Annotated in this window: 210 protein-coding genes and 3 tRNA genes (2 of these 213 cut by a window edge); 107 read left to right on the top strand and 106 right to left on the bottom strand. The window is 55.9% G+C overall.

The window, feature by feature from the left end; translation table 11 throughout:
- The 3 genes in view from SADFL11_RS04710 to sseA are tightly spaced (at most 21 nt apart) and all read left to right on the top strand, a layout consistent with a single transcriptional unit that may run on beyond the window.
- Window positions 1-221: the final stretch of an alanyl-tRNA editing protein gene (locus tag SADFL11_RS04710; RefSeq protein ID WP_008196169.1), read on the top strand. The gene continues 496 nt to the left of window position 1, outside the view; the window shows 221 of its 717 coding nt (coding positions 497-717); its start codon lies beyond the left edge, outside the window; it ends in the stop codon at window positions 219-221.
- A gap of 21 nt (window positions 222-242) precedes the next feature.
- The gene (locus tag SADFL11_RS04705) at window positions 243-731 is read left to right on the top strand and encodes a GFA family protein (protein ID WP_008193405.1); all 489 of its coding nucleotides are present in this window, start codon (window positions 243-245) and stop codon (window positions 729-731) included.
- Entirely contained in the window at window positions 728-1573 is an 846-nt protein-coding gene (sseA, locus tag SADFL11_RS04700) for a 3-mercaptopyruvate sulfurtransferase (protein WP_008192650.1), read from the top strand. Before SADFL11_RS04705 ends, sseA begins: the two co-directional genes overlap by 4 nt.
- 56 nt (window positions 1574-1629) lie before the next feature.
- Here the strand turns inward: sseA and SADFL11_RS04695 are convergent, their stop codons facing one another.
- A complete protein-coding gene (locus SADFL11_RS04695) occupies window positions 1630-2445 on the bottom strand; it encodes an HD domain-containing protein (RefSeq protein WP_209002734.1) in 816 nt (271 codons plus the stop codon).
- A gap of 75 nt (window positions 2446-2520) precedes the next feature.
- On the opposite strand from SADFL11_RS04695, the gene SADFL11_RS04690 reads away from it, so the two are divergent.
- Window positions 2521-3141, top strand: coding sequence for a TetR/AcrR family transcriptional regulator (locus SADFL11_RS04690; protein ID WP_008192884.1), 621 nt, complete (start codon window positions 2521-2523; stop codon window positions 3139-3141).
- A 63-nt stretch (window positions 3142-3204) separates the two neighbouring features.
- Here the strand turns inward: SADFL11_RS04690 and SADFL11_RS04685 are convergent, their stop codons facing one another.
- The 5 genes from SADFL11_RS04685 to SADFL11_RS04665 form a co-directional block, all read right to left on the bottom strand.
- Window positions 3205-4539: a globin-coupled sensor protein gene (locus tag SADFL11_RS04685; RefSeq protein WP_008192796.1), complete on the bottom strand. Its 1335-nt coding sequence runs from the start codon at window positions 4537-4539 to the stop codon at window positions 3205-3207.
- Window positions 4540-4855: 316 nt separating this feature from the next.
- Window positions 4856-5659 carry an amino acid ABC transporter ATP-binding protein gene (locus SADFL11_RS04680; RefSeq protein WP_008191694.1) on the bottom strand — a complete coding sequence of 268 codons (804 nt, stop codon included), beginning with the start codon at window positions 5657-5659 and terminating at the stop codon, window positions 4856-4858.
- 67 nt (window positions 5660-5726) lie between these two features.
- Window positions 5727-6878, bottom strand: coding sequence for an amino acid ABC transporter permease (locus SADFL11_RS04675; protein WP_008190481.1), 1152 nt, complete (start codon window positions 6876-6878; stop codon window positions 5727-5729).
- A gap of 10 nt (window positions 6879-6888) precedes the next feature.
- On the bottom strand, window positions 6889-8094 hold the full coding sequence (locus SADFL11_RS04670; protein ID WP_008195078.1) for an amino acid ABC transporter permease: 1206 nt from the start codon (window positions 8092-8094) through the stop codon (window positions 6889-6891).
- 245 nt (window positions 8095-8339) lie between these two features.
- Window positions 8340-9356, bottom strand: a complete 1017-nt coding sequence (locus SADFL11_RS04665; RefSeq protein WP_040450611.1) for an amino acid ABC transporter substrate-binding protein — start codon at window positions 9354-9356, stop codon at window positions 8340-8342.
- Here SADFL11_RS04665 and SADFL11_RS04660 point away from each other — a divergent pair.
- Window positions 9355-9726, top strand: coding sequence for a hypothetical protein (locus SADFL11_RS04660; protein WP_040450613.1), 372 nt, complete (start codon window positions 9355-9357; stop codon window positions 9724-9726). The genes SADFL11_RS04665 and SADFL11_RS04660 overlap by 2 nt on opposite strands.
- A 21-nt stretch (window positions 9727-9747) precedes the next feature.
- Here SADFL11_RS04660 and SADFL11_RS04655 read toward each other — a convergent pair whose 3' ends face one another.
- The gene (locus tag SADFL11_RS04655) at window positions 9748-10764 is read right to left on the bottom strand and encodes an amino acid ABC transporter substrate-binding protein (protein WP_008196006.1); all 1017 of its coding nucleotides are present in this window, start codon (window positions 10762-10764) and stop codon (window positions 9748-9750) included.
- Between the two features lie 232 nt (window positions 10765-10996).
- On the opposite strand from SADFL11_RS04655, the gene metC reads away from it, so the two are divergent.
- A complete protein-coding gene (gene metC / locus SADFL11_RS04650; RefSeq protein ID WP_040450615.1) occupies window positions 10997-12172 on the top strand; it encodes a cystathionine beta-lyase in 1176 nt (391 codons plus the stop codon).
- 100 nt (window positions 12173-12272) lie between these two features.
- The gene (locus SADFL11_RS04645; RefSeq protein ID WP_040450617.1) at window positions 12273-13124 is read left to right on the top strand and encodes a PhzF family phenazine biosynthesis protein; all 852 of its coding nucleotides are present in this window, start codon (window positions 12273-12275) and stop codon (window positions 13122-13124) included.
- Window positions 13125-13167: 43 nt separating this feature from the next.
- Here the strand turns inward: SADFL11_RS04645 and SADFL11_RS04640 are convergent, their stop codons facing one another.
- From SADFL11_RS04640 to SADFL11_RS04625, 4 genes are all read right to left on the bottom strand, one after another.
- On the bottom strand, window positions 13168-13482 hold the full coding sequence (locus tag SADFL11_RS04640) for a lipid-A-disaccharide synthase N-terminal domain-containing protein (protein ID WP_008191718.1): 315 nt from the start codon (window positions 13480-13482) through the stop codon (window positions 13168-13170).
- Window positions 13483-13545: 63 nt separating this feature from the next.
- A complete protein-coding gene (locus tag SADFL11_RS04635) occupies window positions 13546-14307 on the bottom strand; it encodes a glycosyltransferase family 2 protein (RefSeq protein ID WP_050776120.1) in 762 nt (253 codons plus the stop codon).
- A 9-nt stretch (window positions 14308-14316) separates the two neighbouring features.
- Entirely contained in the window at window positions 14317-15213 is an 897-nt protein-coding gene (locus tag SADFL11_RS04630; RefSeq protein ID WP_040450619.1) for a phosphatase PAP2 family protein, read from the bottom strand.
- On the bottom strand, window positions 15200-16915 hold the full coding sequence (locus SADFL11_RS04625) for an ArnT family glycosyltransferase (RefSeq protein WP_209002732.1): 1716 nt from the start codon (window positions 16913-16915) through the stop codon (window positions 15200-15202). Before SADFL11_RS04625 ends, SADFL11_RS04630 begins: the two co-directional genes overlap by 14 nt.
- A gap of 240 nt (window positions 16916-17155) precedes the next feature.
- Here SADFL11_RS04625 and SADFL11_RS04620 point away from each other — a divergent pair, with 240 nt between their 5' ends.
- Window positions 17156-17992: a phosphodiesterase gene (locus SADFL11_RS04620; protein ID WP_008189770.1), complete on the top strand. Its 837-nt coding sequence runs from the start codon at window positions 17156-17158 to the stop codon at window positions 17990-17992.
- 35 nt (window positions 17993-18027) lie between these two features.
- Window positions 18028-18558: a CAP domain-containing protein gene (locus SADFL11_RS04615; protein WP_209002730.1), complete on the top strand. Its 531-nt coding sequence runs from the start codon at window positions 18028-18030 to the stop codon at window positions 18556-18558.
- Between the two features lie 37 nt (window positions 18559-18595).
- On the opposite strand, the gene SADFL11_RS04610 is transcribed toward SADFL11_RS04615, so the two are convergent.
- Window positions 18596-19900 (bottom strand): YcaO-like family protein, encoded by a 1305-nt coding sequence (locus tag SADFL11_RS04610; RefSeq protein WP_228198274.1) that lies wholly within the window; start codon window positions 19898-19900, stop codon window positions 18596-18598.
- Between the two features lie 343 nt (window positions 19901-20243).
- Between SADFL11_RS04610 and SADFL11_RS04605 the strand changes: the two genes are divergently transcribed.
- Window positions 20244-20534 (top strand): hypothetical protein, encoded by a 291-nt coding sequence (locus tag SADFL11_RS04605; protein ID WP_008195573.1) that lies wholly within the window; start codon window positions 20244-20246, stop codon window positions 20532-20534.
- A 356-nt stretch (window positions 20535-20890) separates the two neighbouring features.
- Here the strand turns inward: SADFL11_RS04605 and SADFL11_RS04600 are convergent, their stop codons facing one another.
- On the bottom strand, window positions 20891-22858 hold the full coding sequence (locus SADFL11_RS04600) for an AfsR/SARP family transcriptional regulator (protein WP_167578952.1): 1968 nt from the start codon (window positions 22856-22858) through the stop codon (window positions 20891-20893).
- Window positions 22859-22885: 27 nt separating this feature from the next.
- Between SADFL11_RS04600 and SADFL11_RS25410 the strand changes: the two genes are divergently transcribed.
- Window positions 22886-23326, top strand: a complete 441-nt coding sequence (locus SADFL11_RS25410; protein WP_008194459.1) for a hypothetical protein — start codon at window positions 22886-22888, stop codon at window positions 23324-23326.
- Window positions 23327-23638: 312 nt separating this feature from the next.
- On the opposite strand, the gene SADFL11_RS04590 is transcribed toward SADFL11_RS25410, so the two are convergent.
- Both SADFL11_RS04590 and SADFL11_RS04585 read right to left on the bottom strand, forming a co-directional pair.
- Window positions 23639-23715: transfer RNA gene (locus SADFL11_RS04590), tRNA-Arg, on the bottom strand.
- Between the two features lie 111 nt (window positions 23716-23826).
- Entirely contained in the window at window positions 23827-24132 is a 306-nt protein-coding gene (locus SADFL11_RS04585; protein ID WP_008190698.1) for an ETC complex I subunit, read from the bottom strand.
- Between the two features lie 421 nt (window positions 24133-24553).
- Here SADFL11_RS04585 and SADFL11_RS04580 point away from each other — a divergent pair, with 421 nt between their 5' ends.
- Together SADFL11_RS04580 and SADFL11_RS04575 are read left to right on the top strand one after the other, a co-directional pair.
- Entirely contained in the window at window positions 24554-24802 is a 249-nt protein-coding gene (locus SADFL11_RS04580; protein ID WP_008191602.1) for a hypothetical protein, read from the top strand.
- A gap of 28 nt (window positions 24803-24830) precedes the next feature.
- Window positions 24831-25346 carry a hypothetical protein gene (locus SADFL11_RS04575; protein ID WP_040450629.1) on the top strand — a complete coding sequence of 172 codons (516 nt, stop codon included), beginning with the start codon at window positions 24831-24833 and terminating at the stop codon, window positions 25344-25346.
- Here the strand turns inward: SADFL11_RS04575 and SADFL11_RS04570 are convergent.
- The 5 genes from SADFL11_RS04570 to SADFL11_RS04550 form a co-directional block, all read right to left on the bottom strand.
- On the bottom strand, window positions 25318-26031 hold the full coding sequence (locus SADFL11_RS04570) for a hypothetical protein (protein ID WP_040452090.1): 714 nt from the start codon (window positions 26029-26031) through the stop codon (window positions 25318-25320). The genes SADFL11_RS04575 and SADFL11_RS04570 overlap by 29 nt on opposite strands.
- Before the next feature lie 204 nt (window positions 26032-26235).
- A tRNA-Pro gene (locus tag SADFL11_RS04565) sits at window positions 26236-26312 on the bottom strand.
- 126 nt (window positions 26313-26438) lie between these two features.
- The gene (locus SADFL11_RS04560; protein WP_081450462.1) at window positions 26439-26936 is read right to left on the bottom strand and encodes a DUF192 domain-containing protein; all 498 of its coding nucleotides are present in this window, start codon (window positions 26934-26936) and stop codon (window positions 26439-26441) included.
- An 88-nt stretch (window positions 26937-27024) separates the two neighbouring features.
- Complete coding sequence (locus SADFL11_RS04555) at window positions 27025-27606, bottom strand: cold-shock protein (protein WP_008195514.1); 582 nt, start codon at window positions 27604-27606, stop codon at window positions 27025-27027.
- Window positions 27607-27752: 146 nt separating this feature from the next.
- On the bottom strand, window positions 27753-28523 hold the full coding sequence (locus tag SADFL11_RS04550; RefSeq protein WP_008195747.1) for an SIR2 family NAD-dependent protein deacylase: 771 nt from the start codon (window positions 28521-28523) through the stop codon (window positions 27753-27755).
- Window positions 28524-28575: 52 nt separating this feature from the next.
- On the opposite strand from SADFL11_RS04550, the gene SADFL11_RS04545 reads away from it, so the two are divergent.
- The 3 genes from SADFL11_RS04545 to SADFL11_RS04535 all read left to right on the top strand — a co-directional run bounded on the left by SADFL11_RS04545 (window position 28576) and on the right by SADFL11_RS04535 (window position 31119).
- Entirely contained in the window at window positions 28576-29016 is a 441-nt protein-coding gene (locus SADFL11_RS04545; RefSeq protein ID WP_040450633.1) for a VOC family protein, read from the top strand.
- Window positions 29017-29187: 171 nt separating this feature from the next.
- Window positions 29188-29263 (top strand) — tRNA-Glu (locus tag SADFL11_RS04540).
- A gap of 293 nt (window positions 29264-29556) precedes the next feature.
- A complete protein-coding gene (locus SADFL11_RS04535) occupies window positions 29557-31119 on the top strand; it encodes a caspase family protein (protein ID WP_040450635.1) in 1563 nt (520 codons plus the stop codon).
- A 266-nt stretch (window positions 31120-31385) separates the two neighbouring features.
- On the opposite strand, the gene SADFL11_RS04530 is transcribed toward SADFL11_RS04535, so the two are convergent.
- Together SADFL11_RS04530 and SADFL11_RS04525 are read right to left on the bottom strand one after the other, a co-directional pair.
- A complete protein-coding gene (locus SADFL11_RS04530) occupies window positions 31386-33323 on the bottom strand; it encodes an adenylate/guanylate cyclase domain-containing protein (protein WP_008194935.1) in 1938 nt (645 codons plus the stop codon).
- Window positions 33320-33997, bottom strand: a complete 678-nt coding sequence (locus tag SADFL11_RS04525; RefSeq protein ID WP_209002728.1) for a hypothetical protein — start codon at window positions 33995-33997, stop codon at window positions 33320-33322. Before SADFL11_RS04525 ends, SADFL11_RS04530 begins: the two co-directional genes overlap by 4 nt.
- A gap of 264 nt (window positions 33998-34261) precedes the next feature.
- On the opposite strand from SADFL11_RS04525, the gene SADFL11_RS04520 reads away from it, so the two are divergent.
- Entirely contained in the window at window positions 34262-35113 is an 852-nt protein-coding gene (locus SADFL11_RS04520) for a GNAT family N-acetyltransferase (RefSeq protein WP_008190759.1), read from the top strand.
- A 2-nt stretch (window positions 35114-35115) separates the two neighbouring features.
- Here the strand turns inward: SADFL11_RS04520 and lhpI are convergent, their stop codons facing one another.
- The 7 genes from lhpI to SADFL11_RS04485 all read right to left on the bottom strand — a co-directional run bounded on the left by lhpI (window position 35116) and on the right by SADFL11_RS04485 (window position 42651).
- Window positions 35116-36060 carry a bifunctional Delta(1)-pyrroline-2-carboxylate/Delta(1)-piperideine-2-carboxylate reductase gene (lhpI, locus tag SADFL11_RS04515; RefSeq protein WP_008196581.1) on the bottom strand — a complete coding sequence of 315 codons (945 nt, stop codon included), beginning with the start codon at window positions 36058-36060 and terminating at the stop codon, window positions 35116-35118.
- 110 nt (window positions 36061-36170) lie between these two features.
- A complete protein-coding gene (locus SADFL11_RS04510; protein ID WP_008195626.1) occupies window positions 36171-37271 on the bottom strand; it encodes a calcium:cation antiporter in 1101 nt (366 codons plus the stop codon).
- Between the two features lie 130 nt (window positions 37272-37401).
- Window positions 37402-38181, bottom strand: a complete 780-nt coding sequence (locus tag SADFL11_RS04505) for an ABC transporter ATP-binding protein (protein ID WP_008193515.1) — start codon at window positions 38179-38181, stop codon at window positions 37402-37404.
- On the bottom strand, window positions 38178-38933 hold the full coding sequence (locus SADFL11_RS04500) for an ABC transporter ATP-binding protein (protein WP_008193384.1): 756 nt from the start codon (window positions 38931-38933) through the stop codon (window positions 38178-38180). Before SADFL11_RS04500 ends, SADFL11_RS04505 begins: the two co-directional genes overlap by 4 nt.
- Before the next feature lie 11 nt (window positions 38934-38944).
- Complete coding sequence (locus SADFL11_RS04495) at window positions 38945-40150, bottom strand: branched-chain amino acid ABC transporter permease (RefSeq protein WP_008193363.1); 1206 nt, start codon at window positions 40148-40150, stop codon at window positions 38945-38947.
- Window positions 40151-40153: 3 nt separating this feature from the next.
- Window positions 40154-41185, bottom strand: coding sequence for a branched-chain amino acid ABC transporter permease (locus SADFL11_RS04490; protein WP_008195977.1), 1032 nt, complete (start codon window positions 41183-41185; stop codon window positions 40154-40156).
- Window positions 41186-41295: 110 nt separating this feature from the next.
- Window positions 41296-42651: a substrate-binding protein gene (locus SADFL11_RS04485; protein WP_008193215.1), complete on the bottom strand. Its 1356-nt coding sequence runs from the start codon at window positions 42649-42651 to the stop codon at window positions 41296-41298.
- A gap of 488 nt (window positions 42652-43139) precedes the next feature.
- Between SADFL11_RS04485 and SADFL11_RS04480 the strand changes: the two genes are divergently transcribed.
- The 4 genes from SADFL11_RS04480 (at window position 43140) to SADFL11_RS04465 (ending at window position 47542) form a co-directional block, all read left to right on the top strand.
- Window positions 43140-43748 (top strand): pyridoxamine 5'-phosphate oxidase family protein, encoded by a 609-nt coding sequence (locus SADFL11_RS04480; protein ID WP_008189174.1) that lies wholly within the window; start codon window positions 43140-43142, stop codon window positions 43746-43748.
- 92 nt (window positions 43749-43840) lie between these two features.
- On the top strand, window positions 43841-44875 hold the full coding sequence (locus tag SADFL11_RS04475; protein WP_050775949.1) for an agmatine deiminase family protein: 1035 nt from the start codon (window positions 43841-43843) through the stop codon (window positions 44873-44875).
- 97 nt (window positions 44876-44972) lie between these two features.
- The gene (locus SADFL11_RS04470) at window positions 44973-47018 is read left to right on the top strand and encodes a M3 family metallopeptidase (protein ID WP_008195301.1); all 2046 of its coding nucleotides are present in this window, start codon (window positions 44973-44975) and stop codon (window positions 47016-47018) included.
- 128 nt (window positions 47019-47146) lie between these two features.
- Window positions 47147-47542 carry a DUF423 domain-containing protein gene (locus SADFL11_RS04465; protein ID WP_040450639.1) on the top strand — a complete coding sequence of 132 codons (396 nt, stop codon included), beginning with the start codon at window positions 47147-47149 and terminating at the stop codon, window positions 47540-47542.
- Window positions 47543-47548: 6 nt separating this feature from the next.
- Here the strand turns inward: SADFL11_RS04465 and fghA are convergent, their stop codons facing one another.
- The 3 genes from fghA to SADFL11_RS04450 form a co-directional block, all read right to left on the bottom strand.
- Window positions 47549-48373, bottom strand: a complete 825-nt coding sequence (gene fghA, locus SADFL11_RS04460; RefSeq protein ID WP_040450640.1) for an S-formylglutathione hydrolase — start codon at window positions 48371-48373, stop codon at window positions 47549-47551.
- 32 nt (window positions 48374-48405) lie between these two features.
- The gene (locus tag SADFL11_RS04455; RefSeq protein WP_050776121.1) at window positions 48406-48837 is read right to left on the bottom strand and encodes a GNAT family N-acetyltransferase; all 432 of its coding nucleotides are present in this window, start codon (window positions 48835-48837) and stop codon (window positions 48406-48408) included.
- 61 nt (window positions 48838-48898) lie between these two features.
- Window positions 48899-50011 carry an S-(hydroxymethyl)glutathione dehydrogenase/class III alcohol dehydrogenase gene (locus SADFL11_RS04450; protein ID WP_008194504.1) on the bottom strand — a complete coding sequence of 371 codons (1113 nt, stop codon included), beginning with the start codon at window positions 50009-50011 and terminating at the stop codon, window positions 48899-48901.
- A gap of 399 nt (window positions 50012-50410) precedes the next feature.
- Here SADFL11_RS04450 and SADFL11_RS04445 point away from each other — a divergent pair, with 399 nt between their 5' ends.
- From SADFL11_RS04445 to SADFL11_RS04420, 6 genes are all read left to right on the top strand, one after another.
- The gene (locus SADFL11_RS04445) at window positions 50411-51664 is read left to right on the top strand and encodes a sarcosine oxidase subunit beta family protein (protein ID WP_008192553.1); all 1254 of its coding nucleotides are present in this window, start codon (window positions 50411-50413) and stop codon (window positions 51662-51664) included.
- A 15-nt stretch (window positions 51665-51679) separates the two neighbouring features.
- Window positions 51680-51985 carry a sarcosine oxidase subunit delta gene (locus tag SADFL11_RS04440; RefSeq protein WP_008190152.1) on the top strand — a complete coding sequence of 102 codons (306 nt, stop codon included), beginning with the start codon at window positions 51680-51682 and terminating at the stop codon, window positions 51983-51985.
- Entirely contained in the window at window positions 51982-54984 is a 3003-nt protein-coding gene (locus tag SADFL11_RS04435; protein WP_008195128.1) for a sarcosine oxidase subunit alpha family protein, read from the top strand. Before SADFL11_RS04440 ends, SADFL11_RS04435 begins: the two co-directional genes overlap by 4 nt.
- Window positions 54977-55552, top strand: coding sequence for a sarcosine oxidase subunit gamma (locus SADFL11_RS04430; protein ID WP_008190044.1), 576 nt, complete (start codon window positions 54977-54979; stop codon window positions 55550-55552). Before SADFL11_RS04435 ends, SADFL11_RS04430 begins: the two co-directional genes overlap by 8 nt.
- Window positions 55553-55633: 81 nt before the next feature.
- The gene (locus SADFL11_RS04425) at window positions 55634-56995 is read left to right on the top strand and encodes an HD-GYP domain-containing protein (RefSeq protein WP_008193953.1); all 1362 of its coding nucleotides are present in this window, start codon (window positions 55634-55636) and stop codon (window positions 56993-56995) included.
- Between the two features lie 68 nt (window positions 56996-57063).
- Window positions 57064-57777: an endonuclease/exonuclease/phosphatase family protein gene (locus tag SADFL11_RS04420; RefSeq protein WP_008196002.1), complete on the top strand. Its 714-nt coding sequence runs from the start codon at window positions 57064-57066 to the stop codon at window positions 57775-57777.
- A gap of 26 nt (window positions 57778-57803) precedes the next feature.
- Here SADFL11_RS04420 and SADFL11_RS04415 read toward each other — a convergent pair whose 3' ends face one another.
- The 10 genes from SADFL11_RS04415 to SADFL11_RS04370 all read right to left on the bottom strand — a co-directional run bounded on the left by SADFL11_RS04415 (window position 57804) and on the right by SADFL11_RS04370 (window position 68692).
- A complete protein-coding gene (locus SADFL11_RS04415) occupies window positions 57804-59318 on the bottom strand; it encodes an inorganic phosphate transporter (protein ID WP_008194651.1) in 1515 nt (504 codons plus the stop codon).
- Window positions 59319-59471: 153 nt separating this feature from the next.
- Window positions 59472-59957 (bottom strand): NUDIX hydrolase, encoded by a 486-nt coding sequence (locus tag SADFL11_RS04410; protein WP_008188578.1) that lies wholly within the window; start codon window positions 59955-59957, stop codon window positions 59472-59474.
- Window positions 59958-60067: 110 nt separating this feature from the next.
- Window positions 60068-60958 carry a carbon-nitrogen hydrolase family protein gene (locus SADFL11_RS04405; protein ID WP_040452096.1) on the bottom strand — a complete coding sequence of 297 codons (891 nt, stop codon included), beginning with the start codon at window positions 60956-60958 and terminating at the stop codon, window positions 60068-60070.
- A gap of 83 nt (window positions 60959-61041) precedes the next feature.
- Window positions 61042-61233 carry a hypothetical protein gene (locus SADFL11_RS04400; protein WP_008192189.1) on the bottom strand — a complete coding sequence of 64 codons (192 nt, stop codon included), beginning with the start codon at window positions 61231-61233 and terminating at the stop codon, window positions 61042-61044.
- An 89-nt stretch (window positions 61234-61322) separates the two neighbouring features.
- Window positions 61323-63143: a single-stranded-DNA-specific exonuclease RecJ gene (gene recJ, locus SADFL11_RS04395; RefSeq protein ID WP_008193121.1), complete on the bottom strand. Its 1821-nt coding sequence runs from the start codon at window positions 63141-63143 to the stop codon at window positions 61323-61325.
- A gap of 10 nt (window positions 63144-63153) precedes the next feature.
- A complete protein-coding gene (gene glpX, locus SADFL11_RS04390; protein WP_040452098.1) occupies window positions 63154-64149 on the bottom strand; it encodes a class II fructose-bisphosphatase in 996 nt (331 codons plus the stop codon).
- A gap of 48 nt (window positions 64150-64197) precedes the next feature.
- A complete protein-coding gene (locus SADFL11_RS04385) occupies window positions 64198-65517 on the bottom strand; it encodes a homoserine dehydrogenase (RefSeq protein WP_008196575.1) in 1320 nt (439 codons plus the stop codon).
- A 22-nt stretch (window positions 65518-65539) separates the two neighbouring features.
- Window positions 65540-66757 carry an LL-diaminopimelate aminotransferase gene (locus SADFL11_RS04380; RefSeq protein ID WP_008194789.1) on the bottom strand — a complete coding sequence of 406 codons (1218 nt, stop codon included), beginning with the start codon at window positions 66755-66757 and terminating at the stop codon, window positions 65540-65542.
- A 212-nt stretch (window positions 66758-66969) separates the two neighbouring features.
- Window positions 66970-68196, bottom strand: a complete 1227-nt coding sequence (locus SADFL11_RS04375; RefSeq protein ID WP_008188850.1) for a GGDEF domain-containing protein — start codon at window positions 68194-68196, stop codon at window positions 66970-66972.
- 250 nt (window positions 68197-68446) lie between these two features.
- Window positions 68447-68692, bottom strand: a complete 246-nt coding sequence (locus SADFL11_RS04370; protein ID WP_040450646.1) for a hypothetical protein — start codon at window positions 68690-68692, stop codon at window positions 68447-68449.
- Between the two features lie 244 nt (window positions 68693-68936).
- Here SADFL11_RS04370 and SADFL11_RS04365 point away from each other — a divergent pair, with 244 nt between their 5' ends.
- Entirely contained in the window at window positions 68937-70742 is a 1806-nt protein-coding gene (locus SADFL11_RS04365) for a PHA/PHB synthase family protein (RefSeq protein WP_008189946.1), read from the top strand.
- A gap of 101 nt (window positions 70743-70843) precedes the next feature.
- Here the strand turns inward: SADFL11_RS04365 and SADFL11_RS04360 are convergent, their stop codons facing one another.
- On the bottom strand, window positions 70844-73177 hold the full coding sequence (locus SADFL11_RS04360; RefSeq protein WP_008194491.1) for a sensor domain-containing protein: 2334 nt from the start codon (window positions 73175-73177) through the stop codon (window positions 70844-70846).
- A gap of 282 nt (window positions 73178-73459) precedes the next feature.
- On the opposite strand from SADFL11_RS04360, the gene SADFL11_RS04355 reads away from it, so the two are divergent.
- Entirely contained in the window at window positions 73460-74095 is a 636-nt protein-coding gene (locus SADFL11_RS04355) for a hypothetical protein (protein ID WP_134852901.1), read from the top strand.
- On the opposite strand, the gene speB is transcribed toward SADFL11_RS04355, so the two are convergent.
- Complete coding sequence (speB, locus tag SADFL11_RS04350) at window positions 74074-75045, bottom strand: agmatinase (protein ID WP_008192603.1); 972 nt, start codon at window positions 75043-75045, stop codon at window positions 74074-74076. The genes SADFL11_RS04355 and speB overlap by 22 nt on opposite strands.
- 253 nt (window positions 75046-75298) lie before the next feature.
- On the opposite strand from speB, the gene guaD reads away from it, so the two are divergent.
- The 3 genes from guaD to SADFL11_RS04335 all read left to right on the top strand — a co-directional run bounded on the left by guaD (window position 75299) and on the right by SADFL11_RS04335 (window position 78285).
- On the top strand, window positions 75299-76627 hold the full coding sequence (gene guaD / locus SADFL11_RS04345; protein WP_008195762.1) for a guanine deaminase: 1329 nt from the start codon (window positions 75299-75301) through the stop codon (window positions 76625-76627).
- A gap of 75 nt (window positions 76628-76702) precedes the next feature.
- Window positions 76703-77056, top strand: coding sequence for a hypothetical protein (locus SADFL11_RS04340; RefSeq protein ID WP_008189213.1), 354 nt, complete (start codon window positions 76703-76705; stop codon window positions 77054-77056).
- On the top strand, window positions 77056-78285 hold the full coding sequence (locus tag SADFL11_RS04335) for an HlyD family secretion protein (protein ID WP_008189261.1): 1230 nt from the start codon (window positions 77056-77058) through the stop codon (window positions 78283-78285). Before SADFL11_RS04340 ends, SADFL11_RS04335 begins: the two co-directional genes overlap by 1 nt.
- Here SADFL11_RS04335 and SADFL11_RS04330 read toward each other — a convergent pair.
- The gene (locus tag SADFL11_RS04330) at window positions 78260-79528 is read right to left on the bottom strand and encodes an MFS transporter (RefSeq protein ID WP_134852900.1); all 1269 of its coding nucleotides are present in this window, start codon (window positions 79526-79528) and stop codon (window positions 78260-78262) included. The two genes, SADFL11_RS04335 and SADFL11_RS04330, sit on opposite strands and share 26 nt — an antisense overlap.
- Window positions 79529-79598: 70 nt before the next feature.
- On the opposite strand from SADFL11_RS04330, the gene SADFL11_RS04325 reads away from it, so the two are divergent.
- Entirely contained in the window at window positions 79599-80015 is a 417-nt protein-coding gene (locus tag SADFL11_RS04325) for a helix-turn-helix domain-containing protein (RefSeq protein ID WP_008190267.1), read from the top strand.
- A gap of 17 nt (window positions 80016-80032) precedes the next feature.
- Here SADFL11_RS04325 and SADFL11_RS04320 read toward each other — a convergent pair whose 3' ends face one another.
- Both SADFL11_RS04320 and SADFL11_RS04315 read right to left on the bottom strand, forming a co-directional pair.
- Window positions 80033-81442, bottom strand: coding sequence for an MATE family efflux transporter (locus tag SADFL11_RS04320; RefSeq protein ID WP_209002726.1), 1410 nt, complete (start codon window positions 81440-81442; stop codon window positions 80033-80035).
- Between the two features lie 63 nt (window positions 81443-81505).
- Window positions 81506-82831 (bottom strand): serine hydroxymethyltransferase, encoded by a 1326-nt coding sequence (locus tag SADFL11_RS04315; RefSeq protein WP_040450648.1) that lies wholly within the window; start codon window positions 82829-82831, stop codon window positions 81506-81508.
- A 108-nt stretch (window positions 82832-82939) separates the two neighbouring features.
- Here SADFL11_RS04315 and SADFL11_RS04310 point away from each other — a divergent pair, with 108 nt between their 5' ends.
- Window positions 82940-83830: a LysR family transcriptional regulator gene (locus tag SADFL11_RS04310; RefSeq protein WP_040450650.1), complete on the top strand. Its 891-nt coding sequence runs from the start codon at window positions 82940-82942 to the stop codon at window positions 83828-83830.
- A 52-nt stretch (window positions 83831-83882) separates the two neighbouring features.
- Here SADFL11_RS04310 and SADFL11_RS04305 read toward each other — a convergent pair whose 3' ends face one another.
- The 3 genes from SADFL11_RS04305 to SADFL11_RS04295 are packed head-to-tail and all read right to left on the bottom strand — an operon-like array spanning window position 83883 to window position 86323.
- Window positions 83883-84926, bottom strand: coding sequence for a succinylglutamate desuccinylase/aspartoacylase family protein (locus tag SADFL11_RS04305; protein ID WP_008191584.1), 1044 nt, complete (start codon window positions 84924-84926; stop codon window positions 83883-83885).
- Complete coding sequence (gene rimK / locus SADFL11_RS04300) at window positions 84926-85831, bottom strand: 30S ribosomal protein S6--L-glutamate ligase (RefSeq protein WP_008193904.1); 906 nt, start codon at window positions 85829-85831, stop codon at window positions 84926-84928. Before rimK ends, SADFL11_RS04305 begins: the two co-directional genes overlap by 1 nt.
- Window positions 85832-85855: 24 nt before the next feature.
- Entirely contained in the window at window positions 85856-86323 is a 468-nt protein-coding gene (locus SADFL11_RS04295; protein ID WP_040452102.1) for an ATP-dependent zinc protease family protein, read from the bottom strand.
- A 468-nt stretch (window positions 86324-86791) separates the two neighbouring features.
- Between SADFL11_RS04295 and SADFL11_RS04290 the strand changes: the two genes are divergently transcribed.
- Window positions 86792-87283, top strand: a complete 492-nt coding sequence (locus SADFL11_RS04290) for a MarR family winged helix-turn-helix transcriptional regulator (RefSeq protein WP_008194402.1) — start codon at window positions 86792-86794, stop codon at window positions 87281-87283.
- 12 nt (window positions 87284-87295) lie between these two features.
- Entirely contained in the window at window positions 87296-88180 is an 885-nt protein-coding gene (locus tag SADFL11_RS04285) for an alpha/beta hydrolase family protein (protein ID WP_008195783.1), read from the top strand.
- Window positions 88181-88235: 55 nt separating this feature from the next.
- On the opposite strand, the gene SADFL11_RS04280 is transcribed toward SADFL11_RS04285, so the two are convergent.
- Both SADFL11_RS04280 and SADFL11_RS04275 read right to left on the bottom strand, forming a co-directional pair.
- Window positions 88236-88970, bottom strand: a complete 735-nt coding sequence (locus SADFL11_RS04280) for an SDR family oxidoreductase (protein ID WP_008193705.1) — start codon at window positions 88968-88970, stop codon at window positions 88236-88238.
- A gap of 22 nt (window positions 88971-88992) precedes the next feature.
- The gene (locus tag SADFL11_RS04275; RefSeq protein ID WP_167578951.1) at window positions 88993-89637 is read right to left on the bottom strand and encodes an NADPH-dependent F420 reductase; all 645 of its coding nucleotides are present in this window, start codon (window positions 89635-89637) and stop codon (window positions 88993-88995) included.
- A gap of 87 nt (window positions 89638-89724) precedes the next feature.
- Here SADFL11_RS04275 and SADFL11_RS04270 point away from each other — a divergent pair, with 87 nt between their 5' ends.
- Together SADFL11_RS04270 and SADFL11_RS04265 are read left to right on the top strand one after the other, a co-directional pair.
- Entirely contained in the window at window positions 89725-90624 is a 900-nt protein-coding gene (locus SADFL11_RS04270) for a LysR family transcriptional regulator (RefSeq protein WP_008194544.1), read from the top strand.
- 218 nt (window positions 90625-90842) lie between these two features.
- Window positions 90843-92264 carry a hypothetical protein gene (locus SADFL11_RS04265; RefSeq protein WP_008196890.1) on the top strand — a complete coding sequence of 474 codons (1422 nt, stop codon included), beginning with the start codon at window positions 90843-90845 and terminating at the stop codon, window positions 92262-92264.
- 74 nt (window positions 92265-92338) lie between these two features.
- Here the strand turns inward: SADFL11_RS04265 and rpsI are convergent, their stop codons facing one another.
- Entirely contained in the window at window positions 92339-92815 is a 477-nt protein-coding gene (gene rpsI, locus SADFL11_RS04260) for a 30S ribosomal protein S9 (protein ID WP_008192244.1), read from the bottom strand.
- Between the two features lie 2 nt (window positions 92816-92817).
- The gene (rplM, locus tag SADFL11_RS04255; RefSeq protein ID WP_040452103.1) at window positions 92818-93285 is read right to left on the bottom strand and encodes a 50S ribosomal protein L13; all 468 of its coding nucleotides are present in this window, start codon (window positions 93283-93285) and stop codon (window positions 92818-92820) included.
- Window positions 93286-93627: 342 nt separating this feature from the next.
- Between rplM and SADFL11_RS04250 the strand changes: the two genes are divergently transcribed.
- Window positions 93628-94857 (top strand): sensor domain-containing diguanylate cyclase, encoded by a 1230-nt coding sequence (locus SADFL11_RS04250; protein ID WP_008195445.1) that lies wholly within the window; start codon window positions 93628-93630, stop codon window positions 94855-94857.
- Window positions 94858-94883: 26 nt separating this feature from the next.
- Here SADFL11_RS04250 and SADFL11_RS04245 read toward each other — a convergent pair whose 3' ends face one another.
- Together SADFL11_RS04245 and SADFL11_RS04240 are read right to left on the bottom strand one after the other, a co-directional pair.
- Window positions 94884-95309, bottom strand: coding sequence for a PaaI family thioesterase (locus SADFL11_RS04245; RefSeq protein ID WP_040452105.1), 426 nt, complete (start codon window positions 95307-95309; stop codon window positions 94884-94886).
- Window positions 95310-95410: 101 nt separating this feature from the next.
- A complete protein-coding gene (locus SADFL11_RS04240) occupies window positions 95411-96754 on the bottom strand; it encodes a ferredoxin reductase family protein (RefSeq protein ID WP_008188801.1) in 1344 nt (447 codons plus the stop codon).
- A 205-nt stretch (window positions 96755-96959) separates the two neighbouring features.
- Here SADFL11_RS04240 and SADFL11_RS04235 point away from each other — a divergent pair, with 205 nt between their 5' ends.
- The 4 genes from SADFL11_RS04235 (at window position 96960) to SADFL11_RS04220 (ending at window position 99728) form a co-directional block, all read left to right on the top strand.
- Window positions 96960-97352, top strand: a complete 393-nt coding sequence (locus tag SADFL11_RS04235; protein WP_040450652.1) for a GFA family protein — start codon at window positions 96960-96962, stop codon at window positions 97350-97352.
- 37 nt (window positions 97353-97389) lie between these two features.
- Entirely contained in the window at window positions 97390-97884 is a 495-nt protein-coding gene (locus SADFL11_RS04230) for a hypothetical protein (RefSeq protein WP_134852898.1), read from the top strand.
- A gap of 227 nt (window positions 97885-98111) precedes the next feature.
- Window positions 98112-98897 (top strand): substrate-binding periplasmic protein, encoded by a 786-nt coding sequence (locus tag SADFL11_RS04225; RefSeq protein WP_008193432.1) that lies wholly within the window; start codon window positions 98112-98114, stop codon window positions 98895-98897.
- Window positions 98898-98972: 75 nt separating this feature from the next.
- Window positions 98973-99728 (top strand): substrate-binding periplasmic protein, encoded by a 756-nt coding sequence (locus tag SADFL11_RS04220; protein WP_040452108.1) that lies wholly within the window; start codon window positions 98973-98975, stop codon window positions 99726-99728.
- Window positions 99729-99778: 50 nt separating this feature from the next.
- Here SADFL11_RS04220 and SADFL11_RS04215 read toward each other — a convergent pair whose 3' ends face one another.
- Complete coding sequence (locus SADFL11_RS04215) at window positions 99779-100141, bottom strand: VOC family protein (RefSeq protein WP_008190107.1); 363 nt, start codon at window positions 100139-100141, stop codon at window positions 99779-99781.
- Between the two features lie 236 nt (window positions 100142-100377).
- Between SADFL11_RS04215 and SADFL11_RS04210 the strand changes: the two genes are divergently transcribed.
- The gene (locus tag SADFL11_RS04210) at window positions 100378-101100 is read left to right on the top strand and encodes a hypothetical protein (RefSeq protein ID WP_134852896.1); all 723 of its coding nucleotides are present in this window, start codon (window positions 100378-100380) and stop codon (window positions 101098-101100) included.
- A 32-nt stretch (window positions 101101-101132) separates the two neighbouring features.
- On the opposite strand, the gene bmt is transcribed toward SADFL11_RS04210, so the two are convergent.
- Both bmt and SADFL11_RS04200 read right to left on the bottom strand, forming a co-directional pair.
- Entirely contained in the window at window positions 101133-102164 is a 1032-nt protein-coding gene (gene bmt / locus SADFL11_RS04205; protein WP_040452109.1) for a betaine--homocysteine S-methyltransferase, read from the bottom strand.
- A gap of 196 nt (window positions 102165-102360) precedes the next feature.
- Window positions 102361-104922 (bottom strand): GcvT family protein, encoded by a 2562-nt coding sequence (locus SADFL11_RS04200; protein ID WP_008191423.1) that lies wholly within the window; start codon window positions 104920-104922, stop codon window positions 102361-102363.
- A gap of 351 nt (window positions 104923-105273) precedes the next feature.
- Between SADFL11_RS04200 and SADFL11_RS04195 the strand changes: the two genes are divergently transcribed.
- The 8 genes from SADFL11_RS04195 (at window position 105274) to SADFL11_RS04160 (ending at window position 118337) form a co-directional block, all read left to right on the top strand.
- Window positions 105274-106815, top strand: a complete 1542-nt coding sequence (locus SADFL11_RS04195; RefSeq protein WP_008191115.1) for a trimethylamine methyltransferase family protein — start codon at window positions 105274-105276, stop codon at window positions 106813-106815.
- An 18-nt stretch (window positions 106816-106833) separates the two neighbouring features.
- A complete protein-coding gene (locus SADFL11_RS04190) occupies window positions 106834-107202 on the top strand; it encodes a GFA family protein (protein ID WP_040450659.1) in 369 nt (122 codons plus the stop codon).
- Window positions 107203-107351: 149 nt separating this feature from the next.
- Complete coding sequence (locus SADFL11_RS04185; RefSeq protein ID WP_008196885.1) at window positions 107352-108521, top strand: AGE family epimerase/isomerase; 1170 nt, start codon at window positions 107352-107354, stop codon at window positions 108519-108521.
- Window positions 108522-108654: 133 nt separating this feature from the next.
- Window positions 108655-109566 carry a bifunctional methylenetetrahydrofolate dehydrogenase/methenyltetrahydrofolate cyclohydrolase FolD gene (folD, locus tag SADFL11_RS04180; protein WP_008195602.1) on the top strand — a complete coding sequence of 304 codons (912 nt, stop codon included), beginning with the start codon at window positions 108655-108657 and terminating at the stop codon, window positions 109564-109566.
- A 190-nt stretch (window positions 109567-109756) separates the two neighbouring features.
- A complete protein-coding gene (locus SADFL11_RS04175) occupies window positions 109757-111742 on the top strand; it encodes an autotransporter assembly complex protein TamA (RefSeq protein ID WP_008196987.1) in 1986 nt (661 codons plus the stop codon).
- A 5-nt stretch (window positions 111743-111747) separates the two neighbouring features.
- Window positions 111748-116091, top strand: coding sequence for a translocation/assembly module TamB domain-containing protein (locus SADFL11_RS04170; protein ID WP_008189101.1), 4344 nt, complete (start codon window positions 111748-111750; stop codon window positions 116089-116091).
- Between the two features lie 160 nt (window positions 116092-116251).
- The gene (locus SADFL11_RS04165; protein ID WP_008193334.1) at window positions 116252-116695 is read left to right on the top strand and encodes a helix-turn-helix domain-containing protein; all 444 of its coding nucleotides are present in this window, start codon (window positions 116252-116254) and stop codon (window positions 116693-116695) included.
- A 184-nt stretch (window positions 116696-116879) separates the two neighbouring features.
- On the top strand, window positions 116880-118337 hold the full coding sequence (locus tag SADFL11_RS04160) for an NAD-dependent succinate-semialdehyde dehydrogenase (protein WP_040450661.1): 1458 nt from the start codon (window positions 116880-116882) through the stop codon (window positions 118335-118337).
- A 5-nt stretch (window positions 118338-118342) separates the two neighbouring features.
- Here the strand turns inward: SADFL11_RS04160 and SADFL11_RS04155 are convergent, their stop codons facing one another.
- The 4 genes from SADFL11_RS04155 to SADFL11_RS04140 all read right to left on the bottom strand — a co-directional run bounded on the left by SADFL11_RS04155 (window position 118343) and on the right by SADFL11_RS04140 (window position 124851).
- Window positions 118343-121120 (bottom strand): EAL domain-containing protein, encoded by a 2778-nt coding sequence (locus SADFL11_RS04155; RefSeq protein WP_209002725.1) that lies wholly within the window; start codon window positions 121118-121120, stop codon window positions 118343-118345.
- 120 nt (window positions 121121-121240) lie between these two features.
- Window positions 121241-122593 carry a FecR domain-containing protein gene (locus SADFL11_RS04150; protein WP_081450463.1) on the bottom strand — a complete coding sequence of 451 codons (1353 nt, stop codon included), beginning with the start codon at window positions 122591-122593 and terminating at the stop codon, window positions 121241-121243.
- A 321-nt stretch (window positions 122594-122914) separates the two neighbouring features.
- The gene (locus SADFL11_RS04145) at window positions 122915-124078 is read right to left on the bottom strand and encodes an MFS transporter (RefSeq protein ID WP_008195640.1); all 1164 of its coding nucleotides are present in this window, start codon (window positions 124076-124078) and stop codon (window positions 122915-122917) included.
- 50 nt (window positions 124079-124128) lie between these two features.
- Entirely contained in the window at window positions 124129-124851 is a 723-nt protein-coding gene (locus SADFL11_RS04140) for a glycerophosphodiester phosphodiesterase (RefSeq protein WP_008189216.1), read from the bottom strand.
- Between the two features lie 389 nt (window positions 124852-125240).
- Here SADFL11_RS04140 and SADFL11_RS04135 point away from each other — a divergent pair, with 389 nt between their 5' ends.
- The 4 genes from SADFL11_RS04135 (at window position 125241) to SADFL11_RS04120 (ending at window position 128815) form a co-directional block, all read left to right on the top strand.
- A complete protein-coding gene (locus tag SADFL11_RS04135) occupies window positions 125241-125825 on the top strand; it encodes a YceI family protein (protein ID WP_008189928.1) in 585 nt (194 codons plus the stop codon).
- A 56-nt stretch (window positions 125826-125881) separates the two neighbouring features.
- Window positions 125882-126493 (top strand): cytochrome b, encoded by a 612-nt coding sequence (locus SADFL11_RS04130; RefSeq protein WP_040450663.1) that lies wholly within the window; start codon window positions 125882-125884, stop codon window positions 126491-126493.
- On the top strand, window positions 126490-127044 hold the full coding sequence (locus tag SADFL11_RS04125; RefSeq protein WP_008189311.1) for a YceI family protein: 555 nt from the start codon (window positions 126490-126492) through the stop codon (window positions 127042-127044). Before SADFL11_RS04130 ends, SADFL11_RS04125 begins: the two co-directional genes overlap by 4 nt.
- A 133-nt stretch (window positions 127045-127177) precedes the next feature.
- Entirely contained in the window at window positions 127178-128815 is a 1638-nt protein-coding gene (locus SADFL11_RS04120; protein ID WP_008192229.1) for a fumarate hydratase, read from the top strand.
- A 1185-nt stretch (window positions 128816-130000) separates the two neighbouring features.
- Here SADFL11_RS04120 and SADFL11_RS04115 read toward each other — a convergent pair.
- From SADFL11_RS04115 to SADFL11_RS25195, 5 genes are all read right to left on the bottom strand, one after another.
- Window positions 130001-130300, bottom strand: coding sequence for a hypothetical protein (locus tag SADFL11_RS04115; protein WP_008197122.1), 300 nt, complete (start codon window positions 130298-130300; stop codon window positions 130001-130003).
- Window positions 130301-130390: 90 nt separating this feature from the next.
- Window positions 130391-130615, bottom strand: coding sequence for a hypothetical protein (locus SADFL11_RS04110; protein ID WP_008195969.1), 225 nt, complete (start codon window positions 130613-130615; stop codon window positions 130391-130393).
- 91 nt (window positions 130616-130706) lie between these two features.
- A complete protein-coding gene (locus SADFL11_RS04105) occupies window positions 130707-130901 on the bottom strand; it encodes a hypothetical protein (protein ID WP_008189491.1) in 195 nt (64 codons plus the stop codon).
- Window positions 130902-131261: 360 nt separating this feature from the next.
- Window positions 131262-132476: an HlyD family secretion protein gene (locus SADFL11_RS04100; protein WP_008191355.1), complete on the bottom strand. Its 1215-nt coding sequence runs from the start codon at window positions 132474-132476 to the stop codon at window positions 131262-131264.
- Window positions 132473-132853: a hypothetical protein gene (locus tag SADFL11_RS25195; RefSeq protein ID WP_040450666.1), complete on the bottom strand. Its 381-nt coding sequence runs from the start codon at window positions 132851-132853 to the stop codon at window positions 132473-132475. Before SADFL11_RS25195 ends, SADFL11_RS04100 begins: the two co-directional genes overlap by 4 nt.
- A 180-nt stretch (window positions 132854-133033) precedes the next feature.
- On the opposite strand from SADFL11_RS25195, the gene SADFL11_RS04095 reads away from it, so the two are divergent.
- Together SADFL11_RS04095 and SADFL11_RS04090 are read left to right on the top strand one after the other, a co-directional pair.
- Window positions 133034-134041 (top strand): AraC family transcriptional regulator, encoded by a 1008-nt coding sequence (locus tag SADFL11_RS04095; protein ID WP_167578950.1) that lies wholly within the window; start codon window positions 133034-133036, stop codon window positions 134039-134041.
- 296 nt (window positions 134042-134337) lie between these two features.
- On the top strand, window positions 134338-135426 hold the full coding sequence (locus tag SADFL11_RS04090) for a DUF389 domain-containing protein (RefSeq protein ID WP_167578949.1): 1089 nt from the start codon (window positions 134338-134340) through the stop codon (window positions 135424-135426).
- A gap of 59 nt (window positions 135427-135485) precedes the next feature.
- Here the strand turns inward: SADFL11_RS04090 and SADFL11_RS25695 are convergent, their stop codons facing one another.
- Window positions 135486-135614, bottom strand: a complete 129-nt coding sequence (locus tag SADFL11_RS25695) for a hypothetical protein (protein WP_008196064.1) — start codon at window positions 135612-135614, stop codon at window positions 135486-135488.
- Window positions 135615-135827: 213 nt separating this feature from the next.
- On the opposite strand from SADFL11_RS25695, the gene SADFL11_RS04085 reads away from it, so the two are divergent.
- Window positions 135828-136670 (top strand): urea carboxylase-associated family protein, encoded by an 843-nt coding sequence (locus SADFL11_RS04085; protein ID WP_040452119.1) that lies wholly within the window; start codon window positions 135828-135830, stop codon window positions 136668-136670.
- A gap of 301 nt (window positions 136671-136971) precedes the next feature.
- Window positions 136972-137565 (top strand): L,D-transpeptidase, encoded by a 594-nt coding sequence (locus tag SADFL11_RS04080; RefSeq protein WP_008190704.1) that lies wholly within the window; start codon window positions 136972-136974, stop codon window positions 137563-137565.
- Between the two features lie 49 nt (window positions 137566-137614).
- Here the strand turns inward: SADFL11_RS04080 and SADFL11_RS04075 are convergent, their stop codons facing one another.
- The gene (locus tag SADFL11_RS04075; RefSeq protein ID WP_008196933.1) at window positions 137615-138181 is read right to left on the bottom strand and encodes a TetR/AcrR family transcriptional regulator; all 567 of its coding nucleotides are present in this window, start codon (window positions 138179-138181) and stop codon (window positions 137615-137617) included.
- 235 nt (window positions 138182-138416) lie between these two features.
- Between SADFL11_RS04075 and SADFL11_RS04070 the strand changes: the two genes are divergently transcribed.
- Together SADFL11_RS04070 and SADFL11_RS04065 are read left to right on the top strand one after the other, a co-directional pair.
- Entirely contained in the window at window positions 138417-139046 is a 630-nt protein-coding gene (locus SADFL11_RS04070; protein ID WP_008194077.1) for a pyridoxamine 5'-phosphate oxidase family protein, read from the top strand.
- Window positions 139047-139094: 48 nt separating this feature from the next.
- Window positions 139095-140054: an alpha/beta fold hydrolase gene (locus SADFL11_RS04065; RefSeq protein ID WP_008193400.1), complete on the top strand. Its 960-nt coding sequence runs from the start codon at window positions 139095-139097 to the stop codon at window positions 140052-140054.
- Window positions 140055-140110: 56 nt separating this feature from the next.
- Here the strand turns inward: SADFL11_RS04065 and SADFL11_RS04060 are convergent, their stop codons facing one another.
- The 3 genes from SADFL11_RS04060 to SADFL11_RS04050 all read right to left on the bottom strand — a co-directional run bounded on the left by SADFL11_RS04060 (window position 140111) and on the right by SADFL11_RS04050 (window position 142885).
- Complete coding sequence (locus tag SADFL11_RS04060; protein ID WP_040450668.1) at window positions 140111-140827, bottom strand: DNA helicase; 717 nt, start codon at window positions 140825-140827, stop codon at window positions 140111-140113.
- A 197-nt stretch (window positions 140828-141024) separates the two neighbouring features.
- Window positions 141025-141387, bottom strand: a complete 363-nt coding sequence (locus tag SADFL11_RS04055) for a gamma-butyrobetaine hydroxylase family protein (protein WP_008192003.1) — start codon at window positions 141385-141387, stop codon at window positions 141025-141027.
- A 61-nt stretch (window positions 141388-141448) separates the two neighbouring features.
- Entirely contained in the window at window positions 141449-142885 is a 1437-nt protein-coding gene (locus SADFL11_RS04050) for a cryptochrome/photolyase family protein (protein ID WP_008196250.1), read from the bottom strand.
- Window positions 142886-143051: 166 nt separating this feature from the next.
- Between SADFL11_RS04050 and SADFL11_RS04045 the strand changes: the two genes are divergently transcribed.
- From SADFL11_RS04045 to moaA, 3 genes are all read left to right on the top strand, one after another.
- On the top strand, window positions 143052-144158 hold the full coding sequence (locus tag SADFL11_RS04045) for an Acg family FMN-binding oxidoreductase (RefSeq protein ID WP_008196568.1): 1107 nt from the start codon (window positions 143052-143054) through the stop codon (window positions 144156-144158).
- The gene (locus SADFL11_RS04040) at window positions 144151-144603 is read left to right on the top strand and encodes a MarR family winged helix-turn-helix transcriptional regulator (RefSeq protein ID WP_008190876.1); all 453 of its coding nucleotides are present in this window, start codon (window positions 144151-144153) and stop codon (window positions 144601-144603) included. The genes SADFL11_RS04045 and SADFL11_RS04040 overlap by 8 nt, the downstream gene beginning before the upstream one ends.
- 247 nt (window positions 144604-144850) lie before the next feature.
- Window positions 144851-145840, top strand: coding sequence for a GTP 3',8-cyclase MoaA (gene moaA, locus SADFL11_RS04035; RefSeq protein ID WP_209002829.1), 990 nt, complete (start codon window positions 144851-144853; stop codon window positions 145838-145840).
- Between the two features lie 109 nt (window positions 145841-145949).
- On the opposite strand, the gene SADFL11_RS04030 is transcribed toward moaA, so the two are convergent.
- The 3 genes from SADFL11_RS04030 to apbC all read right to left on the bottom strand — a co-directional run bounded on the left by SADFL11_RS04030 (window position 145950) and on the right by apbC (window position 149393).
- Window positions 145950-147194 carry a multidrug effflux MFS transporter gene (locus SADFL11_RS04030; protein ID WP_008194570.1) on the bottom strand — a complete coding sequence of 415 codons (1245 nt, stop codon included), beginning with the start codon at window positions 147192-147194 and terminating at the stop codon, window positions 145950-145952.
- A 101-nt stretch (window positions 147195-147295) separates the two neighbouring features.
- Window positions 147296-148174 (bottom strand): DMT family transporter, encoded by an 879-nt coding sequence (locus SADFL11_RS04025; RefSeq protein ID WP_008194701.1) that lies wholly within the window; start codon window positions 148172-148174, stop codon window positions 147296-147298.
- Between the two features lie 70 nt (window positions 148175-148244).
- Entirely contained in the window at window positions 148245-149393 is a 1149-nt protein-coding gene (apbC, locus tag SADFL11_RS04020; protein ID WP_008194018.1) for an iron-sulfur cluster carrier protein ApbC, read from the bottom strand.
- Window positions 149394-149658: 265 nt separating this feature from the next.
- Between apbC and SADFL11_RS04015 the strand changes: the two genes are divergently transcribed.
- From SADFL11_RS04015 to SADFL11_RS03980, 8 genes are all read left to right on the top strand, one after another.
- Window positions 149659-150339, top strand: a complete 681-nt coding sequence (locus SADFL11_RS04015) for an SDR family oxidoreductase (RefSeq protein ID WP_008196220.1) — start codon at window positions 149659-149661, stop codon at window positions 150337-150339.
- Between the two features lie 38 nt (window positions 150340-150377).
- The gene (locus SADFL11_RS04010; protein ID WP_040452122.1) at window positions 150378-150968 is read left to right on the top strand and encodes a GNAT family N-acetyltransferase; all 591 of its coding nucleotides are present in this window, start codon (window positions 150378-150380) and stop codon (window positions 150966-150968) included.
- 208 nt (window positions 150969-151176) lie between these two features.
- Window positions 151177-151635 (top strand): BLUF domain-containing protein, encoded by a 459-nt coding sequence (locus SADFL11_RS04005; RefSeq protein ID WP_008192786.1) that lies wholly within the window; start codon window positions 151177-151179, stop codon window positions 151633-151635.
- A 106-nt stretch (window positions 151636-151741) separates the two neighbouring features.
- Window positions 151742-152911 (top strand): benzoate/H(+) symporter BenE family transporter, encoded by a 1170-nt coding sequence (locus SADFL11_RS04000; RefSeq protein WP_008189414.1) that lies wholly within the window; start codon window positions 151742-151744, stop codon window positions 152909-152911.
- Between the two features lie 81 nt (window positions 152912-152992).
- On the top strand, window positions 152993-153871 hold the full coding sequence (gene fdhD, locus SADFL11_RS03995) for a formate dehydrogenase accessory sulfurtransferase FdhD (protein ID WP_008190848.1): 879 nt from the start codon (window positions 152993-152995) through the stop codon (window positions 153869-153871).
- Window positions 153868-154521, top strand: coding sequence for a molybdenum cofactor guanylyltransferase MobA (mobA, locus tag SADFL11_RS03990; RefSeq protein ID WP_008195929.1), 654 nt, complete (start codon window positions 153868-153870; stop codon window positions 154519-154521). The genes fdhD and mobA overlap by 4 nt, the downstream gene beginning before the upstream one ends.
- Window positions 154518-155039, top strand: a complete 522-nt coding sequence (gene mobB, locus SADFL11_RS03985) for a molybdopterin-guanine dinucleotide biosynthesis protein B (RefSeq protein WP_008188764.1) — start codon at window positions 154518-154520, stop codon at window positions 155037-155039. The genes mobA and mobB overlap by 4 nt, the downstream gene beginning before the upstream one ends.
- Window positions 155036-156313 carry a molybdopterin molybdotransferase MoeA gene (locus tag SADFL11_RS03980; protein ID WP_008197032.1) on the top strand — a complete coding sequence of 426 codons (1278 nt, stop codon included), beginning with the start codon at window positions 155036-155038 and terminating at the stop codon, window positions 156311-156313. The genes mobB and SADFL11_RS03980 overlap by 4 nt, the downstream gene beginning before the upstream one ends.
- Window positions 156314-156352: 39 nt before the next feature.
- On the opposite strand, the gene SADFL11_RS03975 is transcribed toward SADFL11_RS03980, so the two are convergent.
- Window positions 156353-157351, bottom strand: coding sequence for an MBL fold metallo-hydrolase (locus SADFL11_RS03975; protein ID WP_050775951.1), 999 nt, complete (start codon window positions 157349-157351; stop codon window positions 156353-156355).
- A 154-nt stretch (window positions 157352-157505) separates the two neighbouring features.
- Here SADFL11_RS03975 and SADFL11_RS03970 point away from each other — a divergent pair, with 154 nt between their 5' ends.
- Window positions 157506-158438 (top strand): LysR family transcriptional regulator, encoded by a 933-nt coding sequence (locus SADFL11_RS03970; RefSeq protein WP_008192740.1) that lies wholly within the window; start codon window positions 157506-157508, stop codon window positions 158436-158438.
- Window positions 158439-158443: 5 nt separating this feature from the next.
- Here the strand turns inward: SADFL11_RS03970 and SADFL11_RS03965 are convergent, their stop codons facing one another.
- A complete protein-coding gene (locus tag SADFL11_RS03965) occupies window positions 158444-159091 on the bottom strand; it encodes a glutathione S-transferase family protein (protein WP_008192920.1) in 648 nt (215 codons plus the stop codon).
- Between the two features lie 506 nt (window positions 159092-159597).
- Here SADFL11_RS03965 and SADFL11_RS03960 point away from each other — a divergent pair.
- From SADFL11_RS03960 to SADFL11_RS03940, 5 genes are all read left to right on the top strand, one after another.
- Window positions 159598-160374: an ABC transporter substrate-binding protein gene (locus tag SADFL11_RS03960; protein WP_040452127.1), complete on the top strand. Its 777-nt coding sequence runs from the start codon at window positions 159598-159600 to the stop codon at window positions 160372-160374.
- Window positions 160375-160509: 135 nt separating this feature from the next.
- Window positions 160510-161223 carry an ABC transporter permease gene (locus SADFL11_RS03955; RefSeq protein WP_008189881.1) on the top strand — a complete coding sequence of 238 codons (714 nt, stop codon included), beginning with the start codon at window positions 160510-160512 and terminating at the stop codon, window positions 161221-161223.
- Complete coding sequence (locus SADFL11_RS03950) at window positions 161220-162047, top strand: ABC transporter permease (RefSeq protein WP_008190950.1); 828 nt, start codon at window positions 161220-161222, stop codon at window positions 162045-162047. The genes SADFL11_RS03955 and SADFL11_RS03950 overlap by 4 nt, the downstream gene beginning before the upstream one ends.
- A gap of 84 nt (window positions 162048-162131) precedes the next feature.
- Window positions 162132-163289, top strand: coding sequence for a trans-sulfuration enzyme family protein (locus SADFL11_RS03945; protein WP_040452128.1), 1158 nt, complete (start codon window positions 162132-162134; stop codon window positions 163287-163289).
- Window positions 163290-163365: 76 nt separating this feature from the next.
- On the top strand, window positions 163366-163956 hold the full coding sequence (locus SADFL11_RS03940) for a LysE family translocator (protein ID WP_008196573.1): 591 nt from the start codon (window positions 163366-163368) through the stop codon (window positions 163954-163956).
- A gap of 27 nt (window positions 163957-163983) precedes the next feature.
- On the opposite strand, the gene SADFL11_RS03935 is transcribed toward SADFL11_RS03940, so the two are convergent.
- Entirely contained in the window at window positions 163984-164862 is an 879-nt protein-coding gene (locus SADFL11_RS03935; RefSeq protein ID WP_040450673.1) for a LysR substrate-binding domain-containing protein, read from the bottom strand.
- A gap of 357 nt (window positions 164863-165219) precedes the next feature.
- Between SADFL11_RS03935 and SADFL11_RS03930 the strand changes: the two genes are divergently transcribed.
- The gene (locus tag SADFL11_RS03930; RefSeq protein WP_040452129.1) at window positions 165220-166101 is read left to right on the top strand and encodes an NAD(P)-dependent oxidoreductase; all 882 of its coding nucleotides are present in this window, start codon (window positions 165220-165222) and stop codon (window positions 166099-166101) included.
- A gap of 6 nt (window positions 166102-166107) precedes the next feature.
- Window positions 166108-166824: a DNA alkylation repair protein gene (locus tag SADFL11_RS03925; protein ID WP_008190318.1), complete on the top strand. Its 717-nt coding sequence runs from the start codon at window positions 166108-166110 to the stop codon at window positions 166822-166824.
- A gap of 25 nt (window positions 166825-166849) precedes the next feature.
- Here SADFL11_RS03925 and SADFL11_RS03920 read toward each other — a convergent pair whose 3' ends face one another.
- The 4 genes from SADFL11_RS03920 to SADFL11_RS03905 form a co-directional block, all read right to left on the bottom strand.
- Window positions 166850-167353, bottom strand: a complete 504-nt coding sequence (locus SADFL11_RS03920; RefSeq protein WP_008188856.1) for a DUF302 domain-containing protein — start codon at window positions 167351-167353, stop codon at window positions 166850-166852.
- A 101-nt stretch (window positions 167354-167454) separates the two neighbouring features.
- A complete protein-coding gene (locus tag SADFL11_RS03915) occupies window positions 167455-168534 on the bottom strand; it encodes an FAD-binding oxidoreductase (RefSeq protein ID WP_008191429.1) in 1080 nt (359 codons plus the stop codon).
- Between the two features lie 3 nt (window positions 168535-168537).
- The gene (locus SADFL11_RS03910; RefSeq protein WP_008191081.1) at window positions 168538-169773 is read right to left on the bottom strand and encodes an aromatic ring-hydroxylating oxygenase subunit alpha; all 1236 of its coding nucleotides are present in this window, start codon (window positions 169771-169773) and stop codon (window positions 168538-168540) included.
- A gap of 144 nt (window positions 169774-169917) precedes the next feature.
- Entirely contained in the window at window positions 169918-171954 is a 2037-nt protein-coding gene (locus SADFL11_RS03905; protein WP_008190096.1) for an NADH:flavin oxidoreductase, read from the bottom strand.
- 163 nt (window positions 171955-172117) lie between these two features.
- Here SADFL11_RS03905 and SADFL11_RS03900 point away from each other — a divergent pair, with 163 nt between their 5' ends.
- Entirely contained in the window at window positions 172118-172756 is a 639-nt protein-coding gene (locus SADFL11_RS03900; protein WP_008196913.1) for a TetR/AcrR family transcriptional regulator, read from the top strand.
- A gap of 45 nt (window positions 172757-172801) precedes the next feature.
- On the opposite strand, the gene SADFL11_RS03895 is transcribed toward SADFL11_RS03900, so the two are convergent.
- Both SADFL11_RS03895 and SADFL11_RS03890 read right to left on the bottom strand, forming a co-directional pair.
- A complete protein-coding gene (locus SADFL11_RS03895) occupies window positions 172802-174052 on the bottom strand; it encodes a glycosyltransferase family 87 protein (protein ID WP_040450675.1) in 1251 nt (416 codons plus the stop codon).
- A gap of 157 nt (window positions 174053-174209) precedes the next feature.
- Window positions 174210-174701 carry an Lrp/AsnC family transcriptional regulator gene (locus SADFL11_RS03890; RefSeq protein ID WP_209002827.1) on the bottom strand — a complete coding sequence of 164 codons (492 nt, stop codon included), beginning with the start codon at window positions 174699-174701 and terminating at the stop codon, window positions 174210-174212.
- A gap of 233 nt (window positions 174702-174934) precedes the next feature.
- Between SADFL11_RS03890 and SADFL11_RS03885 the strand changes: the two genes are divergently transcribed.
- Window positions 174935-175891 carry a sulfurtransferase gene (locus tag SADFL11_RS03885; RefSeq protein WP_008190688.1) on the top strand — a complete coding sequence of 319 codons (957 nt, stop codon included), beginning with the start codon at window positions 174935-174937 and terminating at the stop codon, window positions 175889-175891.
- 51 nt (window positions 175892-175942) lie between these two features.
- On the opposite strand, the gene SADFL11_RS03880 is transcribed toward SADFL11_RS03885, so the two are convergent.
- Window positions 175943-176590 carry a uracil-DNA glycosylase family protein gene (locus SADFL11_RS03880; RefSeq protein ID WP_008195036.1) on the bottom strand — a complete coding sequence of 216 codons (648 nt, stop codon included), beginning with the start codon at window positions 176588-176590 and terminating at the stop codon, window positions 175943-175945.
- A gap of 130 nt (window positions 176591-176720) precedes the next feature.
- On the opposite strand from SADFL11_RS03880, the gene SADFL11_RS03875 reads away from it, so the two are divergent.
- The gene (locus tag SADFL11_RS03875; RefSeq protein WP_008194969.1) at window positions 176721-178271 is read left to right on the top strand and encodes a sensor histidine kinase; all 1551 of its coding nucleotides are present in this window, start codon (window positions 176721-176723) and stop codon (window positions 178269-178271) included.
- Window positions 178272-178290: 19 nt separating this feature from the next.
- On the opposite strand, the gene cobT is transcribed toward SADFL11_RS03875, so the two are convergent.
- On the bottom strand, window positions 178291-179316 hold the full coding sequence (cobT, locus tag SADFL11_RS03870) for a nicotinate-nucleotide--dimethylbenzimidazole phosphoribosyltransferase (protein WP_008193290.1): 1026 nt from the start codon (window positions 179314-179316) through the stop codon (window positions 178291-178293).
- Window positions 179317-179426: 110 nt separating this feature from the next.
- Between cobT and SADFL11_RS03865 the strand changes: the two genes are divergently transcribed.
- From SADFL11_RS03865 to SADFL11_RS03850, 4 genes are all read left to right on the top strand, one after another.
- On the top strand, window positions 179427-180302 hold the full coding sequence (locus SADFL11_RS03865) for an adenosylcobinamide-GDP ribazoletransferase (protein WP_050775952.1): 876 nt from the start codon (window positions 179427-179429) through the stop codon (window positions 180300-180302).
- A gap of 79 nt (window positions 180303-180381) precedes the next feature.
- A complete protein-coding gene (locus SADFL11_RS03860) occupies window positions 180382-181533 on the top strand; it encodes an alpha/beta hydrolase (RefSeq protein ID WP_008195083.1) in 1152 nt (383 codons plus the stop codon).
- A gap of 61 nt (window positions 181534-181594) precedes the next feature.
- Entirely contained in the window at window positions 181595-181780 is a 186-nt protein-coding gene (locus tag SADFL11_RS03855; RefSeq protein ID WP_208981257.1) for a DUF1289 domain-containing protein, read from the top strand.
- Window positions 181777-182490, top strand: coding sequence for a retropepsin-like aspartic protease family protein (locus SADFL11_RS03850; RefSeq protein WP_008196150.1), 714 nt, complete (start codon window positions 181777-181779; stop codon window positions 182488-182490). The genes SADFL11_RS03855 and SADFL11_RS03850 overlap by 4 nt, the downstream gene beginning before the upstream one ends.
- Before the next feature lie 14 nt (window positions 182491-182504).
- On the opposite strand, the gene dusA is transcribed toward SADFL11_RS03850, so the two are convergent.
- Window positions 182505-183557: a tRNA dihydrouridine(20/20a) synthase DusA gene (gene dusA, locus SADFL11_RS03845; RefSeq protein WP_040450678.1), complete on the bottom strand. Its 1053-nt coding sequence runs from the start codon at window positions 183555-183557 to the stop codon at window positions 182505-182507.
- A gap of 97 nt (window positions 183558-183654) precedes the next feature.
- Here dusA and SADFL11_RS03840 point away from each other — a divergent pair, with 97 nt between their 5' ends.
- Window positions 183655-184719 carry a site-specific integrase gene (locus SADFL11_RS03840; RefSeq protein WP_008192601.1) on the top strand — a complete coding sequence of 355 codons (1065 nt, stop codon included), beginning with the start codon at window positions 183655-183657 and terminating at the stop codon, window positions 184717-184719.
- Between the two features lie 94 nt (window positions 184720-184813).
- Here SADFL11_RS03840 and SADFL11_RS03835 read toward each other — a convergent pair whose 3' ends face one another.
- The gene (locus tag SADFL11_RS03835; RefSeq protein ID WP_134852894.1) at window positions 184814-188248 is read right to left on the bottom strand and encodes a hypothetical protein; all 3435 of its coding nucleotides are present in this window, start codon (window positions 188246-188248) and stop codon (window positions 184814-184816) included.
- A gap of 1130 nt (window positions 188249-189378) precedes the next feature.
- On the opposite strand from SADFL11_RS03835, the gene SADFL11_RS03830 reads away from it, so the two are divergent.
- The 4 genes from SADFL11_RS03830 (at window position 189379) to SADFL11_RS03815 (ending at window position 194276) form a co-directional block, all read left to right on the top strand.
- Window positions 189379-190272 carry a DMT family transporter gene (locus SADFL11_RS03830; RefSeq protein ID WP_008190924.1) on the top strand — a complete coding sequence of 298 codons (894 nt, stop codon included), beginning with the start codon at window positions 189379-189381 and terminating at the stop codon, window positions 190270-190272.
- Window positions 190273-190519: 247 nt separating this feature from the next.
- Complete coding sequence (locus tag SADFL11_RS03825) at window positions 190520-192091, top strand: inorganic phosphate transporter (RefSeq protein WP_008195223.1); 1572 nt, start codon at window positions 190520-190522, stop codon at window positions 192089-192091.
- A 13-nt stretch (window positions 192092-192104) separates the two neighbouring features.
- Window positions 192105-193985 carry a Na/Pi cotransporter family protein gene (locus SADFL11_RS03820; protein ID WP_209002723.1) on the top strand — a complete coding sequence of 627 codons (1881 nt, stop codon included), beginning with the start codon at window positions 192105-192107 and terminating at the stop codon, window positions 193983-193985.
- Between the two features lie 42 nt (window positions 193986-194027).
- Window positions 194028-194276, top strand: coding sequence for a hypothetical protein (locus SADFL11_RS03815; protein WP_008196607.1), 249 nt, complete (start codon window positions 194028-194030; stop codon window positions 194274-194276).
- A gap of 93 nt (window positions 194277-194369) precedes the next feature.
- On the opposite strand, the gene SADFL11_RS03810 is transcribed toward SADFL11_RS03815, so the two are convergent.
- The 3 genes from SADFL11_RS03810 to SADFL11_RS03800 are packed head-to-tail and all read right to left on the bottom strand — an operon-like array spanning window position 194370 to window position 197487.
- Window positions 194370-195434 (bottom strand): TRAP transporter substrate-binding protein, encoded by a 1065-nt coding sequence (locus SADFL11_RS03810; protein ID WP_008192784.1) that lies wholly within the window; start codon window positions 195432-195434, stop codon window positions 194370-194372.
- A 23-nt stretch (window positions 195435-195457) separates the two neighbouring features.
- Window positions 195458-197017, bottom strand: a complete 1560-nt coding sequence (locus tag SADFL11_RS03805) for a TRAP transporter large permease (protein WP_008195680.1) — start codon at window positions 197015-197017, stop codon at window positions 195458-195460.
- On the bottom strand, window positions 197014-197487 hold the full coding sequence (locus SADFL11_RS03800) for a TRAP transporter small permease subunit (protein ID WP_209002721.1): 474 nt from the start codon (window positions 197485-197487) through the stop codon (window positions 197014-197016). Before SADFL11_RS03800 ends, SADFL11_RS03805 begins: the two co-directional genes overlap by 4 nt.
- 340 nt (window positions 197488-197827) lie before the next feature.
- Here SADFL11_RS03800 and SADFL11_RS03795 point away from each other — a divergent pair, with 340 nt between their 5' ends.
- On the top strand, window positions 197828-198661 hold the full coding sequence (locus SADFL11_RS03795) for a hypothetical protein (RefSeq protein WP_008190205.1): 834 nt from the start codon (window positions 197828-197830) through the stop codon (window positions 198659-198661).
- 233 nt (window positions 198662-198894) lie between these two features.
- Window positions 198895-199437 (top strand): peroxiredoxin, encoded by a 543-nt coding sequence (locus tag SADFL11_RS03790; protein WP_008194823.1) that lies wholly within the window; start codon window positions 198895-198897, stop codon window positions 199435-199437.
- 66 nt (window positions 199438-199503) lie between these two features.
- Here SADFL11_RS03790 and SADFL11_RS03785 read toward each other — a convergent pair whose 3' ends face one another.
- From SADFL11_RS03785 to cydD, 6 genes are all read right to left on the bottom strand, one after another.
- Window positions 199504-200514 carry a BMP family ABC transporter substrate-binding protein gene (locus SADFL11_RS03785; RefSeq protein WP_040450683.1) on the bottom strand — a complete coding sequence of 337 codons (1011 nt, stop codon included), beginning with the start codon at window positions 200512-200514 and terminating at the stop codon, window positions 199504-199506.
- 282 nt (window positions 200515-200796) lie between these two features.
- Window positions 200797-200916, bottom strand: coding sequence for a cytochrome bd-I oxidase subunit CydX (gene cydX, locus SADFL11_RS03780; protein ID WP_008196892.1), 120 nt, complete (start codon window positions 200914-200916; stop codon window positions 200797-200799).
- Between the two features lie 27 nt (window positions 200917-200943).
- The gene (gene cydB, locus SADFL11_RS03775) at window positions 200944-202101 is read right to left on the bottom strand and encodes a cytochrome d ubiquinol oxidase subunit II (protein ID WP_008191874.1); all 1158 of its coding nucleotides are present in this window, start codon (window positions 202099-202101) and stop codon (window positions 200944-200946) included.
- Window positions 202102-202107: 6 nt separating this feature from the next.
- On the bottom strand, window positions 202108-203712 hold the full coding sequence (locus SADFL11_RS03770) for a cytochrome ubiquinol oxidase subunit I (protein WP_008188832.1): 1605 nt from the start codon (window positions 203710-203712) through the stop codon (window positions 202108-202110).
- Window positions 203713-203865: 153 nt separating this feature from the next.
- Window positions 203866-205551, bottom strand: a complete 1686-nt coding sequence (gene cydC, locus SADFL11_RS03765) for a thiol reductant ABC exporter subunit CydC (protein WP_008194426.1) — start codon at window positions 205549-205551, stop codon at window positions 203866-203868.
- Window positions 205548-207353: a thiol reductant ABC exporter subunit CydD gene (cydD, locus tag SADFL11_RS03760; RefSeq protein ID WP_008191332.1), complete on the bottom strand. Its 1806-nt coding sequence runs from the start codon at window positions 207351-207353 to the stop codon at window positions 205548-205550. Before cydD ends, cydC begins: the two co-directional genes overlap by 4 nt.
- Before the next feature lie 235 nt (window positions 207354-207588).
- On the opposite strand from cydD, the gene SADFL11_RS03755 reads away from it, so the two are divergent.
- Window positions 207589-207909 carry a hypothetical protein gene (locus tag SADFL11_RS03755; RefSeq protein WP_008190133.1) on the top strand — a complete coding sequence of 107 codons (321 nt, stop codon included), beginning with the start codon at window positions 207589-207591 and terminating at the stop codon, window positions 207907-207909.
- 67 nt (window positions 207910-207976) lie between these two features.
- Here the strand turns inward: SADFL11_RS03755 and SADFL11_RS03750 are convergent, their stop codons facing one another.
- Complete coding sequence (locus SADFL11_RS03750) at window positions 207977-209476, bottom strand: CoA-acylating methylmalonate-semialdehyde dehydrogenase (protein WP_008191117.1); 1500 nt, start codon at window positions 209474-209476, stop codon at window positions 207977-207979.
- A 333-nt stretch (window positions 209477-209809) separates the two neighbouring features.
- Here SADFL11_RS03750 and SADFL11_RS03745 point away from each other — a divergent pair, with 333 nt between their 5' ends.
- Entirely contained in the window at window positions 209810-210691 is an 882-nt protein-coding gene (locus SADFL11_RS03745) for a LysR family transcriptional regulator (protein ID WP_008192612.1), read from the top strand.
- A 389-nt stretch (window positions 210692-211080) separates the two neighbouring features.
- Here SADFL11_RS03745 and SADFL11_RS03740 read toward each other — a convergent pair whose 3' ends face one another.
- Window positions 211081-211686: a thiamine phosphate synthase gene (locus SADFL11_RS03740; RefSeq protein WP_008189452.1), complete on the bottom strand. Its 606-nt coding sequence runs from the start codon at window positions 211684-211686 to the stop codon at window positions 211081-211083.
- A 159-nt stretch (window positions 211687-211845) separates the two neighbouring features.
- On the opposite strand from SADFL11_RS03740, the gene SADFL11_RS03735 reads away from it, so the two are divergent.
- The 4 genes from SADFL11_RS03735 (at window position 211846) to SADFL11_RS03720 (ending at window position 215084) form a co-directional block, all read left to right on the top strand.
- On the top strand, window positions 211846-212781 hold the full coding sequence (locus tag SADFL11_RS03735) for a pirin family protein (RefSeq protein WP_008193254.1): 936 nt from the start codon (window positions 211846-211848) through the stop codon (window positions 212779-212781).
- Window positions 212782-213038: 257 nt separating this feature from the next.
- Window positions 213039-213761: a class II aldolase/adducin family protein gene (locus SADFL11_RS03730; RefSeq protein ID WP_008196857.1), complete on the top strand. Its 723-nt coding sequence runs from the start codon at window positions 213039-213041 to the stop codon at window positions 213759-213761.
- A 2-nt stretch (window positions 213762-213763) separates the two neighbouring features.
- The gene (locus SADFL11_RS03725; RefSeq protein WP_008195196.1) at window positions 213764-214660 is read left to right on the top strand and encodes an ROK family protein; all 897 of its coding nucleotides are present in this window, start codon (window positions 213764-213766) and stop codon (window positions 214658-214660) included.
- Window positions 214661-214712: 52 nt separating this feature from the next.
- The gene (locus tag SADFL11_RS03720; RefSeq protein ID WP_050775954.1) at window positions 214713-215084 is read left to right on the top strand and encodes a hypothetical protein; all 372 of its coding nucleotides are present in this window, start codon (window positions 214713-214715) and stop codon (window positions 215082-215084) included.
- Between the two features lie 237 nt (window positions 215085-215321).
- Here the strand turns inward: SADFL11_RS03720 and SADFL11_RS03715 are convergent, their stop codons facing one another.
- Window positions 215322-216296 carry a DMT family transporter gene (locus SADFL11_RS03715; RefSeq protein ID WP_008191646.1) on the bottom strand — a complete coding sequence of 325 codons (975 nt, stop codon included), beginning with the start codon at window positions 216294-216296 and terminating at the stop codon, window positions 215322-215324.
- Window positions 216297-216528: 232 nt separating this feature from the next.
- Here SADFL11_RS03715 and SADFL11_RS03710 point away from each other — a divergent pair, with 232 nt between their 5' ends.
- Both SADFL11_RS03710 and SADFL11_RS03705 read left to right on the top strand, forming a co-directional pair.
- Window positions 216529-217104, top strand: a complete 576-nt coding sequence (locus SADFL11_RS03710; RefSeq protein ID WP_008192672.1) for a MarR family winged helix-turn-helix transcriptional regulator — start codon at window positions 216529-216531, stop codon at window positions 217102-217104.
- Window positions 217105-217252: 148 nt separating this feature from the next.
- On the top strand, window positions 217253-218017 hold the full coding sequence (locus tag SADFL11_RS03705; protein WP_040452142.1) for an FKBP-type peptidyl-prolyl cis-trans isomerase: 765 nt from the start codon (window positions 217253-217255) through the stop codon (window positions 218015-218017).
- Window positions 218018-218264: 247 nt separating this feature from the next.
- Here the strand turns inward: SADFL11_RS03705 and SADFL11_RS03700 are convergent, their stop codons facing one another.
- A complete protein-coding gene (locus SADFL11_RS03700) occupies window positions 218265-219686 on the bottom strand; it encodes an 8-oxoguanine deaminase (protein ID WP_008190941.1) in 1422 nt (473 codons plus the stop codon).
- A 104-nt stretch (window positions 219687-219790) separates the two neighbouring features.
- Complete coding sequence (gene sthA / locus SADFL11_RS03695) at window positions 219791-221191, bottom strand: Si-specific NAD(P)(+) transhydrogenase (RefSeq protein ID WP_008192507.1); 1401 nt, start codon at window positions 221189-221191, stop codon at window positions 219791-219793.
- A 254-nt stretch (window positions 221192-221445) separates the two neighbouring features.
- On the opposite strand from sthA, the gene SADFL11_RS03690 reads away from it, so the two are divergent.
- From SADFL11_RS03690 to SADFL11_RS03680, 3 genes are all read left to right on the top strand, one after another.
- Complete coding sequence (locus SADFL11_RS03690; RefSeq protein ID WP_167578948.1) at window positions 221446-222198, top strand: substrate-binding periplasmic protein; 753 nt, start codon at window positions 221446-221448, stop codon at window positions 222196-222198.
- 329 nt (window positions 222199-222527) lie between these two features.
- Entirely contained in the window at window positions 222528-224708 is a 2181-nt protein-coding gene (locus tag SADFL11_RS03685; RefSeq protein ID WP_008189345.1) for an anthranilate synthase component I, read from the top strand.
- Between the two features lie 90 nt (window positions 224709-224798).
- Complete coding sequence (locus SADFL11_RS03680; protein WP_008196349.1) at window positions 224799-225206, top strand: nuclear transport factor 2 family protein; 408 nt, start codon at window positions 224799-224801, stop codon at window positions 225204-225206.
- A 66-nt stretch (window positions 225207-225272) separates the two neighbouring features.
- On the opposite strand, the gene SADFL11_RS25755 is transcribed toward SADFL11_RS03680, so the two are convergent.
- Both SADFL11_RS25755 and SADFL11_RS03670 read right to left on the bottom strand, forming a co-directional pair.
- Window positions 225273-226433, bottom strand: a complete 1161-nt coding sequence (locus SADFL11_RS25755; RefSeq protein WP_008188987.1) for a methyl-accepting chemotaxis protein — start codon at window positions 226431-226433, stop codon at window positions 225273-225275.
- A gap of 57 nt (window positions 226434-226490) precedes the next feature.
- A complete protein-coding gene (locus SADFL11_RS03670; RefSeq protein ID WP_040450688.1) occupies window positions 226491-227027 on the bottom strand; it encodes a PAS domain-containing protein in 537 nt (178 codons plus the stop codon).
- Between the two features lie 408 nt (window positions 227028-227435).
- Between SADFL11_RS03670 and SADFL11_RS03665 the strand changes: the two genes are divergently transcribed.
- Window positions 227436-228356 carry a hypothetical protein gene (locus SADFL11_RS03665; protein ID WP_209002720.1) on the top strand — a complete coding sequence of 307 codons (921 nt, stop codon included), beginning with the start codon at window positions 227436-227438 and terminating at the stop codon, window positions 228354-228356.
- Window positions 228357-228424: 68 nt separating this feature from the next.
- Here the strand turns inward: SADFL11_RS03665 and amt are convergent, their stop codons facing one another.
- A protein-coding gene (gene amt / locus SADFL11_RS03660; RefSeq protein WP_209002719.1) for an ammonium transporter crosses the window boundary here: on the bottom strand, window positions 228425-230686 show its 3' portion. 933 nt of this gene lie beyond the right edge of the window; 2262 of the gene's 3195 nt are visible here — the last part of the coding sequence; its start codon lies beyond the right edge, outside the window; it ends in the stop codon at window positions 228425-228427.

Raw genomic sequence — 230686 nt, 5'->3', positions numbered from 1 at the left:
AGGAACTGGACGCCAATCCGGGACTAGTGAAAACGATGTCCGTTCAGCCACCCCGCGGTGCCGGCCGGGTACGGCTGGTCCGGATCGGCAGGGACATTGACCTTCAGCCATGCGGGGGCACCCACGTTTCCAGAACATCGGAAATCGGCCCCCTGGAACTCGGCAAAAGCGAGAAAAAAGGCAAACAGAACAGACGGGTTCGAATTCGCCTCGCCGATTGAGACTGTTTGGGAGGATGTGCCATGAAATTATCCGGCAGTTGCCATTGCGGCGCCATTCACTTCGATGTTGAGAGCAAGACGCCCTATCCTTACATGCGCTGTTATTGCTCGGTCTGCCGGAAAACAACCGGCGCAGGCGGTTATGCGATCAATCTGATGGGCGAAGCCGGGAGCCTTCAGATCCACGACCCGCACAAGGTGAGAAAGATCTATCAGGCGGAATTTGAGACAGGTTTGAGCCCAGCTGAGCGCTCGTTCTGTGGACAGTGCGGCAGCCATCTCTGGCTTTGGGATCCGCGCTGGCCCGAGCTTGTTCATCCACTCGCGGCTGCCATAGATACGCCACTGCCGAAACCACCTGAGACCGTTCATATCCTCCTGGAAAGCAAGCCAGACTGGGTTGACGTTGCCGAGGGACCCGATCAGGGCCATTTCCAGGAATATCCGGAGCTTTCCATCGAAGACTGGCACAAGCGCCACGGCCTTTACGAAAACAAGGACACCTCATGACCTATCATCCGCTTGTCTCGACAGACTGGCTGGCCGATCATCTGGATGCACCGGATGTGGTCATCGTTAATGCCTGGATGCCGCCGGTAACGACGCCGGACGCCAAACCGGTCTATCCGGACAGCCATATCCCGGGCGCTGTGTTTTTTGACGTCAATGAAATCTGCGACAAGAACAGCGACCTGCCGCATATGTTGCCGGCCCCGCATGTCTTTTCCTCCGCCATGCGTAAACTCGGGATCGGGGATGGGCAGACCATCGTCGTTTATGATGACTTTGGCTTCTATTCCGCGGCCCGTGTTTGGTGGACCTTCCGAACATTCGGCGTTGAAAACGTTTATGTTCTGGATGGTGGTATACCGAAATGGCAGGCCGAAAACCGGCCAGTCAACGATGACCCAGTCCGGCGGCCGGAACGTCACTTCTCCGCACGACTCGACCACAGCTCGGTTGCCAACCTGTCAGCGGTCAAAGCCTTGAGCGCATCCGGAAACGGTCAAATCCTCGATGCCCGGTCCGCTGCCAGATTTGCCGGAGACGCTCCAGAGCCGCGCCAGGGCTTGCGCAGCGGGCACATGCCGAACGCACTGAACCTGCCATTCACCGACCTGATCTCCGACGACGGCACGTTCAAGCAGCGAGACGGTCTGGAACAGGCTTTCAAAAACGCCGGCGTTGACCTGTCCCGGCCGGTCACGACCACCTGCGGGTCCGGCGTCACCGCAGCAATCCTGACGCTCGCACTCACAGTCCTCGGGACCCGGGACGTAAGCCTTTATGATGGGTCCTGGTCGGAATGGGGCGCGCGCGAAGATACGGACGTTGTAGCTGGTGCGAACTAGGATTTGGGCTGAATACGCTGGGGCTCAACTCGCGCCCCAGCATGACCGAAGCGATCTTAGGTTCGGGGCGCTGCCAGCAACTTGTCTTTGGGGATTGTAGCGGTGTGGTGCTTGCCACCGACGCGGATCAGAAAGTCACCGCGCGTTCCCTGAAGATGGTGTCCAGGCCAGATCTCCAGACCGTTCATGAGATCACCCTTCAGATGACGGTTCTGGACTTCTCGGCGTGTCGATCCTGCGATGCGCGCCCGGCCCATACCGAAAACATCACACATCGCACCTCTTGAAAGCAGATGAGCTTCTGCGCCATGAAGGCGGCGCGAGACATACCCGTTCAAGTGCAGCCCGATCGCTTCGCCAATTTTCCGTGCTTTTGCCGGATCATGGCCTTGGGAGACAAGGAGATCCTTGCTGCGCTTTGCGCCGTGAACGGTGAAACAACAGGCGCCCGGATGAACCGGACGGTCCTTGGCCAGTCCAAGGTCGTGTAGCATGGCCGCCGAAAACAGGATTTCCCGGTCAAAGTCCAGCTTCTTGTAACCGGCCAGGCACATCGCCCAATAATAGGTTCGCCAGCTGTGTTCGAGCACGTCTGTTCCAAGTTTTTCTGAGGCGAGTGCCTGACTATCAGATACGAGCCCGGTTTGCATCGGCAACAAGCCGTCAAGGTCGGCCCCATAGGCATTCATCAGACCCAATTTGTCTGACGCCAGATCCAATGCCTGCAGCAGGCTCATCCGAACCATGTTTCCAATGACTGTGAACTTCTCGGCCCGCGTTAACCGGCCCTCGCTGAACGCCCCCTTTCTCTCGCCCCAGGCCAGAGATCCCATAATTGGCGCCTTGTGTTTCGTGCGGCAGATAGTGGTCATATCAACTCCTCAATTTTTCTGTACCGTATCGCATATAAATAGACAGGTCGAGTTTTTTATGCGAAGCGTTACAGAATGACGATGGAACGAAAACGCGGCCGGCCCCGGTCTTTCGACGAGACGGCAATTCTCGACAAGATCATGCAGGTCTTTTGGGAGCACGGCTATTCAGCCACGAGCCTCGACCAGATAGCTGAGGCAACCAATCTCAACCGGCCGAGCCTTTACGCTGCATTTGGCAGCAAAAAGGACATGTATCTGAAGGTGATAAACCGCTTTGCCGACATGATGCAGGCACATCTGGCAGCCGCTGGTGATTTCGATGGCCCGTTGAACGCGCGGTTCAAGGCGATCCTCTCAGCGGCGATCGATCTCTACACAGGCAAGACACCGGTATCGGCCTCGCGGTTTGGCTGCCTTGCAATCTCCACCCTTCCGGCCGAGACGACCCAGGATCCGGAGTTTCTTAATGCCCTGAACAAGGTGATGAGCCGCATGGATCGCGGTTTCGCGCGCCTTATAGAAACCGGCAGCAAAAACCGCTTTGAGACCGAAGAAGCCGCTCGGATTGGCCAGCAGTTTGCGGTCATGCTTCACGGAATCTCAATTCGTGCACGTGCGGGCGAGAACACGAATTCCCTGAAAGCTCTGGCCGGAAACATGGTCGACCGGCTCTTGCCTGAGGATTCTGGCTGATGCACAAAACGGTCGCTCAGCGCGCTATCGACAGCCCTGACCAATCAGAGTTGTTTCCTGAACTCATGTTCCAGTTTGCAGGGTTTCAAAGAAGTTTTTGATTTCATCAGAAATCACATAGACGCTTGTGTTCATCCGGTCAGCTGCCGTTTTGAAGTTCACGGCAGCCCGGTCCGTTGCCACCACCGCATGTCCAACACCTTCGATGTTCTCCTCAAGGGTCTGCGCACCGTTCGCTACCGTTTGGACACTGTGTGAAATCTCTTGGGTCGCAGCGCCCTGCTCTTCAACGGCTGCCGCAATGGACGATGTCATTTCATCTAGCTGTTTGACCACTTCTGCAATGGATTGAATGGATCCAACCGCGCCGTCTGTCGATTCCTGAATTTCGGAAACCTGCTGGCTGATTTCTTCCGTCGCCTTGGCGGTCTGTTGAGCAAGTTCCTTAACCTCAGCAGCGACAACCGCAAAGCCTTTGCCCGCATCCCCGGCCCGTGCAGCCTCAATGGTCGCATTGAGCGCCAAAAGATTGGTCTGTTCGGCGATCGCCTGGATCAACCCGACCACATCACCGATCTTTTGCGCAGCGCCTGCAAGGCTGGCAACCTGGTCGCTTGATCTCTCGGTTCCGGCCGACGCCTCGCTGGCTATTCTGGACGCGCCAACAATCTGCTTCGAGATCTCCTGGATGGAGCTGGACAACTCTTCCGTTGCCGCTGCCACCGTTTGCACACTGTCACTGGAATCCTTCGACACGGTTTCCGCGCTTGAAATCTGGTTTTGGGCATCCCGGGAGACGCTTTCAAGCTGAGCAGCCTCGCTAGTCACAATCCTGGCGCCCTCATCGGCATCCTTCAGTGGCTTTTCTATTTTCTCCCGAAATTGCTCGATCGCTCTGTTCAACTTGTTTGCCTGCTCAGCCCTCTCCAACAACAATTGTTCTTCATATGTTGAAATGGCCAGATCCATGTCGAACATGACCGCGGCGGTGACATGTTCCAGAACATCACCGAGATCCGTAAAGGACGTGCGGTATTTCTTGACCAGGTGCCTGTGCAAACGTGTCAAGACAAACTTGTAACCGGCAATATACCAGCGGGGTTCGAGGCCAATCCGGCAATGAATATGCCCAATCCGGTTGATGCTTTCCTGATAGTCCTTGTCGAAGCCGCTCAAGAAGAGTTTTTCCCAGTGGCTTTTTTGCGCACCGACCAGGCGTGGCTGCTGATCGCCGACCATGTTGGCCATATGAGGCTCAGCCTTTATGTGCGCATAAAAACCGGCAAGCAGCTCATCCAGAGCCGGCTGAATAACCGGCCATGTTTTCCTCAGTGCCGAGATGGTTTTGGAATCAATTTCTGCAAATTTCAGACGATGATCAAAATCGGTTTCAGACATGGCAGCCCTCGCAACATACTGCCGTTAGGTCATATTGAAATACTAAACATATTATAAATTGCAGACGACCTAGAAATAACTACCAATAGTTTCAACAATTTTCGTTACTTTTCGCATATGCAGATCTACCAAGATGACCTGAATAATGGCTATTTTGTAATCACTTGGATAAGTTTAGATGAACGATTCGCTGCTGTTTCCCGGCCTCTTTTTGGATTCTTCAGAAACGTTGGCTTGGCATTTTACGACAAAAGATAAAAAATCCCGGACCTGAGGCCCGGGATTTACGAGAGTTGGCTCGTTTCGCCGAAATCCGTCAGTGATGCAGGATCTGGCTGAGGAACAATTTGGTCCGCTCGTGCTGCGGATTGGTGAAGAACTCTTCCGGCTCGTTCTGCTCAACGATCTGGCCGGCATCCATAAAGATCACCCGGTTGGCAACCTTACGGGCAAAGCCCATTTCGTGGGTCACACAAAGCATGGTCATGCCTTCTTCAGCCAGACCAACCATAACGTCGAGCACTTCCTTGATCATCTCCGGATCGAGCGCCGAGGTCGGCTCATCGAACAGCATGATTTTCGGGCTCATGCAGAGCGAACGGGCAATTGCCACACGTTGCTGCTGACCACCGGACAGCTGTCCTGGGTATTTCAGCGCCTGCTCGGGGATCTTGACCCGCTCAAGATAGTGCATCGCAACTTCTTCCGCTTCCTTCTTCGGCATCTTGCGGACCCAGATTGGCGCCAAGGTGCAGTTTTCGAGAATCGTCAGATGCGGAAACAGGTTGAAGTGCTGAAAGCACATGCCAACTTCGCGGCGGATCTCGTCGATCTTTTTCAGATCGTCGGTCAGTTCCGTACCTTCCACGATGATCTGGCCGGCCTGGTGCTCTTCCAGACGGTTGATGCAACGGATCATCGTTGATTTACCGGACCCGGACGGGCCGCAGATGACGATCCGTTCGCCGGACATCACACGCAGGTTGATGTCGCGCAGCACGTGGAAGTCCCCGTACCACTTGTTCATGTTCTTGATTTCGATGGCGACGTCCGTGTCGGAGACCTTCATCTTGGTGCGATCGGCAGCCAGGTCATCGTCGCGTAGAGCGTTTTCGGTCATTGATTTACTCCAAGAGTGTCTTTGGACCGGGGCGCAGCGATTTCATCCCGCGCGCCCCGGAAGAGCGTTATCGTTTGTGTCCGGTGTGCAGCTTCTTCTCCATATAGATGGAATATCGCGACATGCCGAAGCAGAACACGAAGAAGATGATCGCTGCAAAGAGGTAACCGGTATGGCCCTGGCTCGGGGTCGACCACGTCGGATCCGTGAAGGACGACTGGATTTGGCCGAGAAGGTCGAACATGCCGACGATCAGAACCAGGGTGGTGTCCTTGAACAGGCCGATGAAGGTGTTGACGATCCCCGGGATCACAAGCTTCAGAGCCTGCGGCAGGATGATGAGATACATCATCGGCCAGAACCGGAGACCAAGCGCCATGGCGCCTTCATACTGCCCCTTGGGGATCGCCTGAAGACCGCCGCGGACCACTTCCGCCATGTAGGCTGCCGAGAACAGCGTCACCCCGATCAGAACCCGCAAGAGCTTGTCGAAGGTCACACCTTCCGGCAGGAAGAGTGGCAGCATCACCGAGGACATGAACAAAACGGTAATCAGCGGAACACCGCGCCAGAACTCGATGAAGATGATCGAGACCAGCTTGATGATCGGCATCTTGGAACGGCGTCCTAGCGCGAGCGCCACGCCCAATGGCAGAGACGCCACGATACCTGTCACCGCGATGACCAGGGTCACCAGCAGACCACCCCAAACTGCAGTCTCGACAATCGGCAGAACGACGTTGTCGCCGATGACCAGACCGGTCAGCAGGAAGTAGGCAATGATCGGAAACACCACCAGGAAGAGGATCGCATTGATCTTCTTGAACGGTGCACTCGGGATCGCCAGCGGCACGAGAAGCAGAGCAAACAACGCATACACGATGTCTACCCGGTAGCGCTCTTCAACCGGGTACCGGCCATAGATGAATTGTGGGAAGTATGCTTCGACATACGCCCAGCAGGCACCGCTGTGACCACCATCTTGAGGCAGACACGCTTCACGATTGTCGCCGGTCCAGACCGCGTCGATGAACGCGAACTGGATAAACGGCGCAAGCATCGAGTAAGCGAGCAGTACCCCGATCAGGGTCAGAATGGTGTTGCCGATGGACGAGAACAGGTTCTGCCGCATCCAGCCGATGACACCGGTGGTGGAGATCGGCGCCGGCAGGAGCGGCGCCTCTTCCGTTCGAACTTGGAACACTTCAGTTTTTGACATGTCGCTCTCCTTACCGTTCCACGAGCGCCATGCGCTGGTTGTACCAGTTCATGAAGGCTGAGGTGATCAGACTGAGCGATAGATAAACCGCCATCCAGATCGCAATGATCTCAATCGCCTGACCGGTCTGATTGAGAACAGTACCGCCCACGGAAACGAGGTCCGGGAAGGCAATTGCCACAGCAAGGGACGAGTTCTTCGTTAGGTTCAGGTATTGGCTTGTGAGCGGCGGAATGATGACCCGCATCGCCTGCGGAATAACCACCAGACGAAGGGTCGGACCGTTGCGCAGACCAAGGGCGTGCGACGCTTCGGTCTGACCGTGGCTGACGGCCTGAATACCCGCCCGGACGATTTCCGCGATAAACGCAGCCGTATAGATCGCTAGGGCAGTTGTCAGAGCAAGAAACTCCGGGATCAGGTTGAAACCGACTCCCAGCTCGAAGCCGCGGCGCAGGATTGGACCGGTTTCGACGTAGTTCGGATGCTCCAGATACATCGGCATTCCGGTCACGAAGTAGGTGATGACCGGCAAACCAATAATCAAACCGAGCGCTGTCCAGAAGACCGGGAATTGCTGTCCTGTTTCGTCCTGGCGCTTGCGTGCCCATCTGGAGACCACAACCGACGCAACGATACCGATGATCAGAGCAATGCCGATGAACCCGGAGCCATCTTCCCAAATGGGTTTGGGCATCCGTAACCCGGCAATGTTCAGATGGAAGGTGTCGAACAAGGACCACTTTTCGCGCTTGCCCGGCACCGCGCGCAGAACGGCAAAGTACCAGAAGAAGATCTGGAGAAGAAGCGGAACATTGCGGACCAGCTCGACATAACAGTAAGCGATCTGGTTGATGACCCAGTTGTTGGACAGCCGCGCAATGCCGACGACAAATCCGATAATGGTCGCAAAAAAGATCCCGACGACTGCGACCATCAATGTGTTGAGAAAGCCGACGAAAATCGCCTGACCATAAGAAGATGTTTCAGCATATGGAACCAAAGATTGGATGATGCCAAAACCGGCCGTATTTTCAACGAAACCCCAACCGGAGGCAATGTTCTGCCGCTCCAGATTGGCTACCGTGTTCGTCACTATGAAGTACCCGAAGAAGATCAAAGCTGCGATCAGGAGTGCCTGATAAAACAGCCCGCGTACCTTCGGATCATTCACCAGCGAAGCACGCGCCGGTGCCCCCGCCGAGTCCTGCTCCATGACTGACATAGAACCTCGCCCAAGTTATCACGCCCGGCATATGTGGCAGATCAAGTGTCCGCAAGCCGTGGACGTGGCGTCGTCTGCTTTCCATCTCAACGCTAGTTTAGCGTCCCCTATCGGCAGAAAGCAGGTTTGTTCCCCGCGCACTGTCCGGATGATTTCCGGTTATTTTGGCGCAGAATTTATTGAGGGTTCCGGCAGTCATGCCGCCGGAACCCCAAAAACCTCTTTAAATCAGAGGATTAGCGTACCGGCGGAGCGTACAGGAAACCACCGTTCGACCACAGCGCGTTCACACCGCGGGAGATGCCGAGCGGAGTGTCCGGACCGACGTTGGCGTTGAAGCTTTCTTCGTAGTTACCAACGTTCTTGACGATGTTGTAAGCCCAATCATTGGACAGGCCGATGGCCTCGCCGAATGCACCTTCAGCGCCAAGCAGACGCTTGACGGACGGGTTGTCGGAAGCTTTCATTTCGTCAACGTTTGCAGAGGTCACGCCCAATTCTTCGGCGTTGATCATTGCGTTGAGGGTCCACTTTGCGATGTTGAACCACTCATCATCACCCTGACGAACAACCGGACCAAGCGGCTCTTTGGAAATGATTTCCGGCAGAACCATGTGGTCGCCCGGGTTGGTCAGTTTCAGACGCTGAGCGTACAGGCCGGATGCGTCCGTGGTGTAAACGTCACAACGGCCAGCGTCGTATGCAGCGACAACTTCGTCAGCTTTTTCGAAAGCGACGATTTCGTACGGCATGTTGTTCGCACGGAAGTAGTCGGCAACGTTCAGCTCGGTTGTCGTACCGGTGTTGGTGCAGACGGATGCGCCGGACATTTCCAGAGCGGAGGTCACGCCCAGATCCTTACGGACCATGAAGCCCTGACCGTCGTAGTAGTTGACGCCAGCGAAGTTCAGACCAAGCTGAGTGTCGCGGGACATGGTCCAAGTTGTGTTCCGGGAAAGAACGTCAACTTCGCCAGACTGCAGAGCGGTGAAACGCTCTTTGGCAGAAAGCGGAGTGAATTTAACAGCAGACGCGTCGCCGAATACTGCAGCAGCCATTGCGCGGCAGAGATCAACGTCGAGACCAGTCCAGTTCCCCTGTGCATCCGGGTTTGAGAAGCCCGGCAGACCCTGGCTCACACCACACTGGATGAAGCCTTTGCCCTTGACGTCTTCCAGCGTCGTCGCACCAGCAGCTGTCGCAGCGACACCCATAGCGGCGCCGAGTACGAGCGGAAGGATTTTGTTAGACATGGATATGCAGCCTTTATTTGTTACCCATAACTTTTATTTAGCTGGCCGGTATGAGTTGATGTCCTCTTCGCCCGACATGGCGGGCAAAATCCAGCGCAAGGCGCTGGTTCCTCCGGAAATCATCCCCCGATCCAACAGCCCCCATACGATTGCATTTGCGTGTTCGGGTCAAGTACTTGCTGACGATATCTCGTTAAAATTCTCAGGCCGAAGTAGGATTACGGTTACCATGGCTGCACAAAACGCGAACATGTCTAGTTTCGCCTCATTGGCTGCCCATTACGTAATCATTCGTTTTTATTCGCTGAAGCTGCGTCCCCTACGGAAAGACGTGAAACGCCGCAAAGTGAGGTCCGATGCAGTCATGTAAATGCATCGGACCAAGCCCATTTTACCGAACCGGTGGGGCGTAAAGAGTGCCGCCGTCGATCCAGGACGCGTTCAAACCGCGCTCAATTCCAAGCGGGGTATCAACACCAACGTTGCGTACGAAGATTTCTCCGTAATTACCAACCGCGCTTATGATGCGAACGGCCCAGTCCTGATCAAGCCCGAGTGCGCCGCCGAAGTTGCCTTCCACGCCGATCAGCCGTTTTACAGCTGGATTATCGGAAGACTCCATGTCTGCGACATTTGCCTGGGTTACACCGAGCTCTTCTGCGTTGATCAGGACGTTCAAGGTCCATTTCGCAATATTAAGCCACTGATCGTCGCCCTGCCTGACCACGGGACCCAGCGGCTCTTTTGAAATGACCTCCGGCAAAATCATGTGCTCGGACGGATTGGTCAGCTTCAAGCGGTTGGCGTGCAGACCGGATTTATCGGTCGTGTAGACGTCGCAGCGGCCGGCATCATAGGCTTGTGTCACCTCATCGTTCTTTTCGAAGGCAACAACCTCGTACTCCATGTTGTTGACCCGGAAGAAGTCGGCGACATTGAGTTCTGTCGTGGTCCCGGTCGCCGTACAGACCGAGGCACCGGCAAGTTCCATGGCCGAGGTAATCCCAAGCTCCTTGCGGACCATCATCGCCTGGCCGTCATAGTACATGACACCGGCAAAGTTGGCGCCAAGGTTCGTGTCGCGCGACATAGTCCATGTTGTCGTGCGCGACAGAACGTCGATTTCGCCGGATTGCAGGGCCGTGAAACGTTCCGGTGACGACAATGGCCGGAACTTGACTGCAGCCGGATCCCCGAGAACAGCTGCGGCGATCGCTCGGCAGTAGTCGACATCTAGCCCACTCCAGTTGCCATCGCTGTCCGGGTTGGAAAATCCGGGATTGCCTTGGCTTACGCCGCAGGTGAAGTAACCGTTCTCTTTGACCCGCTCTAGTGTTGACGCTGAAGCAGGAAAGGCCGCGCCGGAAAAGGCCGCAGCAACCGCCAGGCTTTTGAATGTGTTTTTCATTTTTTCAGTCCTCCTGAGGCGCGAAATAGGGCTCGCAATTCCCTGCCTTTCAAAGGACCATTCCCACAAATCACGAATACCAATGAAAAAATGTCTTGGGAAAAACAGCGATCTGACGCAATTTCGCGATCAGAAAGCCTATCGGGACATCACATGATCAGCTCATTGCCATTGGGCTCGTGCTTAATACCGACATAGAACAACAAGACAGCCAAAACGGACTGAAGGATCGATGACGAATACGCCGGACAATAAAAGAAGCATTGAAACCGTTCTTGCACATAGCGGCCGGGATCCGTCTGGGTTCCATGGGTTTGTCAATCCGCCAGTCGTCCATGCCTCCACAGTGCTCTATCCCGACACCAAGACCATGGTGACGGGCGCGCAAAAATTCTCCTATGCACGCCGCGGCAATCCAACCACTGATTCCCTTGAAGACGCCTTGAAGGAAATTGAAGGCGCGGCCGGCGTGAAACTGGCCAATTCCGGTCTGAATGCCATTGCGCTAGCAATTCTGTCCTGCGTGAAGTCAGGCGACCATATACTGATCGCCGATACGGCTTACGGCCCGACCCGACACTTTGCAGATACCGTCCTGCCAGGCCTCAACGTTGATGTTGAGTATTACAATCCGGCTGTTGGTGCGAACATCAAATCGCTCTTCAAACCGAACACCACTGCGGTCTTCACTGAGGCCCCAGGCTCCCTAACCTTCGAAATGCAGGACATTCCGGCGATTGCGGCTGCCGCGCACGAAATCGATGCGACCGTGCTAATGGACAACACTTGGGCTAGTCCGCTCTATTGCCAACCAATTGCTTTCGGCGTTGATCTCTCCATCCAGGCGGGCACAAAATACATTGTCGGCCATTCAGATGTCATGCTTGGTACGATCGCTGCCAGCGAAAAGGCCTGGCACAAACTGGATACGCTCCATGGCGCAATGGGAAGCCATGTCGGCCCGGACGATGTGTATTTGGGTTTGCGCGGGCTTCGGACCCTGTCTGTCCGCCTTGAGCGGCACCAGAAAAACACTGCCGTCGTTCTGGACTGGCTGAAGACGCAGCCCGCCATCGGCGCGATCAGATATCCGGCGCTTGAGAGCGATCCCGGCCATGAGATCTGGAAGCGGGACTTTTCCGGCGCCTCCGGCCTGTGCGGCTTCGACTTTGCGACCCGCACGACACAAGAGCAGGCCTATGCGTTTCTCGACGCCCTGACCCTGTTTGGTCTCGGATATTCCTGGGGCGGATTTGAAAGTCTTGCAATACCGGTCCGACTGAAGGGCATGCGTTCGGCCACAAATGTTGATCCGGATCTTCACTCAGTTCGCCTTCACATCGGCCTTGAAGACCCCGAAGATCTGATCAAGGACCTTGGCCAAGCTCTGGACAAGGCTTTCGCCTAATTGATGGATTCCATAAACAAGTTTCATGGATAACACCTGTTGCGATCAGACTTGTTTGTCACAAAATGGTGGGGACCAAAAACACACAAAGGTTTCCACCATGGACATTCAGTGCATCTCCGCATTTTCAGATGGCGACACGGGCGGCAACCCGGCCGGTGTGCTCATCAGTGACGCGCATCCGTCGGTCGAAGACATGCGCACGATCGCAGCGGATGTCGGCTTTTCCGAAACCGCATTTGCTGAGCCTCAAGGTAATGGGGCCTGGCGGGTCCGCTATTTCTCGCCGCAATCCGAAGTGCCGTTTTGTGGTCACGCGACCATCGCACTCGGATCTGCCCTTACCCGCGAGTTCGGTCCAGGGCGTTACAATCTGAAGCTCAACGAAGCTGAGATCTCCGTGGAAGGCGCCGTCTCGGGCGAACTCGTGGAAGCCGCCCTCCAATCGCCTCCAACACGAAGCCAGCCAGCACCTGATGATGTTGTGAGCGAGGTCTTGGATCTTTTCGGTTACACGAAAGACCAGATCGATCCGCGCATTCCGCCAGCGCTCGTCCATGGTGGCGCGGACCATTTCGCCTTGACGCTGAACTCGCGAGAGGCCGTATCAGGCATGACCTATGATCAGGAAACGGGGCGGAAGCTGATGGAAGAGCATGGTTGGGTCACCATTCTGATCGCCTACAACGAAACGCCGCAACTCTTTCACACCCGAAATGCCTTTGCCTCCGGCGGGGTCTATGAAGATCCGGCAACCGGTGCCGCGAGCGCTGCATATGCTGGCTATTTGCGCGATATTGGTTGGCCGCATGATGGACGCATCGAAATCAATCAGGGATTTGATATGGGGAACCCCAGCCGCATCGTTGCGGAAATCGGATCTGAAAAGGGAAGTTCAATCCGTGTGTCCGGCACGGCCCGGGTCATGAATGAAAGTGATTTCACAGACTGATCACAGCCGGATCACTCAAAATATCACAAGCGCTATGGCGCGGTCAGATTGCCGGATCGCGCCGCTTTTCCTTGAAAATCAGCCAAAGGTTCCGGAAGTAGATCACCAGTCCGAGCCCCTGCCCCAGAATGATGATCGGCTCCTTCTTGATCACTCCATAGGTGAACAACATGATCCCGCCGGCAATCGAGAAGAACCAGAAAGCGATCGGCACGATGGATCGCCCGACACGTTCGGATGCCATCCATTGGACAACAAAGCGCATCATAAACATCGATTGCGCAGCCAGACCGAAGATCAGCCAAAAATCAAACTGTGCAATGAAGACTGCATGAAACCAGTCTATGAGGGCAGCCATGTCGAATTCCAGTTACCTTGATACGCCAGCGGCGCGTTTCTGCTTGGAAAATGTGGCGTCAAATTAGGTCAACGGCCGGACAACCGGAATTTTTTTGCGGCGGCGGCGCAACCACCACACACCAAACAAATCCAGCACCCCGACAAACGCCCGATCGAAGATACCGTATTTCGAGGTCCCATGGCGCCGCTGCCGGTCCTGAACGTCAATATGCACGACATTGTATCCTTCGCGGATCACCAATGCCGGGAGAAACCGGTGCCAGCTGTCAAAATACGGAAGCTGAAGAAAGACCTCACGGCGTAGCGCTTTGAGACCGCAGCCGCTGTCACGGGTGTTGTCCTTTAAGATGGCACCCCTCAGTTTGTTCGCGAACTTGGAGGCATACCGTTTGGCAAGACTTGCTTTCCGGCCAAGCCTTTGACCCGCAGCAAGTGCAGCAGACGGCCCCGCGGCTTCAAGAGCATCGAGCAGCTGCGGTATATATGCGGGATTGTTCTCGCCGTCTCCATCGATGGTGGCGACGATATCACCACGCGCATGCTGAAGTCCGGTGCGGACTGCACAGCTCTGACCGCAAGACTTTTCGTGCCGTACCGGACGCAGCCAGTCATGCGTTGCCGCGTAGTCCTGTAGGACAATGTCGGTCCCGTCAGACGATCCGTCGTCTATTACAATGACTTCAAACGTCCGTCCGCTGAGTGCCGTTTCAATCTCGTCCAGAAGAATGGGCAGGTTTTCTGCCTCATCTTTCGCAGGAACAACCACGGTGACGGCGACCCCGCCCTTTGTCGCGGCCAAGGCTTCCAAGTAACTCTGTGTCATGACACCCACTCAGTCCGCCTCGCTAGCCGCAGCCCGGCCCGGTACGATGCGCTGCGCTCCGCGTTGTCCGCGCAAAACCTGCCAAACGGCACGTGCGCTTGCCTTGGCCGAAATGGCCGTCATGTTCGGAACGATATTGCCGTTTTCCGCAATATGAAAACCGATCCTGCGCCGGGCCATGGCACGCACGGTGAAGAAGGTAAAGGTCATCCCGAGCAGTGTGCCGGCAATGACGTCACTTGGGTAATGTGCACCCGCCATCACCCTGGAGAATGCCAGCCAGAACGCACTGACAACGATCAGCCACCGGTAAGCCGGGAAGATGAAATAAAGCGCGGTCGCAAGGGCGGCGACTGTTGTGGAATGGCCGGACGGAAAGCTCGTGAATTTGCCGTGAAAAGCAAGGAAATCAAAATGAACTGGGCCGAATTCCTCGTATAACTTCGGACGCGCGCGCCCAAGGCTCCACTTGATGATCAGTACCACAATCCCGGACGCTGCGACCGTGTAGAAGACAAATGCCGCATAGGTGAAGACGGCACCGATGGCCATTCTTATCCGGAAGGCGTACCGACCAGCATCGAGTGCCAGCAGAAAGAGACAGGGAACGCCAGTTGAAATCAGAATCCAGTCCGCCTTACCCAGGTCTGTGAAGGAGCGGAAGGCCGTCCGGTATTCGTTCGGTAGAGAGTTCAGCCAAGGATACGTCGGTGCATCAAAGGCAACGACCGCGACACCCACCGTCAAAAGAAGAACAGCAAGTATATCTTGTGGCCGCTGGCCCGGTGGCAATGTCCGCAATTGCGCGGTACCGCGCTCCTTACGGTTGGAATAAAGGATCATGGCGCGCCGGGCATTGCCGCGCATCCGTTCCAGCACCCATTTTATCCGACTATTGCTGCTCATTGCCGCCTTGTGTGTCTGTTGCGTTTGCGGCCGACTGATAGAGCGCAATATCGACATCATCACCGCCGTTGATATTCAGGCCGTCTACCCTTTTTCGCACCACGGGGACAAGTCCCTTCTCCTTGGCTACGGCCAGAAACGCTTCTTCATGGCGGCTCTCGATCGCTGCGATCCGGCAAACACCACTCTCCCGCGGCTGTTCCTGAGCGAGGAACTCGGCGGCTTCAGCCTCCGGCACGATCTTGGTGTTTGTCCCTTCCAGGAAAATGAAGCTTGGCTCATGGAAACCAGTCGTAACCACCTGACGTGTATCCCGGTTTGCACATCCCGGTATCTCGTCCATCGCGGTCACAAGGCGCGGACTAACCCAGATCGTAGTCAGTGCCGGTCCTGAAAAACCCCATACACCGATGGCAACGCAAATTGCGGTCAGCGTAGTAGCTGGCAGAGCATAGAGCGCCGGTCCACGCAGCAGGCGGCTTGCGGCAAAGACCGCAAACACAGCGCCAATCCCGGTGACTATCGCCCCTGGAGGGGACGGCCAGGTACCGAGCGCAAACGGGCCTCCGAAGGCTGCGGCCGCAATTCCTATGGCCGGCACCGCCAATAAACCCGCCGCCACCCAGCGCAGCCATCTGGCTGATTGGGACCCGGCGCCTTCAATCAGCGCGGCCGCCACGGGCAAAATAAGAGCGGGCATCAAAGGCATTGTGTAATGAGGCAGCTTCGTCGCAACGAGTTCAAAAACCACCCAGCTCGGGAAGAACCAGCAAGCTGCGAAGATCACCAAAGGGCTTTTCCGCTCGCGCCACATCATCGGCAAAGCAAGCAGGAAGAATGCTGGAAGCGGCCAAAACACGCCAAACATGGCGCCGAGATGGGTTAGCGGCGGGGCCCCATGCCCCTCCTGCCCCTCAGAGACTTTTCCGAGCAGATCCTTGCCGATCGCTTCGGTAAAGAATGTGCCGTCCGTAGCGATCCAGATGGCGACGAACCAAGGCAGCACCAGCAAGAAGAACCAGATGAACCCGGCCAGCGGGACGGCCCCTTTGAACCAACTCAAATTGCGGCCGGTGATTATCAGGCCAACAACGGTGAACCCGACGACCATCGGGCCAACAGGTCCCTTGACCAAGACACTTGCCGCAAGCGCGGTCCAGAACACGAAAGCAAGGCCCCAGGCCCTGTCGGAGCTGTTCCTCAACCAGAGCCGCGCCAGGGCGCCCTGAGCTATAACAATCGTTGCAAAAAGGGTGGCATCGGTTTTCGCAAGACGCGCTTCAACACCAAGGATGATGGCAAGAACGACAAAGCCGCCGGCAACGAGCGCTCCTGAGGGGCCCATGAACGCTCTTGCCAACCAGAAAACCGCCAGAACGCTCAATGTCGCGCCAATGATGGAGGGCAAGCGATACACCCAAAGCGGTGCAGACGCATCATGCCCGGTAAGTTTGACTGCCGCCGCTTGCAGCCAATAAATGCCAACCGGCTTCTTGTGGCGGGCCTGATCCTGGAACCGTATGTCGACATAGTCGCCGGTTTCGAGCATTTGCTTGGTCGCTTGCGTGAAACGCGGCTCATCGCGGTCCAGCGGCGGCACAGTCCACTGACCCGGAACGAACAAAACAAGCGCTAAGGCGAGCAACAGGAGCGGTGCGGTCACATCATGGCCGAAGATGCGCAGCCACATGGGCTTTTTCATTTGACTTCCGGACTTCTCCGGATTCTGCTCCGGTTGCGCACTGCCTGCTGCTGCCGATTGCGTTTCTGCCATTACGACCCGATTCCGCGAGGATCAAATGGGCTTGATCCCAGCCTTTCAAAAAGAATGTGTGTGCATCTCCTACATGAGCTTTTTGAAAAGGGAAACACTGCTTGCACCCAAACTCTGTGAAGCTATCGTCATGGGGACGATTCCTCGCAATATTCAGTTGGCGATTATATGGCACTCATTGCACATATTACCGATTTGCATCTTCGTCCGCGCGGACTTGCCTGCTACCGTGTCTCCGATACCAACATGCTGGCAGAACGGGCGATTCTGGCCTTGAATGGCCTGACGCCACGCCCGGACGCAGTAGTTCTGACCGGAGACCTCACGGACAAGAGCGATCCTCGGGAATATGCGCTTGCCCGGCAGATCCTGTCGCGGCTCGCCATGCCGGTTTTCATGATCCCCGGCAATCACGACGGCAGCGCCGATATGCGGCGCGAGATGTCCGGGTTTCCGGGAATGGATGGCGATGTGGATGGCAAGCTCTGCTACACCGCCGAAATTGGTGATGTCCGGCTTATCGCGCTTGATACCAACATCCCCGGCAAACCGAATGGCGAACTCGGAACACCGCAACTGAACTGGCTTTCCGACCGTCTCTCGGACGACAACCGACCAACGCTCATCGCCCTCCACCATCCGCCTGCCCTCAGCGGTATTCAGCACATGGATGCAATCGGCCTGAATGATGCCAATGCGCTCGCAGAGGTGATCGGTCCGCACAAGCACATTCAGCGGCTGCTTTGCGGTCATTTGCACCGCCCCATCATCGCGGAGTTCGCGGGCAAGATCATGACTCTCGCCCCCAGCACGGGCCACCAGGTCGTCTTGGATTTGACCGAAGATGGGCCGCCGATGTTCAATTTCGAACCGCCCGCTTATTTCCTCCATCACCATACGCTGCAAGCCGGCACGGTGACCCATATGGCTTATGTCGAAGCCTATCCGGGACCACATCACTTCTTTGCCGATGAGGGGGTTTCCTGGCCCGGGGACGACGCGTGACAATGGTTTTTGGCAGTCAGATAAACAGAGCTATCTTGAGCCTACGCACCCTGCCGTTGATCTTGCTCCTTGCGTTCTTGGCAGGCTGCGGTGCGCTGCCTGGCGGTCAAGGCGAATTGGAAGACCCGCCGATCTTTACAGATGTCGATGTCAGCACATCTTCTCTGATGTCGATGGTGAATGCCTATCGCGCACAGAATGGTCTTCCGGCATTGCGTCACGATCCGGCGCTTGATGGTGTCTCTCAAGATATGGCGCGGCACATTGCCAAACGCGACAGCATGGACACCTGGCAGCATAGCGCTTTCGGCCTTTCCCAACGGCTCGACAAGGCGCGGTACCCAAATTACGCAGCTGCGGAGAATCTTGGTGCCGGTTATGCGGATCTGCCTGCTGCTTTCCGCGGCTGGCAAGGTTCCGAAGGCCACAACAAGAACTTGCTCAACCCGTATGTGACGCGTGTTGGCATTGCCCGCACCAATCGCAGCAATGGAAAATGGCGGAATTTCTGGGTCATGACGCTGGCGCGGCCGCAAGCCGACGGCCGGCCGGTCCCCGTCAACTAAACACACCTGTTATAGGACAACACATATTTTTAGCCGATCAAAACGGGAAGGAACGCCCAGCGAAGACCTCTTCCCGTTCAGGCTCAGTGCGCAACCCGCGCTCGACCACGCCTTGAAAAAGCCGGTCTTTCCCAAACCTTGGCTGCCAAGTGCACAATTCGGGTGAGAACAGTTTGATGCAAGGCACACCAAGATCCGGACGTGTCGCATCAAACTCCCAAACTGTAATTCCCTTTTCCCTCAAAGCCTCCAACAACCCATCAAGAGAAAAGGCCTTGTCTTCAAAACATGCCCCCTTTTCCGATTTTTCTCCAAGCGGCCAATCATCCAGGATCGACTTCTCGCGGGCATAGCGAAGCTGGATTGGAATTCTGCTGCCTTGCGCATGCTGGGGATCTGAATACGCAGCCTCCATCGCAGACAACGAGATTTCTCCCTGCAGCATTTCGGTGATCGCTCCAAACATCGCGGATCCGATATCCCATTCGGCACAAGCACCGAACGCTGCCGCAAAACCATCGCCGCGGTGTGAAATGGCAACGGCCACATGGACCGGGAGATCGGTTTCAACCCTGCAAATCGTTGTCTTTCGAATGCGTTGGGAAAGATACTTCCTCAAGTCGTCAGAAATTTTTTCACGCAAAACCGGCTCCGGTACCAGTGTTATCCCCAAGCGGTTGTACCAGGCCTGAGCCACTGCATCGCGCTCTGCGAGCTCCAAAGCAGCCCGCTCCCGCGCGCCCTCCAAATCAGACCAGACTGCACACCCGACTGTTGACGAAACGCCTACCGTGAGACCCTTTTCGAGAACAACTTCTCCAAAAAGCGCCGCGAATGCAGGTAGCCGCGCCACAGACCCGTTTAACAAATCGCTCACGCGAATAAACCGATTACTTAACTTGCTCCAATCAATCAAAGACCCGCGGGACCCGCACCTCAACTCCGTTCGCTTGCGAAGCAAATCGCTCATCTGGGCCTCACTAAATCCCAGTATGGAAGCAAGCTCTGCTTGATACTCCCCCTTCGTTACAGCAACAACCCGCGGATCATCGTGCCCAAGAGAACAAAGGGTTAATCTTTCCGCAACCTCCCCAACACAACTAATAGCTGCACCTACTTTCGTATTTGCTTGCCCACCGGCGGCAAAGGATCCAGTCGCATTTTTGGCACGCTGCTCATCAGAGTTATGAGGCGTAACAACAGCGGTACAAAAGTGGATTGGACAGCCTGGAAAAGAGACAGGCACCAGGCGAACGCGGCCGGTTTGCAAAACCGGCGCAAACAGCCGGAGAGCTTGCGCGGCATCCGGATTGGCCGGCTTCACATCCCTTCCCGTTTGCATGACCAGACCGGCACTCGCAAGCCCATTCAAAACCTCCGACTTAAAGCGATGCATATCTCCCCCAAACACAAAGACACCCTTTGACTAAAGCATTCCTTAGAATGCATTCAAGTATATATTTTCATCAACTTACCCATCAGAAATTGCGAAGCGGTAGCATTTGCGTTTTTTCATTGTTTTACGAATTTATTGATGCATTAATTTTACACAGGATCAAGTAGTCGCAAGATATTGTTACTTATAATATCGATATAACGTGATTACGTTCCAGACTTGGGGCCTTTATTACTTTTGCCGCCGAAAAAATTGAAAAACATACAACCGAATAACCTGGAGGCTTAGCATGCACACTTTTTCAACTAACGATCGCGACCTGGCCATTGGTTCGAAACTTGGTGAAATCATCCAGAACTCAACAGAACGCGCCAAGTTTGCGGAAAACCCGGAAGCCGCGCTGTCGGAGCTCGGCTTGGCAACAGATGTCAAAATCTATGCCGACACCGCAGACAAGGTGCATCTGGTCATCCCGGAAAAGATTGATGAGGCCCGCGTTGCAGCAGGTGATGAAACTTATTTCGAAGAGCTTGGCCGCTTGGCACTGGCTAACTGTCACTATGAAGAAATGCCGGATTGATTGAACCGCAACCAATCCCGCAAAAGCGGCCGGAGGCCACCAACTCCGGCCGCGCACATTCTATCGGATAGGCAAAATGGCGCGTTTTCCATATTATCAAAAAAATATTCGCAAGCTCGGCGAAGTTCTTGCACGGGCCAGAACCGACCAGGACTTTCGTCAGAAATTCATGGCTAATCCGGAATCGGTTCTGAAGGAAGTTGAACTACCTTCGTCCGTTCAGCATTTGATGAATTTCGAGGTAATCGACGGGTCAAATCACAAAGCTGTTGTTCTGCCATACCGGTTAAATCAATCGAAGCTTAATAGTATAGACAGTGAATATGTGAGAGGCCTCGCCAATTCGTTCCCCCGAGTCAACTGACTGAGGTCGGATCACCGAGCAAGAAACGTTTCACCATTTGGACCCCTTTTTCATAATTGGCACGTGTTTTAGGTTCCCAAAAAAAATTTAGCCGATCCATGAAACGGTCCGTGCCATCTTCCAAATACTTGTTTCCATAAGTATCACGCGTCCGCCGCAGAAGATCTACGGCTTCACGCTCTCTACCGCCCCCTATGAGCGCCGCAACACGTACCGTCAAGCCAGTAAGATTGTTGTACGCGGCCCTCTCGATCATCCGGTTAGCATTTTCATAGTCTTCGGCAGCAAAATAGACATGAGAGTAATATTCATAAAACATTCTTGGCACTGACGAGAATATTTTCATCGCGTTTTCAGCGTATTCCAAAGCCTGCCCAACATTCCCGGAGAATGCTAAACCTTCAGCGACCGACATCATATTGATCGGATCCACCGAGTTCAGACGGCCGGCCTGGAGAAATGCCCGACTAGCCTGATCAGGCATCCCGGCATGAATCAAGGCCCAACCGTGCGCTCTCTGATTGATTGGCTGCCAAGCATCAAGGGATACTGCGCGCTCAGTTAACATGCGGATCTCATCAATGCTTAGACTTGCAGCATCATCCCTAGCGGCATAGTATACCAAATTCTTTAATGCGATCAGAGCTCTAGCTGAATAGATCATGGAGAAAGCACTGTGCTGACGCTCTATCTCGGAGAGCAACTCAAGTGCTTTTGCATCTGATCGTTGATTGAACTCGATCATAAAATTTTCTGCCTGGCACCATTTACCGTAGACAGTGTTATTGTTCGGCCGCCTGAGCTTTACTTGCGAATACAAATGTATCCTGTTGACGATCTGAGACGCCGCGACCTGAATTGAATCCCATTTACCTGGATCGACAATCTCACTGAAAACAATGCGGCCATCATTTCGATCCTCAAACTGGATTGAAACATTTCCGCTGCGTTCATTATGCTGAAATCGCAACAAATAGCTGCCAAGTTCGTCCGATTGAAGCATGGATAGGCTGGGGCCTTCCTCACTACCAAAATATTCAGACTGATAGAGGTCAAAAGCTCGATAAGCTGAGAGGCCAGCAGTAATCTCTTCTTCCAGATGGAGACCGTCCAGGTGTTTTTTTGTCTCCTCGCGACCGGCAATTACCGAAACGCTCGGCAGGCGGACTGAATCGTTTCCAACGCCATTCCCAAACTGAAAACTGACACTTACCTTTCTCCCATCCCGCCCAACACTCTTGTCTAGGCCGCTGTCCATGGAACTGGAAGGCTTGTTGTCGTTTTCGGAAAGAATGCGCAGCAAATCCCGGGTTTCCTGTTCCGGCACGCCGTCCAGCTCCTTCAGCTCGCGCTCACAGGCGCGCAACTGCTGTTCAGCACGCTCCGGTTGGCCGCGGTTCAAATAGATCCGGATCAGCGCGCGGTGGGCCGGTTCAAAGGCGGGATCCATATGCAGAAGGAAGTGGGCGGCAGCTTCCGCCCCGGGCGTGGCAGCTGCAACAATTGCTCCGGAAAGGTGTTTCAGTGTGGCATCAATCACCTCATCCCGGATTCGCTGACGCTCGATCAACAGCCAATCCGTAAAGACGGGGTCAATGTCTTCAAAACCGGCCAAATAATCGCCGCGCCACAACGCCCGCGCAGCTTCGAAATCCGGTGAATCAGATGCATTGAGGTGTTCAAGAAGGTGTACCAGATCGGTTGGCAGGCTTCCCGCCGCTATATGGATGTGCCCGCCTTCAGATTTGACCACATCGAGGCCAGCCGTTTTTTCTGCTGTTTTCAACTGTTTCAAGGCCTGACGCAGTGACTGCATGCCCTTGTGCCCTGCCGCACTGCTCCAAAGAAGATCGGCGACAGCTTCGCGGGATGCACTCAAGTCACTGATACGGCTGACATAACCGAGGATGGCAAGCGCTTTGCGGGTTTTGGTCGCGACAGGATCGCCGTCTGCTCCCATGAGCATCGGCCGCCCGAGACCCGCAAAGTGTGGAACTGGGATTGTCACCTTACAATTTCCTTCACTCACGTCATTTTTGACAGCGGCCACACAACCCAGAATGCAACGCTGCGTGAAATACACGAAGACTTTATCACGCTCGTTTCACGCTTCAACAACAACATGGCGATCTTGAAAGGCTTCCAGAGTGCAGGAATCCTCCAAAAGACAGCAACACTGGTGGGTGGTATTATGTCTCAATCCAACGTTAAAACAGATCCAAAACTTGATCAGGAACCTCCCGTAGAGGCCATCAAGCGTATGATCCGCTATACGCAAAAGGAAGCTGACAAAGACGGTCGGACCTTTTGCTCATATTTCCTCGATATGGCGCTTCAATCCCTTGAAGACGGCAGCGAAGATCTCGACACCATGCTGAAGTCCAAGGTTACACCTTTGATGGTCAATCAAACCAGCACCGGCACCTGAAACACTGGCCGCATTGCCATTTTGGCGGCAGCGGTCCTGTTCCTAACAGGATCGCAGCTTGTCCAGCTTCACTACAACGCTCCAAAGACTGACCGGGACACGGGCTCCCGGTCTTTTTTATTTCAAAGGTAGAGACCGGTTTATGGGACTTCTGTGCGGCCGAATGCTGGCTCGAGCCGGATTTGAAGTTCATAACAGTGTGATTTTTACGACTGAAGACGACCGCTCCCTGGCACGGTCTTAGCTGCGATATCTAAACGCGAGCCGGTCCAACAGCTTCATACCTTTGAGAAATTACATTTGCAGAAAAAGTGGCGACCCCGGCAGGATTCGAACCTGCGACCATTCGCTTAGAAGGCGAGTGCTCTATCCAGCTGAGCTACGGGGCCGTGAGCTAGCGATTGCTGAACCCTTTGTGCGGCAAAGCCGCCAATCCTGTCGACATCAAAACAATCATTTCAACAATCATTTTGTTTGACAACAGGGACATCACTTTCCGCTTAGTGCGTCCAGGGCGCGACGCGGTCGAACTTGAAATTGTCAGCGTACGCGGCACCGCGCACCACACGCGCCTGCGACTTCTCAACACGGTATGGGATGCCCTGGCGTTTTGCATAAGCCACGGCGTCTTCTTGGCTTTCGAACACCATGCGCACTTGCTGCTTCATATCCGAAGACGATGTGTAGCCCATCAAAGGTTCGACGGATTTGGCAACCTCCGGTTCGAAATCCAGAACCCATCTCTGCGTTTTGGCCTTACCCGATTGCGTTGCCGTTTTTGCCGGCTGGTAAATGCGCGCGACCATAGGTCTTATCCTGTGCTCATTTTGACATGTGACAAATCTCAAATCAGCTTGTTCCCTCCTTTGATCCGGAAGTCAATATCTGCAGTCGACCTGTTCTGGTTTCATGCGCCAAATTGCACTGCACCAAGAGCAAACCCATGTTTCTGATAGCAACAGATTGCCGCAACAAAGATTCCAGTCAGAAATGACGCATCGCAGCAATACTGAATTAACGATGTGAAAGAAATCGGAGAACTAGCCGCGTTGTAACATGGCGCAAGAACACAACCTGTGATATTATTTTAACTGGAATGAAAAAGTTACGAGTGCATTCTGCCGTTAAGTTCTGCCATCCAATAATTAGGCAATTAAGAACACCGGCAAAAAATGGTGTCCGGGACGCGAAAGGCTGAACCGCCACCCAATAACAGGAAAGCAAGTCATGCAACATCACTTTCAGAACCTGTTTGGTTTTAAGAGCGATGACCAGATTTCTTTTGATCTGCCCGAAACACGGCGCCTGAATCCGGTTGGATTGCGCGCTGACATTGACGCTGCAAACCTCAGCGAAATGTGGAACATGATTTTAACGCTCGACTACGCTGTTCAAGACGTTTCCGATCTCCCGCCCGAGAAACAGGAAGAGTTCTTGAACGTCATGTCTTTGTTGTTAACGGCGTTCAATCGGTAAGACGAAACGAAAAGGGTATCGTAATACTGTGCTGACACGTCCGGCATCTACATTCACAGAGCTTGGGACCAAGGTTATAGAACAAGGCCTTGCAGACCCGAAACTGTCTGAATTCTATGAAGCAATTCAATCCGCGTCGCACCAGGCCACACCAGGCACGCTCAAACCTTACATCAATTATTTGAGCTTGTGTTCCGACAAGGTTTCAGACTTGGCGCCTCCTCCGATTTTCTATGTTGGACGCGAATCCAGTCAACGGCTGCTGTTCGGCGATCAGTGGGCCACCCCGGAAGCCGTCGGCGGTCCGGCATCCGGATTGCGGACACCTGATGCGGAATTGGAAAAGGCTTCTGCAGATGCCTATAAGGCGGCGCTCAATATTCGGCCTTATTACGGTTATGCACGCACACTGATCTCACTTGACGGCGAGACATACGAAATCGCGTTCGAAAGGCTGATTGTCGGCATCAGACCTGCACCAGCGGCGAGCTATCAGATATGCGCCTACTACGGCGTTATTCAGGATCTGCAACGCCGCCGGTAGCTGCAATCGTCCGTGCGAGGCCGATAAGGTCGTTGCGGGTGGAATACACCAGCCAATCATCCGGCCGGATGTGGCCGGGGGGAAGCTCCCAATGAGTACCGCGGGGCACAAACCGCCGGTACCCGACCCGGATACCAAACCCTTTTTCAGCTGCAGATGCGGCCATCAGTCCGTAGAGATAGTCAGGCGACCATTTCAAAAGTGCCACAAGAAAGCCAAGTTGGGTCAAAGGCTCAGCAAGGCCTTTGCCGCGGACATCCCGGCGCAGCCACAAATTGCCATGGTAGACAATCTTGCCCCGAAGAAAATATGCATCATGGGCATGGTCGTTGCCGAAACGCGCTTGCGGATTTGGATCAACAAAAATCCGCCGTTGCTGTTGCTGCCAGTGTTCTGCGAGGCTCCGGTCCTGGAGATCCTCAACCTTTGCAGCCTGCACGGAAACGACATTTCCTCGTTCGTCATACGCACCGATCCAAAAAGCCGTTGAACCGTGGAGATCGAAAAACCGGGGCGAAAAGTCCTCCATCAGATACTTGTCTTCAGTCTTCCGGATGGTCTCTTCGAAAAGACCAAAATCGCTGCTTTCCCTAACAGTCAGACCGACGTCCATGATTAGCGCTTTTACAACGGCGGTCGCCGCGGCCACCTCCAAAGTCGTTTGGTGTTTTTGATCGCTAAACATCTTGCCCTGCTTGGCCCAGGCAAAAGCGGTACCGCCGCTTTTCTCCCGCCCCTTATCAAGGGTGGGACACGGCTGCGGGATGCACAAGAAAAAGAACACAACTTCCCCGATTTCCTCAGAGTGGCAGCTGTGATCAGACCAAAATTCAGACAAACGAAGGGTTTGCTGGTTAGCCGGCAGAATACTTTTTATAGAGAGAAGAAATGGTCGGGGCAGCAAGATTCGAACTTGCGACCCTCTGGTCCCAAACCAGATGCGCTACCAGGCTGCGCTATACCCCGACGGCTGGTTTGGGCGGTGTATCCGCGTTTGCTTCGTTCGTCAAGTAGCGAAAGTCACGCCCTGAGCTCATGCTTGTGGACAGTCAATTTCAGAACAGTGATGCGCTTCCAGAGACACGGTCTTCGTCAGGCGTCGTTCAGTCCCATCGATCCGGCAACAACTTCGTCTCCCGGTTTGATGCCGAGCTTGGCGGCAATTCCTGCATTGAGCTCAAGAACGAATTTTGCCGGCGCGCCGGACGGGATGACTTTTTCCGAATAAGGCGTGGTGTCCGCGGCAATGCTGACGATCTTCCCATCAGAGGAAATAAAAATGATATCGAGCGGCAGCGGTGTGTTTTTCATCCAGAAATGGCGCTCGAATTCGCCATCAAATATGAACAGCATGCCGTGCTCTGCCGCCATTTCTTCCCGGAACATCAGCCCTTTTGCCCGCTGCGTATCCGTGGAAGCCACTTCCACCGTAAACCGATGTTCGTTCACGCCGGAAATGACGGTCAGCTGCTCGGTCGGAAGCGTTTGACTGTTCCCGGCAAACGAGCCGTTGCTCACGGCGCTCAAAAGGATGGCAAAGCTCAAACACAATGCCAGGGCAACGGATCGGGGCAAGTGGTACGCGTTCATGAGAACTCCGGTTGCGACAGGTTCTATCGAGATACACCATTAAAAAAGGCCGGAACATGTCCGGCCGTAAACTGTGATGCGCCCTGTCTCAATGAGACGCTGGGATATGCGTGCCGCTTCCAACCGGCCGGATCTCGGCGGCCATACGTCCTTTCGGACCGGTACCGAAGCGCACAAGCACCTCTTGGCCTGGCCGCAGTTCGGTAATGCCATAGCGTCGGAGCGTCTCCATGTGAATGAAGATGTCTTCGGTCCCCTCACCTTGTGTTAGGAAGCCAAAGCCCTTCACACGGTTGAACCACTTGACGGTCGCGGTCTCGAAGCCTGTCTCAGGGACCACCTGTACGTGGGTCCGCGAGGGCGGCAATTGAGACGGGTGAACGGCCGTGCTCTCATCCATGGAAAGGATGCGAAACGCCTGAAGCCCGCGCGGCCGGTCCAATACCTCGCACACTACGCGTGCACCTTCATAAGCGGTTTGGAAACCGTCCCGCCTCAGGCATGTCACGTGAAGCAGAATGTCTGTCTCGCCACTGTCCGGTACGATAAAGCCGTAGCCCTTACCGACGTCGAACCATTTAATCGTTCCGGCAACCTCGAATACATCAACGGCAACATCTTCCGTCAGGTCTTCGAGTGCGCGGGGATCCCGTGCGGCTTTAACCCCCATAATCAAATGTCCCGTCTTTGGTGCACATCTACCAGCTTCGGGCCCGATAACGACGCACCCACCAGCTGATTCCTAACAAAAGGATAACACCGCACATTTTGCCGCAAAGAAAAATTAACAGACTAACCACAGACCATTTCAGCGATTTACGCCGGTTTCATAAGAAAATTTGCGAAAGTCGCCGCTAGTGGCGTTCGCAAGATGGCTTTAGCGATCGAATCGATCGGCGTTTCTTCGCGGTTGAGAATCACCAGGTCCGCACCGCTGCTGGCTGCGATGACGGGCAATTGCGCAGCGGGGTGCACCACAAGGGAAGACCCGAGTACAAGAAAAATATCACAAGACTGGCATGCGTCCACCGCCCGTTCCATTTCCTTTTCCGGCATCGTCTGACCGAAACTGATGACCGCAGCTTTCAAAAGTCCGCCACACGCCGTGCAGCGCGGACTGCCCCCAGCCTCGACAGCGGCTTTCTGGTTATCCAGGGCGGCCTCACGGCCACACTCCAGGCAGGTGGCATAGGTGGAATTGCCATGCAGCTCGATCAGTTTATCCGCTGAAACACCCGATCGTTGATGCAATCCGTCGACATTTTGCGTGATCAAAGTGGACAACTGTCCTTTTTCGCTGAGACTGCTCAGCGCAAGATGCGCGGGGTTCGGTTCTGCGGCTGAAAAAAAAGCCTGCATTTCGAACCGGCGGTCCCAGTCCTCAAGACGGCTCTCTTCAAAAGCCAGAAAATCCTGATATTGAACAGGAGCACGTTGAGACCAAATACCACCGGGTGACCTGAAATCAGGGATCCCGGAATCAGTTGAGATGCCCGCGCCCGTCAACGCGACGATGGATCCAGTGGGCATTTCGGCGAAAGACGACACATATTCCTGCGCTTCGGCCAGTTCGGTGATGATCTTCATGAGCCGGTCCGTTGCTCCATCAAATTTAAAACGCTGCTAAAGAGGGTAAGACATGCGTTATTTGCACACCATGGTTCGTGTTTCCAATTTGGAAGACTCGCTCGATTTTTATTGCAACAAAATGGGCATGACCGAAACCCGCCGCTATGAAAGCGAACAGGGCCGGTTCACTCTTGTGTTCCTTGCAAGCTCTGATGACGTTGAAAGCGCGAAGGAAAACGCCCGTCCGGTTCTGGAACTTACCTATAACTGGGATCCGGAAGAATACACCGGCGGCCGCAACTTTGGTCACCTCGCGTATGAAGTCGACAACATTTATGAGTTTTGCGAGGCTTTGCAGAGCAAAGGTGTGACCATCAATCGCCCGCCGCGCGACGGCCGCATGGCATTTGTTCGCTCCCCGGACAACATCTCTTTCGAGCTTCTGCAAAAAGGCCAGGCCCTTGAAATCAGGGAACCCTGGGCGTCCATGGGCAACACTGGCGAGTGGTGATCCGGCTAAAGGTATCCCCGCCGAGCTCAGACAAATGATTTCCGGCTGATCGCTGGTTTTCAACAAGCACAGGCCCGAGTTTCCGGGCCTGTGAAATTTTCTCCAAAAGGCACTTGCGGGCCAATCATTTCCCGCCTATAAGCCTCCCCACGACGCAACCGCGTCGACCGCGCGCCCATCGTCTAGCGGTCTAGGACGCCGCCCTTTCACGGCGGAAACACGGGTTCGAGTCCCGTTGGGCGTGCCATCTTTTCAAAAACCTCTGGCATATTTTAACCTCCGCTTTCCATGCGAGCACTTAAGCGTGGCCAATTTACTTGGCTCCGTCTATAATCGTTATCGATTTGGGGCAAACGAAATTGGCGGAATTGCTGGGCTCATTCCAGCCTCTGACAGCAAACCTGTCTTTTCCGGCCTCTTGTGACACACATTACAATCTAATAGCGCGTCTGCAGGTATTATGAGTTCAAAGACGAACGAATATCTGAACAAGATCGGATCAACCGACCGGCGACACCAGATCGATGAAAGGACATGGAGATGTTCAAACACTTGATCGCCGTGCTTGTAATTGCATTGGCAGGCACCTCACCTGCGTTGGCGAAACGCGTTGCGCTTGTACTCGGCAATGGCGCCTATGAACACACAGTCGCACTGCCAAACCCGGCCAATGATGCCGAAGTGATGGCCGGAAAACTCCGCGGCCTTGGTTTCGACGTTGTGTCCGGCATGGACCAAACCTATTCGGACATGCGCCGGACTGTCATGGAATTCGCAAAGAAGGCATATGGTGCCGACATTGCCGTCCTCTTTTATGCAGGCCACGGCATGCAGATCGCCGGCCAAAACCTTCTGATCCCGGTTGACGCCAGAATCGAAGACGAGACCTCAATCGATTTTGAGACAATCTCGGTCGACTTCATAATGCGCCAGATGTCGAAAGACGTGAAAGTGCAGATGGTGTTCCTTGACGCTTGCCGTGACAACCCGCTGGCCCGCACTCTGGCCCGCCGCATGGGGCCGAGCCGGTCCGGCAGTGTCGGGACAGGCCTTGCAGAGATCAAGGTTCAGGAGACCGGCGGTGAAGGCTCTGTGATTGCATTTTCAACCAGCCCGGGCGACGTGGCCCTCGATGGCGAAGGCAGCAACTCGCCGTTTACATCCGCTTTGATCCGTCACATCGACACACCGAACGCTTCCATTCAGACTGTCATGACCCGGGTCACTGGTGATGTTTATGACGCAACTGAAAAGCGTCAGCGCCCGTGGGTGAATGCCTCTTTGATTGGAGAGGTATTCCTGAACAAACAGGCTGATGCTGATTCTCAGCAAGTTGCGAGCCTCGGTGACACAGCCAAAACGGCACCGCAGGCGACAGCTCCGGCGGCCTCTGCCGCAGCGACCCAGTCCACGATCGCCTGGGAACGGGAGAAGCTGGTTTGGAACACCGTGAAGGAAAGCGACACGATTGCCGACTATGAAGCCTATCTGTCGGCCTATCCGGAAGGGACTTTCAAGAACTTCGCGCGGAACGCGATCAAACGCCTTCAGTCTGGAACGCAGGTTGCGTCCCGGAACTCGACAGCAGCTGACCAAGCAACAGAGACTGGTGTCGCGACGACTGCGACCAATCTTCCGGATCCGAAAAAATTGGTTGCAGGCACTGCGGATACCGAAGCGTCGATCGGCTGGAACCGCACGGCACGCCGCGAAGTCCAAACCCGGTTGAACCTCACCGGCAACAATGTCGGCCGCCCGGATGGTGCCTTCGGCCCAAAAACCCGCGCCGGTATCACTACCTGGCAGACCCAGAACGGGTTGGTTCCGAGTGGATACTTCACAGCTGCCCAGTATGTGCTGCTGACGTCTCAGACCGAGGCTCAATACGCAGCCTATGTGGCCGAAGTGAACCGCAAGCGGGCGGCAGCAGCTGCTGCCAAGAAAACCCGCAGCAGTACCACACGGGCCAACACGGCAACCAACCGTAATCAGAACACCCGCCAGCAAAACAATAACAACAACGGTGGCAACACCGCAGGCGCAGCGTTCATGGGCGGTGTTGTTGGCGGCATCATAGGTGGAGCGATCGGCAGCAGGTACTGACAGATCGCGTAAGCCCCGCTTGTCGGGACACTGAACAAGACATAAAAGGCCGGTCAAAAACCGGCCTTTTTTCGCATCAAGTGGTCCGGACAACAGATCAAATTGCCCGGCCAAAAGCGCTGGGTCTCCGAACCTTTAGAGCAATGCGTATGCTTTAGCTGCCTCCGGGGAGCGCTACTGGACAGAACCTCCGCCCCTAAATCGCGAACAACCTGGCAGCAACTTGGTTTCAGGTGATTAGAAAGAAGGTATCAACGCCTCAAAGACTAATTTGAGACTTTGAACAAGTTGACCGGTGGTGCCGATGCATCGCCGCCCGGTACTGACGGTGTTTCGCCCTCCATGAACACGGCAGGGTCATCGACCGTGAAAACATGAGTGTCATGGCTGAGGCCGCGCAATCTGCCGCTCCAGATGCTTTTGACGGGATATCCATCTTGCAAATTGCTAGCGACCGGGTCGCTGAACGCCAGCCGAACCTTTCGGTCTTTCGCAACGCTTTCAATCCGGCTGGCCGTGTTGACGGTGGTGCCCATAACCGTGAAGGAGCGCCGGTGTTCTCCGCCAATGTCTCCGACAAGCACAGGACCGGCATTCAAGGCAATGCGGAGATCGAGGCTGCTCTGGCCTGTCTCTTTTCGGATCTCATCCAGCAGGGCTATGATCTCACGAGAAGCATCGACGGCCGCTTGTTCAGGGTTTTCGACCGTGTTCGGCGCATTCCAGACAGCCATGATGGCATCGCCAATGTATTTATCGATGTAACCGCCATGCTCGGTAATGACCTGACCGATCATATCAAAACACGTGTTGACCACCCGAACCACCTCGTGATCGGGCAGTTTTTCGGACATCTTCGTAAATCCGACGATGTCGAGAAACGCCACGACCACGTGGCGCGTTTCACCTCCAAGGGCTGGAAGTTCCTCGGAATCCGCCATTTGCTTGATCACATCCTCGGACAGATAGTGACCGAACAGGTTGACCAGGGATCGTTGCCGCCGCTGCAAAACGCCAACCTTACCAATCGCGGCCACAATCATGGAAGTTACCACAGCCACAGGCGCAACACCCGGCGCAATCAGATAGCCCGATTGCAATCCAATGAGACTGATGCCGAACGCAACTGAAATTCCGGCAACGGCCACCACTGGCAAAACCGGGAGCGGCAAAAGCAGGCCAGCGACCGTCCCGCCAATTGCAAAGGCGAGTGCCAGGATCACTAACGTGCCAGTCGGCGGATCCAGGGCAATGCGGCCCGACAAAGCCGCCCCGACCATATCGGCTAAAACAAAAACCCCGGCAGTCGCATGCCGGACTCCTGGACGGCCACTCTTACCCGTTTCAGCAATCGCAGCATTCAGTTGCGGTAAAAACCGGTCAGAATATAGATGCTCATCCTCATTTGGCATGGTGCTGCCAAACAGGATAACCCGGTCTTGAGAAAACGCCTTGATGGCCTCGCGCCCTGCTTCTGTTTCGGTCAGCGCCAGCAAATCAATCAAGGACAGGTAGGGTATCGATGACGCAAGCCGATGCTCCGGGATCATCGTGTAGCTTGTCGAAACGGAGGCTTCCGCGCTCGCCAACAAGGCATCAATCAATAAAGGAGAATCTATGAGCGGAAGCTCTGGCGTATGCCGGCGGACAACGCCATCCGTATCAGGTGAAACTTCGGCAAAGCGGACCCCGGACGTGCCGGCAGCGGCGGAAATAGCACGGTGCGGCACGCCTGTACTGGTGCGGGACACAAAGACCTTACCGCGGTTTTGATAGAGAAACCTGAGGAACGGCCGGTCAAAACCACGCAAGCGCTCCTCGCCCGTGTTGGGGTCAGCAAATGAGTCAGCACTAAATGCAAAAACGAAATCATAGCCGACGCCCGCCGCGCCAGCGTCAAGAACCGCCTGCCCTGCTGTTGCCAATACTGGGCTCATGAAAACACGAGGGACTGTCGCCAGCCGGTCGGAATTCAGAGACACCTGATCAAGCCCGACAACGGCCACCGGTGCTCTTTCGCTTTTGTTTTCTGAAGACAACAGAGACTTGGCTTGAAAAAGCCGATCTACAAACCAGCCTTCCCAAATGGCGTTTTGGGCGCCGAGACCGAGGATCGTTCCGGCTGCAAGTGCCAGAAACGCGATTACTACAGTCAGCCGTTTGCGGCCAAGTAAATGGACTGAAAACGGACGCCCCGCTGTCATTTTACAACTACGACAGCCGTCTTCCGTCCAACAGTCGCCGGATCGATCGTAAACTCCCGCATGACAACTTCACCATCGGCCGTGCTGCTCTGCAAAAAGAGCTGCACGTCGATCTTGTCGGTCTCCTCATCCCGGACCGGCATATCGGTCAAGACATTCTCACCGAGTTCGAACCGTTTCGGTTCACCACCTTCAAAGGACACGAACACACTGTCATATTCGGTCTTCAGCTGGTCGTCGAAACGGAGCATCAACGAGGCTGCTGTTTTGTTGGCCGCCTTTATGCTGCGAAGTGTGACGGTCAGGCCCTTGTCGGCAGTGTCCGGATCCGTTCCGCTTTCCGCCTGCAGGCAATTGCCTGCCCTCAGTTCCTTTTCTTCTCCCCCATCGACTTCGTATCCGGTGGACGTGAAGACTACACGGCCGGCGGTAATCCTCACCTCGCGGCAGGCGCTGTAGTCTAGAAGGTCAATGTGTCCGGAATTGCCGAGCTCAACCACATCTCCGGCAGAGAGTTCACTGAATGCTGGAAAAGCGACAGCCTTTGACTTGTCCAAGACGAGGGCCAATGGCTCGGCAAAACCAGCGCCAGAACTAGCCACAATACCGGCCGCGGCCAAACCAGCTGCCAAGGATTTCGGATAGAGCGAGAAGATGCCAAACGCGGTCTTCATGACGGTCTCCTGAAAAATCACGCACAACACGGCGCAGGATCGCAGCCGTTTGTTTGGATGGATTATAGCACCGGACGGCGCCAGACATGTGGTCTTGGTCACAAAAACACCAAACCGGCTGCAACATCAGGAAATTACTTAGTAAAATTGAGACCGGATTTCTATCATTTCACGGCAGTTGCCGGCTGAATGCCTATTTTAAGCCCTGATCGACTCGTTTTATGGTCTTGTCAGTCCAACAAACGCGCACGCTTCGGAGGCACCATGGCTGTCCAATTGAACATAAGAAACTTGAACGCCGAGGATATCCAGACCGCAATCGACTGGGCCGCGCACGAAGGCTGGAACCCGGGTCATGAAGATGGCTTGACGTTTTTGGAGGCGGATCATTCCGGTTTTTTCGCTGGCGAAATCGATGGGGAACTTGTCACAGTCATCTCCGGTGTTCGTTACGGCGATGGTTTCGGGTTCATCGGCCTTTTTATCACGCACCCGGATCACCGCGCCAAAGGGCATGGGCAATTGATCTGGGATCACGCCATGACCTATCTTGACGGTCGAACAGTTGGCCTGGATGCGGTGAAAGAACAAACGCCGCGCTACGCAAAGCATGGATTTAAACCCGTCTACCGGAATGTGCGCTACGCCGGCATTTCAGCGTGCGACACCCCGATGGATGCCCGGCTCACACCGCTCGGCCAAGGCCTGTTTCCGTCGATCCGGGACTATGACCGCCCGTTTTTCCCCGATGAGCGAACAGAGTTCCTAAAACTCTGGACCGCAACCACATCAAAAACTCGTCGAGGTTTCGCTTTTGTCGAAAACGGCGAAGTTCAAGGATTTGGTGTTCTGCGTCAGTGTCTGGAAGGGTTCAAAATCGGGCCACTGTTCGCCGACACCCCGGAAATCGCGGACGCTTTGTTCCGCACGCTCGCCGGTCAAGTGAAAGGCCAGCCACTCATACTGGACATCCCGGAGCCGAACGCGGCAGCCCTCTTGCTTGCCGAGAAACACGAGATGTCACCGGAATTCGAAACGTTCAGGATGTATAAGGGACCTGCTCCTGATCTGCCGCTTGATCAGACATTCGGAATCACGACATTTGAACTCGGATAAATCTATTTGCTTGCCGTCTTGTAGGCGAGCATGGCGCCCGCAAGATCTTCCAGAGCTGCCCCGACAGATTTGAAGAAGGTCACCGCATCATCGGACTGTCGGCCTGGATGGGTGCCTCGGCACAGGTCGTAAAGGTCTGCCTTGACGTCCTCTGCTCTGATCACTCCAGCTTGAAGGGGCTGGACCACGTCCCCACCCTCCACCAGGCAGCCGTCGCGGGTATCGACATAGAGATCGGCGCGTTGGACCAGATCGTCGTCGCTTTCGCGCATGGAGGGCTTGAACGCACCCACCAAATCGACATGAGCGCCCGGTTTGACGAGGGCACCCTTGATAAGCGGTTCGTTGGAAAGTGTCGCCGCGCTAATGATATCCGCCTTGCCGAGAACATCCTCCAGATGACCGGCAACAGTCACTGAAACCGGATAGGTTGCACCAACATGGCGGGCAAGGTCAGCTGCCTTTTCCTTCGAACGGCCCCAAATTGTCACCTGCTTGATCGGCCGAACCGCCATGTGCGCGGCCACAAGATTTGGGGCAAGGCGGCCAGTTCCGACAATCAGCAAATGACCAGCGTCTTCCCGGGCGAGATATTTGGCTGCTAGCGCGGATGCAGCCGCCGTCCGCCGGGCTGTCAGCTCGCCCCCGTCAATCAGAGCCAGCATTTCGCCGGTCTTGGCGGAAGACAGAAGATACTGCGCCGCGACCGCGGGCAATCCACGCGCAGAGTTTCCAGGCATGACGTTGACCACCTTCACACCCGCGTATTCACCCGGCACCCACGCCGGCATCAAGAGCATGGTCGCGTCCGGTTCTCCCGACATTTCCATGTCGTGGTGGTGACGGGTCGGCATCACGCATCCAGACCGGAAAATTTCCTCCAACGCATCGATAAGAGCTGGGAACGGCAGAGCGTGGCGGGTTTGGTCTTCAGAAAGGAGCAGCATAGGCAACCGGAATCAAGGGATGAAGAATAGAAGATGCACCCACCAAATCATATTTGCGGCGACAGTCCAACCGTCGCTTGGCCCAAGTCCGTGGTCACTGGATACAACCTTCAGGAAAGGTCGAAGATCAACATGATATAAGCTGCGAACAAGGCGAGGTGCACAGCTCCCTGCAGATAATTCGTTGTGCGGCTGCCGAAGGTCAAAAGGCTCACAAACAAGGTCAGGACCAACAAGACGATCTCGGTCGTTTCCAGACCCAATTCAACCCGCAAGCCGGTTACCCATCCAACTATCAGGACGGCCGGAACGGTCAGGCCGATTGTTGCGACCGCGGAACCGAGACAAATGTTGACGGCCCGCTGAAGCTTGTTTTCCCGTGCAGCCTGCACCGCGCTCATCCCCTCCGGCATCAAGACAAGCGCCGCGACAATGAAGCCGCTGAGGGCAATTGGCGCGCCGACGGCTGCAATGCCGAACTCTACATAAAGAGCCAAGCTCTTTGAAAGGAGAATGATCGGTAAAAGTGCACCCAACAGACCAATCACATGGAACGGCACGGTTCGCACAACAACATCATGGTGATGATCGTCATCATCTGCGTGATCCGGCTGGCGGAAAATATCGCTGTGCGTCACGGTCTGAATAGCCAGGAAAACACCATAGAGAATTACCGACATCACGATTTCAAAGCCGACTTGAAGCGGCGACAGTTCGCCACCTGGAGCGGAATGGGTGATGCGCGGCAACACAAGAGCAAATATTGCGAGCGGTACAAGCACGGACAAAAACGCGTTCGCGCCTTGAAGATTATAGGTCTGGTTGCGGTGCTTCAGGCCACCCAGCAACAGACAAAGCCCGACCAAGCCATTCAAGACGATCATTACAACAGAGAACATCGTGTCTCGCGCCATGGTCGGAACTGCATCGCCGGACAGCATGATCGCAACGATCAGCGCCACTTCAATGCCGATCACTGCCAGCGTCAGGATCAAGGTGCCATACGGTTCGCCAAAGAGCGTTGCGAGGCACTCTGCGTGCCGCACGACCGAAAAAGCACACCACATGACAACAATGAAGATCAGCACGAGCAGGATAAGGCTGCCGACGGTTCCAACTGCGGCCGGTTTCAAGCTGTCGCCCAGCAGTTTGAAGACAACAAAGGCAAGAAACCCGACAATGCTCGGAAGTTCAGATCGTAGTATGGACATCTCGCCGCCCTAGCCCGCAGAATCAATAGAAAATATGTTTCCACTATAAGCGGCACTGCCGGACGAACAACTGACCAAAAAAAGCCGGCGCATGCGCCGGCCTTTTTTCATCCGTTAAAACCGGAGAGCTTTAGATCGCCAGATACTCCTGGCGGAGTTCTGCATTGTCGAGCACCTCTTGCGCCGTGCCGTCAAAAACAACCTCGCCCATATCAAGGATCACTGCCCTGTCAGCCAAGTGAAGCGCGGCGATAGCGTTTTGCTCAACGATAATCGTGGTCATGCCAAGATCCTTCACGCCTTCAAGGATGCGTTCAATTTCCTGAACGATGACAGGCGCCAGACCTTCATAAGGCTCATCCAGCAGCAGAAGCTTGATATCCCGCGCAAGGATGCGCGCAACCGCTAGCATCTGCTGCTCACCACCGGACATCGTCACGGCATCCTGGGCCCGGCGCTCGGCAAGCCGTGGGAAATGTTCATAGATCCGCTCAATTGACCAGCCCTTGGGTTCAGCGATCTGAGATAGCTCCAGGTTTTCCTGAACCGTAAGGCCGGGAATTATACAGCGGTCCTCAGGCACCAGACCAACGCCATTTTGGGCAGCCTGAAAACTTTTCATCTCGTGTAACGGCTTGTGGTCGAGCCATATCTCCCCATGGGTCAGCGCTGGGTCGTCCATACGGGCAATTGTTCTCAAGGTGGAGGTCTTGCCGGCACCGTTCCGGCCGAGAAGTGCGAGAATTTCACCTTCACGCACATCGAAGTTGACACCCTGTACGATGTAGCTCTCGCCGTAGTACCCATGCAGATCCCAGGCAGAGAAGAACGCAGGCGCGCCACCGCGGGCTCTCTTTGGCTGAACAGCCGGTGCGGTCTTGCCGACAAATTGATCTTCGAGAATGGTCACAGGTGCGCTCCTCCGAGATAGGCTTCCTGAACTTTCGGATCTCCCTTGATGTCTTCCGGCTTACCTTCGGCGATGATCGCGCCTTGAGCCAGAACGGAAACCTTTTCGGCCAGCGAGAACACAACGTGCATGTCGTGCTCAATGACCACCTTCGTGATGCCGCGGTCGCCGATGCGTTTCAAAAGATCGATGGTGTTATTGGTGTCTGCCCGGGACATGCCAGCCGTCGGCTCGTCCAGTAGCAGAAGTTTCGGATCCTGAGACAAGCACATCGCAAGTTCCAGCCGGCGTTTGTCACCGCGCGACAAAGAGCTTGCGGTGGTGCTGTGCTTTTCGGCAAGACCGACATCTTCCAGCATATGCATGGCTTTGTCCCGGATCTCCGCATCCTGATCCACCCGTGCAAAGGCGTGGAGCGCGAATTCTCCGTCCCGCTTTGCAAATGCCGGGATCATGATGTTTTCCATCAAGGTCAGGTCTCCGAAAATCTCGGGCGTTTGAAACACCCGTGAAACACCGACCTGATTGATCTCGTGTGGTTTCATGCCGGTCAGGGAGATATCCCCGAACATCACGGTCCCCGTATCCGGCGCCAGACGTCCAATCATGCAGTTGAGGAATGTCGATTTTCCAGCACCGTTCGGACCGATGATCGCGTGAACCGTGCCCTCTTCCACACTGAAATTGACGTTGTTAAGAGCTCGAAGTCCGCCAAATGACTTGTTCACGCCCTCGACTTTGAGGATTTCCATATCAGTTCACCTTATTCAGCTGGCGCTGCGGACGGGTTGCCACCGGAGCTTTCCTTCGAGGACGGCTTGCGCTTGAACAGCCGGCCAATCCTCTCAAAGCCTTCCATGATGCCACCCGGCAGGAAGATAACGATCAGCATGAACATGATGCCGAGCGTCAGGTGCCAGCCCTTACCGATGAAGGGGTGGATTACGAAGACCAAGAAGTCAGCGATCCCTTCTGGAAGGCCGGAGAACCAACCGTAGAGAATGTTGTCGTTGATCTTGGAAAAGATGTTTTCGAAGTACTTGATGAAACCAGCTCCGAGAACTGGACCGATCAAGGTGCCAGCACCGCCAAGAATGGTCATCAAAACCACCTCACCGGACGCCGTCCACTGCATGCGCTCAGCGCCTGCAAGCGGATCCATCGCCACCATCAACCCACCCGCCAGGCCGGCATACATGCCGGAAATAACGAACGCAGCTAGGGTGTACGGCTTGGAGTTCAAACCCGTGAAATTCATCCGTTGCTGGTTGGATTTGACAGCCCGCAGCATCATGCCGAACGGAGACCGGAAAATCCGGATCGCAATGTAGAAGGCGATCATCATAACAACAGCGCAGAGATAGTAGCCCACATTAAAGGTGAAGAGCCAGCCACCCATTGTCAGTTCAAAACTCTCGCGCATCGGCAATCCGAAGAAGTTGGCCGGTGGAATGGAGCCATCCACCTGACTCACACCCAAGATTCTTGGGTCATCGAGCGCCAGCTGCAAGCCAGTTTCCCCGTTTGTAATGGGAGTGAGCACCGAATAGGCGAGCGAGAAGGACATCTGAGCAAACGCCAGTGTCAGGATCGAGAAGTAGATACCGGAGCGCCGGAGCGAGATGTATCCGACCACGACCGAGAACAGTCCGGCAAAGATCACCGATATGATGATGGCCGGCACCACGTTCATGGTCAGCAGCTTCATCATCCAAACGCCAGCGTAGGAACCAACCCCCAGGAAGGCGGCATGACCAAAGCTGAGGTACCCGGTCAGACCGAAGAGGATGTTGAAGCCGATAGCGAAGATCCCGAAGATCAGGAAACGTTGCATCAGATCCGGATAGCCTGCGTTGAATTGCGCGAGTTCCGAGTTTTCCGGGAACGGGTTCAAAAGGAACGGCGCAAAGACAACCAGCAACAGGACGAGGATGAAGAGCGACGTGTCTTTTTTGTTAAGTCCAAGCATGATTTAGCTCTCCATTACGCCCTTGCGGCCCAACAGTCCCCGAGGACGGGTGAGAAGGATCACAATCGCAACGAGATAGATGATGATCTGATTGATGCCCGGAAGCAGGGCCACGACCTGTGCCATAGACGCAAAGCTCTCCAGGATACCGAGAAGGAAACCGGCTGCGACCGCGCCCGGTAACGAGCCCATGCCGCCGACAACCACCACAACGAAGCTGAGGACCAGGAAGTCCATTCCCATATGATAGTTGGGCGAATTGATGGGGGCGTACATCACGCCTGCAAGGCCTGCCACGATCGCGGCAAGGGCAAACATGACGGTGAAGCGCCGGTCGATATCAATTCCGAGCAACCCGACCGTTTGCCGGTCGGCCATGCCGGCCCGAACAACCATGCCGAAGGTCGTGAATTGAAGGAAGGCGAAGACCCCTCCGATGATGACCGTTGCAAACAGGAAATAGACGATCCGCCAGTACGGATAGATGATGATATTGGGATCCATACCGATCAGGGCGCCAAAGTCGAAGCTGCCGGCAAAGACTTCGGGAGCTGGTGTCGGTATCGGGTTTGCACCATAGAAATACTTGATGATTTCCTGAAGCACGATCGCAAGACCGAATGTCACAAGGATCTGATCAGCATGAGGTCGCTTGTAGAAATACTTGATCAGGCCGCGTTCCATGAACAGGCCAACCAACGCCATGATCGGAATTGAGAACAGGATCGCGAGGGGCACCGACCAATCAATGATCGCGCCTCCCATCTCCGGGCCAAACCAGGCTTCCACATAAGGCGTTTCAACCTTCAGCGGGTTCCCGAGGAAGTCGGTCCGGGTATCGTCGATGGTGGTGAACGACACGGACAGCAAACGGTTCAGTGTGACCGCGCAAAAGGCCCCGATCATAAACAACGCGCCGTGGGCGAAGTTGACCACGCCCAATGTGCCGAAGATGAGGGTCAGCCCAAGGGCGATCAGCGCATATGCGGACCCCTTGTCCAGACCGTTCAAGATTTGAAGAAGTATCGCGTCCATCGCTCTCAGCTCGGATCAACAGCGCGTGGCGGCAGCCCCCAACCGCGCTAAATTACAAGGAAAACACCGGCAGGGCAGACGATCTGCCCTGCCAGTTCATTTGAATCGGATTAAGCGCCTGGATTACAGGTACCCAATGCACCACCGGCAAACTGCGGGTGATCCGGCGCATAGGTAACCTGAGATGCCGGGGTCACTTCGACGATTTCAAGAAGGTCGAAGTCGGATGTCGGGTTTTCTTTACCCTTCACAACCAGAACATCTTTAAAGCACTGGTGATCTTCAGCGCGATACAACGTCTTACCGTTGCCGAGACCGTCGAACTCAAAGCCTTCAAGAGCTTCAACAACGCCACACGGGTTGAAAGTGCCAGCCCGCTCACAGGCATCCGCATACAGAAGCGCCTGAACGTAAGTGGTGTGCGCTGCCTGGCTCGGCGGGAAGCCGTACTTCTGACCGAAGGACTTCACAAAGGCCTTGGAGCCTTCGTCCTGAAGCGACCAGTGCCAGTTGGTGGAGCCGAAGATGCCTTTAACGTTCGCACCAGCACCCTTCGCCATCAGGCGGGAGTAGAGCGGAACGATGATTTCGAAGTTCTTGCCGTTGACAACTTTGTCGCGCAGGCCGAACTGAACGGCGTTGGTGAGAGAGTTCACCATGTTACCGCCGTAGTGGTTCAGAACGAGAACGTCGGCATCGGACTGCAGAACCGGTGTGATGTATGCGGAGAAGTCAGTTGCCGCGAGCGGTGTCTTGACGGTCTCGACAGTTTCCCAACCAAGCGCCTCGGTGGACTCTTTAACGGCCTGTTCTGTGGTGTAACCCCAGTTGTAGTCCGCAGTCAGGTGATAGGCCTTGCGGTCATCGCCGTAAGCATTCTTCAACACCGGAGCAAGAGCCGCGCCGGACATATACGAGTTGAAGAAGTGACGGAAACCGTTGGCGCGCTTGTCCTTACCGGTAGTGTCATTGGAGTGGGTCAGACCCGCCATGAAGATCACGCCGGCTTCCTGGCACAGTGCCTGCACAGCTACGGCCACGCCGGAGGACGAACCGCCGGTGATCATGATGGCGCCGTCTTTTTCAATCATGGACTTTGCGGATGCGCGGGCAGCATCAGACTTGGTCTGAGTGTCACCGGTGACATACTCGACTTTCTTGCCGAGAATACCGTTGCCCTTCAGAGCTTTCGACGAGAAGGTCCCCATCATTCCGCCGTCGCCTTCACCATTCAGGTGTTCAACAGCAAGTTCGTAAGCGCGCAGTTCGTCAGCCCCTTCTTCCGCGTACGGACCAGTCTGCGGGACGTTGAAGCCGAGAGTGACTGTCGAGCCGGTCGGCTCATTCAAGTAGCCCTGCGACCATGCGCGGCTGGTGAATACCGTCGGCATGGCAAGAGCCGTGCCGCCGAGCGCGCCGGCGCGCAGAATCGAACGGCGGTTAAGGGGTTTGTAAATTAAGCTCATACTTTCCTCCCAGAAAGGCATGGCGGGCCCACCTTGAGCGCGCCTGCAATCGCTGTACAGCGGCAAGCAGTTCAGACCTGTTCCCCGTCCGGAAACCCGGCTCCACCACGTCAAAAACTGCAAGCTGGCGAGACTGTAGAAACGATGCGCTCCAGTCAGCAATACGACTATTGGCGCGCCCGACTTTTTGGCGTCTAATACTTTTGAAGTAACACTGGCTAAATACTTCTCATGACGAATCGTTCATGTCGCAGTGCATACAAACAAAGCGCTATGGTTGATATCGATTCCTTTATTTTTCTTGTTGCAGCGCACTATGACCTTTACGTAATGCAGGAGAGCACCAGTTCGCACAGGCCATTAGACAAAAGTCATATAAGATCATCACGCACGGACAGGGCGCCAAGTGTTGGTCAGAGCTGAAGTCTGCACATAAACAAGGCAGGTGCTGAAATTGTTCTCATGGAAACAACCACAAGAGATTTTTTATGACCGTTCTTAAAACCATCGATGAGCTTGAAAAACACTACGGACCAGTCGGCGAAGCATCGCTCATAAAGGTGACTGATCACCTGACCAGCGCCTACCGTCAAATCGTCGAGAAATCCTGCTTTTGCACGCTCTCAACGGTGGGACCAGAAGGTCTTGATTGTTCCCCGCGCGGAGACGCCGGGCCGGTCGTTCGAATCAAGGACCCACGCACATTGCTCATGCCGGATCGGCGCGGAAACAACCGGATTGATTCTCTGCGCAATATCATCCGAGATCCGCGCGTCTCGCTGATGTTTATGATCCCGGGCTGGAACAATGTTTTGCGTATCAATGGACATGCGGTGATCTCAGTTGATCCGGCTCAGCTCGCGTCTTTTGTCATGGAGGGCAAAGAGCCCCGGTCCGTCATCGAGATCACAATTGAGGAAGCTTACTTCCAGTGCGCACGAGCCTTAATGCGCGCAGATCTATGGAACACGGAGAGCCAAATTGCCAAAGGCGACCTCCCGACCCCAGGTCAAATCATGCAGGAAATAAAGGACAGTTTCGACGGCTCGACCTATGATGCGGACTGGTTGCAACGGGCAAAAGGATCCATGTGGTGATGAAATTGGGCCCATCTCGGCGGCGTTTTCTAAAAGGCGCATGGGCTGTAACAGCAGCTCTGGCGACAAAGAACTCGGGAACAGGATTTTTGATGTCAGCTCAAGCGTCAACGACTGGCTTGCCCGAGGGCTACTTCGTTCCGGCAGAGGACGACCCGCACGAGCGCACGTTCATGCAGTGGCCGGTGAACCGCACCGTTCATCCGGACCGATGGTTTCTTGAGGACCTGCAGCAGACGATCGCAGAGATCGCAAACACCATTGCCGAGTTTGAACCCGTTGTCATGTTGGCCGGTGCTGAGCACCATGCAAACGCCCGCAAGCGTCTCTCCCAGTCCGTCGATTTATGGGATATCCCGACTGATGATCTCTGGTGCCGGGATGCAGGACCACTGTTTGCAGTTAATGATCAAGGCGGCCTTGTTGTCTCGGGGAAGAAATTCAACGGCTGGGGCGAAAAACAATTCCATGACAACGACGGTCAGATCGTGTCGCGTGTCGCTGAGCGTATGGGCCTGACTGTTTATCCCAGCGGGTTGACCGGTGAACCGGGCGGTGTGGAGTGGGACGGCCATGGCACCCTGCTTGCCCACGAAAGCTGCTGGGTCAATCCAAACCGCAACGATCTCTCACGCGCCGAAATTGAAGACCGGCTGCTCAGGGCCTATGGAGCGGACAAGATGATCTGGGCACCGGGTGTTGCCGGTCATGATATTACAGATGATCATATCGACGCCCTCGCACGCTTTGTCCGCCCAGGCGAGGTTCTCATTCAAGTTCCGTACCCGGAAGACGATGACATCTTTTCTGTCTCCGCCAGGAAGACGCTCGCTATCCTCAAGTCGTCGACGGATGCGGAAGGACGTCACTTGAAGATCACCGAAGTGCCCTCACCCGGCCGCATCAGAGTGACGTCCGATGATTTCCTGGCGTCTTACGCCAACTATTATGTTCTGAATGACGCTGTTGTGTGTGCCGAATTTGGCGATAAGGACACCGATGGCGAGCTGCAGAGAACATTGCAGCGGCTTTATCCGGACCGCGAAGTTGTCGCCCTCAATGTCGACGGGCTCGGCGAGACCGGTGGCGGCATCCACTGTGCGACACAACAGCAGCCACGGGTTTAAGCTCGACAAAGTGGAATAAAGGAACAGCCTCTTTAAAGGACGATCAGCTTGCGCCATATCTGAGTGCAGTCGTTTTCGAACCCTTTTGAGGATTTTCATGACCGCCAATCCGTTGCTGACCTACTGGACCACACCTTTCGAGCTCCCACCTTTCTCCGAGATCGTGCCGAGCCACTTCGAAGAGGCTTTCGAGGTTTCAATGGCCGAGGCCCGTGCCGAAATTGATGCAATCGCGGATCAGGCAGCACCGGCGACGTTCGAGAACACGGTTGTCGCGCTGGAAACATCGGGAAAGGCTCTGTCCAAAGTTGCACGGACCTTTTTCAATTTGAGCGGCGCCCACACCAACGAAGCCCTGCAGAAGATCGAACGCGATCTTGCTCCAAAGCTTGCCAAGCACAGCTCAGACACGCTGCTCAACGCAAAGCTTTACAACCGGATCGCCGCGCTTTGGAGTGAAAAAGACTCCCTTGGGCTGAACCCGGAAGATGCCAAGGTTCTGGAACGTTACTACAAGATGTTCCAGCGTGCCGGAGCCGGACTTGCGGCAGATGACAAGGCTCGCATGGCCGATCTCTCGCAAAAGCTTGCAACACTTGGCACCTCCTTTTCGCAAAACGTTCTGAAGGATGAATCCGAGTACCAGCTGGTTCTGGAAACCGAGGAAGACCGCGCCGGACTGCCGGACTTTCTGATTGCAGCTGCAGCCGAAGCCGCCAAGGAGCGGGGTCATGACGGCAAGCATGTCATCACCCTCTCCCGTTCGTCGATCGAACCGTTCCTGCAGTTCTCCACCAACCGGCGGCTGCGCGAAGAAGCGTTCAAGGCATGGTCTGCCCGCGGTGAGAACGGCGGCGACACGGACAACCGCGCGATTATCAAGAACACTCTTGAACTGCGTGCGGTAAGAGCCAGGCTTTTGGGTTTTGACAGCTTCGCCGCCTTCAAGCTGGACGACACGATGGCCAAGACACCGGAAAACGTGCGCGATCTCTTGACCAAAGTCTGGACGCCGGCTGTTGTCCGCGCGAATGAGGAAGCGGAAAAACTGGGTGAAATGGCTCAGAGCCTGGGTGAAAACCATGAGATCGAGGCATGGGACTGGCGGTACTATTCAGAGAAGGTCCGCAAGGCGGAGCATGATCTCGATGAAGCCGAATTGAAGCCCTATCTGCAGCTCGACAAGATGATCGAAGCGGCATTTGACACGGCAACTCGCCTCTTCGGTGTCACTTTCCAGGAACTCAAGGACGTGCCCGTCTACCATCCGGATGTGCGCGTCTTCGAAATGCTGAACGCAGATGGCAAACATGCGGGTCTGTTCCTAGGCGACTACTTCGCACGACCGTCCAAACGCTCCGGCGCATGGATGAGTGCCTTCCGCTCTCAGCACAAGCTGAACGGCGGTGAAACGCCGATCATCGTCAATGTCATGAACTTCTCAAAGGGCGCATCGGGTGAAGCCACGCTTCTGACCTTTGATGATGCGCGCACCCTCTTCCATGAGTTTGGACACGGACTGCATGGGCTTTTGTCCAATGTTACCTATCCGATGATCTCTGGAACTTCTGTCGCCCGCGACTTTGTCGAGCTGCCGTCCCAGCTTTACGAACACTGGCTGTCCGAACCTGAAGTTCTCTCCAGGTTTGCCGTTCACTACAAAACCGGCAAACCGATGCCAAAAGCGTTGCTCGACAAATTGCTTGCAGCCGCGAACTTCAATCAAGGTTTCGCAACCGTGGAATATACGGCCTGCGCCCTTCTCGATCTGGAGCTTCATTTGCTGGACGATCCGTCGAGCTTTGATCCGGTCGCGTTTGAAAAGACGGAACTTGCAAAAATCGGCATGCCGAAAGCGATCACCATGCGCCATCGCATCCCGCACTTTCAGCATGTGTTTTCCGGCGACGGCTATTCATCCGGATATTATAGCTACATGTGGTCGGAAGTGATGGATGCAGATGCCTTCGGAGCTTTCAAGGAAGCCGGTGACATCTTCGACAAGGACACAGCGGACAAGCTCCTGACCAACATCTATTCCGCTGGCGGTCGACCGGATCCGGAAGACGCCTATGTCGCGTTCCGCGGCCGCGCCCCGAAAATCGACGCCCTCCTGGAAGGCCGCGGCCTCGCCGCAGCCTAAATCGCGAAACATGCAGTCCCGGCCCTCGCGCCGGGACCATGATTTTTTGAGCCCGGCGCAAGACCGGGTCGGCAGATCCGACCTATTAACTTCATGCAACCGGTTGTCCAACCAACGAGTTTCTGAGTATGCAGACCTCGCCCACTAAGTCCGACACCACCTCCAGACTTCTCCGTCTTGCCATCGTCGTTAGCGGTTTGAGCGGGGCTTCGGGCGTCGCGTTTTTAGCTCTGTCGGCGCATGCGGATACGACCGGTCTGATGAAGACCGCAGCACACATGCTGCTCTTCCACGCACCCATCTTTCTGGGAATGGGAATAGTCGCGCAGATCCGGCGTGTTCCGTTTTTGCCGGTTGCCTTTGCTCTTATGGCGGCCGGCATCGCCCTGTTCAGCGGCGACCTAATCGCGCGCGCCACAATCGGCATACGCCTGTTTCCGATGGCGGCCCCGGCTGGTGGGATGCTGACGATCGCAAGCTGGATCGCACTGGCTCTCAGTGCGATCCGAATAAACCCGAGATAGCCGAACCTATTTCAAACGCGCCGCATGCCAGGCGACATGGTCGCGGGCAAAGGTCGAGACGAAGTAGTAGGAATGATCGTAGCCCGACTGAAGGCGGAAGCTGTGGGCCGTCTTGGTCTCAGCAAGTGCCGCGGCAAGCGCCTCGGGCTTGAGCAGATCGTAGAACTGATCATCCGCGCCTTGATCAACGAGAATGTCCTCAACCCAGCCTTTTTCCTTCAAGAGGCACACAGCATCATGCGCCGTCCAAAGGCTCTCATCGCCCCCGAAATAGGCGCCGAGTTGCTTGCGTCCCCAGTCGGACTGGCTCGGGTTTGCGATCGGTGAGAAGGCCGACAAGGACCGGTACTGGCTCGGGTATTTCATCGCCAGGGTCAGCGCACCGTGGCCACCCATTGAGTGCCCGGTAATACCGTGGTGGATCGACACCGGGAACTGTGCCTGCACAAGATCACGCAGCTCGGTTGCAATATAGGTTTCCATCTGGAAATGCGGTGCCCAGGGGGCTTGGGTCGCGTTGACGTAAAAACCGGCCCCCTGGCCGAGATCATAGGCCTCGTCGTTGGCAACACCCTCGCCGCGCGGACTGGTGTCCGGAAAGACGATCGCAAGGCCAAATTCCGCGGCATGGGCCTGAAGACCTGCCTTGGTCATGGCGTTTTCATGGGTACAGGTCAGCCCGGACAGGTACCAGAGACATGGAACTGGCCCCTTTTTCGCTTGAGGCGGAATATAGACCGCAAACGTCATCTCGCCGCCGGTCGCCGTGCTCTCATGGCTGTAGACGCCCTGAACGCCGCCAAAACACTTGTTTTCAGAAAGGGTTTTCATGGAAACTCCATAAGGGATTAGCGTCAGGACCGTCAAAGCTTCCGGTACATGACAAGCGCATCGACATACCCGTCGCGCGGATGATGAAAGGCCTCTGGCAACCGGCCAACGATATCAAATCCGTATCGCTGCCAGATCTCTACTGCACGCGTATTTGTCGAGACGACAAAGTTGAACTGCATCGCCCGAAACCCGTCCGTCCTTGCAGTCTCGAGCGAATGTTCCAGCATCAGTCTGGCAACGCCCAACCCTTGCGCGGCGGCAGCGGTGACAAACCCGCAATTGCAAACATGTGAGCCACCGCCCTTCTGGTTTCGAACGATGTAGTAGGTGCCCAGAAGCTCACCGTCCCGTTCAACCACAGAGACCTTTTTGCCGCCCGTCCAATAGGCAAGCGCACCGGCACGGTCGATATCGGGATCGACCGTGTAGGTTTCACCGGCTGCGAAGACGGGCTGCAGCATATCCCAGATGCCGTCCCCATCTTCCGCACGGGCGGATCTGACAATGAGATCCGTCACTGGTTTAGTAGAGCACCACTGAGCGGATCGACTCGCCTTTATGCATCAGATCAAAGCCCTTGTTGATGTCCTCAAGCGGCATGGTGTGCGTGATCATCGGATCGATTTCGATCTTGCCGTCCATGTACCAGTCAACGATCTGCGGTACGTCCGTGCGTCCGCGTGCGCCACCGAACGCCGTACCTTTCCAGACCCGTCCGGTGACCAGCTGGAACGGACGCGTGGCAATCTCGGCACCGGCAGGCGCCACACCAATGATGATCGACTCACCCCAGCCCTTGTGGGCCGATTCCAGCGCGGTCCGCATGACATTGACGTTTCCGGTCGCATCGAAGGTGTAGTCCGCACCGCCCTTGGTGAGGTTCACCAGATACGGAACCAGGTCTTCCTCCACCTCGGACGGATTGACGAAGTCGGTCATGCCGAAGCGTTCGGCCATTTCCTTCTTGGCCGGGTTCAGGTCAACGCCGACGATCTGGTCCGCACCTGCAAGCCGCAGTCCCTGAATGACATTGAGACCAATACCGCCAAGCCCAAAAACAATCGCGCGCGACCCAATCTCGACCTTGGCCGTATTGATCACGGCACCGATGCCCGTGGTCACGCCGCAGCCGATGTAGCAAACCTTGTCGAACGGTGCGTCCGGGTTGATTTTCGCCAGCGCGATCTCCGGAACAACGGTGTAATTCGCGAAGGTGGATGTCCCCATGTAGTGCAGGATCGGGTCGCCATCGAGCGTGGAGAACCGGGACGAACCGTCCGGCATAAGACCCTGGCCTTGTGTGGACCGGATCGCCTGGCAAAGATTTGTTTTCGGGTTGAGACAGTATTCGCACGTCCGGCATTCCGGGGTGTAAAGCGGGATCACATGGTCACCCGGCTTCAACGTCGTGACGCCCTTGCCCACCTCGACAACAACACCGGCACCCTCGTGACCGAGAATCGCCGGAAAGAGACCTTCCGGATCAGCACCGGACAAGGTGAACTCATCCGTATGGCAGATGCCGGTTGCCTTGACCTCCACCAGAACCTCAAAAGCCCGCGGGCCTTCCAGGTTAACTGTGGTAACTTCGAGGGGCTTGCCGGCGCCCACTGCCACGGCTGCACGAACTTGCATTTGACGATCTCCCTAAATGCTATTGACCCGCACAGTTACTCCGAGCGCGATCATTTGCAAGAACCGGGACGACATGCAATGTCGGAAATGCGCATTCTAATACCTCTGCTTCCATCCCGCAGAACTAGAATTTGGCCAGAATGCTCGAGTTTTTCGCTTGTTTTGTGCGCGTCTAATCCTGCGGAAAACACGTGCCGGTGAATATGTCGCTTTCAGACCAACAAGCGACCGAAACCTGATATGCAGAGGGGCATGCAATCGCGAATATGCGCACCAACGGACACAGGTTGCCGATCGGCAATCGCCCGTGCCCATTGGACATGAACACAAGGACCGGGCCGCAACCGTCTTTCCAATTCGAAAGGCAGCTATGGTCCAAAACGTGCGGAGCCGCTCTTTATGAAGCGTTATTCCTTCCTGGAACTGGCGAAAAATGCCTTTTCCGCGCACCAAAACTGGGGCCGCCAATGGCGCGCGCCGGAGCCCAAAGCCGAGTATGACGTGGTCATCATCGGTGCCGGTGGCCATGGTCTTGCTACCGCCTATTACCTTGCCAAGGAACACGGCGTGCGCAACGTCGCTGTTCTTGAAAAGGGCTGGCTGGGTGGCGGCAACACGGGCCGGAACACCACCATCGTGCGCTCCAACTACCTTTGGGAAGAAAGCGCAGCGCTCTATAATCACGCCATTGATTTGTGGGACGGCCTGTCGCAGGAGCTGAACTACAACGTCATGTACTCCGCGCGCGGCGTCATGATGCTGGCCCACACGGTGCACGACGTTCAGGTCGCGCAGCGCCACATTCACGCCAACCGTCTGGCCGGCGTTCAAAACGAATGGCTGACGCCGGAACAGGCCAAGGAATATTGCCCGCCGCTGAACATCTCCAAGAACATCCGCTACCCGGTGATGGGTGCAGCGCTGCAGCGCGTTGGCGGAACAGCCCGTCACGATGCGGTGGCCTGGGGGTATGCGCGCGGTGCTGACGATATGGGTGTCGACATCATCCAGAATTGCCTCGTCACCGGCATCAAGCGCGGCGCTGACGGCGCTGTTGAAGGCGTTGAAACGGCCAAGGGTTTCATCAAGGCCAAGAAGGTCGGCGTTGTAGCCGCAGGCAACACCACGACCGTCATGGATATGGCCGGTGTCCGGATGCCTCTGGAATCTTATCCCTTGCAGGCCTTGGTCTCCGAACCGGTGAAGCCTGCCTTCCCGTGCGTTGTGATGTCAAACACGATCCATGCCTACATCTCCCAGTCCGACAAGGGCGAGCTGGTGATTGGTGCAGGAACGGACCAGTTCATCTCCTACAGCCAGACGGGCGGTATCCACATTTCCAACCATACCATTGACGCCATCTGCGAATTGTTCCCGCATTTCCGGCGCATGCGCATGTTGCGCAACTGGGGTGGCATCGTGGACGTAACCCCGGATCGCTCACCAATCCTGTCCAAAACACCGGTCCAGGGTCTTTACGTCAACTGCGGCTGGGGCACGGGCGGTTTCAAGGCAACTCCGGGATCCGGACACGTCTTTGCACATACGATTGCCAAGGACGAGCCGCACCCGATCAATGCACCTTTCACCATCGACCGGTTCAAGACCGGCCGTCTGATCGACGAAGCGGCCGCCGCCGCCGTGGCACACTAAGGGGAGAATACAGACATGTTGTTGGTTTACTGCCCTTACTGCCAGGTCGAGCGTCCGGAAACCGAGTTTTCCTGCCGCGGCCAGGCGCACATTGCCCGCCCCTCCGACCCTGCGGAAGTGACCGATGAGGGTTGGGTTGAGTATCTCTACATGCGCGACAACACCAAGGGTGTTTACGCCGAGCGCTGGCGCCACATCCATGGTTGTGGCCGGTTCTTCAACGCCGTCCGCCACACGGTGAGCGACGACTTCCTGAAGTTTTACAAGGCCGGCGAACCAATGCCGGATCTTGACGAATTGGCCAAGGAGGCCGGCAAATGAGCCAGCCATTCCGTACTGAAAAAGGCGGCCGGATCGACCGCGGCGAACAGCTGACCTTCACCTTCGACGGGGAGGAGATGCAGGGCCACAAGGGCGATACCCTTGCCTCGGCACTGCTGGCAAACGGTGTTCACCTGGTCGGGCGGTCCTTCAAGTACCACCGTCCGCGCGGTATCGTGACAGCCGGCTCCGAAGAGCCGAACGCACTGGTCGGCGTCTATCGCAAGGGCGATCAAACCCCGAACCTGCGGGCAACCCAGGTCGAAGTCTATCAAGGCCTTGAGGCGATCTCACAGAACCGTTTCCCGTCGCTCGGCTTTGATGTCGGCGCGGTCAACGATCTGTTGTCACCACTGTTTCCGGCAGGCTTCTACTACAAGACTTTCATGTGGCCGAAAGCGTTCTGGGACCGCGTCTATGAACCGGTCATCCGTGCTGCGGCCGGTCTTGGCAAACCGCCGAAGAACCCGGATCACGACACCTACGGCAATATCTACGCGCATTGCGATGTTCTTGTGGCAGGGTCCGGCCCCGCCGGGCTCGCTGCTGCAGTTGCGGCGGCTGAAACCGGCGCAAAAGTCATTCTGTGTGATGAGCAGGCTGAATTTGGCGGCTCGCTTCTGTCGGACGAAAACGCAACAATCGACGGCAAATCCCCAGCCGACTGGGTGCGGGATACAATCTTGAAATTGCAGGGCATGGACAATGTCACGCTCCTTTCACGAACGACGGCATTCGGCTACTTCGCGCACAACTACATGGCTCTTGCCGAGCGTGTGACCGAGCATCTCAGCGACCCGGATCCGAAGCTGCCGCGCGAACGCCTTTGGCAAGTCCGGGCCAAGGAAGTGGTGATTGCCTCCGGCGCAATCGAACGCCCGATGGTCTTTCCGGAAAACGACCGTCCGGGCATCTTGCTCGCCGATGCGGGCCGGACCTATCTCAACCGGTATGGTGTCAAGGTCGGCAACAAGGTGCTTGTCGCGACCGCCTGTGATACCGCTTGGCAGGCGGCTTTCGACCTCGCAGATCACGGCGTGGACGTCGTTGCCATTGCCGATTTGCGCGAAACTCCGCCGGAAAACCTGGTGGCCATCGCACAGGCCCGTGGCATTCGGGTCGAGGCTGGTTGTGTCGTCACTGGAACTCTTGGGCGCAAACGGGTCAAGGCCGCCCTGCTCGGCCGTTTGATGACCTCCGGCCAGGTCGCAAGTGCCGGTCAGGTCGCGTGCGATGCAATCCTGATGTCGGGCGGCTGGACGCCGACCGTGAGCCTTTACTCACAGTCTCGCGGCAAGGTTGTCTGGGAAGAGACCTTTGGCGCTTACGTGCCTGGAAAATCGGTTCAGAACGAGCGCTCGGCTGGGGCCGCTAAAGGTCTCTACGGCCTTCAGGCAACACTTGAGGACGGCTATGCTGCTGGTGAAGCAGCGGCAAAAGCCGCGATCGGCAAGGAAGCAAAGGTCACTTATGCTGCAGCCTCCGGTGGGGAAGCCGGCCAAGGCGCTGTTCTCGGTGCCCTGCCCCATGACCGCAATGCCTCACGCGTGAAAGCGTTTGTCGACTACCAGAACGACGTCACGGCCAAAGACATCAAACTCGCCGCGCGCGAAGGCATGCAGTCGATCGAGCACATAAAGCGCTACACGACGACCGGCATGGCGACCGACCAGGGGCGTCTTTCCAACATGAATGCGCTCTCCATTGCATCTGGTGCTCTGGAAAAGCCGATCATGGATGTGGGTCTCACGACCTTCCGTCTGCCTTATACGCCAACCACGTTCGGCTTGTTCGCAGGCGTTGCCCGCGGTGATCATTTCGATCCGGTCCGCAAGACCCCGTCTCACGACTGGGTCGTGGCCAATGGCGGTGTCTACGAAGACGTCGGCCAATGGAAACGGACGTGGTATTTCCCGAAATCGGGCGAGGACATGCACGCAGCCGTCGCCAGAGAATGCGCGACTGTACGTGAAAGCGTTGGCCTGTTCGATGCCTCAACCCTCGGCAAGATCGAAGTTGTTGGGCCGGATGCAGCCGAGTTTCTGGAGCGGATTTACACCAATCCGTGGAAGAAGCTGGCCCCGGGCCGCTGCCGCTACGGTCTCTTGCTGAACGATGCCGGCTTCATCGTCGACGACGGTGTCATCGGCCGCCTGGCTGACGACCGCTTCCATGTGACCACGACCACCGGCGGTGCGCCGAGCGTCTTTGCTACGATGGAAGACTACCTGCAGACCGAATGGCCGGACCTCGACGTCTGGATCACCTCTACCACCGAGCAATACGCCGTGGCAGCGGTCCAGGGACCGAAGGCACGTGAGGTCATTGCCCCGTTCATCGAAGGCATCGACCTGTCCGCGGACGCGTTCCCGCACATGAGTGTCAAGGAAGGCACCTTCTGCGGCGTGCCGTGCCGCTTGTTCCGCATCTCCTTTACCGGCGAACTCGGGTTCGAAATCAATGTCCCGCGCCGCCATGGCAAGATGATGTGGGAAACGCTCGCCGGTGAAATCGAAAAGCACAACGGCACGGCATATGGCACTGAGACTATGCACGTCCTGCGCGCTGAAAAGGGGTACATTATCGTCGGTCAGGACACCGACGGCACTGTCACCCCTCAGGACGCCGGTATGAGCTGGGCCATCGGCAAGAAAAAGCACGACTTCGTCGGCAAACGCGGCCTGGAACGCCCGGATCTTGTCGCCGAAAACCGCAAGCAGTTTGTCGGCCTCCTGACCAAGGATCCGAAGGTCAAGCTGGAGGAAGGCGCACAGATCACTGTCGAGCAGAACCCGGCCACCGGAACGCCTGCAGAAGGTCATGTGACTTCATCTTACTACAGTCCCGCCATGGGCCGGACGATCGCCCTGGCGATTGTGAAAAACGGCCATGCCCTTCATGGCAAGTCGCTTTATGTTCCCATGCCGGACGGCGGCATCGAGGTGGAAGTGACCAGCCCAATATTCTTTGACAAGGAAGGAGCGCGGCTCAATGTCTGATCTTCTTGCCAGTGACGTCATCACGCCGGATGCCGGTAAGACCCCGCTCCTCAGCCTTCCGGATGTCTCAATACTGAAGGCAGCGCCGATGACGCGTCTTTCGCTTCGGCTGCGCGAAGCTGCCATTCCGGCAGCTGGCGAAGCTTTCGGCGCAAAACTGCCGGTCACTCCGCTCGGTGCGGAAACCTCGGCAAAACGGGTAGCGCTCTGGATGGGGCCGGACGAATGGACGCTGTTGGCGCCGGAAGACGAGCTTCAGGCGGTATTTGACGGGATTGAGGACAAGCTGGACGGTCAGCCGCACTCCCTCACCGACATTTCGCACCGCTCAGAAGCCCTGATCGTTTCAGGTCCAAAGGCCAGCTGGTTGCTCAACACCGGGATTTTCATCGATTTCTCGCTGGAAAAATTCCCGGTTGGCACGGTCACCCGGACGATCTTCCACAAGTCTCCGGTCATGATCTGGCGCACCGGCGAAGACACATTCGTGGTCGAGGCGTGGATCTCTTTCATGGACTATGTTGCCGGCATCCTTGTTGAAAGCGCCGAGGAGTTGGCCGCGGCCTGACCACAGCCAGCGTCTTCAACAACCGCATCTTAAGGTTCTTCAGCGACCCTTGCGCAAACTCGAGCGTAGGGGTCGTTTCTTTTGCCATCTGAGAATACCAGCAAGATCCGTCTGGCCGAGCTGTTCGGAGCACTTAGTCATGCCCTCGACATCACCGAGGGCCAACCTCGTGGTCATTGTGTCCGCTGTTGCTGGATCGGCATCCACATCGGGCGGCAAATCGGTCTGCCGGAAGCAGAACTCAGCGATCTCTATTATACGCTGCTCTTGAAAGATCTCGGATGCTCCAGCAACGCCGCCCGGATATGCGAGCTTTATCTGACGGATGACTTGACGTTCAAGCACGATTTCAAGACCATTGGGACCAGCCTTCCAGCTGCCCTTCGCTTTGTGCTGTCGCATACCGGCCTGAAACACGGTTTTGCCGAACGGGTCCGTGCGATCGTCAACATTTTACAGAACGGCGGCGATATTGCGACGGAGATGATAGAGACCCGTTGCCAGCGCGGCGCGGACATTGCCCGCCAGATGCATTTTTCACAGCCGGTCGTTGACGCGATTTACAGCCTCGATGAGCACTGGAACGGCCAGGGGCGTCCGAATGGGCTGAAACAAGCTGACATACCGCTGTTCTCACAGATCGCTTTGTTGGCGCAGGTCATCGACGTGTTCCAGATCAACGCGGGCAAAGACAGCGCGCTTATAGAAATTAGAGAGCGCAGCGGATCCTGGTTTGATCCGGCTTTGGTCGCAGCCGCTGAAACAGCCGCTTCAGAGACAGGTTTTTGGGAAACGCTGCAATCGGATGATCTGGAGACGACGGTGTACGGACTGGAACCGGCCCAAAACGTCCGCTTCACCGACGACGATCAACTGGACGACATCGCCCTCGGGTTCGCGCAGGTCATTGACTCCAAGAGCCCCTACACGGCGGGGCACAGCGAGCGGGTCACGCTTTACAGCGACATGATTGCGGAAGAACTGGGGTACAGCGCCCGGGACCGGCAACTCTTGAGACGCGCTGCCTTGCTGCACGACATCGGCAAGCTCGGTGTCAGCAACTCCATCCTCGACAAGCCTGGCAAGCTTGATGATCTGGAATGGCAAGCGATCCGCCTTCATCCTGTCTTCACCGACGAGATTCTCCGGCGTATGGATGCTTTCAAGGATCTTGCGCCCATCGGGCGCGGTCACCATGAAAAACTCGATGGCCGTGGATATCCGGACGGATTGACCGCAAGCCGGATCTCTATGGAGACGCGCATCGTCACAATGGCAGATATCTTCGATGCTCTGACGGCGGAGCGACCTTACCGGGCTGCCATGCCGCTCGCAAAAGCGCTCGGTATCCTGGAAAGTGATGTCGGGTCTTCTCTGGACGCGACATGTTTTGAAGCACTGAAACGCGCCACACAGCGCATGGACGGATACAAGGCGGCATAATTCCGCTACAAGGGGCGCTTGATGTCCTCAGATATAACGAAATTGCAAGGGTCACCAAACTCCGCCCAATGCTGAAGATCGGCTCCTACAACATCCAAAAATCGATCGGTGTCGATGCGCGGCGGCGGCCAGACCGGACCTTGAAGGTCATTGGTGAGCTGCAATGCGACGTGATCGCCTTGCAGGAAGCCGACAAACGCTTCGGACCTCGCGAGAGCACTCTCAATCGCGATCATATTCTTGCGCAGACAAATTTCCGACCCGTGCCCTTTGCGGTTGGCGAACACAGCCTCGGCTGGCATGGGAATGCTATATTGGTCCGGCAAGGCATTGAAATTCTGGATCACAGGCGCATTGAATTGCCGACGCTGGAGCCACGGGGTGCCGTGACCGTGGATTTGGAAGTGGAGGATCAGAAGATCCGGGTCGCCGCCATGCACCTCAGCCTGATCGGTCATTTCCGAAAGAAACAGATTTCCTCGCTTATGCATCAGCTTCACGAGGGCCTGGATTACCTGCCGACCATTTTGATTGGCGACCTGAACGAATGGCGCGATGATGCCAAAAGCATCCGCCTTTTGGAAAAACGCTACGAAGTCACAACACCCGGCCGGAGCTTTCCAAGCCCCCTGCCCGTCGGCAGTCTGGATCGGATTATCACCAGTCCGGAATTTACCGTTCAAAAGGCAGGGGTTCACAAATCAAAGACAGCGCGGATCGCGTCAGATCATCTTCCCGTTTGGGCAGAGCTGGCCCTTGAGCCAGCAGGCCACCTTGCTTGAAGCGGAAGGAGCCGAATGGCACAGTCTTATTGTGCGCCCAGCAGATAATCGAACACATGAAAGAGACCCGCTGACAGAAGAGCGCACGCGGGGACCGTGACAATCCAGGCACCAATGATAGTGACCAGATTTGTCCGGCGCACCAGAAGCCTGCGGCGGCGCTCTTCGCGATTACGGATCGGCTGATGACGTTTGCCATTCACCTTCTGCGGGACAAACCGGTTTCTGTACCACTCACGGAACAGGCCAACGCCAAAAATGGTACCAACCGCGATATGGGTGGACGAAACCGGCAGCCCAAGCCCGGATGCTGTCAGCACGGTTCCGGACGTTGCCAACGTGACGCAGAACGCCCGGATCGGGTTCAGCTTGGTGATCCTTTTGCCGACAACCGTCACCAGACGGCGGCCAAAAAGCAACAGTCCGGCTGAAATGCCAAAGGCTCCGACAGCACTCACCCAGAGAGGTGCAACCGGGTTGAGCTGGCCAAGAATCCAATAATGTAGATCGTTGATCTCGTCGGACTGGCTGTTGACGATCGCCGCTAGAGGCCCGATTGCGTTTGCAACGTCGTTCGCGCCATGCGCAAACGACAGCAGAGCAGCTGAACAAATCAATGGGATCGCGAAGAGAGACCGCAAAGACTGTGTTCGATTGTCGAGGAACAAGGCCTGGCTGGCAACCACGCGCCGATAAATGGCCCAGACGACAGCCCCGACAACAATTGGCGCAAGAGTTGCCGGGATAAACGGCAAAACGATCAGCCGATGAAGACCTTTGTGGGTCATGTAGGCGGTGAAGGTTGCCGCCAATCCGCCCAATAGGATCGGCAACCAGAAGCGCGCCGCGGAAAGCTTGTCGTCCGTGTAGATGACCTTGGCATTGATAAAGGCCAGGAGCAGCGCAGCAACAATTCCTCCAAGGAAAGGCGATGCAACCCAGGTGGCGGCTATGACCCCAAGCGTTGACCAGTTGATCGCAGCAAAGCTGCTGGCCGCAACGCCTGCGCCCACCACGCCCCCAATAATCGTATGGGTCGTGGAGACTGGAGCGCCAACGAGTGTCGCGATGTTGATCCAGATCGCCGCCGCCGCCATGGCGGTCAGCATTGCTTTCATGAAACGGAAGTTTTCAGGGATGTCATCTGGCGCGATGATCTCGGTCGAAATTGTGTTCACCACGTCACCACCGGCCAACAACGCTCCTGCGCTCTCGCAAATCGCAGCGATAATCAGCGCCGTTGTAATGCTGACCACCCGCGCGCCGACAGCCGGACCAACATTGTTGGCGACGTCATTGGCACCGATAGTGATGGCGAGATAGCCGCCGACCGTTGCACCGGTGACCAGGATCAGAACATTGGATACATCGGACGCAGCAAATTGCAAGGACGCGAGGATTGCGCAGACCGCCAAAAAGCAGATCGCAAGCCCGGGCGCAATCAAGCGCCGGCCCATCGCTTCTGTAGCATCGCCAAGAAACCCGACCCGGTCGAGATCCTTGTCGAGTGCCTTTGGTGTCAGGTCTTGCCCCGAACGCACAATATCCGTCTTTCAGATCCGCTTACCGGCTACCTGTCGCACGAGGACCTTCAGGACCGTACCGCACCGGAGTAAACTGAATATGCCAGCAGCCTTGCAACAGCCTTGCGACGCAGACGTGTCACAGACCGCTGAAACATTCTGACAGATCGATTAGAAAAGCTGGTTGCGATGCCGTTTCAAGAAGCGCCGCAAAGCCGGCTCATCAGCCTTTTCGATGGCCTCCGAAACGGTCATCCAAATGCGCTTGCGTTGCCCCAGCTCAGGAAAATTGTCGACTTGGCTTTCAAATTCAACCTTGAAAACGAGCACCTTGGTGCGCAGTTTCAAGCCACTTGCAAGCCCCTTGTAGGACCGGAAACTGCCCAGAGGCCGCCGATCTGCCTTGCCGATCACACCCGCCTCTTCGTAGGCTTCGAGCAGAGCCGTCTCGAAGGCCGGCATGTCCGCTTCGGGCCATCCCTTCGGCAAAATCAGCCGGCCAGTGTCCCGCGTCGACACGAGAAGGATCTCTGGCTCTCGTTCACCTTTCCGACAGCATAACGCCGCGATCTGCAAGCGGGCCGGTTTGACAAACAAACCAGAAAGACCGCGCAGCCACGAGGCGTCGAACGCCGATATCGTTGGGGCAAAAGCCATAACAATCCCAGAGTGGTGAAGATGCACGGCTTATATAGGGACGTTTCTTGGCCGTCCAGTCAAAAAACGCACATTGTGCACATATGCGCATTATTACTACGCAATTAGTGTCACATTTTTAAAAGAGTTACGTTTTCGGCCGTCCAAGCACCCGGCCAAACCTCTGCTCCGCCGTCCCGCAATGCTCGAATCACGCCGACCGGAACGGACGTGGTGAGAAACAATTCTTCACCGCCGACGCCCCCTGTCGGCTGGAGTTCAGCGCCAACTCCTTCAAATTCAAGCTCTTCTTCACACGGCACATAGAGCGCCGCGCCTGAAACATTGGTGTCGTTCTGCGTCGTACCTTCCGCCTTTCCGACAACACCACACGCGGCAACCGCGCACATCAGCTCGACGGCCCGCGCCTTCGCGCAGCCGAAGACCCGGTGATAACCGGACAGTTTCTCCGTCATAGACGGTACGAGGATCAGGTCGACCTTTTCCTTGGCAAGAAGACTGCTCAGCGCCGGCATTTCAACGTCCAGGCAGATCAGGATGGCCATCTTCAGACCATCCAGCTCAAACACCTTCAATTCTGTTCCAGGCACCAGATGCCAGATGTCTTCTTCCTGCTCAAAGGGTGTGAGGCTCAACTTATCCTGCCGGATTTCGCGGCGATCAGCGGTCAGCAGCACCGCTGTATTTGTGATCCCGCGTGGCGTTTTCACCGGCCATGTCCCGGCCAACAATGAAACGCCTGTCTTTTGCGGCAATTCGGACAGCAGCGGAAACAGATCTTCACCAACATCTGCCAGGAAGCCCATTTCCTGGTCTGGCCGCAAACCTTCCGGTTTGAAGGCAAGGCATGTCTCGGCGAGATATTCCGGCAGGACGAGAAGCTTCGCGCCTTCCGACGTCGCTGTTTCGAGCCCCTCCGCAATCATGCCAGCGAGCGCGGCCACAGATTTGGGCGCTCTGCCGAGATTGAAGGACCAAAGTGAAATTGGATATTCGGTCATGCTGCCCGCCCCATTTGAGTACCAGGCAGCCGACATAGCTGGACCTTGCGTATCAGTTCAAGGCCGATGATGGTCGGTTTGGTTCAGCTCGCGAACAAGGCGACAAAAAACGTCAGAAGAACCAGAAAACCCGTATTGATGAACCACGGCTTGGGTTCGGCGGGGAGTGCCCGCAACTTTGCGGATTTTCTAACTTCGCGAACTCCTTTAAGAGCCCGGTCTGTCCGCCGGTCGATCTCGCGGAAATACGGTGCCAACTCATTCTGAGTACGCATACTCAACCCTCACGATTCCTTCGTGAAATGAACGCTACGGCAAGGGTGTTAGAGGGAGGTTAATTACAGAAGATAACCGGGCTGAAAGTTCAGAGCCTGGTCTTTTGCGGGTCAGCGACGTCCAGAATGCGCAACTGAACTTTCGGCGTGCCCTGCCAGGTATCAATGGATAGTGTACCCGCAACATGAAGGTTGCGACCGCGGCCTTCCAGTAGCATCTGACCGTGCGGCTTGTCCTCTGCCTTGAAGCAAATCCCCTTGAGGGCAGTGCCGTCACCGGCTGCAAGTGTCGCCCGAACATGGCCCTTGCCCACGACATCGGCAAAGGAGATCCGGTGCGCGGGAAACGCAAACACCGGCTCGGAATGACCCGCGCCGTAAGGGCCTGCCTTTTCCAGCATATTCATCAGGTCGAGGTTTGCGCCCGTTGCAGTCAGTGCTGCGTCGATCTTCAATTCCCGGTGCGCCGTTGCAGCTTCAACATCATCTTTTAGGACGTCGTTGAAGAAGGCTTCCAGATCGGCAGCCTTTTCCTGGCGGACCGTCAACCCTGCCGCCATGGCATGTCCGCCGCCCTTTTCCAAAAGCCCGTCATCGACAGCCTTTCGGACAGCCTTGCCGAGATCGACGCCGTTGATCGACCGTCCAGACCCAGTCCCCTTACCGGTTTCATCATAAGCGATTGCAAACGCCGGCCGGCGATGTGCTTCCTTGAGCCGCGACGCGATCAGGCCGACAATTCCCGGGTGCCAATCGTTGGATCCCGTCAATAGAACGGCTGGGTCCCGATGCTCGATTGCTATCGCGGCCTCGGCTCCCGCCTGTTCAAGCATCACGGCTTCCATCGCCTGACGCTCGGTGTTCAGCTGATCAAGACGCTCTGCAATTGCGCGGGCTTCATGCGGATCTGCTGTGGTCAAAAGCCGTGCGCCCAGAGCCGCATCACCAATCCGGCCGCCGGCATTGATCCGCGGACCGATGAGGAACCCAAGATGATAGGGAGCTGGTTTTCCGCTCACCCGTGCGGTATCGGACAGCGCTGTTAGGCCATGGTTCTGGCGCTGATGCATGACTGCCAACCCACGCGTTACATAAGCGCGGTTCAAGCCCTGGAGCGGCACCACATCGCACACCGTGCCGAGTGCCACCAAGTCCAGCAGCGCCATCAGATCCGGCGCTTGACGTCCGCTGAAAGCGCCCCGCTGACGCAACTCGCGGTTCAGGCCGACAATAAACAGGAACGTGACCCCAACGGCCGCCAAATGCCCCTGCCCCGACAGATCATCCTGCCGGTTCGGGTTCACAAGCGCACGGACCTCCGGCAGCGTTTCACCGACCTGGTGATGATCGATCACGACAACATCGAGATTGAGTTTTTTGGCCGTTTCAAAGGCTTCGAAAGAGGTGCTGCCGCAATCCAGCGTGATCAGCAGTTCCGCACCGCCCGCCTGAAGGTTTTCAATTGCAGGTCCATTTGGTCCGTACCCCTCAATGATCCGGTCCGGAATGTGGATCACCGGATCGAGACCCAGCCACTGGAGATAGTTTGCCAATACCGCGGACGAGGTGGCTCCGTCGACATCGTAGTCGCCGAAGATCGCTATCTTCTTGCCTGTCTGGACCGCATCGGCCACGCGAGCGACGGCCGCGTCCATGTCGACGAGACTGCTCGGGTCCGGCATCAAGGTCTTGAGGGATGGTTCGAGAAACGCTGAAGCATCCGCAGCGGCAACACCACGCGCTGCCATGACACGGGACAAAACATCGGGCAGCCCGTGCTGCTGCGAGATCGCCATGGCGGCGCGTGTTTCAGCCGCGCTCAGGCGCTCCCGCCATGCATTGTCATTGGCGGAGCGGGCAACCCCGAGTACGAGGCGCCCTTTTTCGTCTTCGCCAAATCCTGTCAGCATGCGTTCAGACTTAGTCCAGGTGGAATTTTTCCAGCTGAGTGTGCTGGGCCTTGATGTAGCGAACAGTGCCGGTTGAAGACCGCATGACCACAGTGTGCGTGGTGATGTGGTTACGACCGAACCGGACCCCCTGCAGCATGTTGCCGTCGGTTACGCCGGTTGCCGCGAACAAAACGTCCGGACCAGCCATTTCTTCCAGCGTATACTTCTTCTTGATGTCGTCGATGCCCATGCGGTGCGCGCGCTCGACTTGTTCATCGCGGGTGATCACCAGACGGGACTGCATTTGACCGCCGATACAGCGCAGGGCCGCAGCAGCGAGAACACCTTCCGGTGCGCCGCCAATGCCGGCATAAAGGTCGATGCCGGTCTCTTCCGCATCGGTTGTGTGGATTACACCGGCGACATCGCCGTCGCCGATGAGGCGGATCGCTGCACCGGTCGCCCGGATTTCTTCAATCAGGCGAGCATGCCGCGGACGGTCGAGCACACAGGCCGTGACTTCTTCGATCTTAACACCTTTTTCCTTGGCAACAGCGGCCAGGTTGTCTGCAATCGGTGCATCCAGATCAATCAGGCCATCCGAATAGCCAGGACCGATCGCAATCTTGTCCATGTAGCTGTCCGGTGCATTCAGAAGATCTCCTTCCGGAGCCAACGCGATGACAGCCAAAGAGTTCGGCAGATTTTTTGCGCAGATGGTGGTGCCTTCCAGCGGATCCAAGGCGATGTCGACCTTCGGTCCTTGCTTCGTGCCGACATTTTCGCCGATATAGAGCATCGGAGCTTCGTCGCGCTCGCCTTCCCCGATCACCACCGTGCCATCAATCGGGAGGCGGTTCAATTCCCGGCGCATCGCATCAACAGCCGCCTGGTCTGCGGCCATTTCGTCGCCATGACCGCGCAACCGGGCGGCTGACACTGCTGCTCTTTCGGCAACACGCGCCAGTTCCAATGTCAGGATACGGTCAAGCCCGCTGGCTGGCTGGTGTTCTGTGTTGGACATCAACATCTCCGCTTTTCCCCCGTTCCGCACGTCCGCGGGACGTTTGACTTACTTCAGTTTTTCGATCCGGATCATCTGCGGCTGTTCTGCGACCACGCCTTTCGACATGACCACATCCAGCGCTTCTTTGATGGCGATCTCGGTTGTTTCATAGGTGATCAGGATGACCGGCTGCGGCGCATCCGCACTGTCGCGGTCTCTGTCTTCTGCCGCAGCCCGTTTTTGAACGATGGACTCAAGCGAAATACCGGCATCGCCCATGCAGCGGGCAATCTCGCCGAACGCGCCCGGGCGATCGTAGACCGACAAGCGTATGTAATAGCCTCCCTCGTGAAGGCGCATCCGGGCCCGCTCATACGGAACCAGATCTGTTGCCGGCATGCCAAGAACGGGAGTTTGATCGCCGCGGGCAATGTCTGTGATGTCGGCGACCACCGAAGACGCTGTCGCATTTCCGCCGGCACCCGGACCAACAAGCACGATCTCACCGACGTAATCACCGTCGACGGCAACAGCGTTCAGAACGCCGTCGATCCGTGCAATCGCGGACGATTTCGGTACCATTGTCGGGTGAACGCGCTGTTCGATCCCAGTGTCGGTGCGCTGCGCAACACCAAGCAGCTTGATCCGGAAACCGAGCTCGTCAGCAGCCTGGATATCGGCCGTGGTAATGGAAGTAATGCCTTCCATGAAAATGCTGTCGGCATCAATCTCGGTGCCAAAGGCAAGGCTTGTTAGGATCGCCAGCTTGTGTGCCGTGTCGTTGCCTTCAATGTCGAAGGTCGGATCCGCTTCCGCATAGCCAAGACGTTGCGCATCAGCCAGGCAATCCTCGAAACTGATGCCTTCGGCTTCCATCCGCGTCAGGATGTAATTGCATGTGCCGTTCAAGATGCCGTACACGCGGCTGACTTCATTGCCCGCAAGAGACTCGCGCATGGTTTTGACGATCGGAATACCGCCCGCGACCGCTGCCTCATAATTGAGGCAGGCGTTGTTTTCCTCTGCGACCCGTGCGAGATCCACACCGTATTTGGCAATCAGAGCCTTGTTTGCAGTTACAACATGCACACCGCGGCTGAGCGCTGCGCGAACACTTTGCTCGGCCGGTCCGTCTTCTCCGCCAATCAGCTCAACAAAAATATCGAGCTCAGCTTCCTTGGCCATGGTCACTGGATCATCGAACCAGGTGAACCCGCTTGTATCAATTCCCCGGTCCCGGGTCCGGTTCCGGGCGCTGACAGCTGTAACCGTCAAAGACCGGCCGGTCCTGCGTTCGATCTGGCCAGCGTGCTTTTCCAGGAGTTGCACCACGGACGCACCGACCGTTCCAAGGCCGGCCACGCCGATTTTCAATGCGTCTGCCATTCGGGAATTAATCCAATTCTATTCAGCGAGAAGTCTCAAGCGGGATGACGTTGTGCAGCTTTTGCTCCACAGTTTCAAGGAACCGGCGGACATTTCTTGCCGCCTGGCGCAACCGCTGCTCGTTTTCAACGAGACCAATACGGACAAACCCGTCGCCGTACTCTCCGAAACCGATGCCTGGCGCAACCGCAACGTCGGCGCGTTCCAATAGCAACTTGGAGAATTCCAGACTACCGAGAGACCGGAATTTTTCCGGGATCGGGGCCCAGCAGAACATGCTGGCTTCTGGCGCTGGAATATCCCACCCGGCCCGGCCGAAGCTCTCAACGACAACATCCCGGCGCTTCTTGTAGATATCCCGGGTTTCACGGATGCAATCATCCGGACCGTTCAGCGCCGCTGTCGCAGCAACCTGAATCGGCGTGAAAGCACCATAATCAAGATAGGACTTTACCCGTCCAAGGGCGCCAATCAGGCGCTCATTGCCAACTGCGAAACCCATCCGCCAGCCCGGCATGGAGAAGGTCTTGGACAGCGATGTGAATTCGACCGTGACATCCATTGCCCCAGGAACCTGCAAAACAGATGGCGGCGGCGTATCCCCGAAGTAGATCTCTGAATAGGCAAGATCCGAGAGAATGAAGATGTTGTGCTTGCGCGCAAAAGCCACAACTTCCTTATAGAAATCGAGATCCGCGCAATACGCCGTCGGGTTGGCCGGATAACACAGAATGATAGCGATCGGTTTCGGCACAGAGTGAATGACCGCGCGCTCCAGCGCCTCAAAGAAGCTGCTGTTCGGTTCAGCCGGAATATTGCGGATCGAGGCGCCGGCCATCAGAAACCCGAACGTGTGGATCGGATAACTCGGATTGGGGCTCAGGATCACATCGCCCGGCGCGGAAATGGCTTGCGCCATATTGGCGAAGCCTTCCTTGGAGCCAAGTGTTGCAATGACCTGGGTGTCCGGGTCGAGCTTCACGCCAAACCGGCGGCCGTAATAGGATGCCTGAGCCTTCCGCAGACCCTGAATTCCCTTGGAAGCGGAATACCGGTGGCTGCGCGGGTCCTGAACGACTTCGGTCAGCTTGTCGACAATGTGCTGCGGTGTTGCCAGATCCGGGTTGCCCATACCAAGATCAATGATGTCCGCGCCCGCCGCTCGCGCCTTGGCTTTCAAGCGATTGACCTGTTCAAAAACATACGGTGGGAGCCGTTTGATTTTGTGGAATTCCTCCATGGGCGCGGATCCTTGCGGCTTGATAAAAAGATATGTCAGCCCTGCCGGATGAGCAGGTTGCGCGCCCTTTTAACAGGCCTTTTTGAATTTCGCACCCATCTTTGAGCGCCTAGCCACCTAAATGTGGGAACAGGTAAGTTTAGCCGGGGTCTGCCAAGAACGCCCCTGAGAAGAGGGACAGCACACCAATTGGAATGCTTGATAACGGGCAGCTATGCCGGATGGGGGTTATAGAATGCGAATTGCGGTTCTTCAGCACCAGAAAAAAACCTGGCCTTTTCAGCTGAGCCGACAACCGTTTTGCCCCGGCCGCTCGCTTTGGCTTCGTACATAGCCCTGTCGGCAATTTCCAACGCCTCGTCCAGTCCAAGATCAAGCGGTACCGAACTGACGCCAGCACTCAGCCCAACCTGAACAGCACCCTCGGTCTCTTCAGAACAGGCGGCTGCAAAATGAGCCCGTATCCTTTCTGCGAGAATCCGAGCTTTGCTTGGCTCCATCCTGGTGGACAGGATGACAAACTCATCACCACCGAGCCGGCCTGCCACCGTATCAACCGGTCTTGTTTCCTCGCAAACCCGGCCGAAAACTTGAAGGACCAGGTCACCGGTTGCATGGCCGTGCTTGTCGTTGACCCTCTTGAACTCATCAATGTCGAACCGGATCACCGTGAGACAGTTATTTGCGCCGGACACCGACTTGAACGCTTCCGCCCGTTCAAACACCGCCCGGCGGTTGGGCAATCCTGTCAGACAATCGCGATAGGCGGCCGATTTGAATTGCAAAAGTGATCGCTCGATCGGCATCGCGAGAGCGGTAAACATGGAAAGCACCATAGCAACCAGGATAAGCAGAAGCGCAATCAGAATGACATGACCACTGATTGCCTCGAACAGTCCGTTTCCAGCGCCAAATCCAAGTGCGGTCAGCAAACTGAAATGCGCGCTCGTTTCCAGAGCTGCACTGAAAGCGTAAACCTTCGGCGTAACAAGGTTTTCTGTGTTCCAGCGCAAGCAGATTATGGCCGACCATGCGATGTAGAGCATCATAACCGGTTGCACGAAAGCCACCCGGCTGGACAATGTTGTCGCAAATTCCGGAACCGAGCAGAGTAATAGCCAGACGCCGGCAAACCCTGCAGCAATCCAAAGGCGCAAAGGCTGGTAAAAGAAGGCTGCGACACCGCTGCGTCTCAGGCCAGTTGCAAACAGGATAAGAAAATTCGCTGCAATGATCGTCAGGTCGTCGGGCAACACACCACGGAAGCTTATTAGCAGAGTTCCGATCGCACCGAGCAGGAACGCAATAGACCACAGCCCGAAGGACAAGTGCCCTGCCCGGTCGCGATGTTTCCAGAAGAAAAAAAGAAAGCACAACACAGCACTGGCTGTCAGCTCAGCGACAACTAAGGAAAACAGTATAGTCTTCACATCAAGCACGAGCGCCCCCAAAACGCCGGGACCACATTTCTGCTGAACAAGGTATGTGCTCACCCGCAAGTGGCATACCAAAGTCTCGAAGTTATCCAAAGTTGTTTTACGTAACGGTACTCGCTATTTTTATCGTGAGGTGACGCAAGGTGTGTCAGCTGAAGCCATGATAAAATTGACACTCAGTGACACTGTAAAAAATAGACCGGAGCGCTACAGGCAGTCCGCTGAACTCAGAGCGAAGGCCGCTTCAATCAATTCACTGCTCATCTGCGAGAGTTTTAAGATATTCTTCCGTCTCGGCCCGCTCCAACGGGTTGATCAGGCCCTTTGACTGCGCGGACGCGTTCGGCGGACCATAACCCGTTGGCGGCTGCACCGTGCCTGATCGTGTTTTTTGGTCCGGGTTCACCGCTTTGACGAGCGGCGTGCCGGGACCAATGGCGCAGGATTGCAGGATGCTTGCACCCAAGAACACCAAACAGAGATCGCGCCGCACGCGCATGATTGCCGTCTCCCTAATCTACAACTGTGATCATACTTCCATCGAAGTGTCACACAAGTCCTCTAGCACAGCGGCAACACGCGTTATGGAAACCAATCGACGGCGCCGGAACGTTGTGCCATAAATGTAACTGACGTTCCGAATACAAGCGCAAATAGAAACACATAACGCTGAGGAACCGCCCAACAGACTGCCGCCTCCAGACGGCAGTTAAGAAGACCGGAAGTCGGAGGAATCCCTGCTTATGGCTGATGACCGCCAGCATCCCATGTTGCAATACATCATCAACAATCCAGAAGCTTTTGCGCAAAATCTTGCGAAGACATTGGAAAATGCAGGCAAGGCGCTCGCTGCGTATATCGAGCCGCGCGAACAAGGCAAGATTACGCACGAATCGACGGACGAACTCACCGGCGTCGTCAAGACACTCGCTCAGGTAGGCGAGTACTGGGCGTCTGATCCGCAGCGGGCCTTGGAAGCGCAGGGCCGCTTGTGGAGCGGCTACATCGATCTCTGGAATTCTTCCCTGAAACGGATGATGGGCGAACAGTCGGAGCCGGCCGTGAAAGCCCCGGTAACGGACAAGCGGTTTGCTGATCCCGACTGGGAAAACAACCAGTACTTCGATTTCGTCAAACAGATTTATCTCATCACCAGTCACTGGGCAGAAGAGATGGTCCACGAAGCGCAGGGACTGGACGAGCACACCCGCCACAAGGCCGAATTCTACGTCACTCAGATTTCCAACGCACTCTCGCCGTCGAATTTCCTTCTGACCAATCCTGAACTCCTGCGTCTCACGATGGAGAGCAACGGTGAAAATCTCGTCAAGGGCATGGAGCATCTGGCCGAAGACCTGAAGACTGGCAAGGGCGAACTGAAGATCCGCCAGACAGATCCGTCAAAGTTCAAACTCGGTGAAAACCTTGGAACCACCAAGGGCAAGGTCATCGCGCAAAACGACGTGTGTCAGGTCATCCAGTATGACCCGACTACGGACACGGTCTTGAAGCGCCCCTTGATGATCGTGCCGCCGTGGATCAACAAGTTCTACATCCTCGACCTCAACCCGGAAAAATCTTTCATCAAGTGGGCCGTGGATCAAGGCCACACGGTGTTCGTGATCTCCTGGGTCAATCCGGACGAACGGCAAGCTCAAAAGAGTTTTGAGCACTATATGAAAGAAGGCATCCTCAACACGCTGGATGTCATCAAGCGCGCCACCCGTCAGGAAGAGGTCAATGCAATCGGCTATTGCGTCGGCGGCACGCTCCTCGCCGTAACGCTGGCCTATATGGCGCAGACGGGCGACGACCGGATCAAGACGGCAACCTTCTTCACAACGCAGGTCGATTTCACCTACGCCGGTGATCTGAAGGTGTTTGTCGACGAGGAGCAAATCTCCATCCTGGAGAAGCGCATGGCGGAAAGCGGATATCTGGACGGGTCCAAGATGTCGTCGGCCTTTAATATGCTCCGGTCCAATGACCTCATATGGTCCTATGTGGTGAACAACTACTTGAAGGGGAAAGAGCCCTTCCCGTTCGACCTCCTGTACTGGAACTCAGATTCTACCCGCATGCCGGCAGCGAACCACTCCTTCTATCTTCGCAATTGCTACCTCGACAACAAGCTCTCAAAGGGCGAGATGGAAATCGGCGGTCAAACGCTTGACCTCTCCAGGGTCAAGATCCCGATTTTCAACCTTGCAACACGTGAAGATCACATCGCGCCACCAAAATCGGTGTTCCTCGGATCTGGTTGTTTCGGTGGACCAGTGGAATATGTCCTGTCGGGTTCCGGTCATATTGCCGGCGTCGTCAATCCGCCAGTCAAGAACAAGTACCAGTACTGGACCGGCGGCGAAGCCAGAGGCACTCTGGAAAACTGGCTGAAGAACGCGGAAGAGCACCCTGGATCCTGGTGGCCCTATTGGGACGAGTGGATCCGGAAAAACGATCCGGCTGAAGCCAAGCCGCGCAAACCTGGCGCCAACCGGGTCAAGATAATCGAAGACGCCCCGGGAAGTTATGTGATGAACCGGATCTGAGTTCGAAAAAGAAGGCGCGGATCTGAGCGATCCTTTCGTGCCTTCCTTAGTTTTTCAGGAAGGTTTCTCACAATCAACGAGCTGCAACAGGCAGACAAGGTTCAGAGCGCCACGTCTAACGGTGTTCTGGTCATCCCGAGAAGTTTTGAGAACTTGTCGGCGGCCATCGGTCGGCCGAAATGGTAACCCTGCGTGGTCTCACACCGGCAGCTCAGCAGGAACGCTTGCTGTTTGGCAGTTTCGACCCCTTCTGCAACAACATTTAGCCCCAGTTCACGCCCGAGGCTGATAATCGCGCGGACAATTGCGCGGTCGCTTTCCTTGTATTCGAGATCCCGGATGAAGCTTTGGTCGATCTTCAGCCGGTTCAAAGGAAAATTCTTTAAAGCGACAAGGCTGGAATAGCCGGTGCCAAAGTCGTCAATCGCCAAATGAATGCCGATCCGCCGGAAATCTTCCATCAAGGCGACGGCCTGCTCCACATTCTGGATGACAAGGCTTTCGGTAAACTCCAGTTCCAGATACCTCGCATCCAGACCGCTGGTGTCGAGCGCAGAAAACACATCTGACAAGAGAGCCTTGTCGCGGAACTGGTTCGCAGAAACATTTACCGCGATCGTTATGTGCGGAAGACCGGCGTCCTGCCAGGCTTTGTTTTGACGGCATGCTTCGTTGAGGACCCAGCGGCCAAGGGATATGATCGCGCCGGTTTGCTCTGCAATTTCAATGAACTCACCGGGCATTAATCTCCCGCGTTCCGGGTGAGTCCACCGCACCAACGCCTCAGCACCAACAATCCGGCCGCTCATCAGATCAATCTGTGGCTGGTACTCCAGGAACAGTTCATTGTTGTCAATGCCCCGACGCAGCTCTTCAACCAGCTTCAGCCTGTTGACACCCGCCGGCGCCGTTTCCCGATCGAAAATGAAAAAATTGTCCCGGCCGAGATTTTTGGCTTCAAACATTGCCTGGTCAGCATTTTTCAAAACTTCATCGGCCGTGTCGCCATCAAGCGGGAAGACGGCGGTCCCGATCGAACAGGTCACATGAAGCGTCAGGGTGTCCAGCTCGATTGTTTTCAGAATTTCGGCGCGCATGCGCGCAAGATAGTCCTTTAGTTCTGACTTGTGCGCGGTAGGGCCATCTACGAAAAGGACAAATTCGTCCCCGCCAAAGCGAATTGTCTCAAAGGTGATGTTGTGGGATCCGAGGATGCGATCCGCGACAGTGGACAAAACGTCGTCACCAACAGCATGCCCATAGCTGTCGTTGATGAACTTGAAGTTGTCCATATCCACAAACACGACAGCAACCGGTTCGCCGGTCTGGCGGCTTGCCTCGATTTTAGCTTCCAGCTTTCGTTTGAACTTCCGGCGGTTCGGCAGTCCCGTCAACGGATCATGATCTGCGAGATACCGGATCCTTTTTTCCGCCCGGTCGCGTTCGACGGCAATGGAAGCCAAATGCGCTGCCTCGCGAACAATTTTTTCTTCACGTTCTGACGGTGCCCGAACATCGGTCCAATAAAATGCAAAGGTCCCCAAGACCTTGCCACTCCCGGAGAAAAACGGCACGGACCAGCACGATTTCAGGTTAAATTCGCGAACGAGATCGACATACTCAGCCCAGAGTTCGCTGTCGAAAATATCCTCGACAAACACTGCTTCCTTTCGAAAAACAGCCGTTCCGCAAGACCCTACTCTTGGACCAACCTCAATACCATCGACTAAGTCCAGATAGCTCTTGGGCAAGTTTGGCCCTGACGCGGACAGGATATGATTGCCGCTGTCGTCCACCAGCATGACGGAACCCATGCCGCTTTCCAGCTGCCCTTCGATCATGAGCACGAGAGAATTCAAAACATCCTGCAGCGGCAAACCGCTCACCAGTTTCTTCAGGATCTCGTTCTGACCCCGCTGCAATTTCTCAGCGTTTTGGCGCTCAGTCACGTCTCTGGAGATACCGACGATACCAACAACATCACCGTTTTCTTTGCGGATCGGATATTTGGATGACGAAAACCACTTTTCGGTACCGTCCGGCAAAACGATACGGTCCATAACGTCGACCAAATCGCTGCCTTCACGCATCATGGACTGCTCGTCCTCATAGAACACCTGCCCGACCTCGGGTGGATGCAACTCCAAATCGGACTTGCCAATCAACTCCGCACTGGTGGAGCGGCCCATATCTTCTGCGACCTTGTCATTTGCCATGACAAATCGCGACCGGCGGTCTTTTACATAGACATAATCGGAAACGAGGTTCACCAGCTGCTGAAGCCAGTCCAGGTCGCCGAACATGTCCAGGGAGCTGTCAAAGCACGCTGTCGTGTTCAACTCTTCCAGTCTGGTCGCAAGGGATTTCATGGCTTGCCAGTCGGCAAAACCAGTTGGGCCTTCGTTTCTTCCCTGAGACACCTGTTGATCCGTCATGGATCCGCCTTCAACCGCATCTGCTCATCACTTTTTCTTGCAGACCATCCTAGTAACACATTCCAGACTGCCAAAGCGTTTACATGCATTAATCCCGCACAAGCTCTATGTGTTTGGTTTGATTTTCCGTTAATCCAACCTCAGAAACGCCGCATGGAAGGAAAACCGAACCAAAGCCCAGTCTGATTATTGTCAACTTTGCCGAGCCGCCCGCTTTTCCCGGTTTGCAAAACCCGGTGAGCGCGCGGTATAGGTTCTTACGAAGGGAAACAAATCCAGATCATGCACACACCGCCACTGCTTCATTCTGATGATGGACGACCGGCACACTGGGCCGGGCCAACTGGGTCAGCCCGCTACACGGCACGGTCTGGTTCGCCTGCCCCGGCACGAGCATCTGTCATGGCAGCGCGCATGGTTGTCCCTGCATGTGCTGCGGCTGCAAGCTGGACTGTGATTTGGATCGGCCCGTTTTATGCCGCGGTGCTGGCTCTTTGGACCTGTTGGGTTGTGGTGGCCCTGTCTCGGCATATTCCGACTGTTAGCCTGCGCTTATGCCGGGAGGCCGCCTACGGGGAACGTATCTGGCTCAATCAGTTGAAACAAACCAAAGCTCAGCAAGGACCGATGTTGGGTCTTTATCTGACCGCATGGACTGCGCTCGGCGTCACGATCCTGGGTGGTTTGTTGCAATCGCCTCTTGTGACCGTCACAGGTGTGATTGTCGCCGTAATCACCCAGTTTGCTTTATGGAAGCAACTGTCTGCCTATTACAGCCAAAACAAGACTACCCATCCGCTCTACCGCTTTTGGGACGCAAGAAAAGCCAATGACAACAACAAGTCATTCAAAGGCTTATCCGACGGGCACACGACGTCCGATCTCGGGCGTCAACGTCAAAGACCTTCTGTCCGCTGACGCTGCTTTTCGGCAAGCAATCCAATATACATCAGCGCTACGCTTGCGCCCGCAACTGATGTGATGTCGGCATGGTCATAGGCCGGCGCGACTTCCACAACATCCCCGCCAACGAAGTTCAGATCACCCAGCCGGCGCAGGATCATAAGGGCTTCCCGGCTTGTCAGGCCACCTGCAACTGGCGTTCCGGTCCCCGGCGCGAAAGCAGGATCAAGGCAATCAATGTCAAACGTCATATACGCCTTGGCATCGCCCACCCGGTCTTTCACCAGTTCGACCACGCCGTTGACCCCAAGCAGCTCCACTTCTTCTCCGTAGAGAATTTCGAGACCGCAGGTTTCGGGCGCATGCGTGCGAATGCCAATCTGAATTGATTTTTCAGGGTCAATCAGACCTTCTCGAACTGCACGGCCAACAAAGGTGCCATGATCGATCCGATCTCCCTTGTCATCCCAGGTGTCCTGGTGCGCGTCGAACTGAACGAGGGCCAAAGGTCCGTGCTTTTCGACATGCGCCTTCAGCAAGGGATAGGTGACGAAATGATCGCCTCCGATGGAAAAAAGATGCGTGCCGCTCTGCAGGATTTCTCGCGTCTGAGCTTCGATGTGGCCCGGAATATCTCGGTTGTGGCCATAGTCAAAAACGCAATCCCCATAATCGACACAGGCCAGCGTTTCGAACGGATCAAACTCGAAGGGGTATTGCGGGTCCCCGTCAAAAATAGCCGATGCTCGGCGCACCCCCTGAGGTCCGAAACGAGCACCTGGCCGGTTTGAGACGGAAGCGTCAAACGGAATGCCCCAGACGGCCAGATCGACCCCGGTCAAATCGCGGCTGTACCGCCGGCGCATGAACGACAAGACGCCGCCATATGTCGGCTCGTGCGACCCTCCTTTGAGGGAATCGCCAAGGAACGCGTTGTCCGTCTGGCGAGGCAAATCAACAGCCATGGGGCACCTTTATCAAAAGAACTGCAGGCACTTAAGCGCAGTCTATCGGCAACCTCAAGCATTCATTCAGACCTGGGCACTGATGAGATTTGACACTTACCGTCAAAGTTAGATTGCATTTTCGGCGGCCTTTTCATGGAGGTGTTTCTTGAATTTCTGAATGGATCTCGCGTTGCCGACCTCCCGTATCGCGTTTAAAAGGCCTTGCCTCGTGCGGCGGGCTCCGGCAGCATGATTTCAAGGACATAGAGATTTGGCAGACACAACGGCAAAACTTCTGCGCGGCAGACTGCTGACCTTCACCTCCGCGCCAAACGGCCCTGAGGACACTTCTGCCTATACCTATGAAAATGATGGCGCACTCTTGATTTCCAATGGAGTTATCAAGGCACGCGGGACATATGCCGACGTCAAAGCCACGGCATCAGAGCCATTTGAGGAAATCGACCACCGGCCGCATTTGCTGATGCCCGGTTTCATCGACACGCATTTGCATTTTCCGCAGGTGCAGGTGATCGCCTCTTGGGCGGACCAACTTCTCGACTGGTTGAACGACTACACCTTCCCGGCCGAGCAAAAGTTCGCCGATAAGACCCACGGTGACCGGATCGCACAAGGGTTCTACGACTGTTTGCTTTCAAACGGCACGACGACCGCGGTCGCCTACTGCTCAAGTCATCCAAACTCGGTTGAGGCATATCTCGAGGAAGCCGCCCGCCGCGGCATGCTGATGCTCGGCGGCAAGACGATGATGGACCGGAACGCGCCCGAAGCCCTCTGCGACACTGCCGAAAGCGCCTACTCAGACAGCAAGGCACTTTTGGAGAAATGGCACGGCAAAGGCCGCGCACATTACGTCATCACACCGCGGTTTGCGATCACCTCGACACCTCAGCAGCTGGAAGCTGCCGGCGCGCTCCTGAAGGAGTATCCGGACTGCCATTTGCAGACCCACATCAATGAAAACCACAACGAGATTGCCTTCACGAAGGAACTCTACCCCGACGCACAAGACTATTTGGGTGTTTATGAAGAGTTCGGACTATTAGGGCCAAAAACACTGCTGGGCCATTGCATCCATATGAACGATCGGGAACTGGGCGTGATGCGTGAAACCGGCTCTGTCGCGGTGTTCTGCCCAACCTCCAATCTATTCCTCGGCAGCGGTCTGTTCGACAAGAAGCGAACAGAAGCGGCCGGCATTAAAACCTCAATCGCCACCGATATTGGCGGCGGCACGAGCTATTCCATGCTGCGCACGCTGGATGAAGGCTACAAGGTCCTGCAATTGCAGCGCCAGCGCCTGCATCCGCTTGAAACCTTCTATTGGGCAACGCTCGGCAATGCGAAGGCGTTGTCACTGTCTGAAAAGATCGGTTCGCTGGACGTTGGCACCGACGCGGACATTGTTGTCCTGAACGCCAAAGCCACACGCCCAATGGCCCTGCGGATGGAAACAGCTGAAACGCTTTCCGAAGAGCTGTTCGTCTTGCAAACCCTGGGCGATGACCGCTCCGTTGTGGAGACCTATGTCGCAGGTACGCCGCAGAAACCTGCTGACCTCGGCACCGCCAATATCTAACGCAAAATTACGTATTGCCCGCAAGGCCCTGACTTTGTCTACTAAGAAAAAAGTCTCGGCTTTGAAGGGGATGTTGTGGACACAATCACGAGCAATCTCAACCATGATCCGCTGCCGTTTTTCATAACGGCACCGGGCCAGACAGACACGCTGTTCATCGCGGTCAGTATCTTTATGATTTTGGTGCTGGTCGGGTTCGGCGCGCTGTATTTCACAGTTCAGGCCTGGCCGGACCGGATGGCGTCCGGCATGGGCAAGACCCAGATCCAGATTGTCGGGCTGCTCGGCCTGTTGTCCCTGATCACCTTCAACAACGCCTTTTGGGTTGCAGCCCTTTTGCTCGCCGCCATTCCAATTTCGCAGATTGTTTTACCTGTTAAGGTCAAATCGCTCCGCTCTGGCCGGACCGGCAAGCGAAGGATCCGGTAATGCTTGAGCTGCTCTTCAGCGCCCTGATTACGATCCTTCCGGATTACCTTTATCGCCGCTACAAGCAGGGCAAGCGGCTTGGTCATGAGATCAACCTGTTCACAATGTGGTATGAGCTGCGATGGGGCATCACGTCCTGTGCCGTGCTTGCGATCAGTCTGCTGACGGTGATTTTCTATTTTCACCCCACCACAACGAATGTCACCTCGCTCTTCAGGACCGTCTCTATTCTCAGCGATCGACCCGGCCGGGTCGAGGAGGTTTATGTTGCCGACAACCAGTTTGTCCGCGCCGGGGAACCAATCTTCCGGCTCGACACACAGCGGCAACAGGCTGCAGCTGAAACATCACGGCGCCGGATTGCCGAAGTGGAAGCCGCAATTCTGGTCGGTCAAGCGGAACTTGCAGCGGCCGAAGGCAATATCGTTGCTTCTGAAAGTCAGCTACGCAAGGCACAAGATGATCTCACGCGGCGCCTTGACCTGTCTGAACGCAACCAGAATGTGGTCACTGAGCAGGAATTGGAGCGCCTGCGGTTGACGGTGGAAGGTCTGACCGGGTCGCTGGAAGCAATTAAGGCGCAGCGCGATGCGAACCAGACCCGGCTCCGGGTTCTTTTGCCTGCGCAAAAGTCGAGTGCCGAGGCGGCACTTTCGCAGGCGGAAACAGAGATCGAAAAATCGACCGTCTTTGCCGGGACAAACGGCACTGTCCGCCAGTTCAAGCTCCAACCGGGTGACCTCGTTAATCCCATCCTGCGTCCGGCCGGTATTCTGATTCCTGAAGGATCGGGCCGTGGCCGCTTTCAGGCCGGCTTTGGCCAAATCTCAGCTCAGGTTCTCCACATCGGCACCATTGTTGAGATTACCTGCGCCTCGAAACCGCTTGCGGTCATCCCGATGGCTGTTACTGAAATCCAGGACGCCATCTCTGGCGGTCAGCTCCGGCCCACAGACCAGCTGGTCGACATTCAGGACCGCGCGCGTCCCGGCACGATCCTGACTGTTCTGGAACCTGTTTTCGAAGGTCATGCGGATTACATCCCGCCCGGCAGCCGGTGCATAGGCGTTGCGTACTCCAATCACGACAAGGCCATCAAGTCTGGTGAAAATTCCGGATTCTCTGCCTTCCTGTTCCGGATCGTGGACGGGATGGGAATTGCGAATGCACTCGTCATCCGCATCCAGTCCCTGCTTTTGCCCATCAAAGTGCTGGTTTTTCCAAACTAGGCTCTGAGGGCACGGTCATCCTTACGGGTTTGAAAAATCGAACTGCCAGTGCCACAGACGCGAAGACAACAAACACGACCCCACTCGCGGCGTATACCGCTTCAAATCCATAGCTCTGGAGTGCCGGAGTAAACACAAATGGCGACACGATCTGTCCAAGGAACATGGATGTTGTGATCATACCGGAGACCGTTCCACGCCGAGCGGGAGGTGCAATGTCGAGTGCGGCAAGAAACAAGGCTGGCTGGACGAACGCATAGCCAATGCCAATCAGTGCGCAACCCGGGATGATGAATTGCCATGCAGGATATATTGCCAACGTGGCAAACCCACATCCCATGATAAGAAAACCCACCGAAAACGTGCATGGAAGACCGAGACGGCTGCGGATCGCTGCAAACTTCAACGCAGTGAAAGCGCCCGAAAGGGTCAAGGCACCGAGCCCGAGCGCCGTGCCGGTCGCCCCGTTAAATCCAGATGCGTCAAGAAAAAACGGCAATTGGCTGGGCATCAGAAAAAACATCATCACGGTCACCATCGAAAGACCGGCAAGTCCCAAAGCGAAAGTCAACCATGATCCAGCTTGCGCGGCTGAAGGTTCGGATGCCCCATTCGTCAAAGATGCGGGCATGTCAGGAGCGTGTTTCCGTTTCTGATACTCCTGTTTCATAACCGGCCAGAGCAACGGTAGAAGCAGAAGAGGCAACGCGTATATCAAAAAGGGCAACCGCGGAGAGACGCCGGCCAACAGACCGGCTCCACCGATAAACAAAAACCCGCCGAAATTGATCGCAACAACCTGCCCTCCCATAAAGGCACTGCGGCGGTTGCCCTGGAACAAGTCGCCCGCAAGCGCGACCTGCGCGGTCATTGTAAAAGCAAGCGCGACCCCAAGCAGCAGACGGCTTACAAGGATGGCATTCAGATCGTTCAGATAGGCGCCGGCACTGCCCGACAGTGCGAACACCAAAACACCGGCCATCAGCAGCCAGCTGCGCCCGAACCGGTCAATCGCAAGCCCGGCAAGCGGTGCAACCAGAACCACGGTCAAGGATGGCGCCGAGACCAGGAAACGGACCAGATAAGCCGCGCCCGGCTCGCCTGAAAAACTGGCTTCCAGCGCAGGCAAGGCAGGACTGATCGTGGCATTCGCCATGATTTTCAATGAGGCAGTCAGAAGCAACGCCAACGCGGTTGCATCGCGCCAAAGCGATGTTTCCGGCCGGCCATTTGAATAAGTCATGTAAAAATCCTCTTGCATGACGACTAAGTTGGCTGCAGCCTACAAGTTCAAGTCGACTTAAGGTCAAGAGATGAAATTACTCGATATTTCGGAAGTTGCGCGCCAGTCCGGGGTCGCCGCATCGGCGCTGCGCCACTATGAGGAAAAAGGGCTGATCCATTCTGCCGGCAGGCGAGGCCTGAAACGGCTGTTCGGTCCGGAAGTCCTCGATCAGCTGGCCGTCATCCGGCTCGGCAAAGCCGCCGGTTTTTCGCTGGAGGAAATCAAGGGCATGTTCGGACCGGACGGCCGCCCGTCTCTCTCCCGCTCGGTCCTGCGCACAAAGGCGGACGATCTTGATGATCAGATCGCCCGGCTCACATCCTTGCGGGATATGATCCGGCACGTAGCCGACTGCCCTGCGCCGCGTCACATTGAATGCCCGAAGTTTCAAAAACTCATCCGGATCAGTGCCCGAAGGAGCGCTGTGAAACCCGGCAAGTTCTGAACTTAAAAGAAAACGGCTTAGCGGCGGTTGAAAAAGAGAATGACCTGACGGGCCTGACGCTGGAAGATGCTTGGCCCTTCAGGTCTGCCCTCCCCGGTCTCGACCGTCCGGATCACTGACCGCACCAGAAAGATGGCCGCAACGCCGAAAACCACGCCACCGGCGGCTTGTCCGATCAACACACCCGGCGCCCCCCAGATCGATCCACAAATCATCACAAGCGGTATGGTGCCAAGCGTATGACGCCCCCAGTTCATCCAGGTCGAATAGAACGGACGCCCCAGATTGTTGAAGAACGCGTTGGAGACAAAAAGAGCGCCATTGAAGAAGAATGCCAGGGCCAGAGGACCGCAGAAGAGATAGATCAGCGTCAAGGCAACACCCTGCACTTGAAACAGGGCGGCTATCGGCTCTCTCAAAAGAAAAAGCACCAAGGCGGCGAACGCGACCACCAAGGCTGTGAACAAGAGCGCATCCCGCAAGACCGTGCGAACCCTTGTATAGGCACCCGCCCCATAATTCTGCCCGACGATCGGCCCGACGGCCCCTGAAAGCGCAAAAATCGTCGCGAAGGCGAGCGGGCTCATCCGCGCAACGACAGCCATTCCTGCAACCGCATCTTCGCCGAATTCGGCCATAGAGCGGGTGACAAACGCCTGACCAACAGGGGTCGCCAATTGGGTCAGAATTGCCGGAACGGCAATCGCCGCGATCGGCGGCAGCGCTTTCATGAAAGCGGATTTACCCGGAAGGCTCAGACCGCCGTAATACTGAAAAATCGGCCAGATGGCGAAGACAGCGAGCGCGATGCGGGACGCTGCGCTTGCAAGGGCCGCTCCGGTCAACTCAAGATCAAAGCCAAAGATCAGGATGGGATCCAGCACCGCGTTGACCAACCCGGCAATGATTGTACAGGACATCGCGCGCCGGGCGTCCCCGTGGGCCCTCAGGATTGCGCCTCCTGCCATGCCCAAGAGCAAAAAGGGCAAAGTCGGAACAATGATCGACAGGTAATCAACGGCAAGTCCGTGAGTCGCCCCGGTCGCCCCGATCAGGCTGACCAGAAAATCAAGCCCGAACCAGACCAGGGTCGCAAAAGCAATGCAAAAGAGGACGCCCCAGCCGAGCGCCGCGGATGCCCTACTGCGCGCATGATCCTTGTCTCCCTCGCCGAGCGCCCGGGCCACCAATGCACCGGCTGCAATCGCAACACCGATGTTGAAGGATGTGGTGAAGAACAGGATCGCACCCGCGTAACCAACCGCGGCCGCCAACTCATCCTTGCCGAGCATCGAGATGAAAATCATATCGACGAAATCAACGGCGAAGATCGCCATCAGCCCGACGGACGAGGTCAGTGACATCACCGTGACATGACGAAATAGGTTGCCGGACAGGAATTTGGCTTGGGACATGAGCACAGACATTTTGCAGGGACTCAAACAGCGGTCCCTGCGCGCGTCATGCCACGGGATGGTCTTGTGTGCAAATCATGACTGAAGAACGAAGTGCACATCGTTGAATTCAACCCGGTATGCTGAGACCTCCCGCGCAAGAGTGGCCGGATCGTTGGTCGTCAAAGCACGAGCGATCAGCCCCGCCAATTTCGGTGCGTGTTTTACGGTCACGCCTCTGCGCACCAATTCCGGGGTTCCAATTCGCAAACCGTTCATGTCTCCCTCAACCGGTGCAATCGGAAGACCGATGCCACAGGCCAGAAAACCCGCTTGGCGCAGTTTTTTCGAAGCCGCTTGCCCGCCACCGAAACTGGCCGCCTCTATCGCGAACTGATGGGACTGGGTAAATCCCTTTCCCGCGCCGAAAACTGTCGCGCCGTTCTCCTGCAGTTCCTTTGCCAATTCTTGTGACAGAGCGATCATCTCGGCCGCATAAGCTTCGCCATAGGCCTTCCAGTCCAGCATGGTCACTGCGAGCGCGGCGGACTTGGCTGCATCAAAATTTGCCGTCATGCCGGGAAACGCAATCGCATCCAGCCGTTCTGCCAGATCGGCTTCATTGGTGACAATCAAGCCACCTGCTGGTCCGCCAAGGCTCTTGTAGGTGCTCATCGTCATCATGTGAGCGCCTTCCTTGAGTGGGTTCGGCCAGGCCTTGCCGGCAATGATCCCGCATTGGTGAGCCGCATCGAAGAGAACCTTGGCCCCACACCCGTCGGCAATCTCGCGGATCTCCCGGACCGGATGCGGGAAGAGATTGAGGCTGCCGCCAATGGTGATCAGTTGCGGTTTCACGCGGCCAGCCAGTTCCTTCAGCCCGTCAAGATCGACCGTGTAGCCATCCGCGCTCACTGGCGCTTCGTGAATATCAAGGCCATAGAGACCGGCACATCCGGCGGCGTGGTGGGTCACGTGACCGCCGATGGACGCGGGTGGCGCAATGATCGTATCGCCGGGACGGCAGGTCGCCATGAAGGCATAGAGATTGGCCAGCGCGCCGGAGCCAACCCGGATTTCGGCGTAATTCGCCTGAAACACTTCCGCGCAGAGTTCGGCGCAGATGACCTCGATTTCCTCGATCGCTTCCAGGCCCATTTCGTACTTGTCGCCCGGATACCCGAGCGACGGCCGCGACCCGAGCCCGGCAGCGAGCGCAGCTTCGGCTTTTGGGTTCATAACGTTGGTCGCCGGATTGAGATTGAAGCAGTCGCGGTCATGGATCTGGAGATTCTTTGCGATCAACGCGTCGATGCGCGCCTGCGTCTCCTCCAGATTGGCTAGGGCGGTTCGGGCCGCCAGTTCTTGAACATAAGCCTCGCAGGCGTCCGGTACCCAGTCTCTTCTTTCCAATGCAGTCATTTCGCTCTCCCGCTCTGTTGGTTGGAACGAAAGCAAATGGTGGTGGAACCTGCAAACGAGTTTTGCTATTTATTTGCCCTAGATTATCTATGCCTTATGAGATCTACGATGGCAGTTACCCCTCCACGACCGAAAATGCCGCCGCTCAATGCTTTGAAGGCTTTCGAGGCTGCTGCTCGGCTCAACAGTTTTTCAGCAGCCGCCGACGAGCTATGCGTTACACCAGCTGCGGTTGCACAGCAGATTAAAAGCCTCGAAACCTGGACAGGCAAAAAGCTATTCAAACGCAACGCCAAAGGCGTTCAGTTGACACCATTGGGCGCGACCGTCTTGCCCGGCTTCATAGCGGCCTTCGACACAATGGCGTCTTCGGTGCAAACCCTTAGGGCAACCGCCAACCCACATGAAATCCGGATTGCGGCCACACCGAGCATATCTCAGTTGTGGATCTCGCCGCGCCTGCCGGGCTTAAGGGCTACAATACCGGACCTGTCCCTCTCCCTGACGGCCATGGAGGAGCCGCCAAATCTTGCGCGCGAACCCTTTGATCTTTCGATCTTTTTCAGCAGCAAAGAAGATGACTGCGGCAATGAAATCTTCATTGGATCGGACACGATATATCCAGTGTGCCCGCCGGAGACTGCGCTGAAACTCCGCACCCTGGATGATCTGGCGAGCGCGACGTTTCTATATGATACCACCTGGAAATCGGACTGGGAGACTTGGCTCTCGCACATCTCGGAGGGCAAACGGCTCCTAAAGTCAGGACCTGAGTTTTCTCTTTATTCACTGGCACTGCAGGAGTGTAGGAATGGCGCAGGCGTCTTGATCGGACACGATTTACTGGTGCGGCAGGAGCTGAAGACCGGAAACCTGGTTGCTCCGTTTCCAGAAAAAGTCGCCCTGCAGAAAAAACTCACCATCAAAACGCTTCACAAACTGGATGCAAAATCTCCGCTCGGGACGGTGGTGGAATATTTGAAGAAGCCAGATCCTTGACCGGCTTGGCTTCGCGCTTGGTGTCGATTGAAGCGACAACTGTTCATCCCGATCAGATGATCTCGTCTTCATCAAACATCGGATCGTCCTCGAGCTGGTTGCTGAGATTTTCCAAAGTGCCTTCCGCCCGAGAAACGGACATCACACGCCCGAGGTGAAACACGGCATCGCCCTCGTTGACGACCGGCATGACTGCGCGGCCAACAATCACCCCGTCAAACGGCGCAATGATATCTTGTTCCCGCTCGCCGAACGGATCAGACACCGCACCCAAAACGGTACCCTCACGCACCAATTCGCCATCGGCTTTAAAGATCCGCAACAGTCCACCCATCGGTGCCCGCAGCCACTTGCTGGACCTGCACACCCAGGGACCCGACTTTGGTTTGGAGATTCCCTTGGCGGTCAGCATTTTGAAATGCCGCATGATCCGCAACACCCCGGCGACACCGGCGCGAACGGACAACTCATCAAAGCGCAGTCCCTCGCCCGCTTCGAACAGAAGCACATCCTTGCCGGCGTCTGCAGCGGCTTGGCGCAGCGATCCGTCGCGGATTGGCGAACGCATGATAATCGGAGAGCCAAAAATTTTGGCGAGCTCCATGGTCCGCTCATTGTCCGGAGAGACCCGCACCTGAGGATAGTTGATCCGGTGGATCGCAGCAGAATGAAGGTCAATGCCGAGATCCGATCTCTGCACGATCTCGTTCATGAACTGGTGCGCCAGACGCGACGCCAAAGGCCCGCTTGCAGAACCTGGAAACATGCGGTTCAGGTCGCGCCTGTCCGGCAGGTATCTGGAGTGGTTGATAAAACCAAAGGCGTTGACGATCGGGATCGCAAGCAAAGTACCCCGCATCGCGGCAAGGCCTGGCGCCTTCAACAAACGCCGGATGATCTCAACACCGATGACCTCATCGCCGTGAACACCACCGCTGACAAAGATCGTTGGTCCGCTGCGTTTGCCGTGGACGACGTGCACGGACATCGTAACCGGTGTGTGATCTGAGAGTACGCTAACCGGCACATCGACTGTTTGCCGGGTTCCTGCCGGAACCTTGTATTGGCCGATCTCGAAGGCCGCGCGCGGTGCCATCAACCGCTGCCCTTCGTTCTGGTCGCGCCAGATTTGGCGTGCTTCTCCATGTACTCGATGATCTTGCCGGCGATATCAAGCCCGGTTGCCTTTTCAACGCCTTCCAGGCCCGGGGACGAATTGACCTCCATGATGACCGGCCCGTGGTTGGACCGCAGCATATCGACGCCGCACACGTTCAGCCCAAGGCTTTTGGCCGCGCGAACGGCCGTTGCCCGCTCTTCGCTTGACAGTTTAACCACCTGCGCAGATCCGCCGCGGTGCAAGTTAGAGCGGAAATCGCCTTCCGCCCCGGTCCGCTTCATGGCAGCGACAACCTTACCGCCAATCACAATCGCCCGGATATCGGTGCCACCGGCTTCCTTGATGAATTCCTGCAGCATGATGTTCACGCCGGCACCGCGAAACGCCTCGACAACGGATTTCGCCGACCGGTCGGAATCCGCTAGAACCACACCGATCCCCTGCGTGCCTTCCAAAAGCTTGATAACGATCGGAGCCCCGCCTGCAAGCCTCAAGACTTCTTCTGTCTGTTTCGGATCATGGGCAAAGGTCGTCACTGGTAGCCCGATTCCATCACGGGCCATCAACTGCATGGAGCGCAGCTTGTCACGCGAGCGTCCGATCGCGACGCTTTCATTCAGCGGATAGACGCCCATCATTTCAAACTGCCGCAGGACCGCCATGCCGTAAAAGGTCACAGATGCTCCAATCCGCGGAATAACGGCATCAAATCCGGTCAGCTTCTCCCCGTTATAGTAAACTTCCGGCCGCCGCGACGCGATGTTCATGTAACACCGTAAGGTGTCGATGATTTCCAGCTCATGTCCGCGCGTTTCCGCAGCCTCTTTCAGACGTTGGTGGGAATAGAGTTTGGCGTTCCGGGCCAGCATTGCAATTTTCATAATACGTCCTTTCAGCTGAATTCGTCATTTCTCGCTGATCAAATAAGCGCGGCGGGTATGGACGGCGATCGCGTGATTTTTCAAAGCAGAGCGCCCGACGATCATCGGGAACGTCATGTTTGTGCGATCGGATAAAGAAACATCAATGGTCCAGGTTCGGTTTCCGAACCGCGCCCGGGTCCGGATGATGATCCGCTCTTCAGGGATACCGCTTGTGTTCTTGATCCACCGGTCAGAATGAATTTTTGCGGTGGCGTAGTGGTCGCCTTGTCCATCCGCGTCCAACGTCAGAAAACGGACCCAGGGTTCCCCATCCTGTTCAAAATGTTCGATTTCACTGACATGCAGTGCAGACGTCCGCGCGCCCGTATCAATCTTCGCTTTTACGCCGAAAAGATCCAAATCAGGCAGGCTGACTCGCTCCATCCAGCCAATGATTGTGAGCGGGCGTTCCTTGCGCTTCGGCGTGTCCGGTTCTGGTTTGTCCGTCATTTCATCCATGACCACCCTACTGTTGCAAAGCGCTGCCCGGAGTACAACCCATCTGGGCCGATCAATCCGTGCCGGACGCACACAGAGCCGCTCGCCACCGCAAGCCTGATGCGGCGGTTCACTGCTGTTTGAGTAAAATGATAGTCTTGCCCCACGGCGCCTACTACCAAACAACATGTCCATTATTTGCGATCAACAGCAAGCGAATTTTTTGTTCATTCGCAATAATTTGCAGCGGATAGGCGGACCTGAATTTCATGATCAGAAACACAGAACATCCAAATTCGCCGCTCAGATATTTAGCTGAAGAGATTCATTCTTTTCGAAGCGTGCGGCCAGCAACGCTTGCTCCAAATTCCAAGTGCGATTGCCGTCAAAACCACCATTCCGTTTACGTCAAAAAGAACCTTGTTTGCCGTAATATTAGTTCGTATATAAACTAAATTAGTCCACATTCGAACCAAACAGATGTCCAAGAAACTTCGCGTCTTCTATCTTCTGCAAGTCGCCTATTCGGCTGTGTTCCGCGCGGCAGATCACCGGGCCCGGCAAAACACGGGGCTTACGATCACACAGATCGCCGTCCTCTTTCTGCTCAATGAAAAGGACGGACAACCGGTTTCCGAAATCGCAAACCGTCTTTCCATGGGGAAGTCCAGTCTCACCGGGCTGATCGACCGAATGTGCGAGAAACAACTGGTCAGGCGCAGCCCCTGCCCGGTCGATGGACGCGTCACGCGGGTCTACCTGGAAGACACCGGCCGGACGGCCGCTCAAGAAGCAAGCCTCCACACGCGGCACTACAACGCCGCCCTGCTTGCCCCGTTTACAGCAGACGAACAGGACGTCATCGGCCGGTTCCTCCACCATCTCGCCACCAACGCAGACACTATCATCAACGGACCAAGTGCCGGTCAATCCGATGGGCCGGACACGGACAAAGGCCAATCCCCGTCGTGAAGGAGCTGAACCATGAGCACCGTCCAACCCCAATCCCTAACCTTTCAGGCAGAAGACGGCTGGCAGCTGACCGGAGACCTTTATGTTGGCCGTTCGCCGAAGGTCGCTATTCTGGTCTCGTCAGGAACCGGATTTCCGCGGCGGTTCTATAGGCATATGGCAGCTTACCTGGCCGAACAGGGCGCTGTCGTTCTGACCTATGATTACCGGGGGATCGGCGGGTCCAAGACAGCCTCGATCGCCCGTTCCGCAATCGATCTGCCGGACTGGGGCCGTCTTGATATGCCGGCCACAATCGATGTTCTGGAGGCAAAGGCCCCGGACCTGCCAATCACGCATCTGGCGCATAGCGTGGGTGGGCATTTTCTTGGCCTGATGCCGAATCATGACAAGATCGCGCGCAATGCCTTTCTGGCCGTCAGCACGGGATACATCGGTCATCACGCGGCCCATTACCGCCTGATGGAAGCCTATTTCTGGTGGGGTCTCGGCAGTTATTCCTTGATGCGGCATGGTCAGCTGAAACCGATCGGCGGATGGCGCGGAGAAGCCCTACCGCCGGAAGTCTTCAAGACCTGGCGAAGGTGGAGCCACAGGCCGACCTACTTTCAAAAGGACTTTGAGAGCACACTGGCGCCGCAGCATTATGATCAGGTCCGTTCGCCGATCCGCAGCTGGCTCTTTACAGACGACCCGATTGCGACACCCAAGGCCCATGAAGTCCTTCTGGACGCTTATCCGAATGCGCCCAAGTCCCTGACCTTGACCTCCCCGAAAGACCTCAACGTCAAGCGGATCGGGCATGAAGGCGCCTTCAAACCAGAGTGCGCACCGCTTTGGGCCGATGTGTTCGAGTGGCTGGCGAACGGCACAGAAACACGTGGCACCGATTTTTAGACAGACCACCAGCAACCGCCCGGCAATCATGGGTGGTTGATTGCCGGCTTCGGCCTTACCGCGTGGCGTATTGCCGGATCATATGGCCGCCATCGACATCCAGAACGTGACCGCTTGTGAAGGTGTTCGCCATCAGGAAGAGTGCGGCCTGCGCAGCTTCGTCGACTGTCCCAACACGGCCCAGCGGGAGCGACTCGCCCGTCGCTGCATACATTTCCTCTCTTGCTGCCTCTGGCACAGCCGCATAGGCATCAGAACGGATCATGCCCGGAGACACGCAATTGACCCGGAACCGGGGACCGAGTTCCAGCGCCAGTCCATAGGTGAGGCTCTCCACGGCTCCGTTGACAGCGCCCAACCCTGAGCAGTTCCTTCCGGGTCTGCGGGACAGAACACCACTGAAGAACGTGATCGAACCGCCGTCGCGAAGATGTGGTAGCGCTGCCTTTGCCGTCAGGTAGGGGCCGAAGAATTTCGCATCGAACATTGCCCTGAGTGCATCCTCTTCCAAATCGGAGAACGCTCCGTGGGCCGCACTTGACGCAGAGATCACCAGATGATCAATCGGGCCGAGTTGGTCCGCCCATGCAGCTCTGGATGTCTCATGCGTCATATCCAACGGCAGCACGGTCATGCCCACCTTGTTCTCCGCGACGCGTTTGAGTTTTGCAGTGTCCCGGCTGGAAATAAAAACGTCCGCGCCCTGCGCCAGCGCCATTTCGGCCACGGCTCGGCCGATCCCCGAGCCGCCACCGACAACCGCTACTCTTTTTCCTTCAAAAATGGACATTATCAGCTTTCCTTTTGCGGATTTACCGAATGGCTTTCACTTCGGGCTGAATGAAATTGAAGACCGTATGAGGATCCCGGCCGGCAAACAAAAACTTGATGACAATGGCGGCCGCTGCTTCCAGCTGATAGGCATGCGCGTTGCTGCCAAGCCGCAGCGGTTCGGAGCCAACATCGGCAATCAGACCGGCAACAGTCTCATCAATCTCCTCATCGGACGTATAGAGCGTGACCAGCTGACGGCCGTCATAGATCATGTCCGGATCCTCCCAAACGGCGACCTGCGACATGTTGAAGGCCTTGGCGACCTTGGCACCCGGCAATGCGTCTGCGATGGCCTGGGTCAGCGACCCGCCATTCTCCCGGGTCGTCCGGAAAGTCTCGATGCTGACCGGGTTGTTGATATCAATAACCGTCTTGCCGTCAAAAGCGGCAGGTCCACCGGCGTTTTCTATGGCGGGAAACACATCTTCCCAACGCGTTGCCAAAACAATCACATCTCCGAAACTTGCAGCTTCCTGGGCGGTTCCGCTTCGGACACCAAGTGAGGCCGCAGCGGCCTTGGTCTTGTCCAGATCCCGGCCGGACAGCATCACCTCGTGTTTGGCGGCCCACTTTCTTGCCAGGGCTTTCGCCATTCCGCCGGCACCGATAAAACCAATGTTCATTTCCATCTCCTGTTGTTTGATGGCTTGAACATGGTGCGGAAATTAGCATAAATAAAATTGTCAAATTGGATATTAGGTATAATTTGAGTGGATATAAAACAGACTGAGCTTGGGCTTCTCCTCGCCCTTCATGCCCTGCTGGACCATGAGAATGTCTCACTGGCCGCGAAACAGATCGGCATCACGCAGCCTGCCATGTCGGCGCAGCTCAAGCGGCTCCGCGACCTTTTCAACGATCCACTTCTCGTGCCGTCTGGCCGGCGCCTGGTTGCGACCACGCGCGCCCGCGCATTGCAAAATGACCTGCGCGCCCATCTTCAGGGCCTGAACGCCTTGGTGCGCGATCACACGGTTTTCGACCCGGCATCGAGCGAAACAACGTTTCGACTGATCGGGACCGACTATGTCCATGCCGTTTTGGCCGCGCCCGTTCAAAAGATGCTGGCGGCGGAAGCCCCGGGTGCGCGGGCGGCATTTCTGGCCTTTGATCCAAAAATACTGTGGTCATCGCTCGAAGCCGAAACGGCAGACCTTGCACTTGCAACGGGCATGTCTTTGCCGGAGGCAAAAAGACAATCAGCGCTCACAGAAGATTTTCAGGTGATCATGTCCAAGACCCATCCTCTTGTGGGACAGCCAATGACACTTGAGGGATTTTGCGCTTTCCCGCATATCCTGGTGTCACCGGAAGGCGGTGGCTTCATTGGAGCCACAGATCGTGTTCTCAAAGAGACCGGTCACAAGCGCCGCGTTGCGATCTCGTTGCCGAGTTTTCTGCTCGCTCCAGCACTTGTATCCAGCTCCGATGCGCTATGCATGATGCCGAGCCGCCTCGCCAAACTCCACCAGGGCAATATGGCTTGCACACCATCGCCCTTCCCGTCCCCCGCCTTTGACGTCGATCTCCTGTGGCACCCCCGCCGCCAAAATGACCCGGCCCACAAATGGTTCCGAGCTCAGGTTCGGCGATTGGCGCAGGGCCTTTGAGGCAAGCACCTTCGGTTAGCTGAGCAAACCAGTACTTCGCGCTTTAAGACGCCTCTTCTGAAGTTGAACCATCTAAATACCTATGATGTAAGCGCTTGCATTTTGATGAAAGCGCTTACATACTACTTTTGCGCGATATTTTCACGGTGCGCAATTTATTTTGCACAATCCTAGAATGCACTGCCGGCCATGTCGCGCTCCCGACAGGAGGACATGGAATGACTACGACAACGACCCAAACCATCGGAAACAGAAACTTCAACACATCCGCCAACTCACCATTCGGATTTGGGAATGGCAAGTGGACAGCCACGGACAATTCAGACGGCTACCTTGGAAACTACGGAGCAAATGAAGACGTCACCAAAACCGTAACAGTCCCTAACGGGACCAGCGAGCTCTTGCTGAAATTCGATTTCCTGGAAGTCGACTCATGGGACAACGAACATCTTTATGTCGACATAAACGGCGTAACAGTCGACTTGGGCGCCTTCCATGTTTACACGACGGAAGGGACTCACGGCTGGCAGACTGCTGACGATAACATCACCTATCGCAAAACCGCAGCAAGCACCGCATCTGATTTCACCAATGCGGGCTGGGTCGATCAGCGCCATACCTACGAAATCGAACTGCCTGGCAGCGTGGTCACGGATGGGCAATTGTCCATCAAGTGGCATTCGTCATTGAACCAGGCTTCCAATGACGAAGCTTTCGGCATCGATAACTTCCTACTGACCGCAACGGTTTTGCAGGCCGATTCCAATGACTACAGTGATGCGCGGTCTGCAATCCAGGAAATCGATATGTTCTCAATCGGGAGCCAGCAACTTGGCTCTCTATACGACACCTTTGCCACACGACTTGAGCTAATGAAAGACGGCGCGTTCGATCTTGGCGAGGAAATGGGACTGGATCTCGGAAACTTAACAAATAGCCAAGTTCTGCAATTGGAAACCGACGCAACGGCAGCACTAAACACTTGGTCCGCTGCCAATAACGGGTTTGACGAGTGGGGCGAATTGTTGTGGCAGGAAATGTACGACCAGTACGGCGTCATTAATGGCAACGATGGTGTCGATCTAATGAGAGGTTTAAGTATCTTAACAGCGACAGCCGGCTTTCTAACTGGCGGGCTGACCGGTGCTGGAGCTCTCGGCATTGCGACCACCTCATTGAATGTCTTTGCTGCGTTCGTGGAAGAAACCGGGGAACACTACCCATCGACTCCGATCCCATTGCAAACTTTCACAATGGATGAAGCTCTTGAAAGCCTGTATTCAGAACTATCCTCCCGCAACTTCAACTCAGATGCCGCGACATTAAAAACTGCTGCAGACACTGCCGCGCAGGAGATGGTCGATTTCATGACCAACTCACAGCTCGCAAACTACGTCGGTGAGATGATGGCCGGCGGTGTGAATCGGCTCTCCTATAAAAGCAAGATGGAAGCACTAGGCTTCGACGTGGATTCCGGATACCACCGCGCGGATATCGGACCTGGCGGCCCAATTGGCGACAGCTACTCCTGGATGCGGATCGAGGACGGTTCAGCCGACATCATCGGTGTTGATTCAATCTACTTTCGTTACAACGGCAGCACCGGTACGGGCTTCAATTACGATATCGACTTTACCTAGAACAAAAGACAAACAAAAAACCCGCCGGACCGATCCGGCGGGTTTTGAAGTCTTGGAACCAGTTGGTCCAGCGATTAACGCTTGGAGAATTGGAAGCTCTTACGGGCTTTCGCGCGGCCGAACTTCTTACGCTCAACAACACGGCTGTCGCGTGTGATGAAGCCGTTCTTCTTCAGGATCGGACGCAAGTCTGGCTCGTAGTAGGTCAGAGCCTTGGACAGGCCGTGGCGCACAGCACCCGCCTGGCCAGATAGGCCACCACCGGTAACGGTGGCAACAATGTCGAACTGACCATCACGCTCAGTGATCATCAACGGCTGTCTCAGGATCATCTGAAGAACCGGACGAGCGAAATACTCGGTGAAGTCCTTCTTGTTGACAATGATCTTGCCGGTGCCCGGCTTGACCCAAACGCGCGCAATCGCGTCTTTACGCTTGCCGGTTGCGTATGCACGGCCCTGTGCGTCCAGCTTCTGGACATGGACCGGAGCTTCAGGGGCTGCGGTGTCGACCGCGCCGCCCAATTCTTCCAGGGATTGCAGCTCAGCCATTGTTAAGCCCTCTTGCCGTCATTTTTTGCGTTGAGGCTCTTGACGTCGACCAGTTCCGGCGACTGAGCTTCATGCGGATGCTTCGGACCAGCGTATACCTTCAGGTTGGACAGCTGCTTGTTTGACAGCGGTCCGCCCGGCATCATGCGCTGAACGGCTTTTTCCAGAACGCGCTCCGGAAAACGGCCTTCCATGATGGCACGAGCCGTACGCTCTTTGATGCCGCCCGGGTGGCCGGTGTGCCAGTAGTATTTCTTGTTGTCGTACTTGCGGCCGGTCAGAACCACTTTGTCGGCGTTGACGACGATGATGTTGTCACCGGTATCGACGTGCGGCGTGTAGGTCGGCAGGTGCTTGCCGCGCAGATGATTAGCAATGTAGGCAGCCAAACGGCCGACAACCATGCCTTCTGCGTCGATCAAGATCCACTTTTTTTCGACCTCGGCCGGCTTGGCAGAGAAGGTCTTCATGAGTTTGATCCATGAGTTCAGGTTAAAGAAAAGGTCCGCGCGGCTTATTACAAGCGCAGCGAACGGACCTTCAATTCGTTCGGATTGGCTTATACGCTTGTCCAAATAAAGCGTCAAGAACCTTCATTCGCACAACGATCGAATTAATCATTTAAAATCAATAAGTTAAAAAAACGGTATTATATTACCGCATCTTTTTGCATTTTTTGATGGCTGATCGTCATCCTGCAGTGTTTCAGAATCTAAAGCGTTGGAATTAGCAATATTCAATATTCCGCTATTTTACGCACCCTTAAGCGGTCGATGGCTACGATAGCACCCGGATAAGACTGGGAAACCCTGATGAACGTCACGCGTTTGTATGAACAACACCGCTATACGCTTCTTGCCGCGGCTGCGGGAACATTGGCCCTGATCGGCATGGTGTGGATCGCATTGGACACGCTCATTGACTGGCAGGTTCAGGAAGCCATCAAGCGCAACGCTGAGGAACGGGCACTCAATTGGTCTCACAATTTCCTGGAAACCACGCCGTCTGCCATTGAACTGATCCAGACAGGCAAAGGCGATATGGACGATATCAACCGCCTGGAAGACTCCTTTGCCCTGGTTAACATCATCCGCTTTCAGCTTTTTGATGAAGAAGGCCGGCAGACCTTCCTGTCAAACGGGAGCCTGGACCGGGACAGCAAATATGGCGACACACCGAACGGTAACGCTGTTCGCGCTTTTGAAACTGGACAACCTGTCATCGAAGTCCACCACGATGACAATGACGAGCGGACGGATGGCGATCCCCGGGTTCCTGAGACCTATATCGAGGCTTACGTGCCTGCGATAACCGCATCCGGCGAGAAGGTGGGTACAATCGAGCTTTATGTCGATGCCAGCGCTTTTGAAGAAGCACTGGAAGAAACCTTTCAGGAAGTCAGCATTTATCTCGTGGCCGGAACCGTCCTCGTACTCCTTTTCCCGATCGCCGCCTTTGTGCGCCGCACCCAACAACTGATGCAGAACGACAAACGCATGCTTGAGTTGACGCGGTATGATCAACTGACCGGGGTGTTCAACCGCAACTCGACCACCCAGCATTTGAAAGCACTGTTCATTGACCCGGACAGAGCGGCCGGAACCGGCATTCTCTTTGTTGACGTGGACTATTTCAAACAGGTCAACGACAAGTACGGCCACGCCTGTGGTGATATCCTGCTAAAACACATCGCGGATGTTCTGAAATCCAGTATCCGCCTGAAAGACGATGTCGTTGGCCGCTATGGCGGGGATGAGTTCGTGATCCTGTGCCGGAACATCACGAAGGCGGACTTCCGGGGGCTCTCGCAGCGCGTGATGGAAGGCGCAAAGACGCCCTGCACCCACGAAGGCAACAGCTACACCCCCAGCCTCAGCGTTGGTGCTTATCTCTCGCGCGATGGAGACACGGAAGATCTCGCCCTGCACCGCGCGGATCTGGCGGTCTATGCAGCCAAACGCGGCGGGCGCAACCAGGTCGTGGAATTCTCAGAAGATCTGGAAGGTCTCTTTAAAGACGACGAAGCTCAAAAGAGCGCTTGATATCTGCCTGCCGGGACAGGTCAAAGTCACCGCGGCGGGATCGAATAGGTTGCTGTTGCATGGGCAACCATGTCGTCCTGCCCCTCCCCTGCAATCGCACAGTCGACCACTGCCAGCCGTTTTCCGAGCTTAAGAAGGCGGCACGTCGCCAGAAGATCACCAGGTTCCGGTTTTCTCAGGAAGTTGATGTTGAGATTGGTGGTGACTGCCAAGGCCTGCGGGCCGATATGCGCCAGAATGACAACATAGGCCGCAAAGTCCGCCATCGCCATCATGGTCGGACCAGACACGGTGCCACCGGGGCGTAAATGCCGCTCGTTGGCTGACAGCCGCAGCACGGCCTCGCCGGGCCCGACATTCTCGATTTCATAGACACGGCCATCGGCATGGATCTGCGGAAAAACCTCGTCCAGCATCCCCATGATTTCATCAGCGTTCATGATCGGCTGCATCGGCTCCCCCCAATCCATTCAACTTGCAATCGTTCTATTACTTTGACTTACGTAAACGTCAAAGTGGTTATCATGCAAGAGTGTTCCCGGGATAGATCGTCTTATTCAGCAGGTTCGGTTTGTCTGGATACCCGTTTTACCACTTCATATTTGCCGCGATCCCAAAGCCATACGGCAAGCGACTGAAGGCCAATCCCAGTGCGCATCTCAAATTCCTCAAAGTGGAACCTGGAGGCCTTGAGCCCTTTGAGAAGCAGACCGGATTTGAGCGCCTTGCGCATCGGCACAGGCCCGCAAAAGAAGACATGCGCATTCGCAACATCGCCGCCGAGGTCGGACACGATGCGGTCCGAAGTCAGCCGGATGCCCTCTGAAGAGTTCACGATGATCAGCTCAAGCGTATCAACCTCTTCAGCCAGCCGCTCCAGTTCAACCGCATAAGGAATGTCGTCCCGCTCCCGGACGCAATAATAGAGCTTTATCGGACCGGTCTCGCGGCCCTTGAGGCTTTCCGCAAAGGCCAGGAACGGGGTGATACCAACCCCAGCCCCAATCCACACCTGAGGATCCCGACCACGGGGCATCGAAAAATGTCCAAATGGACCGGACACGATTGCGTCCATCCCCGGCTGCACCGTTCTTTGCAGCCGGTCGGTGTAATCGCCAAGATCCTTGATGGAGAACCTAAGAACCCTGTCGTCTGTCGGCGCGCCGCTGAGTGTAAACGGGTGTTCCTCCCCCAGTCCGCCGCCGTCAATCGACAAAAATGCAAACTGGCCCGGCTTATGCCGCATGCCACCTCCCTTGGGCAACAAAACCAGCTCCGTCAACCCGCCGACCCGCCGGACAAGATCCACTTCATATCTGTGACCACGTGGTGCCATCGGGCGAACGACAGACATCCAGATATAGGAAACTATTCCTAAAATGCAGAATGCAGAAACATAGAGTCCAAGCGGGTCAAAATTGGAAAAGGGCTTTGCAATGAAGAAGAAATGAAATGCTCCGAGAAAGAAGAACACTCCGATAATGCGGTGGCTCCATTTCCAAAGATGATAGGGAATGAAGGTGATGACCGAAGCCAGGATCAGTATCATCAAACCGTAAAGGCTGATCTCACCGATGTCTTCGGCAATTCCGGACAATACCCCGCCGCGCAACCCGTTCATATCCGCGTCGATGATGTCATGCAGCCCCATGGCGATGAGAGCGATGACACCCAGCCACTTGTGCAGCACATAAATCCGGTCAAGAGGACCAAAAACGATCTCCAAACCCGGAGCCCTTGTGGCGACGAATTGATTGATGCCCATCAGGATGAGAGCAGCGGCCCCGAGATATTGGCTGAACAAGGCAACCGGGTCCCGCTCGGAGGCGATCGGCGCAAACCAATAAACCGGTATCAGGACCGCAAGTGCGATGAGGGCAAGGCCGAGGGGGCGCATTCAAGTTTCCCGTGTTCTTGGCTTTTGGCTCAGCAAAACGCGAGGTCGGACGCTGTCTGCCTTAGTAGAGCTATATGACGACCGCAACACATAAGCATTAAGTGCAGATTATCTAGCTTATTTTCTTCCGCTGATATGTTTGGCTGATCAAAGCAAACCTCGGGACAATAGGCCCAGACTTTAATACCACCGCCGGGAGAACGACATGATGGCATCAGGAAAATGTTTGTGCGGCGCTGTCGCCTTTGAAGCAACACCTCTTCCTACGATGTCCGCCTGCCATTGCCATACCTGCCGAAAATGGGGTGGCGGCCCATTCATGGCCGTGCCCTGCAAAAACACAAGTTTTTCCGGCGACATTACCCGGTATTCGGTGACTGATCGTGCTGATAGGGGCTTTTGTCCCGCCTGTGGCACACACCTGTTTTTCTACGTCAAGGCAGCCGACATTTATGCCTTGCCTGCCGGGTTATTCGATGACGATCCGGTACCGTCACTGCGGGCAGAGTATTTTATAGATCAGAAGCCGGAGTATTATTGTTTCGCAGAACAAACCAAAACACTGACAGGGGCAGAATATTTCGAGAAGTTCAGTTAGTGTTTGCCAATGAAGCACCGGGCGACCGAGGCAAAGAATGCGTACACCTATCCGAATCCGACTATGCACCGCTGTGGTAACTTGTTGCGCAGCTCTGTCACTCGCGACTGCGAATGCACAAGACTGGACATATCTGGATGACCGGTCGACGCCTCAAAAACTGGTCGAAAGCTATTACTACGCGATCAGCAACCAGTTTTATGTTCAGGCTTACAGCTATTTTCAAAAGGACATGGCGCCCAAGGATTTCAAGTCTTGGTCAAAAGGTTATGCGGACACAAAAAACGTTGAAGTGGCGTTCGGCCCGACCGAGCCTGATCCTGGTGCCGGTCAGATTTATTGGGGTCTCCCAGTCGCACTTAAAACCACCAAGACCGACGGCTCCACTATCGTTTTCTCAGGCTGTTACACGATCCACATGGCAAATCTTGGAATGCAGACAGAACAACCCTTTCAGCCGATGGGGATTGTCGAAGCATCGCTCAAGGAAACTGCCGTCCCTTTTGAAAAGGCCGCCCCTCAAAAGTGCTGAGCATTGAATTCAAAGGGCGTGGGAGATCAGGCGAATACCTTCATCTATTCAATTCCGCGTATCCTTTTGAAATTCATGGCTTTGTTGGAGTACTGAACAACCAGCTCAAGCTTTCATAAATAGTGATGTAATTCAAAAGCGCGGCGAACTGCTCCGTAAACCAAATTTAATTCAAAATCTATCGAAACTGCTCGTCCGACTCATGATGAGGACTGCGGATCGATAACATGGTCACAGGATTTTTGTTCCGGAGGTTTGTTCTTTCTGCAGCAGTTTTGCTGACCTTAATCCTGTCTGCCGCCGCAACACCGCTGCAACTCGTAACGCTTCAATATCCGCCTTACGAATATCAGGATGGCGACAAGGTAGACGGCATCGTCGTCCGCTTGCTGCACCACGCCTTTGAAAAGCTGGGACGGGACATAGAAATTACAGTCCTTCCATGGAAGCGCGCTCAACTCATGGCCAAAAAAGGCCAGGTCGACGGCATATTCACCGTATATGAGACCCCTGAGCGGCTGAAGTATCTCGACTATTCCAAAAAGGTGCTGATCCCACAAACCGTCTCCTTATGGGCGCTGAGAGACACAGATGTTTCCTACGATGGAACCATGGAAAGCCTTGCGGATGTTTCCATCGGCCTTGCTCTTGGTGTGAGCTACGGCGAAAAAGCCGACCGGGCGCTCAAAAGTGGTGCTTTGAAACACTTGGAGTATGCGCCCGACAGTGCGCAGAACATCAAGAAACTTCTGGCAGGCCGGACATCCGTGGTCATCATGAACCGCTACGGCGCCCTGCACCATTTGCACCTTCAGGACGGCTTTGAACGCGTCCAGGAACTGACGCCCGAAATCTCTTCGGTTCCGTCCTATGTCGCCTTCTCCAAAGCTCGCAATCACACCGCTCTTAGGGACCAGTTCGATCAAGTCCTGGAGGCCATGATCGCCTCTGGCGACTACACGCGGATCATTGACGGATATTTCGCTGAAAAATCAGCGAAAACAGAGTTCTGATGAACCCGCCCCGGTAGCGGTTCGCAACTCACCAAGCCCGCAAACCTGACGCTGAAGCCAAGGATGGAGGCACACATGAAGCGATTGGCACACATTACTCTGATTGCAATGGGACTGACGTTCTGCGCGACAGCGGTCAAAGCAGAAACCGTCAGACTTGTGACCCTGGAATACCCGCCCTACCAGTATGAGGCCGGATCTGATGCCGACGGCATCGTCGTGCGTATCCTGCGCGAGGCATTTGCCAAAATGAAAGCGGACATCAGCATTGAGGTTTTGCCTTGGAAACGGTCTCTGAAGATGGTCGAAACCGGCGATGCCGATGCCATATTCACTGCCTACAAGACCGCTGAACGGGAGACGTTTCTCGATTATTCCAAAACCGTATTAATGCCGCAGGTCGTCTCGGTCTGGGTCAACAAGGACAAGAGCGTTGCATTTGATGGCAGCATGGACAGCTTAAGTGATGTCTCGATCGGCCTCGTCGACGGGTTGAGCTACGGCGGCACGGTCGATGACGCCATCACATCAGGTGCTTTGACGTCTCTCGACTACGCCCCGGAAAGCTCCAACAACATAAAAAAGCTCATGGGTGGGCGGATCGATGCCGTCATCATGAACAAATATGGTGCCATGCATCACCTGAAGAACCTGGGTGGTCTGGAGAAAGTCGTAGAGCTAGAGCCGGAGCTGTCTTCTGTTCCGTCCTACATTGCTTTTTCAAAAGCCAACAACCTGGCTGGTATGCGGGATGAACTCGACACCGTCCTCCAAGGCATGATCGACAGCGGCGAGTATCAAAGCATTATCGACACTTATTTCGCCCAATAATCGAATGCTCCAACCTTGCGCGGCCCCACCCGTTTGGTGGGGCCCTTTCTTTATGCCGGTTCAAAGAGCTCGATAACGTTTCCGGATGGATCCCGGCACAGGATCTGTTTGCCTCCGGGCCCGGTGACGATGTCGTTGAGGAACGGGATCTCATTCTGCCTGAGCTCGGTCACAAGCCTTTCCAGATCAGCCACAACAAAAACACAGCGGTTCCATCCGCCAGGTTTCGGGACGGTTCCATCTGCCATCGGCTTTGACGCAGACGCCATTGGCCCCGCCAGCCAGAGCTCAAGATCATCGCGCTGGAGAATCGCCATCGCCGGCCCAAATTGCTGTTTCAGGTCAAATCCGAGTTGATCCCGATAGAAGGAGACGGCTTCATCGACATTCTCAACAAGATACCGGAAATGCACCACTGAAGTCCTCCCTTCGGAATACAACCAGTAATTATAACCTAGCGCCTCATCATATGGCTGTCATTTATACCGATAATCACCGCAGATACGACTTCGTGCACTTAAAAACGATTTATCGCGCCAAGCGCGTATAATTTGACCCCACACGCTTAGCCTACATATCCTTACAATCTTTCCGTGAAACTCAGGTGTCAATGCACCCTTTCAAATTGGAATTTTGTGAGGAACAGGAGATGCACAAAAGCAGCAGTGGCCCGCGCGCGGACCAAGTGCGCTGCGACACAATCTTCACTTACATCTTCATGCTGGTAACGTCTGCGCTGGCCACACTGGGCCCGCCGGATGCCGCGTTTTCCAGAAATCTCAGCCCGAAGTTTCCGGCCGCATACTACGCCGAACAAGGCAACAAATACTTCGACACGCTGGACAGCTATGCGTCCCGCGCCTCAAAGCCCAACTATTCCACCCATGTGATCCGGTGGGAGTGGCCTCCCTGGCTGTACCTGACCGGTCACAAGGACCACTGGATGACGATGGACCGGTTGCTTGTGCTCTATCCAACGCGCGTCCTGAACCGCGACTGCCGCAGTTTTAAGGTGCAGCCCTTCAGCCGGTGCCGGGTCACTTTCCACTATGAGTGGATCGATTCCTATGTCGATATTTATCAGGAGTTCACCTTCAACGATTACGGGCAAATCACCTTCATTGAAGCATGGACCGATAAAGCCGGTTTTCTCCCGATGAATGCAACAATTGATCGCTGGGCCGAGGGGAAAGCGGTGAGCAGGCTGTCGACCCGCGTACCAGGCCTTGGCCGCGCTGATGGGCGGTATCAAGCCATACCGCCACAGCACCTCGCCCGTGTCGACCGCCATCTGCGAAACCTGCAGATCCGTCTCCGGGTCCCGGTGATCGCATGGCTGGTCGAAAGCGTGCGGTTCACTTTCAACGCCTAAGTGATTTTGGTCCGCGGATGCCGGTCTTCCAATTAGCCCCGCCGGCGGCCGCGGCGGCGGCCGGACCCAGCACCCTCGCCTTCTGCAGCGCGTGCTGCATCGGCTTCCTTGTTGGGCGGAGACACAAGCGGGCCAATATCTGAAATCACCTGATCGAGCGTCGGACGCACACCCTTCTTGTAGTCGTCAAGCGCCAGGCGCATTGCCTTCAAATGGGAGGGAGACGTGCCACAACATCCACCGATAATCCGCGCTCCAGCGTCCAAAGCCATGCGAGCGTAATCGGCCATCAGTTCTGGCGTGCCTGTATAGACCACCTCATCTCCCTTGATTTGGGGAATGCCGCAATTGGCCTTGGCAACAACAACCGCGTCCGGATAGGCCTCGGTAATCTCCAAGATGGCCGCCAGCAAATCAGAGGCACCGACGCCGCAGTTCGACCCGATGGCGACCGGCGAACAGGCAAACTGGTTTTGAAGATCCCCAAGACCCTTCGGCGACAGTCCCATCATGGTTTTGCCGGCCGTATCGAAACTTGCAGTGATGACCAGCGGCAGATCGAAATCCTGAGCAGCTTCCGCTGCCGCCTTCATTTCCTCAATCGCGGACATGGTCTCGACCCAAAGGACATCGACACCGCCATCAACGAGCCCTTCGATCTGTTCCCGAAAGGCCTCAACACCCTCTTCGTAGGACAAAGCACCAAGCGGCTGGAACAGTTCACCGGTTGGGCCGATGGAACCACCGATGAGAACGTCACGTCCAGATTCGGCGATCACGTCCTTGGCGAGTTCGACCGCAGCAATATTGAGTTCCTTCACGCGGTCCTGCGCGCTGTGAAGCTTCAACCGGTGCCGGTTGCAGCCGAAAGTGTTCGTCAGAATGATGTCGGACCCTGCATCGACGAAGGACTTATAGAGCGCCTTGATCTTTTCCGGTTCGTCCACATTCCAGAGTTCCGGCGCGTCGCCAGACACCAGCCCCATATCGAACAAGTTGGTGCCGGTCGCCCCGTCCGCCAGCAATGCGCCTTTTTGAGCGAGGAAATCTTCAAACTTCGACATGTCTTTTTGGTCTTTCCGAGTCGTCTCGAGCCCGAAGGCAAATCTGAGGCCTGCAATAGCAGACCCCGCGCGGATGTCCACGCGGGGTTTTGTTTTTCGGTTCTTCGGCTGTCCCGACCCTGCGCCGGGACCAAATCCGTAGAACACCCAAATGGCCCCGGCTCGAGGGCAGGGCTGCAACTAAGGTACGCCGGAGTTAGCTGCGCGGTTTGGCATTCTCCGGATCGTAGAGCGGCGCATAGCCAACACCGGCAACTTCGACCGGGAAGCTCTCGGAGAAGTACTCCACCTGGAGCTTGCGGCCGACTTCGCAGTACTCTTGAGGCAGATAGGCAAGCGCAATGTTCTTGCCGATGGTCGGACCGTAAGCCACCGAAGTGGTGTAGGAAATGCGGCCGAGCTCATCGACCAGCGTCTTGCCTGTAACCGGATCCTGAACCGGCATCGCACCGACCGGGAACCGCTCAACGCCGCTGGCATCCGTGTTCTCCTGCATGACCAGCGTGCAAAGCATAGCTGGTTGCTTGTCGCGCGCCCGGTACTCCAGATGCTTTTCCTTGCCTCGGAAATCGGCTTCCTTGACCTTCGGACGGGCAAGGTCAGCTTCATACAGGTTGTACTGGGTCAGGAGATCAGCGTTCTGAAGGCGCAGGGACTTTTCCAAACGCCGGGAGTTGGCGTAGGTCTCAACGCCAACGGCCATGATGCCTTCCGCACGCAGCGCGTCCCAGACCGCAAGACCGTCCTCGTACTTCATGTGAAGTTCCCAGCCCTGTTCACCCACGTAGGACAAACGCAGCGCAAAAACCTTCTTGCCGGCGATTTCCAGGTTACGGATCCCGGCGAACGGGAAATTTTCCGGATCAAGAGCGGCTGGATCGGACACAACTCTCTTCAGGTTTTCGCGGGCATTCGGGCCCCAGATGCCGATGGTCGTGTACTCTTCACTGACATCGGTCACCGTGACATCGAAGCCTTTGTCTTCCGCAATGCGCTTCACATAGTGGTAGTCGCGCGGCCCGGCATCTGCGCCATCAACGATCCGGCAGCGGTCTTCCATGCGGAAAATGGTGAGGTCCGCACGGACATTGCCTTCATCATCGAGGAAGTGCGTGTAGATGCCTTTGCCGATGTTGTTGTCGCCGCCGATCTTGGCCGCGCACAGCCACTCCATCAGCGCAACATGGTCCGGACCTTCCACATCGAACATGTAGAAGTGCGACAGGTTGATGATGCCGCAATCCTCGGAGAGTGCCAGCTGCTCGGCATTGGAAACACGCCAGAAGTGCCGGTTGTCCCACTCGTTTTCGCGGACCGGAACCTTGTTGCCGTATTTCTCCAGAAGGTGCTCGTTGGCCGCATAGCCGTGTGCCCGCTCCCAGCCGCCAAGCTCCATGAAATAGCCGCCAAGCTCCACTTCACGCTCATAGAACGGCGAACGCTTGATGTTGCGTGATCCTGCATAAGGCTCACGCGGGTGGATTGCCGGGAAGTAGATCTTCTGCGCCGCTTCGTAGCACCGGTCCTCGATGTATTTCTCGGTCATCTGGTGCGCATAGAAACGGGAATAATCAATGCCCGCATGATCGATCTCGGTGCGGCCGTCGGTCATCCAGTCGGCGATCAGTTTGCCATAGCCTGGACCGTCCTTGACCCAGATGGCAACACAGTACCAGAGACCGCGCACCTTCTGGCTTTCACCGCAGGACGGACCGCCAGCGGCAGACACCTGCAACAGGCCGTTAAAGGACCAAGTCTCGTTGTAGCCGAGTTCGCTAAGGATCGGGGTCAGTTCCATCGCCTTTTCAAGCGGCTCGATGACTTGCTCCAGCTCCAGGTCGCGCTGTGACGGTGACAGGCGCGCTTCTTCCTTGGACTGAAGATCGCGCGGGTGGCACATGCGCGGTTTGGTTGTCTCGTAGTAGCCCCACTCGATCTGACCGCCTTCAGTGGTCTTCGGGTCGCCGGTATCGCGCATATAGGCGGAGTTGCCCTGATCGCGGAGCAGCGGATAACCGATGTCCTTGCCGGTGCCTTCGAATTCGTTGAACGGACCGAAGAACGTCAGCGGGTGGTCCACCGGCATGACCGGAAGATCCTCGCCCACCATGTTTGCGATCAGGCGGCCCCAGAGACCGGCACAGACAACAACATGATCGGCCATGATTGTGCCGCGGTGGGTTTTCACACCAGTGATCTTGCCGTCCTCGACGATCAGAGACTGGGCTGGCGTATTGGCAAAGGATTTCAAATTGCCACTGTCGACACCCATGTCGACCAGCCTGCCGGACAACGCCTGGGAGCGCGGCACAACCAGACCAGCGTCCGGATCGTAGAGGCCGCCCTGAACCTGATCTTCCTCGATCAGAGGGAACATTTCCTTGATTTCGGAGGGTGAAACCAGGCGGACATTGGTTCCGAACGCTTTGCCGGAGGTCACCTTGCGCTTGATTTCTTCCATCCAGGCATCGTCGCCGGTCCGGGCGATTTCCAGCCCGCCGACACGTTCATAGGCGCCCATCTTGTCGAAGAAATCGACGGAATAGAGCGAGGTCCATGTGGACAGGAAGTCGTGGCTGGTGGTGTAGCAGAAGTCGGAAGCGTGGGCGGTGGAGCCGACATCTGTCGGAATGCCGGACTTGTCGATGCCGACAATGTCCGTCCAGCCGCGCTCGATCAGGTGATGCGCAACCGAAGCGCCGACGATGCCGCCGAGACCAACGATGACGACCTGTGCCTTGTCAGGAAAAGCTGACATGTTTCATTCCTCTTCAAAAGGCAGGAAGCGCTGTGCTTAAACGCGCTCCCCTCCGCTTGTCCCATCCACGAAGGATATTCTTCTGCACCCCGGAGCCATTGCCCCGCCGATTTGGCCGCCAGTATTGCGACACTCGGGAGGGCAAAGTAGCTCAATTGCGTCATGGGAGCATGTTGCGACGACACGCAGCAGAATTTCAGCCCGGCAAACCGCGGCCGTCCGACGCAGGGGCCGGAACCGCCGCAATGACGGAATCAGGGCATGATAGGACGCATCCGCACCAAGATCGCTGGCCAAGCCCTCTAAGACTTGACATAACGACACAAATTTTTCTGTTCAGGGAGCCCCTCAATGTCAGACGCCGCCGTCAGCACCGGCCGCCGTGGCCGATCCGCCCGCCGCGAAAGACGCACCGCCACGTCCGGAGGCGTCGGCGCTCCTTATATCAGCCGGGGCATTCCGAATTACGAAGTGCTGAGCGACGAGAGCGCGGCCACCATTGAGGCCAACGCGGATCGCATCCTTGCTGAAATCGGACTGGAGTTCCGCGAAGATCCCGACGTTCTGAACATCTGGAAGATTGCCGGCGCTGAGGTTGACGGCGAGCGCGTCCGCTTTCCGAAGGGCATGCTGCGCGAGATCCTGAAAACGGCTCCGTCGCAGTTCACCCAGCATGCCCGTAATCCGGCGCGAAACGTCGAGATCGGCGGCAACAACCTTGTATTTGCCCCGGTCTACGGGCCTCCTTTCGTTACCGACCTTGACCAAGGTCGCCGCTACGGCACGATCGACGACTTCCGCAACTTCGTGAAGCTCGCCTATATGTCCCCGTGGATGCACCATTCCGGCGGCACCGTGTGTGAGCCGGTCGATTTGCCGGTCAACAAGCGTCACTTTGATATGGTCTATTCCCATATCAAATATTCCGACAAGCCGTTCATGGGATCCGTCACAGCGCCGGAACGTGCAGAAGACTCGGTTCGGATGGCCCAGATCACGTTCGGCGAAGACTTCGTCGACCAGAACTGCGTAATGATCCAGCTGATCAACGCCAATTCGCCTTTGGTATTCGACGCGACCATGCTGGGCGCACTCAAGGTCTACGCCCGGAACAATCAGGCTTGCATCGTCTCGCCGTTCATCCTGGCCGGCGCGATGAGCCCGGTGACCGTCGCCGGCACTCTCGCTCAGGTTCTGGCTGAAGCACTGGCCGGCTGCGCCCTGACCCAGCTGATCCGCCCTGGGGCTCCGGTCGTTTTCGGTGCATTCGTCAGCTCCATCTCCATGCAATCCGGCGCCCCAACCTTTGGAAGCCCGGAAGGCTCGCTCCTTTTGAATGGCGCTGCAAAACTTGCCCGACGCGCTGGACTTCCATTCCGCTCCGGCGGGTCGTTCACAGCGTCCAAACTGCCAGACGCGCAGTCCGCTCAAGAATCCGCTCAGACGATCACGGCAACCGTCCAGGGCGGCGTGAACTTCTGCCTGCACGCAGCTGGGTGGCTCGAAGGCGGCCTTTGTTCATCTTATGAGAAGTTCATTCTGGATGCCGATCAGCTCGGCATGATGCACGTGCTGGCCAAAGGCATCGACGTCAACGACGAGTCGCTTGCAATGGACGCCCTAGAAGAAGTCGGTCCAGGCGGCCACTTCCTGGGCGCAGCTCACACACAGCGCAACTTCGAGAGCGCGTTCTACCGGTCCAGCGTTGCGGACAACAACTCCTATGAGCAGTGGCTCGCGGATGGTGAACTGGACGCGGCAAAACGGGCCAACAAGATCTGGAAAGAGCAGCTCGCAGCCTATACAGGCCCTGCCCTCGATCCGGCCATCGACGAAGCGCTGCTGGACTTCATGACAGAGCGCAAGGCGTCGTTCCCCGACAGCAACGTTTAATTCGGACGGAGCGGCACGATGAAAGGCAGCTGTCTTTGTGGTCGTGTCACCTATGAGGTAACGGGGCCGTTGCGCCCCGTTATTGCTTGTCATTGCGTCCAGTGCCGCAAGACTTCAGGTCATTTTGTCGCCGCCACACAGGCGGCGAAGAAAGACCTCCGCATCAACGGCGAAGACAATCTGACCTGGTTTCAGTCCTCCGATAGCGCTCGCCGTGGTTTTTGCACAGCCTGCGGAAGCCAGTTGTTTTGGGAGCCGAACGGCCAAGACGTGGTGTCGATTATGGCCGGCACACTGGACGGCCCGACCGGCCTTCAGATCAGCCATCACATTCACTGTGAGACCAAGGGTGACTACTACCAGTTACCGGATCCTGCCTCTGAGTGACCGCCCTCAGTGCCACCTTCCAGGCAAAGGACACGCGAAAAACGCATTGATCAGATTACTGGTTTGCTTGTTTGCCACGTTGGTCTAACCTGCCGCTCATTCCTGCCAGCAGGTTCTGCAATATGCTCCCGGTAACGTGATAGGTGACCATGTCCTCTGAAACCGCGCACGTCCAAAAACTCGCTGACGATCTGACCCGCTGGCTAACGGAAGACGCATTGCACGCCTGGCACGCAGGCGGCATAAATTCAGATACAGGCGAGTGTTACGAAACCATCGACCTTGCAACCCAGCAAGGTGTGCCGGGGGACCGCCGGGCGCGTGTCATTCCACGGCAGATCTACTCGTTTCTTGAAGGGGCCCGGCTTGGCTGGACGGGCCCGTCGGAGAGCATAGCAACCCGGCTCTGGGCCTGGTTCTCGGACACCTACCGGCTGCCGGGCGGGACCTTTGCAGCCACCGCGGCCATGGACAACACCCTGACTGATGCGCGCTTCGATCTCTATAATCAGGCATTCGTGCTTTTTGCCTTGGCCCACATGGCCGACCAGATCCCGGCCTGCGCGAGCAGCGCCGAAGCAGATGCAAAGTCACTCGTTGAGGTATTGGTCAAGAGCTACAAGCACCCAGTCATCGGGTTCCGGGAGGACAATCCGGACCGCATCCCGCTGCGCGCAAATCCTCATATGCACCTGTTTGAAGCTGCAATGGCTTGGGAAAGCGTCTCCAACGACCCGATGTGGTCCGGCATGGCGGATGAGCTGGCCGAACTGGCACTGACCAAACTGATCGATCCGGTGAACGGCGGGCTGCGCGAGTATTTCGATCTTCACTGGGGCCAGTTGCCTGGCGACGAAGGACGGATTTTGGAGCCCGGGCACCATTTTGAATGGGCCTGGCTGCTGGTCCGATGGGGCACAAGCCGGGCCGACGCGGATGCCCTCGTCGCGGCCCGGCGGCTCTACGACATCGGCTGGACCTACGGCATTGACGAAAGCCGTGGCGCAACCTTCATGTCGATCAATGACGACTTTAGCGTGCGCGACCCAGTCGCACGGCTTTGGGGTCAGACGGAATGGATCAAGGCGGCCATTGCCTTGGCCGGGATATCGGTTGGCGCGGAACGCGAGGCCTATACGGCCGACATTTCGCTCTCCGTTGCAGCGCTCACGGCTTATTTTGAGGATGTCCCAGCCGGCCTTTACCGGGACAAGTGGCATGTTGACGGCTCGTTTGAAGATGAAGCTGCACCTGCCAGTTCACTCTATCACATTGTTTGCGCCATTTCAGAATTGAACGCCTTCGCCAAGTCGCTGTAACCGCAACTTGAACATGAATGGCGAATGCAGAGCACGATAAGACGTTTTCCGCATTTTACAGAAGCGACGGGCGCTCTATAGCTGAGCACCGGATAGGATTCGAAAACCGATCTCAGGTTCAAAGGGAGGCGGAATGCCACAAGCTCAAATCATAGACGGAAAAGCTATTGCAGAATCCGTGCGAGGTGAGATCACCGAACGCGCAGCGAAGCTTCTGAGCGAAACCGGCAAACGCCCCGGCCTTGCGGTTATTCTTGTCGGAGAAGATCCGGCAAGCCAGGTCTATGTCCGCAACAAGGATCGCGCCGCCGAAGCGTGTGGCTTTCATTCCGTCAAGCACACCATGCCCGCCGACTCCAGCGAAGACGCAGTGCTCGGCATGGTCGATCAGCTGAACAACGACCCGGACATTCACGGCATCCTCGTACAGCTTCCCCTGCCAGGGCATATCGATGAAAGCAAGGTTCTGCGCCTGATCAAGCCGGAAAAGGATGTCGACGGCTTTCACCCGATCAATGTCGGTCTTCTGACAGCCGGCGAACGCGACAGCGCGCTTGTGCCCTGTACGCCTGCGGGCAGCCTTGTGCTGTTGAAGCGTACGCTCGGCGACACGTTGTCCGGCAAGAACGCTGTTGTGGTCGGCCGGTCAAACATCGTCGGCAAACCGATGGCTTCGCTGCTACTGCAAGAAAGCTGCACCGTCACCATCGCCCATAGCCGCACCAAGGCTCTGCCAGACGTTGTCCGCGCAGCCGATATTGTCGTTGCAGCAGTCGGACGTCCGGAGATGGTCAAGGGCGACTGGATCAAACCGGGGGCTACTGTGGTTGATGTTGGCATCAACCGCATCCCTGCGCCGGAAAAGGGTGAAGGCAAAAGCCGTCTTGTCGGCGATGTCGCCTTTGAAGAAGCCGCAGAACACGCCGGCGCCATCACGCCGGTGCCTGGCGGTGTCGGACCGATGACGATTGCCATGCTGATGGTCAACACGCTGACCGCTGCCCGCCGGCTCATGGGCCTGCCGGAAGACGAACCGCTTTTTTAACTGTTCCGCAAGGTCAAACCGCCGCCTTGCATTCGGCCTGCCGCCATGGTCTATCAATGTTGACAGCCTCTTAACCATGGCCAACTAAGCTGCGCCATGTAGGGACTGCTATTGCAGATAAGTTGATGGCATGACAAAGGACGCAAAGTGCGTGGTCATGCCAACTTTAAACCTGAACAGGCGGCAGTGAGTGAAGGGTCTACCGTCTCAAGCGTCCGGACATGTCCGGCGCCTGCGCTCCAGCGCAAGAGATGCGCGCGTTAACATAAAGAACGCGGCACCCTTTTTGCTGTCCACTACTTCACTGCTGGCCCTCATCGTTGCAGCACCGCTCGTATTGGCGCCACAGCCTGCACTTTCATTTGAAATCTTCGGCTGGAAGTTTTTTGAAAACGGCAAGGAAGAAGAGGCGGCCGTCCCGGATCCCATTGCCTATGAAGCAGAAGTCTCTGTATCTGAGCGCAGTGATGCTGATCTGACAAAGGAAATGACCTCGACGTCGCTTCTGGTTCAACAAGTGAAGAAACCGCCGTCAGGTGAAGCCGGGCTGATTGCCCGCTCCTTGTCGGACAGGGAACGTTTGATCGCCCGCCTTTATGCCGATGGGCGCTACGGCGGCACAGTCAGCATTTCACTCAATGGACTGCCGCTAGAAAGTGCCCTTGAGCGTGCCGGCTTGCCGGACGGGCGGCCTGTTCAAGTCAAGATCCTGGTCGACCCGGGCCCAGCCTTCACTTTCGGGACTGTCACTGTTCAAAGCCCGGGCGGCGAACTCTCGACCGATCCTGCCTTTTGGGGTCTTGCTCCAGGAGAGCCTGCGGGATCCGGCAAAATTCTGAGTGCCGAACGGCGCATTGTCATGATGTTGCGCGGACGTGGATATCCGGAAGCAAAAATCGCAGAGCGCCGGATTACGGCGGACCACAGCTCCGATCGATTGGACGTCGCCCTGATCGCTGATGCCGGTCCGCAGGCAAGGTTCGGCAAGGTAACAGTCTCCGGCACCGAGGTCACAAAGCCGGAGTTTGTGGTCCAGCAGGCGATGATCCCGGAAGGTGGTATTTATTCACCCGAAGACATTTCACGCGCTCGAAAGCGCTTGAACGACCTTGGCATCTTTTCCTCCATCCGGTTCGTCGAAGGCGACATTGCAAGGCCGGACGGCACATTGCCCATTACGATCCAAGTCAGTGAACGCAAACGCCATGTCATCGGTGCAGGCGCCTCCTGGTCAAGCACAGAGGGCTTCAGCGCGGAAGCCTATTGGCGGCGGCGCAATTTGTTTGGCGGTGGGGAAACCCTGTCGGTCGAAGGCTCGATTGGCCGGATCGGGTCCGAGAGCATTGCCAACCAGGAATACTCCGCCCGCATTGCGTTTGAAAAACCCGGTGTTTTCGGCCCTCTCACCAGCTTCACGACAAGCCTTGAAGCCAAGCAAGAAAACCCGGATGCCTACATCAGCCGAACGCTGACCTATGACGCATTCCTGAGCCGGGAGTTCAGCGATCAGGTCAAGGGCCGGGCCGGCTTTGAAATCCAGTATGCCGACGAGGAAGACGCTTTTGGTGACAACCAGTACCTTCTGGTCGGGCTTCCGGCAGATCTGACCTTCGACAACCGGGACGACAAGCTCAACCCGTCAAAGGGTGTGTTTGCCGCCCTCTTTGGTGAACCGGCCTATGACGCCAAGAACCGCAACGGGATGGGTTTTCTTAAAGGGACCGTTTCAACCTACTATGCCCTTGATGAAGCAAAACGTTTTATTCTCGCCGGCAAGCTTTCTGCTGGATCCATCATCGCACCGTCTGTGTCGGCCGTGCCAGCGAACCGCCGTCTCATTGCAGGCGGCGGCGGGTCAATCCGCGGCTATGCCTACCGGAACGTTGGTCCGCGGTTAAATGGTGAAGTCGTTGGCGGGCGCTCGCTTATCGAAATGTCGGGCGAAGTCCGCGTCAGGATCACCGAGACGATCGGGGTCGTCGGCTTTGTCGATGCGGGCAATGCTTATGAAGATACCATTCCTGATTTTTCTGACGGTCTGAAGATAGGCGTGGGCGCCGGACTGCGTTACTTTACGCCAATAGGTCCCCTGCGAGTCGATGCGGCTGTCCCGCTCGATCCGGAACAGGATGACCCGAGTTTTGCCCTTTATGTTGGACTAAGCCAGGCCTTCTAACGCCGATGCGTTTTGTAAATCTAGCCCTGAGGATCATTGGACTGCTGGTCGCACTGGCGGTCGCAATTCCAGTTGTCGCGATCGCGATCCTGCAATTCCCGGCAGGACGAACACTCGTGTCCAACATGGTGAGCGATCTTGCGTCCTCCCCCTCCCAAACCATCTCTGTTGAAGATCTTTACCTTGGGTTTGACCTCGATCTTTCGGCCAAACGCATTGCGCTCGGCGATGACTTGGGCACCTGGCTCGAAGCGGATGATTTAAGCGTTTCATGGTCACCTCTTCAGCTCATCTCCGGCACGCTGCAAGTCAATGACATCTCAGCGTCCCGGTTCGACCTGAACCGGCTTCCCGCGGCTTCGGACGAGACGCAGCCCGCCGAAAGCGCCGATGAAACGGGATCATCTTTCTCGCTTCCTCTTGATGTTGAGCTCGGGTCGCTGACCATTCCGGAGATCAATCTCGGCGAACCGCTTCTCGGGACTCCGATCGCGCTGGCATTGACCGGCTCAGGCAACGCTGCAATGGATCCGGCTATCTTTTCGGCCAATCTGGACGTCCGGCGGATCGACGGTATAGACGCGCACCTCACCGCAAAAGCAGAGTTTGCACCCTCCGAAGAAACCCTCGCCTTCGACATCAAGGTGTCCGAACCGCGCGGTGGTTTGGCAGCCCGTTTGCTTGATGTTCCAGATCTTCCGGCCCTCGGCCTTGAGCTGACCGGCAGTGGTCCGCTCAACGAATGGGCCGCGGATCTCAGCATCGCTCTTGATGAACGCCAGACGGTCTCTGGCACGGCCAAGCTTGCCGAAACTACGGCGAGCCGCCATTTGACCTTTGACCTAGACGGCGACCTCGCTCCGCTGGCGCCGCCCGAGGCGCATGCCTTTTTGCTGGGAACCACCAACGCCACCGGCAAGGCAGTTTTCACACTGGATTTTGCGCCGCAATCCGGCGCGATTAACTTGAAAACACAGACCGTTTCCTTGTCAGCCCAAGGGGCGCTTGAAAACAACCGTGTGTCGGCAGATGCCGACCTGGCCGTTAGCGCGGGCGGCGATTCCCTGATTGCGCTCGATCTCGGAGACCGGCGGATTGCCTTCGGACCACTCACGGTCAAACTCTCCGCAAATGGCGACATGTCGTCGGTCTCTTGGTCAACGGATATTGGACTGGCCTCGTTCGAAACAACCGAAATCCGCAGCGGTCAGATCCAGCTGGCGGCAAAGGGAAGTGGCGCAAATTTCACCCCGGAAGTTCTGACCACACCTTTTGATCTGTCTCTGAAGGCCGATGGTTTGCAGGGCCTGATGACTGAAATCCAGTTTGTTGCGGGTGCTTTGGCGCTCAACTCGAACGGATCGATCAATGGCGCATCGCAAACACTCAATCTGAGCGCCCTCACCCTCACCTCAAATTTCGTGAACCTCAATCTTTCGGAGACTGAGCTGGGCGCGGAAAAGGCTGCAGGAACTGGCCGCCTAACCCTGTCCGATCTCAGCCGCTTTTCACAACTCGCAGGACAGGACCTTGGCGGTGCTGTGACGGCAAGTGTGGATTTCGACCTTGACCCTTCAGCACTGGAAGGAACAGCTAATCTTCAAACTGTCGCGCAAGATCTAAAGACAGGCACGGCGCAAGCCGATGCGCTACTCACTGGCCGAACGGACATGAAAGGAAGCATCAAACTTGCTGGTGCTGACGATGTCTCGGTTGCAGGTCTGACGCTGACAAACACCAATTTGACACTGGCCGGATCTGCGGACTATGTGTCCGGTACCCTTGCCTCCGACATCAGCGTGTCCCTCCCCGATCTCGCTTTGGCGGATCCGCAGTTGGGCGGTGCGCTGGACCTGAGCGCTGAAACATCCGGCCCACTGGACCGGCTAGACATCACGGCGGATGTGAAATCCAAACAGATCCTCCTGGCCGGCACTCCTCTCGACAATTTGGAACTGGATATCGAAGCGACCGCCGATCCGTCGGCGCCGTCTGCCAGCGTCAATGGGTCCGCGGACCTGAACGGACAGACCGTCTCGGTTGATTTGGATCTCAAAAGCGCTGATGGCGCTGCGGAACTCAATCCGTTGGCCGTTAGAGTGGCGGAAAACACCATCTCCGGTGATCTTGCCGTTGCCGACTTGGAAAACCCGGTTGAGACTTTGAGCGGTTCCTTGAAGATCGATGCGCCGAACCTTGCAGCGATCTCCCCCTTGGCCCTGACGGAGCTCGGCGGCCGCATTGAAGGAACGCTTGCTGCCGATCCAGATGCTGGAAAACTGCTGCTGGATCTCTCCGGCACTGAAATCGACATTCCTTCAGTCAACATCGGCAGCCTGCAACTGAAAGCCGATATCGCGCGTCCCTATGACCCCAAAACGGTATCGGCCGATCTTGTCGTGAACGATCTGATCACGGCAGCAACCCCAGTGCGCAGTGTGGCCCTGACTGCAAAACCGCAAAGCGGCGGTACGGCTCTGACGGCCGATGTAAAGCTTGAGGATGGTGCACAAGACGGTCTTACCCTTGCCGCTGTCCTGTCCCAGCCCACTGCCACGAGTTATGCACTCGCACTCAATCAGCTCGCGTTGAATTATCAGGGCATCGCCAGCCAGTTAAAGCAGCCTGCCACGATCACCTATGGCGATGGGACAGCCGACATCACCCCGCTGGAACTTGCGCTCGGTCAAGGGTCTTTGTCGATCTCGGGATCTGCCGGCGAGGCTCTGGGTCTGCAAGCCGATCTCAACGCAGTGCCCCTTTCACTGGCGAACGCTTTTGTGTCGTCGCTCGGCATCGGCGGCACTTTGACCGGAACGGTAAATGCAAAAGGCAGCACATCAGCCCCGGAAGTTGACTGGGCGCTGTCCGGCAGCGGCCTTACAGCATCTCCCTTGCGGGACAATGGGCTCTCGGCTCTGGCGCTAAACTCAAACGGTACTCTGAAAAACAATCAGATATCTCAAACCACCAAGGTGTCCGATGCCAACGGACTGTCTATCAGCGCCAACGGCACCGTCGGGCTAACTGCGCCTCAGCCACTCTCCATCACATTAGATGGGACCATTCCGACAGCGGCCTTGAGACGGCCACTGCTGGAGGCGGGCATCCGCGCCGAAGGTGGAATAAATTTGAACGGATCCATCGGTGGCAGTGCGCAATCTCCAGCGTATAATCTCACCGCGGCACCATCCGGCCTCAAGGTAACCAGTCTTTCAACTGGTCTTACGGTGCAAAACATTCGCGGTTCGGCGAATGTCACCCAGGATCAAGCCTCGCTCAATGGCATTGCCGGTGATCTTGCAACCGGAGGATCTTTGTCGGCATCCGGTACCGTCGGAATGAAAGACGGGTCGCCAGCTAATCTCAACCTTTCCCTCGACAAGGCGCGCTACATTGATCCAGGTCTTGTCAACGCAGAAGTCGATGCCAGCATTTCTGTCACCGGTCCCCTCGCCTCGGCCTCCGGATCGCCGCTGATCGGCGGCACAGTGACCATCAACAAGGCAGATGTCTCCATTCCAGAGTCGCTTCCCGGGGCGATCCCCCCGGTTGATGTCCGCCACCTGAATGCGTCTGCTGCCGTCCGGCGCCAGGCTGTAGAGCTCGGCGGCGGCGACAGCGGGCGGCAAACCGAACAACGCAGCAACCCTCCACGCCTTGATGTTCTGGTATCGGCCCCTGGCCGTATCTTCATTCGCGGCCGCGGCCTTGATGCGGAACTTCAGGGCAACTTGAAGATTGTTGGCACTACCGCCGATCCCCAAGCCATCGGCGCGTTCGCCTTGCGCCGCGGCGTGCTGGACATCCTGACCCGCCGTCTGACGTTCTCCACGGGCCGTGCTACATTTGAAGGCAGCCTCACACCATTTCTGGAGTTTGTTGCGACCACGACCGTCAGTGACACCACCATTACAATCACGGTCACAGGCGAAGCGGATGATCCGCAGATCGCCTTCACATCTTCCCCGGAACTGCCACAGGATGAAGTCCTGGCACTTCTATTGTTCGGCAAATCTGTCGGCAACCTGTCTGCCACTCAAATTGCCCAGCTTGGAGCGGCCGTTGCGACCCTGACCGGCGGCAGTGACAGCGGGCCGCTTGCCCAGATCCGAAAGTCTCTCGGCCTTGACGCAATCGACATCGACACATCCGGAGAAGATGGACCATCGGTCTCGGTCGGCCGCTATATCAACGACAACATCTACTTGGGTGTCGAGCAGGGTGCGTCCAGCGGCTCCAGCCGTGTAAAAGTCGACATTGACCTCGACCGCGGCCTGAAAGTTCGCGGTGAAGTCGGTGCGGATGGGTCGTCGAAAGCCGGCATATTCTTCGAACGGGAGTATTGATGGCCCCTTTTTTTGCCGGTGGAAACTGTCAGACATGGCTAAACGATCACCGGCATTTTTAGCGAACCCGGCGCGGATTTCCGCCACCCAAATTTCTTTTTCCGACAAATCGCCGGCTTGCTGTTGCGGCGCACCGCCACAACGTGCGAGGGTCCGGCCCATGACCAATCTAAAGAAAATTGAAGTTCCGCAGGAAGACGATCAGACCGTTTATCCGGCTATCGGCGCACCTGTGGACTCCGGAGCCAACTACATGTCGAACAGCAGCAGCGACTACACCCTGGGAGAACGGATCTGCAAGGCACGGGACATAGCCGGACTGTCCACCGCCCAGCTCGCGCGCCGCCTCGGCATCAAAACTTCCACCTTGCAAAGCTGGGAGAGCGACCGCTCCGAACCGCGGTCCAACAAACTCATCCTGCTGGCGGGCATTTTGAACGTCAGCCCGACCTGGCTTCTGGTCGGGCGCGGTTCACCGCCTGTTGCTGAAGACACCTCAGCAGATCTCGACAGCATGCGCGTTGCCCTGGATCGCATCCAGAAGCAGGCCCAGGCCCTTGCCGATGAAATCGCAACGCTGCAAAGCCGGCTTGGCGGAAGCTGATCCGGCGCAATCCCAATCTGATCACCGCTTCTTCATTCACCGCCGAGACACGGCCACGCCGGATTTGGGCGGTGTACGGTTGCAATTGCGTTTGGCCTTGCCAGACCCTTGGTGATCCGCCTATCACTTGAAAAACTCAGACCGGCAATCGATCGGTTCCTGCCCCTATGTCACGGAGTTCTCTATGTCTCTCAATCCGGCGCTCTTGAAACAGCAAGTCTACATCGACGGGTCCTGGGTGGATGCCGACAGCGGCCAAACAATGGAAGTGACCAATCCGGCGACCGGAGATGTGATAGGCACCATTCCGGTCTGCGGCCGGGAAGAGACAAAACGCGCCATCGATGCGGCTCACAAGGCCTTGCCAGCCTGGAAGGCCTTGACCGCAGAAGCCCGCGCCACGCTCATGCACAAGCTCTGCGATGAGATCATGGCAGTGATCGATGACTTGGCCGTACTGCTCACCACCGAAATGGGCAAACCGCTCGCCGAGGCCAAAGGCGAAATCGCTCTTGGTGTGAAGTACATCCGGTTCTTTGCCGAAGAAGGCAAACGGGTCTATGGCGACACAATCCCGTCTCCGTGGCCGGACCGTCGCATCCTGGTCACCAAGGAGCCTGTCGGTGTTGTCGGCGCGATCACACCATGGAACTTCCCGAACTCCATGATTGCCCGCAAACTCGGTGCTGCCCTTGCAGCTGGCTGCACCATGGTGATGAAACCGGCTGAATTCACACCCTACTCTGCTCTGATTTACGGTATTCTTGCAGAAAAAGCCGGTATTCCGGCCGGTGTAGTGAACATCGTCACCGGAGACGCTCCGGCAATCGGCGAAGAAATGTGTGAAAACCCGCTCCTGAGGAAGATCACCTTTACCGGCTCGACACGCGTCGGCAAACTGCTGGCCGGAAACGCCGGCAAGAACATGAAGAAGATCTCCATGGAGCTTGGCGGCAATGCGCCTTTCATCGTGTTCGACGATGCGGATCTGGACAAAGCCGTTGAGGGTGCAATCGCCTCAAAGTTCCGCAACTCAGGTCAAACCTGCGTCTGCGCTAACCGGATCTATGTGCAAACCGGTGTTTACGATGCCTTTGCAGCAAAGCTGAAGGACGCGATTGCCGTACAACTCAAGCCGGGCAACGGTCTGGAAGACGGCAGCACACAAGGTCCGCTGATCAACGAGGCTGCTCTTGAGAAAGTGGCCGACCATGTGGCCGATGCCCTTGCTAAAGGCGGTGAGCTGATCTCAGGCGGCAAGCGCAGCGACGGTCCGGGCACGTTCTATGAGCCAACACTGATTGTCGGAGCAACCGCAGACATGAAAGTCGCGAACGAAGAGACATTTGGCCCCTTGGCAGCGCTCTTCAAGTTCGAGACCGAAGAAGACGCGATCAACCGGGCAAACGACACCGAATACGGCTTGGCCTGCTATTTCTACACCCAGGATCTCGGCCGGACCTTCCGCGTCATGGAAGCCCTGCAATACGGCCTTGTCGGCATAAACGAAGGCGTTATCACGACGGAAGTCGCGCCCTTCGGCGGCGTCAAGGACAGCGGCATCGGCAATGAAGGCTCCAAATACGGCCTCGATGACTATCTGAACATCAAATACAGCTGTCTCGGCGGCCTCGGCCTCTAAAGCGGTTACGCGGACCTGCGTAGAAGTTGCGCAAGGTCCGCAGCGCTCATTGGGCGCCCGAAGAGATAGCCTTGTCCAACACGGCACCCGAGACCGAGGAGCGTTTCCGTCTGTTCCTCGGTTTCAATGCCCTCCATGACTGTTTCCATGCCAAAGGCCTTCGCCATATGCAGGACAGCTTCAATGAGGGCGACGTCCTTCTTGTTGGTTGTCACCTTCGATATAAACATCCGGTCCAGCTTGATCTTGGAAAATGGATAGTTCTGGAGATAGGCCAGCGACGAATATCCGGTGCCAAAATCATCCAGAGAGAAGCAACACCCTAGCTCGGCGAGCTCTTGCATGCTGGACCGGACATCAATGGTCTCGTCGATAAACAGCGATTCTGTAATTTCCAGATCGAACCGTTTCGCCGGAAATTTCGTGGCCTTGAGCGCATCCTCAACGGTGGCGACAATATCGCCCCGCGAAAACTGGAGGGCGGACACATTGACCGAAAGATTGATGTTGCTGTCCCATTGACCGACCTCTTCCATTGACCGGTGCAAGGTCCAGGCTCCCAATTCGACGATAAATCCGTTTTCTTCGGATATCGGAATGAATTCCACGGGTGAGATTTCACCCAATTCTCCGTGCCGCCAACGCAGCAGGGCTTCCACGCCAATGATTTCCCGGCTCCGCAGATCAATCAGCGGCTGGTAAACCATCCGGAGTTCGTTCCGTGAAATCGACTTGAAGAGCTCGGTTTCCAGGCTCCGGCGCCGCTGCAACGTGTCATTCATTTCCGGGCGGAAAGCCACGCAGGCCAGCTGAGCACTTCTTCGCGACAAGGCCAGCGCGTTGCCGGACTTTTTCAGTAGCTCGTCTATTTCGGACGCGTAGTGGTCGACGATATACCCGAAATCCAGCCGGACAGAGATCCGGGATCCCTCGATCATATAATCTTTGCCAACGACTTGTTGCACCGTCTCCAGGAACCGTTCAGCGCAGACCTCCCCTTCTTCGGAAATATAGGCTGCAGCAAATACATCGGCCGTGAGCGCAGCCCAGGTCACCTCCGTCCCGAAATGCTGGGTCACGCGGTCCGCAATCGCTTTTCGCAATAAATCCCCGTAGGAAAAACCCAGTGAGGCGATGATCTGGTCAAGGTTGGAAATCGAGAACTGAACAAGACACAGGATTTGCCCATCAAATCCGGTACTTTCGACGGTTTCCGGCACCTCGTCTTCAAAGCCATTCCGGTTGAACAGTCCCGTGACAGGATCGAACCTCGCAAGATAAGCCAGCCTTTTATTGGCTTCGTATTCCTCGGTGATATCCCGGCAGGTCAGACACGCAAGCGCCTCATTTTCCCGTGCGTGTTTCCCTTTTTTGCTGGTCACAGTTTTTTCGGAGCGCGTTACCACATACTCAATAACGCGCAGTAATCCGTCTTCCCCGTTCATCTTGAGGAGTTTGGGTTCAGGTTTGCCCTTTGTTGTTTCGGATAGCACTGCAACGGCGTCATCCACCAGTTCAGTTGGCAAAACCTCGCGGCCAGATGCATTCGGAATGGCCTTCAAACCAAAGAGCTTTCGCGCGACTTCACTCGATGCCGTAATCTTCTCCGACCGGTCAATCACCATAATGGCATCGAAACTATCGTCAAAAACCTGTCCCAGCATGCGGACCGTGTTTCGCTGACTTATCTGGTAGAGCTGAGAGATCAGTTTTCTAAGGCCGAGTTCCTGAAAAATGATGACAATCGCGGAGGCTACCAGCAACACTTGCGCGGAGGCCGTTGATATCAGAACGGGACGTTCTTGAAGGGCAAAATACCCGCCAAGCTCCAAGAGCACCATGAAGCCGACCAGCACGGCCAGTTTAGTGCTGAGGCCTGTTCTTTTCGTTGTTGCGAGCAGCACAAACAGAAGAAGAACCGATAAAACAGCAGGCATTGCGCCACGGATAATCAACGCCCGGTCCTGCATGAGCGTTTCAGCGCCAAGTGCCTGAATCATCGCGCCAGGAAGGATGCCGTAGACGGGTGTTGGGAAGAGATCCCGCAGTTCCTGAGCGCTTGCTCCGATGATGACCTTTTTCCCAAAGAGGGTCGTATTGGCGACGTCTCCTTCTAGCACATCGATCATGGATACCCGGGGCATTTGATCAATGGCTATGCTGTAATCCAGCCAGAAGGCTCCCGAGGTTGCACCGGTATGACCACCGAGATAGGAAGCTGCGGATAACTCCTCGACCCCATTCAGTTCAAATCCGTAGATGTTTCGCCAGATCCGGCTATCAGCCTCTACCGGAACCATCACAACGACAGGCCAAGCGAACTTCAAAAATTCTTCAATAGGCTGGTTGAGAATCTCTTCGGATTCGTCTTCGGCCCCAGTTGCCGCTTGGCGGAACGCTGCCAGGCTGACATTTCCTGCACGTTCCATAGATGCTGCAAAAATTGCATCATCTTCTGGTGTAGAGGCTGAACTGAAATCAATATCGAAAACGATATCGCTGGCACCGGCTTCGGAAAGGTTATCGATCAGATCGGCGTAGGTGCGGCGCGGTATTGGCCATACACCCAGTTGCTCGAGCGACCTTGCGTCAATATCGACAAATAGCAATTCTCCGGTGACCGGACGCTCGGAGGCCGTGAACCTGTGTTCCCATAGCATCCGGTCAAGCCCGTCCGTAACGCGGACCGCTTGCAGCGCCAAAAGACCTGCCCCCATCAGGCTTGCAAACACGATCGCTGCAAGAAATCTCTTTAAGTCAGCCGAAATTGCTCCTAATCGCACTTTGCCCGCCCAATCCCACCTCTAATTGCTCGATACACTACGATTTGCACCCCTAAGGACGCTTTGGCATCAAGTTTCGGCTCCCCAACCGATAACTTGAACACGCAAACAACGATTGAGTTACAAACGACCGCCTGTATCAGCTCCGCCGTTACCGTTACCGTTACCGTTACCGTTACCGTTGTTACCGGAATTGCCGTTGCCGTTCCCGTTGTTGCCGGAATTGCCGTTGCCATTTCCGTTGTTACCGGAATTGCCGTTGCCATTTCCGTTGTTACCGGAATTGCCGTTGCCATTCCCGTTGTTGCCGGAATTGCCGTTGCCATTCCCGTTGTTGCCGGAATTGCCGTTGCCATTCCCGTTGTTGCCGGAATTGCCGTTGCCATTTCCGTTGTTGCCGGAATTGCCGTTGCCATTTCCGTTGTTGCCGGAATTGCCATTGCCATTTCCGTTGTTACCGGAATTGCCGCTGCCATTCCCGTTGTTACCGGAATTGCCGTTGCCATTCCCGTTGTTACCGGAATTGCCGTTGCCATTCCCGTTGTTGCCGGAATTGCCGTTGCCGTTCCCGTTGTTGCCGGAATTGCCGTTGCCGTTCCCGTTGTTGCCGGAATTGCCGTTGCCATTCCCGTTGTTCCCGGAAATGCCGTTGCCATTTCCGTTGTTGCTGGAATTGCCGTTGCCGTTCCCGTTGCCACTTCCATTATTACCAGCAGATTCGCCGCTCCCGGAGGAACTGCCCGCGCCACTGTTCCCGGTTCCTCCCGAGTTGCCACCAGCATTCTGTCCCTGACTGTTTGTCGAGCCTCCCGAAACGCCTTGATTGGTGGTGCTCGTAGACGGGCTCGGAACATTTCCGATTGACGGAGTGGCGAAAGCTGGAGCCCTTGCAGCGCCCGGTGACACTGCGGGCGCATTCACACCGGACACCGACAAGCCCGACCGGCTGCCGGGCGCACTTGACGCGCTCTGCCCCGGCCCAAGCGATGCGGTTTGCCCCGTCGCCAGATCGGAGACCTCGACAAGGCCACGTTCAACAGAGACCCGCGCTTCGCGGCTGTTCACGGAAACACCAAACCGCGTTCCCTTGACAACAGCGGCGAGAAAAGGGGTTTCAACGGTAAAATGCGGACGCCCGCGCTTTTGAACATCGACGGTCAGGCGGCCTGAGCGCTGAAGCAACGTGGTCTTTCGGTTATTGCTCCGGTACTTTGAAAGAGCAAACTTGGCGTTCGGGCCAACCGAGATGGTCTCTGCGCCGCGCGCGACCAGTGCCCGTGCGCCGGAACGCGTTGCCATGGTGTAACCGGGTTGAAACACCATACCGCGTTGAACGCGGAACGCTTTGACCTCGGGCGCCACAAAATAGACGACACCGGACACCCGCTTGACGACCCACTCAGCGCGCGCTTCAGAGACGGTTGACAGGACTGCAAATGCGCTAAAAAGAAATGCGAATACGCTGAGGCCCATCGGTCTGCCAGACGTCTTGTTAGCAAGGCGCTTATAAAACACCGTAGACACGTCTATTGACCGAATGGAAACCACGCCAGACACCGTATTTTAGATGATTATTGAAGCACCTTATAACATTGACAATTTTAACGTTAGGTGAAGTCCAGCAAACAGGGCGCGGAACATAAGTTGAACCCCGATGACATACTCATACTACCACAGCGATAAGGGCCAAGACTATCGCAACTATTTCCAACTGACGGTCACCTGCGTTGAGGAATTGATAAGACAGGCAAATCCCGGCTTCGATGCTGTCTAACGACAATCAAAACAACAGTTTTATTCAGCCTGTGAACCTTGAACGGCCACGCCAGCACTTAACGCTACGATTACCATAAGCAGAGAAAGCCCGGCGAACGTCACGGGCAAGCCGATCCCGTCCGCAACGAAACCGATCACCGCAGGCCCCAATAATATTCCGCCATACCCGGCTGTTGCGACCGCTGCAATCGCGGCGCCTTGCGGCATAACCTTTTGCCGCCCTGTCAAGCTGAAGAGCACCGGGACAATATTGCAGACCCCGACCCCGATTGCCGCAAATCCGATCAGCGACACAGCCAGGTTGCTCGCCGTTGCAACGAGCAGAATACCGGCAATGGTGATCACTCCGCCCCAAAGCAGGATATTTTTCGGGCCGAACCTGGCAACCACCCGGTCGCCCAGCAAACGACCGATCGTCATCGTGATTGAAAAACACATGAAGCCAATACCGCCCTGGGCAATGTCCACCAGCCCCTGATCTGTGATCAGCGCAGCGCTCCAGTCCAGAACAGCTCCTTCGGTCAAAAACGTGATGGCGATGAGGAGTGCCAGAAGCAGAACAACGCCTTTCGGGAAAGCCCCGCCCGTTGAAGAACCGCCCGTGCGATTAGGGAGCAGCCGGGGGGCCGCTACAATCAGAAGCAGGAGGCTTGAAAGCGCAATCAGGCCAGCAGATGCGAACGGTGACAGGCCGAGCGTCAGGAAAAGCGTGACGCCCCCAGCCCCGGCAAATCCCCCAATGCTGAACTGGGCATGGAACCCCGACATCAGCGGTTTGTCCGATCCGCTTTCAACATCTACCGCATGAGAGTTCATGCCGACTTCCATGACACCGAGGAAGCTCCCGAACAGAAAAACCGCGATGGCCATGAGCGGGATCGTCTCTGAATACCCAAGAGCCGGAAATCCGGCAATCAAACCGATCCCGGACCCGACAATCACACGCCGGCTTCCGAATGCTGCGCATAACGGTCCGGCAAGCGGCATGAAAAGAACCGAGCCGATGCCAAGGCACAATAGCAAAAGGCCAAGGCCGGCATCATCAACGCCAAGCCTTTGTTGTGCGAACGGGATCAGCGGTGACCAGGCTCCCATGGTCAGTCCGCCAATGAAAAACACCAGCCGTGTTGCAAGCCGCGTTTCGAACCGGTTGAGGCTCAAGGCAGCATCATGACCCGTCACCGGTCGCAGTCCTTTTGTGTTTTGCAGGGCCCGGCTTGCGATCCAAAATCCTAGGTCGCCGGGGTCAGAATTTCGCTTTCAACAGAGCGGAAAACGTCGACATGGTCAATGTTCATCTGCTGGATGCCGCACTTGACCGCCAATTCGAACACGTCGCGATCATCACCGTCATAAAAGAGCTGTGTGATGAGCCCTGCATCCCTTGCTGAAGCGGCAAGATCAGGGTCGAGGTTGTGCGCTTGAAACTCCAAAATTGCCGCGCCTTGCGCGACCGCCCTTTCCACCGAGCCCACATGATCAAACAAGACCATGAGCCGGAGATCAGGAACACGGGCCCGTGCCTCGGCGCGAATGGCTTGATCAAAGGAAAACGTCCAGGCTGTTTCAAGGAGACCATTGGCCTGGAGCATGTCTCTGACCTTCGCCGGATCTCCTTCTTTGATCTCAGCATAAACCGCAATCCGGTCCCGGCACGCCTTCAGGAATGCCTCAAACCGCGGCACACGTTCGCCGGAAAACTTTTTTGAAAACCAAGTGCCTGCATCCAAACGGTCGATCTCGGATGAGAGCTTGTCGGCAAACCGGCCCGAGCCGTTCGTGGTTCTATCCAGCGTGTCATCGTGAAAGACGTAGAGGACACCGTCGCGTGATGGACGGACATCGAGCTCAACCACTTCCGCGCCTGCTTCAATCGCTTTTTCCAGAGACGCCAGTGTGTTTTCCGGGGCTTTGAGGCTGAGGCCACGATGGCAAACAATAGCTGCACGGTTCACGGATATGCTCCAGAAGGTTCGGGGTCAAAGCACCAGCGATGTTGAAGGGAAACGAATCTCGAGCGACCGAGACACGAAAGGAATGCCTGAAGACTTTGATGCCTTCATGACACATATCACGTTCATCAAACCATAGATTGTTTCAAGGTCAAAAGCGGCCGCTTTGGTCACTATTAACTGTTGCCGAGCGCAGTTGTGGATCTCACAGAAACTTCCAGTCTTCTCGATAATTCGACGAGTCGTTTTCCCGAACCATCCGGCGACATTATGACAAATTGTTCACCTTGAATGAACAGTCAGTCAAATTGCAGCTTTTGAAATACAGCTTATGTGATGGATCAGCGTTCCCGATGGAACGTCTTCAACAGACTTATTGATGAGGTTCCAAAATGATCCGTCTTGCTACATCTGCCTTCGCCCTGTCCGTTCTCGCTGGCGCTGCTGTCGCCGAACCTGTTGCGTTCGACTTCGACAAATCCCACTCCAACCTGTCCTTCACGTACGATCACCTTGGTTACTCCACCACCGATGGCCGTTTTGGTGACTGGGATGGTACCCTTCTGATCGACAAGGAAACACCGTCCAATTCCTCAATCGAGTTCACCATTCAGATCGGCAGCCTCGATACATTCTGGGCAGACCGCGACAAGCACCTCCTGAGCGCCGACTTCTTTGACGCTGAGAAGTTCCCGGAAGCGACCTTCAAGAGCACAAGCGTTGAACAAACCGGGGAGAAGCAACTTGAAGTCACCGGCGATCTCACCATCAAAGGCATCACGAAGCCGGCGACCCTGACCGTTGATGTCAAGGCAATGGGTGAGCATCCGATGGCGAAGAAGGAATCGGTTGGTTTTGCCGTAAACACCGTGATCAAACGCTCTGACTTCGGCATGGACATGTTCGTGCCCTATGTAGGTGACGAGGTCACGATCACGTTCCACACAGAAACGCTGACGACTGCCGCAACAAACTAATCCGCGAAGATGCGGGGAGCCTTGTTGAGGCTTCCCGTTTGCCGAAGGAAACCGCCATGTATCGCAATACGCCAACCGGTTATGGCCGGATAGCCATTTTCTTTCACTGGACCATGGCCCTGCTGATAATCGGCATGCTCGCCTTCGGACTTTATCTCAAGCAGCTGCCGCAGACCGACCCGAACCTTTTTCAGTTCTACCAACTGCATAAGTCATTCGGCTTTGTCGTTCTGGCCCTTGCAGCATTCAGACTGATTTGGCGTCTGGCAAATCCTTCGCCGAAACTGCCTGCTGAAATGCCGGCTCTTGAAAAACTTGCAGCTCATCTCGGCCACATTGGGCTCTATGCCCTGATCTTCGCAATGCCGATCACAGGCTGGTTCATGGTGTCAGCATCGCCCTGGGGCATCCCGACAGTGGTGTTCAACGTTCTGCCGATCCCACACCTGCCGTATCCGGAGGCCCTTGGAACAAAAGAACAGGCCGAAACCTTTTTCATGATCCTCCATGAATACGGTGCGTATCTGTTAATCGCCCTGGTGGTTGTTCACATCGCTGCCGCACTGAAGCACCACTTCATTGCGAAGGACGACACCTTGAAGCGGATGACATCAACCGAGCCGGCCCAAAACGCGCTTAAATCACATTCTGAGAAAGCCAAAGCATGACACTGAAATCACTTGCACTCATCAGCTGCACCTTGTCTTTCCTGACCGTGCAGCCCGCGCTTGCCGCGACATGGACCGTTGACCCGGCGCAGAGCACACTTGGGTTCGAAGTCCAGCAAGGCAGCAGCGCTTTGACAGGACGATTTACCTCCTGGGACGCTTCAATCGAGTTTGACCCGGACGCGCCGGAGAACGCCGATATTTCGGCAACCATCCGTCCGGCCAGCGCCTCCACCGGCAACGCCCAGTTTGACGGGACCCTGCCGAATGGCGATTGGTTTGACACCGCCGCGTTTCCGGACGCGACCTTCACCGCCGACAGCGTCGAACGGGTGGAAGGCGACAGTTACCGGGCAAACGGAACGCTCACGATCAAGGGCGTGTCCATGCCGCTCGTCCTGGACTTTACACTGGCTATCAATGGCGACACCGCCACAGCCAATGGCGTGGCGACTTTAAACCGTATTGAATACGGCCTTGGATCCGGTGTCGGAACAGATACCGTCGGCGATGCTGTCACTGTCACGCTCAATCTGACAGCGACCCGCTGACAATTCCTCGATCAGACCAAATCATGAGACCGCGGCGCTTGGCGTTCGCGGTCTTTTTGCTTAAGAACACGCCACAGACCTTTTGCCAGGGCTGATCCGTCAGCGCCTAGCCAGATCAGGAAGGCTTTTTTGCATGAACGCGCCCGTCACCCCGCCAGACTATCAGCACAGCGCCCTCTTCCCGCAAGGCGAAGACACGACGCCCTATCGCAAGCTGAGCTCTGACCATGTTAAAACAGCCGAATTTAACGGCGAAGAAGTTTTGGTCGTCGAGCCGGAAGGCCTGCGCCTTCTTGCCGAAGAGGCTTTCAAGGACATCAACCACTTTTTGCGCCCGGGGCACCTCGAACAGCTGCAGAAGATCCTCGATGATCCGGAAGCCACTGAAAACGACAAGTTCGTCGCCTTTGATCTCTTGAAGAACGCCAACATCGCCTCCCATGGAGTCTTGCCGATGTGCCAGGACACCGGCACGGCGATCATCATGGGCAAGAAGGGCCGCCGTGTGTGGACCTCCGGCGGCGACGAGGCAGCGCTCGGTGAAGGTGCGCGCGATGCCTATTTCAAGAAGAACTTGCGCTATTCGCAGCTCGCGCCGATCTCCATGTTCGAGGAGAAAAACACCAAGAACAACATGCCGGCGCAAATCGAGCTCTATTCAGAAGGCGAGGACGCCTACAAGTTCCTGTTCATGGCCAAGGGCGGTGGATCTGCGAACAAGACCTTCCTCTTCCAGGGAACACCGTCGCTCCTGACCCACGACCGCATGATCGACTTCCTGAAGGAAAAGATCCTGACGCTCGGGACAGCGGCCTGCCCGCCCTATCACCTGGCGATCGTCATCGGCGGAACCTCAGCGGAGATGAACCTGAAGACGGCGAAATACGCGTCAGCCCGCTATCTCGACGGCCTGCCGACCGAAGGCTCGGAAGCCGGACATGCGTTCCGGGATCTCGCGATGGAGGAAGAGATCCACAAGCTGACCCAGGCAACCGGCGTTGGCGCACAGTTCGGCGGCAAATACTTCTGCCACGACGTCCGCGTGATCCGCCTCCCGCGCCACGGCGCCTCCCTGCCGATCGGTCTGGCCGTGTCCTGCTCCGCCGACCGTCAGGCCGTCGGCAAGATCACCAAGGACGGAATTTTCCTGGAACAGCTTGAAATGCATCCGGAAAAGTATCTGCCGGAAATCACCGATGATCACTTGGGCGGTGACGTCGTCGAGATTGACCTCACCAAATCGATGTCCGAGATCCTCGGGGAACTCACAAAGCATCCAATCAAGACCCGTCTCTCCCTGACCGGAACACTGATCGTTGCCCGTGATGCGGCCCACGCAAAACTGCGCGAACGGCTGGAGGCCGGCGAGCCCCTGCCCGACTACATCAAGAACCACCCGGTTTATTACGCAGGCCCCGCCAAGACCCCTGACGGCATGCCCTCCGGCTCCTTTGGGCCGACAACGGCCGGCCGCATGGACGCCTATGTAGATCAGTTCCAGGCTGCCGGTGGCTCGATGGTGATGCTGGCAAAGGGCAACCGCTCCGCTCAAGTCCGCCGCGCCTGCCAGGCCCATGGCGGGTTTTATCTCGGCTCCATCGGCGGCCCGGCAGCCCGGCTTGCCCAGGACTGCATCAAGAAGGTCGAAGTCGTCGAGTTCGAGGAACTTGGCATGGAAGCGGTCTGGAAAATCGAAGTCGAAAACTTCCCCGCCTTCATCGTCGTCGACGACAAGGGCAACGACTTCTTCAAGGAGCTGAATTTGGGGTGATGCTACCAGCATGAAGGCATGCGCGCATATTGCACAATTTAATCCAAACGGAACCCGCTGGTAAGATCGCTGGCGGGTTTAGTTTTCGATGACGCAATAGTAACTTATGAGAGTATTATGCGGAAAATACAATATATGGTATAATAATTCCTCGATACTGTGAGGGGGAATGGACCCATGTTTTTAGTGTTTAGAGCATCTCTACTCATCTTCGGTCTAGGCTTTGTATCAAGCGTTGCCATTGCCGCAGAAACAAAACAGTCTCAAGATCCAACCCTGGTCTCAACAAGGGCAGCTTTGGCAAGCGGCTGCTCGGCATCCTGCCAACCGCAAGGCAATGGGCGCGGCCCACTAACTTGTTCAGCAAGCGGTGCCGCGGCTACCTGCAGCCAACCAGCCGCCAGTCAGGCGCTTTGTACTGAGGGAAACCCTGTTACCAGCACTACAGCCTGCAATTGCTCGGGCGGTCAGGTAAGGATTGGGGGGATCAACGTGGCTGCCCTGACTTGTACTACGAGTCCGTAGGCCGACCGGCGCCGGCAACAGCGGTAATGACCTCTTTAACAACATGAATCCGGGGGTGAGGCCGGACGCATTCCAGTGCACTTCGGTGAAACCACTTTGTTCAGATAGAAACCGCAAACCGCCGGCTTACGAATTATTTCTCCACTAACCTCTGATTGTTATCGTAAAGGCGATACAAAAATTCGCTCGGAGCTTTACGTGTTGAGCCGTTCCCTTTTCAAAAAACATAAGCGCACCACGCTTCTAGGTATCTGTCTACTTTCCGTATGCGTGTTTGGTCTGTTCTTCGTGGATGCAGACAATATCCGGACCAGTTATCGGGCTCCATGGGCCGTAGAACTTCTTGGTGTAACTGGAGCCCTTTGGCTGTTTCGTGTTGCTGGGGTTCTCGTATCTTTTGGACTTGTGCTCGGTCTAAAGGCTGATTTTCGGGCAGACAAAAGAGTGGATCGCATTGTAACCCAGAGAAATTTGCTCGATAAAAGTGCGCGCCGCGATCCGTGATTTAGCGCGAGAAAATTCGTCTTTGGACAGAAAATGTTCTATCAACCAATGATATAGAACCCGAATATAGAATTGTGGCGGCCACGTTTTTGAAAACGGCTGCAGGACCGACGGAGCGGTCCTGAAGATCGATCAATATCTTAGTTGAGCTATGCGTCACGGATTGACGACAACATAAACGGTCGTTCCGTTCTCAGTTACGGCCTGATAGTACACACCACCACAATTGTAATAGGCATTGTACGGCGAGCAACCGGAGATGTTTTGCCGGCGGTTGACCCGTCGGGACGTGCGGCGGGCGGTGCGGCGTGCGGCGTTTCGTGTTGCTGTCTGCGCATCTGCTTCGCTGACTGAAATTGTAATAGGGCTTCCGGAGCGGACGTCGTCGATTTTGACTTCACCGACATAGCCGACGCAAAAGGCAGCAGCGGCAAGCGTAAGAGCTTTGGTATTCATTGGATTTTCCTTTGATCTTCAGGCCGCGCCTTGGTTCCTGGCAAGTCAGCGGCGTGTTCGTTGTGTTAGAGAAATGCGATCCGCTAGGGTTCAGTCGTTCTCAGTGGCGTTTTCGTAGGCATCATGCCGACGGTTTACTCGGCGGGATGTGCGGCGGGAGGTGCGGCGTGCAGCATTTCGTGAGGCAGTCTGCGCATCTGCTTCGCTGACTTGAAAGGTGACCGGACCACCTTGCTGGATACCGGAGAGGTCGACTTCACCGATGAAGCCGATCGAGAACGCGGCGGCGGCAAGGGTCAGGGCTTTGATGTTCATGGGTTCATTCCTTATTTGGTCAAGCCGCGGGTTCATTCCGATGGTTCGGCGGCTGGTTTCTGAGTGTTCCGGGTGAGTAATCTATGAGAGATCAGTCGTAGGAATTTTGCCGACGAGACGTACGGCGGGCTGTCCGACGTGCAGTGTTTCGTGATGCTGTTTGCGCATCTGCTTCGCTGACTTGAAAAGTGACCGGACCACCTTGCTGGATGCCGGACAGATCGACTTCACCGATGAAACCGATTGAGAAAGCGGCGGCGGCAAGGGTTAGGGCTTTGATGTTCATTTCACTGTTCCTTTGAATTTCAACCGCCCCAAAGGGCAGTCTTGTTTGTTGACACAGCGAATATGGTTGAAACTCAGAAGACGTTCTTTTGGCTTCTGGACACCTGTTTTTGTGTTTTGGCCAAAGTGACGTAACTGGGAAAAATCCAGTCCTCGGCATCCACTCTAGAACCCGTTCTCAGGAAGATACTAATTTAAATCAGCTACTTAGAAACATAGTCGCGCAACCATATTGGTCGATCCATCCTTCAAAACCGCATGTATCGCAGCCTCAGGCACGGCCGTTTGTTTGGCTTATGACACTGCAAACAAAAAAGCCCGGGCAAACCGCCCGGGCATTTTTGCTCATTGTACTCGGGTCTCAGTGTCCGGAACCAGCGAGGCCAATTCCAGCGGCCAGGCCAAGCCAGGCTTTGATCCGAATACCGACGGCCTTGATGATACCAAGAGCTTCGATCACATGAGCCGTGACACTTCCTTCCAGAGGACCTTTAAGGTGTGTCGTATACGCCTGGACAATGCAGCCGCTGCCCGGCACAAGGAGTTCCTGATGCTCCGGATAGACCAGATCAAGGTGAGCCACGATCTGACCTCGCTTTGCCCGTTCTGCCGGTTCCATCAGCCGGCCACTCGGTGTCATCTGGCCAGCGGAAATCGGTATCTGGATGCGGGTGATCCGCGCCGGCAGTACAGTATTGTTCATCGCAATGTTGAAGTTGCTTTCGCAGGCAATCTCGGCTGCCATGCCTTCATATATTTCGCGGCGTGACACCTGCGAGAAACCGGCGACAATCCGTCCGCTTTGAGATGCCGTGCGATCGGGCACAATCACCATTGCCGGGCTCATGGCAGCAGGAGTTGCACGAGCTCCAACGTTGAGTGCCAGCTGCTCAACAATCCCATCAACGAAACTGAGCACACGAGTTCTTTCCAACTCCAACTGGGCTTGTTTGAGGGAAGCTTTGGCACTTTCCAGCTGCGCCGGGATGATGGCTTCGGCCTGAACCTTTGCGGCAGAAAGTTTGCTTGTCGCGGCATCCACTTCGGCAGAACGCGTTTCGCGCTGTGATTGTGCCCGTTCGAATTGGCTGGGTTGATAGGCAGAAGATTTGCGCTGTTTCAGTTCCTGATGATCCGCAAGAGTGATTTCGGCCTGCTTCAGGGCTGCCTCTGCTGCGTCAAGGGCGGCTTCAGCTGTATCGACTTCAAAATGTGCCGCCACGATGGCTGCATTGATTTCGTCGATCTTGCGTTCCGCCAATTCGACCTTGGCCAGTTCAGACGCATTTTCGATGGAAAAGAGCGGTTCGCCGACGGTAACGTGATCGCCGCCTTTGACAAACACCTCGGTAACCGTCCCACCGGTCTCTGCAACCACTGGCACTGTCCGAAACGGGACGATGCCAGTGTAGGATTTCGGATAGTAATAAAAGACAGCGAAAAACACGATCAAGGCCAGAATAAACCACAGGAACAGCGCACGGTGAACGTTGTATAGGGTGATCGGGAGCCCCTTCCAACGCAGGTACATCACGCGCAGGACAAAGGGGAAAGAGGTGACGAGAAGCTCGATCATTGGGCTGCCTCCACATCTTCAGGCCGCCACCACAACATGAAGTCGCGCGCAATTGCGGTCAAAATAAGCGCCGCAGGGAGAAGCACGCTGAAATGGCTGAGCGCCGGCATGATTTCGAAGGCCAGTGCAACCGTCAGCATCATCGGGATTGTGGTGCGCAGTGGAGTGTTCTTGGAGCGGTGCTCCGCATAATGGTCAAAGCGCGCATAAAGATGCACGACCAGAAGAATCGCCAGAAAGAAGATGACAAGACCAACCCAAGCGTACCAGTCACTCTCGCCGGGCGGGACCCACCATCTTGGCTCGGCGCTTGCCGCGGCTGCTTGTGTGGTCATGGCGCCGAACACTGCAAGGCCCGGCAGAAGTTGTTTTTTCACGATGTATGTCCTTTGCTTCAACTCACAAAGCCGCCCCCCTTGGGCAGCATCGTCGGGTTACGCCGGACATTTGGGGCAGGTAACCGATCCGTTCTTTTGCCATCTGGCCAACGGTTTTTTCATTTTGGACAATTACGAAGAAACCCTGATTCATCCCCTGAGTCGCAAGGAGCAGCAGACGTGCCACGCATTAGCGCCTATCGTTTGAAACATCTTGGCCGGATCTATGCCAAGGAGCCCGCCGTATCGATGCCATTCGAGATGGTCTTGAGTCAGGTCGGGATCGATCCCGGAGTGCTGACCGATCCTGACGCAAAGATAGAGCTGACTGCCGAGGCGCTGGCCGTGCAACACACCTGCCACGTGCTTGGCGACCCAACGTTCGCCGCCCGCGCTGGCCTTGCAACAGAAGGCGCAAAAACGCTCGTTGCCTATTTGGCAAGAGCCAGCGAGACGGTCCGGCAGGTTTTAGAATTTGCACAGAAGTACTATGCGCTTGAAGATTCAGACCTGCAGTTCAGACTTAAGATCTCAGAAGAAGGTCCGGTTGTTGCGCTTCAAAGCAACGTTCTGGCGGGGCACCAGGCGCCGCGCCACCGAGAGCTTCTGGTTTGCGGAATGTATATGCGGATCCGTCAGATTGCTGGTCCCGAGTTTGGCCCGCTTGCCCTGCTCTTTGAGGAAAACGATCCTGAACACTGCAAGGCACTTTGCGAACATGTGGACTGCAAGGTGCTTTGCGGGCAACCGGTAAGCGGCGTCCGGCTGCCTGTAGGCGGGCTGGACTACCCGATCCCCACCGCTGACACGGCTCTGCTCGACCACCTCATGGCCCATGGCGATGCCCGGCTAGAAAAGGTACCACAGGAGACCTCCAGCCTGTCCTCAAGGGTCATGAACCTTGTGAAATCGCGCCTACCCGGCCATTTGCCAAGCGGCGATGAAGTCGCCGAAGAACTCTGTATGACCCGCCGCACGCTCACGCGGCATCTGGCGGCCGAGGGGACAAACTACAAATCGCTCGCGGAAGCCGCCAGAAGCGATATGGCCAAGCAAATGCTCCTGAGTGAAAGCAGTATCGCACAGGTTGCCTTCCTGCTCGACTTTGGTGATCAGGCGGCCTTCTCAGTCGCCTTCAAACGCTGGACCGGAACGACACCTGCGCAATTCAAGAGGACCAACGGATAACTTGTGACAGAAGACAGCTCGGATTTTCTTGCAGTATTATTTGAGCTCCAACGTTTTAATGCCGTTAGATACACGGCCTCAAAGAACCCCACTATCAATTACCCGAACTCTGGCAATTGACAGAGATGAACGGCCGAAAATCGTTGGCATCTGGAAGGTTTCAGAGAGTTTCCCGGCGCGAATTGAACCAAGGTTACAGACGAGCGCTTCGACCCGGTTAAGCGTAAATTTCACAGGATTGAGAACCGCCAGACATCAACGCATCCTAGGTCAGATTGCGATCGATGAGGTGCGCCGTGCGACGACCGATTTACGCATTGTGGTTCCGCCCCCGCCCAGATGCGGAGCCATCTGAAAAAACGGACGGAAAAGAGCTCGCGGCCCGCATGGAGCGGTTCTCCGTCGCCACTTTCCCTTTTTATCTGATGCTCTCCTTAAGCGCGGTCCTGGCAACGTTGGGCCTGGTTGCCAACAGCACCGCAACAGTGATTGGAGCAATGATCATTGCGCCCCTGATGGCGCCCATTCTGAGCCTCGCATTTGGCATAGCGACCTACAACTGGGCGCTGATCAGACGTTCGGCTGTCACCGTTCTGGCCGGAACAGTGTGTGTGGTGACGATCGGGTATCTCGGGGTGATGGCTATTGGCGCCCGGATCGTAGGACCGGAGATTCTTGCAAGAACCAGCCCGTCGATGATTGATCTCGCCGTTGCCCTCGCTGCGGGCTGCGCTGGCGCCTATGCGCAAACCCGGCCCAGCATCGCCGATTCCATTGCCGGGGTCGCGATCGCGGTTGCCCTTGTCCCTCCCCTTGCTGTTGCCGGAATTGGCCTGGCCTTGGGCAGCAAGGCAAGCTCTGAGATCGGTCTGCGTCTCGACGAGTTCGGTTTGCAGGATGCGGGCATCGATGTCGCAGCTGGAGGGGCTCTGCTGTTCTTAACGAACCTTGCTGGCATCATTATCGTCGCCGCACTGGTGTTTCTTTTGCAGAACTATGGCCAGAGGAAGAAGGGTCTCGCCTTACTGATCGTTGCGTCACTTGGCGGCTACTTCCTTGTGCCTCCGCTCAACACGGCCTTGCACGAAATCTATGTCAAAAACCGTCTCTTGCGGCTGGTGAACAAAAATCTGGAACGGGAACCCACCTTTGGTTCCAAAGGCACCGAGGTGCGGATCCAAACTGTCAATGTAGGCTATCGCAACGACCATTTGTTCATCCGGGTCGACCTTCTGGCCGACCGCAAAAAGCTGGCGCAAGCACAAGAGAATCTGGAACGTTTCAGTGCCCAGCTGGCAAAGGACATTGGCGAAGACGTCCTTATAGAGGTCGACATCGGCGCCATAGATGTCATGCGCTTGCGTGCGCTCGGCCGCGGGAGTTGATGTTTCCGCGCCAAAACCACGCGCATGCCCCGACTGACCCGCGCGGCACAGCACGACCATCAATCCTGATCTTCAGTGTCGGATTTCAACGTCTCACCTGAAGTTTCGGCGTCCGTCCGCTTTAACGGTTTCAGCGCCACACACATTTGCCGGATGTGAGATGTTCTTTTGCCGCCGTACTGTGCCATGATGTCCTCCCAAAGATCTTCAGTTCAACTGAAATAAGACTACCCAAGGCGTGTCCTTCATGACGTGATGGTCGTCACATCCGGGCGGAGTAGGACCTTCCGGTCCATTCCGGTTTTGATGTGAGACAGGTCATTTACTCAGACAACCGGTCTTGCAAGATGTCACCTGCCCGGCCACAACTCGTTCATTGCCAAACCTTGCTGGATGCACCGATGACCCAACCCGTTGATGCTGCAGACCGCCGCGCGATCCGCCCGGTGATTTGTTATCCGAACGATACCCTGCCTGCCCCTGACCTGACGCTTTATGGAAAGGCGCGAGAAGGTGCGGAAAAGATTGGCGAGGTGACGGTGCCTCCGCGAGAAGCCGCGAGCATTGAAATCCCGGTAGGATGTTTTTTGAAGATTACGTCGATTGAGGGCCCACAGGTTGGCGACCTCAATCTCTTCAACAGTGCTGATCTCAGCGAACGGTTTTATTCCGGCAAGACGCGCGCACTCCATGGCACGCATGTGACCACTGGGGACCGGCTCTGGTCGAACTTCCCGACCCTACGCCCGCTGGCAACCGTCACCACCGATACCCTCGACTGGTATGGCATCGACGAATTCGGCGGCTCGGTGCATGATGTGATCGGAACGCGATGCGACCCCTATACCGGCCGTGCGCTTGGCGGTCCTGATTATCACCATTGCTGCCATTCCAATTTGACCCGTGCGCTCGCTCAGACCAAAGGCATGAGCCTGGAAGAAGCCGAAAACCACGTCCATGATGTGCTGAATGTCTTCATGTGCACCGGTTTTACCCGCGACACCGGTCAGTACTTCATGAAGGCCAGCCCAGTCCGGCCAGGCGACTATCTTGAGTTTTTTGCCGAAATCGGATTGCTCGCCGTCATGAGCGCCTGTCCGGGCGGCGATTGCGGGTCAGAACATTCGAGTGACACCGCGCCCTGTCATCCAATGCTCATGGAAGTCTTCAAGCCGCTCGATGGCCGTCTGGATGGATGGCAATCGCCTGAAATCAATCCGTATGATCGCACCCACGGGCTCTGACGCATGGGATTTGATTGGAAATTTTACTAAAGCGGCGGCAAAGTGTGTTCTGGATCACCAAAAAGAGTGACGGCAAAGACTAACTTATGCGTGTGCTGCCGGTTTGGACTGTACTGGCGCGCATGAATTGTTGCCGATGAGGCACAAATGTCGGTCGAAATACACCGATCACAGATACGTGAGATGAAAGACGCGCCTCGATTCCGCCAATAGTGTTAACGGTACGGCAAGAACGTCATTTTATCTTTGAGGAATGGATTCGCCTCTCCGTCAGGAGGCTGGGTGTCTACGGGGATATGTTATGAAAAAACTGTTTTATTTGGTTTTGGCACTCGCGATCAGCGCGATCATGTTCGAAACCCCTGCCAGTGCGCAAGGAACCTACTTCGATCCGGTGAGCAAACGCTGGCTCACCATGAAATACCATCCAGGCGGGCCTTCCCCGATCAAGCGCAAGCGCGTGCGTTATGACGGTCCTTACAGCCCGGGCACCATTGTCATCGACACGTCCGAGCGCCGCCTTTACCATGTTCTGGGCAATGGCCGCGCCATGAAATACGGCGTGGGTGTCGGCAAAGACGGTTTCCAGTGGGCCGGGACACACCGCGTGACCCGCAAGGCTGAATGGCCGAGCTGGACACCGCCGGCGCAGATGCGGGCCCGCGAGCGTGCCAAGGGCCGGATCCTTCCGGCGCACATGAAGGGTGGCCCGAACAACCCGATGGGTGCACGCGCGCTCTACATCGGCAACACCTTGTATCGTATCCACGGGACCACGGAACCGTGGACGATCGGCTCAGCGGTCTCTTCCGGGTGCATCCGGATGGCGAATGAGGATGTCATCCATCTTTACAAAAGCGTGGATGTCGGCGCGAAAATCATTGTGAAGCGCTGATCCGTCAGCCACATGTCATCAAGAAAAGGCCGGGACATCCCGGCCTTTTTTATTGGCGAATAGCCTGGTCAATCAGCACCTTTGCCGCCGCGTGTGCATCGCGGGCCGGTGTTTGGGAGTACCCCATGCGCGCTGCAACGATGGCGCCCTCAATCAAAAGCATCAACTGGCGGCCCAGCTGATCCGGCAAATCTGCTCCGGCGGCCTTGGCCAATCCAATCAAGTCGTTGAGCAGGAGCCGTTTGTGTTCGCGGGCCTGCGCCGGGATCGCCGCTTCGCCGTCAGAGAACTCCGAGGCTGCCTTGATGAACAAGCAGCCGTGAAAATCCGGCTGGTCGAACCACTCCTGCAACAGTTCGAAAACCGCCAACAGTTGCTGATCCGGCGCGCCTGAGAACCGGTCAAGTTTCCGGTGCATCCAGTTACGGAACGTCTCATCCCGAAGCCGCAAGGTCGCCAGGATCAGTTCATCCTTGTTCCGGAAGTGCTTGAACATCGTTGTCTTGCTGATGCCGGTCTCAGCCACAAGCGCATCCATGCCGGTTGCCTGAAATCCATCCCGATCGAAAATCTCTTGGGCTTTATGAACCAGTTCGTCGCGTTTACTCGGGCGCATACCCACTCCTATATGTACTGATCAGTATATATATTACGATTGATATTCTGTTCAATTCAATTTTTAGGATTCGATATTTATGGCTTATTTTCAGATACTTATACATATTTTGATGAATTTAAAACGATCCAACTCGAAAAATATGTCCAATTCCCCTTGAATTAATGAACAGATCAGTACATTTACAGCTCATCAAAGTGAACAGAACGGTACATTTACTGATTGGAGACCTGTCATGGCACGCGCATTGTCAACCATTGCCTTTACCCCGGCTGTTCGGGCGCGGCAAACGGAAGAAGGTTCCCGGGAGGCTTACGCCCCGCTCGATCTTCCGGAGGCGGACAGCGGCGATCGGCTGGGCCCAGCAGAAGCTGCCTTCATCTCCGAACGTGATGGCTTCTATCAGGCGACCGTCTCCGAGACCGGTTGGCCCTACGTTCAGTTTCGTGGTGGACCACGCGGGTTCTTGAAGGTTATGGATGAAAAGACACTGGCCTATGCGGATTTTCGCGGCAACCGGCAATACATCAGCTCCGGCAACCTCAAAGAAAATGACCGTGTATCCCTGATCCTGATGGATTACCCCAATCGCCGCCGCCTGAAAGTCTGGGCGCGGGCCCGGCAGATTGATGCCAAGGACGATCCGAACCTGATCGCCGCTTTGCGCGAAGACCGATATCGCGGCCTGCCCGAACGCGCCGTCGTCCTGACGATCGAAGCCCTCGACTGGAACTGTCCGCAGCACATTCCGAAGCGCTACACGCTGGAAGAACTCGCGCCGGACATTCTGGCCCTTCAAAACCGTATTGCAGACCTCGAAGCGGAAAACGTGGAACTCAAAGACTTCCTGAAACCCGCAACCTAAGCCTGACGCCGGCAGTTTCCGGCGACTCACTAAAAACGGAGAATTCCCATGTCGCTGATTACCAGAACCCTTTCGGCTGCCTTGTTGGCAGCGGCCTTGACCATACCAATTGCGTCATCCAACGCCTCGGAGCGCGCCTCCGCGTTTGAGACCAGGTTTGGATACGAAACGATCGACGGTCTGCGAATTGCTTATCGTGAGGCCGGTGATCCCGCCAATCCGACTGTGCTGCTGCTGCACGGCTTTCCGACCTCGTCGCACATGTTCCGCAACCTGATTCCGGACCTTGCAGCGGACTATCACGTGATCGCACCTGACTTTCAGGGATTTGGCGCGTCCGACATGCCGTCCGCTGAAACCTACGATTATACGTTCGACAACCTGGCCGGTACGGTCGATGCGCTTCTGGAACGCAAGAACATTGAGAATTATGCGCTCTACCTGATGGACTACGGCGCACCCGTGGGCTACCGGCTGTTTGCCGATGCCCCTGACAGGGTGACGGGTTTCATCATTCAAAACGGCAACGCTTATGAAGAAGGCCTGCCGGAGTTTTGGGATCCCATTCGGGCCTACTGGGCCGATCCTTCAGAGGAAAATGCCGCCCCCCTGCGCGGGTTCCTCGCGATCGAAGGCACCAAATGGCAATTCACCCACGGAACCAGAAACCCGGACGCCATCAGCCCGGACAATTATTGGCACGTACAATACCTTTTGGATCGCCCGGGAAATGCCGAGGTTCAACTGGAGCTGTTCTATGATTACCGGACCAATCTGACGCTCTATCCGGAATGGCAGGCTTTGTTCCGCGAGCATCAGCCGCCTGCCCTCGTGGTCTGGGGCAGGAAAGATCAGATTTTCCCGGCGGAAGGCGCCCACCCCTATCGGCAGGACCTGACCAATGTCGAGTTCCATCTTCTCGACACTGGCCACTTTGCCCTTGAAGAAGACGGGGCTTTCATAGCAGACGAAATTCGGGATTTCCTGGAACGCGAAGTCAACCCGTAACCAAACAGAGGCGGCGCGGTGAAAACCGCGCTGCCCATTTGCCGGTGTTCGATTGTCTATGGGGCAGGTACGATCTGCACTTCACCACCATGCAAAAAACACCCTAAGTCGAACCTGGAGAAATCACATGGATTCGGCTGGCGAACATCACCAAAATCGGGCAACTTTCTGCCGGAGTTTTCAAAGTCACGATCTATCTGCGCCAAGAAAACCATCTTACAGCCGCTGCTTTTTACGAACCGCGTTAGGACATGCAACTGCTCGTCCAGTGGCGGTGTCGTCCGGCTTTGGTCCAGGAGTTGAAGATAATCAATTAGGACAAGCGAGCAGCCTGGCGCTTGCTGCAGGCGGGCAACAATATGGTTGGCACAAATCTGGTCAGATACATCAATGATGGGATGCCGTGGTGACTGATTGCCACTCTCCCATAAGTGCGCAAATTCAGCCCGGATCTGATCCTCGGTGTAGTCCAGGGAAAATACGACGACTGGTCCACCTGCAACTGCCGCCCGGGCAACTAGCTTCAAGCCGAGCTTGGTCTTGCCCTGTCGAGGCCTGCCCCCGACGAGCAATGTATGCCCGGGGCGCATTTGATTAAGAACTTGGATATGCAGCGGATCAGTTTTGTATCGGTTTGCTAGAAGGCTCCAGTTTCGAAATCCTTCGTGTTGTGCGACCCGGTCCAGTGCCCTGTGAAGAGGAAGGCCCTCGTCTCGTACCAACTGATGAGCACGCTTTTTTAGACGGAAAATCGGAGTCGATAAGGTATCCATGTCATGACCTCCTGAAGCCATGCCAAATGCAATCCCTCCTCATGCAGCGCATGTTCAGTCGATCTAGAATGGGTCCGGCTCTGCAGGCTTACTGCTGCTCCATTGGAGGGGGACGGCGCGAGCCTCGCCTGGAGAACATCATACCCGATTCCCCCTTTGCATGTCACCGAACAACAGTTTGCAGCAACGCGTACGAATTACCGGCTGAGGCCCTTCTCACCGAGCTCCTGCAAGTACCCGCCCCAGTACTTTGACCGGTCCGTTGCCAGTTCCAGGAGATAAGTCCAGCTGAAAATACCGGAATTGTGCATGTCGTCGAAGTGAATGCGGACGGCGTAATTGCCCACTGGATCAATCTTCATGATCCCGACGTTTTTCTTGCCAGGGACGGTTTTCTTTTGCGACGGAGCGTGACCTTTCACCTCGGCCGACGGTGAACACACCCGCAGATATTCCGCACTCAATTCGTGCTGCTCCCCATCGTTGAAAGCAACGGTCAAGGTTTTGCGATCCTTGGAAACCCTGAGTTCAGTCGGCCAGGGGGCAGAAGAGTCAGTCATTTTGTCTGTGTCCGGTTAGGCAGAATTTGGTGGCGCGACGATACCGGGCGAATTCAACGGGTCAAGCTGCATCTTTTCCCGCTGATTTCACATCCTCATAGCCGTCGAGCGCAGCTTGGCGGGCCTTGCCATGGTCAACGATCGGATACGGGTAGGTTTCTCCAAGCCGGACGCCCGCCTCGCTCAAAACGCTTGCCGGGGCCTCGAAGGGCGAAAACAGGTGTTTTGTCGGCAGCTTGGCCAATTCCGGCACCCAGCGGCGCACGTATTTGCCGTCCGGGTCGAATTTCGGTCCCTGCGAAATCGGATTGAAGATCCGGAAATATGGTGCCGCATCTGCCCCGGAACCGGCGACCCACTGCCAGCTTGCTGAGTTGTTGGCAAGATCCGCATCGACCAGCGTGTCGCGGAACCAGGCTTCGCCGTGCTTCCAGTGGAGACGGAGATGCTTGACCAGGAAACTGCCAGCCAGCATTCGCACACGATTGTGCATGTAGCCCGTGTGCCAGAGTTCGCGCATCCCGGCATCCACCATCGGATAACCAGTCAATCCCGTTTGCCATTTCTTCAGATCCTCCTCGCTCTCCCGCCAGGGGTAAGCGTCGAAGGCAGGCCGCCAATTTTTCTCCGGCAGTTGCGGGTAATGGTAGAGGAGATGATAGGAGAACTCGCGCCAGGCGATTTCCGACAGGAATTTGTGCCCGTCACTGGAAAGGCTGGATTTGCGGGCGGTTGCATGCTGCGTTGCCGACCACACTTGCTTTGGCGAGATATCGCCGAAATGAAGGTGTGGCGAAAGGCGCGAGACATTCGGCAGGTCCGGCCGGTTGCGCTTGTCACCATAGCCTGACAATCCGTGGTCCAGAAATTCGATCAGGCGGTCTTTGGCACCGGCTGCTCCAGGCTGCCAGATGTCTTCCCAGCCTTCAGCCCAGTTCGGCTTCGTCGGCAGCAATTCCAGGTCGGACAGGTTATCCCCTCGATCATAAGCAGTGAAGTTGATCTCCGCCGGGGCAGGCAATGGATCGGGCACGCTGATTTTTTGAGCCGCTTTCCAGAACGGCGAATACACCTTGTAGGGGCCGCCGGTTTTTGTTTCGACATCCCAGGGCTCAAACAGCAATGACGCCTTGAAACTCTTGGCATCGATCAGGTCGGTTTTCAGGGACTCTTTCAGCGCACTGTCGCGTTCGATCGCATGGGGCTCATAACAGCGGTTCCAGTAGACGGCATCAGCGCCGGTCTCTTGAACGAGTTCCGGGATCAGATGCCGTGCGCTGCCGCGCAGAAAGACAAGACCCGGGAGGTCTTCCTTCAGCGCGGCCAGGCTGTGATGCAGCCACCACCGGCTGGCGCCGCCCAAGGGATGTTCATCGCCTGATTGATCCGGTGTTTCAAGAATATAGACCGGCAATACCGGGCCCCGCCGGGTTGCTTCATGAAGGGCCGGATTGTCGGAAACGCGCAAGTCCTGCCGGAACCAAACGATTGTAGTCATAACGCCTCTTTAATGTGTCTCTTTCCTACGCGGCCGCCCCTCTTCAGATCATTTTTCAATGACTTTAAAGGCACATGCTCCCAAAAATTGGACGACTGACCACATCACTTGATTTAGTGCGATTTCGTATTATATAGTACGATATCGCATCATATAGGAGCCTTCCATGTCAGTTTCCCGCCGCAAAACGCTCGCCCTACTTGGAGGTGGTCTTATTGTTGCCGCCACCGCATCGGCCGGTACATTTCTCGCTACCCGCACTCCAGAAAAGGCGCTCAAACCGTGGAGCAACGCCGGCGGATACGAAGATCCACGGCTGTTTGCCCTGTCTTACGCCTTGCTGGCACCAAACCCGCATAACCGGCAGCCCTGGCTGATCGAGTTGACTGACAAGAACGCCTTCCGGCTGCACAGAGATCCGGCGCGGGATCTCCCTCACACCGACCCTTACCACCGGCAGATCTTCATCGGTCTCGGCTGTTTCCTGGAGCAAATGGCCATTGCTGCAAGGCCCAAAGGCTTTTCGGCAGAGATTTCACTCTTTCCAGAGGGAGCTGATGGTCCAGTCGCGGATGTTGTGTTGGTAGAGAGAGCGGACTCAGATCCATTGGGCGCACACATGATGAGCCGGCGGTCCTGCAAGGAGCCGTTCCAGGACACGCCCGTCACTGCTGCCATGACGGCGGACCTTAAAACCTATGGCACTGTTTGGACAAATCCGGCGGATGTCGAAACCATCAAAGACCTGACCTGGCAGGCCTGGTTGACGGAAATGAACACCCACCGGACCTTGAAGGAAAGCGTTGACTTGATGCGCTTCGGCAAGGAGGAAATCAATGCAAATCCGGACGGCATTGATCTCGGCGGTCCGTTCCTGGAAAGCCTGATGGTGGCAGGTCTTCTAACCAAGGACAGCCAGCTGGACCCGGAGTCCACAGGATTTCAGGAAGGCGTGAAGATGTACCAGGCAATGCTCCATGCAACGCCCGCCTATATCAGCCTGACAACGCCGGCAAACACACGGCCCGATCAAATAGAGGCTGGCCGCCGCTGGCTAAGGCTCAACCTGGAAACGACACGTCTTGGACTGGCCCTTCACCCGGTGAGCCAGGCGCTGCAGGAGTTTGACGAAATGGCCCCGCATCATGCCGAAGCGCACCGCCTGCTTGCCAAACCGGGAGAAACTGTTCAGATGCTTGGACGATTGGGATTCGGGCCGCAAACCGCCCGCACGCCGCGCTGGCCCCTTGAAACACGGATGATGAATGGATAACGCGTCCCGCCATACGCTGTTCAGTTTTTTCAATGAAATCGGCATTATTGCCCAACTGAGCCGGGCTGCGATGGAAGCCCGGCTGCCGAAGGGCCTGACCCTGCCCCACTTCAGTGTGATCAACCACCTGATACGGGTAAAAGACGGTCAAACGCCCCTGGCACTTGCCAAGGCATTTCAGGTTCCCAAGACGACAATGACCCACACGCTGAGCGGCTTGCTGGATCACGGCTTGGTTGACATGCGCCCAAACCCAAAAGACGGCCGCAGCAAAACAGTCTGGCTTACCGAAGCCGGGCGTCAGTTTCGCGAGACGGCCATCCGCTCGATTGATCCGGACATGTCGGCGATAAAATCGGCAATCCCGGAGGAAAAAATCGCCGAAATACTGCCGATTCTCGCGGAAGTTCGCAGTTTCATGGATGCGTATCGCGACGAGAATTGAGGGCCCCTGGCGACTTGCAGAGCTCGCGCGCGATTGACAAAACTACACTATCGAGTTTACCCATAGTCCGGAACTGAACTGTTTGACTCCGGTTTTGTTTGAAAACATGCCGGTTTGTTCCATATGATGCAGGAGCGGGCGAAGACCCGTCGTCGAAGACAATTCTGAGGGAGAGCGGAACGTGACAGACGGCAATATCGTGGTTTCGAAACCGGCGGCACCAGAGACATCTGCAAGGCCCAAACCGATGATCGATCCCTTTGGCCGCGCCGTTTCCTATCTCCGGGTATCCGTCACTGACCGCTGTGATTTTAGGTGTGTGTACTGCATGGCAGAAGACATGACGTTCCTGCCAAAACGCGAAGTTCTCAGCCTCGAAGAGCTGGACCGCCTGTGCACCGCCTTCATCGAAAAAGGTGTCCGCAAGCTGCGCCTGACAGGCGGTGAACCGCTGGTGCGCAAAAACATCATGAGCCTGATCCGCAGCCTCGGGCGGCATCTGGACAGTGGCGCTCTGGAAGAGCTGACGCTCACCACCAACGGATCCCAGCTCGCCCGCTTTGCGCATGAGCTTTATGATTGCGGCGTTCGCCGCATCAATGTTTCCATCGACACGCTGGATCCGCAGAAATTCAAGGCGGTCACCCGCTGGGGCGATCTTGCCAAAGTCATGGACGGCATCCGCGTCGCCAAGGAAGCCGGGCTTGCTATCAAGATCAACATGGTCGCGCTCAAACAAGTGAATGAGCATGAAATTGAGAGCATGATGACCTGGTGCCATGAGCATGGGTATGATCTCACAATGATCGAAACCATGCCGCTCGGCGAGATCAACGAAGATCGCACCGATCAGTATCTGCCGCTCTCCACCGTGCGCCAGCGCCTGTCCGAACGCTTCACCCTGATGGACATCCCTTACAAAACCGGTGGGCCGGCGCGCTATGTCACGGTTGAGGAAACCGGCGGCCGCCTCGGCTTCATCACCCCAATGACTCACAATTTCTGCGAAAGCTGCAACCGGGTCCGCGTGACCTGCACCGGCCAGCTTTACATGTGCCTTGGTCAGGATGACATGGCGGACCTGCGAGCGCCTTTACGGGCATCTGAAGGCAATGAGCTGCTGAGTGCCGCAATTGACGAGGCCATTGGACGCAAGCCAAAGGGGCACGACTTTGTCATTGACCGGGAGCGTAATCAGCCCGCTGTTTCCCGGCACATGAGCGTCACGGGCGGGTAATCACCGACCTACGTCTTTCCAAGACGACACCAAGCGCAAAGCAGCACAAAACGTGTTGCGCGGCAGATCGACCGCCGTAGCTTGAGTGAACGCGCTTCAGGTCTATCGTTCACCGGTCTTCATATTGTGTGTCCTGGCGCTCGCCGAGGAAAACGGCGAGCACACACGCCAGTCCGAAAACGCCTCCGACAACCATGACCAGGATCATCGGCATCTCACCGCCCCCGGCAATGTCTGCCGAGAACATATAGGCGACGGCACTCGAGACCAGCGCACCGGCGCCAACCTGAAGAAAACTGAGCATTCCGGACGCCGTGCCGGCAAGATCAGGGCGGATGCTCACAGCTCCGGAGATGGCGCTTGGAATGCCAAGCCCATTGCCCAGACCGATGAAAAACATCGGCATGAAAAACAGCGGCCCGGTAAGGCTGTCCGTCAAGGTTCCAACGACAAGAAGCGACACCCCAAAGACACCGGTGATCACACCGAGCGCGATCATCCGGGCAATCCCTGCACGAGCTGCAATCCGGCCGGTGATGAAGTTCCCGATGATATAGCCGATCGAGACCACCATCAGATAAAGGCCTATTTCCGCAGGAGCCATATTGAACACACCGGCGGCGACAAACGGGGCGCCGCCGAGATAGGCAAAGTACAGCCAGGCCATAAAGGTCGATGCCCCGCAGAACACCCAGAACATCTTTTCCTTAAACAGATCCGCATAGCCCTGCCCGATCTGCTTCAGACTGACCGCTTTTTTGTGCTGATTGGTCTCAGGAAGGAAAAGCCAGGCGCAAATCGTAACGCCGATCCCAAAAATCAGCATCAACACAAAACCACCACGCCAACCGTAATGCGCGTCGAGAAACCCGCCGATCGCGGGCCCGATGGTCGGCGCGACTGCCATGCCCATTGCAACATAACCGATCATGCTGGCTGCTTTGTCGCGTCCGTAGACGTCCCGGACGATGGCACGGGCCAGAACGAGACCGGCACCGCCGCCGATCGCTTGAACAATCCGGGCAGCTATCAGGGCCTCAACCGTCGGCGCCATCAAACACAACACGCTGCCGATGACGAACAGCACCATTCCGGCTACAATAACGGGGCGCCTGCCGAACTGGTCCGAGATCGGCCCCAAAAAAATCTGCGCGACGGCGATAGCGATGAAATAAAAAGCTAGAGTGAGCTGAATCTCAGCTGCGGTGGCCGAGAATGCGCTCATCATGCCGTCGACCGATGGCAGATAGATGTTCATCGCAAAGGGAGACAATGTCGAAATGCCCATAAGCATGACAACAAACGCGATCCGTTTGGGTTCCCGGGTTGTATGCGCAGTCAGATCTGAGGCCATTTGAAATTGTTCTTTTCGCTGAACGCAGACCTTAAAAAGGCGTGCTCAAAAAATCAATCTTATTAATTGAAAGCAGCGCCAACTATCGCAATAGTTGCGCATCACCTTGTATCCGCTGCGCCAGCTTTACGTTCCCGGAAAAAGCTGTAGGTGCCGGACGCGATGACGATGGCGATGCCTACCAATGTGATTCCATCCGGGACATCGCCCCACACAAGGTAGCCCAGCAAAATTGCCCAGACGACAATGGTGTACCGGAAGGGCGCAACAACGGCGATGTCCCCGAACCGCATCGCCAGAATAATGAAGACGTACCCAGCCAGGACAAAAACAGCCGCCCCGCCGAGATAGCCGTATTCCACCAAAGACAGATCCGTCCAGCCGGATTGCACCGTCAACATAGTGCCAAGCAGCGTCACGGCAACAAAACTCACCAAAGCGACACCGAGGGTCGGGACATCTTTGGGCAACTGACGGGTTGCAAGATCCCGCAGGGCCATGCAGCCAACTCCGGCCAGAGCCAAAAGAGAGAACGCATTGAAGCCGTCCAACCCGGGCCGGATAATCAACAACACGCCGATCAGACCGACAAGGATCGCGCTCCATCGCCGCCACCCAACCGCGTCTTTTAGGAAAACCGCTGCCGCCGCTGTTACCACGAGCGGCAACACCTGAAGGATCGCGGTCGCGTTGGCGATCGGCAACTGGAAGAGCGCCGTCAAATAGAGCATGGTGGCTGCTGTCTCTGCGAGTGCCCGAACCAGGACCGCTGGATGCGCCAAAACACGCGCATTGTGAAACAACCCGGTTACAGCACCGGCAACGCCCAGCGCTGCGATGCAGATCAAGCCACGCACAAGAATAATCTGTCCGAGCGGCAACGCGTCGGAAGCCATCTTGACCAGCGTGTCGTTCAAGATGAAGCCGGCCATAGCGATCAGCATCGCAGCGATCGCCCGGCTGTTGCCCGGATGGTCCATAAAGATGCCTTTAAACGAAATTCGGGCAGGAACATCGCCCCTGCCCGATCCAAACTAAACTATGCGCTGACTATTCAAAAACAATCGCGGGAGCGGCGCGATCGGCACCGTCCGTCCCGCCTTCGATACCGGCCATCACTTTGCCGGCGATCTCTTTGTAGATTTGCGCAGACTGACTTTCCGGATCAGACACAACAATTGGCGTACCAGCATCGGATGTCTCCCGGATTTTCATGGCCAACGGCACCTCGCCAAGGAACGGTACACCCAAACGCTCAGCATCTGCTCGCGCACCGCCGTGACCGAAGATATCATGGCGGCTGCCGCAATCCGGGCAGAGGAAGTAGCTCATGTTTTCAACAATGCCGAGGACGGGCACGTCGACCTTCTTGAACATGGCGAGCCCCTTGCGGGCGTCAATCAAGGCAAGATCCTGCGGGGTGGAAACAATCACGGCCCCGGCCAGCGGCACTTGTTGGGCCATAGTGAGCTGTGCATCACCAGTTCCCGGGGGCATATCCACGACAAGAACGTCAAGCTCGCCCCAGGCAACTTCGCGCAGCATCTGAGTGAGCGCGGAGATCACCATCGGACCGCGCCAGATCATCGGGGTTTCTTCTTCCACCATGAAGCCCATGGACATCACCTTGACGCCATAGCCTTCCAATGGCTTGAGCATGCGACCGGACAAGGCCTCCGGGCGTCCGGAGACGTTGAAAAGCCGCGGCACGGACGGCCCATAGATGTCGGCATCGAGAACACCGACCTTCAAACCATTTGCGGCCATGCCCAGCGCGAGGTTCGCAGTTGTGGTCGATTTGCCAACTCCGCCCTTTCCGGACGCAACAGCCACAATGTGTTTGATTCCCGGGACACCCGGTTTGGCAGAGGCTTGTTCTTCCTGCGGCGGTTTCGGCGTCCGCGGCGCTGGCGCAGGCTGCGGCGGACGTACCGGGGCACTTCCGGGCGCGCGCTCTGCAGTGAGGGCAACCATGGCGTTTTCAACACCATCGACTTCCTTGACGACTTTCTCGGCCGCCTGACGCAAGGGTTCCAATTCCTGAGCCCGCGCAGCTGGAACTGTAATCGAAAAAGCGACACGGCCATCGGACACGAAGACGTCTGAAACCAGTCCAAGCGAGATGATATCGCCCTCTAGGTCAGGCCCTTTGATCTGGCGCAGCCGGTCCATCACGGCGTTTTTTATGGTTTCACTCATCTATGCGTCCTGTCGGTCTCAGGTGATCGCAGCGCTCCTCCGCTGAGGTGCCATATCGGCCCAAAATCACCTTATTGTATGATTTTCACCTTTTAAGGTGATTTCCTCCTGTTTCTTAGGGTTGATGATTGCGCGTTACAAGGTGTGTTGAGCGCTCAACATTGTCCCCCTTGCGCAGAGAGGACAATGTTGTCCTTGACCCTTCCCCAGGCAGTCCGGATAGTTTCTGCTCTTTCACCTGAACAACCACTTTTCGAGAAAACCTATGACCACCTGCCTGATTACCGCCATCAATCGCGGAATTGGACGCGAACTTGTCGCCGCCGCTCTTGCCAAAGGCTGGACTGTTTATGGGTCCGTGAGGTCAGAAGAGGCCGCCCGCGAAATCACTGAGGCCTTTGAAGGCAAAGTCATGCCTCTTGTTTTCGACGTTACCGATCACAAGGCTGTGGAAGCAGCTGCCGACGCGCTCGACGCCCCTATCGATGTCCTGATCAACAACGCAGGCATTATCGGCCCCGATCGGCAAAGCCCGCTTGATACGGACTATGACGGCTTTCACGAAACACTGGCAATCAACACGCTTGGGCCACTTGCCGTCAGCCAATCCTTTCTAGCTCACATCCTGAAAGACAAACCCGGCACAATCATCACGGTCTCCAGCCAGATGTCCTGGATGGGCTATCGCAAGTCCGACCGTATTGCCTACCGCGCATCCAAGGCGGCTGTGAACAAGGTGATGCAAGGTTTGGCAACAGAGCTCGAAGACGAAGGTGTTCCAGTTGCCTTGATCGATCCGGGCTGGGTCCGCACCGACATGGGCGGACCGGAGGCCGACAATTGTCCAGCCGATGTCGCTACCGGCATTCTGAACCTAAGTGAAACCCTCACGTTGAAAGACACCGGCAAGTTCTTCAAATGGAGCGGCGAAGAACGGCCCTTCTGATAGACAACCAACGCACCAACAAATTGGCGGATCATTCGATGTCCTGGCCCCCACCAATTACCTTGACCGGTACATATGTCTCACTCGTTCCTCTCAGCCTTGAGCACGCGGACGATCTTTCAGAAGCCTCGGCTGAAGGGGATCTATGGAAGGCCTGGTATACGAGCATTCCGAAGCCTGCAGACGTTCGGGCAGAAATAGAGCGGCGCCTGGGATTGCAGGATGCCGGCTCGATGTTGCCCTTTGCGGTTCTCACACCGGATGGCAAGGCGGTCGGGATGACCACTTACATGAACATCGACCCTGTTCACGAACGGGTCGAGATTGGCTCCACCTGGTATCGCAAATCCGTTCAAAGAACCGGTCTCAACACCGAGTGTAAGTTGATGCTGCTCACGCATGCATTTGAAGAGCTGGACTGTATAGCGGTGGAGTTCCGGACCCACTTCCTGAACCGCCAGAGCCGGACAGCCATCGAGCGGCTCGGTGCACGGCTTGATGGCGTCTTGCGGTCCCATCAAAGATCCGCAGATGGCGCGCTGAGAGATACGGCTGTCTATTCGATTCTTCCACACGAATGGCCAGCGGTTAAGAACGGCCTAATGTTCAAGCTGTCACGGGACATCTGAGCCGCTTGCACACAAGAAGATCAGCCAATGTATTTGTGCACAGGTTTCTTGACGCTGTTCTTTTGAACCAACAGCACCGGAATCAGCAGACCCAAGTGAGGACCTGTCGAAAACCGGCCCTCTTCTTCCAATTTGATTCAAATTTTAAGCAAATGTGAGGAATTGAAGCGCAGGCTGGTCTTATCGGGGATTTGATGGGACACGAGCAATGGAACTCTACCGGGCCTGCTACCGCAGCAAAATCAAATGGGACAACATGCGCTTGGCCCTGCCGGATGAAATCGACAAGACCTTGCTACGCATTCGGCGCATCAACCGTCGTGCAGGTGTTACCGGGGCTTTGCTATTGGTCGATCAGCACATTATTCAGGTTCTGGAAGGCTATACCGGACCGGTGCTCGACACAGTGTATTGTGTCATGAACGATCCGCGCCTCCACGACATTGAGGGCATCATTCACGAGCCGGCCGATTACCGGTTGTTTCCGAACTCGCTGATGTTCTTCCGCGATTTGACGGATGGCATTGCTGCATCCCGGCATGCAGAGCTCCGCCCACTCCTTGATCATCCAGGTGAAGTCACCCGCGAAGAGGCGTATCTGGCGCTCAGCCACTTCGCCAAGGAGCTGCGCGAAGGCCGGATGACAAACGACATGTTGATGATCTGAGCCCCGGCCCGATCTCCAAAGAGAACGGTTTGCGGCTGAACTGATCTGGCCATCTCCACTCCGTGCGGATTAGGGTGTGGTTCCCTTTCCTTGGAATCACATTTTCATGCCCGCCGCACGCCCGTCTTTCCAGTCCTTTTCTGCCGGACTGCTCGCCGCAATCGTCGGCTTTGCAAGCTCTTTTGCCATCGTCATTCAGGGGTTGAATGCCACCGGAGCCACGCCCGCCGAGGCAACCAGCGGCTTGATGGCTCTGTCCATCTCAATGGGCCTCTGCGCTGTCGTTGCATCGCTTTGGACAAAGATCCCGGTCAGCATTGCCTGGTCGACACCCGGTGCAGCCTTGCTTGCTTCCGCCGGCGCAGTCGACGGCGGTTTCGCAGCTGCTGTTGGCGCCTTTGTTGTCTGCGCGGTCCTGATCATTCTGGCAGGCCTGATCCGTCCATTTGGACGCGCCGTTGCAGCGATCCCAAGTCCGCTTGCCAATGCCATGCTGGCGGGCGTCCTTTTCGGGCTGTGTCTTGCTCCGGTGCGGGCTGTTGGCGAAATGCCGGTCTATGCATTGGCGGTAATCCTGACTTGGGCAGTCGCTGTTCGTTTCGCCCGGCTTTACGCCGTCCCGCTAGCCATGGTCGTCACCTTCGGCATTGCGTTTCTGACGGGCGGGTCGCTTTCTCTTGCTGAAACACCTCTGATCAGCAAGCCGATTGTTATCCTACCCGTGTTCACCTTCGAGGCTTTTGTCAGCATTGCGCTGCCGCTTTTCATCGTAACGATGGCGTCTCAAAACATACCGGGCATCGCGGTCTTGAGGGCCTTTGGCTACCAGCCGAACAGCAGCTCACTGTTTACGCTGTCCGGCGTCTTCAGCTTGCTGTCGGCTCCGTTCGGCGGGCACGCCGTAAACCTTGCCGCAATCACGGCCGCCATGTGCGCAGGTGAAGATGCGCATAAGGATCCAGCCGCCCGCTATTGGGCGGCCGTGTTCGCAGGTGTGATCTATGTCCTGTTCGGTCTCTTCGCCGGTCTGGTCATGGCTTTAGTGGCGGCCACACCTGGCATCTTGATCGAAGCCGTGGCAGGTCTTGCCTTGCTTGGCGCGCTTGCGTTTTCAATCGGTGAAGCTACCAAAGAGGCCGAAACGCGAGACAGCGCCATCATCACCTTTGCAATCACGGCCTCCGGTGTCAGCTTCTTCGGGGTGTCCGGAGCATTTTGGGGACTTCTTGCAGGCGGGGCTTTCATGGCACTTATGCGGTTTCGAAAACAGACTTAGGATCAGGACCCAATAGAGCTTGCCCTTCTCCCTTTGGCTCCCATAGTCTTCCAGACGAAACAACCTTGGAGTTCTGTGCCTGTGACGGCGCCCTACATTCTGCAACCCGACCCTTACAATCCCGCTCTCTCGACTTCCGTAACCGGTATCGACCACACCGGTGCCGAGGTCGACACCAGGGTGGTCACCGAAAAACCCCTGACTTTGTTTCTGAATTCTCAGGAAGTGGTCACGATGATGACCATTGGCGATCATCCTGATCTGCTTGCCGTCGGCTATCTCAAAAACCAGAACATGCTGGCACCCGACGATGTCATTACCGGGATCGAGTATGATGACGATCTTGAAGTCGTTATTGTGCGCACCGAGCGCGAAACCAACTTCGAAGACAAGCTAAAGAAGAAGGTCAGGACCTCCGGCTGCGCGCAAGGCACCGTGTTCGGAGATGTCATGGAGGGCTTCGAAACCATCGACCTTCCAAAAGACGCGCGGCTAAAAACATCCTGGCTCTATGCGCTTACCAGGGCGATCAACACAACACCGTCGCTTTATCTGGAAGCTGGCGCGATCCATGGCTGCGTATTGTGCCGTCATGACCAGCCGTTGGTCTATATGGAGGACGTCGGCCGCCACAACGCTGTCGACAAGATCGCCGGCTGGATGGAGCTGAACAAGGTTCCAGCAGAGGATAAGATCTTCTACACAACCGGGCGTTTGACGTCAGAAATGGTGATCAAGACCGTGATGATGGGCATCCCGATTCTCGTCTCTCGGTCAGGATTTACCGCTTGGGGTGTGGAGCTTGCACAGCAAGCCGGTTTGACCTTGATTGGCCGGGCACGCGGCAAGAGATTCGTCGTGCTGTCCGGCTCTGAACGAATAGACTTTGATATGGATCCCGCGCTTGCGGAAGACGAACCCCGTGGATCCGGCCGGAAAGGGAGTGAAAAAGCGGAATGACCCCGGCAAATGCTCGGATCTCCAAAGACTGTGTCCTTGGCTGTGTACTCGCCGGCGGACAATCGCGCCGGATGGGCGGCGGCGACAAGACGCTCATTGATCTTAACGGGAAATCGATGCTGGAGATCATTCTGAACCGGCTCACACCTCAGGTCTCGCAGATTGTTTTAAACGCAAATGGCGATCCGGAGCGATTTGCCCAGTTCCAGTTTCCTGTCGAACCTGATCCGATCGGCGGTTTTGCAGGCCCTCTTGCCGGTGTCCTCGCCGGACTTGGTCACGCACGGCGCAATCTGCCTCACGTCAGTCATGTCGTGTCAGTCGCCGGTGATACGCCGTTCTATCCGGCCAACCTGGTTGATCGTTTCCTTGGAGCGGTTCCCGGCGGTGAACCGGTGATTGCACTCGCCAGCTCTTCTGACAAACTCCACCCGGTCTTTGGTCTTTGGCCGGTCGCGCTCTATAACGATCTGCACGACTGGCTGTCGACGGGACAAAGCGGCAAGGTACTCGCCTTTGTTGACCGGCATGACAGCATCGAAGTCGGTTTCGAGTTGGATCAGGCGACCGGCCTGGATCCGTTCTTCAATGCCAACCGGCCGGATGATCTTGAGACGGCCCGCAACGCGGCGAGCCTTTTGTCCTCATGATATCAACGCCTGTCTTTGGAATTACTGGCTGGAAGAACTCCGGCAAGACGCAACTGGTGACCCGGCTGGTGGCGGAGTTCACGTCGCGTGGTCTTAAGGTGTCTACCGTCAAACACGCACACCACAACTTCGATATCGATCGGCCAGGCGCTGACAGTTACCGGCACCGGGAAGCTGGTGCCGTTGAAGTCGCGCTCGTATCCGGCCGCCGATGGGCCTTGATGCACGAGCTGCGCGAGGAAGAAGAGCCACCGCTTTCAGCAATTCTCCCGCGCCTGGCACCCTGCGACCTGATCCTGATCGAAGGGTACAAACGGGAAAACCATCCGAAGATTGAAGCACGACGCACCGAATCGGCCAGCAAAGGCCCTTTGTCACCGGACGACCCGCACATTTTGGCTGTTGCCGCTGATCATGCAATCCCTGACGAAACGCTGCCTGTTTATGATCTCGACGATGTTTCCGGTCTTGCTGACTTTATAACCAGCCACCTCAGCCTGCAGAGTGTCCAGTCATGACGGCCAAGCCTCTCTTGAACGACTGCTTTCTGCACGACAAGGACCGGCTGAAACACGCCGAGGCACTGGCAATTCTAAAAGACAGGCTTGCGCCGGTAGCCCTGTCACAGACCATTCCCTTGGGCGAAGCGCTCGGCCGGATCCTGGCGCAAGACATCACGGCACCACGCAACATTCCACTCGCCGATAATTCCGCTGTCGACGGGTATGCATTCCGCTTTGCGGACCACGATGAAGCCGGCGGTTTTTTCCGATTGCGCCAGCGTGTCGCCGCCGGTCATGCCTCCAACGAAATGCTTGCACCATGGGGCGCCGCCCGGATCTTCACCGGTGCCGTCATGCCGCCGGGCGCTGACACGGTCGCCATGCAGGAAGACTGCGAAACCCACCGCCAGGACGGCGAAGATTTCGTCATCGTGCCCCAAGGCCTGAAGAAAGGTGCCAACTGCCGGAAGGCCGGGGAAGATGTTGCCGAAGGCACGAAGATACTGACCTCCGGGCACCGGCTTAAACCCCAGGACCTCGCAGCGATTGCATCAACCGGGCTTGCCAAAATTACGGTCTATCGAAAGCTCAAGGTTGCGCTCGTTTCAACCGGCGATGAATTGCGCCGGCCTGGCGATCTGATCACCATCGGGGATGTCTACGATTCCAATCATTACTTGCTGAAAAGCCTCACCGCAGGATTGCCGGTTGAGATCGAAGATCTGGGGATCTTGAAGGACGATGCCGGTCTGGTCGAACGCACCCTGGCGGAAGCATCAAAGACGTTCGACATTATCCTGACGACCGGCGGGGCAAGCCGCGGTGAGGAAGATCACATGCAGACCGCGCTGGAAAAGCTTGGCCAGCGGCATATGTGGCAACTCGCTATCAAGCCGGGCCGGCCAATGATGTTTGGCCAGATCGGAAACTGCGTATTTCTTGGACTGCCCGGCAACCCGGTCGCGGCCATGGTCTGTTTTCTGCTCTATGGCCGCCCTGTCCTCAGTGTTCTGGGCGGTGGCGGTTTTGTCGAACCGCAACGATTCCAGGCCCCGGCTGACTTCGAGGTTCCAAAGAAGAAACCGGACCGCCGGGAATTCTACAGAGGCATCCTCGGAATAGACGAAAACGGCAAGACGATCGCCCGCAAATTCGACCGCGATGGCTCTGGTCTCATCACAGGGCTGCGGGAAGCGGACGGGCTGATCGAGATCCCGGAAGACGCAACATCGGTAAAACGCGGTGAGCTGGTCACCTTCCTGCCGTTCTCCGGTATGGGCGTTGTGTAGGAGCGCCGTCCAAGCGCTCCCACTTCTTTCAGAAGTCCCTTAGAAGGTGTACGGCCAGTCGGCCGCGACGAAGCGGTAGCCATCGCCCTGTTTGGCGAGATAGCCAAAACCCGGGAACGGGATGTGCATTCCGGCAAACATCACCCTGTCGGCCGAAACCTCATCGAAAAACTTCTTCCGGGTTTCAATTGCCTGCGCTGGATCAATATCAAAGGCAATCGCCCATTCCGGGTTCTCGAATTGATACGTTGTTGCGTGAATGATGTCCGCCGCAATGATCAGCTGTTCGCCATTGCTTTCGATCACAAAACCGACATGTCCGGGCGTGTGACCCGGCAAGGCCTTCGCAGTGATACCCGGAAAGAGTTCCTTTCCCGGATTGAACAGTGACTGGGTGGACTTGTAGGCATCTGCGCTTGCGCGAGCCCCTAGGAAAAACGGTTTGAACTGCTCGGGCGCTGCGTTCATTGCTGCATCATCGTACCAGAAGATGTTATCCAGCTCAGGCAGCAGCAATTCAGCATTCGGGAACGCCTTTTTGCCGGTCGGTGTTAGCACGCCGAAAAGGTGGTCCGGGTGCATGTGGGTTATCAGAACCGCATCGATCTGTTCCGGTGTAACACCAGCTGCGGACAAAGCACTGCCGAGATGCCCAAGAGTTGGCCCCATCTTGTCGGATGTGCCCGCATCGATCAGCACCAATTTGTCGCCGGTGTTTACGAGATAAGCGTTCACCGGTCCCGTGAGCGCTTGGCTCTCAATGAACGCCGCCTTACGCAGCTTCGCCGCAGTTTCTTCCTCATAACCGACAATCAGTTCTGGACCTAGTTGCAGGTAACCGTCGAGGAGCGCCGTCACTTCGAAATTACCGACCTTGCGCCGCAACGCACCTGCCATCGGCGACCCGGCCAAAGGCGCTGCTGCATGTGCTGTTGCCGGGACCAGGCTCAAAGCACTTGCCGCGCCAAGTGCAGCACCGCCGGTCATGGCGCCGCCCAAAAAGCCGCGCCGGTTCATGGAAATTGTTTCAACGGTCATACCTGTTCTCCAATGCCGTTCTGCCAATCCGCCCCCCGAAAGAGGCCGTGCCCTTTAATTGATTTATTCCTCTGGATTTTAAAGCCGGAGATTATTTATAAGAACCAGAAGCTCGTCTTATGAATAATCTTCTCTGGCGTACCTGGAGGCTGAAATGGACAAATTGAGCGCGCTCAGCAGTTTTGTGAACGCGGTGAGACTGGGCAGCTTTTCCGCGGCCGCAACGCATCTTGGCGTGTCACAACCAGCGGTCAGTCAACAGGTCCGAAGCCTGGAGGACACGCTCGGAACGCGGTTGATCAACCGCACGACCCGGCGCTTGTCGTTGACCGAGGCGGGTGAGCGTTATTTCGCCTATGCCAGTGACATTCTGGAAAAGCTCTCCGAGGCGGACCGGTCGGTACAAAGCAATGAAGCCCAAATGAGTGGCCGCCTCACCGTTAGCCTGCCGTACGCCTTCACCGAGCCGGAGCTGGCGGGCTTCCTCACTAAGTTCAAGGCGGCCTATCCGAACATCTTGTTCGACGTGCAACTGTCGGACGCCATGGTGGATCTGCAAAAGGAGCGGATTGATGTCGCCATACGCATGGGGCATTTGCGTGACGACCGGTTGATCGTCAAGAAGCTCGGCGACATGAAACGATGCCTTGTTGCCTCACCAGACTATCTGAACCGGAGGGGACGCCCCGAAACACCGGAAAATCTCAAAACGCACGACTTCCTGCTTTATCCGCATATCGCTGAAGCTGGTTCCATCGAGCTCGTCGGCCCCACCGGAAAGGCAGCCAAAGTTGCTGTGTCGCCAACAATGGTGATCAACAATTCTGCGGCCCTCCGCCGTGCAGCGATCGCAGGATTGGGCATCTCCACCGCTGTCACCTGGCTCTCAGCACCACACTTTGGAACAGGCGAACTGGAACTGATCCTTGAAGACTGGTCCTATGGTGTTCATCCCATCCACGCAGTCTATCCATCGTACAGGTTTATTCCGATGAAAGTCCGCCAGTTTGTCTCGGACCTTCAAGCACATCTGGATGGGCAGCAGGCCTTCGCAGACCCGACTGCCCATTTGGCTGCAGCGGAATAAAGACGTCAAACCTCATCGACGGCGACGACCCATGTCTCCTTGAGAGCATCGGCCTCCCAAGCTTGCCAGGCGTCAAGCCCGCGCAAGGTCTGACTGTATCTCGCGGCAACAGACGCATCGCTGAGACCGTATGTGTCAAAGCGGCTCACAACCGGCGCATACATGGCATCGGCAATTGTGAAATCGCCGAACAAAAACGGTCCGCCAGAGGCCTCGAGACACTCATCCCAAATCTGAAGGATCCGGGCGACCTCCGCCTTGACGGCCTCGCTGACGGATCGCTGTCCGGCGGGGCGGCGCATGTTCATCGGACATTCGGCTCTCAGCGCCGGAAAGCCTGAGTGCATTTCGGCCGAGATTGATCGTGCGCGCGCACGCTTTCTCGGGTCCGCCGGCCAAAGCCCCGTCTCTGGTTCACAATCGGCAACATACTCAAGGATTGCCAGGCTGTCCCAGACCGTAAGATCACCGTGCTTCAGCACAGGAACTTTCATACTTGGCGAAAAGTCACGAAACTTCGGATTGCCGTTCTCAAAGTCGAAAGGAACAAGTGTTTCCTTGAACGCAATGCCCTTGTGCCGCATGGCGATCCAGGGCCGGAACGACCAAGTCGAATAGTTCTTGTTCCCGATGAAGAGTTCAAATTCGGCCATCTGCTCCGCCCGCTTTCAAATCCGCTGCCAGATTGTGTCATGAGATACGACCGGCAAACTGTGCCGGGCGATAGTGTCCTAACGGCACCCAGCTGCCGCATCAAATTGAATAAGTTCATCAATCCCATAAGGAAGTCTCATGAATGGACGACGGCAAGCTGTTTGATAAGTGCTTTTCGACTTAAGGCGGATAGAACTTCCGCAGTAATTGACCGTTGACACCGTCCCCAAACGCCGGCCGTTTGCCCAAAACGCGACAGCCCTGCTTCCCACACGGCCGCGAAAGATAATTGTCTCGATATTGGGCAAAACCAAACAACAATGTTCGCCAACCGCTCAGCATTTCCCTACGGCATGCCAATTTGGATCAAAAAAAGGCAAATTTCCGCTGTGTTTTTTTCATGGGCATGCTTGAAATTTGGATCGAAGTGTATGGAATAGGGCCTTCGGGCAAAATGGCGGGACGAACCCGCCTGAAACCCAAACAAAATACTAGGGGAATCAATATGCGTTTTGTGCGTATGGCCGCAGCTGCGGTTGCAGTCCTGGCCACGGTTGGTGGCGCAACTGCAAAAGACTGGTCCAAGGTCCGCATCGGAACTGAGGGCGCCTACCCTCCGTTCAACTCCCTGACCGCTGACGGTCAGCTTGTTGGCTTCGACATCGATATCGCCAACGCTCTTTGCGAAGAAATGAAGGTCGAGTGCGAATTCGTCACTCAGGACTGGGACGGCATGATCCCGGCACTGCAGGCTGGCAAATACGACGCCATCATCGCGTCCATGTCGATCACCGAAGAGCGCAAGCAGAAGGTCGACTTCACCAACAAGTATTACAACACCCCGCCGTCAATCGGTGTTCCGAAAGACACCAAGCTGACAGGTGTTACCAAGGAAGACCTGAGCGGCATTCTTCTTGGTGCACAGTCCTCCACGACCCACTCCAACTATGCCGAAGCACACTTCCCGGATGCCGAGCTGAAGCTGTATCCGACTGCTGATGAGTACAAGCTGGATCTCGAAAACGGCCGTATCGACGCTGTGATCGAAGACGTTGTGGTTCTGTCAGACTGGCTCGCAACCGACAACGGTGCATGCTGTAAAGTTCTGAGCACGCTGAAATCCGATCCGGTCATCAACGGTGAAGGCGCTGGCATCGCGCTCCGCAAGGGCGAAGATGAGCTGAAAGATAAATTCAACGCAGCGATTGAAGCCATCCTTGCGAACGGAAAGTACAAAGAAATCAACGATAAGTACTTCTCCTTCGACGTATACGGCGGCTAATCTGATCGCGGTGTGAAAACCTTTGAAGCGTGGCGCGGATCTCCGGGCCACGCTTTATCGTGAGGTGGTCCTCACGCTGCCAGCCAAAGGGGCGGCTGGAAAAAACAACGACAAAACAGAAAGAAGCGCCGGCTCATGAATGAAGCTTTGACGCTGTTATCTTTTGGGGAACAAGGCTGGGGTGACACGATTGCCTCAGGTGTGCTGATCACCGTATCGCTGGCGCTCGCAACCTTACCGATCGGGCTTATCCTTGGTTTTCTAATTGCACTGGCCAAAAAATCGTCCGAACCCAGCCTCAAGCTGGCGGCCAACATCTACACAACAATTTTCCGTGGCCTTCCAGAGCTCCTGACCCTGTTCCTCGTCTATTTCGGCGTTCAAATCGCCATCCAGGAATTCATCAAGCTGCTCGGCTATGACATCTATTTCGAGGTCAACTCGTTCGTCGCAGGTATGGTGGCGCTGTCTTTGGTGTTTTCCTCCTATGCCTCCGAAGCCTTCCTGTCCGCGTTCAACGGCATCCCGCAAGGCCAGTATGAAGGCGGTTACGCTCTCGGCCTGTCGCGCTACAAGACAATGCGTTTTATCATCCTGCCGCAGCTGATCCGCCTTGCCTTGCCCGCGCTCGGAAACCTCTGGCTGATCCTCTTGAAGGAAACCTCACTTGTCTCCGTCATCGGCTTGGCTGACCTTGTTCGCGAAGCCGGAATTGCTGCACGTGTGACCAAAGAACCGTTCCTGTTCTTCGGGCTGGTGCTGGTGATCTATCTCCTTCTGACCATGATTTCCTCTGTGGGGCTTCTCCGCATTGAGCGCTGGTCCAAACGGGGAGATGCAGCAAGATGATCGCAGCCAATCCCTCAACCGGCATGACACGCCCGCCACCACCGCAGAAAAAGTGGACCAACCTCCGGATTGCCGGCCATGTGCTGATGGCGCTTTGGATCCTGTCCGGTCTCTATCTGCTGTACTTTCTTGGCTCGAACGTCGCGAGCCCGTTCTTCCAGAAATACTGGCCGGAATATGTTGATGGTTTCATCGTCACGATCCAGATCGTCAGCGTCTCACTGGTGCTGGGGGCGCTGCTGTCGGTGCCGATTGCAGCCGGGCGCGCGTCAAAACTGAAGATCTTCTCCTGGCCGGCCTATGCCTATGTGAACTTCTTCCGTGGCACTCCACTGCTCGCACAGGCGTTCATGGTCTATTACGGCTTTGGGTCTTTCAGTGAGGAACTGAAAGCCGCCGGCCTCTGGTGGTTCTTCCGGGACGCCTGGTACTGTGTGATCTTTACGTTCTCACTGAACACGGCAGCCTATCAGGCCGAGATTTTGCGCGGAGCGATCCAGAACGTGCCGAAAGGCCAATGGGAGGGCGGCGAAGCGCTTGGACTCTCCCGGAACGTGATTTTCTTCAAGATCATCCTGCCTCAGGCCTTGATGGTCGCCTTGCGGCCCTATGGCAACGAAATCATCCTGATGATCAAGGGATCGGCCATTGCCTCGATCGTGACAATCTACGATCTCATGGGCGAAACCCGCCGTGCCTATTCGCGGTCCTACGACTTCCAGGCTTACATCTGGGCGGCGGTTGCCTATCTGTTGATCGTGGAAACGCTGCGCCGGATCTGGGACAAGATTGAAGCACGGCTGACCCGGCATTTGAAGCGATGAGCCCCCTCACCGCTTCTCCAATTCTTCACTATTGATAAACCCGCCCGTCAGGTCTCGGCCCCGGGCGTGGTGATGGAGCCTTTCATGTCCTCACACAAACCACCGCTTCACGCTGACACGCTCCTCGCCCATGGCGGCGGAGGGTTCGATGCCGCGACCGGGGCTGTTGTGCCTCCCATTCCGGTGGCAACAACATTTGTGCGGGACGAAAACTACGCCTTGATAAGCGACGGGCACCTTTATAGCCGGGACGACAATGACCTCTTCCGCAAGACGGAAAATCTGCTCGCAACGCTGGAAAACGGCGCGGGAAGCCGGCTGTTCTCTTCAGGCATGGCCGCAGTTGCAGCTGTTGCGCGTGTCGTAAAACCCGGCGGCACTTTGATGGCCCAATCCGGGATTTATTGGGGAACAACGCTGTTCCTGCGCGAACATTGCGCCCGCAACAACATCGCACTGGTTGAGTGCGATGCGAGCGATCTCGCCACCTTCAGCGACGAACTGGCGATCACCAAACCCGACCTTGTCTGGCTTGAGGTTCCAAGCAACCCGTACCTCAAGGTCGCCGACATCGAGAAAGCCGCGGCACTCTGTAAAACAGCTGGCGCACTGCTTGCGGTCGACGCCACAGCCGCGACCCCGTTGATCTTAAAGCCCCTCACACTTGGAGCGGATCTGGTCATGCATTCGGCAACAAAAGCGCTGAACGGACACTCCGACCTGCTTGGCGGTGTCATCACCGCACGCGATGCCAAGTCCGAAGCCTGGGACTTGATCAAGGCGGAACGCAAGATGGCCGGTGCCGTGATGGGGTCGTTCGAAGCCTGGCTGCTGCTGCGGGGCCTCAGAACCCTGAGCCTCCGCGTTGAACGCATGAATGCCAACGCACAGGCTTTGGCGGACCACCTTGAGACACACTCGAAGATCGAGAAAGTTCTTTATCCCGGGCTTCCCGGCCACACAGACCACACGGTTGCCAAGGCACAGATGGCGGGCGGATATGGATCTCTGATGTCCGTTCAGACCAAGGGTGGCAAAGAGGAAGCGCTCAAAGTCACCGGAGCCCTGAAGCTTTTCCAGCGGGCAACATCGCTGGGCGGTACGGAAAGCCTCATCGAGCACCGCCGTTCGATTGAAGGCGAAACCTCCGGCATTCCTGGAAACCTCCTGCGCCTTTCGCTTGGCATTGAACATATCGATGATCTGATCGCCGACTTCGATGCGGCACTGAAGACGATCTAACCCATAATCCTGGGAAAACCAGACACATCAGTCGCAATAGGCCGTTGATCCGACACATATTGAGAGGAGGACGCGCATGATCACACTCGCTCTTGCTGTTTTCTTCTTGATCATCACTCCTGGGCCCGGCGTCTTGTCGGTAGCAGGCGTTGGATCTGCGTTCGGTTTTGGTCCCGGCGCTCGCTATATCGGCGGACTGTTTGTCGGCACAAACCTGGTTGCGATCGCCGTCGTGTCTGGCATGGCGACTGTAATCCTGGCGAACGAAAACATTCGCGCAGGTCTGCTGATCGCCTCGGTGCTTTACCTCCTTTACCTCGCCTATCGAATTGCCTTCGCAGGAACCCGTATTGCGTTCAAGGAGGCACCAAGCGCGCCCGGTTTTTTAGCAGGCGTCACGCTCCAGTTGGTCAACCCCAAGGCCTATGCCGTGAACACAACCTTGCTGACGGGATTTGCTTTTTTGCCGTCGAGTTTGGTCGCCGAAACTTTACTCAAGTTCCTGATTATGAACCTGATCTGGATCCCGATTCATTTTGGTTGGTTATATGTTGGAATGACGATCCATCGGCTTAATCTCGCCCCGCATGTGCAACGGCGGGTGAACATCGCCATGGCAATTTCAATGTTGATTGTGGTCGGTCTCGCGTTGCTTGCGCCCAAATAACCCGCCGCAACAAAAAGACTGCTCTACTCATTCCTGCATCATCGAGCGGAGCCAGCTGATAAAGCTCTTCAGGGCGGGTCGCTTTACGCCCGGTCGGGTGACCAGATGATATCCGGTTCCCGGGTAAACACCCTCTTCAAAGAGCACCTTCAAATTGCCGGCATCAATGTCTGGCTGAATGAAGGTTTTTGCGGTCGCGGAAATGCCTTCTCCCCTTCGGAGACCTTCCAACACCATATAGCCAGGCAAGTGGGTGACGCTCAGCTTGTTTTTTGGAACGACACCCTGCTTTTCCAGCCAGAGAGCCAATTCGTTGGTCCCGTATTCCTGGAGCCAGGGAAACTCCAGAATGTCTTCCGGTTTATCCATTTTCCGGTCGCCGATTAGACAATTCGCGCCGACAACCACAAAATTCGTTGCCAAGAACAATTCGGCCTCCAGTCCCGGCCAATTGCCCCTCCCGAAGCGAATGGCAAGATCAGTACCGCCCGGCGCCAACTCAGTCACATCAGCGCTGGGATTGAGCATCAATTCAATATCGGGATGCTTATGCCGGAAATCATTGATCCTTGGCATCAACCAACTCACTGCAAATGAGGGGGTCATCGTGATGTTCAGCGGGCGGGCCTCTCCGCTCGTGCCAATGGCCTCAACGGTTTCGCCGATCGTTTCAAACCCCTTCCGAAGGCCCTCATAGAGCTGCCGTCCTTCGTCTGTGAGATCAATTCCACGCCCTGCCCGAGTAACGAGCGGGAGGCCAAGGTGTTTCTCCAGAGCCCGAACCTGCTGGCTGATCGCTGCATGTGTGACGTTCAACTCGCGTCCGGCAGCGGACAGGCTTTTGCTTTCTGCGACAGTTGCAAACGCGCGAAGGCTGTTGAGCGGGGGCATATTGCGCCAATCCATATATTAGTTTTCCTTACATATCAAAAATCTTCCTGACTCGCAAAAGAACGCATGAAAGCGCACATTATCCTCAGTCAACCAGACAGAAGGATGTTAGATCATGTTTAATGTTTATGCCCGTTCTTTCTTTGAGGCAACACGCTTCACACAGAACACACGCCCTGATCCTGTTACTCAACAGCACCAGGATCAGCAAACGGCTGCAAGAACACGGCACACACGCTTGTGGCGTCGCGGCCCGTATTGGATCTGAGCGGGTTACTGACAAGTCCACCAAGATGCCCTAGAACTTTGCCGAACAATTGAACACCGAGGCCCGGTCCAAGCCGGGCCTTCGTCTGCATGGGGAGCAAAATCATGGCAAAGGTGGCATTTATCGGTCTTGGGGTCATGGGATACCCGATGGCCGGGTTTTTGAAGACCAAGGGCGGCCATGACGTCACGGTCTACAACCGCACAACTGCGAAGGCAGAAAAATGGGCGGCAGAATATGGTGGCGCGTTCGCGAAAACCCCGCAGGAAGCGGCTGAGGGGTGTGATTTTGTCTTCTGTTGTGTTGGCAATGACGACGATTTGCGGTCTGTCACGACCGGTCCGGACGGCGCGTTTCACAGCCTCACGGACGGCGCGGTTTTCGTTGACAACACGACAGCTTCCGCAGAAGTCGCCCGCGAACTTTATGAGGCGGCCAAAGCAAAAGGCTGCGGATTTATCGACGCACCTGTGTCGGGCGGCCAGGCCGGTGCTGAAAACGGCGTTTTGACCGTAATGTGCGGCGGGGATCAAGATGTCTTTGACAAAGCCAAACCGGCTATCGATTGCTTTTCCAAATTTGTCGGCCTGATGGGCCCGAGCGGCGCCGGTCAGCTCACCAAGATGTGCAACCAGATCTGCATCGCCGGTCTGGTTCAGGGACTATCTGAAGCCGTCCACTTCGCCGAAAAGGCGGATCTGGACGTGGAAACAGTCATCTCCGCCATTCGCGGCGGCGCAGCACAATCCTGGCAGATGGAAAACCGCTGGGAAACCATGCGTGACGGCAAGTTCGATTATGGTTTTGCGGTCGACTGGATGCGCAAGGACCTGGGTATCTGCCTGAAAACCGCCAGCGACACGGGCGCCCGCCTGCCGGTCACCGCGCTGGTTGACCAGTTTTACGCAGAAGTGCAAGCCATGGGCGGAAACCGGTGGGACACCTCCAGCCTGGTTGCCCGCTTGCGGAACGCTGACAAAAGCTAAGTCAACGTGTCCCGCCGCCCAAAACCATCAGGTGAAGACTGGTCTCTCGACCGTGTTCTGGACACCTTGACGGCCTTGGGCTCAGAAAAAAACCGCGCCGGCATGGCGCGGTTCGGCATTGATACGTCCAGGGCCTTCGGCGTTCCAATGGCAGAACTTCGCCCCCTGGCGCGGCGCATCGGCAAACAGGAAAGCCTGGCCGATGAGCTTTGGGCCAGCGGATATCATGAAGCGCGTCTGCTCGCTATTTTGATCATTCCACCAGTGAACTTGACGGATGCGCGCGCCCTGCATTGGCTGTCCGAAATCAGGTCCTGGGACCACAGCGATCAGTTGACCAACGTCCTTGCACGGCGCGAAGGGTCAGACGCCTTGATCGCGCCCCTCGCCGCCAACGAGAAAGAGTTCCTCCGGCGTGCAGCCTTCGCGCTGATCGCTTGGCGGGCCGTTCACGCCAAGAAATCCCCGGACACCGAATTCCTCAGCTACCTGCCACTGATCAGAACAGCTGCCAGCGACCCCCGAAATTTTGTCTGGAAGGCGGTGCATTGGGCCTTGCGCCAGATCGGAAAGCGGTCTTCCAGTTTGCACGGCCCTGCCCTTAAGCTTGCCGAAGAGCTTTTTGAAGATCAGAACAAAACCGTGAAGCGGGTCGGACGCGAAGCGTTTCGGGAACTGAACTCCGACAAGGTGCGCCAGCGCCTTTCAATCAGCAAAGACTGAGTGATCCGCTTTACCCTCTGCTCCGTTACTCGGACACAGCTTCCTGCGCAATGGCGTCAAGCAGCGCGTTGATGTCACCGATCGCGGCTTTCGACGCGTCTGACCCGGTTTCGGACAAACGGCGGAACCCGACCGTGACGGTGCCTTCCGCTCCCGGTGTGTCGTAGACGAACAATGTGTAAGGGCAATAGGCGATGTTGGCCGGATCGGCTTCCATCACTTTTCGCGACAGATCCGCAGAGCAGAACAACATCGCCTGGGCGTTGGCATAGATCTGTTTTGTTCCCCCGACATCGTCGGACGTGCGCGCCAGCATGTCGCCAATATGGGAGGTGTAGTCGATGACGAGGCCGCGGTTGATGATCGCGTTTTCAAGCCCGAACCGGACATCTTCGAAGCCCGCCTCAACCGAATAGGCCGTTACGCCGTCCGGAGCATCTGCCTTGTCAGCCGCGTCGGCCGTTGCAGTGCCGACAAGCCCAAACGCTCCAATCGCGATGGCGGCAGCTGTGGTAAAACCCGTTTTCATACCATCCTCCCAAGATAGTTTTATTTTTTGGGAGGATACGGCACGATCACGGCCAGAGCCATTGATACATCTCAATTTCTGAATGTTTTATTCTGTCCGGCCTAGACTTCGACCTCGACCGTGCCAATCGGATTGGAGCAACAGGCAAGGATGAAGCCATCCTCGACGTCCTCATCGCTGATGCCACCGGAGTGCACCATATGCACGTCGCCGGACACTTTCTTGACCTTGCAGGTACCGCAAACGCCGAACGTGCAACCGGACGGAATGTTCAGCCCGGCCTCCTTGGCAACAGCCAAAACCGTATCCGTCTCAGAACACCAGGCCGACACGTTGGAGCCGGTAAAGACGATATGCGCCTTGGTGTCTTCCTGCGGGACCACGTCGTCGAACTCGGTGAGCTCTTCCTTGGTTTCCGCCGGAGCCTGGAAGCTTTCCTGGTGATACCGGTCCATGTCGTAACCGAGCGCATTCAGGATCTCACGCACACCTTCCATGAACCCTTCAGGACCGCAGCAATAGACATCGCGTTCCAGATAGTCGTTGCACATCAAACCAAGCATCAGTTGGTTGAAGTAACCGCGATAGCCGGTCCAAACCTCGTAAGGATCGCTTTGATTGACCACGAAATGCAGCTGCAGACCGTTGGTCCGGCACGCCATATATTCAAGGCGCTTGCGGAAAATCAGCTCTGCCGGCCGGTTGGCGCACTGAATGAAGCAGATGTCCGGCTCTTCACCACGCTCGAACAACGTGCCCGCCATCGACATCATAGGCGTCACACCAGATCCTGCGGAAATGAACAGGAATTTGCCGTCAGGATTAGACGGTAAATGAAACAGGCCCGCAGGCCCAAAGGCCTTGATCTGCATGCCAGGAACCAGATGACCAAGCATCCAGCGCGTCCCGATGCTGCCTTCCTGTGCCTTCACAGTCACGGACAGATAGGCCTGTGTGACTGGCGATGATGAAATCGTGTAGGTGCGCTGCACGTTTCCGCCGGGAACCGGCAGGTCAAGCGTGATGAACTGGCCGGCCTTATAAACGAAGCGGTTGCCGGACGGCGGGCGGAATGTGAAGGTCTTTACGTTCGGTGCCTCCGGCAAAACGTTCACGCATTCCAGCATCTCGGCATCGGTCCAGACAGGAGTGTCCTTGTCCGGCATCGGGATCATCGCCATGACTTACTCCGCCGCCACACGAAACCGGCGCACCAAACCCTTTTCAAGGGTCTGGGCATACCAGTCGACAAACTGGATCACGCCGCTCTCCTGAACAGGAGAATATGGTCCGGGTTCATAGGCCGGAGAGTTGATACCAATCTGGTTCTCTTCGACAATTTGCCGGTCTTCGTCGTTGGTGTGCACCCAAACCTCGGTCAGCCGCTTCAGATCATAGTCGACGCCTTCCTGGGCATCCTTGTGCACCAGCCACGTCGTCGTGACCCGTGTTTCCATCGGCCCGACCGGGAGCACGCTAAAGGTCAGGACACTGTCGGAGAGGAAGTGGTTCCAAGTGTTTGGATAATGGAAAAACAGGCAGGTTCCGGCGTTGTCGAACGGGACAGATCCAACCCGGCGGGAGACCGCAGCCTTGCCGTCCATCGTGTAGCTCACCGCGTCCCCAAGGAATGGAATGCGGACGAACCGCCACTGTTCGCCGTCGTTGATCACGTATTTGGCAGGCAAGCCGGCTTTTTCGCAGCGATCGACATGCGCCAAGCCCACATTGGAACTGCTGGAATCGTCTCCGCCAACAAGGTTCGGATCGTCAGAAAAGGTCCGGCAGAGTGACGGGTGCGAACCGGAGCAGTGATAGCATTCGCGGTTGTTCTCAAGTACCAGCTTCCAGTTGGCCTTCTCTGTGATCGTCGACTGATGTGCCACCTTGAGGTTAGAGAGGTCATGCGGCCCAAGATATCGGGAAGCTTGAGCCTTGAGGTCAGAGATGTCGGGGGCAACGTCTGCAAGGCAGATGAACACCATGCCCGACACATCGGCGCAATGAACCGGCTTCAATCCGTGATTTTCAGGCTTGAAGTCTTCTCCCATCTCCCGCGCCCACAAGAGCTTGCCGTCAAGCTCATATGTCCACTGGTGATAAGGGCATACGAGCTTCGGAGAACTTCCCTTGGAAGCCGAGCAAATGCGGCTGCCGCGGTGCCGGCAGGAGTTATGGAAGCTGCGGACCTGACCATCCGCGCCGCGCACGATGATGATCGAATAGGCGCCGAATTCGAGCGTCACGTAATTCCCGGTTTTCGGCAATTCCGCAGATGGGATCGCAAACACCCACTCCTTGTGCCAGATGTGTTTCATGTCCGCCTGAAACACGTCCTCGTCGGCGTAGAAGGCCTGCGGCAGGGAATAGCCGGGGGTCCGGGACATGAGAAGCGAAAGAATATCAGCGTCGCTGTGCATTCTGCATCATCCTGTAAAAGCCATTTCTGGTGGCCATTGATCTGGCGGATAATTGACGCGCAATTGTGATTTTACATAGCACAAAAACGGCATGATTTTATCCAAGTAAGACGTGCTGCAAATTCAGTCAGCTGTGCCGCTTTTCTAGATATCTTTCACTATCCTCAAAGCGTCATAGATTGCCGCATGTGTGTTACGGGCAGCAACCGCATCGCCGATCCGGTAGAGCGCGAAGGCCCCGTTCGGATTCGCGCCTTGCGGCTGAGACCGGCCGAAGATCAATGCGTCCTGATCGACCGCGCCCAGGTTGGTCGAATTCGGTTTCAGCTCAAAATAGAGCTCATCCATCGGAACAGTGCCGTGATTCACGACAATCTGATCAAACTCTCGCTCCTCGGTGTGAGCCGAGTAGTCCGTTCCAATCACAGCTGCCAATTGGTTGCCGGACCGGCGCACGCTTTTTAGGCGATAAGTCACCGTAAAGCGTACATCCTTGTCCTGAAGCGCACGCATATAAGGCACCAGGTTCATCGCCATGACATCGGGCGCAAAGGACCGGTCCGGGGTCATGATCTCAACATGTGCCCCTGATGCTGCAATCATCTCTGCGGCCTGCAAGGCTGGATGATCTCCGGCATCGTCATAGACCAGCACCCGCCTGCCCGGCTTAACGTCACCCGCGATGATGTCCCAGGCCGACACCACCAGATCATTTCCATCACCAAGCACATCAGTGTGTGGCAAACCTCCAGTCGCAATGATGACTGTGTCCGGGTTTTCAGATTCGATATCAGAGCTTTCTGCAAATCTGTTGAAGTGAAATGTGACCCCGCGATTGGAACACTGCTGCAAACGCCAATCGATGATGGAGATCATCTCCCGGCGCCGTTCGGACTGCGCCGTCAGCCTGATTTGACCACCAGCATCGGGCGCCGCTTCAAAGACCGTAACGTCGTGACCACGTTCACTGGCAACACGTGCCGCCTCCAAACCGGCGGGCCCTGCTCCAACAACAACGACCTTTTTCTTTTCGTCCGCCGGCGGGATCTCATGCGGCATGGTCAGTTCACGTCCCGTCGCCGCGTTATGGATGCACAACGCATCACCAGCCTGGTAGATCCGGTCCAGGCAATAGGTCGCCCCGACACAAGGACGGATATCGTCCTCGCGCTTCTCCGCAATCTTCTTCACGACCTGAGGGTCCGCCATGTGGGCGCGGGTCATACCCACCATGTCGAGCAGACCTTCGGCGATCGCGTGGCGCGCAGTGGCCACATCCGGGATTTTCGCTGCGTGAAACGTCGGCAGTCCGATTTCCTTCTTAACCCGCCCGGCAAAATCGAGATGCGGCGCGTTGCGCATGCCTTGAACCGGAATAACGTCTGTCAGGCCCGGGTCAGTATCGATATGCCCGCGGATCACATTCAGGAAGTCGATCTTGTCCGTTGCCTTCAAGCGCCGGGCTATCTCCAGGCCCTCGGTCTCTGTGATCCCGCCCTCAAGGTCTTCGTCTGCGGTGAACCGGATCCCGACAATAAAATCATCGCCGACCCGGTCACGCACTGCATCAACCACTTCCATCGAAAACCGCATCCGGTTCTCCAAGGAACCGCCATAAGGACCGCCGAGTGTGTTGGTAACCGGGGACCAGAACTGATCCATGAGATGGCCATAGGCCTGCAGTTCAATGCCATCCATGCCGCCTTCTTTCATGCGTTCTGCGGCATCGGCATAATCTTGAACGATCCGGGTAATGTCCCAGTCTTCGACCTGTTTCGGAAAGGCCCGGTGGGCAGCTTCCCGCTCATGGCTAGATGAGACAGCAGGCAGCCAGTCTCCCTTGTTCCAGTGGGTCCTCCGGCCAAGATGGGTCAGCTGGATCATCACTGCGCAGCCATGGTCATGACAGGCATCGGTCAGCCTTTTGATCCAAGGCACCACCTCGTCCTTGTAAGCCAGGATGTTGTTGAAGACCGGTGGAGAGTTGCGCGACACCGCAGCAGATCCGGCCGTCATGGTCAGGGCGACACCGGCCTTGGCCCGCGTTTCGTGATAAGCCCGGTAGCGGTCCTTCGGCATCCCGTCTTCAGGATAGGCAGGTTCATGAGAGGTGATCATGATCCGGTTTTTCAAGGTCAAATGTTTCAGCTGATACGGCTGCAGCAACGGATCTTTCGACATGCCTCTCCCTCTTGTGCGCATGCCCGCGATGGTCGCGGAATGCCCTCAGTTAAGGCCGCATGGGCTTCTTTGAAAAGCCGCAAAAACGACATTTATGTCGGATTTGAAAACATAGGTGTCAATTTTGCTTGTTTCTGCGGATTTGCGCTGATAACGGATCAGAATGAACACGGATCTGATCAGCAAAACATCGGGATGGCGCGGCTCCCGCGACATTTGGGTCCAGGCGGCATATGAAGCGCTTTTGGATGGCGGTATTGACGCTGTAAAGGTGATGCCCCTTGCTGACCGGCTCGGCCTGTCACGCACCAGTTTTTACGGCCATTTTTCCAACCGGCAGGATCTCCTGGACGCGCTGATTACACTTTGGCAAACCAAGAACACGGGAAATCTCGTCCAGCAGACAGAGGCTTACGCTGAGACCGTCACAGAAGCGATGCTGAACATCTTCGATCTGTGGCTAATGCCGGAACTGTTCGATTCCCGCCTGGAATTTGCCGTCCGCAACTGGGCGCACACCGACCCGCAGCTGGCAAAACTGCTCAACGAGGCTGATCAAGTGCGCGTCGAAGCTTTGGAAGCTCTGTTTTTGCGGTTCGGCGATGCACCGCAATACGCAAGTGTGCGGGCAAACACTGTTTATCAGACCCAGATCGGCTACATCTCGATGAAAGAAGACGGGCCGTCCGAACCGCTGGAACCACGCCTCGCGCGCATGCCCCACTACGCTGAGATTTTCACCGGCAAACCGGTCTCAGACGCGGAAATCGCCCGCTTCCGCGCCCGGCATCCACTTGTTTGACCCGTAAAGACCTACACATCCGGCTGAAGATTGCAGTCTCTCCCCCTATTGATAGGAAGCCTGTTTTCGAACCAAGAGATAGATCTGGATCGAAACAATCAACATCAGCAGCGGCAGAAATGCCGAAAGATACCTGGCCGCTTCGACTGTTTCGGCAACTTGCCCATCACTGAACAGCATCATTTGAACAAGAGGGGCAATCCAGAGAAAACCAGCTGTAATCTGCAGGTGCGGCGGCCAACTTGGCACAAGCTGAAGGAGCAATAGCAAGCTGGCACTGATTATCAGCCAGTCGTAAAACAAGAAAGATGGCGATGCCGCAGCCATGGCCATGAGACACACTGGCACTGCAAACTTCCGCGATATGGTCCTGGCGACATACCAAATGCCTCCCCCGCATAGGACCAAAGCCAGGATTTGCGCCCAAACCCTGTAGTCGCTTGAAAACCATAGCTTTCCAAGCGACTGACCGACTGTGATCATACCAATATAAACTTGGTTGAAATGACCGGATCCGGATCCATCGGTGAAAGTGCTGATATAGTTTGCCCAGACGGGCCAGCCAAATCTGAAAATTGACAGGCTGATCAATGCTGTGGTGACAACCGCAGCTATCCAAAACGTACGCCAATCTTTCTGACCAATCAGGAAGACCGGAATGAGAAGCCCAAATTGCGGTTTGATTGTCGCCGCCGCCAGCGCTAGTCCGCTCAACACAGGCCGGCTGACACTGTTCACCAGCGCGTAGGCGATCAGGAAGATGACAATTGGCGAAATCTGGAGCAAGACCAGGGAACTGTAAGAGCCATAGACGAGAAACGTAAGAACATATGGACTGAAGCCAAGCCTCAAGTGCGCAACCCTGACGATCCCGTAGATAGCGATAAGGTTCACAAGAAGCACAACCACTCGTGCCATCTGATAAGGCAGGAAAGCCAAGAGCTCGAAGATAAGCAAGGCATGTGGCGGATTGAGAAAAAGAAGGCCCCTGTTCAGTTCCGAAAATGGCTGAATGAAAACAGCTGGATCGTATACCAGATCTGCCTGGCCGCCCTTCGCCAGATCTCCTGCCCGGTAGAAAGCCAAAAAGTCTTCCCGCCCGATCCGGTCAAGGCCGCCAAGAAAGTCAAAAAGACCCTGGCTCTCTGTCACGAAGAGAGAGAGGACAGCAATGGCCGATGTAACAACAAAAAATAAAAACAGCGGCCCGCCAAAGTTATTATTGAGCGCATCAGCATTTAGTGCGTTCAGGTATTGAGCCCGCACGGCCCTCATCACCCGAAAAAAAGACCCCATAAGCCGATCCTTGAAATGCTCTTAATCGCCCGAGAATTCATCTGAAAAGAAACACGTCAGCCAAGAACCGCTCAACAGTAATTTGATAATGGCAGCTGACACATGGTGAAAATATGCCGGTCATATTTCAATTTAAGCGCTAAAGCATCTGGCGAGCCTAATTATCCTTTTCAGCTTTCGGCTTTTCGGTCGCCACATAAGAGAGCGGCAGTGCAGTCGTATTCTTGATCTGCTCCATCGCGAAGGTGGTCGAAACGTCGGAGATATCGATCTTGGCGATCAGGCGTTTATAAAACGAGTCGTAGGCTTCGATGTCCGGCACCGCGACCCGCAGGAGATAGTCCACTTGCCCCGCCATGCGATAAAACTCGACCACTTCGGGAAACTCCTGAATGACGTCGGCAAATTTCTTCAACCAGTCTTCAGAGTGTTGGCTCGTGGTGATCGCAACAAACGCTGTCACCTTTGCGTTGACCTTGGCCGGATCGAGCAGCGCCACCCGGCCCGTGATCACACCGTCTTCTTCCATCTTCTGGATGCGGCGCCAGCACGGCGTGGTCGACAGCCCAACCCGACGGCCAATTTCGGCAACGGGCACGGTGCAATCTTCCTGAAGGATGGAGAGAATACGGCGGTCTATACGGTCGATCATGGTTTTGCCTGAGAAAACGTGGCGTCACCAAGCTTTGGGACGCCCAAAATGACAGGATTCTTTTTGCCTGCCGGGTCCAGATCCCGCAATACCGTTCTACATAGGGGGAGTGCAAGAGAAATTGAGATTTCTCTTCCAATAATGGAGCTGAATTCGCTTGAAACAGCGCATTCTCAGTGCAATTTCCACGATCTGATAGAAATTTATTCGAATTTCGGACGGAGACCGGTATGACACGTTTGCATCTTGGCACAAAAGCGATTGTGGCCGCCGCATGTGCTGTCCTCCTTCAAATGACTGTGTTGAGCAGCGATGCGCAGGCGCTGGAGGCCTCTCCATTGGTCAGCGTCGATTGGCTTGAGACCAATCAGGACGATGACGACCTGCTGATCCTCGACATTCGCTCCCCGCTCGCCAAATCCGGCAAGGACGATTACCTCAAGGGCCACATTCCAGGCGCTGTGTGGAGTGAATATCCGGGTTTCTGGCGCACCTCGCGCGGCGATGTGACTGGCGTTCTGCCGTCTATTGAAAAGCTGGAGGCTTCGCTGTCTGAACTCGGCGTTCATGAAGACCGGACCGTCGTTCTGGTTCCGGCGGGAACATCTCACCTCGATTTCGGAGCCGCGACCCGGATCTACTGGACCTTCAAGTATCTCGGCCACGACAAAATCGCCATTTTGGATGGTGGCCATAACGCTTGGATGAAGGCAGGAAAACCGCTGGAAAGCGGGAATGTCGTACCTGAGGGCGACATGTTCATTGCCGAGCCGCGTCCCGAGCTGCTGGTCTCCACCGACGATGTGGCGTCCCTTATTGGCGGGGATGCCATTCTGCTCGACGGACGGCCGCTGGCACAGTTTGAAGGCGCTGAGAAGCACAAGGATGCCACCCGCTCCGGTCATCTGCCGGGCGCAACCCACTTCGACCAGGCAAAGTTCTACGACACTGAAAGCAACCAGTTGAAATCACGGGAAGCTTTGGCCTCGCTGGCACAGGATGCCGTGTCCGGCTCTGACACACCGGTCGTCTCTTACTGCAACACAGGCCACTGGGCCGCAACAAACTGGTTTGTTTTGAGCGAGCTACTCGGCCAGGAGAATGTCGCCGTTTATGACGACAGCATGGTTGGCTGGAGCCAGCAGAAGGATCTGCCGATCTCAAGCCCAAAAACGGCAACGAACTAAGACTTTTCCCCTGGGGCTGGCACGGCATCAACAAGTGTGCCGCCCCTCACCTTACGCCCGGCCCAACAGCCGGGCGATTTCTTTTTGAAGGACCGGCAGCAGCTCGGCTTCGAACCACGGGTTCTTTTTCAGCCAAGCATTATTGCGCCAGGACGGGTGCGGCAACGGCAGGACAAGCGGACGGTTAGACTGTCCACTTTCTTGAAAGTAGGTTTTCCATGCGGCAACGGTTTCCGTCAAAGATCCCTTGCGCGCCTTACCCAAGTGGTAAGCCTGTGCATATTGACCGATAACCAAGATCAATTCGATTTGCGGCATGGCTGCAAACAAACGGTCGTGCCAGACTTTCCGGCATTCCGGCCGCGGCGGTAAATCCCCGCCCTTGGCATCCAGTCCAGGAAAACAAAAGCCCATCGGAACGATTGCAAGCAGGTCCGGGTCATAAAAGACATTTTCCCCAATCCCCATCCAGGATCGTAGCCGGTCACCCGATGGATCTGTAAAAGGGCGTCCGCTCTTGTGCACACGGGTTCCAGGTGCCTGACCGCTAATGCAAATCCGCGCCTTCGAAGACGCTTGCAGAACTGGCCGGGGCTCGTGCGGCAATGGCGCCTTTTCAGGCGTCTCGACGCAAATCCGGCACCCACGCACTGCGTTTGCAAGAGCTTCAATTTCTTGGATTTTCGTCAATTCAATCAATGCCTTAATTTTAGCGATCCGGTTAACCTTTTGCTTACCACAATTCTAGGGACGATCTTAAGGAATGGTGAGTCAAAACAAGGAAACAAGCATAATCGAAATAACCAATTGAACACCTTGGGCAGGCCGAATGGACACCGCCGCGTCAGTAAAAGACGACGACAGTCAGGCAATTGATCGGGATAGAGCGCGCCGCCGGCGCGAGATGGCCCGTTCGGCCGGAAATGTCCGCAGCCGCCTCGGCACGTCTGACCGGCAGCACTCAACCTTTGAGCTGGAACGCCAGCATCTCTTCGCCGACACGCGGATCAACGCGGCTTTTGCGGTTCCCCTTCTGGTGCTTATCGTCACCGCGATCTCGGTAATCTGGCTGAACCCGTTCTTTCTCGGCGCCTGGCTGATTGTTACGCTTTGCACGCATCTCTTGATGGTCGTCACGTGCCACTCCTATGAGCGCGCACCGTCGGACCAAAAAGCCCGGATCTATTGGCGCCGCCGCTTCACCCTCGGAGACCTTCTCTATGGATGCTCCTGGGCAGTATTTTTTCTTCTTCCGCGATCGGACAATGCGGGCGACGGGTTTGTGATCTTTCACTTTGCGACGCTCTTGATCGTGGTCGCAATGAACACCATGCAATCGGCAACGTTGCCGCGGTGCTTGTTGGCGAGCACCTTGCCGATGACGCTCATCGTCACGGCGAGTTTTTTGCAACAGATCGACCCGATCCATTACACGCTGGCCGCCATGGCGATTGGCGCACAGGGCTTCTTCTTCATTCTCGGCAATCAGCTCTTGAAGAACGCCAACACCATGCTGGAATACCGCGCGGAAAAGGACCATCTGATTGCCGAATTGGAAACGGCCAACGCCATGTCGGACGAAGCACGCCGCCGCGCTGAAGCTGCAAACGTTGCAAAATCGCGGTTTCTTGCAACGATGAGCCACGAGCTGCGCACACCGCTCAACGCAATCCTTGGATTTTCCGAAATCATGAAGGATGAGGTGCTCGGTCCGATGAAGAACGACACTTACAAGAGCTACTCCGCAGATATTCATGGTTCTGGCCAGCATCTTCTGAACCTCATCAATGAGATCCTTGATCTTTCACGGATTGAAGCAGGCCGCCACGAACTGCAGGAAGAATCGCTCTATTTGGAAGAGGTTGTCGATGAATGCGGGTCGATGATGACCGTGCGCGCCAACGCCAAGAACATCATGTTGCATCACACCCTCGAACCGGACATGCCCCGTGTTTGGGCCGATGAGCGTGCACTGCGACAGGTCGTCCTCAACCTGATTTCCAATGCTGTGAAGTTCACGCCGGTGGGCGGTGAAGTGCATATCAAGGTCGGCCGGACCAGCGACGATGGGCAATATGTTTCCATCACCGACACCGGCCCCGGTATTCCGGAAGACGAAATTCCGACAGTGCTGGAAGCTTTTGGCCAGGGGTCTCACGCCATCAAGAGCGCGGAACCCGGCACAGGGCTCGGACTGTCAATCGTTCAGGCACTCGTTGGAATGCATGACGGGAAATTCGTGATCAAATCCCAGCTGGGTGTCGGCACCGAGGCAATCATGTCCCTGCCCCGCGCCCGGGTGATGAACTATTCACCGGACGTCGTTTGGGCAGACACGGAAAGCACCGACTTCGACCTTGAGAACGCACGCAGCGCATAAGGTCGTGAGAAGAGTTTCGTCACTCAGACTTTTCTGAAACGCCGGCATCAGCGAACGTTGCCATTCCAGAATGCACCTCGGCCGCGGTCTTGATGATCCCGGCCGCCAACGCTGCTCCGCTGCCTTCACCGAGACGCATGCCGAAGTCGAACAGTGCATCTTTGCCCATGTGCGACAGCGCCTTGGCGTGAGCGTGCTCGGCCGAGACATGCGCAAACAGGCAATGATCCAGCCCTTCCGGATCCATTGCGTAAACGACAGCCGCAGCCGCCGTTGCCACAAAACCATCGACCACCACGGGAACGCGTTGAAGCCGCGCTGCGATTATCAGTCCGGCCATCGCTGCGATTTCGCGTCCGCCAACCTTGCGAAGCACTTCCAGCGGGTCTTTTTCGCCGTTCAGCCGGTTCACTGCCTTTTCAACGGCGTCACGTTTGCGCGCCAAACCTTCGTCGTCCACGCCGGTGCCACGGCCAATCCAGTCGGCGGCCGATCCGCCAAACAGGCCATTCAGGACAGCAGCAGAAACCGTCGTGTTGCCAATGCCCATTTCACCGAGACAGATGAGATCGATACCGCCCGCCAGCGCTTCCATGCCGTAAGCCATGGTGGCCGCACAATTGGCTTCATCCAGCGCATCTTCCTGGGTGATGCTCGGTGTGGGCATATCGACAGCAAGATCAAACACCTTGAGGCCAATGTCGTTGACCCGGCAGATCTGGTTGATGGCAGCTCCGCCAGCTGCGAAGTTTTCGACCATTTGACGGTTCACGGCGCTTGGAAATGCCGACACGCCTTCGTCCGCAACGCCATGTGCCGTTGCAAAGATCCCCACCATCGGACGGGTGATTTTCGGCGGGGCCTTGCCGGACCAGGCAGCAAGCCATTCCGCGATCTCTTCCAAACGGCCCAAAGACCCGGCAGGCTTGGTGAGTTGTGCATCCCGAGCCTTCACCTTCTGAAGCGCCTCTTCGTCCGGGCCGGGCATGGACTTGACCAGGTTGCGGATATCGTCGAAGGGCAGCGCGGTTTCGGACAGGGACATTGTGCTCACAGTTCCAATTGGTGGGCGGAAAGTTAGGCCGCCTCTTGGTCTCTTCGATAGGCCGTTCTATAACCGCCCCTTGATAAAACTCAAGCTCCGGACCGAACAGGATGCCGTCTGAAAACGACCAAAACACTGAAACTGCATCCGAAACAAAGCCTGAGTTTTCTTGGGACCAATCAACCGCGACGGTGTCATCTCTAGCGGTACTGTTCGCTGACATGGCGGCCTGCGTCCGATTCTTTTCGCGCATGCCTCTTGAGAAGATCAATGCGGCCGATGATCCGGCAGCGCTTCCCGAATTTGCCAGGATCTCGAGAGCTGCTCCGCTCGCGGGTGCATTTGTGGCCCTTCCGGCTGCCGGCCTGCTTCTGGTGCTTGGAGCAACCAGCCTCTCCCCACTCGTTGTTGCAGTGATGGCCGCAGCCGTCCTTACGATCGTGACCGGCGCTTTGCACGAAGACGGCCTGAGCGATGTGGCCGACGGTTTTTTCGGGGGCGCTACGGTCCCCCGGCGACTGGACATCATGAAAGACAGCCGCATCGGCGCATTTGGCGCAATCGCACTGGTCTTTGCCATTGTTCTGAAGGTTGCTTTGATCGCAGCTTTGCTGGATAGTTTCGGAGCAGCGGACACGGCCCTGCTCATTGTGACTGTTGAAGCCTTCAGCCGGTTTCTGATGGTGTGGCAATGGCACCGGTTGCCGCTGGCCCGGCCCGATGGGCTTGGGGCCCGGTTCGGCAAACCGTCAGATGCTGCTCTACGCGAATGTGTTCTGGTAATGCTGGTGCTTTTGCTCCCAGCCCTTTTTGCTTTGCCGCTGCAAGCCGTCGGAATCGGCATTGTGGTCGGCGTCACTGCGGCCCTGAGTGTGGCACAGGTGGCACTGTCCAAGATCAATGGAACAACCGGAGATGTCCTAGGGGCAATTCAGCAAATCAGCGGACTTGGATTCCTGACCGGAGTGCTTATGGTGGCCGTGTAACCAGCCGGTGATCCGGACCGAGCAAGAGGCATGGCCGTTGATGTTGAGTATTTCAGTTCCCTCGCCGGCGAGACTGGCCATGTCCGCGCTGCTCATCGCCTTGTTGCTCAGCGCCTGCGGCAGCCGGCCAACGACAGGCACTCTTGCAATCAATACAGAACCGGCCGCTGGTGCTCAGGATCACGACGTCCTCATCGTAACAACGCGCCAAAAAGACCCAACTCCAAATACTTTTTTCAATGGCGAGCGCTCTCCAACAATCAACTATGCGGAAGCGACGATCTCCGTCCCCCCAACCCACAAGGCAGGTGCGGTCGAATGGCCACGTGAGCTTCCCGGAAACCCCAAAACGGACTTCGTGGCCCGCAAGGCCGGGTATATCGAGGACGAACAGGCATTCTTGAGGCAATTGAACCAGCAGCTCTCTGCGCGCCCCAAGGGCAAACGGGACGTGATGCTGTTCATTCACGGTTATAACACGTTGTTTGCTGAAGGCCTCTACCGGTTTACGCAATTCGTCCATGATTCCCAGGCGCCGGTCGTCCCTGTGTTGTTCACCTGGGCCTCGCGTGGACAGCTGCAAGGGTATGTCTACGACCTGAACAGTGCCGCGCTCGCACGCGACAGTCTGGAGCAAACCTTCCGTCTGCTTGCGAAAAGCAAGGCGGACAGCATTTCAATCCTGGCGCACTCTATGGGCAATTATTTGCTGCTGGAGACCGCACGCCAAATGCCTCTAGCGGAACGCCGCCAATTCGATAGAAAGATTAACAGCGTTGTTCTGGCGGCTCCGGACATTGATATTGATCTCTTCAAATCCAGCCTTCGAAAACTCGGGAAGCCACCGAAACCTTACATCATCGTCGTTTCCAGAGACGACAAGGCCCTTCGCCTGTCCCGGGCCATAGCGGGCGGGGTTGAGCGGGTCGGCGCCTACTCAGATGACGAAGAACTGGCGGAGCTCGGGGCGATCGTCTTTGACGTGACCGAACTCGACGCCGGCGAAACCTCCAGCCACAGCAAGTTTGCAGCCTTGGCCGAGTACTCCCCCGGCTTGCGGGACGCCCTTCTGAAAAGTGGCCTGACCGATCAAAACAGTGTTACCGGACCTAAAACACTCGGCGATGACCTCGGCAGTTTTGTCGGGAACACAACCCAAGCAGCGGTTACTCTACCGATCAAGATCATAGCTGCACCGTTCACATTGGCGACTGGCGGATCAAGGCAATAATATTTGTGAAATCCTTGAAAGAAGCATTGGCAGCAACACCTTCAAACGCCATATGGAAACCATGAAGTCACCTTGCATCAAAATCTGTCAGATCGACCAGGTCAGCCGCCTTTGCACCGGATGTTTCCGCACGCTTGATGAAATCGCGTCCTGGAGCAGTTTCGACGATACGCAGCGCCAGGCGATCATGAACAGCCTGGATACCCGGCGCATGCGTTTTTCTGCCGGAGAAGCGGCGCTTACGTGAGCGGGCGCGGGCAATACCGGGGCTTTGCAATTGTCATCCTGATTACTGTGATGGCGGCTGCTGCCTTCTATCTGTTCTTCGGCGATCCGACGGACCCGGAAAACCTAAACTTCGACGACACCGGACCGCGGGTTGTCGCTCTCTCCACTCTCGCCTTTGTCTTCCTGGCAAGTTTCATCTTTGGACAGCCGAAAGTGCGCGATATCATTCAAGGAACGCTCTTCTGGGGCGGTTTGTGTGCCTTGCTTGTGGTCGGCTATACCTACCGAACCGACTTGGTTCAGGCAGGGTACCGGGTCCTAGGGTCTTTGGCTCCGGGAATGGCGGTCACCCAGGCTGACGGCTCGATCTTGATCGTGCGGGATGCTGGCGGGCATTTCGTGGTCGACGGACGCGCCAATGGCAGGAAAACAAGCTTTCTGCTCGACACAGGTGCCAGCGCCGTAGTCCTCACCTATCAAGATGCGGCCAGGGCCGGAATTCCGGAACGCGATCTGTCGTTCACCGTGCCTGTTGCAACAGCCAACGGGCGGACACTTGTTGCCCCGAGCCGGATCGACAATTTGACGATCGGCGATCACACCTTGCGCAATGTCCGGGCGTTTGTCGCGCGGGACGGCTCACTCGGTCAAAGCCTGCTCGGCATGACCGCGCTCGACCGCCTCAGAAGCTGGCGGATTGAGGGCGACCGGCTGATCATGAATCCATAGAAGATAGCCAAGGGTTACTCGGCTGCATCCACTTCGAAATACGCCGGACTAACGGCGTCGAGTGCCTTTTCAACCACTTCCAGTCCGGCGCCGGGCTTGATGGCTTCCACGGTCAGAATCCGGCGCCAGGACCGCGCACCTGGCCGACCATGGAACAATCCGAGCATATGCCGGGTCATGTGCGCCAGTTTCACACCTTGGGAGAGCTGATCTTCCAGATAGGTCATATGACCGCGCACCGCATCCCATGGCGAGATGGTCTCGGTTTCTGCGCCATAAAGACGGGCGTCGACTTCGCCCAAGATTTCCGGTGAATGATACGCGGCCCGGCCATACATCAGGCCATCCAGCGGTTTGAGATAAGGCTCGCCCTGTTCAAGGGTATCGAGACCTCCGTTCAACCCGATGAACTTGTCCGGAAGGCGCTGTTTCAAACGCACCACCCGGTCGTAATCGAGCGGTGGAACATCCCGGTTTTCTTTCGGGCTCAAGCCTTGAAGCCAGGCTTTCCGGGCATGAACCCAAAGCGCGTCGGATCCAGCGGCGAAGGTCAAATCGGCAACGGCATCGAGCGCGGGCTCTGGGTCCTGATCATCAACGCCAATCCGGCATTTGACGGTGACGGGAATGGCGACAGCCGCCTTCATCGCAGAAACACAGTCTGCAACCAGTTGCGGCTCTTCCATCAAACACGCACCGAACCGTCCTGACTGAACCCGGTCCGACGGACAGCCGACATTGATGTTGACCTCGTCATAGCCGAAGCCTTCCACGATCTGTGCCGCTTCAGCCATTGCCTGCGGATCAGACCCGCCAAGCTGGCACGCAACCGGATGCTCCAGATCGGAAAATCCCAAAATATGCTCCCGGTCACCATGAATCACAGCGCCGGTTGTGACCATCTCGGTGTACAGCAGCGCGTGCGCCGACAAATGCCGGTGGAATGCGCGGCAATGGCGGTCAGTCCACTCCATCATCGGTGCAACCGCAAATCGCACATTTGGAAATTGCACTCTTTCGGTGTTTTTTACATCTGATTTCAGTGACTTATAAAGTTCTCTGCTCATGGGAAATACAGGAGTTGTAGTACGATTCTCTAAGTGTTTTTGATGGAAGCACGACTAAGTCGTACTGCAATTTCAGCAGGCGTACTGGAGATCTCCCATGGGCACTATTGTGAAGAGATATCTCAGCGACGGTCGCGTCCGCTATTCAGCGCAGATCCTTATAAAGCGCGACGGAGCAATCGTCTATCGAGAGTCAAAGACTTTTGAAAAAATTACCTTGGCGTCAGAGTGGCTAAGTCGAAGGGAGTGTGAAGTGAATTCTCCCTATTTCAATTTCACTAAGGACCCAAACGTTACACTAGGCGATGCAATAAGAAAATTTATTGAAGCCGCAGACGGCAACATTGGACGAAGCCAGCTGCAAGTTCTGAAAACTATCGAAACCAATGAGATATCTTATGAAAAATGCAAAGATATTTCATCTGCTAGATTGGTAAGCTTTTTCAGGTCGTTGGGTGCAAAATGCCAACCTCAAACAGTAGCAACTTATGCTTCCTGTCTATCAACGGTGTTTTCAATAGCAAAGCCCGCCTGGGATATACCGTTGGATCTGCAGGAAATACGAAACGCGACCGCTGCGGCAAGACGGCTCAAGATAATCGGTAAGGATGCTCCGCGAGCAAGAAGACCAACTCTGGACGAACTTAATAGGCTTCTGGGATACTTCGAAGAAACAAAACGTCGGTATCCAGAATCCGCAGACATGCCTAGGATTATTTTGTTCGCAATATTTTCAGCGCGCCGGCAAGGTGAAATCACATCACTTCGCCGTCTAGACTTTGATGGAAACAGAATTCTAGTTAGAGATATGAAAGATCCGGTAAGAGGCAAGGGAAACGATCTTTGGTGCAATTTACCTGATCGAGCACTGCGCCTATTAAGCAGCACGCCCAACAAGGGCCCGCTATTCTTTCCATACAAAAGCAGAACAATCAGCACACAATTCAGCAGAGCCTGCAAAGTATTGGATATTAGTGATCTGCGTTTTCATGACCTTCGACATGAGGGCGCTTCATGGCTTGCAGAGCTAGGTTGGACTATTCCTCAAATAGCAAGCGTAACCGGGCATAGAGGCTGGCAGGGACTCATGAGATATAGCCATTTTCGGCAGTTTGGGGATAGATACCAAGATTGGCATTGGGCCAAAAAGTACTGTGAATAGGCGATGGTTTCATAAACGCGTTGCTAAAGACGGATCGCTGCGAGGTTCATGAAGGTAATAAAGTTGGCGGCCCGCTTCAGCAATGCGCATTCCGTTAACTGCGCCGTTCACCACCATTGTTGCTGCTAGGAATGGGGCTAGCCCACCTGATACGATATGATGTGCTTTTGCTTATTTCGACCGCTCGCTGAAAGGTTGCACTCATCGCCCCCTTCCAGTGATCATCAGCGTCTGGCTCAAATTCTATCGAGACCGACAAACCGTTCCCGTAGTCATGATAGCGCAATCTCACTATTAACTCTTTTGGGATGAGATAAGTAAAACCTTTATCAGTTTGCGCTGAGTAGACAGGTATGTCGTTCATTGTGAACAGGTAGGCATCTAGACCTTTTTCATCTCGTGAAACGACTAAGTTTGAAGGTTTGGGTATGCCGTTTTTTCGATGAGGCCAACGCCAATCATCCAACCAGGCAGGAGCGTCAAATTCATTAATTATCAAGATTGGGGTCAGGCCAGCGTCTTTCATTTTAGCACTGCCCGCTAGTAACGCTTGCCAGAACTCTTCTGGTGTTAGCCCTTCCAAGTTGTGGAAGTTCGTCGTTTTAATTACATCGTGCCACACAACCTCGGCGACTTTTTTTGACATGATATTTTGCCACCATTCAGTCTCATTCGTGACTGGCTGCGACATCGGTGGCGTCGTATAATCTCCCTTGCTGACGCCAGTTAGGCGGAACCTAAAGCTATTCAATTCATCAGTAGTCGCCGTGATATTTTCGCAGAGATGAAGCGGAAATGCGGAATGGATAAAAGCTTCTGAGCTCGCGGCAGTAGCGATTTTGTCCAATCGGTTAGGATCAATCTCAGCTTCAAGAATAGCTACTTCACGATGTCTCTCAGTTTCAGAAAGTGCTAGTTCAACAAAGCCCTTCGCCAATGCGCGTCTATGCTCGAAGAGATGTTCTTCTATCGATTGTGATAGAGTTGCTAACAGTGGCTCGTGGCGCTCAGGGTCAAGCCGTTCAAACACCGCTATTAGGCTTTTCAGAAATCGCTCTTGTCGCCGCAACGCCTCATCGTTAGCCCGAGTGAGGAGACGACGCAGTTCACTGTTAATAGCGGCCTCTCCGGACATAGTTGCCATTATCATGATAGCTAGGGCGCCCGTAAGGGTTTCAAATGATAGACCTCCGCTGCTGCTGTAGCTCCGCATTGAAACCATGGGAGGGTCTTCAAAACCGCCTAACGCCTCCAACAGATGGTCGATTTGCCCCGCATAACTAGTATCGGCAAACCTCTCTCCAGAGCCAGAGATACGCAAAGCTGACGTTAAGATATCAATGCCAGAAAGCGCTGTCACACCGTGACCAGCATCACCCCTATCGTGATATTTTCCGTGCAACAGCATTTGTGCCGCCTGCTTAGCGGTTGCAGCTGCATCTTTATTCATTGCCCAGTGAGTGCAAACACCAGCAGCAACCACAACATGATCGTACCATGCGTTGCTCATGATTGAGCCAAATACTTCGGACGGGGTGAGTTCATCTTCGAACTCAGAAAGAGACAATTCCTGTATTGAGTTCCAGTCGTGCTCCAAGTCGCCGAGCGTAAGTGCTTCTGATTTTACTTTCCAAGCGTAACCTCGTGCGTCCAATGCGCTGTCGAGTTGGCTTCGCCATTTTAGAATCAAGTCGCACATCCAACTCGTAGCTAATGTGTCGCCCAACCAAACAGCACGAGCCATTGTTAGAGTTGTCGTATTCAAGTGTTCCGCGATGTTTTCCGAATTGCGCTTGAGATTATTCCAAGAACGCAATCTACGTTCACTGCGCACGGGCGTTGAGATGATATTCTGAAGCAAACGTTCCCAACCCGCGACAAGGTCGCGCCACGCTCCAGCATAAGGCTGCTCAAGGCGAGAAAGTGTAAAGGCGCCTTTTGTGCTAGCTTTGGAGTTGCTTTCAACCGTGTATTCCGCAATTGCCCAGTCCATCAATCGGTAAGCGACAAGTCGAGCCAGTGACAAGACTGGCTGAACGGCTTTGGGAGTTACGACGCCTGATACGCGTCCATAGATATTCGCTGCGAGAAATGTGATTTGGCTTGTGTACTCAGGTTCGTGAGCGAGGCGTTCAATCGCCCGACGAATAAGATCTCGGTAAGCTCTCATCCACTCATCGCCAAGTGACAAGTGGGATAGAGTCAGACTGGACTCAAACTGTGCATAGTTGATATCTTCATCCTGAAGCTGGGCAAGCCGATAAAGAAATGCATGGAATTCTATCACTTCGGAAAGTTGATCAGAAAATTCGTGGACTTGACGCGTGTCGATCAGAACGATGAGGTCGGCAAGCATCTCGCGCAGTATTGAAGTGGTTTCGCGAATAACACCATCTACATCGGGCGCTTTTTCAAACTTGAATGCCGTTCGCACACCCCAACGTGCTACTCGCGTCAAAGGAAGCGTGGTGCGGATGAGAGCGTGTTCGCCGAAGTAATCGCAACCCGGAATTATTGGAATGACAAAGTCATGCGTCTGCCCATTGTCTAACGCCCGTGCTTCTTCCAGCCACGTCTGCACAATGGGTTGAATTACGCCAAAACGCACATCCGTCAAGCGCATTTTTCTGTGAAAGTCACGACTGACAAGTATTTCGCCGCCATCCCACAATGGAGTATACCACGTTCGCACCCTATCATTCCTGGAAAATGGATCACTATCGTCACCTTTTGGAAGGTAGCCATACCGTTCAGCATTGACCCAACGGTTCAAAGTCACAATGTCCGAGAGTTCGCGTGGCCAGACTATGTTGGATACATAGGAACGCATAATTGAAGCACGCCTGGTCGGATGCAGAAATGCGATAGTATGCAGTACAAAGTACGCGAGTGCGGATGCGTTGATTGAGAACCAGCTGATATTGAGGAGCGTGACGAAAGCTTCTGAACGCCCCAACTTCGACACGAAGGAGAGCTGCAACACGATGGCGACGCATAGTAAAAGGGAACTCACTCCTACAAAAATTGCCGTCGATGATTCAATATACACCGTAAGGCGCGAGGCAAATGAAGCGCGCCCCTGATTGAGCAATCCAACGAAGGCAATCACGAGCGGAAACACCAAGCCCACTAGTGTTCCTTGTACCGAAAGTATTCCAATATTGATGGTCCAAAAGTCCTGCACGTTGAGGTGCTCGTTGGATCCTGTGAGGAAATCCGGGACCCAACCCATCCATTCCAAAATGAATGGTAAGGCGTACACTGTGGCGACACATGCCGTTAACAAAGCAGGGTGGCTAATAGCCCATATTGTGAAACGTTTTGGGGTAGGATAATGATTGAAACAAAATTCTGAGTTGCCCTGTAAATGCCGCCCAACAATTTTCCGTACAATACTTACAAGTCCGGGCTGAAATTGACCTCGAATTACCTGTGCTAGCAAACGTGCTTGTTGCCAAACCGTAGATGATTGACTGCGCACTCGAGTCCAAATGTTGGCGAACGTTCTGCGGATCCCGATAGGCTTCAAAGTTTTCTCCCCACAGATAGACGCTGCAAACAACAAAGGTGCAATCTATGGCGGTTGCGCGCTTTGCGCTAGTAAAGGAGTTCGTGAATTGCGGAATTTTGCTTGAAAGCGATTTGTATCAAAAGGACCGGTGAAAAACCTGGTTACAGAAATTCGAGGCAATAGAGCATTTGTCGATGCCTGCTACCAGAAATCGTTCATGATTATCTCAGTGGCCGCATAAGAACACATATCCGCCATTTCTATATTGTGTAGCGGACTTTCGTTTCCCGCCCTTCGCGACAGATGCTGCAACAACCAGAAATGGAAATTTTGGGGCTCAGAGTAGACCTTTACTGCAAAACTAACCGATTACGGATATGTCGGTGTGCCGATAATGTCATATCTACATCTTAAGTCTGGGCTACCGCCAGAACCGAACAATACCATTTATGAGTACACGGCCCAGTCAATTTACTTAGCTATTTGAAGGACTGGTTACTTGTTGTCTAAGGCTTGTAAGCGCTGACGTACCCAACTGAGCACTCCGCGTGTGCAGCATGTTTCGAACTGAACGCTCCAAATCCGGCGAGGCGGAAAGGACAAACCAGAGTAGTCTCACAGCTCTGCTCACCCGCCTCAGGTCCGCGTGAAGGTAATGCGTATAGACATAAACTTATTCAGGAAAATCGGCTCTAACACCTGCTACGACTAAGTTGACGACTGAATCGGTACGCCAAAACGGTACGCCAGAATAAAATTTACCAGTTTTTTCAGAGCCTTATTTTTGAATCATCCAATCCATCATCGGTGCCACGGCGAAACGCGGCTGATGGGCGGTGTAAAGGCGATCACGGGTTGTCATGGCGCCTCCATATCACTTGGCCGCCTGGAACGCAAAATAGCGAATTCTGCCGATCTCTTGCCCAAACAGGAGCCTGGCCCGGACAGCCTTCGGCCGCTGCGCCCATCCTTGGGCGGCAGGATGAATAGCCGTTGCGGGTGACACCCGATCAATCGATCAAAAATTTCAATTTTTCCAATATGATAGTGCGATTTTGATCATCTAAACATAACGCGTTGTCTGCTACATACGGCTTGCCGTTGACAAGCTTCAGTGATTTATTGGCGCTCTTTTTTAGGAGTATTTCATGAGTTCGGCAGCCTATAAACCGCGGTCCAATGCTAGGGCCGGTATCATCCTGATATGCGCCGGGGTCATTTGTCTTTGCATCAGCGACGCGATTGCCAAGGCCTTGTCTGCCAATTACCCGGTCCTGCAGATCCTCTTCCTGAGGAACCTGATCGCACTGCCGATTGTTGTGGCCATGATTTGGAAGCTGGCGGGTCCTTCCGCTCTAAAGTCACATAAACCGATCGCTCATCTGGTCCGCGGCGGTGTCTGGGTGCTGGCAGCCATGACGTTTTTCACCAGCTTCCGATATCTGGGTCTGGCCGAAGCGACGACCCTCGTTTTCATCGCGCCCATTTTCATCACGGCGATCTCGGCCCTGTTTTTGAACGAGCAAGTCGGCTGGCGCCGTTGGTCCGCCGTGATGGTCGGGTTTATCGGTGTCTTGGTGGTCGTCCGGCCAGGTGCAAGCGCTTTTCAGCCGGCCCTTCTTCTGCCGCTTGCAACGGCTTTCCTCTATGCCGTCTTGATGCTGAGCGCACGGCTGGTCGATGAGCGCGAAAGCGTCTGGACCTTGATGCTCTACCTGGTAGGGTCCGGCGGTCTGATCACTGCGATAACGATGCCGTTCTTGTGGGTGCCACCACAGGCAGAAGATGCGCTTCTGTTTCTCGGAATTGCCGCTTTCGGGACGGCAGGTGTGACCATGCTCACCCAGGCCTTTCGCGTTGCCCCCGCGTCCACGATCGCACCGTTTGAATACACGTCGTTACTATGGGCAACCTTGCTTGGCTGGATCTTTTGGCGCGAGATCCCGGATACTTGGACCTATGTCGGCGCGGCGATCATCATCGCCAGCGGGATTTTCATCGTGCTGCGCGAAACAAAACGAAATCCTGATTGCGAAGCCTAAGACTTCATACCCCGAACGCGCAATAAGATCCCAAACCACTGCTCGCCGCGTCGTGGTTGGCATTGACCTGGGTCAACCCGGCAACCCTGAAGTACGGCTATCTTGTATGCGACTTTTTAGCTGGCTCAGTAAAATTCCAAAGCCAGAAAGCAAGATGTGGGCGGACGTCGGCTGACCAAGTCACCTTGGTGTTCCTTGTCAGCGTTTTCCTAAAGCACCGAATGGCACTCATTCAGGCGGAAGCGAGATGAAACCAAAGGACTTTATGAAAATCGAACGCGCTGCCAGCCTGAGCCGGTCCGAAGTCGGACGGCTGGGAACGGCGGTGCTGTTCATTGTTGCGGTCATGATCTTCACGGGAACCAAGTTTTCCGGCGTTGATCAGCTCTATCTTCTGGTCGCCGCGGCCGTCATTGGGGCCTACATGGCCATCAACATCGGAGCGAACGACGTTGCCAACAATGTCGGGCCAGCGGTCGGATCCTTCGCGATTAGTCTGACCGGTGCGATAATCATTGCTGCCATTTTCGAGGCGGCCGGCGCAATTATCGCTGGCGGCGACGTCGTGGCGACCATCAAGAAAGGCATTATTGACCCTGCAAACGTCGCGGACCCGGATGTTTTTGTCTGGGTCATGATGGGCGCGCTGATGGGGGCCGCCCTTTGGCTCAACGCAGCGACCTGGTTGGGGGCACCGGTCTCCACCACGCATTCCATTGTTGGCGGTGTTGCCGGAGCCGGGATCGCGGCTGCCGGTTGGGACATTGTCAACTGGGACTCAATGGCAAAGATCGCCTTCAGTTGGGTGGCCTCACCAGTGACAGGCGGGTTGATTGCCGCGCTGTTCCTTTATTCCCTGAAACGCCTGGTCTTCTTCAAGGACGACCCACTATCAGCAGCTCAAAAAGTCGTTCCGGCCATGATCGCCATCATGGCTTGGGCCTTTACCAGCTATATCGCCCTGAAGGGCATCAAGAAAATCGTCAAAATCGACTTCCCGACCGCAATCATGGCGGGGCTTGTCGTCGCTCTCCTTGCATACATCCTGGTGAAACCGATGATTGCCAGAGCTGTCCCGGCACTGGAAAACACCCGGGAGGGTGTGAGCCGGTTGTTCACAATACCCTTGATCCTGTCTGCTGCTCTTTTGAGTTTCGCCCATGGAGCCAATGACGTTGCGAACGCGGTTGGACCGCTCGCCGGAATTGTGGATGTTCTGACCGCGGGTGATGGCGGTGCCAAAGTCGCCATTCCGCTTTGGGTTATGGTCATCGGCGCCCTGGGTATTTCCATAGGCCTTGCCCTCTTTGGTCCCAAACTGATCCGAACCGTTGGCACCGAGATCACGGAGCTGGACAGGTCCCGCGCCTTCTGTGTGGCTTTGGCCGCAGCAATCACGGTGATTATCGCCAGTCAACTGGGAATGCCGATCAGCTCCACTCACGTTGCGCTGGGAGCCGTGTTTGGGGTCGGGTTTTTAAGGGAGTTCCTGGAACAGCGGCTCGGGCGGGTCATTGAGGATGTCATGCAACATCACAAAGATGACCCGAATTTCGATCAGGTCGAGCAAGTCCTGATGCAATTTCAGAATGCGCCGAGCGACGACAAAAAACGGATCCTTGCACAACTGCGGAAGATGGGGTCTGAGGCTGTTATCGATGCCGCAGAGCGCAAGGTCTTGCAAAAGGCCCTGAAACGCCAGCTGGTGAAGCGGAGCGCCCTGCTGAAGATCGTTTCCGCCTGGATCATCACGGTTCCAGTCTCGGCGTTTCTCGCAGCATTGTTCTATTTTGTGCTGCGTGGGATGATGCTCCCCTAGGACACATTCCGCCATGATGAAGAAACTGACCCTTCCGGCGATATTGCTGGCTCTTAGCCTGGCGTTTTACGCGAGTTCGGACTTTCAGGAAATTGCGGCAGGTGTCGCGATTTTCATGTTCGGAATGCTGATGCTGGAAGACGGGTTCCGGCTGTTCAGCGGCGGGTTCCTTGAGAAGGCCCTTGCACGAGCCACAGGCTCTGTTCCCAAAGCGCTTGGTTTTGGAATAGTCACAACGACAATCATGCAATCCAGCTCTCTGGTTTCCGTGATCACCATCTCCTTCCTGAGCGCCGGATTGATTACACTGATCGCAGGCATCGGAATCATCTTTGGCGCAAACATTGGGACAACGACCGGAGCGTGGCTGGTTGCAGGTTTCGGCCTCAAGGTCAAAATATCAGCCTTCGCTCTGCCAATGCTGGCCATCGCCATTATCCTGGTCTTCCAAAGCAACAAGTATATTCGTGGCGCGGGATTTGTTCTTGCCGGTCTTGGATTTCTGTTTCTGGGGATCCATCACATGAAGGTTGGATTTGAATCCTTCAAGGAACAATTCGACCTCACCCGTTTTGCACTGACCGGTGTCCTGGGCTTGATAACCTATACGGCGATCGGAGCTGCGGCCACGGTTGTCATGCAATCAAGCCATGCCACCATGGTGCTGATTATTACCGCCCTTGCCGCCGGGCAGATTACCTACGAGAACGCGCTGGCTCTGGCGATCGGAGCCAACGTTGGCACCACGATTACGGCAATCATTGGCTCGTTGACCTCAAACTATCAGGGCAAACGGCTGGCCCTTGCGCATGTTATCTTCAATCTGGTGACTGCCGGAATAGCATTGACCTTTATCGGCACTATTCGGGACAGCGTCGATTACGTAAGCGCGCATGTCGGGATAGCTGATACCGACTACGCCCTGAAACTTGCCGTCTTCCATACGATTTTCAACGTGTTGGGCGTTGTTGTCATGCTGCCCCTGATACGTCCGCTCATCCGATTATTGGAACACGTCTTCGTAGCGCCCAGGGAAGACACCAGCCGCCCCAGATACCTGTCCAAGGCAGTGGATGAATTTCCGGCGACAATAAGAATTGCCATGCAACAAGAAGTGGCTCACCTCTACGACAACGCGGTCGAACTGATCGCGCATGGTCTCAATCTTCACCGGCATGAATTGTTTCAAACATCGGACATCGCAGCACTGGTGGACCAGAGCAAAACCCCCATGGAGTTCGATATCGATGAGCGATACGAACAACGTATCAAGGTGCTGTATTCGGAAATTGTTGAGTTTGCGACGCGCGTGGGCGCTCAGGACTTGCCGGCAGACGTTATGGAAGAGGTTTATCAACTGCGCGATGCAGCCGGTAGAATAGTCCGGACAGTCAAGGCGATAAAGCACCTCCGGCGGAACGCAACAAACTACACCGGGCATCATCAAGGTGTCATAACAAACCTTTATAATGATCTCAGGGTTCAGATTGCCCGCATTCTGGTCGAGATCCGTCAATTGGACATGGCTCAACCGGAAGAGCGGAGCAGCTTGTGGTTGGATATGGACCGTATCCTTGTACAAACCGACGAGCGGGATACATACGCGACTGTGGAAGAACTACTCCGGACAAGAAAAATCAGCGCAGCGGCAGCCACGTCATTCTTGAATGACTCAAATTACGCTTACAACGCAATGCGGGATTTATTGGGAGCGGCTCGGACACTTCACATGGAAACCGAAACAGCGATGGCGGAAGTCGAACGTATCCTCTCTCTTGATGAGGACGAAATACTTGACCGTTCCTCGGCCGGGGACGACACTTCCGCCCTACGACAAAATACCAATCCTGTTGCCGAAGGCCACACAACCATTCAAGACACGCGATCCCGGTGATTTCAAGATCTGCAGGGCGATCAGCAAAATGGATTCAGACCAATGGGATTAGGCAAAAGCATCGAAAAGCTCAACGATTACTACGACCGGCTGGAACAGGGTAAAGCTGAGAAAATCCAAGCTGCCCATGTTGAGAAGGTGATTGCCAAGCTGGAAAACAAAAAGAAGACCCTGAAGACCGACCTTGCCGAAAGCTCCAAGGAAAACAAGAAGAAGCGTCTGACGAGCAAACTGTCTACAGTTTCAGAACAATTGGAACGAGCCCGTTGGCTGCTCAAAAAAGTCCAATGACTGTTTTCTTAACAAGCCAAGAGCGCAGGAACTTGATGCCGGTGGTTCGTATACCAAAAGAAAAGGCCGGGATTGCGCCCGGCCTCAAATTGTTCAGACACGCTGTGTAAAAGTCGCTTCCTTGACCAGGGTCGCATAGTCCTTGGCGAGATCGAGGAACGTGTTGTAGCTCTTTTGAACTTCCGCAAAGCGCGGGTTCGCTTCAGCGTTTTCCGCCATGACTTCCGCAACAGCAGTCTTGAGCGCCGCGATCACATCATCAGGGAATGCACCGAACGTGACGCCGTCTTCCTGAAGGCTCTTCAGGGACAACGCATTGTAGTAGTCAAACTGCGCAGTCGTCTCGACGGACGCCGCAGCGGCGGCATTCTCAATCACCGCCTGAAGATGTGCCGGGAGACTGTCAAAAGCATCCTTGTTGACAACAATCTCAAGGGCTGCGGACGGCTCGTGGAAGGCCGGGACATAGCAGTATTTGGCGACCTTTTGCAGGCCGAACGCCTGATCGAGCAGCGGGCCAACCCACTCTGCCGCATCAATCGCGCCGGACTGGAAGGACGGGAAGATTTCCGGAGGCGGCAGGAGAACCGCATTGACGCCAATCTTGCGCATGGCTTCGCCGCCAAGACCCGCAATCCGCATGTTCAGACCAGCAAGGTCCTCGAGGCTGTTGACCGGTTTTTTGAACCAGCCAGCTGCCTGGACACCAGAACTGCCGGAGTAGAAAGGCTTGAGGCCACGCTCGGCGTAGATCTCGTCCCAAAGCTGCTGGCCACCGCCATACTGCAGCCAGGCTGTTGTTTCGACCGCCGTCATGCCAAACGGCACTGCAGAAAAGAAGTGAAGGGCCGAGTTCTTGGAAGCCGCATAATACGGCGTGGAATGGCCGATCTCGGCCGTGCCCTGCTCAACGGCGTCTTCGACGCCAAAGGGCGGCACCAGTTCGCCGCCGGAAAAGACTTTTAGCGTCAGCTGACCATCCGACATAGCATTGACGCGCGCGGCAAACGTCGTTGCATTGGTGCCGACACCCGGTGCCTTGGCCGGAAAGGACGTTGGCATTTTCCATTCGATCTTGCCCTGCGCGATCGCTGGTGCTGCAAGCATTGTGGCGGGTGCTGCAACGGCCCCAGCCTTCAGGAAATCACGTCTTTTCATGGAAAGTCTCCCTCAGATGATTTCTATTTAAACAAAACGTCCGGCAGCCAGGTTGCCAGAGCCGGAACAGTGGCCACCAGGGCCAGAGCAAACAACTGCAAGCCGACGAACGGAAGGACCGAAACATAGATGTCCCGGGTCCGGATCGTATCGGGCGCAACCGATCTGAAATAGAACAAGGCAAAGCCGAAGGGCGGCGTCAAGAAAGATGTTTGCAAGTTAAGCGCGATCAGAACGGCGAACCAGACCGGACTGATGTCCGTCTGCAGGATGATTGGCCCAACAATCGGTACAACGATGAAAATGATCTCGACGAATTCCAGTATGAAACCGAGCAGGAAAATCACGAGCATCGTGAGGAGCAGCATGCCATAGGCGCCCCCCGGCAGAGATTGCAGCAACTCGGAGACATGTTCGTCACCGTTAAAGCCGCGGAATACCAGGGAGAGGATACTTGCGGCAATCACAATGCCGAAGATCATACCGGTGATAATGACTGTCTCGCTGAGGGCGGAGCCCAAGACATTGCGGCGGGGCAAAGCCATCACGACCGCGGCAAGCAGTGCTCCAAGCACAACAACTGCTCCGACTGCGGCAAGTGTTGGCAGCGTCCAGGCGATCTTGCCGCCGGCGAACTCAAGACCGAACAGTCCGCTTTGCCGAAGGATCAGAAGTGAAACTGCGAGAACTGCACAAGCACATGCCGTCCAAAACGCGCGTGCTCCCTGCCCGGCTGTTGCAATCACCAGTGCACCGGCCACGCCAACGCCGGCCGCCTCTGTCGGTGTCGCAACTCCGATCAAAATGCTGCCGAGCACAGCAATGATAAGCCCGAGTGTTGGCGCGATGTTTTTCAAAAGCTCCGAAAGCGAAGACTGCGGCGTGTCTGCGCTCTCTTCCGTCTCCGACGCCCTACCGCGCAGATTAAAGACCACGTACCCGGAATAAAGCACCACCAGCAGCAGACCCGGCAACAGGGCACCTGCAAAGAGATCACCAACAGTGACCGGGTCAGGCGCAAAATTGCCGGCTTCCTGTTGCGCCTCGAAATAGGCGTTGGAGATCTGGTCACCAAGCAAAATCAGAACGATTGACGGCGGAATGATCTGGCCGAGCGTACCGCTGGCGCAAATCAGGCCGCTGCTCATATGCTTGTTGATCCCTGCCTTCAAAAGTACAGGCAGCGTGATTGTTCCAAGCATGACAATCGTCGCACCGATTATGCCCGTCGAGGCCGCGATCAGCGCGCTGACCAGAACAACCGCCAGGGCGAGCGCGGACTGGTTTCCGCCAAGCGCGGCCGTCAGGCTTTTCAGCATTTTTTCCGCTTGCTGGGATTTCTCCAGCAACAGCCCCATCAACACGAATAATGGAACCGCAAGCAGGAGCGGATTGGTCATCACACCGAAGACACGCTGCGGCACGGCCTGGAAGTAACCGAGATCAAATTGCCCGGCAGATGCGGCGATCAAAGCAACGAGCGTCGGCGCACCTGCGATTGCCAAAAGGACCGGCACACCAGAAAGGATCCCGGCAAAGACGGCCAGAGCCAGAACAACAAGCCAGAGAAGATCGGGATTCATGAAACGCTCCGGCGGACAGCACCAACAAGTCTTTTAAGCACAATCAAAAGGATCAATGCGGGGAGGATGACGAGACAGGTCTTAACGACAAAGAGACCCGGGAGACCGCCGGTTTCCTGGGAGCCTTCCAGAATGAGCCAGGAGCTTTTGACGAGCGGATACGCCGCCCACAGCATCAGCCCGAAGACCGGAAGTGCGAACAGCAGGTCTCCCGCCCGGTCAATCCGCTGGTTCACGCTTTCCGACCAAGTCTGGCGGAAAACGTCCACCCGCACGTGACGGTCCCGGTCAAAGGTTACAGCGACGGACAGTGCAACCAGCGCAGCAAACGAATAACTGACAGCATCCTGAAGTTCGACAAAGCCGACGCCGAGCAAATACCGCATCAGCACCATGGCCAGCTGACCGGCAAAAACGATGATGGCAAGCCCCATGCAAAGCCAGCGCACCGCTTGTAATAGTTTTTGCATGAAAATTCCGTACTGCAACACGTGATTCCATCCATGTTGTAACGGGTCGGCTTGTGATCCCGCAATAGCCGTCCCGCTCGTCGGCGGTACAAGCGTTTTTGTCATTTTGGTTATGCGTGAAACACAGCGAACCAACTCCCGCATTTCAAATGCGTACGAAAAGCGAAATCTCGAGTATTGCAAACGAACGTTCGTTCATTTAAATAGGCGCGTAGCACATTTCCTTCCCAGTTTCATGGTTGCTGCAGCAGTTATGGAAACTTATCGGACTATGCGGGCAAACGCCCTTTCCACCTGTCTTAACCGCACCGTTTGATCAAAAACACAGGCCTCCTTCAACATGCGCTTCTTAAGATCCATTATCTTCGCCTCAAGTGTTCTCGCCGGTTTGGTCCTTGGCAGCCTGTCGGGCGCACATGCGGCGTCACCCCTCACCTATAAAATTGAACTCAATGGAAAGCCGGTCGGCCAAATCATTCATGAGTACGTCCGGCATCCAGACGGTGGCCATGGGCTGAAACTGTCCACTCAGATCGAAACAAAATCGTTCTTCAGCAAAGTGCGCATCAACAGCGTTTTGGAAGAGAAAATCTCCGCTGACGGCTATCTTGATGCAGCCTCAAACAAGCTGGTTGAGAACAAGAAAACCTATTGGACAAAGATCCAGCGATCCGGCAGCAGCTATTTGGCATTTACAGCCGAGATGAAGACACCGGAACAGCTTGAAACCGAGGAGCTTGCAGGCTTGGCAAAAGAGGTTATTGCGACGGTTGTGCCGTACGCGGGAGATGCGATGACTGTCGCCGGCATTCTCCTGTCAGACAAGCGGGACGCTCCGCAGCATAAACGCCTGACAACAGACCATTTCGATACATCACTGATCGGCCTGCCGCTCTATTGGCAGTCGAACGGTTATGTGCTGCCAAGTTCTCTGACGATCATCGACACGGAGGAGATGTCCGTCTTTAAGGCGAAGGTCAAAGATCTTGGTGATACGCAAACTTCCGCCGGAGGGGAAAACCGGACTGTCCGGCATATCCAACTTGATATCGCCAATGCAAAACCGATGGAGGTCTGGATGGTGCGGCCGGAAACAGGCCCGGCCCATTTTTTCCAGATTTCGGGCCTGAGCGATGGTGCCAAATTCAAGGTGTCCCTGACTGGCACGCACTAGCAAATCAGACCAGCGGTTGAGACCACATTGCGCGCGTGGTTTCAGCCTCAGCAATCTGTGAATTTGCCGCATCTCATTAAGCCGTCGCGCCTTGCCGCAGCGCAGCAAGTGCGCTAGGTCGGGGCCGTCCTTTCGCTTTCAGACTGGACAACGGGCCGGCCCACCTTCTCCTGGGCACTGCACCTCCTACCGATCTGAAAGCAAATCCAAAATCCATTTACTGGAGTCTATAAATGCTCGGCAAAAAAGTTCCTTTTGTCACCTTCCGCACCCGTGTCCGCGACGAATCCATCGAAGGCCCGAACCCGTTTCGCTGGGACGACAAGACAAGCGATGATTTTTTCAAAGGCAAGAAGGTCGTGCTGTTCTCCCTTCCGGGTGCATTCACCCCGACCTGCTCCACCTATCAGCTGCCAGACTTTGAAAAACTGTTCGACGACTTCAAGGCGGAAGGTGTCGACGAGATTTACTGTATCTCCGTCAACGATGCATTCGTCATGAATGCCTGGGCAAAGGCACAAGGCGTCGACAAGGTCAAAGTCATTCCGGACGGCTCTGGTGAATTCACCCGCAAGATGGGCATGCTGGTCGCCAAGGACAATCTTGGATTTGGCATGCGTTCCTGGCGCTACGGCGCAGTCGTCACCGACGGCATCGTCGAGCAGTGGTTCGAAGAAGACGGTTTCTCTGACAACTGCGAAACCGACCCATACGGTGTTTCATCTCCGCAGAACATCCTGGAGAACCTCAAGGCATCGAAAGCGAAAGCTGCTTGAGCTTTCGCCTTTAATTATCAAGCCCCGGTGCAAACCGCTCCGGGGCTTTTTATTTAAAGCAAAACGTCAAAGAACATCAGCACAGCCGGCAACGCTGTCCCCAGGCACAATCGCAACGCTGCCAGCGGCCAATCCATCGACGATAGCATTCACCTGGTCTTCAACATCGGAAACCAGATCCCTGTTGTGCTCGTCAACCGCCCAGCCGACGCCTTTGTCACGCGTTGTCATTACAACCAAGCCCGGCGTCCATGTGTCATCGATTGCAGCTTTCCAAGTCGCATAGGCCGCTTCATCAACCCGTTTCAAGGCACTGGTCAGAACGGTTCCTGGTAAAAACCCGTTCTTGTTGGCATCCACCATTATCACATGGGCATCTTGCTCTCTGGCTGCCCGTGCGACGCCTTCCGCGGCCATTCCTGCCGGTGCAAAAATAACGTCAGCCCCATCTGCAAACATCTTGTCTGCGATCGCCTTTCCACCTTGAATATTCCGGAAAGCATACATGTCCTGACCCACAAAAGACGACAAAACACTGACATCAGCATTGGCATATCTCGCCCCGGCTTCAAATCCGCACATGAACCGACGCACCGGTGGGATATCCATGCCCCCAATGGTCCCCACTGTCCCGGTTCTTGTTTTCAGGCCAGCAACATAGCCTGCAAGAAATCCGCTCTCATCATCCGCAAAGAGAATAGACCGGACATTGGGAAGGTCACTTATAACCCCATCAATGCTTGTGAATTTGACATCCGGAAACTCCAATGCCGTGGTGCGAACCAGTTCCGAGCTCTCAAATCCCAGCGTCAGGATATGATTCACACCGGACTTCGCGAACTGCCGGATGACGTTCATTGTCTCGTCCGGATCCGTGCTGATCCATTCCCTGATTTCAAGTCCAAACTCAGCCGCGGCCCGCTCAGACCCAATCGCTGCAAGTTGGTTGAAGGAACCGTCCATCTTAGCATTCGTAAAAATAACAGCACCAACAGTCTCAGGCCGCGCGGGCACACCCCCGTAAAAAACGAGAAAAATGGAAACGGCAATCAGTCTCAACAACGTAAACTTCTGCATTCTCGCCTTTCTTCCAGCGATGATTGCTTGTGTTTCTCTCGAATGAAAAGGCAATCAAAGCCACTAACCCGAAGCCTGCCAATACCGGACTTTCCGGGCAACTGAAAAATACAAATGAAATTTGAATTATTACCTAAGGTCAACACATAGACCATTCGGGCAACCAACGAGGCACACTCGATCGAGCCCTGAAAACATAAATCGGCCGCAGGACAATAACCGTTTCGTCTCTGTGTTTTGTTTTCGGGATGCCGCAGCTTGCAGATACGCGGCTTTTTACTCTTAGTCCGGATTGAGACCCCGGCGCCGTTCGTCTTCAGAGCGCAGCTCAAGCCACATTGCATTCAAGATCGCCAAACAGCAGGCGAGCGGCATTCCCAGGATCCAGGCAAAGTACCACATGAGATTTCGTCTCCGTCTCTGCGTGCCTCAGTAGGCCGTGTGATTGTCGCGTTCGATGGTTTCTTCATCAATCTTGCCCCACAGCACCTTGTAGACCCAGGCCGTGTAAACCAGGATGATCGGAAGAAAGATAACGACCGCCACGAGCATGTTGAAGAGCGTGCGATGTGTCGAAGAGGCATCCCAAACGGTCAAGCTCGCCTCCGGCTGCACCGAGGACGGCAAGATGAACGGGAACATCGAAACACCGACGGTGGCGATGATCCCAAATACGGCCATCTTCGAGAACGCAAAAATCGGCATTTCAAGACGCGTTTGCAGCAGTAAAAGCGTGCCGAGCATCCCCAGGAACCCCATGATCGGGGCAAGCCAAAGCACCGGATAGTCCGCATAGTTCCGCATCCAGGCACCGCCCTCAACAACCGCCTGTTTGGCGAGCGGGTTGGCTTGCATGTTCGGATCAACCTCTGACGTGATCCGGAACCCCTCCACATAACCGCTCACGACAAGATAACCGCCAACGCCGAAGAGAAGGATCCCGCCGAGAGCTGCAAAGGTGCCCGCCTTTCTGGCCCGCGCAGCAATCTCCCCGGTTGTCCGCATCACCAGCCAGACCGCCCCGTGCATCACCAACATTGTGACCGACAAAAGACCGCAGAGGAGCGTAAATGGCGAGAATAGCCCAAAGAACGAGCCGTCGTAGGTCATGCGAAGTTCATTATCGAGCCGGAATGGAACCCCAAGAAGAACATTCCCGACCGCAACACCAAACACCAGCGCAGGTACAAAAGACCCGGTGAAGAGTGCCCAGTCCCAGGAGCTGCGCCAATTAGGGTCAGGCCGTTTAGAGCGATACTTAAATGCCACCGGCCGCAGGATCATAGCCGCCAAGACCACGAACATGGCCAGGTAAAAACCGGAAAAGCTGATGGCATACAGTGGCGGCCAGGCTGCAAAGATCGCACCGCCCCCCAAGATGAACCAGACCTGATTGCCTTCCCAGGTGGCACCGATCGTGTTGATCACGACACGCCGCTCGATATCGGTTTCGGCGATGAACGGCAGGAGCGTTCCTACGCCCATATCGAAACCGTCGGTTACGGCGAAACCGATCAGCAAAATGCCGAGCAGCAACCACCAGATCACTTTCAAGGTCGAGTAATCGATGAGTTCGTGTAGGACCATGATCGTTTACTCCGCCGGAACTGCTGAGGCTGGTGAGGGCGCCGAAACGGACGGTGGCGGGTTTGGTGCGATCTTCTCGCCGTCCTCCGGTCCGATCTTGATGTACTTGATCATCAACGCGATCTCGATGACTAGGAGCGTGCTGTAGAGCGCGACAAAGCCGACGAGCGTCAACAGGACTTCTGCTACGGACAAGCTTGAAACCCCGACGGTCGTGGGCAACATGCTCTCGATGATCCATGGCTGGCGGCCATATTCGGCGACGAACCAGCCCATCTCACACGCAATCCATGGCAGCGGAATAGACCAGACGGCGACATGCAGGATCCACCGGCGCTTTTCGATCAGTGTTTCGAGCCGTCCCGCGGACGAATAGTAGAAGAACACCGCGGTCAGCAGAATGAAGAAGAAACCGCACGCCACCATAATCCGGAAAGCGTAGAACATCGGCCAGACATTCGGCACTGTCGACCAGGCAGCCGCATCAACCTGCTCTGTAGTCGCTTCCATCGGATTGTCGGTATAGGGCAACAGCAGATAGGCGTATCCAAGAGAATCAGCGTTCTGGCGGAAGGTTTCCCGCAATTCCTCGCTTGCCTCTGCCGGATTCTCCCTGATTTTCTGTAAGGAATTCCACGCGATAGCGCCCTGCCGGATCCGATCATTTGACCGCTCCACAAGCTCGGTAATTCCCGGGATCTCGGTATCAAGAGACCGCGTGGCGATCAAACCCATGACGTAAGGGACTTCGATTGCGAAGATGTTTTCCCGCGTTTCCATGTCGGGCAAGGCAACAACATTGAACGCGGCCGGGGCCGGTTCCGTGTGCCACATCGCTTCGATGGTTGCGAGTTTCATCTTCTGGTTCAAGTTGGCTTCGTAGCCGCTCTCATCGCCCAGAACGACGACGGAGAGTGCCGACGCAAAGCCGAATGCAGAGGCGATTGCCATAGACCGCTTCGCGATCTGCAGGTGACGACCCTGCAGCATGTACCACGCTGAGATCCCGATCATGAACATCGCAGCGGTTACATAACCGGCCGATACAGTGTGAACAAATTTTGCCTGGGCAACCGGGTTGAACAGGACTTCATAGAAGCTGGTGACTTCCATCCGCATTGTGTCGGGATTGAACTCCGCACCGACAGGATGCTGCATCCAGCCGTTCGCGATTAGGATCCAGAGCGCTGAAAAATTGGTTCCGAAAGCAACGGCCCAGGTCGCAGCGAGGTGCTGGCGTTTCGTCAGTCTATCCCAGCCGAAGAAAAACAGGCCGACAAAGGTCGCTTCGAGAAAGAATGCCATCAAGCCTTCGATGGCCAGAGGCGCGCCGAACACATCCCCGACATACTGGCTGAAATAGGCCCAGTTCATGCCGAACTGGAACTCCATGGTAAGCCCCGTGGCGACCCCGAGCACGAAATTGATGCCGAACAGGGTTCCCCAGAACTTCACCATCCGTTTCCAGATTTCGCGACCGGTCATGACATAGACCGTTTCCATCGTGGCAAGCAGGATCGAGAGCCCGATGGTCAGCGGCACGAACAGGAAATGGTACATTGCAGTCATGGCAAACTGCAGCCGCGACAGATCGACGACGTTGAGTTCCATCGGGTTCCCCTTTTAAGCCCGTCCGGCCTAAGCCTTTGATGAGATGGTGACCCAGGTGTATCTTGAGGTCAATGCAGCCAAACGATATAGCTGGGCGTCTAACTACATAAAAAAGAATACGAAATTACAAATGCGAGATAATCCGCCATCACTTTATTCCGCAGCAAGATCGGCCTTTCTCTGATTGAGAAACAACACACTGCCGGCCGTCTCCAATTCAACACGCTTGTGCGCGATCATGAGAACCGCAGCGCGTCCCCGGAACGAGAAGAACCGCTCAAGGACATCAATCGTCGTCGCCGTGTCCAGTCCTTCCGTCATCTCATCAAGGATGAACAGATCCGGATTGGTCAAAAACGCACGTGCCAAAGCTATCCGCCGCTGTTCCCCGCCTGAGAGGCCAAGCCCCCCCTCCCCGATGACCGCATCCAGTCCATCCGGACTTTCAGAGATCCGCTGGGCGATGGCCGCTTGCGCCAGCGCGATCCAGAGTTCGGTATCGCTTGCAGACGGGTTCGCAATCCTGAGGTTCGCACCGACCGTATCATTGAAGAGATGAGGTCGCTGGCTCAAGACCGTGACGCGTGACCGAAGTTCTGCTTCGGCGACATCCGCCAGATACCGGCCGTTCAATAGAATACGGCCCTTGCCCGGAACCAGCATTCTGGAGGCGAGCGCGGCGACGGTGCTCTTGCCGCATCCACTGCGCCCGGCGATTGCCAGCGTCTCTTTCTCTGCAAGTTCAAAGGACAGATTTTCCAGAACCGTGCGCTCAGCCCCCGTATAACCGAATGACACCGTCTCGAATTTCAGAATTGAACCGGTGACCGGCTCTTCCCGGTTGTTGTCGTTTCTTTGGTCGACACCCGCTCTTTTGTCCGATTGAGACGGCGCCAGAAGAGTGCTTGTCCGGTCCGCCGCCAAGGCAATACGGGGCAGTTTTGCAAGCCCTGGCAGAATGGATCCAATAATCTCCGGAAAGGCTATGGCTGCAAGGACAAGCGCAATGCCCAGGCCTGGAGAGATGTCATCCGTCATGACAGAGAGCGAAACGGCCACCAGCATCAGGGCTACGAACATCTGTCCGAGCGCGGCCGAAAACCCGGTCAAGCGAACCGCTCGGCGATCTTCCAGATCTTCCGCTGCTCCTTGGCTTTCATCCGCCTGCCGAATGGTTTCCGCAACGGGCTCCAGCCCACCAAACACCGCAAGATCCCGGCGCCCGGTTACCATATCGGTTGCTCTCAAACGCATTGCTTCATTCGCCGCGTCCGCCCGGCGGGCAAGTTTTTTGTCGGCACTGCGGACCGCATAGACTGCGAGCCCGAACCATCCGCTGAGGCAAACCGCGCCAGCGGCAAATACGAGCGCCGGCATGAACAACCAGATCGCAAGAGCCGCGAGCGAGACCGTCGAAATCACCGCAAAAGGAACAACCAGCCGGAGATAAACACCGTCCAGAGCGGAAATGTCGATGGTCAGGCGGTTCAACAGCAAACCGGATCGCTGTCCGGACAAGGAACGCGACGCCATGGCGGCAAAGAGCTTTGTGCGCAGATCCGCGAGATAGCGGAATGTCGCGTCATGGGTCAGAATCCGCTCGCCGTACCGGCCAGCCGTTCGCAAGATCGCCAAGGCCCGGATCATGGCGCTCGGGGCAAAGATGTTCAAAAATACGCCTGTTGCCCCGGCAATACCGGCGGCCGTGATGAACCAGCCCGCAACACCCAACAGCAAAAGGCCGGAAATTGCCGGAACCAGCGCAGCTGCAATCCCGAGACAAAAGGACAGGCGGTTGTGCCGAAAGTGACGGGAGACAAAGCTCAAAACAGCGTTCATCCGGATGTCTCCAAAACTTTCGCTCCAGCCAAACGGGCAAGATCTATCTTTTGCCCCGGAAGAGCCAGTATGGCCGGGTTATGCGTTGCAATGACCGCGGTCCGGCTGGCGCAGAGCTTTTGCAGCCCGGAGATCACGTCTGCAGCTGTCTCATCATCCAGTCCTGCCGTCGGCTCATCTGCCAAAAGGAGTTTGGCCGATTTGCGCACGGCAGCCCTTGCGAGCGCAATCCGCCGAATCTCGCCAACAGAAAGGCCAAAACCATCCTCGCCCAGCTGTGTGCCGAGTCCGCGCGGTAACCCACGGACCAGTCCCTCCGCACCGGCAAGCCTAAGAGCGTTCCAGAGGTCATCGTCGCTGACGGTTTCGCCAGGTCCCGCGCCCCGCGATAAGTTGGCTTTGATCGAGCCATGAAACAGCTTTGGCGACTGACCGAGCCACATAGCGCTCTGGCGCAATTCCTTGGCCACTGCTGCTGTCAGCGCCTGCCCATCAACTGTTACGGCACCGTCTGCTGGTGTGTGGAAACCCAGGATACAGTCGATCAGCGTTGTCTTGCCGCTACCGCTCGGACCAAACAGCAGAAGCGTTTGGCCAGACGGGATATCCAATGTGAGACCATCATAGACAGACAGCTCGCCGAACCGGATCGAAACGTCCTCAAACCGGATGGTTGGTACGCTGCTTCCGACATGGAACGTGACCGCTTCGCTCTTTTCAGCATGACTTGCCTCGGGTGCCGGAAAGCTGTCTTCAAGACCGGCAAGGCTTTCCAGAGCTGCCAAACCTGCTGCCCGGTCATGGTAGGCGGCTGCAAATCCACGCAAGGGTGCGAAAAACTCCGGTGCAAGCAACAGAACAAAGAGCCCGCCGCCATACGTCAGCGGCGCACCCCAAGTACCGATCGAGATGTCTCCAAGGAGCGAAAAACCGATATAGACAGCGGCAAAGGCGATCCCAAGCGCAGAAAAAAGCTCCAGCACCGTCGAAGACAGAAACGCGATCTTCAGGACATTCATTGTGCCGGACCGGAACCGCTCTCCAGCGTCATTGACACTTTGCAACGTGCGATCAAGTGCACCAAACAGAGTGAGCGTTTCCAACCCTCTGATCCGGTCCAGCAACGTCCCGCTCAGCCGTGTCAGTTCGTTCTGCTGGTGCGCACTGGCTTTTTTGGCCCGCATACCAATCAGGGCCATGAAGACCGGGATCAACGGGCCACAGATCAGCAGAATGAGAGAGGCAATCCAGCTGACGGGCAGCACTGCCACAACAATGACTAGCGGAACGACCTTCACCCGCATCATTTGCGGCACATAGTTTTGGTAATACGGCCCAAGTAGATCCACTTGCTCGGTCAAATGGGCGGCAAAGGCACCAGAAGATGGAAAAGCTGCCGCGGGCGAAACTTCAACGGCAGCTTTAAGCAACCGGGTTCGCGCCGCACTTTGCACACTCCGGGCTGCCCGGCGCGCCGAATTCATGCCCCTTGTCTGCAAGACCATGCGAACAAACGCCAGCGATATGACACCGAAACCGGCAACGAGAACCGGAACAGAGCTTTCAAGGGAGATGTCTGCGCTTGCCGGACCAAAAAAGGGTTCAAGCAACAGCGCAGCAGCAAACGCAATCAACCCGGCCTGGGCAATCCAAATGAGATCGGCGAACGCCAAAAGCAATCCGGCACGCCGCAGAGCCTTCGCGCAGGCATCATCCGGCACGCCGATCGGCCCATCAGCCGCATCGGCAGTCGTCATGCTCGCGCCCAGTTTTCTTGCCCGTTTGGTATTCCCTTTTGTCATGGACTGCTTATCGCCGCGCTCCCCCCGCGATGTCACTGAGGCTTTTTGCCCCTTTGTCTTGTTTCAACGACTCTTACACGCGGTTTTTCGAAATTTCCATCTAACCCAAGGTTTGAGCGCGGATTTTACCCCAATCATCAGCGGTTTCTCCTGACAGGAAGCTGGCAGGAGGCCTATGCAACAAAGTCAGCGGACATTGTTTCCGCAACAGCAAAACCGAAAAGGGTAATCCGTCATGACAACTCCGTGCCTCGAACTGGTGGTTTTCAAAGTCAAGGACCTCGCAAAGGCGCGCATTGCCAGGCGCGCAGCGCAGGACGTAGTTCGCAATTATGAGGGCTTTTTGTCCTGGTCCGCCTATGAGGCCTGCGACGACGCAGGTCTCTTTGCCGATGTTGTCATGTGGCGCGACTTGGCAACGGCCAAAGCCGCCGGGCAGAAAGTCATGTCTGATCCAGGCTTCAAAGCCATCATGGCTGAAATCGATGGTCTCGTGTCAATGGCACATTACACCGCCGACCGGATAGTCGAGGCCAAGATGACGGCCGCCGCCTGAAGCTACAAATGAGAACGGGCGGACCAGATGGTCCGCCCGCTCCTCAAACTGTCGGTTTAAACAAGACTTACTTCATCGTCGGAATGGAGAACTCCGCCCCCTGCCGGATACCGGACGGCCAGCGGGACGTCACCGTTTTTGTCCGCGTGTAGAACTTGAAGGCATCCGGACCGTGCTGGTTTAGATCGCCGAAGCCGGATTTCTTCCAGCCGCCGAACGTGTGGTAGGCAAGCGGCACAGGGATCGGCACGTTGATGCCGACCATGCCGATGTTGATCCGGTTGGCAAAGTCGCGGGCCGTGTCACCGTCGCGGGTGAAGATCGCGGTGCCGTTGCCATACTCGTGATCCATGGCAAGGCCAATGGCTTCCTCGTAGGTCTTGGCACGGACGGTTGACAGCACCGGACCGAAGATCTCGGTCTTGTAAATGTCCATGTCCTTGGTGACGTGGTCGAACAGGTGCGGCCCAACGAAGAAACCGTTTTCATAGCCCTGCATGGAGAAGTCACGATTGTCGACGACCAGCTTCGCGCCCTGGTCGACGCCGGAGTTGATCAAGCGCAGGATGTTTTCCTGTGCGGCCTTGGTCACGACCGGACCGAAATCGATGTCGTCACCGGCAGTCCATGGACCGACTTTCAGTGCCTCGACGCGCGGGACCAGTTTTTCGATCAAGCGGTCTGCGGTTTCATCACCAACCGGAACGGCAACGGAGATCGCCATGCAGCGCTCACCTGCCGCGCCATAACCTGCACCAACAAGAGCGTCCGCTGCCTGATCCATGTCCGCATCCGGCATGATGATCATGTGGTTTTTGGCACCGCCGAAGCACTGCGCCCGTTTGCCATTCTCGGCAGCGCGGTGATAAATGTAATGGGCGATCGGCGTGGAGCCGACAAAGCCAACAGCTTGAATGGTCGGATTGTCCAGAATCGCATCGACGGATTCCTTGTCGCCGTTGACGACGTTCAAAACGCCGTCCGGCAAGCCGGCTTCTTTCAGAAGTTCTGCCAGCATCATCGGAACGGACGGATCGCGCTCGGACGGCTTCATGATCATCGCGTTACCGGCAACAAGTGCCGGGCCCATTTTCCAGAGCGGGATCATGGCTGGGAAGTTGAACGGGGTGATCCCGGCAACAACGCCCAGCGGCTGGCGCATGGAGTACATGTCGATACCCGGGCCCGCACTGTCAGTGAATTCGCCTTTCAGGAGATGCGGCGCGCCGATGCAAAACTCGATCACTTCCAGACCGCGCTGCACGTCGCCCTTCGCGTCAACAAAGGTCTTGCCGTGTTCGGAAGACAGCTTCTCGGCCAGCTTGTCCATGTCGCGGTTGATGAGATCCACGAACTTCATCATTACGCGGGCACGTTTTTGCGGGTTCTGCGCGGCCCAGGCCGGCTGCGCGGCGGCAGCGTTGGCAACGGCAGCTTCCATCTCGGCGGTGGTAGCAAGCGCGACCTGCGCCTGAACTTCACCGGTTGCCGGATTAAAGACGTCTGCATAGCGGCCCGAGGTGCCCTCAACCTGTTTGCCGCCAATAAAATGACCGATCTTTTCCATGTTTGTTTCTCCCAAAACGTCAAAACCAACGGCAGCTGATAAGCGCCACCGAAATTAAGCTGCAGCTGTTTTCGCTTTTATTTTTGCATTCTACAAGAACCGAAAATCCGCATCCGTTGTGCATTTATTATAGTTAGATTGCACATACTCCATAATAGCTTGATAATAATTAGGCATCACAAACCGGGCGAAAACACCACCCCACTGTCACCCCGGCTAAGCGGAGCCGGAGCTGGGCCTACCCGCGCCGAAAACGAAACCAGCCACTCTGCAATCGAGTGGACCCCGGATCTTCGCTGCGCCGCGTCCGGGCGACAACAAAGACTAAACCATATGAACTGGGACGACATTCGCATCTTTTTGGGCGTGGCCCGCACGGGGCAGATCCTGGCGGCAGCCAAACGATTGGGTCTCAACCATGCCACCGTCGCCCGGCGGTTGACCGCCTTGGAGGGCAGTCTCGGAGCACGGCTCTTTGACCGCTCGACCTCAGGCTGCGTCTTGACCGATGCAGGCAGCCGTTTTTTCGACCGCGCCGAGATGATGGAAGCCGCAGCGCTGGCAGCTGAAGCCGATCTTGGCGACGACACACCGGAGATTTCCGGCACCGTACGCATTGGTGCACCAGACGGGTTCGGGGTGGCGTACCTTGCCCCGCGCCTCGGCCTGCTCACCCGCCAGCATCCGGGTCTCACAGTTCAGCTTGTTCCGGTTTCCCGCTCTTTCTCCCTGTCCAGAAGGGAGGCAGACATCGCCGTCACCATCGAGCGGCCGGAAACGGGCCGCCTTATCGCTGGAAAACTGGTCGATTACGCCCTCGGGCTCTACGCCTCCAAGACCTATCTAATGGAACGCGGCATACCTGAAACTCCCAGCGATCTAAGCGCGCACGATCTGATCGGGTACGTGGAGGACCTACTCTATTCGGCTTCGCTCAATTATGGGGCGGAGTTCTTCAAGGGCTGGACCGCGCGGTTCGAAATTGCCTCCGCACTCGGCCAGACAGAGGCCGTCAAGGCCGGAGCTGGGATTGGCATCCTGCACGACTTCATCGCCCGCGCAGATCCATGTCTTGTGCCAATACTACCGGACATGAAATTGAAACGCGCCTATTGGATGGTCACCCACGAGAGCTCCCGCCCCTTGCGCCACGTCGCGGCCGTACAGGACTTCCTGCGCGAGCAAGTCGCGCACGACAAGAACATGTTCGGGTAGTTTTTCGAACATTCAGAGTGCCTCCCCGGTCAAACATAGCGCCGAGCCGGGGCCCACTCGCCTCGATGCTAGCCGTAGGGCAAGCGGTCTGTCAGACTTCCAACGAACCGCACTCTTTAAACACGGACCTCATCCTGAGGAGCCGCTGTGCGGCGTCTCGAAGGATGGGCAACAAACACGAACCTTGGCTGCCCATGCTTCGAGACAGTCCTTCGGACTTCCTCAGCATGAGGAAGGATGTTTTTACATCTTCCAGCTCGGCTCCTCCAGTGAACTCTCTGGGAACGCGTAGACCCCGGGTCTTCACTACGTTCGCGCGGGGTGACAACTGAGGCAATCCTTAATCCGGATGCTTATCGTTAAGTCTACGAATTGGCCACCGCTGACGCCTACCGCCACTGTTCCGTTGCAGAGATCCATTCGCGAGTCCGCGCCTCCGGGTCGGCGCTCCGTGTGATGTCGGTCACCACCGCGGCGCTGTCCGCCCCGTGTTCAAAGACACCCGAAAGACGTTCAACGGTCAATCCGCCGATTGTTACCAGGGGCAGATCGCCGATGTCCGCTTTCCAGCGGGTGATCTTTTCCAGCCCCTGCGGCGCCCATTTCAATTTCTTGGTAACCGTTGGATAGACCGGGCCGAGCGCCACATACTCTGGCTGCACTGCCAAGGCCGTTGAAAGCTCCGCGCCATCGTGAGTGGAAACGCCCAGCTTCAAGCCCGCGTTACGGATCGTATCAACGTCAGCATCCGCCAGATCCTCCTGACCCAGATGAATGAAGTCACAGCCTTCGGAAATAGCGAGCCGCCAATAGTCGTTCACGACCAATTGGCAACCGTGATCTGCGCAGATGCTTTTGGCGTTGCGGATCTGCCGGGCGATTTCCTCTTCCGGTTGGTCCTTAATGCGCAGCTGCACAAGTTTCACGCCGATCGGCACCAGCCGGGCAATCCAGTCAGTGCTGTCAACGATGAGATAAAAGGGATCGAGTTTCATACTGGCTCAAGAAGATAGCGGCATTAGGCAAATTTCCAATCCGTTATACTGCTCGCAGATCACTGCTCAAGACCGAAACGGACTGTTCAATGGACACTTTCGGCGCACATCCCCTATCTATGGTGAGAAGAAAATCATACGTGACATTGGGAGAGACCCATGAGCTGGTTGAATTGCCCGGATCCAACTCCGGGAGACGCTGCAAGCTGCGATCCGATCGAGACGATTATCGTGCCACGCACATCAGATCTTGGCGGTTTCTCGGTCCGCCGGGCGCTGCCATCCGCAAAGCGCCGGATGATCGGCCCGTTCATCTTTTTCGACCAGATGGGTCCGGCAGAGCTTTTGGTCGGCGGCGGCATTGACGTCCGCCCGCACCCGCACATTGGCCTTGCAACCGTCACCTATCTGTTTGAAGGCGAAATGTACCACAGGGATAGCCTCGGCACCGAAATCGCCATTGCGCCCGGCGCACTCAACTGGATGAGCTCTGGGAAGGGCATTGTCCACTCCGAGCGCGAGCGGCCGGAACGCCTCAATGAAAAGCGTCCTCTCTTTGGCCTGCAAAGCTGGGTGGCACTGCCCAAAAACTTGGAAGAAACGGATCCCACGTTTCAGCACCATGGCACGGACGAACAGCCGGAGTTTTCCGATCAAGGCGCGTCAGTCAAACTGATTGCCGGATCGCTTTACGGCCATACGGCACCGGTCAAAACAGCTTCGGACATGTTCTATGCCGACATTCAACTGGAGCCGGGCGCAAAGGTTCCATTGGATGCAGGTTGGGAAGAGCGCGGCATTTACACGATCTCCGGGCAGATCACGATTGCCGGACAGACTTTCGATCCGGCGCAGCTGATGGTCATCAAACCGGGCGATAACCTTGTCATCGAAAACACTTCTCCGGCACCCGCACGGTTTGTCGTGATGGGCGGCGAGCCGATGGACGGCGAACGCTACATCTGGTGGAATTTTGTTTCCTCGTCCAAGGAACGGATCGAACAGGCCAAGGAAGACTGGCGTCAGGGACGGTTCGACATCGTGCCGGGCGACGAAGAGGAGTTCATTCCCCTGCCCGACCGGCCCGGGCCTTAGCATCAACTGCAGGCGCGCAACGCGGCTGTTTTCCAATGCTGCCCCGGACTTGATCCGGGACCAACCTGTTACGGATTACGGGTCCCGGCTCAAGGCCGGGACAGCTAATTGATTGGTGCACCAATACAAACTGCAACACCTAATTCCGGCCCGGTTTTCTTTTGCAAAACCGGTGCGGAAACTAGTAGCCACCGCCAAGTCTCTTGAAGCCCGCGCTCCGGTCTTTATACAGAACGGACTGGTTTCAAGGAGTTGTCATGACCGCCCAAACTCAGCCTGTCTTTCCCAAAGACGCCGATGCGCTCCGCGCGGAAGTCATCGAGACGGCACGGGCCTTGCCGAAACTGGGGCTTACCAAGGGCACGTCCGGGAACGTGAGTGCACGCACAGAGGACGGTTTTTTGATCACTCCGTCCGGCACACCTTATGAAGATTTGACTGAGGAGAAGATCGTCGCCGTTGATATGCAGGGGTGTTACCGCGGTGACATTCTGCCTTCTTCGGAATGGCGCATGCATCTGGACTTCTATTTGGCGAAACCCGGCTGCGGCGCGGTCGTCCATTGTCACAGCCCACGCGCGACAGCCTTGGCGTGTCATCGGAAGGGGATTCCGGCCTTCCACTACATGGTGGCGCTTGCCGGGGGGGATCGGATAGACTGTTCCCGATACGAGAGTTTTGGGACCCGTGCCCTCTCCGAAGCCATGATTGACGCCCTTGGGGATCGAAACGCATGTCTTCTGGCCAATCACGGCCAGATTGCCGGCGGGGCAACACTCAAGAAAGCCTTGTCGGTTGCCGAGGGCGTTGAGGACCTTGCGGACCAATATCTTTCCGCACTGGCGATTGGACAACCGGTGATCCTCGATGCGGCAGAGATGGCCGACATCCTCAAGAAATTCAAAACTTACGGCAAACAGGCGGGCGACCTCAAAGACGGTCAGTCCGCTGCATTCGAATTGCCAAAACGGGTGGGCTGAACATGCGTCTTGGAATTGATTGGGGTGGAACAAAGATCGAGATCATCGCGCTGGACGATGCTGGCACCGAACTGTTCCGCAAGCGCAGCGCGACACCGAAAGATGATTACGAAGGCTGTATCCGGGTGGTGAAGGATCTGGTCGACGCCGCCGAAAGCGCAACCGGTCAGACCGGCTCGCTTGGGTTAGGCATTCCCGGATCGCTTTCCCCCAAAACCGGCCTTGTAAAGAACGCCAATTCCACCTGGATGAATGGCAAGCCGCTCGACAAGGATCTGGAAGCCGCCCTCAACCGTCCGGTCCGCATCCAGAACGATGCCAATTGCCTGGCTGTCTCCGAGGCAACGGACGGCGCTGGCGCAGGCGCACATATCGTGCACGCCATTATCATCGGCACGGGATCGGGATCCGGCATCGCAATTGACGGCAAGGCCCATCTCGGCGCCAATGGCATTGGCGGGGAATGGGGCGGCATCGCCCTGCCCTGGATGACGGCGGAAGAGTTTCCAGGACCCGACAGCTGGATCGGCCATAAGGGCGTCATTGACCTGTGGTGCTCCGGAACCGGATTTCAGTGGGACTACAAAGAACGCACCGGGACCGCGCTGAAAGGTCATGAGATCATCGACTTGAAGCGCTCCGGGGACGCGGTCGCCACCAAGGTCTACCAGGATTACGTGAGCCGCTTGGCAAGGGCATTGGCCATGTCGGCCAACCTGCTGGATCCGGATGTCTTTGTCCTGGGCGGCGGGATGTCGAACATTGCAGAGCTCTATGACGACCTGCCGGACGCCATGCTGCCTTACGTCTTTTCAGACACCTATGACACGCCCATCCGCAAGGCCAAGCACGGCGACAGTTCCGGCGTGCGCGGTGCTGCCTGGCTGTGGAACGACTAGTCAGGTCAATTCTCTAAGGCACAGATTTTAATATCAAATATTTAGGTAAATTATGACCCAATACGATCCTCTAGACCAATTCGGAGAACTGTTTATTTCAGCTGTTAGAAACCGAACTCAGTGGGCGTATAGGCAGATAGAAAACGGCTCCATCCGCGTGGAAAAAAATCGTCACGATACCATTCAAGCGCTAGCCTCAAGCCCTGAACATAAAGAAAAACTCAGGCAAATCGTGGAAGCCACTATTGATGATTGCCTCCACGAGTTTCTCTTCATGCTCGAAAACAACTACGATACACTCGAACTGTTGTTCAAAGCCTCAGACGGATCGGTGATCAATGTTGCGGAGACAAGTGACGGTCTTTGCGGAGAGCTCTACACCGAAGATGGCTGGATCGAGAAGTTCGGTTCTCACTTGGATTAAAAATTCCAGGGATCGCCCATCCGCAAGGCCAAGCACGGCGATAGCTCCGGCATTCGCGGCGCTGGCTGGCTTTGGAACGATTGATTTTCTGGGGCACATTTTCATGCTGGTCTTCCGCCGTCCCGGTCAAGCAAAGCGCGAACCGGGACCAAAGCCTCTTTAACTGAAACGGTACGGTCCCGGCGCGAGGCCGGGACAGCGTTTTGGTGACTTTATGTGGCTTTTAAGAGGGGCTGATCAACTGCGCCCCTTTCCGAGCGTGACAAACACGATGCCGAGGGCGACGGCAGCGATGGCGCCGAGTTTGGCAAGATTGGGCACTTCGCTGAAGACAAGATACCCGAGACCAAGGCCCGCGATGGCAGCCACGGAGCCAATCTGGCTGAGGTAGACCGGACCGGCCACCTGCTGCAGGCGGAAATAAAGCCCGTATTGCACCGAGAAGGCCAGGATCTGTGCCAGCAAAAGGCCAAGCGCTGCGGACGTCCACTCAGCCGGACCGACCGGTATTCCCATGACCGCGTTGAAAATTGCCAGCGCGATGAACGCCACGACCATCATGCCAAGGGCCAGTTCGATGGGGGTCGCGCCATCCGGCCATTTCAGAGACCGGTAGATGTTTCCAACGGCGAGGAACACCGGGATTGCGAGTGTAACAATGGCCCAAAAGGATGCCTCGGGAGAGACCCCGGCCCCGCCGCCTGCCAAGAGAACACCTCCGGCAAGACCCGCCAGAACACCGATGCTGCGCAGAAACTGGAACCGCTCAAGCCCAATGAGCACCGCAAACGCGTAGGTCAGAACCAGCGGAAACGCATAACTCAGCGACACAAAACTCGCGCCGACTTCAGGAGCGGCGACCACCGCAATCATGTTGGGTGCAATAAACAAAATGCCCGTGACGAAGAGATATTTCAGGAGGCGAAGCTTCGCCGCACGGGAGGCCCGATGCCGGGCACCGCTTTCGACACCGGCGAGCAGCGTCCCGCTCCACAGCAACGCCGCGCCGCCAATGATGGCCCATTGCAACAGTCCCAGCGGATGCCATCCCACCATCGGACCGGCTTTGGCGAACACAACGGAGACGGCCAGAAAGCTGCCAACGATCAGAAGAAGTAAAAACGGGTTGTCGTAAAACCGGGTCAGGAGGCTCGGTTGTTGCCGGGGCACTTCCCCGGCCTGTGACGGCAGGGTTTTAAACGTATCCGACATTTGAAAATCCTTCTCAGAAACAGTTTCTCAGCCGCTGCAATACGGCAGGTGATTGTCAACATAGGGAGTTTTATCTTTATATCAAGATACTTTTTATAAAGCTTCTTGATGTCGATTGACAAGCTCCAGCTCCTGGCGCAATTTTAAGTCAGGAAATCAATGATCTAGAAACTCGCTGCGCAGCGCAGATCTGTTCGCTAGACAGACTGGCGCGCCCACACCAGGAAGCAAGATGTCCAAATCGCCGTCTCCGCGCTTAAAAAACCCGGATCACATGTTCGGGGATCCTGAAGAGCTTCTGATGGACCGGGCAGAGCGCGCCCGCCAGCAATGGCAAAAGGAAGTGCCGGAGATCGCAGACAAACTGACCCCAATGGTGGTTCTCGGCAGGATCAACGAAGCCTCACAAATGATGACCACCGATTACCTGACCCCGGCCTATGCCAAGATCGGCTTGAAACTCGGGGAGTTCGACGTTCTGGCGACGCTCGTCCGCTCCGGTCCGCCTTACAAGCTCACCCCGACCGAGCTCTACCGGACCACCATGATGAGCTCTGGCGGTATGACAGCCCGGCTCGACAAACTGGAAAAAGCCGGTCTCGTTGAACGCTGCCCACATCCGGAAGACCGCAGGGCACTGACCGTCTGTGTAACGGACAAGGGACTAAGCCTCGTCAAAGGCATGATGCCGGATTATGTGGAAGCGCAGGCTGCGGCGGTCGACGGTTTGAGCAAAGAGGAACAGCAGCAACTCGGCCATCTCCTTCAGAAACTCATCCGCACGGCCAATGAGAAGAAGACCGGCTGATCCGCCCGCAAGACAACAGACAACCGGCCACAGATCGTAGATTGGTGCGGCAATAGGCGCGGCCCCAATCAACGCACCTTGATTTGCATTTCAGCGGGAGATGATCGACGGTCGGCGCGAAATTTTTTTCGGACAAATGGACCCCGACATGATCAAGTGGATCGCTCACATCCTTGCCGCAACACTGTTTATCCTACCAGCTGCTGCACAGGAAGAATTGCAAATCAAGGACATCGAAAAAGGCACCGGAGAAGAAGCCAATGTCGGCGAGACCGTCGTCGTGCATTACACCGGCTGGCTGATGGACGGCACAAAGTTCGATTCAAGCCTCGACCGGGGCACACCGTTCTCCTTCACGCTCGGCGAACGCCGGGTGATCCCGGGCTGGGAACAGGGCGTTGAAGGCATGCAGGTCGGTGGCAAGCGCGAACTGATCATCCCGCCGCATCTTGCCTATGGCGCATCCGGCGCCGGTGGTGTCATTCCACCGAATGCCACCCTCAAATTCGAAATCGAGCTTCTGGATGTCAAAGGCAAGAAGTTCTCTGAACTCAACAATGACCAGCTCAAGGAGCGCCTGGCCGCAGGAGCGACCGTGATCGACATCCGCCGCCCGGATGAATGGAAACAGACCGGTGTCATTCCCGGCACCCATCTGGTGACTTTTTTCGATGGGTCCGGCAACCCGAACCCGAATTTCGGCAAGGAACTCCAATCACTGATCTCCGGCCCCGGCGATGAGGTCATATTCCTGTGCCGCACGGGCGCACGCAGCAAAGCCCTGTCGGAGTACCTTGCCGGACAGGCGGGCTTTACTCAGGTCGCGAATGTAACCCAAGGCATCACGAGCTGGATTTCAGGCGGCGGAAACGTCACAGAGGCTGTTCAGCCCGAGAACTGCTGGCTCTGCTGACAATAAATGTCGAGTTTCGCACCGGGTCCAAGATTTCCATAGGGCCCGCAGTTAGCAACCTGGTCTTTGTTTCAACAGAATCGACTGCGGGGGTACGCCGTCCCGGCCCTGAGCCGGGATCTCAAGGTAACTGGCCCCGAATCAAGTCCGGGGCGGCACAGCCAAGCGGCCAAGCTGGTGAATCACTCCCACAGTCTTTTCCGCATCAGTTGGTCCGGACGGACAGGATATGAAGCCTAAGTGTACCTCAAAGGTTTTCAGTTAGCTTCAGGCTCAACCGGTTATGGGTCTCAATGACTGGGCCCATATCCATTGTTGTAATCTGGCTATCTTCAACTATGACCTTGCCGTTGATCACCGTTGTTTTTGCTGTTTGTGGCGCACAAAAGACCACGGCTGCCACCGGGTCATGAAGCGCTCCGGCAAACCCAATTGTATTCAACTCGAGTGTGAAGAAATCGGCACACTTGCCTGTTTCCAAAGACCCAATGTCATTTCGGCCTAATACGGACGCGCCGCCCAGTGTGGCGAGCTCCAAGGCTTCCCGGGCCGTCATCCACTCACCGGCCCGAAGCGGATGGGCCGGCGGCAGCAGAGCGTATTTGCTCGGGCCTTCCGGCGGCTGGAGGCCGAGCTGCAACCGGGCGAGCAGCATGGCCTGACGGGTCTCCATCAGCATGTTGGAACTGTCGTTGCTTGCGGACCCATCAACGCCAAGACCAACCTTCACCCCGGCAGCCATATACTTCTTCACCGGCGCAATTCCCGACGCGAGCCGCATGTTGGAACAGGGGCAATGCGCGGCCCCGCAGCCGGTCTTCGCAAAAAGACGGATCTCATCATCATCCACGTGGATCGCATGGGCAAACCAGACATCTGGACCGGTCCAGTCGAGCCCTTCCATCCATTCAACCGGGCGCTTGCCGAACCGCTCCAGCGTGTAACGCTCCTCATCTAGCGTTTCGCAGAGATGCGTGTGCAGCATGACCTTCTTGTCGCGAGCCAGCGCGGCACTCTCGCGCAGAAGATCTTCCGACACAGAAAACGGAGAACACGGTGCCACCACCACCTGCGTCATCGCCCCGTCCGCCGCATCATGGTAGCGGTCGATGACCCTGACCGTGTCGTTCAGGATGAATTCTTCGTCTTCAACGCACTCATCGGGCGGCAAACCGCCTTTGCTTTCCCCCAGCGACATGGACCCACGGCTCGCGTGGAACCGGACGCCAAGTTCCCGTGCTGCTTCGATCTGGTAGTCGACCTTGTTGCCGCTCTGGAAGAGGTAGGTGTGATCAAAAACAGTGGTGCAGCCGGACAGTGCCAGTTCCGCCAAACCGATCAGCGTACTGGCGCGCGAGGCCTCGGGATCGGTGCGCGCCCAAACGCGGTAATGAGCCTGCAGCCAGGGAAACAGATTGTTGTTCTGCGCAGCTGGCAGATTGCGGGTCAGCGTCTGATTGAGATGGTGGTGAGTGTTGACGAAGCCGGGCAAGACAATCTGGCCAGAGGCGTCAACAACCGTGTCCGCTTGTTTTGGCAGGTCATCGGACGGCCCGACTAGCTGTATGACACCATCCACCGCATAGACCCCTCCTCCGGCGATCTCCCGCCGCTCGCCATCCATCGTAACCAGCATATCGGCGTTCTTGAGGAGCAGCGTCTCGGGCATGAGCAGTCTTTCAGGCAGAATCGAATTTGCCTCACCCTAGCCTTTGGATCAGCCCAAGACCACGGCTGGTGGTCTGAAACTCTTTCAAGCCAAACCTTGGAATATCAGTTCTTAAGAGGCCCCATTCTGTTCCAGGCGTCCAGGGCAGCAATTTTGTACGCTTCTGCCAAAGTCGGGTAGTTGAACGTGTTTTCGACAAAGTACTCCAGAGTACCTTTCAGGTTCAAAACAGCCTGGCCGATGTGAACAAGCTCCGTTGCCCCCTCACCGACAATGTGGCACCCCAGCAAGCGTCTGGTTTTCAGAGAGAAAATCATCTTCAGCATGCCGGTATCGAGGCCCATGATCTGCCCCCTTGAGGTCTCCCGGAACCGGGCGATCCCGCATTCGTAGGGAATGCCGCGTTCCCTTATTTCTTCCTCGGTCATGCCGACGGTCGATATCTCCGGAACAGCATAAATCCCGTATGGAAAATACTCTGGAGGATCGTAGGCTTTCTCACCCAGCGCCTGACAGGCAGCAATCCGCCCCTGCTCCATGGAGGTGGACGCAAGACTTGGAAACCCGATGACATCGCCTGCCGCATAAATGTACGGCACGCTTGTCTGAAAGGTAACCGGATCCACCTTCAAGCGGCCGCGATGATCGACTTCCAGCCCGCAAGCTTCAAGGTTGAGAGACGGCGTTGCCCCCATCCGGCCCGCCGCAAAGAGGATCACGTTGGACCGCACGCTCCGGCCGCCTTCAAGGAAGATCTCGCACTCTCCCGGGCCGTGTTTTTCGATGCTTTTCACTTTCGAGCCAAAGCGCATCGCGATACCACGGTCCCGTAGCTGGTGCGTGAAGTCGCTGACAAGTTCATGATCGAGAAAATCAAGCATGGTGTCTCGAGGCTCAACCAGCGTCACAGCCACATCAAGCGCGGAAAAGATCGAAGCATACTCAACTCCGATCACGCCGGCTCCGATCACTGCGATCGAGCGCGGCAATTGGTTCAACTCCAGGATTTCATCACTGTCGAGGACGAATTCTCCGTCAAATGGCACATAGTCAGGCCGGAAGGGCTTGGTTCCAACTGCAAGGATGAACTTGTCAGCGGAGAAGAGCTTCACATCGCCTTCTTCGCTCTTGACCTCAATTTTCTCGGGCGACACAAAGCGCGCTTCGCCATACACCGTCGACACTTTGTTTCGGGCAAATTGCAGCTCAAGAACTTCGACCTCGTGATCAAGCGTCATGTGAAGGCGTGCTCTGAGGTCACCCGCCGAGATGTCTTGTTTCACGCGGTAAGACCGGCCATAGAAGCCGCGTTCCCGCCACCCGGTGAGGTTCAGCACTGTCTCGCGCAAGGTCTTTGACGGGATGGTACCGGTGTGGACCGAGACACCACCAACCCGGCGCCCTCTTTCGACAACAAGAACCTCGTATCCGAATTTTGCGGCCTGAATAGCCGCCCGGCGCCCTGCGGGTCCGCTCCCGATAACGATCAGATCAAAGTGTTCCATTTGCCCCTCATCCGCCTCTTGCTGACGCGAATCCGTCCTAAAAATCGCACAACATTTTATATCGCACCGCACAAACATGATCCTTCGCTCAAGGTCAAGCGTTTGCCCGGCGGTAACTCCGTTCAGGTCCGGTTGCTGGATTTATCACGCGAGCTCAAATAAACTGTTGCCACGCGTTAAAAACTGACTCGAGGACGCACGTGCTACGCCTGCGGCGGGCCAAATTGGCCTGCAATTTGATCCTTATGTTGTTGATGTTGAATGCTTCTGCGTTCGCACAGACACTCACATTTGCCGCAGACGAATGGTGCCCGGTCAACTGTGAACCCGGCAGTGAGCGCCCAGGCTATATGGTGGAAATTGCCAGTAGAATTCTGGAGCCGCTTGGCTACGAGGTGCGCTATCAACAGATTACCTGGGCAAGAGCGCTTCTGTTTGCCCGGCAAGGGCGGTTTGACGGCGTCTTTGCCGGCACACCCGAAGAGGCGACTGGCTTTGTGTTCCCCAGCGAAGCGCAAGGCCGATACACGATTGGCATGTTCGTCGCTAAAGATGATTCATGGCGCTATGACGGGCCGAGTTCGTTGAAAAACAAGCGAGCCGGGTTGATAATCGACTATGGATACGGCGAGGAAATTGAGGCGGCCGTCAATCGCTATTCTGAAGTTGTCCGTACAGGTGGGAACAACGCGCTGGAACAAAACATCAGAACCCTAGCTGCAGGGCGTCTCGACTACATGCTGGAGGACATCAACACGTTCTCATACAAGGCGGAAGAGATGGGACTGGCTGACCGTTTCCGGCTTGAGAAAACCTTCACCCAGGACGATTTGTTCATTGCGCTCTCGCCAGCTCATGCCAATTCTCACGAGATAGCAAAGGCTTTGTCGGACGGCATGCACCGTCTTCGCGATTCTGGCGAACTTTCGCAGATCCTGCAGCGGTACGGTCTGCGGGACTGGATCGTCCCGACCTCGCAAGGCCACTCCTCAAAGGTGCCGAACTGAACACGGCCACTCCTGCCAAAAATATCGTCTTGCGCTACCTAAGCACAGCTCATTGGGGAGTGCCGTTGGCTGCCGTTTCCGCTAGCAACCCTTGGGATGCCACTTTTTCATTGCCATTGCCGGCGCCATCCTCTAACGGTGTTTGCATGATCAGAACCTTGAAAGCAGCTTGGTGGTGGCGCGGCGCGATATAGGCGGCCAGCGATCTCTCATGCTCTGACAAGATCGACAAGTATAAACCAAGGCCGCCGCGGAAACCCGCTGGCGGCCTTGGTGCTTTATTGGGCCGTCCGGGTTCCGGTCAAAGGCCAAAAAGACGGGGACATACCATGCCGCAACTGGCAGACCAGAGTTTCGTAACCGAGAGCGGGATTACCATCCTGCGCAGCTCCCGCCCCTCCGATTACGAAACCGGAACATCGGAATGGATTGACCGGCTGGACTCAGAGCGTGGAGCCGTTCTTGCCTCCTCCTATGAATATCCAGGCCGGTACACCCGCTGGGACATGGCGCTGGTCAATCCACCTCTTGTCATGGAAGCCGCAGACCGGACCGTCGAAATTCGTGCATTGAATGACCGCGGCAAGATTTTGATGCCAGCGATCTCCAAGGCTCTTAAAACCCATGAAGATGTCGAGCATTTTGCCGAGACCGACGAGCGCATCGACCTGACGGTCAAGAAACCAGATCGCGATTTCCAGGAAGAAGAGCGCTCCCGCCAGCCGTCGACGTTCTCCATCGTGCGGGCCCTAAAAAACCTGTTTGCCTGCAATGACGATCAGCTCGGCCTCTACGGAGCCTTTGGCTATGATGTCGCGTTTCAATTCGAACCGATCGACCTGAAACGCGACCGGCCGGATGACCAGCGGGATGTTGTTCTCTTCCTGCCCGACGAAATTCTCATTGTCGACCACCACGGCAAGCGTGCCTATGTTTTGGAATACGACTTTGTCGTCAACGGCCGCAGCACGAAAGGCCTTGAGCGCAGCGGCGAGAAGCGTCAGTACACGCCTGCGAACCAGGATCCGGGCCGCGGCGACCATGAACCGGGCGAATACGCACGCCTTGTTGAAGAGGCGAAGGACTATTTCCGCCGCGGGGATCTCTTCGAAACCGTTCCGGGACAGGTGTTTTACGAGGCCTGCCCGAACCCGCCGTCAGCGGTGTCCCGGCGTCTCGCACAGATCAACCCCTCACCCTACTCCTTCTTTTTCAACCTTGGCAATGATGAGTATCTCGTCGGCGCATCACCGGAGATGTATGTCCGGGTTACGGGCGGCCGCCGGGTCGAAACCTGCCCGATTTCAGGCACCATCCGGCGCGGAAAGAACGCGATTGAGGATGAGGCCCAGATCCGCAAGCTTTTAAATTCGGCCAAGGACGAAGCGGAACTGACGATGTGTTCCGACGTCGACCGAAACGACAAGAGCCGTGTCTGCGTCCCCGGATCCGTCAAGGTGATCGGCCGCCGTCAGATCGAGATGTATTCGCGCCTCATCCACACGGTGGACCATATCGAAGGCACTTTGCGCGAAGACATGGATGCCTTGGACGCATTCCTCTCGCATACCTGGGCTGTGACCGTCACCGGTGCGCCAAAACGCTGGGCCATGCAGTTCATTGAGGATCACGAGAAGTCGCCGCGCGCCTGGTATGGCGGGGCAATTGGCGCAGTGCTTTTCAATGGCGATATGAACACCGGCCTCACACTCCGCACGGTTCGCATCAAGGACGGTGTCGCCCAGATCCGGGCCGGTGCAACGCTGCTCTATGACAGCATTCCAGAGGATGAGGAAGCGGAAACCGAACTTAAAGCGGAAGCGATGCGCGCAGCTGTGCGGGAAGCTGGTCTAGCGACCAAGACAACGGCCGCTGGCGACGTTAAAAAACCCGGCAAAGGCTTGAAAATCCTCTTGGTCGACCACGAAGACAGTTTCGTGCACACGCTGGCAAATTACTTCCGCCAGACAGGTGCCGAGGTTGTCACGTATCGGACCCCGGTCGCAGATCACGTGTTTCATGATGTGAACCCGGATCTCGTGGTCCTGTCCCCCGGTCCAGGCAACCCGAAAGATTTTGATTGTGCAGCCACGATCGGACGTGCACGCGCCCGCAATTTGCCGATCTTTGGTGTCTGCCTCGGTCTGCAGGCGCTGTCGGAGTATTTCGGTGCCGAACTTGGTCAGTTGGATGTGCCGATGCACGGCAAGCCATCGCCGATCTCGTTGCTGGGCAATTCGCTCGTCTTCGATGGCCTGAACGCCCCCGTGATCGTCGGCCGCTATCATTCGCTCTTTGCCAAACGGGACACACTGCCCAGCGACATACGGGTGACGGCGGAAACAGAAGATGGTGTCGTGATGGCAATCGAACATCAAAAAGAGGCGATCGCCGCCGTTCAGTTCCATCCAGAATCCATCATGTCGCTTGATCAGGACGCCGGCCATAAAATCATAGAAAACGTCGTGTCCCGACTGGTTCAAAGCAGACAGCTCGCCGAGAGCGCCTGAGTTTTTTGCTCAACTGTCCTAGCGTTACGGATTTACCACTCAAAAGCTGCAGGATACCATCCTGCAGCTTTTTGTTTTGCGGGAGGATCCATGGCACAGTATTCCGATCACCTATCCCTATGGCTCAGCGGCCTTGAAGGTGCGGACAAATACAAGGTACTCAACCAAATCCTGGCAGACGATTGTGTCTTCTATAGCCCCGTCATGCATACACTGCAAAAGGGAAAACAGCTGACCTTCCTCTATCTTGCGAGTGCGTTCACGGTGCTTTTGAAGGAGGGAAAGTTCAGATACTGCCGGATTCTCGAGCAAGGACATGATGCCGTGCTGGAGTTTGAGACAGAGATAGACGGAATTCACATCAACGGCGTTGATATGATGACGTTCAACGAGGCTGGCCAAATCACAGAGTTCAAAGTCATGCTCCGACCTCTCAAGGCCCTGGAGAAAGTCCGGGCACTGATGATGGCAGAACTCGAAGCTGCAAAATCAGCATAAAGCTCGGCGGAAGACCGAGCCGCGCTTCACATGCGCCAATCAACGTCGACGCAGAGTCTACCTAGGTTAGCCAACCTTAGTCGCGGTTGCCAGGAAGTGACGCATATCCTCGCGCAGCGAACGCAGCTGGACTTCCTGAGCGTTTAGGGTTTCTGCTTCAACAAGCACGCGATCGCTGATCTGCTTGCTTTCCGCGGTTGCCGCCCGGACATTGGCAATGCTACTGCTGACTTCAGCAACACCAGAGGCGACTTCATCAATGTTCTGAGCGATTTCGCCCGTGGCCGCGGCCTGCTCCTCGACCGATGACGCGATGGCCGTTGAAACCTTGTTGACCTGATCAATGGCAAGGCTGATCTCTTCACTGGCGGCAACGGCGTTCTTTGTTGCCCCTTGCAGACCGGAAATCTGGCCGTTGATCGTCTGCGTTGCTTCCGCAGTCTGTCCTGCGAGCGCCTTGACCTCCTGGGCGACGATCGCAAAACCGCGCCCATGCTCGCCGGCCCGCGCCGCCTCAATTGTTGCGTTCAAGGCCAGAAGATTTGTCTGCGCAGCAATATCTGTAATCAACTGAACGACCTCCCCGATATCCGAGGACATCTTCGCAAGGCTGCCAATTTCACGATTCATGGTCTCAGATTTGGAAACAGCCCCTTCTGCCGTTTCCGACGCGGAGTACACTTGGCGATTGATTTCCCTCACCGAGCTTGCGAGTTCTTCCGTTGCTGACGACACGCTTTGCATGTTGGCCGAAGTCTGCTCTGCCGCTGAAGCGACAACAGTGGACTGTTCGTTGACAGTCGCGCTGGCTGCAGCGACACCCGTGGAAACTGTGTTCAACTCCTGAACGGAATGGGTGACAGTCTCAACAACGTCCTTGAGCCGGGTCTCGAATTGTTCGGCAAGATCGCAGAAGGCGTCGTGCTTTTCCTTGATCGCAACGGTGGCCTTGTTGATGCTGTTCGCAGCGCTCGCGAACCCACCAACCATTCCGGTTTCGGAAATCATGCGGAAATGCTGATTGCGCCCCACATAGTCGAGACAGGCCTTGGACTCCCGCAGGTAAGCGTCCGTGCGGTCGATCAGGAGATTGATGGCGTGCATGAGTTCTGCTGCCTCTCCGGTTTCGGTAATTCCGGTGATACGGGCTTCGAAATCGCCCGCAGCTACTGCCTTGCACACCTTGGTCGCCTTGCGCAGTGACGCCTTGCTCAATCCACCGATCATCTGCCTATTCCCAAACCTATTCCTAGCCGGTCGCCTGCCTGAAGGCTGCTCCGGTGATTAAGCCGCCTTACCCAGTGTCGCGACAAACTCGTCGTAAGCGATCCCATGCTGCTCAAGCAGCCCCAGCACCATCTGCTCACTGGCCAGCATGCCGTCCTTACGGCTTGCATGACGTTGTTCTTCTTCAAGAAGCATCTTGTAGAGCGGAATGATGTGCTCGTTCACGATCGCCATATCGGGAACGCGCCGGTTGGAATGATAGCTGATGATATTCCCAGACGCATCGAAGCTCGGCGTCACATGGGCGTAAACCCAGTAGTGATCGCCATTCTTGCAACGGTTTACGACGTAGGCAAAGATCTCCTGACCGGCTTCGAGTGTGGACCACAACAGCTTGAATACACATCGAGGCATCTCAGGATGGCGGATCAGGCTATGTGGCTGCCCCAGAACTTCTTTTTCCGTGTAACCGGCAACGTCCAGAAAAACCCGATTGGCATAGATTATGCGGCCCTTGAGGTCCGTTTTACTGACGATGACATCGTCTCTGTGAAACGTTCGCTCGCGTCCCGTTAGGAAGACATTTTTTGGCACCGGAAAACCCCAGCTGCTACGCGCTGACCTTGTCAGCAGCCCGAAAAAACTGGAGCCGAGTATCTCCCGACTAGAATTAATTTTGAATAAATGAAGTGGTCACAATTGCCCCTATTCAGCAACAAGCAGTGCAAAATTTGTCGATACTCTAGACGATTCAGATGACCAGAATAAATTCAAAAAAACCAAACGCCAATTCCCTTGAAATCCAGCATACGGAAACTTCCCTTGCGAGATTACTCGCGTAAAACGTTCAGTATTTTCCAGGTAAATAAAATGCATAATTTTTCCAATGCAGGTTTTGCGCAAACGGGTTTCGCGATAATGTGCACACAGACTCTGGACGCTACGCACATATTGCGCACTGCTGACGGATGAACACAGTGGCCTATACGCCGGGGAACAGCGGTGACAGTATTCAAGAGGACTGGCGCTCACTTAGGCCTGCTGCTGACACTCATCTGCGGAATTGGTCTTGCTCCCTTGGCGCAACCGGTTTCAAAACCTGCACTCGCGCAGCAGCCCGTAGTCGCCGACATGGTTCTGGGTATCGGGATTTGCCCGCCATGGCGTACACAGTCAGTAGAGGTTTGCCGGAACAGTGTTCAAACCGTTCTGAAGGCTTTTTCAGAACGGCTCGGCCTCTCCGAAGCGCGGCTTCATTTGATGTTAAATGAGGGCGCCTCCGCAGACAGCCTCAAGAAAACCGTCACGGCGCTCGCCAACACACTAGGACCAGAAGACCGGCTCATCATCTACGCCAACATACCGTCAATCTCCAACGCGGCCGCTGAGGTCGGCTTGCCGAACCGTCAAATACTGCAACTTTGGGCGGACGAAAAACCAGAAAGCACGGAGCTTGCGATTGAAACAGGGACATGGATCTCCGCCCCCGCCTTTGCAGCCATGCTCCATACGGTCCCCGCCGGCCAGGTGATCTTGATCCTGGATACCAGCAACTCAGACACGGTCGATCCGGACCTTCTGGAAACACATGCGACAAATCTGGATGCCCGCCCTGAGGCGCTAGTGACTTCTGCCGGTGCCGGACAAATGGCAAACTATTCCGCTGACCGGACGATCGCCCTTTTCGCCAAACATCTGGCAGCCTCCCTATCAGCCACTGAGGGAACACTTGCCGACGTGATCAGGGCCGCTTCAGCCGGCACCCGGCAAGCCGCAATCCCGATATGCGTCGCATTGAGAGAAAAGCAGTCGGAAAGTCAAACCAACGAAAAAGACTGCACGCAAGTTCCTGAGATCCATGATCCGGCTGACATAATGAGCACAATCGCTGTGCCTCCTTTGCCAGAAAAGGAAGCGAACTGACGTTTCAAGCCATCAATCCAGACACGCAACCCTTCAGAACAATCAATGCTTTGACAGTTTGGATTGGATCAACTGGCCATTTCTGCAGGCGGGATATCATCACTGCCGAGTTCAGCGGCAAACCGGATCTGATCTAACGCTGCCAGCACAGCCTTAGGCGCGACCCGGACCAGTTTGTTGACTGGAACAGGTTTGCCAATCAAATACCCTTGAACTTCATGGCACCCCTGAGCTGCCAAAAGGCAGAGGTTTTCAGTGTCCTCCAAGCCTTCGGCAACGATCCGCATATCAAGCGCCTTGCCCAGTCTGACTACGGCCTCGATAATCGCCAATGCGTTGTAGTTCTGCTGGGCTTCCAACACAAAGGACCGGTCGATCTTGATACAGTCGAAGGGGAAGCGGCTAAGATAACTGAGGGATGAATACCCGACCCCAAAATCATCCAGCGCGATCTTTACCCCGATATCCTTCAGTTTCGTGAGAATGGAAAGAGCCCGTGCATCATCCTCGATCAGGGTGTTTTCCGTGATTTCAAGTTCAATCCGGTTCGCAGGAATTCCAGACGCCTTAATGGCACGCGCCACGTCCTCAATGAAATCCTTGTCCCGAAACTGAACCGGACTGACATTCAAGCTGATGTTGCCGGTGGGGATTTCCTGTGCCGCAACTGCAAGCGCCCGCTCAAGCACGAACTTACCGATCCCGATAATTTGGCCTGAGTTTTCGGCAACCGGAATAAACTCCACTGGGCTGACAAGCCCATGGTCCGGATGATTCCAGCGGATCAACGCTTCATAGGAAACGATATTCCCCGTGGCGAGGTTCAGGCGCGGCTGAAAATAGAGCTCGAATTGGTCATCAGCGAGAGCCGCGTGCAGATCCTTTTCCATTTCGCGGCGCTGCCGCACCTCAGCACCCATGCCTTTTCGGAACAGGCAATATGTCTGCCGTCCAGCGCTTTTGGCATTGTAGAGGGCAATATCAGCGTTCGAAACGACCTGCTCCTCGCTTTGACCTGCCGCGATCATGGCAACCCCAATGCTGGCCCCTGGTTTCACAATTAGCCCGTGTCCGCAATTGACCGGTTCAGATAGAATGGCTACCAGACGGTGCGCCATATCTTCCGCCTGATTGGCGAATGAAATCGACGTCTGGATAATGGCGAATTCATCCCCGCCCAGACGCGCCACTGTGTCACTGCCCCGGCAAGCGCTCAAAAGACGCTCAGCCGTGACACGAATGACCGCATCCCCGGCAGGGTGACCATGCAGATCATTGATGTCTTTGAACTTGTCCAGATCAACAAGCAGCAGCGCTGCGCCCTGCTCCTTCTTTTCACATCGGCGCATTGTCTGCTGAAGTTCGGCGTTGAAGACGGCCCTGTTTGGAAGATCAGTCAGGGGATCATGCTGCGCGAGATGAAGGATCTGCGCTTCCGCCTTTTTCCGCTCACGCAAATCAACAAGGGCTGAAACACGGGTTGGAACACCCCGGTAAGCGATCACGCGGGTCCGGATCTCAACCGGCACCCGTTCGCCAGCGCGGTTGACGAATACGACCTCGCGCGGCTCCTTCTCCGCCTTGATCAGATGATCTTCCAGAGTTCCGGCAACATCGGTCTCCACAAACTCATAAAGACCGCGCATTTCTAGTTCGGAAATCGAATAACCGACGAGCTCTTCAAACGTTTTGTTGCCGTCCAGGATCCGTCCATCGACCGAAATCACAATCGCATCGAAGGTGGCATTTGCGAGCGCAGACAGACGCTCTGCTTCTTCCTGGGTCCGTTTTGCATCAGCGACCCGGGACTGGGCCTGCTCCTGACTTTGGACCGTGTCCATAAGCGCGTTGAACAACCGGGTTAGGCGCTCAGAATCTTCGCCTTTGGACACCTGAAGGCGCATGGAAAGATCGGCCTTTCCGGCAATCAGGCTATCGAGCGCATCCTCAACATGTCCGATCCCGAGGCGTGTCCCATGCTCAGCCTCATTTAGACCGATGTCTTCATCCTGCTGTGACAAACGCAGCGGGCTGAACCTGTTCAACACTGAAAGGAATAGGATGCTCACACCAAAACACCAGACGAAGTTGATCAAGATGCCTTGGAGCTGAACCAGAAACTGAGGCACGCGCGCACCGAGCGGCAATGCCTCTGCAGGCGCCAAAACGGCAAGGCCAAGCGTTCCAATGACACCCGCAAATCCGTGAACGCTGATCGCGCCGACGGGATCATCCAGCCTGAAATACCGTTCAAGGACAAGCGCTCCGAACAGCGCTGTGGCACCTCCGGCAGCTCCAACCAACAGCGCACCGCCGGGCGAAAGAAAATG

The sequence above is a fragment of the Roseibium alexandrii DFL-11 genome (genome assembly GCF_000158095.2).
Lineage (GTDB): Bacteria > Pseudomonadota > Alphaproteobacteria > Rhizobiales > Stappiaceae > Roseibium > Roseibium alexandrii.
The sequence above is the reverse complement of the archived record's forward strand: the minus strand, read 5'-3'. Positions and strand labels throughout refer to the sequence as shown.

Coding starts and splice junctions, on each gene's coding strand:
- SADFL11_RS04335 (WP_008189261.1), top strand. CDS start 77,056: ATGCTTGAGCTGCTCTTCAGCGCCCTGATTACGATCCTTCCGGATTAC.
- SADFL11_RS04235 (WP_040450652.1), top strand. CDS start 96,960: ATGATGGCATCAGGAAAATGTTTGTGCGGCGCTGTCGCCTTTGAAGCA.
- SADFL11_RS03750 (WP_008191117.1), bottom strand. CDS start 209,476: ATGGAAAAGATCGGTCATTTTATTGGCGGCAAACAGGTTGAGGGCACC.
- SADFL11_RS04655 (WP_008196006.1), bottom strand. CDS start 10,764: ATGAAAAACACATTCAAAAGCCTGGCGGTTGCTGCGGCCTTTTCCGGC.
- SADFL11_RS03690 (WP_167578948.1), top strand. CDS start 221,446: ATGTTGAATGCTTCTGCGTTCGCACAGACACTCACATTTGCCGCAGAC.
- SADFL11_RS04470 (WP_008195301.1), top strand. CDS start 44,973: ATGACCGCCAATCCGTTGCTGACCTACTGGACCACACCTTTCGAGCTC.
- SADFL11_RS04135 (WP_008189928.1), top strand. CDS start 125,241: ATGATCCGTCTTGCTACATCTGCCTTCGCCCTGTCCGTTCTCGCTGGC.
- SADFL11_RS04360 (WP_008194491.1), bottom strand. CDS start 73,177: ATGACGGATCAACAGGTGTCTCAGGGAAGAAACGAAGGCCCAACTGGT.
- SADFL11_RS03720 (WP_050775954.1), top strand. CDS start 214,713: ATGACCCAATACGATCCTCTAGACCAATTCGGAGAACTGTTTATTTCA.
- SADFL11_RS04490 (WP_008195977.1), bottom strand. CDS start 41,185: ATGGACGCGATACTTCTTCAAATCTTGAACGGTCTGGACAAGGGGTCC.
- SADFL11_RS04200 (WP_008191423.1), bottom strand. CDS start 104,922: ATGTCAGCTTTTCCTGACAAGGCACAGGTCGTCATCGTTGGTCTCGGC.
- SADFL11_RS04640 (WP_008191718.1), bottom strand. CDS start 13,482: ATGGCTGCCCTCATAGACTGGTTTCATGCAGTCTTCATTGCACAGTTT.
- SADFL11_RS04275 (WP_167578951.1), bottom strand. CDS start 89,637: ATGAACATTGGTTTTATCGGTGCCGGCGGAATGGCGAAAGCCCTGGCA.
- SADFL11_RS04380 (WP_008194789.1), bottom strand. CDS start 66,757: ATGGAGGAATTCCACAAAATCAAACGGCTCCCACCGTATGTTTTTGAA.
- SADFL11_RS04555 (WP_008195514.1), bottom strand. CDS start 27,606: ATGGGGGTTAAAGCCGCACGGGATCCCCGCGCACTCGAAGACCTGACG.
- SADFL11_RS04550 (WP_008195747.1), bottom strand. CDS start 28,523: ATGAAGATCATCACCGAACTGGCCGAAGCGCAGGAATATGTGTCGTCT.
- SADFL11_RS04050 (WP_008196250.1), bottom strand. CDS start 142,885: ATGACTACAATCGTTTGGTTCCGGCAGGACTTGCGCGTTTCCGACAAT.
- SADFL11_RS04070 (WP_008194077.1), top strand. CDS start 138,417: ATGGCACGCGCATTGTCAACCATTGCCTTTACCCCGGCTGTTCGGGCG.
- recJ (WP_008193121.1), bottom strand. CDS start 63,143: ATGCTGACAGGATTTGGCGAAGACGAAAAAGGGCGCCTCGTACTCGGG.
- SADFL11_RS04065 (WP_008193400.1), top strand. CDS start 139,095: ATGTCGCTGATTACCAGAACCCTTTCGGCTGCCTTGTTGGCAGCGGCC.
- lhpI (WP_008196581.1), bottom strand. CDS start 36,060: ATGCTGCTCCTTTCTGAAGACCAAACCCGCCACGCTCTGCCGTTCCCA.
- SADFL11_RS03935 (WP_040450673.1), bottom strand. CDS start 164,862: ATGGATTGGCGCAATATGCCCCCGCTCAACAGCCTTCGCGCGTTTGCA.
- cydC (WP_008194426.1), bottom strand. CDS start 205,551: ATGAACGCTGTTTTGAGCTTTGTCTCCCGTCACTTTCGGCACAACCGC.
- SADFL11_RS03855 (WP_208981257.1), top strand. CDS start 181,595: ATGAAGTCACCTTGCATCAAAATCTGTCAGATCGACCAGGTCAGCCGC.
- SADFL11_RS04245 (WP_040452105.1), bottom strand. CDS start 95,309: ATGCAGCCGATCATGAACGCTGATGAAATCATGGGGATGCTGGACGAG.
- SADFL11_RS04330 (WP_134852900.1), bottom strand. CDS start 79,528: ATGACTTATTCAAATGGCCGGCCGGAAACATCGCTTTGGCGCGATGCA.
- SADFL11_RS04355 (WP_134852901.1), top strand. CDS start 73,460: ATGCACACACCGCCACTGCTTCATTCTGATGATGGACGACCGGCACAC.
- SADFL11_RS03930 (WP_040452129.1), top strand. CDS start 165,220: ATGGCAAAGGTGGCATTTATCGGTCTTGGGGTCATGGGATACCCGATG.
- SADFL11_RS04120 (WP_008192229.1), top strand. CDS start 127,178: ATGAACGCGCCCGTCACCCCGCCAGACTATCAGCACAGCGCCCTCTTC.
- SADFL11_RS04115 (WP_008197122.1), bottom strand. CDS start 130,300: ATGAATACCAAAGCTCTTACGCTTGCCGCTGCTGCCTTTTGCGTCGGC.
- SADFL11_RS04675 (WP_008190481.1), bottom strand. CDS start 6,878: ATGTCAAAAACTGAAGTGTTCCAAGTTCGAACGGAAGAGGCGCCGCTC.
- SADFL11_RS04495 (WP_008193363.1), bottom strand. CDS start 40,150: ATGCTTGGACTTAACAAAAAAGACACGTCGCTCTTCATCCTCGTCCTG.
- SADFL11_RS03860 (WP_008195083.1), top strand. CDS start 180,382: ATGTCCGCGCTGCTCATCGCCTTGTTGCTCAGCGCCTGCGGCAGCCGG.
- SADFL11_RS03825 (WP_008195223.1), top strand. CDS start 190,520: ATGAAACCAAAGGACTTTATGAAAATCGAACGCGCTGCCAGCCTGAGC.
- SADFL11_RS04160 (WP_040450661.1), top strand. CDS start 116,880: ATGTCTCTCAATCCGGCGCTCTTGAAACAGCAAGTCTACATCGACGGG.
- cydX (WP_008196892.1), bottom strand. CDS start 200,916: ATGTGGTACTTTGCCTGGATCCTGGGAATGCCGCTCGCCTGCTGTTTG.
- SADFL11_RS04075 (WP_008196933.1), bottom strand. CDS start 138,181: ATGCGCCCGAGTAAACGCGACGAACTGGTTCATAAAGCCCAAGAGATT.
- SADFL11_RS04400 (WP_008192189.1), bottom strand. CDS start 61,233: ATGCGTACTCAGAATGAGTTGGCACCGTATTTCCGCGAGATCGACCGG.
- SADFL11_RS04385 (WP_008196575.1), bottom strand. CDS start 65,517: ATGGCAGACGCATTGAAAATCGGCGTGGCCGGCCTTGGAACGGTCGGT.
- SADFL11_RS03830 (WP_008190924.1), top strand. CDS start 189,379: ATGAGTTCGGCAGCCTATAAACCGCGGTCCAATGCTAGGGCCGGTATC.
- folD (WP_008195602.1), top strand. CDS start 108,655: ATGCCACAAGCTCAAATCATAGACGGAAAAGCTATTGCAGAATCCGTG.
- SADFL11_RS04130 (WP_040450663.1), top strand. CDS start 125,882: ATGTATCGCAATACGCCAACCGGTTATGGCCGGATAGCCATTTTCTTT.
- SADFL11_RS04625 (WP_209002732.1), bottom strand. CDS start 16,915: ATGAAAAAGCCCATGTGGCTGCGCATCTTCGGCCATGATGTGACCGCA.
- cobT (WP_008193290.1), bottom strand. CDS start 179,316: ATGTCCCTGTCCGAAACCGCGCTGCCCTTCGACGATATCCGCAACCTG.
- SADFL11_RS04635 (WP_050776120.1), bottom strand. CDS start 14,307: ATGACACAGAGTTACTTGGAAGCCTTGGCCGCGACAAAGGGCGGGGTC.
- SADFL11_RS25695 (WP_008196064.1), bottom strand. CDS start 135,614: ATGGCACAGTACGGCGGCAAAAGAACATCTCACATCCGGCAAATGTGT.
- SADFL11_RS03980 (WP_008197032.1), top strand. CDS start 155,036: ATGACGGCCAAGCCTCTCTTGAACGACTGCTTTCTGCACGACAAGGAC.
- SADFL11_RS04310 (WP_040450650.1), top strand. CDS start 82,940: ATGGCAGTTACCCCTCCACGACCGAAAATGCCGCCGCTCAATGCTTTG.
- SADFL11_RS03795 (WP_008190205.1), top strand. CDS start 197,828: ATGCGCTTCTTAAGATCCATTATCTTCGCCTCAAGTGTTCTCGCCGGT.
- SADFL11_RS04265 (WP_008196890.1), top strand. CDS start 90,843: ATGACTACGACAACGACCCAAACCATCGGAAACAGAAACTTCAACACA.
- SADFL11_RS03715 (WP_008191646.1), bottom strand. CDS start 216,296: ATGTCGGATACGTTTAAAACCCTGCCGTCACAGGCCGGGGAAGTGCCC.
- SADFL11_RS03740 (WP_008189452.1), bottom strand. CDS start 211,686: ATGAAACTCGATCCCTTTTATCTCATCGTTGACAGCACTGACTGGATT.
- SADFL11_RS04305 (WP_008191584.1), bottom strand. CDS start 84,926: ATGGCACCGCGCGCGGCCTTCGAGATCGGCCAATACAAGGTTCCGGCA.
- SADFL11_RS03920 (WP_008188856.1), bottom strand. CDS start 167,353: ATGAAAACGGGTTTTACCACAGCTGCCGCCATCGCGATTGGAGCGTTT.
- fghA (WP_040450640.1), bottom strand. CDS start 48,373: ATGAAAACCCTTTCTGAAAACAAGTGTTTTGGCGGCGTTCAGGGCGTC.
- SADFL11_RS03955 (WP_008189881.1), top strand. CDS start 160,510: ATGAATGAAGCTTTGACGCTGTTATCTTTTGGGGAACAAGGCTGGGGT.
- SADFL11_RS04185 (WP_008196885.1), top strand. CDS start 107,352: ATGTCCTCTGAAACCGCGCACGTCCAAAAACTCGCTGACGATCTGACC.
- SADFL11_RS03685 (WP_008189345.1), top strand. CDS start 222,528: ATGCCGCAACTGGCAGACCAGAGTTTCGTAACCGAGAGCGGGATTACC.
- cydD (WP_008191332.1), bottom strand. CDS start 207,353: ATGACAAAAGGGAATACCAAACGGGCAAGAAAACTGGGCGCGAGCATG.
- SADFL11_RS04060 (WP_040450668.1), bottom strand. CDS start 140,827: ATGGATACCTTATCGACTCCGATTTTCCGTCTAAAAAAGCGTGCTCAT.
- sthA (WP_008192507.1), bottom strand. CDS start 221,191: ATGGAACACTTTGATCTGATCGTTATCGGGAGCGGACCCGCAGGGCGC.
- SADFL11_RS03770 (WP_008188832.1), bottom strand. CDS start 203,712: ATGGAACTCAACGTCGTCGATCTGTCGCGGCTGCAGTTTGCCATGACT.
- SADFL11_RS04475 (WP_050775949.1), top strand. CDS start 43,841: ATGTCAGCTCAAGCGTCAACGACTGGCTTGCCCGAGGGCTACTTCGTT.
- SADFL11_RS04045 (WP_008196568.1), top strand. CDS start 143,052: ATGTCAGTTTCCCGCCGCAAAACGCTCGCCCTACTTGGAGGTGGTCTT.
- SADFL11_RS03950 (WP_008190950.1), top strand. CDS start 161,220: ATGATCGCAGCCAATCCCTCAACCGGCATGACACGCCCGCCACCACCG.
- SADFL11_RS03885 (WP_008190688.1), top strand. CDS start 174,935: ATGACACGTTTGCATCTTGGCACAAAAGCGATTGTGGCCGCCGCATGT.
- SADFL11_RS04500 (WP_008193384.1), bottom strand. CDS start 38,933: ATGGAAATCCTCAAAGTCGAGGGCGTGAACAAGTCATTTGGCGGACTT.
- moaA (WP_209002829.1), top strand. CDS start 144,851: ATGATCGATCCCTTTGGCCGCGCCGTTTCCTATCTCCGGGTATCCGTC.
- SADFL11_RS04465 (WP_040450639.1), top strand. CDS start 47,147: ATGCAGACCTCGCCCACTAAGTCCGACACCACCTCCAGACTTCTCCGT.
- SADFL11_RS03700 (WP_008190941.1), bottom strand. CDS start 219,686: ATGCCCGAGACGCTGCTCCTCAAGAACGCCGATATGCTGGTTACGATG.
- SADFL11_RS04285 (WP_008195783.1), top strand. CDS start 87,296: ATGAGCACCGTCCAACCCCAATCCCTAACCTTTCAGGCAGAAGACGGC.
- SADFL11_RS04250 (WP_008195445.1), top strand. CDS start 93,628: ATGAACGTCACGCGTTTGTATGAACAACACCGCTATACGCTTCTTGCC.
- SADFL11_RS03745 (WP_008192612.1), top strand. CDS start 209,810: ATGAACTGGGACGACATTCGCATCTTTTTGGGCGTGGCCCGCACGGGG.
- SADFL11_RS04015 (WP_008196220.1), top strand. CDS start 149,659: ATGACCACCTGCCTGATTACCGCCATCAATCGCGGAATTGGACGCGAA.
- SADFL11_RS04665 (WP_040450611.1), bottom strand. CDS start 9,356: ATGTCTAACAAAATCCTTCCGCTCGTACTCGGCGCCGCTATGGGTGTC.
- SADFL11_RS03970 (WP_008192740.1), top strand. CDS start 157,506: ATGGACAAATTGAGCGCGCTCAGCAGTTTTGTGAACGCGGTGAGACTG.
- SADFL11_RS03815 (WP_008196607.1), top strand. CDS start 194,028: ATGGGATTAGGCAAAAGCATCGAAAAGCTCAACGATTACTACGACCGG.
- SADFL11_RS04105 (WP_008189491.1), bottom strand. CDS start 130,901: ATGAACATCAAAGCCCTAACCCTTGCCGCCGCCGCTTTCTCAATCGGT.
- SADFL11_RS04365 (WP_008189946.1), top strand. CDS start 68,937: ATGGCTGATGACCGCCAGCATCCCATGTTGCAATACATCATCAACAAT.
- SADFL11_RS03730 (WP_008196857.1), top strand. CDS start 213,039: ATGACCGCCCAAACTCAGCCTGTCTTTCCCAAAGACGCCGATGCGCTC.
- SADFL11_RS04435 (WP_008195128.1), top strand. CDS start 51,982: ATGAGCCAGCCATTCCGTACTGAAAAAGGCGGCCGGATCGACCGCGGC.
- cydB (WP_008191874.1), bottom strand. CDS start 202,101: ATGGTCCTACACGAACTCATCGATTACTCGACCTTGAAAGTGATCTGG.
- SADFL11_RS04600 (WP_167578952.1), bottom strand. CDS start 22,858: ATGGGAGCAGACGGCGATCCTGTCGCGACCAAAACCCGCAAAGCGCTT.
- SADFL11_RS04000 (WP_008189414.1), top strand. CDS start 151,742: ATGCCCGCCGCACGCCCGTCTTTCCAGTCCTTTTCTGCCGGACTGCTC.
- SADFL11_RS04030 (WP_008194570.1), bottom strand. CDS start 147,194: ATGGCCTCAGATCTGACTGCGCATACAACCCGGGAACCCAAACGGATC.
- SADFL11_RS04220 (WP_040452108.1), top strand. CDS start 98,973: ATGAAGCGATTGGCACACATTACTCTGATTGCAATGGGACTGACGTTC.
- SADFL11_RS04125 (WP_008189311.1), top strand. CDS start 126,490: ATGACACTGAAATCACTTGCACTCATCAGCTGCACCTTGTCTTTCCTG.
- SADFL11_RS04005 (WP_008192786.1), top strand. CDS start 151,177: ATGGAACTCTACCGGGCCTGCTACCGCAGCAAAATCAAATGGGACAAC.
- SADFL11_RS04170 (WP_008189101.1), top strand. CDS start 111,748: ATGCGTTTTGTAAATCTAGCCCTGAGGATCATTGGACTGCTGGTCGCA.
- apbC (WP_008194018.1), bottom strand. CDS start 149,393: ATGAGTGAAACCATAAAAAACGCCGTGATGGACCGGCTGCGCCAGATC.
- SADFL11_RS03865 (WP_050775952.1), top strand. CDS start 179,427: ATGCCGTCTGAAAACGACCAAAACACTGAAACTGCATCCGAAACAAAG.
- SADFL11_RS04010 (WP_040452122.1), top strand. CDS start 150,378: ATGTCCTGGCCCCCACCAATTACCTTGACCGGTACATATGTCTCACTC.
- SADFL11_RS04485 (WP_008193215.1), bottom strand. CDS start 42,651: ATGAGCTTAATTTACAAACCCCTTAACCGCCGTTCGATTCTGCGCGCC.
- SADFL11_RS04630 (WP_040450619.1), bottom strand. CDS start 15,213: ATGAGCAGCAATAGTCGGATAAAATGGGTGCTGGAACGGATGCGCGGC.
- SADFL11_RS04545 (WP_040450633.1), top strand. CDS start 28,576: ATGCGTTATTTGCACACCATGGTTCGTGTTTCCAATTTGGAAGACTCG.
- SADFL11_RS04480 (WP_008189174.1), top strand. CDS start 43,140: ATGACCGTTCTTAAAACCATCGATGAGCTTGAAAAACACTACGGACCA.
- SADFL11_RS03840 (WP_008192601.1), top strand. CDS start 183,655: ATGGGCACTATTGTGAAGAGATATCTCAGCGACGGTCGCGTCCGCTAT.
- SADFL11_RS04040 (WP_008190876.1), top strand. CDS start 144,151: ATGGATAACGCGTCCCGCCATACGCTGTTCAGTTTTTTCAATGAAATC.
- SADFL11_RS03910 (WP_008191081.1), bottom strand. CDS start 169,773: ATGCACAGCGACGCTGATATTCTTTCGCTTCTCATGTCCCGGACCCCC.
- SADFL11_RS04660 (WP_040450613.1), top strand. CDS start 9,355: ATGGATATGCAGCCTTTATTTGTTACCCATAACTTTTATTTAGCTGGC.
- SADFL11_RS04280 (WP_008193705.1), bottom strand. CDS start 88,970: ATGTCCATTTTTGAAGGAAAAAGAGTAGCGGTTGTCGGTGGCGGCTCG.
- SADFL11_RS03790 (WP_008194823.1), top strand. CDS start 198,895: ATGCTCGGCAAAAAAGTTCCTTTTGTCACCTTCCGCACCCGTGTCCGC.
- SADFL11_RS03810 (WP_008192784.1), bottom strand. CDS start 195,434: ATGAAAAGACGTGATTTCCTGAAGGCTGGGGCCGTTGCAGCACCCGCC.
- SADFL11_RS03895 (WP_040450675.1), bottom strand. CDS start 174,052: ATGGGGTCTTTTTTTCGGGTGATGAGGGCCGTGCGGGCTCAATACCTG.
- SADFL11_RS04450 (WP_008194504.1), bottom strand. CDS start 50,011: ATGCAAGTTCGTGCAGCCGTGGCAGTGGGCGCCGGCAAGCCCCTCGAA.
- SADFL11_RS04685 (WP_008192796.1), bottom strand. CDS start 4,539: ATGTCTGAAACCGATTTTGATCATCGTCTGAAATTTGCAGAAATTGAT.
- SADFL11_RS04440 (WP_008190152.1), top strand. CDS start 51,680: ATGTTGTTGGTTTACTGCCCTTACTGCCAGGTCGAGCGTCCGGAAACC.
- SADFL11_RS04315 (WP_040450648.1), bottom strand. CDS start 82,831: ATGACTGCATTGGAAAGAAGAGACTGGGTACCGGACGCCTGCGAGGCT.
- SADFL11_RS04560 (WP_081450462.1), bottom strand. CDS start 26,936: ATGAACGCGTACCACTTGCCCCGATCCGTTGCCCTGGCATTGTGTTTG.
- SADFL11_RS04525 (WP_209002728.1), bottom strand. CDS start 33,997: ATGAAGACCGCGTTTGGCATCTTCTCGCTCTATCCGAAATCCTTGGCA.
- SADFL11_RS04100 (WP_008191355.1), bottom strand. CDS start 132,476: ATGATCGAGCTTCTCGTCACCTCTTTCCCCTTTGTCCTGCGCGTGATG.
- SADFL11_RS04085 (WP_040452119.1), top strand. CDS start 135,828: ATGACCCAACCCGTTGATGCTGCAGACCGCCGCGCGATCCGCCCGGTG.
- SADFL11_RS04150 (WP_081450463.1), bottom strand. CDS start 122,593: ATGGGCCTCAGCGTATTCGCATTTCTTTTTAGCGCATTTGCAGTCCTG.
- rplM (WP_040452103.1), bottom strand. CDS start 93,285: ATGAAGACCTTCTCTGCCAAGCCGGCCGAGGTCGAAAAAAAGTGGATC.
- SADFL11_RS04680 (WP_008191694.1), bottom strand. CDS start 5,659: ATGACCGAAAACGCTCTACGCGACGATGACCTGGCTGCCGATCGCACC.
- SADFL11_RS03725 (WP_008195196.1), top strand. CDS start 213,764: ATGCGTCTTGGAATTGATTGGGGTGGAACAAAGATCGAGATCATCGCG.
- SADFL11_RS04240 (WP_008188801.1), bottom strand. CDS start 96,754: ATGCGCCCCCTCGGCCTTGCCCTCATCGCACTTGCGGTCCTGATACCG.
- SADFL11_RS04295 (WP_040452102.1), bottom strand. CDS start 86,323: ATGACGGACAAACCAGAACCGGACACGCCGAAGCGCAAGGAACGCCCG.
- SADFL11_RS04325 (WP_008190267.1), top strand. CDS start 79,599: ATGAAATTACTCGATATTTCGGAAGTTGCGCGCCAGTCCGGGGTCGCC.
- SADFL11_RS04610 (WP_228198274.1), bottom strand. CDS start 19,900: ATGCAAACGGGAAGGGATGTGAAGCCGGCCAATCCGGATGCCGCGCAA.
- SADFL11_RS03975 (WP_050775951.1), bottom strand. CDS start 157,351: ATGACCGTTGAAACAATTTCCATGAACCGGCGCGGCTTTTTGGGCGGC.
- SADFL11_RS03960 (WP_040452127.1), top strand. CDS start 159,598: ATGCGTTTTGTGCGTATGGCCGCAGCTGCGGTTGCAGTCCTGGCCACG.
- SADFL11_RS04430 (WP_008190044.1), top strand. CDS start 54,977: ATGTCTGATCTTCTTGCCAGTGACGTCATCACGCCGGATGCCGGTAAG.
- SADFL11_RS03705 (WP_040452142.1), top strand. CDS start 217,253: ATGATCAAGTGGATCGCTCACATCCTTGCCGCAACACTGTTTATCCTA.
- SADFL11_RS04445 (WP_008192553.1), top strand. CDS start 50,411: ATGAAGCGTTATTCCTTCCTGGAACTGGCGAAAAATGCCTTTTCCGCG.
- SADFL11_RS04420 (WP_008196002.1), top strand. CDS start 57,064: ATGCTGAAGATCGGCTCCTACAACATCCAAAAATCGATCGGTGTCGAT.
- SADFL11_RS04190 (WP_040450659.1), top strand. CDS start 106,834: ATGAAAGGCAGCTGTCTTTGTGGTCGTGTCACCTATGAGGTAACGGGG.
- SADFL11_RS04230 (WP_134852898.1), top strand. CDS start 97,390: ATGCGTACACCTATCCGAATCCGACTATGCACCGCTGTGGTAACTTGT.
- SADFL11_RS25755 (WP_008188987.1), bottom strand. CDS start 226,433: ATGATCGGTGGATTGAGCAAGGCGTCACTGCGCAAGGCGACCAAGGTG.
- SADFL11_RS03905 (WP_008190096.1), bottom strand. CDS start 171,954: ATGTCGAAAGATCCGTTGCTGCAGCCGTATCAGCTGAAACATTTGACC.
- dusA (WP_040450678.1), bottom strand. CDS start 183,557: ATGAGCAGAGAACTTTATAAGTCACTGAAATCAGATGTAAAAAACACC.
- SADFL11_RS04225 (WP_008193432.1), top strand. CDS start 98,112: ATGGTCACAGGATTTTTGTTCCGGAGGTTTGTTCTTTCTGCAGCAGTT.
- SADFL11_RS04620 (WP_008189770.1), top strand. CDS start 17,156: ATGGCACTCATTGCACATATTACCGATTTGCATCTTCGTCCGCGCGGA.
- SADFL11_RS04670 (WP_008195078.1), bottom strand. CDS start 8,094: ATGGAGCAGGACTCGGCGGGGGCACCGGCGCGTGCTTCGCTGGTGAAT.
- SADFL11_RS04025 (WP_008194701.1), bottom strand. CDS start 148,174: ATGGACCATCCGGGCAACAGCCGGGCGATCGCTGCGATGCTGATCGCT.
- SADFL11_RS03710 (WP_008192672.1), top strand. CDS start 216,529: ATGTCCAAATCGCCGTCTCCGCGCTTAAAAAACCCGGATCACATGTTC.
- SADFL11_RS04585 (WP_008190698.1), bottom strand. CDS start 24,132: ATGGTCGCGCGCATTTACCAGCCGGCAAAAACGGCAACGCAATCGGGT.
- SADFL11_RS04645 (WP_040450617.1), top strand. CDS start 12,273: ATGGACATTCAGTGCATCTCCGCATTTTCAGATGGCGACACGGGCGGC.
- SADFL11_RS03945 (WP_040452128.1), top strand. CDS start 162,132: ATGTCCTCACACAAACCACCGCTTCACGCTGACACGCTCCTCGCCCAT.
- SADFL11_RS03875 (WP_008194969.1), top strand. CDS start 176,721: ATGGACACCGCCGCGTCAGTAAAAGACGACGACAGTCAGGCAATTGAT.
- SADFL11_RS04410 (WP_008188578.1), bottom strand. CDS start 59,957: ATGGCTTTTGCCCCAACGATATCGGCGTTCGACGCCTCGTGGCTGCGC.
- speB (WP_008192603.1), bottom strand. CDS start 75,045: ATGGCTGTTGATTTGCCTCGCCAGACGGACAACGCGTTCCTTGGCGAT.
- SADFL11_RS03915 (WP_008191429.1), bottom strand. CDS start 168,534: ATGGCGATGATCCCGATGCCGGACAAGGACACTCCTGTCTGGACCGAT.
- SADFL11_RS04580 (WP_008191602.1), top strand. CDS start 24,554: ATGCAACATCACTTTCAGAACCTGTTTGGTTTTAAGAGCGATGACCAG.
- glpX (WP_040452098.1), bottom strand. CDS start 64,149: ATGTCCAACACAGAACACCAGCCAGCCAGCGGGCTTGACCGTATCCTG.
- rpsI (WP_008192244.1), bottom strand. CDS start 92,815: ATGGCTGAGCTGCAATCCCTGGAAGAATTGGGCGGCGCGGTCGACACC.
- SADFL11_RS03940 (WP_008196573.1), top strand. CDS start 163,366: ATGATCACACTCGCTCTTGCTGTTTTCTTCTTGATCATCACTCCTGGG.
- SADFL11_RS04520 (WP_008190759.1), top strand. CDS start 34,262: ATGGCTGTCCAATTGAACATAAGAAACTTGAACGCCGAGGATATCCAG.
- sseA (WP_008192650.1), top strand. CDS start 728: ATGACCTATCATCCGCTTGTCTCGACAGACTGGCTGGCCGATCATCTG.
- metC (WP_040450615.1), top strand. CDS start 10,997: ATGACGAATACGCCGGACAATAAAAGAAGCATTGAAACCGTTCTTGCA.
- SADFL11_RS04510 (WP_008195626.1), bottom strand. CDS start 37,271: ATGTCCATACTACGATCTGAACTTCCGAGCATTGTCGGGTTTCTTGCC.
- SADFL11_RS04110 (WP_008195969.1), bottom strand. CDS start 130,615: ATGAACATCAAAGCCCTGACCCTTGCCGCCGCCGCGTTCTCGATCGGC.
- SADFL11_RS04370 (WP_040450646.1), bottom strand. CDS start 68,692: ATGCGCGTGCGGCGCGATCTCTGTTTGGTGTTCTTGGGTGCAAGCATC.
- SADFL11_RS04455 (WP_050776121.1), bottom strand. CDS start 48,837: ATGCTGCAGCCCGTCTTCGCAGCCGGTGAAACCTACACGGTCGATCCC.
- SADFL11_RS04195 (WP_008191115.1), top strand. CDS start 105,274: ATGTCAGACGCCGCCGTCAGCACCGGCCGCCGTGGCCGATCCGCCCGC.
- SADFL11_RS03800 (WP_209002721.1), bottom strand. CDS start 197,487: ATGCAAAAACTATTACAAGCGGTGCGCTGGCTTTGCATGGGGCTTGCC.
- SADFL11_RS03785 (WP_040450683.1), bottom strand. CDS start 200,514: ATGCAGAAGTTTACGTTGTTGAGACTGATTGCCGTTTCCATTTTTCTC.
- SADFL11_RS04290 (WP_008194402.1), top strand. CDS start 86,792: ATGTCCAAGAAACTTCGCGTCTTCTATCTTCTGCAAGTCGCCTATTCG.
- SADFL11_RS04055 (WP_008192003.1), bottom strand. CDS start 141,387: ATGACTGACTCTTCTGCCCCCTGGCCGACTGAACTCAGGGTTTCCAAG.
- SADFL11_RS04320 (WP_209002726.1), bottom strand. CDS start 81,442: ATGTCTGTGCTCATGTCCCAAGCCAAATTCCTGTCCGGCAACCTATTT.
- SADFL11_RS03755 (WP_008190133.1), top strand. CDS start 207,589: ATGACAACTCCGTGCCTCGAACTGGTGGTTTTCAAAGTCAAGGACCTC.
- SADFL11_RS04695 (WP_209002734.1), bottom strand. CDS start 2,445: ATGACCACTATCTGCCGCACGAAACACAAGGCGCCAATTATGGGATCT.
- rimK (WP_008193904.1), bottom strand. CDS start 85,831: ATGAAAATTGCAATGCTGGCCCGGAACGCCAAACTCTATTCCCACCAA.
- bmt (WP_040452109.1), bottom strand. CDS start 102,164: ATGTCGAAGTTTGAAGATTTCCTCGCTCAAAAAGGCGCATTGCTGGCG.
- SADFL11_RS04605 (WP_008195573.1), top strand. CDS start 20,244: ATGCACACTTTTTCAACTAACGATCGCGACCTGGCCATTGGTTCGAAA.
- SADFL11_RS04535 (WP_040450635.1), top strand. CDS start 29,557: ATGTTCAAACACTTGATCGCCGTGCTTGTAATTGCATTGGCAGGCACC.
- SADFL11_RS04405 (WP_040452096.1), bottom strand. CDS start 60,958: ATGACCGAATATCCAATTTCACTTTGGTCCTTCAATCTCGGCAGAGCG.
- SADFL11_RS03735 (WP_008193254.1), top strand. CDS start 211,846: ATGAGCTGGTTGAATTGCCCGGATCCAACTCCGGGAGACGCTGCAAGC.
- mobA (WP_008195929.1), top strand. CDS start 153,868: ATGACCCCGGCAAATGCTCGGATCTCCAAAGACTGTGTCCTTGGCTGT.
- SADFL11_RS03820 (WP_209002723.1), top strand. CDS start 192,105: ATGATGAAGAAACTGACCCTTCCGGCGATATTGCTGGCTCTTAGCCTG.
- mobB (WP_008188764.1), top strand. CDS start 154,518: ATGATATCAACGCCTGTCTTTGGAATTACTGGCTGGAAGAACTCCGGC.
- SADFL11_RS03680 (WP_008196349.1), top strand. CDS start 224,799: ATGGCACAGTATTCCGATCACCTATCCCTATGGCTCAGCGGCCTTGAA.
- SADFL11_RS04705 (WP_008193405.1), top strand. CDS start 243: ATGAAATTATCCGGCAGTTGCCATTGCGGCGCCATTCACTTCGATGTT.
- SADFL11_RS04080 (WP_008190704.1), top strand. CDS start 136,972: ATGAAAAAACTGTTTTATTTGGTTTTGGCACTCGCGATCAGCGCGATC.
- SADFL11_RS03900 (WP_008196913.1), top strand. CDS start 172,118: ATGAACACGGATCTGATCAGCAAAACATCGGGATGGCGCGGCTCCCGC.
- SADFL11_RS03805 (WP_008195680.1), bottom strand. CDS start 197,017: ATGAATCCCGATCTTCTCTGGCTTGTTGTTCTGGCTCTGGCCGTCTTT.
- SADFL11_RS03965 (WP_008192920.1), bottom strand. CDS start 159,091: ATGGCCGAATTTGAACTCTTCATCGGGAACAAGAACTATTCGACTTGG.
- SADFL11_RS04530 (WP_008194935.1), bottom strand. CDS start 33,323: ATGACAGCGGGGCGTCCGTTTTCAGTCCATTTACTTGGCCGCAAACGG.
- SADFL11_RS04570 (WP_040452090.1), bottom strand. CDS start 26,031: ATGTTTAGCGATCAAAAACACCAAACGACTTTGGAGGTGGCCGCGGCG.
- SADFL11_RS04210 (WP_134852896.1), top strand. CDS start 100,378: ATGCACAAAAGCAGCAGTGGCCCGCGCGCGGACCAAGTGCGCTGCGAC.
- SADFL11_RS04690 (WP_008192884.1), top strand. CDS start 2,521: ATGACGATGGAACGAAAACGCGGCCGGCCCCGGTCTTTCGACGAGACG.
- SADFL11_RS04165 (WP_008193334.1), top strand. CDS start 116,252: ATGACCAATCTAAAGAAAATTGAAGTTCCGCAGGAAGACGATCAGACC.